Raw genomic sequence first — 230,686 nt, forward strand, 5'->3', positions numbered from 1 at the left:
CACCACCGACCAGACCGGCACCGACAGGACTACCGCGGTCGCTCGTTTCCTGCGCATCGCCGGCGTGGAGCTCACCGTTCTCACGGCCACGGTCGGGTTGGCCGTCGGACTGTCACGCACGGCGCCGCCGGTGAACGACGCACTCGTTCCCGACGATCCGACCCAGACGCTGCTCGGATACCCGATGCCCCCACCGGTCACCGCCGCGCGGCTCGCCACCGACTGGCACATCGACTGGGTCTTCCTCGCCGGCGCGGTCACCGCCGCCCTGCTCTACCTCGCCGGCCTACGCCGGCTACGGGCACGCGGCGCCCACTGGCCGCTTGGGCGCACCATTGCCTGGCTCGCCGGCTTGCTCGTCGTCGTGGTCGCCACGTCAAGCGGACTCGGGCTGTACGGGCCGGTCCTGCTCAGCGTGCACATGAGCCAGCACATGCTGCTCAGCATGCTGGCCCCGCTCCCGCTGGTGCTCGGCGCGCCGGTGACTCTGGCGCTGCGGGCGATGCGGCCCGCGACGGCTCCGCACCGCACCGGACCACGCGAATGGCTGCTGAGGACGCTGCGGTCCTGGCCGGTACGCATCCTGACCCATCCGCTGCTCGTGACGGCGAACTTTGCCGRCAGCCTCTACGTGCTCTACCTCAGCTCGCTGCTGTCGACTCTCATGCACAACCATCTCGGCCACCTGTACATGAACGTGCACTTCCTGGCGGTCGGCGTGCTGTTCTTCGAGCTGCTGATCGGGACCGACCCGCTCCCCCGCCGGCTGCCRCATCCCGGCCGCGTCCTGATGCTGCTGGCGGTCGTCCCGTTCCACGCCTTCCTCGGCCTGACCATCATGAGCACGTCGGCCCTGCTCGGCTCGGGCTGGTACGACCGCCTGGTCCGGCCCTGGGGCGTCTCACCGCTCAGCGACCAGCGGACCGCCGGGGGCATCGCCTGGTCGTTCGGCGAGATTCCCACCTTCGTCGTGCTGATCGTGCTGGCCATCCAGTGGTCCCGGCTGGACGAGCGGCAGGCGCGGACCCGGGAGCGGCGCATCGCCGCCGCTGGTGACGTCGACGCCGAACTCGACGCGTACAACGCCTACCTCGCCCAGCTCGCCGCCGGCCCAGCCCGGCGCACGCCGTCCGCGGCCACCACCACCTCGACAGCCACCACCACCTCGACAGCCACCACCACCTCGACAGCCACCACCACCTCGACAGCCACCACCTCACGCACGACCTCGCCCACCCCCGGAGACGAGACCAACGCTGAGGCCGAAACCTCCGGATAAGCAGGCCGGGGAGAAACCCCGGCTACGGCGTCGGCCGCGGGCCGTCGGGACCGGATGCCGCGGCCCTCCCGCCCGGACGGACGACCGCCCCCGGACGGACGACCGCCGCGGACCGCGGGCCGTCGGCAGGCGCACCCTCGGCACGCACCGCGGGCAGGGTCCGCACGTTGCTCTGCGGAACCGACGGGCGGCGCGCCGTTTCCAGGTCCACCCGCGCGGCCACCGCCGTCAGTTGACGGCGGGTGATCACCCACACGAGTTCGAGCAGGACCGCCGCCGCCACGGCGATGCCGACCGCCGTCCACGGCCCGGTCGTCCCCACCAGGGAGAGCTGGAAGAACTCCTGGCCGGAGGGGATAGCCAGGACCAGCGCGAACGCGACCGCCATGGTCAGCACGAGCGCGATGCGCCACCAGGTGTACGGACGGGCGACGATCGCCAGTGCCCACAGCGCGACTCCGAACAGCGTCAGCGTCGCCATCGAGGTTTCGGCCTCCAGGTCATGACCATAGAAATGCGACCGGGCCAGCAGGTAGGACGTCATCGTCGCCGCGGCGGCGAGCAACCCGGTGGGAAGGGCGAAGCGCAGCACCCGACCGACGAAGTCCGGCTGCGCCCGCTCGGTGTTCGGTGCCAGCGCCAGGAAGAACGACGGGATGCCGATCGTCAGCGACCCGACAAGCGTGAGATGCCGAGGGAGGAACGGGTACGGCACCTGCGTGATCACAACCACGATCGCGAGCAGGACCGAGTAGACGGTCTTGGTCAGAAACAGGTTCGCGACCCGTTCGATGTTGCCGATGACCCTCCGTCCCTCGGAGACCACAGACGGCAACGTCGCGAAGCTGTTATTCAGCAGCACGATCTGGGCGACCGCGCGGGTCGCCTGACTGCCGGATCCCATCGACACGCCGATGTCGGCGTCCTTGAGCGCCAGGACGTCGTTGACGCCGTCGCCGGTCATCGCGACGATGTGCCCCCGCGACTGCAACGCCGCGACCATCTCCCGCTTCTGCTGCGGGCTGACCCGCCCGAAGATCGAGTGGCTCTCCAGGGCGTCGGCGAGCGCGGCCCGGTCGGTCGGCAGCGTGCGGGCGTCAACGGGATCGTCGGCGCCGGGCAGCCCCAGCGTGCGGGCGACCGCGCCGACCGACAGCGCGTTGTCCCCCGAGAGAATCTTGGCGGCGACGTTCTGCTCGGCGAAGTACCGCAGGGTATCCGGGGCATCCGCCCGCAGCCGCTGGGCGATGACCACGAGCGCCACCGGGACGACGCCGGCCGGCACCGTCGCCGGGTCCGCCAGCGCGTCCGCCAGCGACGCGCCGAACCGGGCGAGCAGCAGCACCCGCAGGCCCTGCGCCCCGTACTCGTCCACGGTGGCGAGCACCCGGTCACCGGCCGCCAGCAGCACGTCGGGCGCGCCGAGCAGCCAGGTGCCCTCGGTCCCGCCCACGGCGGCGAGGGTCGCGCCGCTCCACTTGCGCGCCGAGGAGAACGGCGCGTCCGCCCGCACCTGCCAGCCCGGCGGGGCGGGATAGGCATCGATGATCGCCTGCATGCTCGGATTCGGCCGGCTGTCGGCCGCGCCGAGGGCGCCGAGCACGCTCGGCACGAGGGTGCCCGGCGCTGCGGCCACGCCTGCCCCAACGGCGGCGCCGGTGCCCGGCTCGACGATCCGCAGCTCCACGACGTCCATCGCAGCCTCGGTGAGGGTGCCGGTCTTGTCCAGACAGACGACGTCGACGCGGGCCAGCCCCTCGATCGCGGGYAGTTCCTGCACCAGGCACTGCCGCCGGCCCAGCCGTACCACGCCGACCGCGAAGGCGACCGACGTAAGCAACACCAAGCCCTCCGGCACCATCGGCACGAGTCCGGCGACCATCCGGCGGATGGCCTCGGGCAGGTCGTCGTCGTTAACGACCACCTGGCTGACGATCAGCGCGATGCCGGCCGGAATAATCATCCAGGTGACGACCCTCAGAATGGTGCTGATGCCGCCCCGCAGCTCGGAGCGCACCAGGGTGAACCGGCTCGCCTCCTCGGCGAGYCGGGCCGCGTAGGCTTCGCGGCCAACCCGGGTCGCCCGGAACGCCCCCGACCCCGCGACGACGAAGCTGCCCGACATGACGATGTCACCGGGCTGCTTGTGCACCGGATCCGCCTCGCCGGTGAGCAGCGACTCGTCGACCTCCAGGTGATCGGCCGTCAGGACCAGACCATCGACGGRAATCTTGTCGCCGGCGCCGAGCTCAATCACGTCGTCCAGCACGATCTCGGCGGCGGGGAGCTCGCGGGTGACACCGTCACGCCGCACGACGGGCCGGGACTCCCCCACCACGGCGAGCCGGTCCAGGGTGCGCTTCGCCCGCAGCTCCTGGAACAGGCYGACCAGGGTGTTCACGATGATCACGCCGCCGAACAGGGCGTCCTGGAATGGACCGACGATGGCGACGAAGACCAGTAGAACACCGATGATCGCGTTGATCCGGGTGAGGACGTTCGCACGGATGATGTCGCGCAGCGAGCGACTGGAGCGGACCGGCACGTCGTTGACGCGGCCGTCCGCGAGGCGTTCGGCGACCTCGGCGGCGGTCAACCCAGCGGCGGATCGACCGATCGCGATGGGTCCGGACCCGGCCCCGGCGGCGGACGCGGAATCGCTGGGAGGCGCCGGGTTCCGGTCGTCGAGCCGTCCCGGAGACAGCCGCGCTCCCGCGGCCCCTCGCCGAACCATGGTGTCCCTCCACGCTCCGTCGCGGCCGCTGCCGGAGGCTTGGCAGCGGAATCGTTATCGGTTTCCCGACCGACCTCGGGCGGGTCTCGGACTCGTTTGGATATGTCCCGTAGATGCCTCCACCGTCTGCACACGCGGACCGCCGACCCTCACCGTAGTTGACGGCCGTAGGCGCGTGGGTCGCGCCTGGGGGCTCCCCGCCCGTTCAGCCCGGGGGGGCACCGGCGTCGGGGCTGAGGGCACCCCCGACCAGCAGGGAGAACAGCAGCAGCCCCAGCCCCACGCGATACAGCACGAAGGGYGCGAAACTGCGCGTCGAGATGTACCGCAGGAACCATGCGATCGCGGCGTAGCCGGTGACGAACGCCACGAATGTGGCGAGGATCGTCGGGCCCCAGGCGACGTCGGCATCCTTCCCACCGATGGAACGCAGCTCGAAGACCCCGGACGCCAGCACCGCCGGCATCGCCAGCAGGAAGGAGTACCGGGCCGCAGCYTCGCGAGTATAGCCGAGAAGCAGGCCCCCGCTGATCGTCGCACCGGACCGGGAGACGCCGGGGATCAGCGCGGCAGACTGAGCGAGACCATAGAGGAGCCCGTCACGCACCGRCAAGTCCTCAAGCACCTTGCGCGGGCGGAGCGGCGAATGACGACCCTGCGGCCGCCCCTTCGAGGCGYACCAGTCCGCGCCGCCCAGGATCAGGCCGAGCACGATCAGCGTCGTGGCAATCAGCCGCAGGTCGCGGAACGGACCCTCGATGGCGTCCTGCAGCGTCACCCCGAGCAGGCCGATCGGAAGGGTGCCGAGGATGACCAGCCAGCCCGTCCGGGCGTCGGGGTCCTTACGCATCTCCCGGCGGGTGAGCGAGCGCGCCCACGCCGCCACGATGCGGGCGATGTCCCTGCGGAAGTAGATCAGCACGGCGGTCTCGGTGCCGATCTGGGTCACGGCGGTGAACGCGGCGCCCGGGTCCTCCCAGCCGGCGAGCGCGGCAGCGATGCGCAGGTGGGCGCTGGACGAGACCGGGAGAAACTCGGTGAGCCCCTGAACGAGACCGAGGACCGTTCCCTCGAAGAAGTTCATCGACGCGCCGACCTGGCCCACGAGCCAGACGAGTCCGGTTCATCCGGTCCATCCGGTCCGTTCAGCCCGTCCGGCGAGGCCGCCGGGTCCGGAGGCCACGCCGAACGACGATTGGTCTGCCGGCTCCGCGCCCGGCCTGTTCGCGTCATCCACGCATACCCGACCACGGCTTCACCGTAGCGAAGGGTGAAATGCGGGCGGATGCTGGGTGACGGCGTCCCCGCCTTCTCCGATCCTCCGACCTGGTCCGATCGACCTGGTCCGATCGGGGTTCGGCCGGATCGGGCCGAGTCCACCCCGCAGCAGGCCCCCACATGGGCTGACCTGGCGGTTCGTCGGACAGTCACGGACCGCGACAAACGAGCGGGTTCACGCTCTGGCCATACAACCGAACGGAATCGCTCACTTTCTGTTCATCTGCGACCCRCACCGTGTCACCCGGAAGTACAGACCGCCCGCCTCGTGGCGGTCTGGCGCGCCCCGACCAGGGTCGGGGAGCGACACGGTACGCCTGGGAGGTTACACGATGAGTCACCTGCTCGCGAATGTGATCATTGAAGTGGTCGGAACGGCCGTGATCCTGCTTCTGACCGGTCTGGTGCGACGCTGGCTGGGCCAACCGGCCGCTCGCCCCGCCTGATCCGACCCAACCCGACCTGATCCRAACCGACCCAACCCGACCTGATCCGACCCGACCTGCCCCGCCGCCGGTCCGGCCCGTCCTGGACATCCGGGACCAGTGCCGGCCGGACGGACGACACGATCAGTCATGYGGCCTGGAGGTCCGGGACGCGGTTCTGGAGGGCTGCGTACCACCGTCCGGATTGTCCCGAAAATCGGGATCTCCCACGTGGGCGAACGGTAAGGCGACCGAATCACGGTAACAAGTCGGCGTCGCACCATACAGCCGTTTGAATTCTCGACAGAAGTGACTCGTGTCCGCAAAACCCCAACGGCTGGCGATCGCCTGAATGGAGCATGATCCCTCGATCAGGTCCCGGCGGGCTCGTGCGAGTCGCTGGGAGCGGACGACGGCGCTGTAGCTGTTTCCTGTCGCGGCGAAGCTGCGCTGCAGCGTGCGGACAGACACACACTGCGCAGCGGCCGCCGCGGCGGCGCTGACGTCGCGGTGGCCAAGGTTTCGAGCTATCCAGCGTTCCACTGCGAGCCGCAGCGCTTCCCCAGTGATCGCACTCGTGAACGTGGCCTCGGGGCGCACCGCCGCGGCCACCAGCTCCAATGCCGCGTTGCGGGCCGCCGTTATGGTGGGGGCGGGAACCTCGTGCGGGAGGCCGGCAAGTGATGCGACATAGCTGCGCAACAACCTAATCGCGGGAGCGTTCACATCCACCACGAGGTCGGCTTCCAACCACGGGCTCTCCAAGACCTCTTCCAGCGCCACTCTCGGGATTACCAGGGTAATTTTGCGGAAGTGCTCGACAACTTCGAACCGCACCTTTTGCATGCTGTTCCAGATGACGAAGCTTCCTGGAGTGACAACAATCTTCTTGTCCTCGATGGCAAGCCGTTCAGTCCCAGCGGTAGCGAAGAATATCGCGATATTGTCCTCGCTGGTCCGGCTGATCAGATTTCGACTACGTTCACCCCTGCACGGATCACATGCGATATCCAGCAGCGCGATGTCATCGAACCAGCGACGCTCAATCGAGGCACGGTAGGGTAATCGCCCTGGAGGAACATCAGTGTGGAATGGCGTCACCGCGCTGCCCAGGATCTCCTCCCAGCGTCCAGGACGGTCGCGATGGGGTAMATCGACGAGGTCGTACGTCTCGTAGATTCGCATGATGGCCTCCTACCGGGAACCTGGGCCGCCGCGCCCGCAAGCATAAGCAGTGGGAAGACGTGGGGGAAGCCCAGGTAAGTCGCGATAGCGGAATCCACGCTCGTGGTGTACGAATAGCGACCGGCTGGCGACTCGTCGAAGGYGAGGGTCGCACAAGGCTCACCAGGGTGGCCAGGGTGGCCGGTRGGACTCGCAAGGCTTACTGGTGGGACCAGCGTGATCACCGGCCCCACCAACCGRCTGGCTACGAGAGGGCGAAGCTGGTCAGGTCAACCGGTATGATCCCGTGCTTCCTGCAGTACTCGTTGTATCGYTCGGCGAACRTATGGGCCTGCTCGATGCCTATGATCTCGTCGCTTGGGCCGAGGAAAGCAATAGCTCCTTCAACCGAGATGAACACCTCGATGCCCTCGTCAGGCTCCACAATGAACGTGTGCCTGCTGTTGGCGACCTCGTACACGAAGTCACCCGGCCCCGACACCCAGGCGTGCTCCGCGTACCGCCATTTCCCTCGAACGGTGTAGACAAGCACGCGGCCATAATGGTCGTGCACACCCAGCGAAGCTCCCCCCGGCGCCCGCAGAAGCATTTGCGTCTCGCTCTTGATCAGATCCACATGAAGGATCTTTAATTCCACCTCGTTCGTGTAAGGCGTGAACGGAACCCAGGGAAGATCATCGACTCCCGTGTACGTTGGAGCGAAATGTTGGAGGGGATTGACCAGTGTCGTCATCTGCATCTCCTCGGGTGGCTGTCGTCGATCCCTGCCTTCGGAATCGTCTGGATCCGGCGGGGAACAGCCGGCTAGGCGAGCGGTAGGGTTTGATTCTGGACCCACCAAAAGATCCGAGATAGAACAGCGGTGACAGATCCCTGAACATACGCGACAAGCGCGGGTGCCACGCGCGCCATTGGGGCGCGGACCGGGGTGCCGATGACACCGCCGGGCAGGATAATCCCCTGATGATGYGGATGTCCGACGACCGTGTGCGAGAACTCACCGCTGCGCTGGAACACGACGAGGGACTGGTGGATCCCACGATCAAGCGTGTCCGGCGCGAGATCCCGGCCTATGAGGTGGTCCCGACCGAGGCGCTGGTGACGAGCATCCACCGCAACGTCGTGCTGGCGTGCCGCACCCTGCGGGCGGGCGTCGTGCCGCCGAGCTCGGAGATCTGGCAGGCCGAGCGCACAACGCTGGAACGGCTCCGGCAGGGCGTGCCGATCGAGGACATCATGGGCGGCTTCCGCATCTGCATAGCGAGTATCCAGGACCGGCTGGTGGATCGCGCCCAGGAGTTCGGGGTCGACCACCCCGAGTCGCTCACTCTCACCTCGCTGCTGTGGAAGCTGAGTGACGTGTTCTCCGCTCGTGYGGCGAGCGCCTACCGTGAGTACGGCCTGTCGCATGCGGTGGCGGACCGAAGGCGCAGGGACRAATGGCTCGCCGGGCTGCTCGCCGGCACCCTGTCTCCGACGCAGATTGAGCAGGGGTGCATCCGCTACCACGTGCGGCGCGACACACGCCTGCGGGYGGTGTGCACTGCCACCCTGTCGGAAGCGGAGCTGGACCAGGCCCTCAACCTGATCAACCAGGGGTGCCGGCGCAGCAACATGGTCCTGCTCCTGGTGCCCTCCCAAGGCCGGCTCGTGGGGATCGTGTCGGGGCCGCCACCCGCGGTCCCGGGGCTGCTGGTCGCCGCCGGGCCCGAGGGGCCGCTGGGCCGGGTCGCGGCGTCCTTCTCGGTGGCCAACGACGTATTGGCCGCGGCCCGACTGCGCCACGACGAGGGCGTGCACACCCTCGAGAGCCTCGGCTGGCGGGTGGCCGTGCCGCGTGCGGCGGACGTGACCGCACTGATGCGGGCCCGCTACCTCCAGCCGCTCCGGGACACCGGTGCGTTCGGGGAGGAAGTCGTCGAGTCGCTCCGCTGCTACCTGGCCAATGGCCGTAACATCCCGCGGACCGCCGAGGCGCTGCATGTACACGTCAACACGCTGCGCTACCGACTAGCCCGGTTCGAGGAGCTGACCGGGCGGTCCCTGGACGACACCGACACCCTGGTGGAACTGTCCTGGGCCTTCCATGCGGAGACGGYAGCCCCGCCGGTTTCGTAGCCKCGTACGAAGCGAAGGGCGCCGCGTTGGCATCCCGCCCGTAGCCTTCGATGTGTCGCACGCCACATCCTGTTGGAAATTCGTACCCGTTACCGGGCCCATCAGAGCTCGACGTTCCGAGCTGGTGGTCTCGGCCCCGCCCAACAGGGGAGCAACCCATGACCGCTTCGATGACAGCAACAACCGGCCTCCGGGAGCGGACCAACCACTATCGGCAGCTCCTGGCCGCCTCCGTCGGCAACGCCGTCGAATGGTTCGACTGGTACATCTACTCGATGCTTGCGGTGTACTTCTCCACGCAGTTCTTCCCGRCCAGCCCGGGAGGCAGCCTGGTGCCGCTGATGTCGACCTTAGCGATCTTCGCCGTCGGATTCTTCGCCCGCCCGGTCGGAGCGCTGATCCTCGGGATTCTCGCCGACCGGATCGGCCGCCGCAGGACGCTCAGCACCACGATTATGGGCATGGGCCTGGGCAGTCTCATCATCGGGCTTGCCCCCACCTACAAGCAGGTCGGGGTCGCCGCCCCGGCACTGCTCCTGCTGGCCCGGCTGATCCAGGGTGCCTCCGCGGGGGGCGAGTATGCCGCGGGAAGCGCGTTTCTCATCGAGTCCGCGCCGGCTGGCCGTCGGGGACTGTACTCGAGCTTCTTCTACATCAGTGCGACCTCGGCCAACCTGGCGGCGATCGGGATCAGCGCCTTACTCGCCAGCACGCTGGACTCGCAGAACATGACCAGCTGGGGCTGGAGGATCCCCTTCCTGCTYGGCTCGGTCGCGGCCATGGTCGGCATGTGGATCCGGACGCACGCCAAGGAGACCCTCACCCAGACGGCGGACGAGCCGGCCGGTGCCCGTCGTGCCGACATGTTCGAGTTCCTCCGCCGGCACCCCAGGGAATCCCTCCAGGTGTTCGGGCTGACCGCGGCCCCGGCCCTGGTGTTCTATGTATGGACCGCCTATCTGCCGACGTACGCGAACATCACGGTGGGCTCCAACCTCAAGCACGGCCTGCTCTCCGGTGTCGTCGCGCTGACCATCTTCCTCGCCCTGCAGCCGGTCTTCGGAGCGATCTCGGACCGCGTCGGCAGGCGGCCGATGCTGCTCATCTTCGGCACCTTCTTCGTGGTCGGCACGGTTCCGATGCTGGCCCTACTGGACGGCTCGACCACCAGACTGCTCCTGGTTCAGATCATGGGGCTGGTGTTCCTCGCCTGCTGGTCGTGCATCTCGAGCGCGGTGGTCGCCGAGCTGTTCCCGGCGCGCCTGCGCAGCTCCGGTATCGGGTTCCCCTATGCGCTCTCCGTCGCCCTCTTCGGCGGCACCGGCCCCTACGTCGCCACCTACCTCGTGGACATCGGCCACGCCGCCTCCTTCGGCTGGTACGTCACCGCCGTCGYCCTGGTCAGCACCGTGGTCTTCAGCCGGCTCCCCGAGACCGCGCACCGGCCCCTGCACTGACCGACAGGAGACATCGCCCGCGAGTCCGAGCGTCCGAGCGTCCGAGCGTCCGGATCACGCTGGCAGGGAACGGTGGTGGCTTCCACCGCGGTGGCTTCCACCGCGGTGGAGGGGCTGTCGCATCCCTACAGCCGTCGAAGCGGCCAGAACGGTCACCGCCAGAACGGTCACCGTCAGGAGGCCGCCTGGCCGTCGGCCAGACCCGCGATGGCCGCGCTGACGGCGAGAATCCGGCGCGCGTTGTCGACGTGCAGGTTCTCGATCAGCCGGCCGTCGACGGTCGCCACTCCGCGGCCCTCGCGTAGCGCCTCCTCCCAGACCCGCACGATCTCCGCGGCCTGCGCGACCTGGGCCTCAGTGGGTGAGAACGTGCGGTTACACGTCTCGATCTGGTTGGGGTGGATAAGCGTCTTACCGTCGAAGCCCATCTCGCGGCCCTGGCGGCATTCCGCCGCGAAGCCGTCGGCGTCGCGGATGTCGTTGTAGACACCGTCGAGGATCACGGTTCCACTCGCGCGCGCGGCCAGCAGACACAGCCCCAGGCCGGTCAGCAGCGGGGCGCGGCCGGGCACGAATTCGGCACGCAGCTCGTTGGCCAGGTCGTTGGTGCCCATCACGAGGACGGTGAGCCGCGGCGACGCCTGGGCGATCTCCTGGGCGCGCAGGATGGCACCAGGTGTCTCCACCATCGCCCATATCATGGTGCGGTCCGGCGCGCCGGCCGCTTCGAGCCCTTTTTCGATCGCGTGGACGTCCGACGGCGACTCGACCTTCGGCACCACGACGGCGTCCGGGCCCACCCGTCCCGCGGCGCGCAGGTCGTCGGCATGCCAGGAGCTGCCGCGGGCGTTGACGCGAACCGTGACCTCCCGGTGGCCGTAGGCGGCATCGGCCACCGCCGCGCAGACCTGCTCCCGGGCGCGCTCCTTGGCGACGGGCGCCACCGCGTCCTCGAGGTCCAGGATGAGCGCGTCGGCCGGCAGATTCCTGGCCTTCTCCATGGCGCGCTCGTTGGCCCCGGGCATGTAGAGGACGGAACGCCGCGGACGGTACGCGGCGGGTGGGCGGCCCGCGGACGGGGAACCCGGGGAACCCGCGGCCGCGGTGCCGGTCATCGTGCCTCCGGCGCGGGTAGTCCGTAGGCCGCCGCGAGCTGCGCGTCCCGGGCGGCGAGGCGAGTGGCGAGAGTGAGGATGACCCGGCACTGMTTCACCGAGGCGTCGTCCTGCATCGTACCGTCCACCATCACGGCACCCGTTCCGTCGCCCATGGCCGCGACGACGCGCTTTGCCCACTCGACATCCGCGGGCTCGGGGCTGAAGACCTTCTTCGCGATGTCGATCTGAACGGGATGCAGTGACCACGCCCCGACACACCCGAGCAGGAACGCGTTGCGGAACTGGTCCTCGCAGGCGAGGACGTCGGCGATGTCACCGAACGGCCCGTAGTACGGCATGATCCCGTTCGCCGCGCAGGCGTCTACCATCCGGGCGAGCGTGTAGTGCCAGGGATCCTGCTGGAACGTGGCTCGGACAGCCGCCGGGTCGTCCGGCCGCGGATCCTGGCGTACCAGGTAGCCGGGGTGCCCACCGCCGACACGGGTTGTCTTCATCCGCCGGTCCGCCGCCAGGTCCGCCGGGCCGAGGGACAGACCCTGCATGCGGGGACTTGCCGCGCAGATCTCCTCGACGTTCGCGACCCCTCGCGCGGTCTCCAGAATCGCGTGGACAAGCACCGGCCGGGACAGGCCGGCCTTCGCCTCCAACTGGGCGAGGAGGCGGTCCACATAGTGGATGTCCTCCGCCCCCTGGACCTTGGGCACCATCACCACGTCGAGATTCTCGCMGATGGCGGGCACGAGCGTGAGCAGGTCGTCGAGCCCCCAGGGTGAGTCGAGGCTGTTCAGGCGGATCCAGAACTGCGTCTCACVGAAGTCCGCGCCGTCGACGATCTTTATCAGGTTCTCCCTGGCAACGATCTTGTTGTCCGCTCGGACCCCGTCCTCGAGGTTCCCGAGCAGCACGTCGACCCGGGGGATGATCTGCGGCAGCTTCGCCGCCATCTTCTCGTTGCTCGGGTCGAAGAAGTGAATCATCCGGGACGGCCRCCACGGGATCTCGCGAGGCGGGGGTGRCGCCCCCACGGCGAGGGGAGCGAAGAAATCCTTGGCGCTGCGCATGTGAAATCTCCCGGGAAGGAACCCTGGCCGGTGCCGGGTGACCGGCTCCCGGCGACCAGCGCGACACTCAGCGTCGACGACGCCCGACTCCGCCGGACTGTATCAGTTTGATGTCCGACACGCTCCCCTGATCATCTCCCGCCCGATCGCGACCGTCGAGGTCATGGTCCAGTCGGCAGGCATTCTCTGCGATCCGGGCGCTCTATTTCTGTTCCATGAGTTCCGCATAAACCACTGCGACAGGAGAATTCCCCGTCGCCATTCCGTCCAGGTCCGCAGTCTGGCTTTCTCCGTGCGGACGTCTTACCCACACCGTCGGCGTTCGGTGCCTGTTCACGAGCAGCCCCCTCAACCAGCCTCCCCTCAACCAGCCCGATCGGAGACATCGTCTGCGCCCGATACGAAGGGGCATGATGACCTCTGCCATCCCCGGTCCGGCCCGGGCGTCGGCGTTCGCGCTGTTCTCGTCGTCCGCGGGTGCCGGGCTGGCCGGCGGCCCGTCCTCGCCGGTGTCCTGCTCGACCACTTCTGGTGGGACTCGATATTCCTGGTGAACGTGCTGCTCGGCCTGCTCGGAGTCGCGGGCGGCCACGTAAACCGGCGCCGATGGCTATGATCGCCAGAAAGTCCAGGATGCGGGAAGCACAGTCCACAGGCTGGAACGCCGCTGTACGGCCGTCCCGGYGGTTGGCGGCGAGTGGTCGTGTACGTCGGGGAGAACCCGGAGAAGGAGTTCGAGGAGCCGCCATGACCAACGCCGCTCCACCCGCCGCTGCGGTGCCCGGTCTCGCCGCCCGAGCCGGCGCCGTGCGCACCTCGCCAGTGCGGGAGATCCTCGCGCTGACCGCCCACCCGGAGGTGATCTCCTTCGCCGGCGGTCTACCCGCTCCCGAGCTCTTCGACGCCGACGGAATCCGGCGCGCCTACGACCGGGTGCTCACCGAKGAGCCGCGGCGCGTGCTGCAGTACTCCGCCACGGAGGGCGACCCGGACCTGCGCCAGACGGTCGCGGAACGCCTGGCGCGCCGCGGCCTGCCCACCCGAGCGGACGACCTGCTGATCACGACGGGCTCGCAGCAGGCCCTGACGCTGCTGTCGGCGACGCTCGTGGAGCCGGGTGACGCGGTCCTCGTGGAGGATCCGACCTATCTGGCTGCCCTGCAGTGCCTCGGCCTCGCGGGTGCCCGGGTGGTGCCCGTCCCCACCGACGAGCACGGGATCCTCCCCGACCGGTTGGCGGAGACGGTGGCCCGCGAGCGTCCCAGACTGCTCTACCTGGTGCCGACCTTCCAGAACCCCACCGGTCGGACGCTGTCCGCGGCGCGCCGCGCGGCCGTCGCCCGGGTGGCCGCGGAGCAGGGCCTGTGGATCGTCGAGGACGACCCCTACGGTGAGCTGCGCTTCCAGGGCACGCGGGAGCCGTGGATCGCGTCGTTCGCCGACGCCGCCGACCGCACCGTCCTGCTCGGCAGCTTCTCCAAGATCATAGCCCCAGGGATGCGACTGGGCTGGCTGCGGGCCCCGGCCATGCTGCGGCGGGCCTGCGTGATCGCCAAGCARGCCGCGGACCTGCACACCTCCACGGTCGATCAGGCCGCCGCCGCCCGGTATCTGGCCGACGCCGACCCCGACCTGCACATTGCTCGGATGTGCGCCGCCTACCGCGAACGCCGCGACGCGCTCCTCGACGGGCTCGCCTGGGCGCTGCCGCCCGGGAGCAGCTGGAACCGGCCCGAGGGCGGCATGTTCGTCTGGGCCCGCCTCCCCGATGGTCACGACGCCACCGCCCTGCTGCCCGGCGTGGTGGAGCACGACGTGGCCTACGTTCCCGGTGCTCCTTTTTTCGCGGGGCCGCCGGACCCCGCGACGCTGCGCCTGTCCTTCACCACGCACCCGCCGGTGGAGATCACGAAGGGGTTGACGCGGCTGGCACGGGCGTTCGGAGTATGACCGTCATCCCTGACCGGGTGCCGGTGCCGGCCCGACACGAGCCGGCGGAGATCGACGAAACGGCGGGGACCGACGAAACGATAGAGACCGCCGCAAAGGCGCTTAGGCGAACACGTCCTGTAGCCAGTCGGTCCAGGCCTGGGTGGTCTTCGCCTGGTCGGCGCCGGGGGCGAACAGGTGCAGGGCGATGCCGATCGGGGCGCCGAAGGCGTTGCGGCCGAAGAAGCGGTACAGCCCGTCGCCGGTCCGCAGGCCGAGGAAGTGGGGATGCAGGTAGTCGACCACGGCGTCCAGCGGGTCGATGCCCGGGAGGGTGACGCGCACCGCGTCGCCCTGGCCGACCTCGTCGGCGACGCCGAGCTCGCGGCGCAGCCGGACGAACGCGTCCGGCGCGGTCGAGGACGCCGGCGCGTCGGCCGCGACGTAGGTCACCGGCCGGCGACTGAAGTACCGCAGGTACTGGCCGAGCGTGTGCAGGTAGAAGTCGGTGTGCTGGCTGGCGCCGTCGTACTGGTTCTCCCAGTCGTCGACGAAGATCCCGCTGTGGACGTAGCGGAAGGAGGTCGTGCCGCCGTCCCGGCCCTCGATCACATGTTCCAGCTGGTTGAACCAGCCATCCGCACCCTCCACCCGGGTGACGAGGTGGTGCGGCGGATCCCAGACGGTGACCGTGCCCCCGAAGGGCGCGGCGCCACCCTGGCGGGGCTCGAACTCCATCGGCCACAGCCATCCGCCGTTACCGGTGGTCACGGCGTCCCAGTACTCCTCCGGGGAGGTGGGCAGCACGCCCTCGCGGCGGATCTCGAACCCACGGGACATCTCTAGTTCTCCTTGGTTGCGGTGGGGCCATCGGTTCCGGTGGGACCGGCTGCGCTGGTAAGGCCGGCTGCGCTGGTGGGACCGTCGATGCCAGTGGGACCGGCGGTGCCGAGGCCGAGGATGCCCTCTCCCGCCTCGGATCCCGCATTGGACCCGACAGCCACCCGCTCGGGCCGCGTGACGCTCGGGTGCAGGGCGACGACGAAACGGTGGGAGCGCCCGCCCGCAGCGGTGGTGTCGTGGTACCTGCCGACGAGGGCGGCAACCGTCTCCCCGAGCTCCGCGGCGAACGCGGCGCGGTCCGCGGCGGAGGCGAACCGGATCTCGCTGTCGATCGCGAACGTCGCCAGCCGCTGCCGGGCGGCGGTGGCACCGGTGAGGAGGTCGCCGATCTCCCGCACCAGCCGGGCACCGAGCGCGAGCAGCCATCGGGCAGAGCGCTGATCCGGCGACCGGCCGGGATCCGGGGCGACCGCCGGCAACGCGGTCGGCGAGATCACATAGGAGGCCGCCGTCGCCCGTAATACGCGCTCGGTGCAGTTGCCCCTTCTGCGTTCCTCGACGAGTTCGACCAGCCCGTGACGCTCCAGGGCCCGCAGGTGGTAATTGACCCGCTGACGTGACAGCCCCACGGGAGTGGCCAGGGTGCTGGCCGAACCCGGCTCCGCGAGCGCGGCCAGCAACCTCGCCCGGACCGGGTCGAGCGCGGCCCCCGCGGCGGCCGGGTCATCGATCACTGCGACCTCCAACATGCGCCTCATCGTCCTGCCGAAAATTTTCCTTGTCAAGGAGGACAATCATGTCGGAGCAGATCCGGAGCAGATCCGGAGCAGATCCGGAGCAGGCCCGAAGCAGATCCGGAGCAGGCCCGAAGCAGGCCCGAAGCAGGTACGGAACGACCGTCGCGCCCCTCCGCGAGTCATCGCCCGAATGGCGGGGCGTAGGTTCGTCCTGAAATGCCACCCGGGCTCGCGGAGGTCGGGACAGCCCCGTCTCGGGCCTGAAGCCCGTCCGTGCGGGCCAGGACCAGTCCAGCCCGCGGTCACGAGAGACAGGACGCAAGAACCGATGTCGACCTTCGGGCCGGACTCCTCCGTACCATCCACGCCACCATCCACGCCCCACCCGACCGGACTACCGGACGGGCGCGACGGCCGCCCGTCGACGTCGGCGGAAAACCGGCCCGCGCCGCGGCGCGCCCGGCCGGCCCCGCGCCGGCTGCGGGTCGTCCGCGTCACCCCGCTCACCGGGGACATGGTGACGGTGACGCTCGGTGGGCCGGCGCTGGCCGGATTCGCGCTGCCCCGGGCCGCGCAGCACGTGAAGATCTTCCTGCCGGCCGACGGGCAGACCGAACCGACCGTTCCGAGCTGGGGGCCGGACGGACGACCCGTCTTCCCGGCGGGTACGCCCCGCCCGATCGTGCGGACCTACACCCCGCGCCGGTTCGACGCTGAGGCCCTCGAACTGGACATCGAGATGCTCCTGCACGGCGAGGGTCCGGCCGGGCGGTGGGCGGGTACCGCTCGGCCCGGTGACCATCTCGCCATCGCCGGACCGGGGGGTGGATACGAGGTGCGGACGTCGGCCGCGCATCACCTGCTCGCCGCCGACGAGACCGGCCTGCCCGCGCTGGCGACGGTGCTGGAACGGCTGCCCGCTCGGGTACCGGTGACCGTGGTGGCGGAGGTTCGCGACGCCGGCCGCCGACGGGCTCTCCCGGTCACCCCCGCGACGACCGTCACCTGGCTGCACCGTGACGGCGGGGTTCCCGGCACGCTGCTGGCCGAGGCCGTCGAGGCCGTACCCCTGCCCGCCGGCACCGCGGCCTGGGTGGCCTGCGAGGCCACGGCGGTACGCCGGATCCGCCGTCACCTGCTCGCCGCGGGGCTGGACCGCGCCGACCTGTCGACCCGCGGCTACTGGCGGCTGGGTGCGGCGGACCATCCCGATCATGACTACGGGGAGGGCGAGGCGGCGGATGTCACCCGTGGCGGCGAGGGACRGATCGATCGGCTGCGCCGCACCCTCGGGCCGCTGAAGCAGCGTGCCGAAACCACCGCGCGCGGCCTCGGGGCGACCGTGAAGGCCCGCGCCGTCGAGCGCCGGCGGTGACCGGGTCGGCACCGGCTTCGACCACCCRATCCTCGACCACCCGATCGTGGGCGCGGCATTTCGGTGGGACGCGTCCCAGGGCCCTCGCCCGCCAAACTCGCTCTCCAAACAACCCGTAGCCGATGCAACCGGGCTCCGTCACGGCGGACAACCCGACCGCATGGCAGGCTGGTCGCGTACCAGCGCACACCGCCCGACCACGGGGATCCACCGCGCCACGGCATTCCGACAAGCCGTCGCACGGACAAGGCGACGAACGGACCGGACGACGGCGGCTCGGGGACGACCCGTCGGGGAATGACGGCACGGTGGCGGGTGGACCCGGTACGCGAATGGTGCCCGTTGGCGAAGAGGGGCCATGACGGAGGACAGCGCGAGACCCGTTGCCGGGCCTCCCATCGTCGGGGAATCCGGGTCGGTGAATCTGCCGGCTCCCCGGGTGACCGCGCTACCCCGGCGGTTCCCGGCGCCCGGCGCCCACCGTGATCCGCTCCGGCTCCCACACCTGGTCGGCCCGCCCCCCGGTTCGACCCCGCCCCTCCTGGACGCGCCCAGCGTTCCCACGGGCCTTCGGGAGTGCGCCGGGTGCGGCGCGCCCGTGGCCCGGCCGGGCCACGACGAGCAGGACGAGCAGGACGAGAGCGTCGCCCTGGAAGGCAGCTGCGCGGGATGCGGCCACCGCTACTCGTTCACCGTCAAGCTGCGACCGGGCGAACGGGTCGGCCGCTACACCGTGCACGGCGTCATCGCGCACGGTGGGCTCGGCTGGGTGTATGCCGCGACCGACGACAACCTCGGCGGCGACGGCGTGCGGGCCTGGGTGGTGCTCAAGGGCCTGCTCGACGCGGCGAACCCGGAGGCGCGTCGGATCGCCGAGGGAGAGCGGCGCATTCTGACCACGGTGTCCCATCCGGGCATCGTCAAGATCCTCGACTATGTCACCCACCATGGCGAGGACTACATCGTCATGGAGTACGTGCCGGGGGTGTCCCTGGCCGGCCTGGCCGAGGTCGGGGTGGCGGGACCGGACGGGCGGTCGGCTCCGCCGTCGGCCGCCGACGTGATCCGCTACCTGCTGCGGGTGCTTCCGGCCCTCGGGCATCTGCATCGCCTCGGGCTGGTCTACTGCGACCTGAAACCGGAAAACGTGATGGTCACCGCCGAGGACGTCAAACTGATCGACCTCGGCGGGGCGCGCCGGCTCGACGACCGCGTGTCGGGATACCTGTCCACGCCCGGCTACCGGGCCCCCGAACTCGACGACGACGGGGAACGCCCGGCGGGCATCGCGCGCACCGCGCCCACGGTCACCACCGACATCTTCGCCGTCGCCCGGACCCTGGCCCGTCTCGTCCTCGGCCGGTTCCCGGGCTTCCTCGGCGCCTACCGGCACGCCCTGCCGCCGCGCCGGGCCCATGCCCCGTTGCGGGACTTCGAATCCCTGGACCGGCTCCTGCGCCGAGCCACCGCGACCGATCCCGACCAGCGCTTCCAGAGCACCACGGAGCTCGCCGACGAACTGGTGGGGGTGCTCTACGAGATCGTGGCCAGAACGGAGGGGCCGGTCCCCCCGTTGGCCAGCCGGTGGTTCGACGCCGTCGGGCACCCCACCGGGGAGGCGGGGCCCGCCGGGACCCCCGCATGGTGGGAGGTCCTCCCCGATCTGCGGATCGACCAGGACGATCCATGGGCGCCCGGACTGACCGCCGGTTCGGACGAGGAACCGGCCTCCCTGGCCACCCGGCTGGCGGCGATCGTCCCGAGGACCACCGAGGTGCGGCTGTCCCTGGCCCGCGCCCAGATCCGGGCCGGGCAGCTCCATGAGGCGGCGGGCACCCTGGACGACGCGGCCGTGGAGCAGCCGCGGGAATGGCGGGTCGACTGGTACCGGGGCCTACATGCCCTCGTCGGAGGACGACCGGCCGTGGCCGCCGCGGCGTTCGACCGGGTCTACTCCCGGGTCCCCGGGGAGCTCGCTCCGCGCCTCGCCCTCGCGACCGCACTCGCGGACGTGGCGACCACCGCGGACACCGCGGACACCGCGGACACCGCGGACACCGCGCCTGAACGTGACGCGGCCCGGCACCGGGCCGCGGCCCTGTTCGACGTCGTCTCCACCATCGATCCGAGCACGACCAGCGCGGCGTTCGGGCTGGCCCGATGCCGGACCGATCCGACTGACAAGATCGACGCTTATCTACGGGTCCCTCCGTCGTCCGCCGCCTACACCGCGTCGCGGATCCGCATGATCGGGGTGCTCGTCGGCCTGGCCGCCCGACCAGACCGCGCGGCCTCGGGATCGGCGGCCCTGCATCGGGCGGCGACGATACTGGCCGATCCAAGGCTCGACCTGGGCGAACGACGCCGGGCCGAACTGCACCGTGACCTGTTCACCGCCGCCTTGGCCCTCGTCATGACCTACCCGGCCGCCTACCCGGCCGCGGATGCGCCCCGGCCACCGACCCTGCTCAGTCGGGTCATGGTGGAACGGGACCTCCGCTTCGGGCTGGCCGAGACCTACCGGGAGATGGCCCGGTTGGCCGGTGACCGGGCGAGCCGGGTCCGCCTCGTCGACCAGGCGAACCGCATCCGGCCCCGCACGCTGCTCTGACGGTGGCTTCCTTGCTCATAGGCACTGAGCTGTGGAGCTCGGCGATATCACCTCCGAAGGTATCCAGCGAACCCTGGCCACCAACCATCTCGCGCCGTACCTGCTGCTGYGCTCGCTGATCGGCCCCATGAGTGACCGGCCAGCGCGCTTCGTCGTGGTCGGCGGCTCACCGGCTCCCGCATCACGGTGAACGGCGCTCATCCGGGCATTATCAGCAAGACGGACTCGGCCGAGATTCCCGCGGCGCACTGCGGGTGTTCAGCGCGATGCTCGATCCGTTCAGGCCTGGCCCCGACGTCGGTGCCGATACGCCGGCATGGCTCGCGACCAGTCCCGAAATCAATGGTGTCAGCGGGCGTTTCTTCGTCCGGCACGAGACGGTCATAACCGCATCGCACACCACCGACGTCGCGCGCTGCAACCAGCTCTGGGACGCCGGCGCACGGCTTGTCGGTCTACCGTCCGAACTGTGACAACCATCGGGGCTCGGGCACCAGGGCTCGGGTGCGCGTCATTCATCATGAATCACCGGTTTCGATCTCGTGRCTCGCCCGGCCCGCCAGCTCACGGCCCGGTCAGGGACGGCCACCGTCGAGCAGCGGGGGGCGGCCGGGTACGCGTAGGCCCGGTCGCAGCCACTCGTCATACAGGCGGGACCAGGTTCCGTCGAGCATGATCTCGCGAAGCACGCCGTTGACGAACGCGACGAACTCGTCGTCTCCCGCCGTGTCCCCGGTGATCGGCATGGCGATACCGTAGGGCTCGTCGAGCCGGCCGCCGGCTTCGAAGTCCGCGCCGAAGGCGCTCGGCCCGAGCACCGTCGTGTAGGGGTCCTGGGCGGCCAGTCCGGCGAGGAGGACATCGTCGCCGGCGATCGCGTCGACGTCACCGTGCTGGAGCGCGACCAGGCAGTCCGCGAGGYGGGCCCGGGTCACCGGTCGGGGTCCCGGCGCCGGCAGCCGCGCCAGCTTCTCGCTGGACGTGCTCCCCGCCGACGAGCAGACCGGCCGTCCGACGAGATCGGCGATACCGCGGAACCCGGCGTTCTCCCGAACCAGCAACCGCAGGGTCGACTCGTAGTACACGTCGGAGAACCGGACCTGCCGCTTGCGCTCGCAGGTGATGGTCATGGTAGCCACGAGCATGTCGACCATGCCGGAACGGAGCAGGTCCTCCCGCTCGGAGGTGGTGACGGCACGGAACTGGACATGATCGTCGACCCGCTCGGCGCCGAAGATGGCCGCTGCGACCGCGCGGGCTATGCCRACGTCGAAACCCTCCAGTCGCAGGGTGCGCCAGTTCATCAACCCGGCCGGGGGCGCGTCGGTAGCGATGCCCACGCGCAGGTAGCCGCGGTCCCGCGCGATCGCGCGCATGCGGCTGCCCACCGGCATCCGGCCGGGGGGAGGCATCGGGGTGAGGGGTGGTTCGCTCGACCGGAGCGGTCTGCCATCCCGGCGACAGGTTCCATCCGGGTTGGCCGATTCCGCCGACGCCCGCGTGGGCTCGGCGTCCGGCACCGGTGATGGCGGCATCGGGGCGGCCTCCAGCGGAAGGGGGCTACGGGCGGTACTGCAGCCCGTACCGCCCACGAGGACCATGCAGCCAACGAGGATCCCCCCAAGCAGCGGGCCCACTGCCCCCGTCGGGATGGAAGGGTGCCGGCGGGTGGTCCGCCCGGTCCGGCGCCCGGTCCGACCGGGCGGGCTCACAGGTACTCCCGGAGCCGGGGCCACATCCCCGCCGCGGCCGCGACGATCGCGGTGAGGACAAGCGCCGGGCCGGCCAGCTCGAGATCGCGCAACGCCGCGGCGGCCCGGCGGACATCTCCTTCGAACCTGCCCCGGGCGGCGTCGATCGCGACGTCGAGCTTGCCGAGGAAGCTGGTGAACGCCGTCGTGCCCGGCCCGAGGGTCCGGGTCACCGCCTGTCCGAACGTGTCGGAGGAACGCGGGTCCCCGACGGAGGAGCCGGCGTCTCCCGGTCCTCGCGCGGCCGCGACGACCGAGTCCGGTGACGAGGCCAGCAGAGCCACCACCGAGGCCCGGCTACGCAGCCAGGAGCGCAGATCGCTCTCGAGTCCCGCCGGTATCCCGGCCCCCCCGCGCGCGTCGAGGGCGACGACGAGTGAACCACGACGGGTGACCGGTTCGGGCGGTAGGCGGTCACCGGTCACGTCGAAGCCGAGGCCTYGGGTCACCCAGGCGAAGTGCTCGTCGAAACGGGTGCCGTTGCCGAGCGCCGTCAGCGAGAGGTTCTCATCGACCCGTGCCTCCAGAGCCAGGGTCTTCGATCGGGCGAGCAGGCTCATCGGTCGATACCCGGAGTCCTGCGCGGTGTCAAGACGGGTCTGCTGGGTCCCGAAGGCGACCGCGGTCCAGGTGACCGTGGCCAGGATGCACCCGGTGCCGAGCAGCAGGCCCGGGTTGACCAGTCGGTTCGTGCGTCGGACCAGAAGCAGCTGGACGCCGACGAGCGCGATGATCGCGAGGGCGGCCGTGATCACGATCGCCCATTCCCCCCGTGAGCCGGTGGCCTGCTGGTAGGCGGTGTCCACCGCGTCGGCGTACCGGGCGACGAGCWCCTCGGTCGCCGGAAGGATCTCCGTGCGCATCATCGTCGAGGCGGCCCGCAGGTTGGCCTCGCCGACGGACAGCCCCGCCCGGTTGTTCGCCCGGGCCCGTTCGACCATCCCGTTGTAGACGGGAATGCCGCCGGCAAGCACGTCCAGGGGGCACGACGAGGCGATCCGCCCGGACGACGGCCGGGTCCCTGCGCCGTCGGGTCCGGGTGGCGGCGCCGCGGGGTCGGACCAGGGCGGGTCCGCGGCGCACAGGGCCGGGTCTAGTCGGCGCAGGTCCAGGACGTCACGGGCGGCATCGGCGACACTCGCCTCGAACAGCCCACCGTTCTTGATCCGATCATAGCGCTGCCGCAGCTCGGCGGCGGACTCTCCCCTGCCGACGAGAAGCTCGACGGGCGCGAAGACCTCCGCCGCCGCGGCGGCATCCGCCTGGGAGAGGGCGGCCCGCAGCTCCTGAGCCGTGGCGAGCGCTCGGCCGTGCCGACTCACCAGGCCGTCGGTCGCGTCCAGCCGATGAGTGACCACTCCGTGCAGCGTCAACCCGAACAACGCGAGCGCGACCACGAGAAACGCCAGCAGCCCGACGAGCCGGACACCCGCGTCGCATCGCGCCGCGATGCCCAGCACGGCCCGCGCGAGCCGCGTGCCCCACCGCGCTCGCGGGCCGCCCGGGCCACCGGGCTCCCCACCGCCACGGCGACGACGCGCGGTCGCTCGGCGACCGGCCGGGGAGGCTCCCCCACTCTGCGTGGGCGGCAGCGACGTTACAGCCGTCACAGCAACTAAGCGTACGCGCTTCACCCCGATCCGATTACTCTAAGCAACGACGAGGGGCTCGTATCGCCGGAACCGGCGGGAACGTTCCTCGGCGCGCAGCAGGTCCAGCCAGCGAGCCTGCATAGCCGCCAGGCTGCCCGCCGCACCGATCCGCACCGATCCGCACCGGGGTCTCGCAGCTGTGGATCAACCCACCCGCCCCGCTCGACCAGCGTCGTCAGTCGGCGCGCGACGGGCAGCCGACGCATGACGACCATGTGATCACGCAGGAGGCCGGCCTCGTCGCGGACGTCCGCGACGGCGAGGTACACGTCCGGCGCCAGCCGCCGGTTGAGGGCCACCTCGGTCTGGCAGGCGTCTTCCCGTGCCTGTCGCCGTCGCAGGTCCACGGATCCGACCACGACGGGTTTGGGCATCTTCAGGACCCGCGGGGGTCCGGCGGCGGTGTCGTCAGCAGTGCCCTGCCGGGACGGACCAGCCGATCCGCCGGATGTCACGCCCGGCTGGCCGTTCGGCCCTTACCGAGTGGGCCGAACGGCCATGCCGAGTATGCGGGCGGCGACGATCACGACCCGCTGCCCTCCCCGGGCCGGCAGACCCGCCGGGGTCAGGCCTCGCGGAGGGACTCCAGGAAGAGCAGGGTCCGCGCGGCGACGCTGCGACGCCCCGGACCCGTCAGCACGTCGTGGCCGCCCGGGACGACCACGAGCTCCGCCCGGGACGCGGTGCGCGTCGTCATCCGGATCAGGGGTAGCGGGCTGACCTCGTCCTGCGCACCGTGGATGAGCAGGATCGGGAGGTCGGGCAGGGCACGCGGCAACGGTTCCTCGATGGCCACCCCCGCGACGGGAACCTGCAGGAGCGGCAGGCCGACCATGATCACACCGTCGGGACGTACCGCGGGGGAGGCGGCCATCGCCAGCGCCGCGAGGGCCCCCGTGTCGGAACCGAGGAGGACGAACGGGACACCCGGCACCCGGTTCTCGGCCACCGCGGGCACCMGGCGGCCACCGTCGGGAACGACGGTCACCAGGTAGCCGTCCAGCGCGAGCCGATCGGCGAGAAGGTGGAACGGGCCGGCCTGCTCACCGCGCCCGAGCAGCACCGCGACCACGGCACGCACGTATTCCCCGGGTGCCCCTCCGGAGGCGGGAGAGGCCGCCGGGAGCCGACGCGTCGACGGAACCGGGGTCGCGGCCGGGACGGCGGTGGACGCCGGAGAGACGATCGACGCCGGAGAGACGATGGGTGCGATGGGTGTCGCGGCCGGCCTGCCTGCGGTCGGCACGACGGAGTTGCCCCGCTGCGGACCGACGATGGTGCGGGCGCGGGACTGCCTGCCCGCCGCGGACGAGGTGGGCGAGGTGGGCGAGGCCATCCGTGGATCATCGACGGACAACTGAGTGGTCGGCGACGGCATCGGCGCCAGATCTCCTTCGGACGAAACGGATCGTCGCGGCAGACGGGCCGGACGTGCCGCGTGCGYGGCGTCGAGGTGACATCAATCGTTGATCTCGCCTCGGAGACTCGGTGAGGGTTTGAGGACGCGGAGAAGGCTTGAGGACGCGGAGAAGGCTTGAGGACGCGGTGAAAGCTCGCGGACGCGGAGAAGGCTTGAAGAGTGGGAGAGGGAAGGTGTCCGGCCCGCCGATGATCGGTCCGACGGCCCGGCGACCGGAGGGACACGCGGCTGCCGCACGTCGCCTGCCGGCGAACGTCAGGAGCTCATCGGGCTGCGGAGGATGCCGAACCGCTGGCCGCCCGCGGCCGGGACGGATCGCTCGGCTCGGGACCGCCGGCAGGCTCGGGACCGCCGGCAGATCAGCGACAACGTCGCCAGGACGACGGCGACGGGAGGATCTCGGACTGGCGTCGATCGGGCCGGAGCACGTCCACGAACATGTCTACTACCCTGCGTAGCGGGAAGGGAAGCCGTCAAGCCGTTCACGGTGTGTCGTACATCACTCCACGACACGCCGACCAGACGCTGACGTGACGTCGACCGAAAGGTGTCCGGTCGGCCGGACCGGCGGCAAGGTCAGCTGGGAAGCCGGCCGCGAAGCCGGTGACCGGACCTCGTGGCCCCCGCCCCGAAACACCGGAAAACGACGACAAGGGCACCGCCGGAGGCGCTGCCCTTGTCATGATCCGTACACATTTTTCGCGCACGTTTGATGATCAACTATCTCGGCTCTCCGGGCACGGTCCTGTGCCTCGGGGAACCAGCCCGCACGGTCAGGCCGCCGCCGCGCCCTTGGCCTTCACGAAACGGGCGGCCACGTCGGCCCAGTTGACGACGTTCCACAGGGCCGCCACGTAGTCGACCTTGACGTTCTTGTACTGCAGGTACCAGGCATGCTCCCAGGCGTCGAACACGAGCAGCGGGGTGTTGCCCACGCCGACGTTGCCCTGGTGGTCGTACACCTGCTCGATGAGCAGACGTTGCGCGGTGGCGTCGTAGGCCAGGACGCCCCACCCGGAACCCTGCACCGTGGTGGTCACCGCGTTCAGTTGCGCCTTGAAGGCGTCGAAGGAACCGAAGTCGGCGGCGATGGCCTCACCGAGCGCACCGTCCGGCTTGTCCCCGCCGTCCGGCGAGAGGTTCTCCCAGTAGATCGAGTGGAGAATATGCCCGGAAAGGTTGAAGGCGAGCGTCTTCTCCAGGCCCACGATGGCACCGAAGTCGCCCTTGTCGCGCGCCTCGGCGATCTTCTCAAGGGTGTCATTGGCACCCTTGACGTAGGTCGCGTGGTGCTTGTCGTGGTGCAGTTCGACTATCTGCCCGATAATGGACGGTTCCAGAGCACCGTAGTCGTAGTTCAGGTCCGGCAGCGTGTACGTCGCCACTAGCGCACGATCCTTTCCATTCATAAGGAATTCATCCGAGGAGTCCCCGCGTGGAGCTCTCGGAGGTCAGATGGGCGSTGCGGTGGAGCCGGCGGCCACCCGGGGCGGAGGAGGCGGACAGAACCTGGCGATGCTCATCGGCTCGCCCCTCCCCTCTCCCGCGGCACCGCCTCAACGGCACCCTGTGGACGGTCGGCTTCGCTGCTGCGATCCTCCGCGCGATCCCCCCGACTGGACACTATCGCCAGTCGGATGGGTCCTGCATGGCGAGACCCGACACCATGACACTCAAAGGATCGGCCCGTTCACATCGCCAACAACGGTGCGTAACGACGAGGAAACGAAAACGGGATTACTCCGCCATTCATCGCCACCATCCACTACCTTCCGCTACTCCTCATGGATCTGTTGGGCGAGGTAATGGGCCGCACCAAGCTGGGAGATCAGCTCCAGCTGGGCGTCGAGCCAGTCGATGTGCTCCTCCTCGGAGACGAGGATCCGCTCGAGGAGCACGGCCGATCCGACGTCGCCCCGCTCCCGGCAGAGTGCGACCCCCCGGCGCAGCAGGTCAACCGCCTCAAACTCCCCGGACCGGTCCACCTCGAGCTGCTCGGGCACCGTCTCCCCGATACGCAGCGTGTGCAGACGCTGCAAGTTCGGCAGACCGCCGAGATACAGCACCCGCTCGATGAGCTGATCCGCGTGCTTCATCTCGTCGATCGACTCGTGATAATAGTGCTCGGCGATCCGTCGATATCCCCAGTTACGTTGCATACGACTGTGCAGAAAATACTGGTTGACGGTCGTGAGCTCGTTCGTCAGCACGCTGTTCAGAAGTTCGATGATTTCCGCGTCACCACGCGTCACCATATAACCTCCACCTCCCGTCGGGCATCGCCGGCCGGACGTCGTTCGTCATCACACCGAGGGAGTGCCCCGTCCCACGCCGCTTGATCGACCCGTCGTGGCGCCTCAACCAGCGGCGATGACCTCCGACGGTCCGCGCGAGCCGACGGGCGGAACCTCCAGCGGACAGCACATCACACGGATACGGATTTCGCAGCGAACCTGAACCCGGACCCCTCACATCCGCATGAACGTAAGTGCAGGTAAGTTTTACTGTAGGATAGAAATCCCGCACAGAGGAAGCGTGCGGGCAGCGTGCGACGAACCGTCATAATCATGGCGTCATTCCCCCGCAGCGACTTCGCCCGACCAGACGAGCCCCTGCCGGCACGCTGCCGGCAGTCGGTTCAGTGCCGGTCGGTGCCGGTCCCGGCGGCCGGCGTCTCACCACATTGGACGACGACGAATCCCCCCCGACCGGAGTACTCGATCTGCGCGAGCTCCCCCGAACTACGCCCCACGAGGTTGCCTATCTTGAACGAGGAGACCACCCGGGTACGCACGCCCGCCGTCCAGGCGACCGCGGCATCCCGGTCGACGCAGACCGGCTCGTCCGTCGACAACACCAGGGGAGCGCCCAGGCACAGCACGGCGACGCCGCCGCTGCCGGAAACCTCGGTGTTGAAGATCCCACCGGCGATCATGGCGCCGATGCCGCCGGACGTCGTGGTGACCTTGTAGCGGATGCCGGACTCCAGCGCGAGCAGACTGCGGCCGTTGACCGTCAGGCTGTCGTTGTCGAGCGTGAAGACCGAGATGTGGCTTCCGGACTCGGCGAACCAGACGGTTCCGTGGCCGGCCACCCTCATCAGGTCCTGGCCCTCACCAGTCACCGCCCGCCGCAGGAATCCACCGACTCCCTGGCCCTTGTAGGCGAAGTCGACGCGGCCGCGATAGGCCACCATGGATCCCTGCTTGGCGTACATCTCGCCGCCGTCGAGGCGTACCCGCAGCATGCGATCGCCCTCTTCCAGGGCGAACGGGGGGCCCGCGGCGGGGCCCCCCGCGAAGGTGGCGAGTGGCTGGCTCATGGCCTCCATTCAACGCCCATCCATACCCGTTCGGGCCACACCGGTAGGAATACCGACGGGAATAAGGCGGGTAGACCGGCAGCCGCCCGTCAGGACCGGCACCCGTCCGTCAGAGCAGCATCAGCAGCATCGCGCCGGCCATGACCAGCCGGGACGCGGCCGATGTCGCCGGCGGCGGGTGGGTCACCCAGCCCGGCCTGACCCTGCGGACCAGCGGGCCACCGACAGCAGCCACCACCGCCGCAGCGAAGATCACCGCGAACCAGTCGGTCAGATTCGTCAGACCGGTCGAATCATCGACCGGCCACCTGCCCGCCCGGGCCATGCACGCCATCGCCAAGCCCTCGATGACGAGCATCGAGCAACAGGACCACCGCGACGGCTCGCAGGTCGGGTCCGTCAGGACAAGGAGGAAGAAGACGCCGGCCAGCGCCAGATAGGCGACGGCGAACACCACCGACGACGTCATCCAGCGTGGGCCGACGAACATGACGGCCATTCCCGCGGCCACCACCGTGTGCCCGATCTCGACCGGTGGGTACACGGCCCTCCGCCGGGCTCGCGCAAGCGCGCCGGCAAGACGTCCGGCGTGGAACATCGCCAGCAACGCGCAGACGGCCGCGGCAACGACGGCCACCGCCTGCGGTGGGGCCAGTGCGTGCGCCGCTGCCGGGTGGTGGTGTGTCACCGATCCGACGGCCCCCGCCGACCCCACCCGGTGACACCCCGATCCGCGGGCTCCCGTCCAGTTACGGCACGTCGCACGTCAGCTCACGCCCAGGGCAAGTTCGGCATCGACCAGTGCGGTGATGCTGCCGGCACGGGCCTCGTCGATGATGGCCTGGAGCTGTTCGACGCTCATCTGGATCCGCTGGCCGAAGTCGTCGGTCAGCACGATGCGCCGCTCCGCCGGAGCTTCGTGGTCGACGAAGAGCTCCGGGCAACCACAGTTGCATTTTCCGCAGAAGGTCAAAATGTGACGCCCATGAGTAGATCCGGACATGTCGCCTCCCGGGGTAGCGGACCAATCAGGAATATCAGTCTAAGATCCTCTCAGGGAAACGTCTGCGCGTTTACCGGATTCCGGGGGCACGGACACGGGGCGCAGTCAGGGGGCACGGTCAGGGGCCGGGGGACCCCCGGCGGAGTCGTCCGGCAGCCCACCCACGCCACCGCCGCCGGACGCGCCACCGCCGGACGCGCCAAAGGCCCCGGGCCCCATGTGGGGATACACGTGGTCGGCAGGCGGAGCGAGATTCTCCTTGATCACCCGTGGGCTGACCCAGCGCAGCAGGTTCTGCGCGGAACCGGCCTTGTCGTTGGTACCGGAACGGCGAGCGCCGCCGAACGGCTGCCTGCCGACCACGGCCCCGGTCGGCTTGTCATTGACGTAGAAGTTGCCGGCCGCGAAGCGCAGCACGTGTTCGGCGCGAGCGATCGCCGAGCGGTCGGTCGCGACGACGGCACCGGTGAGCGCGTAGGACGAGGTCCGATCGATCAGTGTCAGCACGTCGTCCCAGGCACCTGGCCGGTTGTCGTCGTAGACGTGAACCGACAGGATCGGGCCGAACAGCTCGCGGGTGAACCACTCCCGCCCGGGATCGGTGCCGAGCAGCACCGTCGGCCGGACGAACCAGCCGACAGCGTCATCGCACTGTGCCCCGGCGAGAACGGTGACGGTCGAATCGCTGGCAGCGCGGGTGCACGCGGCGGCCAGGCGATCGTAGGCGCGCGCGTCGATGACCGCACCGGTGAAATGGTCGAAGTCGCTGACGTCCCCCACCGACAGTGCCTCGGTCGCGGCGGCGAGTTCGGCGTCCAGGCGCCGCCACAGGCTTGCGGGCAGGTACGCCCGGGAGGCCGCCGAGCATTTCTGGCCGCTGTACTCGAAGGACCCCCGCAGCAGCGCGGTACGCAGCACGTCGACGTCGGCCGAGGGATGCGCCACCACGAAGTCCTTGCCACCGGTCTCCCCGACGATCCGCGGATAGGAACGGTAGCCGTCCAGATTCTCGCCGACCGCCCGCCACAGCCGGGCGAAGACGGCGGGAGAACCGGTGAAATGAACGCCGGCCAGATCCGGGTCGGAGAACACCACGTCGCTGACCGGTTCACCCGAACCGCCGACGAGGTTGATGACGCCGGGCGGCAACCCCGCCGATTCCAGCAGCCGCATCAGGAAATGTGCGGCGAACGCCTGCGTGGGAGCCGGCTTCCAGACGACAGTGTTCCCCATCAACGCCGGCGCGGTCGCCAGGTTCCCGGCGATGGCGGTGAAGTTGAACGGACTGACCGCGTAGACGAATCCCTCCAGTGGACGCAGATCCAGCCGGTTCCATTCCCCGATCCCGCTGGCCGGCACGTCGGCCAGCAACTCGGCGGCGAACATCACGTTGAACCGCCAGAAGTCGATCAGCTCGCAGGCGGCGTCGATCTCCGCCTGTTGGCAGGTCTTCGACTGGCCCAGCATGGTGGCCGCGTTCAGCGTGTCCCGCCACGGGCCGGCGAGCGCCTCCGCGGCGCGCAGGAGCACCGCGGCCCGTCCCGCGAAACCCAGATCCCGCCAGCCGGGGGCGGCCTTCTTCGCCGCGGCGACCGCCGCGGCCGCGTCCGCGTGGGTGCTCTCTCGCAGCGTTCCGAGCACCCGCCGGTATGCATGAGGCTGCACGACGTCGCGGGCCGGGCCGCCGCCGAGATGCTGGTGTCCCCCGATCGTGTTAGTCAGCTCGATGTGCTCACCGCCCAGCCGGAGCAGGGCCCGCCGCAGACTGGCACGTTCCGGGCTACCCGGGGCGTAGGAACGGGTCGGTTCGTTACGCGCGACCGGAAYCGTCACCGGTCCGGTCGCCACGCGCTCTGCTTCGTCCCGTCGCACGCTCCGTCCCCCGTCCAACCAGCCCGCGTCCCAGGCCCGCCCATAATCCCAGGCCCGCCGCGTCCCAGGCCCGCCCATAATCCCAGGCCCGCCGCGTCCCAGGCCCGCCCATAATCCCAGGCCCGCCGCGTCCCAGGCCCGCCGCGTCCCAGGCCCGCCGCGTCCCAGGCCCGCCGCGTCCCAGGCCCGCCGCGTCCCAGGCCCGCCGCGTCTCAGGCCCGACTCCGGAGCGCGCGGGCGGCAAGCAGCAGGTTCGTGGGTCTCTCCACCAGCCGCCGGGTCAGGTACGGCACGCAGTCCGCCCCGTAGGGCACATACACCCGCACCGTGGCCCCGGTCGACGCCAACCGCCGCTGCTCGCCCGGGCGTACCCCGTACAGCAACTGGTATTCGAAGGTCGCGGGCAGGCGTCCCWCGTGCTCGGCGAACCGGCAGGCGAGGTTCAGGAGGGCGGGATCGTGAGTGGCAATCATGGGATAGCCCGATCCRGTGAGCAGGATTCCCAGACAGCGGGCGTACGCGGCGGCGACGGCCGGACGTCCCTGGTAGGCCACGGCGGACGGTTCGCGGTAGGCGCCCTTGCACAGCCGCACCCGTGACCCGGCGGTGGCGAGGTCACGGCAGTCCGTCTCGGTGCGCAGAAGCTGCGCCTGCAGGACGGCGCCGACGAAGGGGAAGTCGCGACGCAGCTCCACCAGGGTGTCCAACGTCGAGTCCGTGGTGGTGTGATCCTCCATGTCCAGGGTGACCGTCGCGTTCGCCGCCGCTGCCCGCGCGCAGAGCTCGGCGGCGTTCTCGTATGACAGCTTGCGGCCGTCGCGGGGCACGGCCTGACCGAGCGCGGACAGCTTCACCGAGACGTCGAGACCGGCGGCGATCCCCGCGCGGTCGGCGAGGTCGAGCAGCCCGAGGTAGGCCAGCAGAGTGTCGGCCGCGTCCTGCGCACGGGTGATGTCCTCACCGAGYAGATCCACTGTCGCCAGGAGGCCGAGGTCGGCAAGTCCGGCTACCGCGGCGATCGCGTCCGTATCGGACGGGCCGGCGACGAAGCGATCGATGATCCCCCGGGCGAGGGGGGTACGTGTGACGAGCGCGCGGGTGAGCGGATGGCGGGACACGGGAGGCATCAGCTTTTGGATCATATCGATCGTCCCTCTGAGGCGACGTGACAGAATGAGCGCGATCCGAAGCTTCACGTAAGCTCAATGCTCTGTCCAGCCCAGCGGCGCGGAATGCCGCGCCGTCTCAGAGCGCGCCGTCTCAGAGCGCGCCGTCTCAGAGCGCGCCGTCTCAGAGCGCGCCGTCTCAGATGCGACGCAGGCCGGCGAGTACCCGGTCGAGCAACTCGAGCTGCGGGGCTCCCGTCGGCATGGTGAGCTGGGAGATCTCTACCAGGCGGTCCGCCGCCGCGTCGGCGACGAGCACGCGGACGACGCCCACGGGCAAACGCAGCTCGGCCGCGATCTCGATCACCGACTGAGGCTGCACGCACATCGCGACGATCGACTTCTGTTYGAGAAGCAGGACGGACAGCCGCCCGCGGCCGAGCGGTGTCGTGGTCACCATGGCCTCGAGCGCCAGCAGACGGGACGGGCGCGCCCGGCCGCGGGTCGCCGTGTACGGCCGCACAAGCTCGCCCGACGGCTCCACCGCGTCCCCGTTCACGTGATCACCTGATCACCTGGTCATAGGGGTATGGGGTCATGGGGGATGTCACCTGGTGGACACCTGGTCACACACTTTCGCGGCGGGCCGGGGTGAGCGCCTCCCGGGTCCGGGCGACGAGCACCGTCATCTCGTACCCTACGAGCCCGATATCGCAGGTGTTGGTGGCGAGCACGGCCAGATAGGACCCCTCCCCGACTGCCATGAGCAGCAGCGAGCCCTGGGCCATCTCGACGATGGTCTGGGTGACGTGGCCGCCGTCCACGAAGTCGGYGGCGGCCAGGGTCAGGCTGAACAGACCGGACGCGAGAGAACCCAGCCGTTCCGCCCGCTCCCGCGGGAGACCAGTGCAGACGGCGAGGAGATGCCCGTCCGAGGACGCGACGATCGCATTGGCCACGCCGGGCACGAAGTCGACGAAGTTGTTGACGAGCCAGTCGAGCGAGGGATGCTCGGGATCCGCGCGGGTCACGCGTCCTCCAGACTATGCGAATCAGACGGTGCGAATCAGACGGTGTGGTGTCCGCGCGCAGGCAGGAAGGGTGCGGATGGTCATCCGTCCCCGCCAGGCTCGTCAGGGGTCTCCCTTGACACCACGGGCATGGTGAACGCCTTCGTACAGTCGGCTCAGGCGGCCGCGGATCCGTTCGGGCGCCACCGTCTGCCGTTCCGGGGCCGGCGTGAGCGCCGCTGCCGGGCCGAAAAGGTCGGGACCGGCATCGGGGGGGCGAGCGGTCGCGGACCTGGACGGGGGCGTGCCCAACGGGTCCGGGCCGAGGAGCCCGTGGGTCTGCGGGGCGCGGATCGGCAGCCCGGAGGGGGTCCTGGGACCGTCTGGCCCGATGGGGGGATGGTCACTCACCGCCGCTTCGCCTGAGCCCGGTACCCCACCGACGGTTATCGCCCCGCCTGACCGTGTCGCCCCACCGGCCGCTGAGGGCTCAAGGGACGCGGGTGGCTCAAGGGACGCGGGTGGCTCAAGGGACGCGGGTGGCTCAAGGGACGCGGGTGGCTCAAGGGACGCGGGTGGGATGCGCTCCGCGGAACGCGACGGTGCCGGATCTCGCGTGAACCAGTTGAACTTCTCCTCGGGGACCTCGGGGACCTCGGAGGGCTCGGAGGGCTCGGGCGACCGCACCGCGGCGGCGCGCATCCTTCTGTCCGCCCCACGCTCGCGCCGACGACGGAGCGCGGCCACCGCCTCCTCTATCGGAGGCAGGGCGGCCCCGCCATCCGATCCCGTGGCGGCGCCCGGACGCGACCCGCCACCCGCCTCGGCCGCGGTGGGCAGGTCGGCGTCGTCGGCGAGCTCGTCAACGACGTCGAGATCGACACCGCGCGGCCGGAACCACTCCTCGGTCGGTGTGTAGGAGGTGTAGGAGCCGAGAGCGGCCGGCGGCGTATCGGGACCGCCGAGCGACCCCGCAGGCCCAGCAGGCCCCGCAGGCCCGTAACCGTTCAGGCCCGTCGCACCGGGCCCCGCCAGGCCGGGAGCCGCCAGGCCGTTGCCATGAGACGCGCTGCCATGAGACGCGCTGCCATGAGACGCGCTGCCATGAGACGCGCTGCCACGAGACGCGCTGCCACGAGACGCGCTGCCCGCGACGAGCAGCACGGCGGGCAGATGGACGAGCGCGCGAACCCCGCCGGTATCCGAGCGTGCCAGCCGCACCTCGATGTCGTGCCGCGCGGCCAGGCGGGCCACGACGAACAGGCCGAGGCGTTGGGCGATCGAGAAGTCGAACACCGGAGGCTCGGCCAGCCGCTGGTTGGCTGCGGTCARCTCCTTCTCCGACATCCCGAGGCCGGCGTCGTCGATGATGATGAGCAATCCGCCGTCGTCAAGGCGGGACGCCGCGAGGTCGACCGCGAGGTATGGCGGGGAGAACTGGGCGGCGTTCTCCAACAGCTCGGCGACGAGGTGGACGACGTGGTTGACGGAGTCGGCCGCAACCTGCACCTCCGGCACCTCGATGATCTGGATCCGTTCGTACTGCTCGATCTCGCCGATCGCGGCCTGCAGCACGTCACCCAGCGGTACCGGACCCGCCCGGCGCCGGCCCGGGCCGGCCCCCGCGAGCACGAGCAGGTTCTCGCTGTTGCGGCGCATCCGGGTCGCCAGGTGGTCGAGCTTGAACAGGTTCTCCAGCTGGAGGGGGTTCTCCTCGCTGGCCTCCAGCCGGTCGATGAGCGCGATCTGCCGTTCGATGAGGCTCTGGCTGCGCCGGGACAGGCTCAGGAACAGGGTGTTGACGTTGCGCCGCAGGCCGGCCTGTTCGGTGGCCAGCCGCACCGCCTCGTGCTGCAGCTCGTCGAAGGTGCGCGCGACCTCGCCGATCTCGTCGCGGGAGTCGACGGCGATGGACCGGATCGTCGTGTCGACCTGGTCCGGGTACGCGGTTTGCAGCTGCTCGATCAGGCGGGGAAGGCGCTCGTGGGCGACGTCGAGGGCGCCCGTCCGCAGTCTGCGCAGGGGGCCGGTCATCGTGCGCGCGATCGCCAGCGTCCACACGATCGCACCGGCCATGATAATGATGATCAGCGCGCCGAGGATGGCGGTTCGCTCCCAGGCGGTGGAGCGCAGGTCGCTCGCGGACCCGATGACGTCGTCGAGCAGTCCGGTCTCGACGGTGCGCAGCAGCTCGATGTGGGTGGTGCTGGCCGCGAACCACTGGTCGGGATCGATGCCGAGGTCGGGCAGCCGCTGACGCTGGATGRCACGGTCGGAGGTGCGCTTGACCGTCAGCACCGCCTGACCGTTGACGATCTGATCATAGCGGGTCCGGTCGCTGGGTCGGGCTGCGGCGCGGAACGCGTCCTGGGCCGTCTGCTCCTCGGCGAGGAGACCGGACATCCGTTCGGCGGCGCCGAACTCGAACCGGCCGGTGAGGGCCGCGGCGTAGAGCTGACCGCGGATCTGGGAGTTGATCTCCTTGATGGTCGACAGRTCATTGAGGACCGTGGTGGCGTAGCGGAGCTCGTCGTCGTCCCGGTCCTGCCCGATCCGGCGGTCGAAGGCGAGCAGGCGGCTGATCGTGGTCGAGTACTCGCTCAGGATCGCGCCGATGGGCAGCTTCCCGCCCCGGACGGCCTGACGCAGCGCGGGCAGTGCGGCGATGCTCTGCCGCACCCGCACGGACAGCGGGGAGGCCCCTCGGCCGAGACGGCCGGAGGAGGACCCCAGCGAGGCCTGGAAACGGGTTAGCACCTTGTCCACGACACGCTGCTCGGTGTTCAGCCGGTCGGCCAGCGCCCTGCTGGTCGGGGCGGCGCCACGCCCGCTCATGATGAAGCCCGCGGCGAGGTCCCGCTCGAGCTGCATCTCGTGCACCGCCGCGGTCACATCCCGGCCGAGCCTCGCCGAGGTCACCCCGTGACCGTAGCTGGCCGCGTCGGACAGCCAGGTCACGCCGGCGAGAATCGCTACCGCCAAGAAGGCCGCCATGGGCACCGCCAAGGCCGCGAAGAGCTTCCCGCGCACGGGGAGGTCGTGCAGGCGCAGCCGCCGCCACGGACGCGATCGGAACTCCCCCGCCCCGGTCGTAGCCACGGCGGGGGCCGCGGCCCCGGTCACGGTCACGGTCACGGCCCCCGCCGAGTGCCGCCGACGCCGCACCGGGGATGGCTGCTCCCGGTCCCCGGGTGTGCCCGCGCCACAATGCCGGCTCTCGGCAGAGGAGCCCGGCGGGTCATCCGCCGCGACCCGCCTTCTTCCCGGCTGGACCACGAGATCCGTACCTCTCGCCCTCTCGGATCGCCCTCTGGAACTGTCCCGCCAGGCCAGTCCCGGCCCTGGCCGGCAAAGACTATGCCTTGGCCGGCAAAGACTATGTGGGCGCCCGATGTCGCCGCCGGTGGGGTCGCCAGTAGGCTCGCCTGACGATTGGCCCCGTCAATCACCCGCGCTGCTGGACAGCCCGGCTGCGGTTGTTGTCCGACAAACAACTAGTGTCGCCGCTGGCCACTGCCAGCTTTCACTCCTCACCGAGCCGGGCATGCGGGAGCACGATGATCCACGGGTTTCGAAGCACGGTCGCGGGCCTTGCGCTTCTCTCCGCGGTCGTGCTGGCCGCCTGTGGTAGCGGTGGCAAAGCCGAGCCGGCCCGAGTTTCCGGCGAGGTCAAGATCGGACTGCTCGCCCCCATGACCCATGGCGATACCGAGACGGGGCGTGACGCACAACGCGGAGCAGAGCTCGCCAGCCGTCTCATCAACGCCGGCGAAAGCTGGGCGAGCGACGGGACCAGAGACCTCTGGGGGCCAGCCGGCCGGGCCCACCTTTCTGTTGTGACATTGGATACAAGTAGCGATCCGCGCCAGACCGCGGACGCCACGTCACGCTTGGCGACCGACCACGGCGTCGTGGGCATCGTCGGCGCGTTCACCCCCGACGCCACCCTGGAAGCCAGCCAGCGGGCCGAACGCCTGCGGATCCCGTTCGTCAGCGGGGGCCCGTCGCTGACGGCGCTGACCGAACGTGGGCTGAGCTGGTTCTTCCGGATCGGACCCGACGCGGCCGACTACGGCGGCGCCTTCCTGTCCCTGCTGCGTGACGCCGAGCAGCCGGGCCAGGAACGCCGACGCGTCGCCCTGCTCTACACCAACGACGCCACCGGCCTCGATATGCAGGCGACCGTGGCGGAGTTCGCCGAGGAGACCGGTTACCCGATCGTGGCGAGCGTGGCCTACCAGCCGGGTACGGGCCAGCCGGGTACGGGCGATCTGGCCGCCGCTGTCGGCGCCCTGCAAGCCACTGCACCCGACATTGTACTGACGAATATTTCTCCCGGTCAGGGCGCAATTCTGGGAAACACTTTCCGGGATGGTGGATACATACCGCCCGCGGTTGTCGTGTACGGCGACCCGGCGGAGGCCGCCCGACTCGCCGCGGTTCCCGAGTTCGCCGATCGGGTCAGCCGCCAGGTCGCCTGGTCGATGCCCATCGCCCGGGCCAATCCGCTGGCCGCGAGAGTAATCGACCGCTATCTGCACGATTTCGGGGCGCCGATGACCGAGAATGCGGCCGAGGCCTTCACCGCCATGACCACGATCGCGCAGGCAATCGATGACGCGGRCAGTACGGATCGTGAGCTGGTCCGCTCCGCGTTGACCGCCCTGAATCTACCCGCGAGTTCGACCATCATGCCGTGGAACGGCGTCCATTTCGACGGAACCCACCAGAACACACTTTCCGCAACAGCGATCGAACAGACCACCGGTACGACATTCAGAACCGTCTACCCCCGCGACCTGGCCACGACGACAGTCAAGTGGCCCGCGCCGGGGACGGCCGTGACGACTGTCGGACACCCATCATCGAGGGCGACGTCGGCGTCACAGTCGACGCCGGGGACCAGGACCAGGACACGGACACGGAACGAGTAGGTACCCGGATCGTTCTCCCCCTGACCCGTCCACGGATCACCTCGCCGGCGCGAGATCCGCCACCAGCACCGGATCGAGGCCGCCGGGGGTGCCGTCCGGCTCGGTCTTCTCCAGCCGGAACCGGGCCGYGCGTCCGTCGAGTTCGAGGACGGCGAGCACACCGCCTGCCACACCGGGCTCGGCGCCGTGGYCGCGGCGCCGTGGCCGCTGGGCGAAGCCGTCACCGGACTGCTGACCATGGTGGCGGTCTGGGCGACCCTCTCCCGGAGACTCCTGTACGCGAGCCCTGGAGCCGCCGGCGGCGCATACCTGGCGGCGCGCACCTGGCGGCCAGGTGGTGCTGGCGACGGCGCCACGCGAGCCACTCCGGGAAGTCGGACGACAGGCTCGTCGTGTAGCGCCGTTCACGGCAGCGCGAGCGAGGATATTCTGGAGGTTTTTGAGCTGGTCCTTCAAATTCGGACCTTCCTTCAGCTATGAGCCGGTCTATGCAACTGTTGCCGCACGGAGGAGATCGGAGGTATGTCGGCTGTAGGGGTTGCGTCGGGGTATCTGGTCGGAGTCGACCCAGGGCGGAGGGATGAATTCGGGCCGGCGATCGTGGCCGATTCGGACGATCCAGCCGTGATGGTGGATAAGCCTGTGATGATATCCACACAGTAGTACCAGATTGTCAAGTGAGGTTCTTCCACCGTCTATCCAATGACGAACGTGGTGAACTTCGCACCATGACGGCGGCCGATCACACCCCGGGAATGAACAGCAGACGTCTCGGGCGATGACGGCGCGGCGTAGGTCCGCGGGTGCKGTGCGGTGGGCCCGTCCGACGTCGAGGGGGACGCTCGCCGCATCGAAGACGACGCGGGTGACCGTGGCGTCACAGGCCAGCCGGCGCAGGACACTGGCCGGCAGGGGTTGACCCCAACTGGTGGTGGCGGGCGTACCTCCCTGGCCGAGTAGTGCCGTCCAGGAGACGGTGACGGTGAGGTGGGGGCGCACGCCGCCGGTGACGGGCAGGGCTGYGGTGGCGAGGGTGCGGTGAAGGAGGTCGACGAGGGCGTCGGCGCGGCGCTGTGCAGGTGTGCGGGGGTCGAGGGTGCCGTCGTCGGCGGGGCGGGGTTTGGCCAGCGGGTCAAGTGCGCTGCGTAGGAGCGCGGCGGCTTCGGCGTCGAGTTCGCCGGTGATACGGGTGCTACCCCCGGGCAGATCGGTGATCCACAGGCCGCGCCGATCCGCGGGGGCGTCGCCCGAATCCTGGTTGCCGTTGCCCGAATCCTGGTTGTCGTTGCCGGGGTTCTGGTTGTCATCGCCGGCCGGGCCCCCTGCGGGGCCGGGAGACGTGCCGGAGTCGGCGCCCTCACGGTCGCCGTTCTGGCTGCCGGTGTTGGCGGGGCCGTCGCCGCCGGGGCTGGTGTCGATGCGGGTGAGTTGTTCCCGCAGGTGCCGGCCAAGACGGRCCAGTTCGCGGGGGTCGAACATCCGGGCCAGCTCCAGCAGGGATGCCTCCGCCGCGGTGTACACCTGCGCGTCCAGGCCGCGGGGGAGAGAACGGATCGTCGTGCGGACCTCAACCGCCTGCTCGACCGTGATCGCGCCGGCGGCCAGGGCCGCACCGGTGGCACTCAGCGGTCCGTCCACGGCCAGGGCCAGGGCCAGATCGACCAGGCGATGGGCGTCCCCCGGCCGGATCCGCAGCCGTTCCCGCAGCAGCGCCGCGGTGCTGGTAGCCCCCTCCCGCACGGCCAGGTTCCGGCCGTGGGCCTCTCGCACCAGCGCGAGCCGTACCGCGGCCAGGCGGGCCAGCTCCACCGAACAGTCGTCCAGGGCGCCGTACAACTCGGCATCCGACAACGACCACACCGGCGCATCCAACAGGCCGCCGACCTGCTCGGCCACTACCGCCAAACCCGACGGCACCAAATGCTGCCCGAGGGCCGGGCCGGCAGTGATGGTCATGGATCAAGCGTAGATCACACAACCCCCGATGTCGAACTCATGTTCGATTGCCGTAACTAGGTGCTGTGGTCGTAGCGGAAATGAGGACCGGCGTGCTGGTGCGCGCCCTGCGCGAAGATCCCGGTCGCCCTCGGCTTCACGTGTATGGCCGGCGGCCTGCCGGCCGGGACCGTCCCCGCACCCCGCCCGGGCCGCCCTCGACTCCCCCGGCAGCCCGGGGCACGGCCTCGAGCACGGTCCAGAGCCCATCCCGCGCCTGCGATTGTTCACTTCTCCGGTGGAAAATCTGCACCCGCCGCGGACAACGACCCGACACGCTGCTAGCGTCGAAGCCGTGAGGTCGTATGCCGGATATCCGGGACGGTTGCGCGCCGCTCTGCGATGTTCGGGGGGATGCCCGAACATCGGTACACCGAATGGTCACCCATCCCGCACGGCCGCCTTCGACGGGCTGTGTCCAGGCTCCTGACCTTTTCCGTACCACACGATCTTAGGCATTCCGACCGGGCCCCGGGGAAGYGGCCCGGTTCGGMAGCCGGACCGTCCACCGCCGCACCGCGCGAGCAACCGTGAGGAACCGCGGACGAGGACAGCCATCGCGGATTAGTCGCAGAGRCATCGGTGCCCGGCCAGCGCCCCACGGCCGGCGCCCAGTACACCGCCGACACRCCGGCGCCCCACCGCCGACACCGCCAACACCGCCAACACCGCCAACACCACCAACACCACTGACACCACCAACACCACTGACACCGAACACCGACTTCGACCCGGGGAGAATCACCCTATGAGCACCGAGAGCTGGTCGTTCGAGACCCAGCAGATCCACGCGGGAGCCCAGCCGGACCCGGCGACCGGCGCCCGAGCCGTGCCGATCTACCAGACCACCAGCTACGTCTTCCGCGACACCGACCACGCCGCCGCTCTGTTCGCCCTCGGTGAGCCCGGAAACATCTACACCCGGATCATGAACCCCACTCAGGACGTCTTCGAGCAGCGCATCGCCGCCCTCGAAGGTGGGATCGGGGCGCTCGCGGCGGCGTCGGGGCAGGCCGCGGAGACGCTGGCGATCCTGAACCTGGCCGAGGCCGGCGACCACGTGGTCTCCTCGGCCAGCCTGTACGGCGGGACGTACAACCTGTTCCACTACACCCTGCCGAAGCTGGGCATCGAGGTCTCCTTCGTCGGCGATCCCGATGATCTCGAGGAGTGGCGGGCGGCGGTACGGCCCACCACGAAGGCGTTCTACGGGGAAACGATCGGCAACCCCCGCGGCGACGTCCTCGACACCGTCGGGATCTCCGAGGTCGCCCACGCGCACGGGATCCCGCTCATCGTTGACAACACCCTCGCGACGCCCTATCTGTACCGGCCGCTGGAGCACGGCGCGGACATCGTCGTCCACTCGGCGACGAAGTTCATCGGCGGCCACGGCACCGCGATCGGCGGCRTCATCGTCGACGGCGGCCGGTTCGACTTCGGCGCCTCCGGCCGGTTCGCGAACTTCACCACTCCCGACCCGAGCTACCACGGTCTAGTCTACTGGGACGCGCTCGGTCACGGCTCGTACATCGCCAAGGCACGAGTGCAGCTACTGCGCGACCTCGGCCCGGCGATCTCCCCGTTCAACTCGTTCCTGCTGCTCCAGGGTCTGGAGACGCTGTCGCTGCGGATCGAGCGGCACACCGCGAACGCCCGGCGGGTCGCCGAGTGGCTCGATGCGCGCGACGAGGTGAGTTGGGTGGCCTACCCGGGCCTGCCATCGTCGCGGTGGTACTCCCGGGCGCAGAAGGTGCTCCCCCGCGGCGCCGGCGCGATCCTGTCCTTCGGCATCGTCGGTGGCGCCGAGGCCGGGAAGAAGTTCGTCGAGGGGGTCGAGCTGTTCAGCCATCTGGCGAACGTCGGCGACGTCCGCTCACTGATTATCCATCCCGCGACGACGACGCACTCCCAGCTCACCGAGGCCGAGCAGACCGCGACCGGGGTCACCCCGGATCTCGTCCGCCTGTCGGTCGGCATCGAGGGGATCGACGACATCCTGGCCGACCTCGATGCCGGGTTCCGTGCGGCCAAGAGCTGAGTCGCGTGGCACCGGTGCGGCCCTTTCGGTCGAACCGGTACCGCCGACGGTCCAACCGATACCGCCGACGGTCCAACCGATACCGCCGACGCCACCGCCCGCCTCCGGGGCATGGCGCGCCGGGATCGACCCGGTGGGACGGCGCCGGTTCGTCGACCTGCCGGGACCGCTGCAGCTGGAACGCGGCGGCATCCTGCCCGGCGTGACGGTGGCCTACGAGACGTGGGGCCGCCTCGACGCCGCGRCCACCAACGCGGTGCTGGTMCTGCACGCGCTCACCGGGGACAGTCACGCCGTCGGCCCGCCCGGGCCGGGCCATCCCACCCCAGGCTGGTGGGATGGCCTGATCGGGCCTGGGCGGGCCCTCGATACCGATCGCCTCTTCGTGGTCTGTCCGAATGTGCTGGGCGGCTGTCAGGGCACGACCGGGCCAGCCAGTCCCGCGCCGGACGGCCGACCCTGGGGCGGCCGATGGCCCGAGATCACGATCTCCGATCAGGTCACGGTGGAGGTCGCCGTCGCCGACGCGCTCGGCATCCGGCGCTGGGCCGCGGTGGTCGGCGGCTCGATGGGGGGCATGCGGGCCCTGGAGTGGGCTGTCGGCCATCCCGACCGGGTCGACCACGCCGTGGTCCTGGCCTGCGGCGCGGCTGCGACGGCGGAGCAGATCGGGTTGTCCGCGGTGCAGCTTCGTGCGATCATCGACGACCCGGCCTGGAACGGCGGCGACTACCACGGCCGGCCCGGCGGACGCGGCCCGGACACCGGCATGGGTCTGGCCCGGCGGGTGGCCCAGATCAGCTATCGCAGCGAGGCCGAACTGGAGGAGCGGTTCGCGGATCGGACCCGGCCCGACGGGTTGTTCGAGGTCGCCTCCTACCTCGACCACCATGCCGGCAAGCTGGCCGCTCGGTTCGACGCCGGCACTTACGTCGCACTGACCCGGGCGATGATGACCCAGGACGTCGGCCGGGGGCGCGGGGGGCGCGCGTCGGCGCTACGGTCCTGCCCGGTGCCGTTCACCGTCGCGGGGGTCGACTCCGACCGGCTCTATCCCCTCCATCTGCAGGAGTACATCGCCGAGCGCGTCGGCGCGCCGTTGCGCGTCGTCCACTCGCGGCGCGGGCACGACGGGTTTCTGATCGAGACCGAGCAGGTCGCCGCAATCGTCCACGACGCCCTCCGGACGGCCTGACCCGGAACTGATTATCCGCACAGTTTATCCGCACGTTGACGGCACCGCGCGGCACTCTGACGRCACGGCGCGGCACGTTGACGGCACGGCACCCCGGCCCGTCACCTTGAGCGTGTATSAACCGCTGCATGGTGACCCCCTCCGCCGGTCCGCCGGGTGCCCGCCCGGGCGGGCTGTTCGCCACCATCCGCGCGGCCCTGCCAGGCCTGCTCCCGAGCGAGCAGCGGGTGGCCGAAGTGTGTCTGGCCCGTCCGGGGGACGTGGTCGAATGGTCCGCTGCGCAGCTCGCGGAGGCCGCGGGAACATCGACGGCCACGGTGGTGCGCGCCTGCCAACATCTCGGCTTCCGCGGATTCCAGCATTTCCGCGTCGAGCTCGCCCGGGAGAGCGGGGCCGCGGCGCTGCGCGGTGAGATCGGCCGAACGGACGCCGCCGACCCGGTCGAGCGCCTGGTGGACACCGTCTTCGGCGCGGCGACCGCGGTGCTCGMCGACGCGCTCGGCCCGCTGGACCGGTCCCGTCTCGCGCCCGCCGTGGACCTGCTGGACCGGGCCGACCGGCTGCTCGTCATCGGCAACGGCGGATCGGCTCCGGTCGCCCAGGACGCGGCGTTGCGCTTCCTGGGTATGGGCCGGCCGGCCGAGGCGCCGGGCGACTCGATCGCCCAGGAACTCACCGCCCGCCTGCTCGCGCCCTCGGACGTCTGCCTGGTTATCACGAGCAGCGGAGCGAACGAGCCGAGTCTGCGGGCCGCGGAGGCGGCCCGGACCGCGGGCGCCGCCGTCATCGGCATCACCAGCTACACGGCCGGTCCCCTGGCCGAGATCGCCGACATCAGCCTCGTGGTGGGGGCGCCCGACTGGCCCATCAGCTCGGACATGATCGCAAGCCGGCTGGCCTCCCTGCTGCTGCTCAACGCCCTGCAACTCGCGGTCGGCCTGCGCCGCACGGACAACCCGCTGCTGGCCGGAACCATCATGCGGGACGTCCAGGGCCACTCCGTGCGGGCGGAGGACGGCCCGCGGCGGCCCGCGGCGGATCCCGGCCTCGGGGCCGCCGATCCCTACGAGTTCTGACCGATGACCGGTCGGGTCAGGGGACGCGCGGACAGCTACGAAAGCGTCCCACCGGCAAGGCGCTTGGCCGGAGATTCGTTGCGGTAAGTGACTGTCCCCCGTTTCCCGACCGTCATGGACCATTCATCTCGGTACCCGAGACTGCCTCTGTAACGAGGAACCGGGAGGCAGGCGCGCTCCTGGAGCAGACGTACACGGGGTGCTGGGTGGCAGAAATCCGGATCGAGGGCCTCACGAGGCGCTTCGGAAACGTCCGTGCGGTGGACGACGTCTCCCTCGACGTGGCGGACGGCGACTTCCTCGTTCTGCTGGGACCGAGCGGCTGCGGGAAGACCACGCTGCTGCGCATGATCGCCGGCCTGCTGGAGCCGAGCGAGGGACGCATCATGCTCGGCGATCGCGACATCACCCATGTCCCCGCCCGACGGCGCGACCTCGCCATGGTCTTCCAGAGCTACGCGCTGTACCCGCACCTGACGGTCGAACGCAACATCGGGTTTCCGCTGCGGGCCGCGCGCCGCCCCAAGGCGGAGATCGCCCGGCGCGTCCGCGAGGTCGCCGACCAGCTCGAACTCGGCGGGCTGCTCCACCGGCGCCCCCGTGAGCTGTCCGGCGGGCAGCRCCAACGGGTGGCGCTCGGCCGTGCGCTGGTCCGTGACCCCCAGGCGTTCCTCATGGACGAACCCCTCTCGAACCTCGACGCGAAACTGCGCACCGCGACCCGCACCGAGCTCGCCGGACTGCACCGCCGGCTGGGCCGGACCTTCATCTACGTCACCCACGACCAGGTGGAGGCCATGTCGATGRCAACCCGCGTGGTCCTGCTCAACGGCGGCCGCGTGGAACAGGTGGGCAGCCCGACCGAGGTCTACGACACGCCGGCCTCGGTGTTCGTCGCCGGCTTCCTCGGCGCACCGCCGATGAACCTGATCGAGGCCCGGGTGGAGGCCGACGGCGACCTGCTGGCGGTCCGCGCGGACGGGCTGCGCATCCCGCTGTGGCCGGGCTTCGACGAACCCCGCGACGTCATCGTCGGTCTGCGACCCGAGAACCTGACGCTGTTGCCCGGCTCGGCCGAGTCGCCCCGCCCGGCCGAGCCGCCCCACCCGGCCGAGGCATCGACGGCATCACCCGGCTTGACGGCATCACCCGGGTCGACCGCGCAGATCGAAGGTGTCGTGACCACGGTCGAGAACCTCGGCAGCGAGGAGGTGGCCTGGTGCGACGTCCACGGTCAGGCCGTCGCGCTGCGTGGCCCCCGCCCGATCGGACTGGCCGCCGGTGACCGGGCCCGACTCACTGTCGACGTCTCACGGGTGCACCTGTTCGCTCGGGCGAGCGGACGTCGTCTCGCCTGGCGGCCACCGGATCCCCGGGAATCCCTGACCATCCCCGTGCCCGGCGCGCTCGCCGCATCCCCATCCCCCGCTTCGCCCGCGCCCGCCGCGGTCTGAGCTGCGACCAGACCAACCGGACCAGATCATCGCGATCCGGTCCGTCCGCCATCCCGTCGATCCCGTTGATCCCAACGTCCCGTTGATCCCAAGGAGCATCCCCGTGGCTCGACCACGCCTGCTGCGTGCCGCGGCTGGCCTCGCGTTGCTTGCGGCGCTCGCCTCCGCGTGTGCGACGTCCTCGTCCACACCCACGAGTACGGCCGCGAACGCCAGCACGATCCCCGAACTCTCCCCGGACCAGAAGGTCTCGATCGTCTTCGAAAGTTACAACCTCGCGAACGTCGGGACGTGGAAGCCGGTGATCGAGGGGCTGCTGCGCGACTTCCAGGCCGCGCATCCCAACATCACCGTCAAGGGCCAGCCGCCGCAGAACCTGGCYGGTAGCGCGAACAGCGGCGACTACGTCACCAGCATCAAGAACCAGGTGCTGGCAGGCAGCCCCCCGGACGTCGCCCAGATCACCTTCAACGCGCTGCGCTTCGYCGCCGGCAGCCTCGGCGCCCAGCCGCTCGACACGTTGGTCGGGCGGGAGGCCGTTCAGGCGAACTTCGGCGGCGAACACCCGTTCGCCCCGAAAGCCCGCACCCTCGGCGACGTTGACGGCAAGACCTACGCCGTCCCGTACGTCTTCTCCACCCCGGTTCTCTGGCTGAACAAGACCCTGTTCACCCAGGCCGGCCTCGACCCGGCCAAGCCGCCGAAGACCTGGGCGGAGGTAAAGACCGCGGCGCTTGCCATCAAGGCGAAGACCGGCAAGGACGGGGTCCTCATCGACTGTCTGACGAAGGTCGGGGACTGGTGTTTCCAGAGCCTGGTACGTTCGGYCGGCGGCCGAGTGATCTCCACCGACGGTACCAAGCTGTCCTTCGCCGATCCGCCGGGCGTCGAGGCGGTATCGATGGCCGCCGACCTGGTACACAGCGGCGTGATGCCGAACCTTGACCAGAAGCAGCAGGTCAAGGCGTTCAGCAGCGGTCAGGCCGGGATGCTGCTCGAAAGCAGCTCCCTGCAAGGGATGTTCATGGCCGGCGCCAAGGCGAACAACTGGCAGCTCGACGCCACCCAGGAACCCTCGTTCGGCTCGAAGCCGGTCATCCCCACCAACTCGGGAGCGGCACTGGCGATCTTCAGTAAGGACCCGGCCAAGCAGCGCGCCGCCTGGGAACTGATCAAGTTTCTCACCGGCGACCACGCCTACACCGAGATCTCCTCGAAGATCGGCTACCTGCCGCTGCGGACCGGCCTGATCGACGACCCGAAGAGCCTGCAGGCCTGGGCGAAGGCGAACCCGCTCATCAAGCCGAACCTCGACCAGCTCGCCCGGATCGAGCCGTGGGAGTCCTTCCCGGGTGACAACTACCTCCAGATCTCGGACACGATGATGACCGCGGTCGAAAGCGCCGTCTTCACCGGCAAGGATCCCGCATCCACCCTGGCCGCCGCACAGAAGCAGGCCACCAGCTTCCTGCCCCGGAAGTGACCGCCGTGCCCGTCGTAAGCACCGGGAGCACGGCCACCGCAGCGAGCACCGGGAGCGCCCCGGGCGACGGCGGGGCGCCGCAGGCGCGGCGCGTCCTGTCGCTGCCGGGCACGATCAACCTGCGCGACGTCGGCGGCTACCCGACTGTGCACGGACGCTCCCTGCGCTGGCGCACGCTGCTGCGCTCGGGCACGCTACGCGGGCTCGACGGCCGTGGGCAGGCCATCCTCGCGCAGATCGGGCTGCGCACGGTCATCGACCTGCGCGAGGACACCGAGGTGGCGCACGATCCGGACCAGCTCGGCCGGCTCGCCGCGACGCATCGGCGGGTGCCCGTCTACACCCTGCCGGTCGACCGGCACCAGACGGCCGGCGATCTGCGCAGCCTCTACGACCACGTCGTCGATCATCGAGGGGACCGCCTCACCGCGGCCATGCTCGCGCTCGCCACACCGGGGGCACTGCCCGCGATCGTGCACTGCAGCGCAGGCAAGGACCGCACCGGTCTGGTCATCGCTCTGGCGCTGGACCTCGCCGGGGTGCCAGCCGAGGTGATCGCGCAGGACTTCGCGCTGACCTCGTACTTCCTGCGGGACGAGGCCGCGGCGGCCGTCCAGCGCATCTCCGCCCTGATGTCCACCGACGGCGAGGAGCTGCCGGCCTCGCTGATGGCGAGCCCGCCCGACCTCATCCTGCACGCACTGGACCGTATCCACGCCCGGCACGGGGACACCCGCACCTACCTGCTCGCGCACGGGGCGACGGCGCACGCGCTGGACCGCCTCGTCGAGGCCCTGCTCGTGCCGGCGGAGGCCTCCGACGCCGGGCCGGACTGCGGTCCGCCGACCGCGGGCTGAACCCCAGCCGGTGAGCCGCAGGCCCGAAGTCCCCACCCCTCGGGCCTGCGGCTCACCCCATGCGCCACCCCGCCCGCCCTGAACCCCGCTCCGGAAGGATGTCCATGCCAATACTCCTGGACCCGACCGCGCACACGCCCACCCACATCCTGATCCAGATCAGTGACACCCACATCGTCCGCGAGGGTGAGCTGATGCACGGCAAGGTCGACACGTACGCCGCGCTGCGCACCGTGCTCGACCAGATCGAGGCGTCCACGCTGAAGATCGGCGCCCTGCTGCTCACCGGCGACCTCGCCGACCGCGGTGATCTGCTGGCCTACCAGCGGTTGCGTGACCTGGTCGAACCGGCGGCGGCGCGCCTGGGCACGCCCGTGCTCTACGGCGTCGGCAACCACGACTCGCGTGGCCCGTTCCGGGAGGGACTGCTCGGCGCGGAACCCACGGCGGAGGCTCACGACTACGTGCACTGGGTCGGTGACCTGCGGATCATCATGCTCGACACCACCGAACCGGGCGAGCACAGCGGCTTTCTGAGCACCGCCCAGCTGCGCTGGCTCGCCGACGAGCTGGCCACCGCGGCCCCTGACGGGACCATCCTCGCCCTGCATCACCCACCCGTGCCGTCCCCGCTCGCGATGGTGAACTCGCTCCTGCTCGCCGAGCCGCAGAACCTCGCCGACGTGCTCGCCGGCAGCGACGTGAAGATCGTGCTGGCCGGTCACGCCCACCACGCGTCCGCGGGCGTGCTCAGCGGCGTTCCGGTCTGGGTGGCGGGTGCCACCGCCTACCGGATACGCACCCTCGGCCCGGCCGACCGGATAACCGGCCTGGTGGGGGGCGAGTACACCCGGATCGACGTCTACCCCGAGGGGGCCGTCRCCACCGCGGTACCGATCGCCACCTCCGAAGTGGTCTACGACATGACCCTCGACGAGGTCGTCCAGCTCGCGGCGGATTATCACTGACCCCGTCCGGCACTGACCCCGTCCGGCACCGACCCCGTCCGGTGCGTCGGCCCTTCCCACGCCTCCGGACTTCCCGCGCCTCCGGAAAGGATGCTTCCGAACCGTGTTCGTCGAAATCGCCATCCCGGGGGCAGCCGGCGCCACAGTCCCCGCCGGTGCCGCAGTTTCCGCCGGTGCCGCGTCGCGCGTGCCGGTGCGGGCCGCCYGGCCGTCGCTGGCCCGGCGGATGCTCGCCGCCACCCCGCCCTACCTGTACCTGCTGCCCGGAGTGGCCAGCCTGGTGCTATGGACCTACAAACCGATCATCGAGGCCGTCCAGCTGTCCTTCTACCACTGGAACCTGCTGCCGAACTCGCCACGGACCTACGTCGGTCTGGACAACTACCGGCAGATCTTCACCCTTCCGCAGCTCCGGGGCGCCGCGAAGAACACGCTGTGGTACATCCTCGGCCTGGTTCCGTTCGCCATCGTTCTGCCCACCGCCATCGCGCTGGCCATCCGGGACCTGGGCGGTCGGTCGCGCACCGTCTACCGGGCGCTGGTCTTTCTGCCGATGCTGGTCGCGCCGGTCCCCGCCGCCGCGGTCTGGCGCTGGTTGCTGGATTCCAAAGGGGTGGTGAACCACGCCCTCGGGCTTGGTGACTACAGCTGGCTGCGGGAGGAGCGGACGGCGCTGATCGCCATCCTGGCGATCTGCGCGTGGCAGATCCTCGGCTTCGCCACCCTCGTCATCTCCGCCGGACTCACCGGCATCAGCAGTGATTACGCCGAGGCCGCCGAGATGGACGGGGCGTCGCGCTGGCAGGTCACCCGGTGGGTGACTCTGCCGATGCTGCGCTCGAMCCTGCTGTTCATGCTGCTGATAACCGTGCTGCTGTCGGGGCAGTGGACATTCCCACTGCTCGACGTGCTCACCCAGGGCGGCCCCGCCGACTCCTCGACCAACATCTATTACCTGCTCTGGGAGTTCGGTTTCCGCAGCCTGGACTCCGGTCTGGCCTCCGCGGCGGGCATCGCGTTCTTCCTCGTCTTCGCGGTGGTGGCGGCAGTGCTGGTCAAACTGGCCGACCGGTACAGCTTCGCTGACAACTGACCCGGACCCTCGGCGACCGGATTTCTCGACGCACCCCGGTCCCCCGATCCAAGGATGCGCACACGATGAGCAGCATGCGGATACCGCGGATACCCCACTGGCGGGCCGCGGCCAGCCATCTGATGCTGGCCCTACTGAGCCTGATCAGCCTGTTTCYGGTGTACTGGATGTTCGCCACCTCCTTCCGCCGGCCGGACGACATCTTCGACCAGTCGCTCCTGCCCTGGCCGCTGAGCCTCGCGAACTACCGCTACGTCTTCGACAGTCTCGACATCGGCGTGCTGCTCGCCAACACCTTCACGATCGCCGCCGTCACCGCCGCCGGCCAGCTCATGATGTCCCTGCTCGCCGCCTACGCCTTCGCCGCCTRGGAGTTCCGCGGCAGGACCCTGTTCTACCTGGCGTTCGTGGCCACCTGGCTCATCCCGTTCCAGGTGACGATGATCTCGAACTACCTGGTGCTGTCGAACCTGGGCCTGCTGAACACGCTGGCCGGCGTCATCGTGCCGAACCTGTGCTCGGCGCTCGCGGTGCTCATGCTCCGCCAGCACATGCAGGCCTTCCCCCGGGAGCTGCTCGACGCGGCCCGCATCGACGGGCGGGGTTCATGGTCCACATTGTGGACGGTCGTCGTGCCGAACCTGCGCCCGGCGCTGGCGTCGCTGTCGATCCTGCTGTTCATCACCGCCTGGAACGAATATTTTTGGCCGGCGCTGGCGCTGCAGCGGGCGAACTCCGTCATCCAGCTGGGCATCCGCGGTTTCCTGACCCTCGAGGGCGACAACTGGGGCGCCGTGATGGCCGGGTCCGGCCTTGCCTGCCTGCCCGTCTTCGCCCTCTACCTGGTCCTGCAGCGCCAGGTCGTCGACGCGTTCGTGCGCTCCGGCCTGCGCTGACCGCGCTGACCGCTCCGGCCTACGCTGACCGCGCGGCCCCGTTTCCCGGCGGCAGCTCCTCGCCTCTTGCCTCTTGCCTATCCAAAGGAAGCCGGCCGGCCGGGTGACGGCGATCCAAGGTGGGCCGCGAAAGTGGGCCGCGAGATCGGAGAGCTCCGTCAGACGGACGGGGTGACCATATCGTCGGCGATCCGCTCGATCCTGGCCCGCAACTCGGCCAGGGGGAGCCTCAGGTCGAGCACGTACGTCACGAGCTCGATGGGCGCGGGACCCCCGATCCGGCTCCGGATGACGTCGCCACGACCGCCGGGCTGGCCGTCGGCCCGCTCCGAGCCGGCGTAGACGAGCCGTCCCTGCCGGGCGCCGAGCCGGGCACAGTAGGCGATCATCTGGTGGTACACGTGTGCGCGCGCGCCCTGTCGGATCGCGAGCCGGTACTTCGCGTCGAGGACAACCGCCGGGATCATCCGCCCGCCCGGGCCCTCCGGCCGGTACAGCACGAGATCGGGGCACATCTCCAGCGTCCGGTCCTCGTCGAGGTGGTGGGTGCGGTCCTGCAGGCGGACCTCACCGCCGCGGTGGGTGAGGACCTCGTCGACGGCGTGGGTCACGAAGTCCTCGAAGACCTCCCACATCTTCACCACGAAGCCGTCCACCCGGAGCGTCTCCCCGTCTTCCCGTTCGAAGGAAGACGAGCGCAAGACCGTCTCGGCGAGCCGGAGCGCCGCATGGTAAGGCGCGTTCACCCGGGTTGGCACCCAGTCCGGCGGCTTGACGGGGCCGTGCGCCGGCTCGGCCACACCGTCCAGGGCGGCGGCGATACGGCGCAGCTCCTGGGCGGTGGCCGGTGCCACCCCGGCCAGGGCGAGCAGCGAGCGGGTGGCGGCGAGCAGCAACCGGTTCTCGGCGGTGTCGACGGTGCGCTCGTCATAGCGCACCTCGAGGGGGAACATCACCCCGGACCGTTGCCGGAGCTGCGCGGACTCGCGCAGCCGGCCGCGAAGGACGGGAAGCGCCGCATCCACCTGCCGATAGCCTCGCGGCACCCCGTGCGCGAGCGCCCGCGAGGCGGTTCGGGCGAACGCCGCGGCGACCGCGGGCAGAAGATCCGGTTCCTCCGCCGCCTGGACCTCGTCCTCGAACCACCTGCCGCGATCCTGCGCGTAGCCAAGCAGAAACAGCAGACGGCGGATGGTGACCTTGGGTCGGATGCGAACCTCGAACGTATCCTCGCCCGACCCGAGGCGCACGGTGCCGACCAGGGCGTTGTCCTTGACCTCGCAGGTACCGTCGGCACGCCGTTGCCGCACCTGCGCCACCTCGCTGGCATCGAGCGCATCGGCCTGGCCCGGGCTCAGCTTCCGCCGCTGCCACCCGGCGCCCTCGGTCAGCTCCACCGGCGCAAGCATGGCATCAGCCTGCCGCGGGGCCGGGGATGGTGTTCGCGGGGACTCCGGCGGCCGGAACCACCGCGGCCGGAACCACCGCGGCCAGGCCGAGGGACTGCCGCAGCGCCGGTAGGCCGTACCGGGCCGCGAGGTCGATGGTCTCGCCGACGTGGTGTTCGGCCAGCAGCGGCAGGATCTGATGTTCCCACACCCGGTCGAGGCCGTCGGCACTCTGGTGGACGCGGTCGCGCATCAGATAGGACGGGCCGATGCGGGCGTCCGGGTCGTCGATGCGGCGGTTCAGCTCGCCGAGCAGGCGGGCCGCCTCGYCGGGCAGGTCGCCTGCCGCAAGCCAGCGGCGCAGCACGGACGCGGTCGGTTCGACGTCCGGATGGAGCCCGACGAAGGTGAACCGCCGGCGCAGCGCCTGGTCGAAGGCGGCGATCGAACGGTCCGCGCTGTTCATCGTGCCGATGATGAACAGGTTCTTCGGTAGTTGGAAGTCGCGCGTGTCCGCGGAGGCATACTGGGTGGTGACGGCCTCCCCGCGGTATTCCAGCAGAAAGTACAGCTCACCGAAAATCCTGGCCAGGTCACCCCGGTTGATCTCATCGATGATCAGGAAGAACGCCTGGCGGGGATTGAGCTCGGCGGCGGTGGCGAGCCGGCGCAGCGGACCGTCCACGAGCTCGAAGGACATCCGGTTGGTGGTGGCCGCGTCACCGTCGCCGCCCTTCACCTGCACCGGGCGGAAACCCTGGAAGAAGTCCTCGTACATATAGGACGGATGGAACTGGACGAGGGTGACGTTCTCGCGCCGATCGTCGGCGAGATGCCAGGCCAAGCGCCGGGCGAGGTACGTCTTGCCGGTGCCGGGCGGGCCGTAGAAGATGAGCTGCGGCCGGTCCCGCAGAAGCTCGACGCACCTGCGCAACCAGTCCCGGCTGTAAAAGAGGCCGTCCGCGAACTCGTCCGTGACCTCGCGCAGATCGTCCCCGCCGAGGGCCTGGCCGGCGAGGGCCTGGCCGGCCAGGTCGGCGTCGGCGCTCTGGGGGGCGGCCCCCGTCGTCGCGATCGATGCCACCGGCGCGGGCGCGGGCACCAGGGCGTCGAGGTCGGCGACGAAATCGGAAAGATCGACGATGCGCGCTTCCGCGTTGCCGAGCAGGGCCGCCACCCGATCGGGTAGATCGAGGTAGTTCACCGGCTCGTCGGCGTTGCGCCAGTGGACCGGCCGTTGCAGGTCCGCGACGCCCCCGACGCTCGCGACGAACACCGGCGGTCCGAGGATCTCCCCGACGTAGTACTCGTCACGGTCGTTCACGACGACGAGGTCGTTCTCCCGCATCCGGCTCAGGAAGGCGTGGTACTCGCTGGTGAGCCGGCCGCGCCGGGCCGAGGTGAGCGAGGCGTGTTCGCGGTCGACCGCCCGGCGCACCTGCTCCCGGTCGACCCCGGGCCGCACCTCCAGCCGGTCACCGGGCAGGGAACAGACCTCGTCGGCCAGCCAGAGATCCCGCGCCAGCGAACGGCCACGCCGGTCCGCGCCGCGCACCAGCCAGGCCCGGCGAGGGATCCGCTCCGGCGCGATGGACTCGACGAGCATGCGGAGGTCGTCGAGCGGCAGCCGCAGCTCGCCGGCAGCCCGCCCCGCCGTCAGGTCGCCGACCTCGACCTCGAACCAGTCCAGCCAGTCGCGATACTCGTCCTCGGTGAAGAGGGCCTCGCGCGGCGGCCGGCCCGCCGGGTCGAGTACGCGCGACCAGCCCTCGGGGCGGAAGCCGCACAGATGGCGGACGAGGCCGTCGACCGTCAGATCGGCCACCGTCGAGAGATCCGTGACGCTGACCCAGGTCTGTTCGGGCAGCACCGCGAGGACGTCGTCCACCRGGCCAAGGCTGCTCCGGTGTTCCCGCCAGTAAGTGTTGTGCTCCGTGACATCACGCCACCACGCGGCCTCGTCCGGGGACGCCCGCAACGCATCCCGGCCGATTCCGGTAGCCTGCCACCGGCGGTTGCTCTCACTCAGATGACCGGCCCTGGCCAGGTAGACAGCGCCCCGCAGGACGAGTTTCCTTGCGACGGCGCTCCGCGGGTCGTCACCTGATCCGCGCCGCCATCCGGGATCGGCGCCAGCATCGGACGCACGCATCCGCATCCACAGCTCGTCCGGAGACGCCTCGCCGACCTCCGTCAAGATCCGCATAACCCGGTACAGCAGCCCGCCGATGATCTCTAGCTGATCCGCCATGCACCCGCCCCCGAGACGATCCACCCGCAGGATCTGATCGGGAGCAATTATTCATCAGGTCATCAGACAACGACGAAGCACTCATAGCGAACGAAACTTCCACTACCCAGAGTGATCATTCTGGTGAGCCAGCCAGGCCGTCCGGAGAGGTATCGAGCCGTCCGTTTCCCGCTGTCGCCGTCCACACGCCTCACGCACCGAACGCCCGTCGCCCCCGGCAGGCCTGCCGGCAACCGAAGATCGATGCTGCCGTGAGCAGGCACACAGGCCGGCAGGAGCGTCCTCACCGCGAGCATGAAGGCGCGCGAACCGATCTGTTTCGCGCGGCGCCGGCTCACGTGGACCGCGGAGAAATACGCCCCCCGATCGCCGGAGGTGATTACAGGCGGCAATCCCGCCCGGCTCGCTTCTCCGCGCCGGGATGCCGTACAAGTGCCAGGCGCTTCTGAATACGATACCGTTGGCCCGGTCACGAGAATGGCTCTCTTCTGCCCCGGGAGCGTCCATGGCTGTTCGCCGGTCTCCGGCCAGGTTACCGCGGTGACTCCGGCCGAGTTCCGTGGCCTCGAAACCGCCCCGGAACGACCCGACGCAGGCGGTGGGCCGGTCCCGGAGCAGTCTCGGGTCACCGAGATCGACAGAAAGCTCGACCTGCTGGACCGCGCCGCCTCCCCGGGCGACTCACCCGAGCCCCGCCATCAGGAGCGACCGGCCGGCCGGGATGCTCCCAGCCGGAACACCTCCAGCATCGACGCCAAGCTGGACCTTCTCGACAGGGCGGCGCTCGCCCGTTCCGGCGGCGGCGCGGCTACGCCGGCGGACACCACCGGCGACCGGCCGTCCGAGGTCCGCCCGCCCACCGAGCCCGGGAACAGCGACCGGGCTCGGATCGAGGCCAAGCTGGCGCTGTTGGAGGACGCGGCCCGCCGCTACCGCCCCGAGCCCCCGGACGCGCCCGCCCCCGGTCGGGAGCGCTGGGCCGTCCGCGAGGCACCGCGGACTCTGCCGGACGACCATCCGCTCCTCACCCCGACGGACACCATCAACACCCCCGAACGCGCCGCCCTCCGGGAGAATCTGGTGAAGGAGGTGATCGGCGATGCCAAGCCGCCGGAGCAGGGCAGCCCCACCCTCGACCTCATGGGCGGCGGCGGAGCCTCCGGCAAGGGCTTCGTGCTCAGGAACCTCGTGGCTGATGGACACATTCGGACCGACAATGCCGTGCGCCTCGATCCCGATGGCATCAAAGAACTCATTCCGGAGTTCGGTGCCATCGCTCAGGCCGGGGATTCCCGAGCCGCTGATGTCGTTCACGAGGAGAGCAGTACGCTGGCAAAGACGGTGCTCGGTGAGGCCATGAACCGCCGACTCAACATCATCTACGACAGCACCCTAGGTAATCCGGATAAGACCATGAAGCTGATCGACGACGCGCACGAGAAAGGATATGAAGTACGCCTRTTCGGAGTGAGCGCAGACCCAGAGCTCGCGGTCGAACGCGCCGCCGCCCGCGGCGAGCAGTCCGGGCGATACGTTCCTATCGATCACCAGTTGAAGGCGCACCGCGGCTTCTCTCAGGGCTTCGAAAGCTATGCAGAAAAAGCCGACAGCGCCTTCCTCTTCGATACAAACAGCGAACCCAGACAGATCGCCGTAAAGGAGCTTGACGGAGAACTTGAGATTCTTGACCCAGCAGCCTACCAAAGATTTCAAGCGAAGTCGAGAATCAATCCAGAGGCTACGGGACCGGCGACACTCTACGGCGGAAATATAGATTTAAAAAACTAGGAATTAAATCCGCAAAAGAACGCAATAATACCCCAGCCCATTACCGTCGCAACCCTGTCGAAATAGGAGAAAAATTATGTCCGAAGAAGAGATCAACGAAAAAGCCACCAAGGAAACCGACGAGGAGTTCGAAGCTCGCCGAAAGAAAGAGTTCAACGAGGGAATGAGAAACGCCCGAACCTTCTCCACGGAAACGCTGACGAAAGCAAAAGAAGACGAACGAAAGGAAGATGAAGAAAGGCGGAAGCGCATCTTCGGCGACAAGAAGCCCACTCTGTATGTCGATCGCTATACCGACCTGTGAGGCTTCGCGGCTGATCCTGGCGGCCCGACAGAGTCGTCGGGATCGGGTGGAGTCAGATCGGCGCTGAGATCGTACGCAGAGATCCGGGGACGGCTACCAGATGGCGTACTGGTCGCCCGGAGCAGGCTCCGTGCCTTGTGCGCGCCGAAGGCGGCGAGGGTGGCCGGGAGTGGCCGAGTGGCGGCGGGCGAGGCCGGCTGGCGGAGCCAGTGGGCTGGCGTAGGCGAGCCCATCGGCCTCCGCGGCGGCCATCGCGTCGTAGATCGCGAGGATGCGGGCCTTCGTCCGCTCGAACCGCTCCGGATCGTTGTTCCGGAAGGCCCGGAAGCTGTCCAGGATGTAGCCGACGTCATCCCGGTCAACGCCGTAGAGGTGGAAGTAGGCGGCATCCAGCTCCGCCCGCAGCTCGAACCGGCGTTCCTCGTCCCAGACGAACGGCGGCCCGGCATCACCCAGGTCCTCGGCGAAGGGCCGCATGTCCCAGGCGGTGTACGTCAGCTCCAGCACCCGCGCCTCGATCCACCGCGCCGACGCCTCCCCCGCCAGCCACCCCACCGGCTCGTCATACCGCTCCGGCGGCAGCACGGGAAGCTGCTTCATGAGAAAGTACTTGAACGAGGTGCCAGCGAATTTCTGTCGGGCACAGTAATCGAGCACGAACATGGAGAAGTTTGCCTGCAGAAGGGCTCCCCGTTCGGATGGCAATGCGAGGAGGAACTTGTCTCCCACGGCATAACGCGGAATCGCGCCGCTGATCAGGGTCCGTTCGTCGGAGGCGCGGGCGATGTCGCGCCAGCCGAGCAGCCAGCCGCGGTTCCACCGCTCGCCGATCTTCTTCTCGACCTTCTCCTCGGCGACCCAGTAGCGTGGCAGCGTGACGAAGTTCGGGTCGGCGTGCTGCTTGGGCGTCGTCCGGGGCAGGGTTCCCATGTTCGCCTGAGCTTGGGTCTGCCCCTCGTACGTTCCCAACCGATGGTCAAAATGGTGGACCRTCTTCGCCTCGATCAGCGGGAGCATGTACTCGGCGTCCTYGCCCGGCCCTCGCGTGAAGACGTTACCGACGAGATGCCAGCCGGCCTTCTCCAGGTCCTTACGGGTGTGGAAATATTTGGAATCGTTGGCCATGTGCAGCATGGCTTTGAACGAGACACGCCACGGGTTCGACGGCGGCGCATCCTGCCAGAGAACCGGTACGCGGCGWTAGATGTCCAGGGTGATACGGGAGTCTCGCGGGGACCGGAAGATCGAGACGGTCCTGGTGTTCGGGTTGAGGAGACGGATCTCGGCCGGTGTCATGGTGAACGCCCGGTCGGCCACGTCGACCATCCGCCGTGATCCGAAGGCGAACGGCACCCGGTCGACTCCGACCTGACGCCCGGCGAGAGTCAGGAGGCAGAAGCGGAAGCTATGGTGCACCGCGCGGCTGAGTAGGAACTCCTCGTTCTCGAACTCCACCAGCCCGGCGAGCGACTCCTTCTCGACGACGTCCTGGAAGAACGGCGCGGTGGTGGCGTCGGTGGCGATGCCGGTGGGCAGCACCAGGCCGGCACGACCGTGCGGGCCGAGGATGGTCCGGGCTGTCTCGKCGAAGACGGCGTAGGTGTTGACGTCGCCGCGGCCGGTGAGCGGGTAGCGGCCCGAGTCCCGCAGCAGTTGCGACCAGCCGGCGGACTCCCGCAGGTGATCCTGGAAGTCGGCGTACAGGGCACGGTCGGAGGCGAACTCGCTCTCCTTCAGCGCGTCGATCAGGCGCTGCCGGGCCGCCTTGTTCGGGGCCTTGGCGATCTTCTCGTCCCGGTGCGCGAAGAACTCCTTCTCCTGGAGCTTCACCCGCTCCCACGGCGGGTTACCCAGGACGCAGGAGAAGCCGCCGCGCCAGCCGGTGCCCGGGTTCGCGTCGGGAGCGTCCGGATCGTCATCCGTGCGGAAGACGTCCGGGAACTCCAGATGCCAATGGAAGAAACGGTACCGGTCCGTGATGTCGTCCAGGAGCTTCGCCAGCTCCGGTGACAACTCCTTCGAACCAGCCATCAGCGGATACAGGAGCTGATTCGTGATCGCCGGTGGCCCACCCTCAGGCTTCGGCCAGACGAACGCGGCGCACCAGGCGTTGGCGGCCAGCAGGTGGAGGYGGCGCTCGGGCATGGCCTCCAGGGCCTCGTACCGCCGCGCCTGCTCGCGGACATCCGACAGGGACAGTGCACGCAGATCGATGATCTCACGCAGCTCCTGCCGACCGCGCAGGTTGGCGAAGTGACTGATGTCGGCGGACTTCCGCGCCTCCAGGAAGACAGCACCCTGATTGTCGGCCAGCAGGGCCCTGACCCGGCTGGCATCATCGTCGCCGAACGCCTTGAAGGCGGCGTCGGGGATTCCCCCGTCCAGCAGCGTCGGGGTCACGCCGAGCAGGGCGTTGCCGACCTTGATGTGATGGTCGAGGTAGGCGAGCGGGCGGTTCGGCTCGACGGACGCCAGCCACAGCGAGAACTTGGTGATCTCGACCGCCAGCGGGTTGATGTCGACCCCGTAGACGCACCGCGCGACGACCTCGGGCAGGATCTTCACAATCTCCGCCCGGGACGGTTCGTCGTCTCCCCGGTCCATGATCGCRTATCTGCGGGCGATCCGGTGCGCGGYGGYGGCGAGGAAGTGCCMGGAGCCGCAGGCCGGGTCCACCACGGTGATCCGCAGGAGGTCCGCGGGAACGCCGGATGCCGCGTACCGGTCGATCACGGGGTCCAGCGCGCTCCTCAGCAGCGAGTCGATGAGCGCGTTCGGAGTGAAATAGGAGCCGGTGGTTTTGCGTTCGTTGCCCGGCGCGTCGGCGAGGCGGAACCGCCGGGCCGGCAGATCCGGGTCCGGCACCAGTTCCAGCAGCGACTCGTAGACGCTGCCGAGCTCCGCCCCGCCCAGATGGGCGAAGTCGACCCGCTGCCGGCGGCCCCGGTCATCCGTGACATGGCTGAGCAGCTTCACCGCGGCGAGCAGCCGCCGGTTGGGAAGTTCGAGCCGGCGCAGCTCGTCGGGACGGGCGTCGCGGTCGTCCGCACCGGTCTCGCGGTCGTCCGCACCAGCCCCGCCGGACCGGCCCCGCCCAGTCGCCGAGCCACCCGTGAAGTACAGCCCGCCGAGGGCCGGCAGGGCGAGCTCGGGCCGGCCGCCGTCGCTGCCCAGGGCCTCCAGCACCAGGACGAGCCCGCGCCACAGGTCACCATGCTGATCACCACGCCGCCGGGAGGCGATGCGGCGCAGCCGCGCGGTGGAGAAGTAGGAGGCGTACCGCCGCCGGCCCTCGATGATCTGATCCGTGAGGCGCTTGCGGTCGGCCCGCTGCCGCGCCGTCTCGTCCGGTTTCTCCTCGGGAGGCTGGGGATGCAGCACGTCCCGGTCCTCGATGACGAACAGGAAGACCATCTGGTACACGAGCCGKAGCAGCTCGTGGCGGAACTCGTCGGGAGTCATCCCGCCGTGCTGGCGGCCGGCCGCCAGCATCGCGCGCAGCCCGGGGTTGGCCTCCAGGAAACCGGTGCCCAGCTCCGCCATGGCCCGCACGACGTTGTCCCGCAGCTTGTCCCCGGCGACGATGCCCGCGGCCGCCGCATAAGTGTGCCAGCGTTCCAGCCAGCAGTCCGCCGGGTTCGGCGCCGCGCCCGCCCGATCGGGCGCCTCGAACCGCGAGGCGTGCGCGAAGGCGAAGAGCACCTCGAAATCGGAGTACAGCTCGCCGTCGAAGATGGCTTCGAGATCGAACTCCAGGTAGGAGTGGCCGACCAGGGCCGCCGACTCCCGCAGGATCCGCAGCTTCCGGCCGTTGGAAAGGATCCCCCACAGCCGGTCGTCGTGCCGGTTGAGGAACGCCTGCATCATGCGCTGCGGGGCCCGGTCGCTCTTCGCCGGCCCCAGCCGCTGGTCCAGATCGCGCTTCCAGGCGGYGAGGTGGACGGGAACGTGCCGCCACTCGTGGCTGATGGCATCGTCCTCGCCGAGGTGGCGCACGTGCGCGACGCGGCCGTAGCCCAACTCGCCCAACAGGACCTGCAACCACAGCTCACGGGTCAGCGTGGTCCCCGTCGTCCCCGGGCCCGTCACCCCCGGGCCCGTCACCCCCGGGCCCGTCGCCCCCGGGCCCGTCGCCCCACCCGCGGTCACCGACCGCTCCTCGGCGGCGAGCCGCGCGCGGAAGGTGCGGTACGCCCCGAGCAGGTACGTCCAGTGGCGGCTGGCCGCATCGCCGAGCCGTTCCCCGGCCGCCAGGTGATAGTCCTCGGCGCGCGTGCCGGCGAGTTCCGGGTCGGCGTCCCTGACCCGCCGCACCAGGTCCCGGGTGAACAGGCTGCCTTCGAGGCTGACGGAGAGGAGCTCGACGTCCCCAATTCTCAGTGTCATAAGCCGGCCCCGGCCGGCAGGTAGACGTAGACCCCGAGGACGTCGGCCCGGTCGTGCGGGGTGACGGTGAGCCCGCGGCGGCGGCGTAGCCCGGCGACCTCCCGGGACCGCAGGTGGGCCTCGCGCAGCGCCTCGGCGAGCCGCTCGCCCTGCGCGTCCAGCTCAGGCGCGACGTCGGCGAGCTCGGTGATGGCGCGTTGCGCCTGCCGGCGAACGAACTCGGGCAGGGCGTTCTCCGGGTCGACGGCGAACAGCCGGTCGATGTCGGGCGGCGTCAGCCACTCGCGGTTCTCCCCGCGGCCACGGTAGCCGACCAGGCGCGCGTCCTCGGCCACGGTGTCGACGGTCTTCGCCGCGCCGGGCAGCGTCAGATGGAACCGGTAACGCACGAGGAGCACCACCGTGCGCGTGGCCACCGCGGAGGTGCGGAACACCCCGCAGCGCGCCCCCGGCGGGCGCCGCACCGCACCACCCKCCGGGTCCGCGGGAGCGCCCGCCCCCGCGGGCCCGGGATCATCCACCGGGGCGATCACCCCGGTCCGGTCGTCCAGCGCCTCCTCCAGCACCGCGCGGGCGAGCCCCGTGACCGCCGGGTCGGTGCGCACCAGGGCCCGATGGCCGGGCGGAACCGGCAGGTCGTCGTGCAGAACCAGCCGGCCCGCGCCGCCCGGCGACACGCGCAGGGCGTCGGTGTAGAGGGGGTCCAGCCCGGTCACGTCGGCGACGAGACCGTCCGAGGTCTCCGTCGGAACCACCTTCACGCCCAGCTCGTCGAGGGTGTTCAGGACAAACCGGCGGACGTCGGCCTGGCTGCCGAGGGCTTCCCGCACGTCGTCCAGCACGCCCTGCACCTCGTCCAGGTCGACTCCGCTGTGGGCGTACTTCGTCAGCGTCCGGGACTCCCGCTTGGCGGCGCTGTGCCACTCGTCGGTCACCTCGTCGTCGGTCCGGACGACGTCGAGATCGAGGATGAGCTGCTCGCCGTCCCTGCGGCGCAGGACCAGCCCTTCGAGCATGGCGATGAGCAGGCTCTCGGCGTTGTCGGGAACCGGGACCGTCACCCCGGTGTCGCGGGCGATCCGGCGGTGCTTGCGCAGCAGGACGTCCAGCACGAGACCATCGATGCCGTTGTCCGCGCCGTACAGGGTGACCGCGCGGACGTACGACTTCCGCTGGCCGAACCGGTCGACCCGGCCCTCGCGCTGCTCATGACGGGTCGGATTCCAGGCCAGATCGTAATGGATCACCGCCTGGAAGCTCTCCTGGAGGTTGATGCCCTCGGACAGGCAGTCGGTAGCGACGAGAATGTGCCGGCCCGGGGTGGCGGTGAGCCTCTCGATGCGGGCGGCCCGCGCCGCGTGGGGCAGCTCGCCGGTGACGGTCTCGACCGTCGCCTTCTTCCCGAACGTCGCCGTAAGCTGCCTGCCGATGTATTCCGCCGTCGGGATGTAGCGGCAGAACACGATCGGGTCGTACCCGTCGGCCTGCAGACCCTTGATCTCTTTGATCAGCGTCGTCAGCTTGGCGTCGTGCTCCTTCCCCGCCAGCTCCAGCTCCTTGGCCCGGCCGGCCAGCCTCGCGAGTGTCGCCCGCGCCCCGGCGGAGAGGGTGTCGTCGAGCGCACCGGGGGCGACGTCCAGCCCGTCGATCGCCTCGGCTTCGATCAGATCGTAGGTGCCGGGGCGGCCCAGYGCGTCTGCCTCGGCCGCCGATCCGGCGGCGGCGGTGACCGACCGCGCGGTGAAGGTCGCCGCCGCCGCGGCCGGCGAGGACGCCACCGATCGCAGCAGGGCCAGCGCCGACCACCACCGCACCCGGCGGGTCCGCTCCCCGTCGGGATTCGTGACCGTCTCCCGGGCGAAGGCGAGCACCTCCTCGTGGAACCCGGAGTAGGCCACGCTCATCCGGTACCCCACGTCGCGGTACTGGCGATCCTCCGGGAAGGGGGTGTCCTGCCCTTGATAGCGGCGGATGTCGCGGCGGCGGCGCTGCACGAAGTGCCGGGCGAGCTCATCCCGGCCACGCACGGTGTCCAGGTCGAGCAGCGCGAGCCGCGGGCTGAGCAGGCTCAGCAGATCCCGGAACGCGTCCTGCTTACCGGAGTGGGGCGTGGCGGTGACCAGCAGAAGGTGGCGGGGGCGGCCCTGTTTCGTGGGACGGTCGGYGATGCCGCGCAGCAGGTCGTAACGCTTCTGTCCGGCGCTGCTGGACGCGCTGCCGGCCGCCGGGACGCAGGTGTGCGCCTCGTCGACAATCACCAGGTCCGGGCAGGACCGCGCGAACAGCGTCCGGCGCTCATCCGTCTTGATGAAGTCCGTCGAGACGATCGTGAACGGGAAGTGCTCGAAGATGGATACTCCGCCCGCTCGGCGCTCCAGACCGGTGACCGTGGACGTCAGGACCAGCTCGGCCTCGATGGCGAACTTGTCGGCCAGCTCCGCCCGCCACTGTTCGGCGAGCGCGGGTGGGCAGAGCACCGTCAGCCCGGTGGCGTCCCCCTGCACCAGCAGCTCCTTGGCGATGAGAGCCGCCTCCACCGTCTTGCCGATCCCGACGTCGTCGCCGATGAGCAGGCGGACCGGGTCCTGGCGCAGCGCGAGGAGCAGCGGGACGAGCTGGTACTGCCGGGGAGTGACCGCGACGGCGGCGAGCGAGCGCAGCGGGCCGGCGCTCGCGGTGAAGCCGAGCCGCAACGCGGTGGCCAGAATGGAGATGGAACGGTGGTCGCCGGCCGCCGCCGGATCCGGCGGCGGGAAACCCACGGACGTCGCTTCGTCCCGGAACAGCCCGGTGACGTACTCCTCGTCCCCACCGAGCGGCCGCACGACGAGGAAATTCGGGTCGTCGCCGGGCAGGACCACCCATTCGCGCCCGCGGGCCTTCACCAGCGACCCCGGCTCGAAGTCGCGGGTCGGGGTGGCGCCGGCCGGGGTGGCGCCGGCCGGGGTGGGGTGGCGCGGCGTCGAGACGGCCGCCATCAGCCGCGCCGCCCGGGGCCGAAAACGTTCGGGTAGTGCGCCACGATCTCCCCCCACTCCGCGTCATACCGGAACCGGACGACCAGCCACCCCAGGTCGGCCAGCCGGTCCTCGGCGTCGGCGTCCCGCGCGGCCGCGGCGGCGGCGTCATGGTGCGGACCGTCGACGAACACGGCCACCGCCCCCGACGGCAGCCGGTAAACGAAGTCCGGCCGCGCCGCCGCGTCCGATACAAGCATTTGCGTCGCGTCAGGTAACCGATAACCCTCTTCGCGGAGGAATGTTACAAGTTGCCGCTCCAACCCCGACCCCGCCCGCTCGCGCAACGCCTCCGCGTGCCCCTCCGCGCCGCCCGCGTGGCCGTGCCGTGGCTCGGTACGGGCCGCCGTCAGGGCACGAAGGATCTCGACCGCGGCATGTCGATCGATGACGGTATGGTCGGACTGATTGCCATAGGAGAGCAGGCAGTCGTAGCAGCCCCGTTCGCAGCGTTCCCGCGCGCCCGGCGCCCGGTCGGTGTCCGCCCCGGTCTTCGGATCGAAATGGACGATGCGCAGCGCCTCCTGCGCCACCTCCGCCAGTGCCTCCGGCTCGTCATGCAGGCGGCGCAGCACGCCCGCGCCGCCCTCCGCGCTCTCGACGAAGAGCATCCGGCCCCGGCCGTCCGGGTCGGGCAGCCGCTGGGACTCCAGCTCCGCGTCCTCAAGCTGGAACAGCGCCTCGATGCCGCGTTCGAGCGCGTACCGCACCGAGGTCGCCACCTCGTCGGAGACCGGCCGGGCGAGCCGGACGACGGCGATGTTGCGCCGGTCCTCCACGTACGGGATGATCTTGCGGGCCCGCGGGTCGTCGGCGAACTCGTCGAGGCCGGATTCCTCCTCCGTGAGATCCCCGGCCCGCAGCTCGCCGGCCCGTCTCTCATTCAGCCACCGGCCGTTGACGGTGTCGAGCCAGTAGCCGACGTCGTTCTTGTCCGCCCGCCGCCGCAGGCCCTGGTTGATGATCCGGATCGTCGCGGTATCGCCGTAGACGAACTCGGCGAGATCCTCCCCATCCGGGCCGCGCACGTCCGCGGCGAGCCGTCCCGGCCGGACCCCGTGCCGGCTGAACCGGAAAGTGGTGAGCAGGTCGAAACCGGCCCGGCGGCGCTCCTCCTCGTCGGAGGAGATCCGCCGGCGATGGGTGGTGGTCACCGTCTGCAGGTGCATGAGCCCGGCCCGRCCGCCGCCCAGCGCCACGCCACACTCCTCGCACCGGTTCACGGCCGCGTCGCGATGATGCCAGTAGCCGCAGGACTCGCACAGCCGTGCCTCGATCGTCGCCACCGATCCGGGGACGCCGTGCTCCGAGCCTGGGACCTGGACGCTGGTGACCTGGTACCGCCCACCCTCGTGATAGATCAGCGCGCCCGGGCCGAACTCGCCGACCGCGATGAACCGGGGCCGTTGGATGTAGGACCCGTCGCCCCGCCGGCTGCCGGGAATGTAGGCGGCCAACGGCAGCCGGGGGAAKGAATAACCCGGCAGAAAACCCTCGGACGCGAAGTAGCGGTAGGAGTAGAAATCACTGAAGAGCTGCTGGTCAAGGGAGTCGTTGGTGAGCAGGTACAGGCGCTGCTCGGCCTCGTAGCGACGTCGGCGCGCGRCCGCCCGTGCCTTCGACTGGGTGGATCGGTCGAGCACCCGGCGGTTCTGCTCCCGCTGGTCGGCGATCGCCTGCCGGTACATCGCCCGCCACCGGTCGCACGCTCCGTCGAACGCGAGGAACGCCCCGTTCACGACGTCGGGTATCCACCGGTCGTACCACCAGGGGCTGTTCTTCGTCTCCTCGGCGAGCACCGCTTCGGCCCGCCGCACCGTGCGGGCCCGCACGGCGGGGTCGTCCAGGTGAGCGGCGAGATCCTCCCGGATCGGCAGTGGCAGCTCGCCGCGTGGGCCCTCGGCGGTATCGAGGACGTCGGTGAGGCCGCGGTGCAGGCTCGCGCCGCTCTCGGCGAGCCAGATGGCATGTACGTGCGAACGGACCAGATCCTCGTTCGCGAGGTCGAGCCGGGGCAGGGTCACGCGACCGGCGACCATCAGCTTCGACCGGCGGAAGTAGTACTGGTCGTGCGCGCTGCCGGTGGAACAGTAGGTCGTCACGAGCGCCGGCTGGCCGCCGCGCCCGRCCCGGCCCGAACGCTGCGCGTAGTTGGCCGGGGTCGGGGGGACGTTGCGCATCATGACGGCGTTGAGGTCCGCGATGTCGACGCCAAGCTCCATCGTCGGCGAGCAGTAGAGCAGGGGCAGCCCGCCCTCGGCCGGGTCGCCCCCGCGGCGGAACGCCTCCTCCCGGTCCTGCCGCTGCTGGGCCCGGACCTGGGCGGTGTGCTCGCGGGCGACGATGCCGGCGAGCTCCGCGGCGGCGTGCGAGTACAGATCGCGGAAGAACGGGTTGACCCGTGCGCCGACGGTGTCGTCGACCACGCGGCGCAGCGGGTCCTCCGCGCCACGTCGACCGTTCCCGGCCCGCCAGATGAGCGCCGACGCCTTCACCCGGTAGCCCGCCGGGCCCCGTTGAGCCCGCGCGCCACCGCGGGCCGGCCCGGTGACCATCACCTGCCCGATCAGGCCATGGCGCTCCAGCACCGTGAACAGGTCGTGGATCACGGCCTCGGCGTCGTCCAGCCGGATCCGGCCACGGTGGCGCGGGAACTCGTGCGGTCGGCGCAGGTAGCGGCCGAACGCACCACGACCGGTGACGTGTACGGCGTCCCGCATGCCTCCCCGGCCGCCCGGGAATGGATAGGCGGTGCGTTCGAGCACCCGCGGCTCGTCCCCCGACACCGCCCAGACCCCGCGTAGCAGATGGTCGGATGTCTGGACGATGCGCTCGTGGCCAGGCTGGGTGAGGGCGTCGACGTCGACGGCGAGCGCCCGGCGCATCTCGTCCAGCAGGATGCGGGCGAGCAGCGCCCGGTGCTCGGGATCGTCGTCGCGCAGCAGGGCATGGGTTGCCGCCCACGACGCCTGGTGCTGGGCGATCTCGTCCAGGTCCACGTAGTCGAAGGTGATGAGGCCGGTCTGCTCGAGGTTCGGCATGGTCACCCGCCAACCTCGTTCGAGATCGGCGTAGACGCGGTACCCGATCGCCGCCCGCAGCGCACGCAGCACGTTGTCGCGCTGGCTGAACACCGGCTCCTCGATCGCGGAGAACGACCGCATCGGCAGGTCCAGCGCATCGGTAACACGCTCGGCAACCGAGTCGAACCGCAGGCCGGCGGGGCCCGCCGCGCGCGCGGCCCGGTACAGCGCGCCGCGTAGCTGGGTGACCTGCACGAAGTCGTTGAGATGCCCGGCCTGCAGGCTCGCGTCCTGGCGGTTATCGACGAAGGTGAGCAGCTTCTTGGCCCGGGAGTCCAACGCCTTCTGGCGCCGCAGGTTGCGCACGATGCTGGTGCTGACCAACGACACGGCCGAGCTGCGGCCCTCGGCTGCGAACGAGGCCAGCTTGGCGAAGTCCTGGGCCCGCAGCTGCTCGTATGAGACCCGGCAGCGCAGGCAGAACCGGAACGGCGCCGGGATGAACCAGGCCGTCATCGGCTCGGACGCCCCGGAACCGGACGCCCCGGAACCGGACATGTCACGAAGGAACACGGCGCGCTCGCCGTCCGTCTCGACCTCGCTGCCGTCCGCCGTCACCCGGACCCGGCGYGGCACCTGATCGGCGAGTCTCGGCAGGACGAACGAATGCCCGTGCTCGTCGACGTCGAACCAGGTGTCCGGAAAACACCCCTCGGCGATGGGATCGGCGGGCCAGGGATGATCCTCGCTCACATAGAKATAGCCGAGATCGACTTCACTTTCAACCGCGGCCGACTCCCGGCGGGGAGTATAGCGGCGAGGGGTGTCCCTGCTGCGCGCGACGACGAGATATTCCTGGCCACATTCACGACAGAAGGCCAGCGGCAGCAGTACCTTGTCCCGCGATCCGGGCACACTCACCTGGTATTGACTGGTGATATACCGGACCGTCGTCGGTTCCAGGCTGACGTGGACCGTGTCCCCCTTGGAGAGAAACTGGTGCAGACGAAAGGCGAACAACGGTCTGCCGTGCTCCGGATGACGCACCRCCGCGCCCTCGACGAGCATGGCCTGAATGGCGCCGGCACAGGTTTCCACCGGGAGATCCGTCCGCTCGGCGAGCTTCTCGGCGGCAGCGGCCAGGGTCGTCGGGTCCTCCCGCACCAACCGGTCTCCGGGACCGAGAGCCAGACCGAAGGTGTCCTCGACCCAGATCGCCAGCGGATCGCCCGCGAGCCGCGCAAAGGGCTGGGACCGGCCCCCGCTCGGCGGTGGCGCGCCGGTTGGGTCGAGCGGTACCTGCTCACCGACCCGCACCGGCGGCTCGGCATCCATCGGCTCGGTATCTATGGGCTCGGTATCTATGGGCTCGGCATCCATCGGCTCGGCATCCATCGGCTCGGCGTCGATGACCCGGGCCCGCAACTCCACGTCACTGACCGGTCGCCACGCCGTCGCGCGTTCGAGCGTCTCACCGATGACCCGGTCGGGCCGAACCTCCGTGCCGAACAACCGACCCGCCACGACGGCGACCTCGCGGCRCATCTCCTCGAAGGACGCCTTCCTGGACATGGTGGCCGAGGTACCGACGCACTGCATGTCCGGTGCTTCGCACGCGTCCCGCAGCCGTCGGGTGAGCAGTGCGACGTCAGCACCCTGACGGCCGCGATAGGTATGTAGTTCGTCGAGGACAAGGAAACGAAGGCCGGCGGCTGCCCCGATCAGCGCCTGGCGCTCGTGCGGCCGGGTGAGGATGTACTCGAGCATCACGTAGTTCGTCAGCAGGATGTCGGGACGCCGATCCAGGATCCGCTGCCGGGACTCGGCCAAGTCCTGCCCGGTGTACCGGTCGAAGGTGACCGACCGGCCATCCACGGGTATTCCCCATTCGAGATACTTCTTCAACTCGTGGAGCTGGCTGTTCGCCAGCGCGTTCATGGGGTAGACCACGATCGCCGAGATGCGGTTCGGGCGGGGGTCACGGAGGACGGAATCCACGACCGGCACGATGTAGGAAAGGCTTTTACCGGATCCCGTGCCGGTGGTGAGCACATAGCTGCTGCCGTCCCGGGCCGCCTCGATGGCTTCCCGTTGGTGCCGATACAGCGTCAGCGACCGCCCGCCGGGATCGCCGGAATCCCTCTTGACCCGGAAGAATCTGCCGCAGTCGGGGTGCAGCAGACCCGTGCCGACCAGTTCGTCGACCGTGCCGCCGGAGGCGAACGCAGGGTTGAGCGAGATCCACGGGTCAGGCCAGYGGACCTTCGCCGCCCGCTCCCGCTCGAGATAATCTTTGATCTTCTCGTCGCGAACCTCGACGAGGGAGTCGGTGAAGGCCGCATAGTCCTCGATCAGGCTCCGATGAGTCTCGAAGACCTCCACGTACTCCCTGCCCTCCTACCCACCAGGTCCGAACAGTGTCCGGCCAGCACATCCAGGTCGGGCGCGGCGGGCCGKGTGCGTCTGTCGTCGTACCCTACGGTGATCGGCGCCCGTCGTCCGGCATGACGGACCGGCTTCTGCTTCTGGTGGATCCGCCGCCTGACCCGGCCCGACCCGGCCTGACCCGGCCCGACCTGATCGCGGCACACCGTGGGCTGTTCCGGTGGGTGTCTGTCCAGAGGCCCCGAGCCCGATTCGTCCTTGTGGACACGCACGGCCACACCGGGAATCTTGCCTATCCAGAGGCTTCGACGTCCCTTTTATCCCTCTGGAAAGGCAAGAGAGGGGGCTGGCTACTCGGCTATTCGAAGCGGGGGGGCTGGCCGGTCGCTTCGAGGACGGACATCCACAGATCGCCGGCCGGGTCGACCTGGTTGCGCTGGCTGATCGCGAGCGGGATCGGGATGTGGATGAACCGCCGCCGCCAGCGGCCGACGACCATCTCCGTGCGGCCGGACATCGCGGCGTGCACGGCCGCGTGGGCGAGCCGGATCGTGTAGACGCTGTCGTACGGGTTCGCCGGCACGCTGCGGATCACGTAGCTGGGATCGATGTACTTCAGGTTGAGCTCGATGCCCTCGGCGTCGAAGTACTCCTTGATCCGGCGGGAGAGCTCCGGGCCGATGTCGTGCAGCTTGCGGTTCCCGGACGCGTCGGTGCTCTCCGGCTGGCCGACGACAAGCTCCTGGCCGGCACCCTCGGCGACGACGACGACGGCGTGGCCGCGCTCGGCCACCCGGCGACGCACGTAGTTCAGCAGACCGCCGTCGCCCTCCAGCTTGAACGGCAACTCCGGGATGAGCACCACGTCCGCGTTACTCTTCGCCAGCGTCGCGTAGCAGGCGATGAATMCCGAGTGGCGGCCCATGAGCCGGACCACGCCGAGCCCGCCGGGCGCGGACGTCGCCTCGGCGTGCGCGACCCGGATGGACTCCGCGGCCTTGCCGAAGGCCGTCTGGAAGCCGAAGCTCTGGTCGATGTAGGGGATGTCATTGTCGATCGTCTTCGGGATGCCGACCACGGCGATCTTCTCCCCGCGCGTCTCGGCCTCCCGGGCGATCTGCCCGGCCCCGCGCAGGGTGCCGTCACCGCCGATGACGAACAGGATGTTGATGTTCATCCGGGAGAGGCAGTCGACGATCTCGGCGGGATCCTGCTGGCCGCGGGAACTGCCGAGGATCGTCCCGCCGTCCTCGTCGATGTTGGCGACGCTCTCCGGGGTGAGATCGACGACGTCGTGGCCGTAGCGGGCGATGAAGCCCTGGTACCCGTTGCGGAATCCGAAGATCCGCCGAACCCGGTAGTGCGAGGTCAGCTCCAGCACCAGACCGCGGATCACGTTGTTCAACCCGGGACAGAGCCCACCGCAGGTGACGATGCCCACCCGGGTCTTCGACGGGTCGAAGTAGATCTTCCGGCGCGGCCCGGCCGGCTCGAATCCGGGCAGGTCATCGAGCRCGACACCACGCGAGGAGATCATCAGGGCGGTGTCGTCGTAGAGGACCTTGTCCGACTCATCGATGTAATGCTGCGTCGTCGGCCGCTCCCCCAGCAGCGGCAGGAGCGGGGAGTCAATCCGGCAGACCCCCAGGGTCTTGACCGCCAGATCGGCATTATCCACCAGTATTGGTGCACCCACCGTTACCCGGCCCTCACGTCTCGATCGGCGCTACATCAGTCTCGGTGACTTCGCTTCATACTTACCTGGACCAGAGGAGCACGGACACCCCCGATCATCCTAGGTTTCTCCACCCCGAGAGTACCGACCCAAACCACCCACCACGACCCCGTCGACGGGATAACCCGCAACCTGCGGACGGAAACAATGGCTTCATAGGCGCGAAACCGGCGTAACAACCTGCCAACCCCGTCCCGACCTGTCCCGGGCGGACACCTCCGGGCGATGCGGGCAGGCGATGCGGGCAGACCGTCCGAGCCGGATAACCCAGGCCAGACCAGGCCAGGCCAGACCAGATCCGGATCMGGAAGCCCCGCGACGTCGGCGGCCGCGAAGTCCGGTAGACGGTCAGCTCATGCAGTGACCACCATCGCGCGGCGGCCGAATTTGGGGGAGCCCGTCAYGGTCCAGGGACCGCAAACTGTGCTCAGGTCCCCCAGATTCGCCGGCCGGCAGCCGGCAGGTCACCGCGCTCAGGACAACCCGGCCCGGTGCGCGCGCCGCCAGAAGGCTCCCCCACCGAGCAACAGCACCGCCAGTACGGCAAGGACGCTGATCTGCCCACCGGTATAGGAAAGCGAGTTCCCGCGGCCCCCCGTCCCGGTCCTGTCCGGGGCGGGGGGCCGAGGCGCACCCGTGCCGGCGGACGCTCCGGGGTCTCCATCACCACCACGGCCGTGGTCCCCATCACCAGCACGGAGCGAGACCTGGTCCGGCGCCTCGTCGATGGAACGCGAGCTTTCCGCCACGGAACGCGACGGGCCGTCCGCGGGGCGCGAAGCCGCGACCGGAACCGCGGCCAGCACAAGCAGCATGCTCGTGAGCACGGCGGCACCGCCGGAACGCAATCCCATGGTGGTTCTCCCCCAGCAGCCCGACTTGGCGCAGCCCGACCGGACGACGTCGGACCAGACGACGTCGGACGGTACCGATGGTCACTATGYGTGTCCAGGAGACGACAGGGTCGACACGCCGACAGTTCACCACCCCACGTGCGTCCCCGGTAGTGGATCAGGCGTCGGCCGCCTCGTCCGGCGTAGGTGCGGCCACGGACGGAACCGCGCCGCGCGTCCCCGGGCGGCGGTCCGGGCGGCGGTCCGAGCGGGACAGGCCGGAAGCCGGCGATTGTGTCGGAGACAGGTCGTAAGGTCGATCAGGCGAAGGCGCGGGCGGCAGGTGGCGTCGCGCCGCCGCGCCCTGACCCAGCCCGCCAGCCGAGGAGCCCGATGTCCGCTCGTGATCAGGTCCGTGGCCGGTCGCTTCGGCTCCTGGACTACCTGGCCGCGCTCGCCGCCGAACGGCGCGGTGCCCCCCGTCGCCAGCTCGCCGAGTACGTCCCCGCTCCGCTCCTTCCGGCTGACGTCCCGTCCCATCCGGGGGTCCGRCTCGGCCCGACAACGCAGCGGGAGAGCTGGCTGGAGGTCGCCCGGGTACCCCAGCCGGCCGCGCCGAGCTGGCCACCCCCGCTCGACCGCTACCTGGCCGGGACGGTGGTGAGCCCGGACGCCCCACCCACCATCCCCGCCCATCTCCTGGACGCGGAGGCCGTCGAGCAGACCGGGGAGCGCGAGCCTCCCGGTGTCCCGGGCGAGGAGCGGGACGCTCCGCCGGGCGCCGTCGCACTGCTCGACGCCTGGGTGCGTCAGGTGTGGCGGCCGTGGGCGCCCGAGGCACGCGCCGCCCGCGACGCGCGCGCCCTCTACCAGCGCCTGTTCGACCTGCGCCTGCGGCTGCAGCGCGAGGCCGCGACCGTGGAGCTGGCCTGGGGGCACTCGGTGCTGTGCTGGCGGGTCGGCGACGCGACGATCATCCATCCRCTGCTCGTCACCCGCATGGTGCTGACGGTCGATCCGGACTCCGGGGTCATCCGGCTGCATCCCGACGGTCCGGTGAGCCTGGAAACCGAGCCCCTGCACGGCCTCGGCCTCCCCGGTCTGGACGAGATGTCGGCCCTGCGCGACCGGCTGCGGACGGCGCCGGCCGATCCGTGGGACGCCCCGGCCCAGGCCGAGCTGCACCGCCAGATCCTCGCGCCGCTCGGGCTGGACGCCCGCGCGACCACCGGTCCGGTGCCCCCGCCGGGGCCGAGCCCCGTCCTGGTCGACACCTGGGCGGTGTACGTGCGGCCGCGGCCGGCCCTGCAGGCGCAGTTCTACGCGGAGCTGCGGACCGCCCTCGCCGAACGGGACCTGCTCCCCGAGGCCATCGCCGCCGTGGTCGCCGACGACAGGCTCGTCGCCGCCGCGCTCGGCGGGGACGATCGGGCCGACGGCACCCTCCCCGAGGGTGCCCACGCCGATCGAGGCCGTGGCCGGCGCGGTCACGACGACTCCCCCGCGGGGCTCGGTGAACGCCTGCTGATGCCGCTGCCGACGAACGCCGACCAGGAGCGGATCGCCCGGCAGCTCGCGGGCGCCCGCGGAGTCACCGTGCAAGGGCCGCCCGGCACCGGTAAGAGCCACACCATCGCGAACATGATCTGCCACCTCGTGGCGCATGGGCAGCGGGTGCTCGTCACCGCGCAGGACGAACAGGCCCTCGCGGTGCTGCGCGACAAGATCCCGCGGGAGCTGCGCGACCTGACCGTCGCCGTGCTCGGGTCGAGCCGGGCCGACCTCGACGAACTGCGCGCCGCCATCGTGGAGATCTCCGGGGCGGTCAGCGAGGTCGACCCGGCGCGGGAGACCGCGGCCGTGAAGGCCCTCGCCGAGGAGCTGGACGCCGCCCGCGCCACCGCCCGCGCCCTCGAACTGCGGATGATCGACCTGCTGGCCGGCGAGGCGCGGGAGTTCGAGCTGCCGCACGGGCGGGAACGCGCGCCGGAGGTGGCGAGCTGGCTGGCCGAGCGCGCGGAGGAGCTCGGGTTCGTTCCCGACCGGCTCGACCCCACCCGCGCGCTTCCGCTCGGCCCGGCCGAGCTCGCCGAGCTCTACCGGACCGCGCGCGAGATCACCCCCGCCGACGCCCGGGCCGCCGCGGGCAATCTGCCGGGCGACCTGCCGGACGGCGCGTCGCTGCCGGGCGCGGTCGCCCTCGGCCGGCTGCACGACGAACTCGACGAGATCCGCGCCGGGCTCGCCGACCTCGAACAGGCCGGCCTGTCCGTCGACGCGCTCGACGCGCTCGACGTCGACGGTGCCGACGGTGCCGACGGCGTCCGTGCCCTGGTCGAGGACACCCGGGCCGCCGCCGACCGGCTGCGCCGGCTGTCGGTCGGCTGGCTCACCACCGCCCGGGCGCAGTGCGCGGCGTCGGGTGAGCAGGCCAGGTTCTGGGCCGACCAGGCCACGGCCCTCGCCGCCGAGGTCGCCGAGCTGCGCCGTCTGACCACCCTCACCTTCGGCCGTTCCATCGAGCTGCCCGCCGGTGACCCGCGGGTCCAGCTGAGGCTGCTCGCCGACCTGCGGGGCCGCTTCGCCGCCGGCCGGGGGATCCCCCGCCTCGGCGGACGGGAGCTGCGGGACCTGCACGACGCGGTGCGCGTCGATGGGCTGGCCGCGCGCACGGGGGAGGACGTGGCAATCGTCGAGGCAGAGGTGCGCCGCCGTCAGACGCTGGCAGCCGCCGCCGCCCGTCAGGCCGCGATCGCCGCCGCCCTCGGCGGTGAGGCCATCGAGCCCGCGGCACCCGACGTCCTCACCCGGCTCGACGCGGTCGCCGGCGGCCTCGCCGACGCCGTCGACTGGGAACGCCGGGCGGCACCGGAGCTGTCCGCCCGGCTGCGCGCTGTCTTCCCCGCCGGCCATCCCGCCGGCCATCCCACCGGCCATCCCGTCACGACGACGCCTTCCGACCCGGACACGCTTTCCCACCTCGCCGGCCTGCTTGCCACGGCGACCGGCCGACGGCGCGAGAAGGAGATCGCCGGCGCGCTCGCCGAGGTAGAACGGGCGCTCGCCGAGGGAGGCCGTAGCCCGCGGGCCGGCCGGGTGTGGGCCGACCTGCACGAGGCGCTGACCAGGCGGGACCTGGCGACATGGACGGYGCTGCTCGACGAGAGCGCCCGGCTGGCGGCGCTGCGCCCCGGCGTGGAACGCCGGGACCGGCTGGCGGCCCGGCTGCGCGCGGTCGCGCCGCTGTGGACCGACGCCATCCTCACCGGACAGGGTGACCCGTCGAGCTGCGGCGAGGCGGTGCGGGCCAGCGAGGCGTGGCGCTGGCGCCAGGCCCAGACCTGGCTCGACGACCTGCACTCCGACGGCGACCTCACCACGCTCGGCCGTCAGCTCGCCGACGCCTCGCGGCACGTGCGCGCCCTGGTGCTGGAGACTGCGCGTCGCTCCGCCCGGCTGGGCCTGGCGATCCGGCTCGGCGACTCCCAGCGCCGGGCGCTGACCGGCTGGGTACAGGCACTCGACCGGATCGGGAAGGGCACCGGGAAGTACGCCCCGCGGTGGCGCGCCGAGGCCCGGGCCCACATGCGGGCGGCGATGGGCGCCGTGCCGGTGTGGATCATGCCGACGCACCGGGTGATGGAGAGCTTCGACCCGGGCGCCGACGACCTGTTCGACGTGGTCATCGTGGACGAGTCCAGCCAGTGCGACCTGCTGGCCCTCGGCGTGCTGAGCCTGGCCCGCAAGGCTGTCGTCGTCGGCGACGACGCCCAGACGAGTCCGGAGGCCGTCGGCATCGAACGGGCCAAGGTTCATGCCCTGATCGACGCGCACCTGCCCGACGTCGCCCAGCGTTCGCTGCTCGACGTGGAGGCGAGTCTCTACGACACCGCGGCCCGGGTCTTCCCGCGCACCATCGTGCTCAAGGAGCACTTCCGCTGCCTGCCCGACATCATCGGCTTCTCCAACCGCTTCTACGACCAGCAGATCCTGCCGTTGCGGGAGGATCCGGAGCTCGCCCTCGGCGCGCCGCTGCGACCCGTCCGGGTCCCCCGGGGCGCCCGGTCGCAGACCCGCTTCGGCGACGCGAACCCAGCGGAGGCGCAGGCCCTCGTCGAGCGGGTCCTCGCCTGCTGCGCCGACCCGGCCTACGACGGGATGAGCATGGGCGTGGTCACCCTGCTCGGYGCCGRCCAGCCCCGCCTCATCGAACACACCCTAGTCGAACGGCTCGGGGAGCGCGAGTTCTCCCGCCGCGACCTGCGGGTCGGCGACCCGTACCAGTTCCAGGGCGACGAACGGGACGTCATCTTCATCTCCGTCGTCGCGGACGACAACCGCTCGGCCGCCACCCGCCGCCGCGACCAGCAACGAGTCAACGTGGCCGCGAGCCGCGCCCRCAACCAGATGTGGGTGTTCCACAGCGTCGACCCGGCCACGCTGCGCGACGACGATGTGCGGCGCCAGCTGATCGAGTACATGTACGCCGGGCAGACCGGACGGCTCGACGCGGATCTGGCCAATCGCTGCGAGAGCGAGTTCGAACGGGCCGTCCTGCGCGAGCTCCTCGCCCGCGGCTACCGGGTGCGCCCCCAGCATCCGGTCGGGCGCTACCGGATCGACCTGGTCGTCGAAGGGGTCGCCACCACGCGAGCCACCGCCGAGCAAGCCGTCACCGAAGGAGCCACCGCCGGGGGTGTGGGGCGCCGCGGCCCCCGCCTCGCGGTCGAATGCGACGGTGACCGTTTCCACGGGCCCGACCAGTGGGAGGCGGATCTGCGCCGCCAGCGGATCCTGGAACGGCTCGGCTGGACGTTCTTCCGGATCCGCGGCTCGGAGTTCTACCGGCATCCTCGGCCGACCCTGGAGGCGCTGGTGCGACGTCTCGACCAGCTCGGCATCCACCCGGTGCCGGTGCCGGTGCCGGTGCCAGCACCAGCCGGCTCGCCGACGGAAGGGCCCTGATCTATCCGTTGGCGGCCCGGGGTTTGGGGCCGGTGGCGCGCATGTTCACCAGTCTGCCGAGCAGGTCGAACCAGAAGGGGGCGCCGGCGGTGAGCGCGAAGCAGGCGATCGCGATGCCGGCGATTTTCAGGAGCCACCCCTCGACGGAGTCGGGAACCTCCCGTGGGTCGTCGCGGCCCGCGGAGTTGTGGACCCAGCCGATCGGGAAGGCGAGCCCCGAGGCCTCGCGCACCGTCTTGATCACCTGTTCCGTGGCGTCCCCCACYATGGGCTGGTCGGAGGTGAGGCGGGTGCCGGAGGCGGGATCCCCGGCGAAACTCCCGGCGGAGCTCCCGGCCGCCTCGCCGGATGAGCCCACCTCGGCCTGGGCCGCGGTCACGGCCGCCTGCCGCACGGTGCCGTCCTGCCAGAACGCCCGTGCGAGCCCGATCGCGTCGAGGTTGAACAGGACGGACAGCAGGACCGCGTAGCCGAGCAGGAAGACGGCGATGCGCCGCTTGTACCACCCGGACAGGCGATCCATCGCGTCGTCGTACCACCGGGCCAGCTCGATGACGACCTTCTCGCGGTCCCCGCCGGCCTGGACTATCGCTGTGGTCATCGCGGTCTTCGCCGGGGAGGGGGGCATCGCGGCGAGCCCGTCCTCCATCGTTCCCACGGCTCCGGCCCTGGTGGCGGCGACGAGCGCGGCGGCCACGACCCGCCCGGTGGGGTGATCCACAGGCATCGCGTCGTACAGGGCCTGGGCGGACCTCTCCCCGAGGGCATGCCGGGCACCGTCGTAGGCCCGCCGGTACGCGGCCCTGGCCTCGTCGGGGACGTGGTCAGGCAGGGTGTCCGGGCGGAGCTGGGACAGCAGGGCCCGGGCGGGCGGGTCGACCCGGTCCAGCAGCGCCCGAGMGAAGGCGGTGGACGGCAGGTAGGACGGCAACCGCAGTGTGTGCGCGCGGCGCACCGAGGCCCAGGTACCGGAAACCGGCGGATGGTCGTCCATGGCCGGCAGGGAGGTGTCGCGGCCAGTGGCACGCATGGCCCGAAGCGGCCCGTCTAACAGTTCGGCGACGAGGTCCGTCCGATCCGCGGGCGGGTCCGCCCCCGGATCGGACGGTTCGGCGGGCCGGTCACCGCCGAGCAGCCGTCGCAGCTCGGCCTCCAGCTGGCGCCCCCGGTAGCGGAACAGAGCGAGCACGGCCTCGTTGATCCGGGAGACTGCGAGGCTGAACGCGGCAAAGAGCAACGCGAGCCCGATCAGGACATCAAGAGCGGATGAGTCCGGCATAACCCCCCCGATTCCGAGCCCGGGGCACCCGCGCCACCGCCTTCACGGCCGAGGAGTACGCCCCGGGACTGTCCTGGGCAGACCGCGCATTTCTACACCTCGGCGCAGAACCGGCACTCAGCGGCATCATCGGACACCTGGTCGAAGCGGGCGAAGATGGACACCAGACGACCGGGCCGCCCCGCTTCGAACAGCGGGCCATGCTGGCAGGCCTGACCGGCCGGAGAGACCTGAGCCCGTCGGAGGAGYCGGTGGGGGYGATCCAGGAGATCTTGGCAGCCGGCGCCGCCGAACTAGAGGGTGTCGTCGCGAAACGACCCCGCCCTGTCAAAGAGGGCGGGGTCAAACGATCGTAGCGACGCTCCGATAGGATGATCGTCTTGGCGTCGAGAGACTGGATGGTGGATGGGCCGGCGGGATGACTCGTCCACGCCCACCATGATATCCGTAGATCATCCGGAAGACGTTCTTCGTGCTCCACGTGCGTCAGCCCCACCGCCCGTTCGGGCGGTGGGGCTGCCCCCGGCACAGCCGCGGCGGCGATCGGTCCCCGGCCACTGGAGCCCGGCTACCTGTCCCCGGGTAGCGGAGCCGGAGGACCCGCTGATCAGTCCGGGGGATCGTCGCCGAAGGGCCCGTCCGGGCCGTACGCGGCGACCTCGATGTCGATCATTGGAGGGCGCTGCGGATCCTGCAGGGGACGCAGCGGTGAGGTCGTCCCGCGGTGGTCCGCCCCCTGTTCCCACACGTTGAACTCGGCCATACTCGCCCAGACGCTGACCACCGCGAACCGGGACGGGTCCRCCGCCGACCGGTGCAGCGTGTTACCGAGCAGGCCAGGCGTGCCGACCAGCTTGGAGCTGATCTCGTGGTAAGCCCGCTCCACCGCGCCGGGATCGTCGGGCGGGTCGACCGCCCACAGCATGACCCGAACCTTCGCCGGACCGGCCACGGTCAGCTTCCCGCCGGAACGGTCAGGGAGGCCGCGCCGGCCAACTGGGCGACGACGGTACCGGTGACCATCGAGGCACTGGCGCGCAGCGGGTGCAGCGCCTTGCGGTGCACCAGGTGACGCTCGCTGTGCTCGAACTCGCGAAACTGCTCCTCGTCAACCCAGTCACTGACGATGTAGTACGTGCTCGGCTCCTCCTCCGAGCGGATCAGCCACTGCCCGAGGTTCGCCGGGTGCGAGGTGACCGCGTCGCCGATCCGCAGCCAGGTCTGCTCGAACTCGGCCTCCCGACCGGGGTGGATCCGCATTGTCAGCATGATCCGAAAAGGCGGGGTCGAGGTCATCAGATGCCTCCGTCCACGGCAAAGGTGGCGCCGTTGACGTAGGACGACACGTCGCTGGCCAGGAACAGGACGACCGCGGCGACCTCCTCGGCCGTCCCGATGCGTCCCAGCGGGATGCGGTTGGTGTAGGCCGCCTTGACGGCCGGGTCGATGCCCTCGGCATGGTGGGTCTCGATGACTCCCGGGGAGACCAGGTTCACCCGGATGCCGCGGACACCGAGCTCCTTGGACAGCGAGCGGGTCAGTCCGATCAGGCCGGTCTTCGCCGCGGTGTAGTGGGCCCGCAGCGGCAGACCGACCACCCCGGAGCCGGATCCGATATTGATCACCGAACCGGAGTCCCCCAGCAACGACAACGCGCCCTGCGTGACGAGGTGAGTGGCGGTGAGGTTGGTGGTCAGCACCTGCGTCCACTCGTCCAGGGGCAGCTGCGCGTAGGGGATGTGGCTGATCGTGCCGACGTTGTTCACGACGATGTCGAGGCCGCCCAGGTGGGTGCCGGTGGCCTCGACGAGCTCGGTGATCTGGCCCGGATCGGCGACGTCGGCCTGGACGAGCAGATGGTCGCCGCCGGTGTCCTTGAGCTCGCGGCGCAGGCTCTCGGCCTCCTCGGTCTGGCGCTGGTGGCCGGCAACGACCGTCGCTCCGGCTCGGGCGAGGCCGAGCACCACGGCCCGTCCGATGCCGCGGGTACCGCCGGTAACCAGGGCGCGTCGCCCGGCCAGGTCTGGGAACATCGCTGACTGTCTCCTGTGTCAAGGTGTCGGCTGGTGAGGTTCGGCTGGTGAGGTTCGGCTGGTGAGGTTCGGCTGGTGAGGTTCGGCTGGTGAGCGGGGGCAGGCGATACGGGCAGGCGATACGGGTGGGTACGTCCTCCTCAGCAAGGACCGACGGCGCGAACCACGAGGCTGCTGTTGAAACCGCCGTAGCCGCGGGCGTTCACCAGCGCCACCCGCACGGGTACACGCCGGGGCGTGCGCACGAGGTCGAGCCCATGGGCCGGATCGGGGGTGTCGAGGTTGCCCACCGCCGGGATGACCCCGTCCCGGATGGACAGCAACGCCGCGGCTACCGTCAACGCCGAGCCGCCGGCGAGGAGCCGGCCGACGAAGCCCTGCGGCGCCGTCACCGGGACCGTCYGGGCCCCGAAGACCGTGCGGATCGCCGCCGCCTCCTGGGCGTCGAGGTCCGGTGAACCAGCGCCGTCCGCGAAGACGACATCGACGTCGTCCGGGGTGAGGCTGGCGTCGCGCAGGGCCCGGCGCATCGCGGTGGCGAGCCAGCGCGCGTCCGGGGCGGGGCGTTCGTGGTGGGCGGCGTCGTGCGTCGCGGCGTAGCCGGCGATCTCGCCGTAGACGTGCGGGGCTCCCCGGGCGGCGGCGGCGGCCGGATCCTCGAGCACGAGCGTCGCGCCACCCTCACCGGGCAGGTAACCGTTCGCCCGAACGTCGAACGGCTTGTAGCCGTCCGCCGCGACGGTCGCGGTGCTGACCCGGCCACCGGACAGATGGCCGGCAATCGCATAAGGCGTCAGGCTCGCCTCGGCCCCCCCGGCGAGCACCGTCGGCGTGCCGCGGCGGATAATCCGCCGGGCCTGGGCCAGGCTGTCGATTCCGCCGGCACCGTCACTGACCAGGACCCCCGACGGCCCCTTCAGACCATACCGGATCGAGGTCTGCCCGGTCGTCGCCGCGTAGAACCAGGCGATCGACTGATAGACGCTCACCGCGGTGCGGCCCCGGGTCCACAGCCGTCCCAGCTCGCGCTGCCCGATGTCGACACCGCCCGACCCGCTGCCGAACACCACCGAGGTCGCATACGGATCGTGCGCGGCGGGGTCGTAGCGCGCATCGGTCATGGCGAGGCGCGACGCGGCCATCCCGAACCAGGTCCACCGATCGGTCTGGACGATGTACCGCTTGTCGACGTAATCCTCGACCGCGAAACCGGCGACCTCGCCGGCAAGGGTGGCGTCGTACCAGGTGGTGTCGAACCGGCTGATCGGCGCGATCTTCAGCTCGCCGCGCAGAGTTGATGCCCAGTACTCCTCCGTCCCGATGCCGCTGGGCGCGAGGACGCCGAGACCGGTGACGACCGGCCGGACCGGGGCCTGCGGCGAACCGTCCCGGTACGCGGGTCCCGCGGCCGTCGCGACGGAGGCCTCCACGGCGGCGTTCATCGCGTCGGGGCGGCGAGGACGATCGCCGACTGGAAGCCACCGAAACCGCTGCCGACCGACAGGGCCACGTCGACAGTGTGGTCCCGGGCGATGTTCGGGACGTAGTCGAGATCGCACTCGGGGTCGCGGGTGGTCCAGTTGGCGGTGGGGGGGATGACGTCGTTCTCGATCGCCAGGGCGCAGGCGGCGATCTCGATCGACCCGATCGCGCCCAGCGAGTGCCCGATCATCGACTTGATCGAGCTGACCGGGATGTCATACGCCCGCTGTCCCAGCGAACGCTTGAAGGCGGCCGTCTCGTGCCGATCGTTCTGCTTGGTGCCCGATCCGTGCGCGTTGATGTAGTCGATGTCGTCGGCCCCGACCCGCGCCGCGTCCATCGCGACCCGGATCGCCTCGGCCATCTCGACCCCGTCGGGGCGCAGTCCGGTCATGTGGAACGCGTTCGAGCGCGAGGCGTACCCACCCACCTCGCAGTAGATGTGCGCACCGCGCGACCGGGCGGCGGTGAGCTCCTCCAGGATGAGTACGGCGCAGCCCTCCCCCATCACGAAGCCGTCCCGGCTGGCGTCGAAGGGACGGGAGGCGTGTTCGGGGTCGTCGTTGCGGGCTGTCGTCGCGCGGATCGCGTCGAAGGACGCCATCGAGATCGGGGAGATCGGCGCGTCGGAGGCACCGGCGATGACGATGTCGGCCTCGCCGTCGACGATGAGCTGATGGCCGTAGCCGACCGCGTCGATGCCCGAGGTGCAGCCGGTGGAGACCACGAAGGCTGGGCCGTGCGCGCCGAACCGGCAGGCCAGTTCGGTGGCCAGGCAGCTMGGCACCATCGCGTGGTAGAGGAACGAGCTGGCGTACCGGGGATCAACCTCCCAGTCCCGCCCGCTGTCGGAGACCTCGACGTACTCGTTCTCCAGGCGGGTGGTCGCGCCCACCGCGCTGCCGATGCTGACGCCAACGATCGGGCCGTCCCCGGAACCGTCCCCGCCGTCCCCGGAACCGTCCCCGCCGCCCCGCAGGTCCAGGCCGCTGTCCTCCACCGCCTCCAACGCCGCGGCCAAGGCGAACTGCGCGAACCGGTCGTTACGCGCGATCTCCCGGGCGGTCAGGCCGGCCGCCGCCGGGTCGAAGTCGCACTCGGCGGCCACCTGGGAACGGAACTGGGTCGGGTCGAAGAACGACAGTCGCCGCGTCGCGGTACGGCCGTCGGTTAKCAGGGTCCAGAACTCCTTGCGGTTGACCCCACCGGGGGCGACCACCCCGATCCCGGTGACCGCCGTCCGTCTTGGTCCGCTCACTGTCCGGACCCGTGGGGCAGGGAGTCGACGGTGGGCGCCGACGGGGCGACCGGGACGTGCGGGGCATCCGGGTCGAGCGGTACCTCGGTGTCGACATGACCGAGGTCGGGCCGGGGTGCCAGCGGGCTGAGGTGAAAGACGAGGAAGGCGGTCTCCTCACCGGTGTTGACGACGCGGTGGCGCATCCCGATCGGGATGCACACCCCGTGGTCGGCCGGCAGGTCCTGGTACTGACCGTCCAGTCGGGCGGTCACAATGCCGCGCACGCAGTAGAGGAACTCCTCCGAGTAGGGATGCAGGTGTTCGGTCACCACCTCACCCGGCTGGAGGGTCAAGGTGCCGAAAAAGCCCGAGGTCGAGCCCACGGTCGCCGGTGAAAGCAGCGTGCGGACGTCACCGCCGCGCCGACGGTTTGGGGTCATGTCGTGAATGCAGAGAACCTTCGGAATCGCTGTCACGGAAGTCACCGGTCTCGTTCTCCTCAGACTTGTTCCGGCAGCGCGATGGAGACCGGGGGCAGCTCGGCGGCGGCCCGCTCGACCTTCTCCCGGATCACCGACATCTCGCGGGCGGTGTTGGCGTTGATGCGGTTGGTCATCTGCTCGTCGTTCACCGGCGCCGACGGGCGCATATGGAAGTCCTGCACCCAGCGCATGCGGGTGCCGGTGCCCTCCGGCGTGTAGCTCCAGTGGATGTGCATGTACTCGAACGGACCGGTCTCGACGCGGTACGCGCGCACCTGCCGGGTGGCCGGGTCGAGCGTCCGCTCGGACACCCAACTCCACGCCGTCCCGTTCTCGTCGGGATGCATGGTCAGGCGAAACTTGAAGGTGTTCTCATGGTGCTCAAGAATCTCTACCGAGGCGTATTCGGTAAAGAGGTCAGGCCAGGACTTCAGATCGTTGGTGATGGTCCAGACGGTTTCAATGTCGGCATCGATGAAAATCGAGTTGTCAGTGTGCCCGCTCACGTCGGCTCCGGTCGGCCTGGAAGGTATGGGGCGTGGGAACTAACGGCGGATTCAGACCGTCTCGCGCTGGCCGAGAGCCGTGTTCACCGTGGCCAGGATCTCGGCGAGGGTCCAGCTCTCCGGCAGCTCGGCCGGGAGGTCCACCCCGAAGGTCCCGGCCACCTCCGCCGAGAGCTGGAGGTAGGCGAGCGAGTCGAGGCCGATGTCGATGAAGGTCACATCCAGGTCCGTCGGCCGCTCGTCCGAGGGCAGACCGGCCTGCTCGACCAGGAAGTCGAGCAGGGCATCGGCCGACCATTGCCGGGGCATGTCGTACTCCCYTTTTCATTTTCGGGTTTCGGGGTTCACATGAAAAACTGGGCGTACCGGTGGGCGGGATCTAGGACGCGGTCGCTGATGACCGGTCGCGGCCGCAGCCGGCGGGCCCGGTGCTCTGGCGGTGTACAGGAGCCCGGCCGTGTATCAGGAGCCCGGTGGCGCACCGGGGGCTCAGCCGGCCGTCCACGAGTAGAAACTCTGTGCCATCGCGTCCCCGGGGGTGCGCCAGGTCTCCGGGTCGTAGGCGGAGACGTATTTCCCGAGCTTTTTGCTCACGTCGACGAACAGCGGATGCTCATGGACGTTCTCGACGGTGTTCCTGACGTTAGTCGGAGCCTCGATAAGATGAAAGTAAAGGCCATGGAAGTGAAACAGGTCACGCCTGGTCACACCCACGATTCCGGGTAGTTCTCCGGCATCGGACTCGGCGAAGGTCGCCGCGATGGCGGGAGCGTCGGCAGGGTTCATCCTGGCCACGATGAGAGTCCGGTGTGACTGACCTCCGGACGGCGTGGCGGGGTTCTGCGGACCGGTGACTGAGGGACCGGTGACTGAGGGCACAAGAATCTCCTCGACATGTTCTTGGGAAGCGCGTGTTTGACCCCAGGCAAGCACGGGTACCGTGTGCATGGCAAGCACGGGTACCGTGTGCATGGGCAGTCAGGCGGACCGGCCATGACGGACCGGCCCCGGCACCTTGCGACGCGTTACAGGTGGCAGGGGAATCCGCCGACGAGCATGGAGCCGGCCGGGAGTGACCGGTGCGCGACCACCGCTTCCCACCCGACAGCCCTTCTGAAGCAGCCAGCCTTTCTAAAGCAGTCGGCTTCTTTGACTCATCGAGAGCATGGGGCCACGCGGCGCGGCTGTCCTGGATTTCCCCTGGCAGCAAGTTGCCCTGGCAGTCAAATGCCAACCAGTGCACACGGAGAGCACAACGCGGCTACAACCATCGCGAGYGGGCTTCCCGGTGCCCGGGGGTGGTCGACACGCCACCGGAGGAGAACCGGGATCTCGATCTCGTGGGAACCACGTCGTCCGCGCTCGGCCTCGGCCTGGTCGGGTATGGTGCTACCCAGAGCCGGCTACATCCAGAGCCGGCTACATCCAGAGCCGGCTACATCCAGAGCCGGCTACATCCAGAGCCGGCTACTCAGAACCAGCCGCTCAGAACCAGCCGCGTTGCGCGGCGAGGCTACCCGCCTGGAATCGGCTACGGGCGTTCAACCGTGCCATCAGATCGGCGATCATGCGGCGCACGGTGCGGACGGAGACGCCCAGATGGCGCGCGGCCGCCTCGTCCTTCATGCCGAGGCTGAGCAGACGCAGCAGCAGCCGTTCGGTGTCGTTCGGCGCGTCGTCACCGTCCCCGGGAGCGGCCATCGCCTCGCCGCTCAGCGGTTCGGCGGCCTCCCAGACCTGTTCGAACAGGGTGAGCAGCAGGGCGGTCAGCTCCGGGGTGCGCACGAGCAGGGTCTGGCCGGTCGCGAACCCCCGGCCCAGTCGGACCAGGCCGATCCGCCCGTCGACCGCGGTGGCGTCCAGCCGGGGATCGTCGATCATTCGGGCGTCCAGGCCATGCGCCGCCACGGTCCGCACATAACCGGCGCCGAGCTCGTCCAGGCGCACCGACCGGGGCAGGACGCTGCGCATCACCACACCACGCCGCAACGCACGCAGTTCGACCGGCATCACCTCGCGAGTCAGGGTCGAGGACCACTCGCGCCGGGTATGCAGCGCGAGCACCTCCCGCTCGGCTCGCCCGACGATCGCGAGCAGCTCCGCACGGGCCTGGTCGGCACTGTCTATCCGCCTTACCTCGGCGGTGTCCCCGCCGGGACGGCTCTCCAGGTAGTCCGAGACGAAGGAGCTGATCTGTGCCCGGGCCAGGAGCAGCCGCTCATGGCGACGGATCAGCTGCTCGTGCTGCGCCTGGAGCAGGTGGTCGAGCCCGGCTTCGGGATGCACCGCGACGTAGTGACCKGCCCGTTCGCGCGAGGGCAGCAGCAGACCCAGCTCGACCAGACGATCACGCGCCCGCCCCGCGGCGACCAGCGGCTCGCCGAGCATCTMCGCCACCTCGGGCACGCTCAGGACCTCGTGGCACAGCCACAGCCGATAGGCGGCCAGGGTGACCTCATCGATACCGAAAAGATCGAGCACCTTCCCCTTCCTCGGAGCAGGATCGGGACGTGGCCGACGGACGCCGACCGGACCAGTCGTGCCCACCGGACCAGCCGTGCCCACCGGACCAGCCGTGCCCACCGGACCGACGCGGCCGCTCACCCCGACCGCTGGGGCAGGCCCGGCCGGGACTCCGCGGACACCACGTCGAGGGCGTGGCGGACCAGCGACACCAGGGACTGCCGGACCGACTCCCGCTGCCGGGCGTCGCAGAACACCACCGGACGGCGCGGATCGAGGTCCAACGCCGCCCGGACGTCCTCCACCCGGTACTCCCGCGCACCGTCGAACCGGTTCAGCGCGATGAGGAACGGGATGTCGCGCTCCTCGAAGTAGTCGATGGCCGGAAAGGAGTCGGYCAGCCGCCGCGTGTCCACCAGGACCACCGCGCCGATCGCRCCGAGGACGAGCTCATCCCACATGAACCAGAACCGGTCCTGGCCCGGGGTGCCGAAAAGGTAGAGAATAATGCTGTCGAGAAGCGTGATCCGACCGAAGTCCATCGCGACCGTGGTCGTCGTCTTCGAACCGACCGCGCTGGTGTCGTCGATCCCTATGCTTGCGGCCGTCATCGCGGCCTCCGTGGTGAGGGGCTKAATCTCGCTCACCGAACCGACGAACGTYGTCTTTCCGACTCCGAACCCGCCGGCGATGATGATTTTTACCGGATGCGGCGGCGCCGTTTCCGGCGACCCCGTTCTAGAGGGCCTGTAGTCCATCGAGCACCTTTTCGATGAGGGCAATGGAAGGGCGGTCGGAGGGTCGGGCCGGTCGGGTCACGGTCACCAGGCCGGCGTCGAGCATGTCGCCGACGAGGACCCGCGCGACCCCGACCGGAAGATTCAGCCGAGCGGAGATCTCCACGATCGACTGCACGCGTTGGCAGAGCAACGCGATGGCGCGCTGCTCATGCTCCAGCGTCCGCATCATCAGCCGGCCGTTGGGCGTGGTGGTCACCAACGCGACCAGCTCCAACGTCTGGTTCGTCGGCCGTGTCCGGCCCCCGGTGACAGCGTAGGGGCGGACGACCGGACCAGCCTCTTCGTCGAACCATTCATCATCGCGCGACATACCGGTCCTCCTGCCTTGAGAATTCTGCTGTCATCCGGTCGGTGATGGCAGGGGGTGACCGGCTGACCCACCAACCGATCGGACCCCCACCCGATCGCCGGGCCGATGTCAGAGTGGCAGCGCGGACTGCATCTGAGCCCGGAGTTCCGGGGTGAGAAACTCGCCGACCCGGGTCACCAGCAGCGCCATCTCGTAGGCGATGAGACCGATGTCCGCGCCGGGGCTGCTGAGAATGGCCAGGCACGATCCATCCCCGACCGCGGTGACGAACAGGAATCCCTCGTCCATCTCGACAATGGTCTGCCGGACGTTTCCACCCCCGAAGAAACGACCCGCGCCGCGCGCCAGGCTGTTGAATCCGGAGGCCACCGCGGCCAGTTGGTCGGCGGTCGCCCGGTCCATCCCGTACGAGGTGGCGAGCAACAACCCGTCAGAGGAAAGCGCAATCACATAGGTGACTTCGGGCACCTTCTTGACGAGGTTGTTGAGCAACCAGCTCATGTTCTCGGACGGCCCCAGCGGACGCATCAGGTCACCTTTCCTACATCGTCACCGTCGTTCGAAACCTGGCCGTCCGCCAGACCACGACCAAAGTTGTTCTGGAAGGACGACATCATGTTGCGGATCTCTTCCGGGCTCCGTTGCGCGGCGAGTATTCCGGAACGCTCCTCGGGAGTGTCCCGACGAAGCTGTGRCGCGAGACTGGCCCGCCGGGTGCGCTTGGGCAGGCCCACCTCGGTGAAATCGACGGGCAGCTGGCCGTCCGCGCCGGGCCCGGCCGGGTCAGYGGGCTCGTCCGAACGGGCCGAAGGCGCCGGGCGTCCGAGGGGGACGACCGTCTGGCCCATGGCGGGGGTGTCCTCGCGCTGGAATCCCTCGGAGCGTCCCACCGGCCGGCCCAGCGGTGAGGTGAACGGATCGGTTCGGGTGGCCTCCCGCGGGTCGGCGGAGCCGGGCTCACCACCGCGCGACCGCTCCCTGGCCATGGGGCTGTCACCGAACAGCGAGGTGACACGGCTGCCGGGTCCGCCGTCGCCGCCGTACTCGGAGCCGGGCGCACCGTCGTGGCCACCCGGACCGGGGACGTCCCGTCCGTCCTGGAAGGGGCCATCCCGGAAGGGCTCCTCCCGGAAGGGTTCATCCCGGAAAGATGTGTCCTGTCCCGGACGGGCCGGCGGACCGCCGGGGTCGTCCGACCCGGGCGTCTGGGGATGGTCCGGGACGGCGGGGTGGGGCTGGTCCCCCACGGCCCTGCGGCCGCCACGCGAACGGCGCGACGGCAGCGGCGGGGGGTCACCGAAGTCGCGGGAGCCGGGCTTCCCGCCCGACCCGCCGTCCGGGTCGGAGCGCGGGGTCGAGGGACGCGGCGGAGCGTCCGAAGGCCTGCCGTTGGAACGGTGCCGCGGGCGGTCGGCGACGAACCAGCTCGATCGCACCGTGGCGAAGACCGGCAGATCGTCGATGAGCGTCTCGTCCTGACCGTGCGCAGCCGCGGCCGCGTCCTCGGAGCGCGCGGGGGGACCGGCGAGGTTGCCGTCCGCGTCCACCAGCGACCCACGGAACCGGTCCTCGTCGATGGCCGGGCCGTCGAGAGCCGGAACCCGCGTCATGGGGAGCGGCGGGGCGATCTGCGCGGGCTCCGGCCGGGCCTCCCCGTCGGTGTCGACCTGCCGCAGCAGCGTGGTCGGCACCAGGACGATCGCCATCGTGCCGCCGTACGGCGAGGACCGCAGCTTCACCGAGATGGAATGCCGCTCGGCGAGCCGACCGACGACGAACAGGCCGAGACGCTCGCTGGTCGACAGGTCGAAGGGAGGCGGGTTGGCCAGCCGCTCGTTCACGGCGTCGAACTCCTCCGGACTCATGCCCAGCCCGCGGTCCTCGATCTCGATCACGAAGCCGTTCGACACCTCGTGCCCGGAGACATGCACCGGCGTGTGGGGCGGAGAGAAGGAGGTGGCGTTCTCGATCAGCTCGGCGAGCATGTGGATGACGTCACCGACGGCGTGACCGCTGATGGCCCCTCCGTCGATCGACATCACCTGCACCCGGGTGTAGTCCTCCACCTCGGCGACGGCGCCACGGACGACGTCCTTGACCGGGACGGGCCGGCGCCAACCACGGGCCGGCTTGGAGCCGGACAGCACGATGAGGTCCTCGGCGTGCCGGCGCATGCGGGTGGCGAGGTGGTCGAGACGGAAGAGCTCCTCCAGCTCGTCCGGGTCGGTCTCCTTGCGCTCCAGGGCGTCGATCACCTTGAGCTGGCGGTGAATGAGTGCCTGGCTGCGGCGGGCGAGGTTGAGGAACGTGTCCCCGATGCTCTTGCGCATCGCGGCCTGCTCCACCGCGGTCCGCACGGCCACCGCGTGCACGGTGCCAAACGCCTCGGCGAGCTGACCGATCTCGTCCTTGCTCCGGACCTCGACCGGGAATTCCTCCTCGGCCACGTCCACCGGCGACCCGCGGTGCAGACGGTCGACGACCCCGGGCAGCCGCTCGTTCGCGACTTCGAGGGCGCCGCGGCGCAGTCGGCGTAGGTCCCGGATCATCGGGCTCGCCACYAGGAGAGAAATCACCACCGACACCACGAGCACCAGCGCCACGCCGATACCGCTGAGGAGCGCGTCGCGGGTGGCCGAACTGGCGATCTTCGCGCTGGTCGTTGCGAGGTCGGCCGCGATCCGGCGTTCGACCTRCCGCATCGCATTGATCTTCGCGTCGGAGGCCTCCAGCCAGATCTGCGGGGTAACGGTCAGCGGCTGGCCGTTCTGCACGGCGTTGACCGTGCMGTCACGCAATGTCGCGGCGGCCGAGATCGTCCGGCCGACCGTCACGTTGTAGAACTCCTGCTCGTCCGCCGTGGCCGTGGTGCGGAACTGGGCCAGCCAGGCGTCCTCCGCCCCGCTCCTGGTCTGGATCTCCCGCAGCGTGGCCGCATCCGTCTGCTGGAGGAGGATCACGCGGACGACGGCGCCGCGCTGGTGGGCGACCTGTTCCTTGGCCTGCGCGATACTCACCAGTGTGGTGGCACCGTTGACCAGCGAGGTGTTGCGGCTTCCGGCCGCCACCTGGGCGTTGAGGGCGAGGAGATCGTCCACGGCACCCGAGTAGAAAGCAATGTTCTGGTCCACCTGCGCCTGGTGCGCGTCGATCGCCTTGCGCTGCGCAGAGAGCTTGCCGAGGCGTTCCGAGATCGACGCGAGCGTGGTCGCCAGGGTGTCACGACCCGCCGCGGGCAGCGCCGCCTCACCGGCCCGATAGACGGCCAGGGCCTTGTCCACCGGGCCGCGGGCGGCGAGCGCCGCCTGCTCCTGAGCGACGGCCATGTAGTTGGAACCGACATAGGAGTTCGTGGCGTACCGCTCGACCTGCAGGGCCTGGACCAGCTCGTTGCTTTTGATCGAGAAGTCGGCGAGTGCCTTGATGCGGTTGGCGACCCGCACGTTGTCGACGTTCCCCCGCACCTGTATCGCGCTCAGTACCGCGAGCGCAGCCAGGGGGACGACGAGAATCACCACTAGCTTCGAGCGGATGGGCCAATTCTGGAGCATCCGGTCCTCTCGTCCGGCACCCGGGAGTCGAGTGCCTCGTGTGCGGGGGTGAGTAGTCGAGTTCCATCGGGACATGTCACCGGAAGACCACAGACGACAACACCGGGCCAGCGCATTGGAGTAGGCGGTCCGGACATCGGGTGAATGTTCCGGGGGCGCGGACAACTGTAGCGGGTGAAGAACTAGCCCGACTGGGGGCACCCGCCTTCAACGCAAAAGGATGGCGAGGTAGCACCGGGTGACGAACATTCGCGGGCGCGCAACGCGCAACCAGAACCCGCCCCGAATTACATGAGCGCAGCCCGGACCAAACAACGACGATGCRCATGAACTAGCACTGACGGGCAGCAGTCGACGCCAACCGGCGCAGATCCTCCGCGGCCACGAAGGCTCCGATCAACCGGTCGCACCGCGCTCGACAACGCAAACACATCACATGTTGGCATGTTGCTGGAAGCACATCGCACGATCCGAGGCCACACAGATCACACCCTCGCAGCCCACCCGACCCCCGCCCGGGCCGCAGCTCCCACCTCTTGCCAGATCATGAAGAGTGGTTCCATTGTGGACATTGCAGACGTTGTAGACATTGCAGACACCTGGCGACGGGAACTGGGTCACTCCGCCCCAGCAGTCACCCCCGTCGACGATTGCCGATCAGGCGTCGACGATTGCCGATCAGGCCCTACCCGGTCCGCCGAAGCTTCAATCACTCCACAACAACTCCACGACAGACCTCCCCATCAACTCCCGTCCAATGAGCTGCTGCTGAACTGCTGAACTGCTGCGCTAATCGCCGAGCGAGGCCCCGGCTGGCGGAAGCGGCGGAGGTCACGGAAGCGGCGGAGGTGGCACAACTACTTTCACCCGAGGCCAGCCGGTGGCACTGTGCCCCTGAGCACGGTTGACGCCCCCGGGCACGGTTGACGCCCCCGGGCACGGCCGGGTCGGGAGCACGGCCGGGCCAGGGAACCCGACGGACCGGTGAGGAGACACGGATGAGCAGCCAGATCGAGAGCGAACCCGGCCAGGGCGCGCTGACGGTACGGATCAACCGCCCGGAGAAACGCAACGCCCTCACCCAGGCGATGTACCTCGCCCTCGCGGAGGCGTTCGACAAGGCCGAGACCGACCCGGAGATCCGGGTCATCCGGCTGACCGGCAGCGGCGGATCCTTCACCGCCGGCAACGATCTGGTCGACTTTCTGGCCGCCGACGCCCTCCGGGCGGAGGGTCCGACGCTGACCTTCATCCGGACGCTGGCCCGCAGCACGAAACTTCTCGTCGCCGAGGTCGACGGGCCCGCGATGGGCATCGGGACCACGCTGCTGCTGCACTGCGACCTGGTCTACGCGACCGAGCGCAGCACCCTCGGGATGCCGTTCGTCAATCTGGGGGTGATCCCCGAGTTCGGGTCGACCCTCCTGCTACCCCGCCGGGTCGGACCAGCCATCGCTGCCCGCCTCGTCTACTTCGGCGAGTCCCTCGGAGCGGCCGAGGCCGCCCGACTGGGGGTGGTGACCGAGGTACTTCCCGACGCCGAAGCGCTACGCGCCCGGGTCGACGACCGGGTGGCGGCGCTGCTGGCTCAGCCGCCGCAGGCGCTCGCGGCAGCTCGCGCCCTGCTGCACGACGGCGGGACACCGGAGGTGTTGGCGCGCATCGACGTCGAAAGCTCGATCTTCACCGAGCGCCTCGTCAGCGACGAGGCGAGATCCGCGATGACCGCCAGGCTGCCGGGCCGCCACGGCACGTCGGCAGCCGAGGGTTGACCGACCACCCGAGGGCTGACCGACGTCGGTGTCCGCCCGCTCGATGCCGTCCGTGCGATCCGGGAGGACCATCCCCGCAACGGCGACGAGGGCGACCGGTTCGCCCCGTCCGGGCGGGGCATACCGGTGTCTGTGACCCATTCCCTGCCGCACCAACGCGACCGGGGTAGTGCCCTCGGGCACCGGCCTTGGTGGCGCCGCGCCTTCTCCTGCGGCTCCTCCGGTCCGGGGGGGTTCCCCCCGGCTCACAGCGCATTCGGGCTACGCCGCGTCCTCGCCGCGTTCGGCCTGGTGTTCTGCGGGGTCTTCGCCGGTTTCTTCGCCGTCCGGGGGCAGACAGCCGGCGCCGCCTTCCTCGCCTTTCTCGCCCTCGTCGCCATCGTCGATCTGGTCGTCATCCAGCAACGGATCCGGCGCCAGACCGAATGATCCCCACGCCGGTCCGGATGGGCGGTGCTCCCGCATAAGGTGGCCGAGGATCGCCGCGTCCGGCACCGCCAGGCTCGCCCGCCAGCCTGGTCGGTCCGCGCCGATCCGGCTGGCGGAACGAGCAGGAGGATCTCAGTGGGCGGCGGGACGGGCTGCCGACCGAACGGGCGGCGATGAACGATCCGGAGGGCGTCTCCGGGCCGGTGTCGGCTGGCTTCGCGCGCGGCACCACCGACGAGGTGGGCCTGCGCCGCGGGCTTCGCCGGATGCGGCTCATCGCCGGCAGCCTGCTTGCCGCGGTGGTGACGATCTACCTCCTCGCCGCCCGCTGGCAGGCCCACGGTGGCCCGGGGTGGATCGGGTACGTGGCCGCGGCCACCGAGGCGGGCGCGGTCGGCGCACTGGCCGACTGGTTCGCGGTGACCGCGCTGTTTCGCCACCCACTCGGCCTCCCGATCCCGCACACGGCGATCATTCCTCGACGTAAGGACGCGCTTGGTCGGAGTCTGGAGAACTTCGTCGGCACCCACTTCCTCGCCGAGGACGTGATCCGGGAGAAGATCGACGGCATCGGAGTGTCCGCCCGGGTCGGTGCCTGGCTGCGCCAGCCGTCGCACGCCGAACGGGTCACGACCGAGGCGGCGGAGCGGTTCATCGCGGTGCTCTCCGGGATGAACGACGACCTGGTCCGCGAACTCGTCGAGAAGGCGGTGCTGCCCCGCGTCGTCGAACGGCCCTGGGCCGGGGCTCTCGGAATGGCGCTGGAACGGGTGGTCGAGGACCGGCTGCACCATCGACTGGTCGACGTGATCGTCACCGAGGCCGAGACGTGGTTGAAGCAGAACCCGGAGGTCTTCGCCCGCACCGTGCAGGAGCGGGCACCAAGCTGGTCTCCGAAGTGGCTGGACGAGGCGGTCGCGGCCAAGGCGTACAGCGAGGCGCTGCGCTTCACCGAGGCGCTGCGCACCGACCCCGAGCACCGGGCACGCCGCGCCCTGGACGCGTTCCTGCGCGGCTTCGCCGGCCGGCTGCGCACCGACGAGGCGCTGGGACGGCAGGTCGAGCAGATCAAGTACCGGCTCCTGGCCCATCCCGAGGTCGACCGGGTGATCTCCGCCATGTGGGCCACGGCGAAGAGCATCCTGCTCGATCTTGCCTCCGATCCGGGCAGCACGGCCCGGGTCCGCGCGACCGACGAACTCGCGGCCTTCGGCGCCCAGCTCGCCACCGATCCGGAGCTGGCGCGCACCGTCGACCACACCGTGGCGAACGCGGCCACCCGCGTGGTGTGCCGGCACAAGGACGACATCGCCGCGGTCATCGGAGATACTGTCGGCCGCTGGCAGCCCGACGAGGCCTCCCGGCGCATCGAGCTGCACGTCGGTCGCGACCTGCAGTTCATCCGGATTAACGGCACCGTCGTCGGCGCCCTCGTGGGACTGATCATCCACCTGGTCACCGAACTCGCCTTCTGACGCAACGGGTGGAGCTGAGGGAAGCATGCGGGGCAACGAGGACGATCGCCGTGGCGACGAGCGTGGGAGCCGGCCCGGCCCGGATAACCGACAGCTCGTCCGGGGAGTGTCATGGCCGACGCCACCCGGTCGGCCCACCCTGCCGGTCGTCGGACTGATCATGCTGGTCTGGTTCGGACTGATCACCCGGATCGGCCACTACGACGTCGACGTCTTCCTGCGGGCCGGCGCGGCCGTGCGGCACGGGCTCGATCCCTATCCCGCCCCCGGCACGGGTGCGGTGTACTCCGGCTTCGCGTTCGTCTACCCCTACCTCACGGCGATGCCRTTCGCGCCGCTGTCCTGCCTGGCACATGCGGACGACATCTTCGTCGCGGGATCCGTGCTCGCCCTGCTCGGCGGGACCCACCTCGCCGGCGCCCGGGACTGGCGGGTGTACGCGCTGGTCATCGCCCCGTCGTGCACCATCATCGGGCTGCAGATGGGCACCCTCAACGCGTTGCTGTTCGCGGGGCTGGCACTGGCCTGGCAACGACGCGACCGGCCCTGGACCTGTGGCGGCGTCGTCGCGTTGCTCGTCTACAGCAAGCTGTTTCTCGCGCCGCTGCTGCTCTGGCTGCTGCTCGCCCGCCGGTTGCGGGCCTGGATGGTGGCCCTCGCCGGTCTCGGCGCCCTGTTCCTGGCCGGTGAGCTGCTCAGCCCGGTGGGAACAGCGACCTACGTCGGCATGCTGGACGCGCTCGCCCGGGCGGAGGCCCCGAACGGGCTCAGCCTCACCGGCCTGCTTGTCAACATCGGTGTCGCGATGGAGGCCGCCGCGTCGATCGCCCGGCTCTGCGCCCTGGCCGTCCTCGCGGTCTGYTGGGCGGCCACCCGGCGGGGCCACGACGAACGGCTGCTGTTCGCCGGTGCCGTCGCCGCCGCGATCCTCGCCTCCCCGATCGTGTGGAGCCACTACCTTCTCCTGCTGGTCGCACCGCTGCTCGTACTCAGCGCGCCTCGTCCAAGCCTCGCGGACGCCGGGGTCGGACCGGGCTGCCGGGTCGGATCCGGTGCCCCCATCGGGCCGGACCCCGCCGTGGGATCGGGCACTCCGGTGAGACCGGGCRCCGCCGCGGGATCGGGCACTCCGGTGGAACCACCCACGTGCGTGGGGCCGGTCTCCCCCGGTCCGACCGCCGCGTTCGCCGTGAGCTCCTGGTTCCTCGTGACGCCCCACCGCAGCACCACCATGGAGCTGCTGGCTGTCACGGCGATCCTCGGGCCACTCGTGCTGAGCTCGCTGCACGCCGGTCGGACGTCGCGGCCGTCGGCCACCCGGCGACGGACCGTCGCGGCGGCGGGCGGGCGGGCTGCGACGCCCGCCAGGCTCAGGCTCGCGGTCGGGCTCGGGCTCGCGGTCGTGTTCGGGCTCGGTGACGCGGTGGTGAATCTCGCGGCGGGGCACAGCGCGGCCGGGCGGGTGGTGGGTGCTTACGGGACACTCGTCGGCGTCGTCACCCTGGTGGCCTGGGCCGGGCACGTCACCGCCCGCGACCGGGGACTGCGCACCGCGGCCGGCGACCCGCTCGCCCGAAAGAGCAACCCGGGACGAACCAGCGGGTGAGCCCGAGACGTACAGCCGCAGGATCGGCGTCTCTCACACTCCGCGTGGCGGAACGGCGATGTACCTTGAACAGAACGACGGCTTGCAAGGCCGTCCGCGCCCGGCCGAACGGTCGGGTGTGCGAGGTCGGTGCGAGCGCCCTAGCGGGGATGACCCGCCGGTGGGTCCGGTCGCGAAACCCGGCCGTACCCCCGGCCTCCGGACGATACGCGGACTGGTGTGGGACACCTCATCCAGTCCGGGTGGACCCATGGCGGCCCTGACCTGATCGGCGGATCCTCTGTCTCAGTACGGAAACTCCCAGTCCCACCCGGGCCAGCAGTCCCCCGGCTCCCAGCAGTCGCACGCCCCGCAGCGCCAGCCTCGCCCGGCCCGGGGCCGCGGCGGTCCGGGCGGTGGCGGGGCCCGGGGTGGCGGCCGCGGCGCCGGCGGCCGCGGCGCCGGCGGGCGCGGCGCCGGCGGGCGCGGCCCGCGGTACAGCGGCTCCCGTTCCGGTGGCCCGGCGCGCCCGGCCGGACCGACCATCACCACGCGTGAGCCCCGGCCGCCGGCCGAGTCCTTCGAGGCCGCGGGCCTGCCCCGCCGGCTTATCAAGGCGCTGGCCGACCGGGACATCGCCGCCCCGTTCCCAGTCCAGGCATCGACCCTGCCCGACGTCCTCGCCGGGGAGAACGTCCTCGGCCGGGCCCGGACCGGCTCGGGCAAAACGCTCGCCTTCGGGCTGCCGCTGCTCGCCCGCCTGGCCGGCCAGGGGCCGGCCCAGCCCCGCCGGCCCCGTGCGCTCGTCCTCGTGCCGACCCGCGAGCTGGCCCAGCAGGTCAACGACGCGCTTGAGCCCCTGACCAAGGCGCTCAACCTCCGGCTCGCGCCGGTGTACGGCGGGACGTCCATCAGCCGGCAGATCTCCGCGCTGCGCCGCGGTGTGCACCTGGTCGTCGCCACCCCGGGTCGGCTCACCGATCTGGTGGAGCGCGGCGCGTGCGTGCTGGACGGGATCGAGATCACGGTCCTGGACGAGGCCGACTTCATGTGTGACCTCGGCTTCCTGCCCGCGGTGAAGGCACTGCTCGACGCCACTCCGGCGGACGGGCAGCGGCTGCTGTTCAGCGCGACGCTCGACCGGGAGGTCGAGGTGCTCGTGCGCGACTACCTGCCCGACCCGGTCCTGGTCGCGGTGGACTCCGAGGTCTCCCAGGTCACCACGCTCGCCCGGCACGCGCTCGAGGCCGTCGACCGGGCCGCGCAGGTCGCCCTGGTGACCGCGCTCGCCGGYGGCTCGGGGCGCACCCTGGTGTTCGTGCGCACCCAGCGTGACGCCGACTGGGTGGCCGAGTCGCTGAGCCGGGCCGGGGTGCCGGCCGAGCCGCTGCACGGCGGAATGCCACAGGGGGCGCGGACCCGGGCGCTGGCCGGTTTCACCGACGGCTTCTACCGGGTGCTGGTCGCCACCGACGTCGCCGCCCGCGGCATCCACGTTGACGGCATCCGGCTCGTCGTGCACCTCGGTCCGCCGGAGGACGCCAAGACCTACCAGCACCGAGGCGGACGGACCGCCCGAGCCGGCGCCGACGGTGCGGACGTGCTCGTCACCCTGCCCGCCGAACGCGGCAAGGTGCGCGGGCTGCTGCGCGCCGTCGGGATCGAGGCGAGGCCGATCCCGACGACCGCCGACGATCCGATCGTGCTCGAGCTCGCCGGGCCGCCCGCGCCCCGGATCAGCAAGGACGAGATCCCGCTAGCCCGCACGGGCGGCGGGCGGGGACCGCGCGGCGGCGGTACGCCTCGCGGCAACGAGCACCGGCCCGCCCGGCGAGAGGGGCACCGGTTCGGGCGGCCGGCGACCGGGCACGGCCGCCCGCCGCGCCGGGGCGCCGCTCCCGGAACGGCCTCCACCGCACCGGCACCGACAGCCTGACCGCCGGCTCCGGCGCGCCCCTGCGGGCCCGACCGGACGTCCCGCCCCGGCCGCGGGCTCCGGCCGACCGGCCCCGGTTTCGACCGGGCCGGTTGGCCGGTTGGCCGGTTGAACGCGCCTGACCAACGGCTCGCGCATGCTCTGCGCACGATCCGCGCATGCCAGGGCCATCCGACGGCCAATGAAGGGCGCAACGCATCGCCATCGTTCGGATTTGTGGTGTGACCAGGATCACTTGGAGACTTTGCGCGCCACGTCCACTCGATACCGTTTTAGGGACAGGTGTCGGTAACGATGGAAGGAGCGTTGCGCATGGAACAGGATGAGACGACCCACCTGGTCCCGGGGCTTTCCCTACCAGGTCAGCGGGAGACCGGCTCCGGCGTCCTCGACGGCGCGGAGGTCTTCGAGCCGGCCACGGAGACATTCTCGTTCGGGTCCGTCGCAAACCCGAACCGGCTCCGGCTCGGCGCCTCCCGGTCACTGTGACTTCTGGAGGTCGGCCGCCGTCGGGCGGCCGGCCTTGCTGTTTCACCGTCGGMTTCACCGCTGGCGGGTCTGTCGGCCACGAGGAGCGTCGTCCTACCGTCACAGCATGAGCAGCCGCGACGTGACCGCCCCCTCGGTCACCACACCCCCGGTGACCACACCCCCGGTTTCGGCGGACCCGTTCGGCCGGGAGAACCACCGGTCGTTCTGGGCCCAGCTGGACGGGCCGGTGCACTACGTCGACCTCGGGGGGGCCACCCGACGGCCCGCTGCTGCTGTGCGCGCACGGTCTCGGCGGCTCCCACCTCCCCTGGCTCGCCTTCGCCCCACTGCTCACCCCGGTCTGCCGGTCCCCCGCCTCGCCGCGGCGGTCCTCGCGTACCGCCGCGGCCGCTACACCCCCCACCAGCTCGTCGACGAGAACCTGCGGCGGCTCTGCGCCGACCCCGGCCGCGTCCCGCCGGCGGCGATCGCGGCGATGGTGCGCGCGCAGAGCGAGCGCGGCGGGATCCCCGGCGCGGACCAGGCGTACGTGGGAGCGGCGCGCTCGGTCGTCTGGTCACTGGTGCGCCCGGCCTCGCTCGCGCACATGGTCCGCACCGTCCGGCAACCGACGCTGCTCGTCCACGGCTCCGCCGACCGGCTGATCCCGGTGGGCGTGGCACGCCATGTCGCCGCGGAACGCCCGGACTGGCGGGTGGAGATCCTCGACAGGTTCGGCCACATGCCGATGCTTGAGGCGAAGGCTCACCGCCGAGCTGGTGCTGGACTGGCTGGGCCGGGAGGCGGCGCACGCCCGGCGGCGGCGGTGGCGGCCGACTGACGCCGCCGGGCATCGGACCCGCTGGCGAACGATCATCCATCTCGGACGAGGAGATCCACCGATGCGAGGCATGCCGCCCGTTGACGCGCTCCGCGCGGCACTGCGCGCCGCCGCCGGGCATGCCGACGCCTACCTGGCGGGTCTGGCCGATCGTCGGGTCGGCCCCAGCCTGACCGCCGAGCAGGTCCGCCGCCGGCTCGGCGACACGCTGCCGGCAGGCCCGAGCGACCCGGTGGCGGTCATCGACGCCCTGGTCGACGCGGTGGCCGGCGGCCTCACCGCGACCGGCTCGGGCCGCTTCTTCGGCTACGTCGTCGGCGGGACCCTGCCGGCGGCGCTCGCCGCCGACCTGCTCACCGTCGTGTGGGACCAGAACGCCGCCCTGGCCTCCCTCTCCCCGGCCGCCAGCGCCGTCGAGGCGCTGACCGGCCGCTGGATCGCGCAACTGCTCGGCCTGCCGTCGGGGGTGTCCGTCGGGTTCACCACCGGCACCCAGATGGCGCACGTGACCGCCCTGGCGGCCGCACGGCACCGGGTGCTGGCGCGGGCCGGCTGGGATGTCGAGACGGACGGTCTCGCCGGGGCGCCGCCCGTGCGGGTCCTGGTCGGTGCCGCCCGGCACGCCACCGTCGACGCCGCGTTGCGCCTGCTCGGATTCGGCACCCGCGCGACGATCGCCGTCGAGGCCGACGAACTCGGGCGGATGCGCCCCGAGGCGCTGCGGGCGGCCCTTGCCGACGAGAGCGGCGGGAGCGGGCCGACGATCGTGATCGCCCAGGCGGGGGAGGTCAACACCGGCGGGTTCGACCCCTTCGAGGAGGTGTGCGCGCTGGCCCGCGAACACGGCGCCTGGGTACACGTGGACGGTGCGTTCGGGCTGTGGGCGGCGGTGTCGGCGGCGGCGTCCCGGCGCGCCCTCGTCGCCGGGGTCGAGCGGGCCGACTCGTGGGCGACCGACGGCCACAAGTGGCTCAACGTCCCGTACGACTGCGGGATCGCGCTCATCGCGGACCGCGAGGCGCACCGGCGGTCGATGTCGGTCTCGGCGGATTACTTCGTCCTCGACTCCGCCGGCCGGCTCGACCCGGTCGACTGGACACCGGAGTTCAGCCGCCGGGCACGGGCCTTCGCCGTATACGCGGCGCTGCGCTCGCTCGGCCGGGCGGGGCTGCGCGATCTGGTGGACCGGTGCTGCGAGTATGCCAACCGCTTCGCCGTGCGGCTCGCCGCTCTTCCCGGGGTGACGGTGCTGAACTCGGTGGCCGGCCCAGCCGGGTCAGCCGGGTCAGCCGGGTCAGCCGGCCCGGGCCGCGTCGTGGAGCTCAACCAGGTGCTGATCCGGGTGGTGGCAGACCAGGAGGGCGACCGGACGGCGGCCGGGCGGGCGGAGGGCGACCGGCTGACGGCGGCGGTCACGGCCGCGGTGACGGCGAGCGGCGAGGCGTTCGTGAGCGGCACGGTGTGGCGGGGGCGCACGGCGATGCGCATCTCGGTAAGCAACTGGTCGACCTCGGACGGCGAGGTGGAGCGGACGATCGCGGTGATCGAGGCCGCCGTCGCCGAGGCGCGGGGGACGACCGTGCGGGGGACGACCGTGCGGGGGACGACCGTGCGGGGGACGACCGTGGCGGCGCCGAGCGGCGGCGGTACGCACCGCGGCGGTATCGCTTCGTAGTACCCGGCAGACACGACGGCGGAGGTGTCCGGACCGCGCGCGCGGGAAGGTCTGACGGTCCAACTCTTCCGTCCACCTTCACGTTCACACCGAGTACTCGACACTGGACGGGGCGGCTCGGCTGAAGGACATGCTCAAAGAGGTCTTCCGCCAGCAGATGCCGGCGGTCGCAATCACCGATCACGGCTACATGTACGGCGCCTACGACTTCCACAAGCAGGCGACGGCGGCCGGCGTCAAGCCCATCATCGGCTGCGAGGCGTACGTCGCGCCGGAATCCCGCCCGCTCAAGCAGCGGGTGCGCCGCTGACGGTGGAGCGGCTGCGGGAGGTTCTCGGCGCCCCTCCCGGGCGGACGGAAGTGCACCTGCGGCTGCAGACCGCGAGCCGCACCACCGTGTTCCGGTTCGACGACGCGCATACGGTCCAGCGCACTCCGGCCCTCATGGGCGACCTCAAGGCCCTGCTCGGCGCCTCCGCCGTGGCCTGAGCGGCGCGGGACGGACCGGAGCATTCCCGCTACCGAGGATCCCGTCGGGGATACGGACATGCAACACCCGACACCGTTGCGGCAGCAGGTTTCCGGGGGACGATGAGCCCAGGTAACAACCGGAGGATGCGCCGTGACGATCAGTCGACAGCCGGCGGAGCACGACCCTGCCGAAGCGACCATTCCGCGCCGGGAGCCGCAGTGGTCACCGAACGTGGCGCGGGCGACGCGCATCTTGTTCGAGAGCCTGATCGGGGACGACCCGCCGGTACGGATCGCGCTGTGGGACGGCTCGGTGCTGGGACCGGACACCACCACCCGGATCCTGGTCCGCTCGCCGGAGGCGCTGCGCCGCATTCTGTTCCGCCCGGGTGAGCTGGGCTTCGCGCGGGCCTTCGTCGCCGGGGAGATCGACGTCGAGGGGGACATCTTCGCCGCCCTCGCGGTGCGCCGAGGCATCGCCGGTGCCGGCTCGCGGCTGACCGGCGCGACCGCCCGCGCCGCCGCGACCCTGCTGCGCGAACTCGGCCCGCGCATGCCGGCCCCGCCGCCCGAGGAGGCCCGGCTGCGCGGCCGGCAGCACACCCGGGACCGGGACGCGGCGGCGATATCCCATCACTACGACGTGTCCAATGCGTTCTACCGCCTCATCCTCGGCCCGACGATGACCTATTCCTGCGGGGTGTGGGAATCGGAGCAGGTCGGCCTGGACGCCGCCCAGAACGCCAAGCACGAGCTGGTCTGCCGCAAGCTGGGCCTGCGTCCCGGCGAGCGGTTGCTGGACATCGGCTGCGGCTGGGGCAGCATGCTGATCCACGCCGCCCGCCACCACGGGGTCCGCGGCGTGGGGGTGACCATCTCGGTGGAACAGGCCACGCAGGCCCGCCGCCTCGTCGCCGAGGCGGACCTCGCCGACGTCATCGAGATCCGCCTGCAGGACTACCGGGAAATCCCGGACGGCCCCTTCGACGCGATCAGTTCCATCGGCATGGTGGAACACGTCGGCCGGGCGATGCTCCCGACTTACTTCGACCAGTTGTACCGGCTGCTGCGCCCCGGGGGGCGCCTGCTCAACCACGGCATCTCGTTTCCCGGCGACCCCGCGGGGGCCCGCCGGGCCCGGCCCGGCCTCGGCCCGGTCCCGTTGCCGAGGGGACGCGACTTCCTCCAGCGCTACGTCTTCCCGGACGGGGAACTACACGAGATCGGGGTCATGGTCTCCCTGATGCAGGCGGCCGGTTTCGAGGCGCGCCACGTCGAGTCCCTGCGCGAGCACTACGCGCTGACCCTGCGGGCCTGGGTACGCCTGCTGGAGAAGAACTGGCCGGCCGCGGTCGGCATGGTCGGGGCGGGTCGGGCCCGCGTCTGGCGGCTCTACATGGCCGGATCGGCGCTGAGCTTCGAGAGCGGGCGGACCCAGATCCACCAGACCCTCGCGGTCCGGCCGGACGCCGGCACCGCCGGCATGCCCCTGCGGCCCCGCTTCGAGTCGCCCACGACCGCACCGAGCCAGTCGACCGCACCGACGCCCACGACCGCACCGACGCCCACGACCGCACCGACGCCCACGACCGCACCGACGCCCACGACCGCACCGAGCCAGTCGACGGCCGGCTGACCCGGCTATGCCGCCCGGGAGCCCGCCCGGGAGCGGCGTCTACGATCGGAAGCGACGCCTATGCCCCGGGAGCGGCGGAGTCCGCCACCGTACGGTCGGACCCTTCGGTGCCGACGCTCTCGGCCCGCCCGGCGACCGCGTCCCCGGCCGTCAACGATCCGGCCGTTGACGATCCGACCGTTGACGATTCAGGCATCGACGGCGCAGCGTCCCGGCGCAGCACCACCACGACGGCGATGGCCGTGACCGCCATGACCGTCATGGCAATCAGGGCGGTCACCGACATCGCGTCGACGTAGCATTCCTGTGCCACCCGCAGCAGCATGTCGCCAAGACCACCCGGGTGGAGGCCGCCGGGGAGCCGGTGGGCGACCTCCACCGCACCGCCGAGGGTCTCCCGCGCCGCGTCGACCGCGATCGTGGGCAGGCCGGACGGTGYCCGCGTCGGCACCTCGTTCCGGTAGACGGCGGTGGCGATGCTGCCGAGAACGGCGACCCCGAGCGCGCCCCCGAACTCGATGGCCGACTCGGACAGGGCGGAGGCCGAACCCGCCCGTTCGGGTGGGGCGTTGCCGAGCACGACGTCGGTGCAGATCGTGAGGACGACACCGACCCCGCTGATCAGCACGGCATAGGCGCCGAGCAGCACCGGCAGACCCCCGGAGACGCCGAGCCGACTGGCGATGCCGAATCCCAGCGCGGTGACGACCAGCCCCGCGCCAAGCGCGCCGCCCAGCCGCAGCAGCCGCAGCAGCCGGGGGGCGGCCAGCACAGAGATAATCATTGCGGTCGCCGGCAACATCGTCCACAGTCCGGCGACCAGCGGGGTCAGGCCCGCCACGAGCTGCAGGTACTGAGTGGCGAAGAAGCTGAACCCGACGAGGGCGAACAGGGCGAGGGCGTTGACGGCCAACGCCGTGCGCACGGCACGGGACGCGAACAACCGCGGATCGATCAGCGGTTGGTCGACCCGGCGCTGCCGGACCACAAGGAGGCCACCCAGGATCACACCGACGACGAAGGCGGTCATCGGAACGGCGGTCCAGCCGTGTTCGGCGATGCGCTTCATGCCGTAGACCGCGCTGAGGACGGCGGCGAGGGAGAGCCCGGCGCTGGTCAGGTCGAAGCGGYCGGGACGCGGATCCCGGAACTCGGGCAGGAACGCGAGACCCAGCACCAGCAGCAGGAGCATCACCGGCACATTGATCAGGAAGACGGCACCCCACCAGAAGTGCTCCAGCAGGAAGCCGCCGAGCAGCGGTCCCAGCGCGACACCGCCGGAGAAGCTCGCCGTCCAGATGGCGACGGCGACGCGCCTCTGGTCCGGATCGACGAACAGGACCCGGATGAGCCCGAGGGTCGACGGCATCAGGGTGGCACCGGCGGCGCCCATCGCCGCCCGGGCGAGGATCAGCATGACCGGGCCGGTGGCGTAGGCGGCGAGTACCGACGCGGTTCCGAACACGGYCGCGCCGTAGAGCAGGAGCCGGCGACGCCCGATCCGGTCGCCGACCGTCCCCATCGYGATCAGCAGGCCGGCGAGCACGAAGGAGTAGATGTCGACGATCCAGAGCAGTTGGGCGCCGCTCGGGGCGAGGCGTGCGGTGATGAACGGYAGGGCGAAGTACAGCACGGTCACGTCGATCGACAGCAGCAGGCAGGGCAGGGCGAGTACGGCGAGACCGGCCCATTCCCGGCGGCCGGCCCGTCGTGTGCCGGGGGTCGGCCGCATCCCGGGCATCGGTTGCATCACCAGGTCTGGCATGCGCCGACTATGGCGCGGACCGGCGCCCGGCGCCGGGGCCCAGTCCTGGATGCGGCGAGATGCGACAACGCACCGGGACGGCGGAACCTCCGGACGCCCCGATCCGCCGTGACCAGCCGCGTTGTTCCGCATCGTCGAGAAAACCCCATCGGGTCCATGAGGCGAGACGGCAGCAYGGCAGCACGGCGAGACGGCAGCACGGCACCCGTCTCAGTCGGAACGTCACGGGTCCGACAGGCGGAAGGACAGGTCGGCCGGGGGCACGGCCGTGTCGAGTTGGGCCTTCTGCAACCTGCCGGAGTAGTCCCAGTTCATCGACTGCCATCGGGTGACCTGGTCGAGGACCCAGCGACCGGACTGGCGGCTTCCGTTACCGGACCGCCCGTTGCCACCGAAGGGCAGGTGGGCCTCCGCGCCCGACGTCGAGGAGTTGACGCTGACCATCCCGGCCCGCACCCCCCGCCGGAACCGGAACGCGCTCGCCGCATCGCCGGTGTAGATCGACGACGACAGCCCGTAGCCGGGCAGGTTCGCCAGGTCGATGGCCTCGTCGAGGCTGCGGTAGGTGGTAACGCCGATGATCGGACCGAACGTCTCCTCGCGGAACACCTCGTCGTCCGGGCGCACGCCGTCGAGCACCACCGGGTGGTAGTACAGCCCGGAGTCGGGATCGCCGACGAAGCCGCGACGCGGTCCGCCCGGCCACCTTCCCGGCCCTGCCGGTGTCAACGGCGTCGATGAACCGGCCGACGTCCCGAAACCGGCCGACGTGATCCGTCCCACCGCGGTGGACCCGAAGATCCGGTGATGGTCCCGGATCAGGTCGAGATGGTCGGCGAACCCGGCCGCGAACCGGGCGTCGAGCAGCGGCCCGTACAGCACGTCCCGGGTCGGATCGCCGACGACCGCCGCGGACACGGCGGCGTCGAGCCGACGCACGAACTCGGCGTGCACCGACTCGTGCACGATCGCCGTACCCAGCGAGGTGCACCGCTGCCCGGCGGTGCCGAACCCGGCGAACACCGCCGCTTCGACGGCGGCGTCGAGATCGGCGTCGGGCGCAACGACCATCGGGTTCTTCCCGCCGAGTTCCAGGCACGGCGACTGCAGGTACCGGCCGCACAGGGCGCCGATGAACCGGCCGACCTCGGTGGATCCGGTGAAGCCGACCTTGTCGACGACGCCGGCCGCCAGCGCCCGCTCCAGCCCGAGCGACGTCGCCGCGCCGTCGGCGGGCACGAGGTTCACCGCGCCGGCGGGAACCCCGGCGGCGGCCATCAGCTCGACCAGGGCCTGCGCGCAGGCCGCCGCGTACTCGGCAGGCTTCCAGACCACGGTGTCGCCGGCGAGCAGGGCCGGCACGATGTACCAGGACGGCACCGCCACCGGGAAGTTCCCCGCTGTTATCACCATCATCACCCCGACCGGCTCCCGGAAGGTGAACAGCTGCTTGTCCGGCATCTCGGAGGGAACGGTCTCGCCGTAAAGCCGGCGTCCCTCGCCGCGGAAGAACTCGCAGGTGTCGATGATCTCCTGGACCTCGCCGCGAGCCTCGGCCGCCGGTTTGCCGATCTCCCGGGTGACGAGCCGGGCGAGCGCGGCGGCGTTGTCCGCGACGAGCCGGCCGAGATTGCCGATCACGCTTCCCCGGACCGGGGCCGGCACGTCTGCCCAGGTGCGCTGGGCGTCACGGGCCGCCACCGCGGCGGCAAGGATCGTCTCCGGGCCGGCCAGCTCGACCTCGGCGACCACGTCGTCGAGCCGGGCCGGGTTGGTCGAGGGCACCGTCCGGACCGGGGTGAGCTCCGCTTCGGCCGCGCCGGGCGGCGCGCACCCGTCCCGCGGACGTCCGTCCCGCGGACGTCCGCCAATGAGCGCACCAACCCGCCGTGGCCGTACCAGCGTCATGACGATCCCCCATCCGGTCCACCGGGTCCATCCGGCCTATCTAATCCGCCCGGCCCATCGGATCCGCCCAGCCCGTCCAATCCACCACCCGGCAGTCCGTCGAGGACCCGGCCGAGGGCCGCGATCCCGGCGGCGAGCTGCTCGGCGCTCACCGTCAGCGCCGGTCGGAACCGGATGGCCCGTTCCCCGGCGGGCAGCGCGAGGACTCCCTCGCGCACCCGCAGCCGCCGCAGCACCTCGTTCCGGACGGCGCTGCCCGGCAGGTCCACCGCGCAGAGCAGACCGCGCCCACGGGGATTACGCAGCAGCCGGGAGTGGCGGGCCGCGAGCTCCGTCAGCCCGGCAAGCATGCCCACGCCGAGCTCGCCGGCCCGGGCCATGAGCCCCTGTGCCTCGATAATCTCCAGGATGCGGGTGGCGCGGACCATGTCCACCAGGCCACCACCCCAGGTGGAGTTGATCCGCCCGGGCACGCGGAAGACGTTGTCGGCGACCTCGTCGACCCGCCGGCCGGCCATCACCCCGCCGAGCTGGACCTTCTTACCGAACGCGACGACGTCCGGGCGCAGGCCGAGCTGCTGGTAGGCCCACGCCGAGCCGGTGGCGCCGACACCGGTCTGCACCTCGTCGAGCACGAACAGCGCGTCGTGGCGCCGGCAGAGCGCGGCCATCGCGGCCAAGAACTCGGCCCGCAGGTGGTTGTCCCCGCCCTCGCTCTGGATCGGTTCGGCCAGAAAGCAGGCGATGTCGTGGGGATGGGCGGCGAAGGCGGCCTCGGCCTGGCCGAGCGCGACACGTTCCGCGGCAATCACGGCGTCGAGGGCCGGCCCCACGCAGGGAAACATCATCGCCGGGCAGTCAATGCGCGGCCAGTCGAAGACGGGGAAACGCTCGGTCTTGACCGGATCGGTGTTCGTGACCGAGAGGGTGTAGCCGCTGCGTCCGTGGAAGGCGTTCCGCAGGTGCAGAACCCGACGGCCGAGCGCCGCGGGACGGCCGTGTGCCGCGTTGTGCCGRCTCTTCCAGTCGAAGGCGCACTTGAGCGCGTTCTCCACCGCCAGGGCCCCGCCCTCGACGAAGAACAGATGCGGCAACTGCGGATCGCCGAGGACCCGGGCGAAGGTCCGCACGAACTCGGCGTAGGCGACGGTGGCGACGTCCGGATTCGCCGGCTTGTTGACCGCCACCCGGCCCAGCCGGGCGACGAAGCCCGCGTCGTTGACGAGGTCCGGCGGGTTGATCCCGAGCGGCGCCGAGGCGAAGAAGCTGTAGAGGTCGAGATAGCGCCGCCCATCACGGGCGTCGACGAGCACGCTGCCGCGGCTCATCGCCAGGTCGCAGACGAGGTCGAAGCCGTCGACGAGGACGTGACGACCGAGCGTGCTCAGCACTGCGTCCGCCGCTAGCCCCTCCGCCGGCATCGCGTCCGCCGACCGGGCACCGGACGCAGACACCTGGGCTGACCGCAAGGGCTGGGCTGACCGCAAGGGGACGACCATCCCGCTCTCCTCCCCCGGACCACTTTCATCCGGATCCCGTCGCCATCCCACGAGCCGTCTCGGCGACGTCGATCTTCTTACGAAAATATCCCTGCAAGATTACGCTACAACCTCTAATTCTTTCGTTCCATACCAAGCATTGGACAAATCTTCGCGCGAAGGTCGTCAGGGYGTAGCGGCGACGCGTCAACCACACCGCGAGCGGCGCRTCGACCACACCGCACACATAAAGTGGCGGACACTTGACACAGAGCGAAGGCAACGCCGTCAGATGAGTGCAGGGGACGGCACGGGAGACAATCGGCGCATCTCCACCCCGCACCGTCGCGAGGTGCGCCGGAACCGCCGGGCCACCCCGACACCCGGGCTACCCCGACACCCGGGCCACCCCGACACCCGGGCCACCCCGACACCCGGGCCACCCCGACACCCGGGCCACCCCGACACCCGGGCCACCCCGACACCCGGGCTACCCCGACACCCGACGACGGAGAGAAGGCAAGCGGCGTGCTGACGCCCCTGACCACGGACGATCCCCGACGCATCGGCCCCTACCGGCTGGCGAACCGCATCGGCGCGGGTGGGATGGGCGTCGTCTACCTCGGTTTCGGCACCGACGGCAGGCCTGCGGCCGTGAAGGTGCCGTCGGCCGGACTCGCCGACGATCCCGAGTTCCGGTCCCGTTTCCGGCACGAGGTCGACGCGGCCCGCCGGGTCAGGGGCAGCGCCGTCGCCGCTGTGCTCGACGCCGACCTGACCGGGCAACGGCCGTGGATGGCCACGGAGTACGTCGAGGGCAGGAACCTGGCGGACGCGGTCGCCACCCGCGGCCAGCTCGACGATCGACTGGTCCAGGGACTCGCCGTCGGTCTGGCCGACGCCCTGGTCGCGATCCATGCCGCCGGGGTGGTGCACCGCGACCTCAAACCGGCGAACATCCTGCTCACCTGGGACGGCCCGAAGGTCATCGACTTCGGCATCGCCCGCGCCGGGGACAACACGAGCCACACCCGGACGGGAATGCTGATCGGCACCCTGGTCTGGATGGCGCCCGAGCAGCTGCGCGGCGAGCGGGCCGGACCCGCGGCCGACATCTTCGCCTGGGGGGCCTGCGTCACCTTCGCCGCCGCCGGCCGGCCCCCCTTCCGGGGCGAACGGGCGGAGGCGATCGGCCTGCAGATCCTCACCGCGGAGCCCAACCTCGACGGGTTGCCCGCGTCCCTGGTCGGCGTCGTGCGGGCGGCCCTGGACAAGGAGCCGGCGCGCCGCCCCGCCGCCACCGAGCTGCTCGCCCGACTGGTCGGCCACGACGTCCGCTCCCCCGCCGAATCGGACCGGGCCAGCGAGACGGCGCTGGCCCGCTGGTGGTCGTTGCCGCCGACCCCGCCGGACGGCGAGGGTCCCCACGGGGGGTACCGCGACGCCGGCTACGGTCCCGATCCCGCCCACCACCGCGCGTCCGCCCACCACCGCGCGTCCGCCCCGCCGACCGTGAGCCACGGCGCTGACGGCTGGGAGGACGACGGGTGGCGCGTCGGGTCGGGCAGAGGCGGGAGCGGGGGCGGCGGGCGGCGTGGAGCCGTCGTGGCGGTGGCCGCGCTGCTCGCGGTGCTGCTCAGCGGGGGCCTCGCGGCGGCCCTGGTGCTCAACCGTAGCGACGACACGCCCACCATCACGGGGTCGACGCCAGACCCGCTGGCGACGGCGGGGACGGCCGCCGGGACGACGGGTCCGTTGCAGGCCGCCGGGACGACGGGTCCGTTGCAGGCCGCCGCGCCGCCCGCCACAACCGGGCCCGCATCGGCGCGGGCGCGGGCGTCGGCGTCAGCGAGCCCGACACCGGTGGCGACCACGGTGGCGACCACGGTGGCGACGCTGTCCGCCGCCGACGCCGCCGCCACGGTGCGCCGGAAGGGCTATGAGCCGGACATGAGCACCTACGCGGCCGACCGGCGACTGAACGTAGTGATCGGCACCGGCCAGCCGGCCGGGGACACCCCCCGGCAGCTCGCCTTCGTCTTCGCCGACGGTGAGTACCGTGGCACGGACACGAAGGCACCCAGCGCGCGCATCACCCTCCAGCGCCAGCGCAACGATCATGAGGTCGTGCTGCGCTATGCCACCTACGACCCGCGGGACCCGGTCGATGCCCCGTCGGGCCACGCCGACGTCCGCTTCCGCTGGACTGGCACAATCTTCTCCACCCTGGACAAGATTCCGCCGAGCGACCCGAATGTCTCCGGCAGCCGACGGTAGGGCCGTCCGCCGGGGTCCGGGTGGCGGCGGGCGGTACCGGATGGCGGGTGGCGGATGGCGGTGGCGGGTGGCGGACCCGAGGCGCCCGCCTCCGCGCCCAGCCGCACATCGCTGCGCTGGAAGCATTACGGTTCAGGGTTAGGGGTCTCGCGGGGCCGTGGACGTCGCGGATGCCGTGGACGCTGTGAATGACGCTGTGAATGCCGTCGACCCACGGACACCGGTGCGGCGCGGGCCGGCGGCCATCGGGCCTCGGCCCGTGCCCACCGCCGACGAAGGAGTGAGCTTTCGGGTGAGCCCCGGCATTCCGAGTCTCACGGCCGAACGCGGAACCGAACGCGGCGATCAGGACAGGCGGCACGATGCTGACCCCGCTTGTTGACGACGACCCGCGCCACGTCGGCCCGTTCACGATCCACAACCGGATCGGYGCTGGCGGCATGGGCACCGTGTACCTCGGTTTCAACGCCGACGGCCGGGCCGCCGCGGTGAAGGTTCCCGACGCCCGGTTCGCCGACGACCCCGAATTCCGGGAACGGTTCCGCCGCGAGGTGGCCGCCGCCCGCCGGGTGCACGGCCGGGCGGTCGCGGCGGTACTCGACGCCGATCCCGAGGCCACGTCGCCGTGGCTGGCGACCGAATACGTGGAGGGCACCAGCCTCGCCGACGCGGTGCTGCGCCACGGCCGGCTGGAGGAACGGCTGCTGCACGGCTTCAGCGTGGGACTCGCCGACGCGCTGATCRCCATCCATGCCGCCGGAGTGGTGCACCGCGACCTCAAGCCCTCGAACATCCTGCTGGCCTGGGACGGCYCGAAGGTCATCGACTTCGGCATCGCGCGGGCCTCGGGGATCCCCAGCCACACCCGCACCGGGATTCTCATTGGCACGCTGGCCTGGATGGCGCCCGAGCAGCTGCGCGGGGAACGGGCCGGGCCCCCCGCCGACGTGTTCGCCTGGGGCGCCTGCGTGACGTACGCGGCGACGGGACATCCGCCGTTCGCCTCCGAGCAGTCCGACGTGCTGACCAGGATGCGCGAGGACCGACCACCCGACATCGCCGGCGTGCCGGTGAAGCTCGCCCCGCTGGTGCGCGCGGCGCTCGGGCGTCGGCCGGAGGAGCGCCCGAGCGCCGCCGAACTGGTCCGCAGCCTGGTCTCGGACTCCGCGGTCCGCACCCCGGCCGACGCCGACCGGGCTGCGGCGTTGGCCCTCACCCCCTGGCAGGCCCGCCCGCCGCTGAGCGCGGGACCCGGCAACGGCAGCAACAGCAACGGCGCGCCGCTGGACCCTGACCGGCCCGATCAGCCGACCCATCCCCTGGCCAACCGGCCGACGCCACCGCCGGGCGACGACCAGTCGTGGCGCACCGTCCCGGTGCCCCGCCGGGGCGCGGACGGCTCGGTGCAGGATCCCGCCGACGGCGGCGCAGCCGGTCCGCCGCGACACCCGGCGGACGGCGGGCTCCTCGGCATGCTGCTCGGCCGGCTCCCGGCGTCCTGGCGGCGGCAGGCACCGGGCGCGCACGGAGCGCTGCCGGTCGTCCTGCTCGCTGGAATCGTCGGGCTCGTCGGGCTCGTCGCCGCGCTCATCGGGGCCGGCGGCTCCGATCCCCAGGTGGAACCGGCCGCCCCCGCCCCGTCGTTCGGCCCGGCGGCCCCCGGCGGCCCCGCGAACCAGCCGCCGGCCGGTGCTCCGCTGTGGACGCCGGGCACCCGGCCCGGCCCGGCTCGGCCCGGCCCGGCCAGCCCACCCCCGGTCGGCGACGAACAGCCGATGACACCGACGGACCCGGGCACTGCGACACCGGTACCCACCACGGCGAGCGCGCAGCCGAGCGCCACGCCTACGAGCCGGCCATCGCAGCCGACGGGCGCCTCCCCGACGGTCGCGCCGACCCCGTCGCCGAGCCCGGGCGCCTCGACCACGGCGACAAGCTGCCCGACGGGCGCCCCAGTCGGGGGCGCGACGACCGCACCGCCCTGCTGAACCCGCCRCACGGCCGCGTCACGCCACCGTCCGGCGTCCTGGTGCTCATCCACCACGCACCGGAGACTCTGACTGTGGCAAACCGGCTACGCGACCGCCGCCTTCGGCTTCGCCACAAGATAGCGAAGCGATCGGATCTAGGAAAAATTTAGGAGAACGGAACGGTGATGCAGGCCGCCCGCGGACCGGCGGATCCGGCTTCGCCGGGCATGCCACTCGTCCCGTGCTCGTGGAGCACGACGGCCCTGGCACCGCCGGCTCGGAAGTTCCAGTCGACGACGGCGAACGCCTGGCCGTTGCCGTCGGCGTCCGTACTGAAATCCAGCCAGACCTCGTTGTGTGGATTGGCGTACGCCGGATCGACAGAGGGTTGTACCGGGTCCGGCACGTTCTGGTAATGCGGCCCGGCCGCCGTACCCGTCGCGCCGCACGCCTTCTGATGAACATGCGCCCCGTACCTGTGGCCGGGCAGCAGCCCCTGAACCACCAAGCCCACCACGGTACGAGGTCCGCCGGCCGCCAGTACGACCGCCCCGGCGCCGACCGGAACGAGATGCCGGTCGTAGGTGACGGCCGCCGGTGGCTGCTTCTCGTTCCAGGTCGTGAACGCGACCGGCTCCGCGACGACCCTCGTGGCGCTCGGAGCCGCCGGTGCCACCGCCGAGGCCGCAGCGGCGAACAACGCGGTGARCAAGCCGAGGCCGGCCAGGGTGATCGACAGACGCCGTCGCATGAGGATCCTTTCAGCGGCTAGTTCAGTGGCTCGGGAACGCCGTTCACGTGGGACGAGCCTAGCCTGGCCACAGGTTTCGGGAATGCTCAACACGACCTGAACGGAAACGTGGGGCCGAACGGGGGTGCCCGGCTCACCATCCTCGGCGCGAATCCGAGGAAGTACCCAAGGACCGGGGCAGCACCGACGCCATATTTTGCTCGGACGCCACGTTTTGCTCAGGCATGGTCCACCCTTCCTCAGGCATGGTCCGCTCCCAACGCCGGCCACCGGCTCGGGCGAAGAAACCAGCCAGGCTCGGCATGCGCCCGGTGGCTCAGGCGGGCACAGCAACGGTCAGGCCTTCCTGGGCGGCGGCGGTCGACAGGCGCTTGTCGTAGCTGACGAAGACCAGTGACGGCGCATCGAGCCGGAGCGCCGTCGCGAGATGCAGGGCATCCAGCGAACGCAGCAACGGATCCGTCAAGGCCGCGGCGGAGACCATGATCGGTTGGTCGATGGGCACGAGCGTGATCCGCGACAGGACGTCGGGGATACGGGGAAGAGCGGCGGGGTCGCTGCGGCGCAACGCTCGGGTCACTTCGAGCATCACAAGCGCGGACGACACCGCGACGCCTGGCCGGACGGCAAGCCAGGAGCGCAGCGCACGCGTCCCACGCTCCGGATGGGTCAACTTCATCAATGCGCTGGAGTCCAGATAATTCAAGAAGATTCCCCGCGTAGCTCCGCCACCACGTCCACGGAGTCACGGCCGTCCCAGCTGCCCGTAGACGTCGGTTCAGGGAGATCAGCCAGGCTCGCGGTGGGGACGGTAACGCGCCCCTCGGCAACGAGTTGGTCCAGGTAGTCACTGCCCGTCTGCGTCAGTTCGGGCACCAGCCTCGCCCACGGTCGTCCGTTGCGAGTGATGACGATCGATTCTCCCGCGTGCGCACGGTCAACCCAGGTACCCACGGCGTGGCTGAGATCCCGCATGCTCACCACAGTCATACCTGAAGTCCAACAAGTGTTGGACACCCGCTGGCCCCTCGATTCCAGGATCAGCGGGAGCACCGTCCCCGGACGGCCACTCGTCCCCGGACGGCATCGCGCCCCCGGACGGCATCGCGCCCCCGGACGGCATCGCGCCCCCGAACGGCATCGCGCCCCAGCGCTCGGCGTGGACGGCGTCGGCGAGGGGACGCCGCCGGGCCCAGCCATGGCGTTCGAGGTCGGGAACGTGCTCAAGATGGGTTACCGGCCCGAGGCAGAGCCACGCCACGGGCCGGATGTCGGCGGGGATGGCGAGCAGATCACGAACGAACGGCTCCCGGTAGAACGACACMCAGCCCACCCCGAGGCCCTCGGCGGTTGCGGCGAGCCACAGGTTCTCGATCGCCAGGCACACCGAGTACAAGYCGGCGTCGGCAATGGCGTGCCGCCCCAGCACCGCCGGCCCGCCGCGGTGCGGATCGTAGGTCACGACCAGCGACAACGACGACTCCAGGATGCCGTCGATCCTGATCCGGGCGAACCGGGCTGCACGCTCACCGGCCAGGGCCCCGGCGAAGACGGCGCGCTCGCGGTGCACATGGGTGTGGAAGGCCCGCCGGGACCGCTCGTCGGTGACGAGGATGAAGTCCCAGGGCTGGCTGAGGCCGACGCTCGGCGCGGCGTGAGCCGCCCCGAGCACCCGGTCGAGCACGTCGGCGGGGATCGGCGCGCCGGTGAACTGGCCGCGTACGTCGCGCCGCCGGTGCAGGACATCGTAGAGGTCCGTGGGGCGGAGGTTCGTAGGGTGGCTGTCGGTGGGCATGGCAGRCTCCCGCTGTCCGGCCGCCCGCACGACGACGGGCGACGTCGATGCGGGGCCGGTCTTCGGACTTCCGGATCAACGCCGGCCGTCCGCCTTCCCGGACCCGAGGGCCCAGTGGCTGCGCGACGCGCATGGACGGCGACTTCCCGGTTACCGCGGCGGGCCCGTGCCGGACTTTCACCGGCTTCCCGATTCTCCCCGGTCCCCCGGGGCACCCCGCTCATGATGCCATTGGGGACGATACAGGATAAATCGACATACCAAGGTGACGGCGATCCGTCGACCGGTGAGTTTGGGGGACCTGAGCACGGTCTGCGGGAAGGTCATCCCGGTCTGGCAACGGAACAGGCGGCTCAAGGTACGTTCACTGTACGTTCACTCGCCCCGACGGTGGCGCCGAACTCGGCCCGAGTCCGCGGATCGGCGGGATCACCGGCCAGCGCCGCTGTGAGCGCGGCGACGCGGTCGTCGCGTGGTTGGGGYAGGCCGAGCCGTAGCTCGGTCACCTGCCGCAACGAGCGCAGCGGGACGGCTGTCAGGTCCGTCGCGGTGAGCGCCCGGATGATCTCCGCAACAGGGGGGGTACGGCTACCACGGTCGGAGCGGGGGACCCGAACGGATCATCCATGTCCGGGAAGGCCAGTAAGTGCATATGGGTGGGGGTGCGCCTGGTGCGCGTGGTCACCGACGCGATCCCCCGCGGCGACCCGGCCAACATCGCCGCGGCCGGGCTGAAGGCACGTCAGGACGCGTGCTCGTGCTGACAGGCAACCCGCGCGAAGAGAGCTACCGCGGCGTTGCAGCTGGTCAGAGGAAAAGCTGGTCGAGCGTGTCGGCGGTCAGGACGCGAGCGGTCCAGGTCTGGAGCTGGCCGGCGGAGGCGTCGTGCACGGCGGCGAGCGCGGCCTCGGGAAGCGGACCGAACTTGAGGGTCAACAGCTGGAGGAGCGACTCGACACGACCCTCGACGCGGCCCTCGACACGACCCTCGGCACGGAGCATCTCTGCGATGGTCATGTAGGCATCCTCCGCCTCAGGTCCAAGGCCGGCGATCAGGTCATGCAACTCGTCGCGGGCGTCCGCTTCTCCGACCAGCTCAATGTAACGCAGCAAAGTGGCGAACTCCTCCCTGCCATCCGGGCCGTCGAGGACCGCGCGCAGTTCGTCGACCCACGGTCGCAGGTCCTGGGCGAGCCGGGGGTTACCAGGGACGATCTTGAGGAGGAGCAGAGTGAGCCGCACCGAGTGCGTCAGCGGACGCTCCCGCAGCTCCCGCTCGTCAACGCGAACCAGGTCATCGAGCAGGAACYGGAACCGGGGCAGATGCTCCCGCCAGGCGCCGGCGAGGTCCGGAGCCAGGTCGACCAGGTCGAGCACCTGAGTCGGGGCGACCCACGCGTGCTCGTTGTGGTGCACGACCAGCGGGACCACCGCTGGCAGCCGGGCCGCTTTGTGATGGTCTGCCAGGTAGCGGTCCCAAACACGCACGACGTAACGCAGCATCCGGAACGCCATAAGCGGGTCGCTGCTGCTCTGGTGCTCGACGAGGACGTAGATGAACGCCTCATGGCCGTCAAGCGGAGCGGTGAAGAGCAGGTCGGTGTGCCRCCACCGCAGCGTGGCGTCGACCAGGCTACCGGGGACAATCGCCAGCCGGTCGAGGTCGAGGCGGGCCACAAGAGCCGCCGGCAGCGTCGCGCGCAGCTGCGACGCCGCGTTCGACGGCACACCGAGGACCCGGCGGAACACCGCGTCATGCGGCGAAGGCGGACTCGACATGGCGGCACCGTACCGGCGAACACCGACATCCCAGACGGCGCCGCACAGCTAGCTCCCGATCCACACGGCCAACGGGGGCGGCGCTCAAGCCGTCTGCCAGACTGGCGGCAACGATAGCGCCGAGTTCCCAGCACGCCTCGCGTACCGCGGCGTCCACTTCGCCGACGATCGACAGCGGCTCACGCCGGCGCTTCCACTTCAGCCCCGTGGTGACACCACCGCCGCGGATCGCGCCGGTGGTGYCGCTGTTGCCGCGCGTACGGCCGGCCTACGGTTGCCTCAAGCACGGGATAGTAGATCTGCTCGCAGATTTCACCGAAACTCGGGTACGCGACGTGRCCACGCTACGTGTCCGCGAGGTCGAGACACCACGGCCGGCCACGTAGAAGACAGCGAGCCCGGCGCCGCCGCTCCCACGTCCGAGGTCGAGAATTTGCTAAACTCTGTCTGTGGACGAATGGGAAGTCCGCGTGACGAACGAGTTCCTGGCCTGGGTCAACGAGCTCGATCCGAGGTCCAGGGCGCTCGTCGTCGACGCGATCGATCGRCTGGCCGATGCCGGGCCAAGCCTGGGYCGACCACTGGTCGACCGCCTGGTCGGCTCGGAGATCCACAATCTCAAGGAGCTCCGGCCAGCTTCCGCGGGCACCTCGGAGATCCGCGTCCTGTTCGTCTTCGATCCCTGGCGCTGCGCCATCCTGCTGATCGGTGGGGACAAGTCGGGCGACTGGTCCGGCTGGTACCGCACGGCGATCCCACGCGCGGAGACGCTGTACGCCGAGTACATGAAGGAACGGGAAGCCGAGGAGGGCAGCTCATGACCAGATTCCCCCGGTGGAACGACGTCCGCGCCGATCTGATCGCCGACGCCGAGGAGACCCTGACCGAGGCCCGCAGGCGCAACCAGGCCTACATCGACGGCCACCGCCTCGCTGAACGCCGCAGGCTCCTCGGCCTGACCCAGACCGAGGTCGCCGAGCACATGGGTGTCAGCAAGAGCCGGGTCTCCCAGATCGAACGCGGCGACGTCTCCACCGTCGACGTCATCGCCCGCTACGTCCAGGCCCTCGGCGGCCAGATCCAGATCACCGCCGTCTTCGGCGACGATCTCTACATCCTGCGCGGCACCGACACGCCCGCTGCGTGACAGGCAACAAACCACACCCCCGCACTGTCTGGAGCAAGCGGCCTGGGCCGGGTTTCCTCGGCGAGACAGGACAGAGCCGCAGGCCGCCACGGGCACGGACCTGGGGTCGACGTGGGCGAACACCGGTGGTGCGGGTACCCGGCCGGGCGGGTCCGGACGGGTGAGTGTGGTCGCCGATGGTCTGCTACCGCCCCGGGTGGCGGCCCAGGGCTGCTCTACCGGGCCCGGACCTGGCGTGGTGGCAGCGGCCGGAAAGGCATCGGCTGGCAGGRCTGCCGGGATCTGCTGGCCGCCGCGCACGCCCAGCTTCCCGGGGGCCGGATGATCCTGGTCTGGGACGGGGTGAACATCCACCGCCAGGCGGAGATGGCCGCGTTTCTCCAGGAACACGCCGATGGGGTGAGCGTGGTGGCGTTGCCGGCCTATGCCCCCGAGCTGAACCCGGCGGAGGGGTGTGGTCACAGATCAAGCGGACCGCGCTGGTGCACCTGGCTGCCCGCAGCCTCGACGCCATCACGATCATCCTATCGAGGCGTCGCTACGACCGTTTGACCCCGCCCCCAGTCAAGTGTCCATTCACGGGTGACGGCTTGAGCAGCCCCGTGTTGATGTTGGTTTAGGTGGCGAGAGYGTGTGTGGGGCTGGCCGCGCGCCTGGCTGGCATCCAGGGCGTACCGGCGAGGGCGAGGCGGATGGCGTCGACGGCGGTCAGGCCGTGGTCGCGGGCGGAGACGAGGTAGGAGCGCACGCGTAGGTAGGCGGCCATGGTGGGGGTGTGCCAGTAGCCCGAGACGGCCTGGTGGCGTTTCGGGAGGCGTATGGCCTGCTCGCTGGGGTTGTTCGTCCATGGGATCTTGAAGTCGGTGGTKAAGAGCCAGACCTGGTCTGCCTTCGCGGCGAGCCGGCGGGCCAGGACCAGGCCGGGATGGTTCTTCTCGTCGGCCCAGGGGCGGGACATGTTCGTCAGCTCGCCGATCCGGACGTCGGCGTCGTAGCGGGCCCGCAGCGCGTCGATCGCGGCCTGGCCGAGGCGGCTGTTCCCGGCGGCGCGGGCGGCGACGACCAGGCCGTTGGCCTCGCGGAGCAGGTCGATGAGCCGGCCCGCCCACTTCTGGACCTTCGGCGCGAGGATCAGCACCGCACGCAACGCCCTGATGAGATGGGCACAGCACAACTGCACGCCGGCGAGCGTGGGGTCGTACTGGTGCCAGCCGGCGTAGTCGTCGCGGGTCAGGTAGCCGTGCCAGCCGGTGAGGACGCCGGTGGCGTCGATCGCCCCGGACGAGCGGGAGCTGATCGCCGCATACCAGACCAGCCCGGGCGCCGGGGTGCGCACCACCAGCAGGTGCGGGGTGCCCGACAGGGCGGTGCCGGTGACCTCGTCACGATCCTTGCGCAGCACGTTGACGGGCGACTCGTCCCCGCAGAGCACCGGTTCGGCCCGCAGCGCCGCCTTCATCGCCTCGTCGAACCCGGCAGCCTGAAGATCCTGCGCGAGCCGCTCGTTCGCGCGGGCGACGAACCCGGACGAGACCGGCACCCCGAGCAGCGCGTGGATGACCATCGCGGCCCGCTCGACCGGCACGTTGCCCTCGGAGGCGAGCAGCACCGCCGCCGCGTTCAGCCGCGGCCCGTAGGACACGCCGCCCGCCGCCGCGTGCCGCACCCCCGGAACCACGGCGGTGGTGACCTTCGCGCAGCACGCGCAGCGCCGCCGCGGCAGCGCCCACTCGACCTTCTCCAGCACCGGTTCGAGCAGGTCCCAGACCTGCGCCCACTCGTCCGCCAGCACCCCCGCGCCGGACAGATCCGCCGCGCAGGACGAGCATTCCGACGGCGGGTCCGCCGATAACGACCGGTCCGGCGTCTCCTCCCGGGCCAGCCCCGCCCCCGGATGGCCCGGCTGCCCACCCGGCTTCCTGTCCTTCGACCGGACCCGCTCCGAGGACGCCCGCCGCTCGGCCTTCCGCTTCTCCCGCGCCCCGACCGGATCCTTCGACGGCGGCACCGAGGAGTTCGTACTGTCCATCGACAACCGCCGGCGCAGCTCGGCGAACTCGAGCTCAAGCTCCTCGACCCGCCGCACGGCCCGGTCCCGCTCGGCGCGCACCGCGCCAAGCTCCACCTCATGCCGCGCGGCCGAGTCCTCCACGACCCGACGCAGCCGCTCGTTGACCGACACCAACCGCTCGTTCGCCGCCACCGACGCGGCCTGCCCGACGGCGAGTTCCTCGATCCGCGCCTCGGCAGCCGCGAGACGCGACTCCCACGACGACGCGGACAGCTCAGCCACAACCCTGATCATCCACGCCCAGCCACCAGGATCAAGCAACGGCCACAGCACGTCCCCGCAACACAAACCCCAAGGTCAGCGGGCTACCCCGGCACACCCGTGAATGGACACTCTCTGGCGTCAAGGTACGGCGGTGTTGTTTTACCACTCGGCCGTCCCTGGCCCCCAGGGTGCTCCTCGCTGGTAGCCCTCAGCGGGTTTCTCTTTGGTGTCATACCAGGACAAGGGAAGTTGCGTGCCGAAATGGAGACCAGCTGTGAGGAGGGCGTCAATGTGTGTATTAGATACCATGAAGGCGCTCATGGCGGAGTTCCTTGTTTACTGTCCCTCTTAGCCGAGCACCGGCCGCGACCCCTTTGACTTGTAAGGGGAGGGGTAGGGTGACGAAAGGCATTGACCGACATCCGGATGCCCGGTAAGCTAAGAGTGAGTTTTTCCGTTAGTGCTTATTGCGGCTCCCGTTCCAGCGGGCAGCCGCTTTTTCATTTGCGCCGCTTCAGGGCGGCCGGATGCTCGGCAAGCGGCGGTGCCGGGGCCGCTTGCGACCACTCAGGACGCAATGCGTGACCTCGATGGCCAGGCAGACGACGACGAACATGCGCCAGGCTGCGCGGGCCAGCTCCACCGCCCAGGCTCGCGCGGAGTTGTCGAGGGCGGCAGGCTGGTGCAAAGTGCCTGTACTTCTGTTGAACGACCGTCCCAGCAGCGCCAGGACGGTCAACTATGGCCGTCCTGGAGGTAGCGGACACCTCCTCCGCCCAGCACGGCGAGTGCTACGTGTACCCGCCGCCATACATACGGCCGGAGTAGCTGGGCCGCCTCCTCCGGGGAGCAGAAGCGGACGGCCGCCAGCTCCGGGTCCACGGAGCGCAGCCCCTGCGCTTGCTGCTGGGTGAGGGCGCCGCCGTCGAAGACGAAGGCCAGCAGGTCATCCCACGGCCCATGCGGTGAAACCCAGTCCACGCACAGCAGGTCACCCACCTGCGGATCAAGACCGAGTTCTTCCTTCAGCTCGCGCCGCAGGGCGTCCCGCGGCGGCTCGTTGGCTTCAGCCATCCCGCCCGGTAGATCCCAATCCGGCTTGTATGTCGGATCAACCAGCAGGAGGCGGCCGGCTTCGTCGCGGATCAGAGCATCAGCCGATACCCGCTTGCGGGCCTGGCGGGCGTTGCCTTCGGCCAGGTGGGCGAACTCGGCGGCATCGCGGCCGGCGTAGCTGGCCTCCCACTCCTGTTCGATGTTCATGAAGCCTCAGCCGGCCGGGGTCGTGGCAACGTCGTGGTCATCCGCCCAAGAAAATTGGCTACGGGCCCAACAGCTCCGTGAGGTTCAAGCCGGTGGCCAAGGGCCCGAAGCTGGCCGACGACGCGATCGGATGCCAGATGCGGCGTCACGTCGAGCACCTGGCCGCCGGCTTCACACGCCCCCTCAAGGTCGCCGGCCCCAAGACGCACCGTGGCCAAGGTCAGGTTCCCGAAGGCCCGGCTACGAACCCGGTCGGGGCCTCGAAGCTCCAGCACGCGGGCAACCTGGCGCTCGGCTCCGGCAAGGTCACGAAGATCCCGCAAGCAAATGGCGGCCTCAGCGGCCAGCGCTGCTTCGTCGAATGGGCTCAGCCACTCGTGGCCACCGGTGGCGGCACGTGACAGTTCCAGTACGGAGGCCCGGAGGGCGGTCAAGCAGTCGGCCGGTGCTCCGGCCAAGGCGCTGCCCCTGGCCTTCATGGCATGAAGCCGGGTACGCAATGCGCCGCAGCCCGGATCATCCGGCACCAGGGCAAGGCCAGCCTCGGCCAGCCGGACGGCGTCGCGGGGACGGTCATCCTCCAAGGCTAGGTGACTCTGGCTCACGAGGGCTTGGGCACTCAGGGCTTGGTCGCCGGCGGCGGTGGCAAGGCCGAAGGCCTGCACGAAGTGCTGCCCCGCGAGGTCGCCCCGCTCGTCGTCGTAGGCCAGCCAGCCGGCCATGTCCGTCAGCGACGAGGCCGCCGAAAATACCGCCGACGGCGGGTGCTGGTGGCCCACCAGCTGCGGAGCAACTTCGGTCTGGATGAACCGCACTACCATTGGGTACAGCCGCCCGCCCCCGAGCTGGCGGTCGGCAGCCCGGAAGGCCAGGGCGGCGGCGCGGATCGTCTCCAGGGCTCCACCCTCGACGGTGGCAGCGATGGAGCCGTAACCCGGTCCACCCATCCAGGCCGGCGTGGAAGACGCCGCCAGGGGTACCCGCGGTTGCCCGGGAAGGTCGAACCAAAGCAGGGCAGGCGGCAGCCGAAGTGTCCTGGCCCAGTGCGTCAGGCGGTCCAAGTCCCGGATGGGCGGGCCACTCTCGATCCGGCTCACCTGGGCCTGGGTCAAATTGAGCCACCCACCAAGCCGCTCCTGGCTGATGGGCCGGCGGTGGTACGGGCTTTGGCGGTAGRCCACGGAGATCAGGCCGATGTGCTGGGCCGCGAAGGCGTCGCGGAGCTGATCGGTCTGCCAGAAGTGATCCGGAAGCGCCGGCGGGCCTTCGGCTTCCCGGCGGACTCGCCCCAGGCATCCGGTGCAGCGGGGGCCGGCGTTGTCGGCGGCCAGCCGGGTGCCGCACTCGCAGTAAGGCGCGGCCAGCTCCGGCATGTGATCGCTCCCGTGGGATGCCGCCTGGGTATCAACGTGATCGAGAGTGTAGCGGCCAAAAGTCCACCGGACGGGAGCCGGCGGTCACCACCCGCCGTTCCTTCGATGTGGGATCATGACCGGGTGACCGCACCGGCCCTCATCCTTTGGGACGTCGACCACACCCTGCTAGAGATCAAGGGCGTCAGCCGGGACATCTACGCCCGCGCCTACCAGCTGGTAACGGGCAGCCCCATGGAACAGCTGGCCGACATGACCGGCCGCACGGAGCGGGCGATCATTATCGAGACGCTCCAACTCGGCGGGATCACCGAGCCGGAGCCGCTGCTACCGGCCTTCTACGACGCCCTGGGCGAGGCGGCCCGGCAGCTCCAGGACCGGATGCGGGGCGCCGGCCGCAGCCTGCCCGGTGCTGGGGAGGCCATCGCGGCTCTCGTTGCCGATGGTGTTGTGCAATCTGTCGTGACGGGCAACCTGCACTCCATCGCCGAAGTCAAGCTGGCCGCCTTCGGGCTCACGGAGCATCTAGACCTGGCCGTGGGCGGCTACGGCGACGACGACAGMGACCGGGCCGTGTTGGTCCGGCTGGCGGTTAAGCGGGCCGAGGCCGCCCACCAGGTGAGCTTCCCCCGRCCCAGGGTGGTGGTGATCGGGGATACGCCGCACGATGTCAAGGGCGCCCACGATGCTGGTGTGCGGGCGGTGGGCGTTGCCACCGGCGGCAGCACCGTGGCGGACCTCGAGGCCGCTGGGGCCGAAGCCGTTTTGCCGGACCTCACCCGGCCCCGCGCCCTCCAAGCGGCCGTCTTCGGCCTCGTGGGCTAACTGCCGGGGCCAGCGGTCGCCAGGCGGAACCGCTCGCCGAAGTCCCGCGCCGCGGGCACGGTGCCGAAGGGCTCAAGCCCGTCCGCAAATTCTTTCAGGCGCAGAGCTACCCGCGTCGAGCCGATGGCTTCGCTCAGGGAGAGGGCATCGGCCGCCGTCTGGCAGGCCTGCTCAACGTCGCCCGCCTTCAAGTGGCACTTCGCCAGCCGGGACAGGTAATGCACCTGGTCCCGGATGCGGTGGGGTGTGCGCTGGGTAAGCAGGCCAATGGCCTGCGTCAGCGCCGAGGCGGCCTCGCCGGTTTGGCCCAGTTCCAGCAGGCAGGCGCCTTCCTGGGCGGCTACCTCTACCTCGTCGACGTAGGACACCCACATGGGCTCGTCCCGGTGGCCGGCGGCCTCGAAGTCGGTACGGGCGGCGTCCAAGGTGCGGCGGCAGCCGTCCTGGTCGCCAACGCCGGCCTGGGCCCGAGCCAGGCGGGTACCCAACATCGTCTTGGTCAGCGGCGTAAGCCCGRCCGTCCCGGAGGCGAGCGCGGTTTGCGCTAGCGACAGCGCCGGCCCCCGCCGCCCCCGGTAGGTCTCCTGAAGGCTCATATAACCCAGGGCGCTGGCGGCCAGGCCCGGTTCGTCGCTCTCATGGGCCACGTAGATGGTGGTGGTGAAGTAGCGGCGGGCCTGGGCGTGGTGGTCAGCGTCCAGCGCCAGCCACCCCGTCATCTGGGCGAGCTGGCCGAAAGCGAGCAAACCATCACCGGGGTCCTGCTCCACCRTCACGGCCATCCGGGCCACGTACCGGGATAGGGGCAGATACAGGCTGTCGCCGCCCAACTCGTCGTCAAGCTGCAAGAACAATTGCAGCAGCAGTTCGGCGCTCTGGCCCGTAGTCATGCCCTCGAAGGCGGAAATGCCGATGGTGGGGCTACGGGTCTCGCCGGCGGCCAACGGGAGGCGCCCAGCCGTCAGGCTGCCCAGCAGCGCCGGCAGGTCCGGCCCCGCGGGTACCGGCGGCGTCGGGGCCGCCGCTACAGGTGCGGGGCGCTGCTCGGGGAGCTGGAACCACAGCAGATGAGCGGGGATGCGCAAGGTGCGCGCCCACATCATCAGCCGGTCCAGGTCCTTGATCGGCGGGCCGGACTCGATGCGGGATAGCTGCACCTGGGAGAGGTCGGCCCAGCCGCCAACCAGTTCCTGCGCCAGCACCCGGCCGTGCCAGGGGTTGCGGCGGTAGGCGGCGATCACCCGGCCCATGTGCCAGCTGGCCAGGGCGTCGCGTAGTTCATCGGTCTGCCAGAAGTGATCAGGCACCACCGGGGCCTGAAGGCGCAGCTGCTCCTGTTTGCGCTGGCAGGGGGCACAGGACCCGGCCGCGTTGTCGCGGGCGAGACGGCTCCCGCAGGAGCGGCAGTACCGGCCTGATGCCCTGCCCATGCCCCCGGCCGCTTCCACTCGTGGTCATCCAAGTGCGCTCGGCAGCAGTGTAAAGGGGCATTGGTCACGCCAGGTGGGGAACTGGAGGCGGCACGTATAGCCGTCATACATGGCCCGGCATGGCCGCATCCGTCCCGCCCGCTCACGCTGAGGACCAAGGCGCCCGGGGCCGGGTAGAGGACCCTGCTCCCCGGCCTCGGGCGCCCGTCCACATCAGTGGATCTTCCTGCCAGGATTGGAGGCACCGGTGGATGCAAACACCGGAAGGCAAGACTCCGTACTGGGGCCGCTGGGCAGTGCGGCGCTGCGGCTCATCGCCGAAGGGCTCGGGGCGGCGTTGGGACGRCTGGAAGCCGCTGGCGTCGTCCTCGCTTGCGACGCGGGCGACCTGCCCACCACCGCTGTACAGCAGGCAGCCTTGGAAGAGCGAACCGAAGCCGTCACCGCGGAACTGCGCCGGTTGCACGGCGAGGCGCGGCGGATGCTGGCCCGCCAGCGCCGCACCCCTGCCGCTAGCCTGTCCCGCCGGGCCTTCCTCATCTGGCCGGGGTTCCTTCCGAGCAGCCAGGCCACCACCCGCTTCACCGCCTCATGAACGGCCGCCCGCCGTCCTCGGCGGAGTGCCAGTCGGCGCGGACGGTGTACGGCTACATCAGCTCCGAGCACGCCGACGAAGCCGAAATCGACCGGCTCCACGACCAGCTCACCGCCCACGCGCAGGCCGAAGGCTTGGCCCTGGCAGAAATTTTTGTCGACCGTTCCATTCCCCCGGGGCGCATCGTGCGTCCCGGCCTCACGGTCCTCCTCGAAGCCGTCATGAGGTCGGAAGCCGCCGGGGTCCTGGTGGCAAGTCTCGATCACCTCTCTCCCTTGCCCGCCGTCCGGCAGGCCATCGAAGTGGAGATCGAGGTGTTGGGCGCGCGGGTGCTCACCGTAACGCCCGCCGTCCCTTCGCCGAGGTCGACATGAACCTTCCGGCCAGYACTGCACCCCAGCCAGCCGCTCACCTGCGCGCGAGCGTCCACCAGTTCACCACCACCACCACGGCCCCGGCCTTGGCGCGGCAAGCGGCGGCCGAGCTGCTGGAGGACTGGGGGCTTACAGATCTTCTCGACACCACGGCCCTGTTGATTTCAGAACTCATTACTAATGCCGTCCGGGCCACCCAAAGTTCCGGCGGCGGCTCAAGGCCCATCGTATCCATGCGCATCAGTTGGGCCGCCGGGAGCCTCATACTTGAAGTCTGGGATCGCAACCCGAAGCCGCCCGAACTTCAGGTTCAGTATCTTCACGGTGAGAGTGGCCGGGGCCTTCACATTGTCGAAGCCCTGAGCACGGCGGCAGCCTACTACCCATCACCCACCGGAGTTGGCAAAGTGACCTGGTGCCAGATTGAGGCACCGGCACCGCCCGAATCCCAGGAGTCGCACCCGCTTCTCCCGCACCGTCGGGCTACGGTTGCACGTGCCGATCCTGGGTTGGTTTTCGATGACATGGCAGTTCTAAAACGGGTGCTCGCTGGCCTGCAAGCCCTGGACAGTCGCCTACCCCGGAGTGACGCCATGAGATAATAGCGCCAATATCTTCGCCCAATACCGTCGTACTTCCGGAGTTTCCTCATGCCGTTTGCCGCAGACCGCTGGATGACCGAGTACCCCGCCTGGCTTCCCGCAGCAGATGGGGTACGCCGCGTATTTGCGTTGCCTGGCGGCCCGGTCTTGGCGGAGGTTCACGGCGGCAAATTGACGCTCGCGGCACTGGGCGATGAGGCGGCGGAGCCGCTGGCGGATGTCTTCGGCTTGCCGGAGGGAGCAGCTAGCGAAGTGCCGGAGCTCGCCAAGGAGCTGGCTGGCCTCGGGCTGGTGGGACGTTTCCGCAACCCCTCGCTGTGGGAGGCCCTAGCGACCGCGATCTTGCGTCAAGTCATCCGGGCGGGGCAATCCAAGAAGCTCTACCGGGCACTATGTGCGGCCCACGGCGAGCAAGTGGCGCTGCCGGACGGTGGCGCGTTCGGCCTGTTTCCGAGCCCCGAAAAAATCCTAGAGCTAGACGACGAGCAGTACGGAGAACTAGGGCTAGCTTTCAAGCGGCCAGCGCTGCGGGCCGCCGCTACGGCCTACCTGGCCCACGGCGAAAACTGGAACCGCCTACCCCTGGCTGCCCTGGTCGACGAATTGCAAAGCGTCCAGCGGATTGGCCCTTGGACGGCCGGCGCTGCTGTTGCTGACTACACCAATACCTGGGACCTCTACCCCTACGCCGATCTGGCCGTACGCACGTGGGCGGGGCGAGCTGCCCCAGCGCACCATTGGTTCAACAATGAGCGTGCCTTCGGTGCCCAGTGGCGGCATCTGGCGGGGGAACACCTATCAACCTTGACCATACTGACCCTCGCTTGGGGTTCATACCGTGGAGACATTGGATGACGGCCCCGTCCTGGGCGCCGACCTGAACCAGCCGCTCGACGCCGTTTTTATTAACGCCCCGCTGCGTGACTACGGCGTCCGCCCACGGGTAAACGACTTCACGTTGCCCGTGTTGGGCATGGCCTACATCGCAACCTACGCGGCGGCCCAAGGCTTCAACGTCGGCGTGCTCGACGCCGAGGCTTTGGGGCTCGGCGTCAAAGAGACCTATCAACTGGTGAACCGCCTCGGACCGCGCTGGGCCGGTTTCAACCTCCTGGCCCCCACCTACGAGGTGAGCGCCGAAATCGCCGCCGGCTTGGACCGGGACATCATGGTCATGATCGGCGGGCACCAGGCCAAGGCCATGCCTGCCGCCATCATCACCGACCCCCGTTTCGGGGCGCTGGAGGCCCTGGTGCTGGGCGAGGGCGAGACCCGCGTGGCTGAGCTGTTGCAGGACAAACGCTCCCGCGCCGACCTGCCCGGCGTGATGTGGCTCGATCCCATCCTTCGCCAGCCTGTCACCGGCGGCCGTCCGGGCGCGGGCCACCACCTGAGCCCGGATGTGGACCGCCTGCCCTTCGTCGACCGCCGGTTTCTGGTGGGCGACCCGTACCAGGCGCCAGACGGCCGCGTCGAGGCCAACATGGTCGGTGCCCGCGGGTGTCCTTACGATTGCTCCTTCTGCGGCGCTGCTGTTAGCGCCAACCCAGACATCACCATCCGCACCCGCACCCCGGCCGGCATCATCGCGGAGATGGAGGTGCTGCACGCCACAGGCGGCGTGACCGCCTTCCGCTTCGTCGATGATCTTTTTCTCGGTTACGAGCGGTTCATCCGCCAGTGCATGGAGGCCTTCACCGCCGCTCGCCTCGGGGACCGCTTCGTCTGGGACGCCACCGGCCGCATCAACATCCTGCATCGGGTCGACAACGCCCTGTTGGATGTGCTGGCCGCCAACGGCCTGCGCGAAGTTGCCCTGGGCGTCGAGTCCGGCAGTGAACGGCTCTTGAAGTACATGGGTAAGCGGATCACCCCGGACATGACCCGCTCCGTGGTCCGCCGCCTCAACGAGCGCGGCATCTCGGTGAAKGGCTACTTCATCTTGGGCTTCCCCACCGAGACGCGGGAGGAGCTGGCGGCCACCGTCCGCCACGTCAGGGAGTTGTGGGAGGTGGCCGACGGCCAGCMGGGGAACTTCCGGGCCTCCGTCTTCGAGTTCCGCCCGTATCCGGGGACGCCGGAGTGGGACCGCATCGTGGCTACCGGCCGCTACCAGCCCGCGCAACTGCTGGCCTACACCGCCGTTGACCTCACCGAAGGCGGGCTCGACGAGGCCATGCGCGGTCGGGATGAGTTCAACTTCTCCGTGAACATCCAATTCGGGGAGGCCACCGTGGATGAGGTGCGTGCGGCCCTGGTGGAGCTGTCCCGCGAGCAGCCGGRCATGCTCCGTCCTCAGCTCCGCGAGCTCGACTCGCAGACGGCCGTTCTCCACCAACACATCCGCCAGCGCCTCACCACCAGCAACGCCGCAAACACCCGACTCGACAACCGCCACGCACCGCAGCAAACCATCCCGACCAGCGAACCGTCACCCACGRAGACCATCAGGCCACACCCAGTCCCCCCAGCCACCGCCAACGTCGATCAACTCAACGGGACTTCCGACTACGTACGTCCGACTGGCACCACATGGCCGGGCCCTGGGATCGGCCACTCGACGCCATCGCGGTGGGCTCCCATGGACGAGCCCACCAGGAACTGTTCGTCCTCGTCGAGGGCGAGGTCTGGCACCGCTGGTGGATGCCCGAACCGCAATGGTCCGACTGGCACAAGCTAAMCCGCCTGGGCATGACAGCGACGGACATCGCGGTGTCCTCCCTCACCGAAGGTCACCTGGAGGTATACGCGCTCGACGCCACCGGCCGGATGCGACACCGGTGGTACTGGCCCGAGCCCGGCTGGTCGGACTGGACGGACATGACCACTCCACGCGACGACACCACGCCCCCACACATGCCGCTACCGGAGCAGAGCAGCGCCTGACCGTCGCTTCCGACACGACCACCCGCCCCGTGCGGACCGGKTGGCTCACCGCCATCGCCGCCGGCTCCCACTCCGACCGCCACCAAGAGCTCGTTGGTATAGACCGAGACGGCACGGTTTGGCATTCATGGAACTGGCTGTGCGACGACGGCCTGCCGAACTGGCAGGCCTGGTCCACCTGGGACCCCTGGCACGCAATGCCTCCCGTCCGCTGACGCGTCCAGACAGCACTCGCCTTCGGCCGGTCCCTCCAGGTCTCTTCATCAGGCTGGCCGCTGCCGTGGCGCCGAACTCCCGACAGGCCTCGCGTACAGCGGCATCTACCTCGCCGATGGTCGACAGCGGCTCCCGAAGGCGCTTCCACTTCAGCCCGGTCGCGATGGTCTCGACCCCACGGATCGCACCGGTCGTGTCGCTGTTGCCGTGGACATACAAGGCGTACGGCCGGCCGATGGTCGCCTCAAGCACGGGAAAGTAGGTCTGGTCGCAGAACTTGCACAAAGTCGCATGCGTCGGATGGTTACACTACGTGTCCGCGAGCGTGGCCGCCATGGTCGCGCCCAACTCCCAGCATGCTTCGCGGGCAGCAGCGTCGAGCGCTCCCACCACCGTCAGCGGCTCCCGCAAGCGCTTCCACCGCAGCCCCGCAGTGATCGTCTCGACTGATCGCACGGCGCCGGTGGTGTCGCTGCCGCCGTGGACGTAGAGGGCATACGGCCGGCCGACGATTGCTTCAAGGCAAGGATAATACACACCATCAAAAAAGTGCTTCAAAGCGCCCGACATATAGCCGATATTCGCCGGAGTACCAAGAATATACCCATCGGCAGCCAACGCATCCGAGGCCGTGGCTGAGAGTGCCGGCCGCACCTCAACCTCTACGCCCTCGATCTCGTCCGTCCGAGCACCCGACAGAACCGCCTCCAGCATTTCCTGCATGGTCGGGGACGGGGTGTGATGGACCACCAGCAGCTTCGCCACAGCCATACCCTACCAAGCTAAGGCCCACCCCCTCATACGAGAAGGTGGGCAAGTGGTTAGGGACAGGTACACGGGCTATATACCCAGACGCGCCTCCGTGCAGCATCATGGCCGGCAAGGTGGTGGATCGCATCCATGTAGCGCGATGCCGCTTCCATATCCCCGAAGCGGTGATGGGGAGAGGTCCAGCCGCCCGGTTCCCGGTAGGCGAGATGAACCTTCACATCCACCGGAATTGGTAGGGCCTCAATCTGGGGAGCCGGATACCCTAAGCGCGCCACACGACGTCCAAGCGGTCGGGGTCAGACTGACTGAACCGCCCCGGTCTCCACCGAACCCGGGGCGGTTCACCCGGAGCGGCCACACAAGACACGCTCTTAATATAACTACCCGCGCTTTGACCGACCGAAAAACCCGCTACCAGCTACCAGCTGGTCAGCGGCGGGCACCGCTAAGCTGGAGACCGACCACTCCGACGATGACGAGGACCAGCGAGGCGACCTTTAGCGCGTTCATCGATTCGCCGAAGACGGCCGCGCCAATGACGGCCATGGCCGCGGTGCCGGCCGCGGACCACACCGCGTAAGTGAAGCCGATCTCCAGATGCTGCAACACTCGAGACACGAAAAAAAATGACAGCGGATAGCAGACACAGACCATCAGGGTCGGCCAGAGCCGAGTGAACCCGCTGGTCTCCCGGAGCGCCAGCGTTCCAGTGATCTCCAGCACTATAGCGACGATAAACTGCACGATGACGGCCACACCCGGACGATATCGGCGCGCCGGATGGCCGTCACCCCGGCCAGGGAGTTCAACCCGTTCGGCTCGTCGATCGGCTGGCGGTCACCAGTAGCGGGATGCCGACCCCGTGCCGGGCACTCGCCTCCGCGAGCAACGCGGCCAGCCAGCCCAGCGCGTCCAACGTCCACTCGGCGAGGGCCCCCTGGAAGGTGACCCGGTGCCGAGCAGGTCCCTGCCACAGTTCATCGATGACGGCGGGTTCCAGCACCGGATGGTCGTCGTTCGCCGGAGAGAGCGAGTCATCCGAGAAGACGTGCTGGTCGAGTTTGCGCAGCCAGTCGAGCATCGCGGGGGCGGYGGAACGGATGGCCGGGTCCTGCCCGCCGTCCACCGTCACCCGCACCCGCGTTCTGTGCCGCGGGGCGCAGTCGGCGAACCAGCCGGCATCCTGCAGTAGACTTCCCACGGCGGGTGTCCGTGGCGAGATCCCGAGGCCCTCCACCGGCGACACCTGCACCGGCAGCAGGAGCTGCACCGGCAGCAGGAGCTGCACCGCCGTCAGCCGCAGCGTGCCGATCCGCGCCACGACATCGTCCGCGCAGGCCAGGAACGGCTGCACCGGCAGGGGGCGGCGGTTCGGGACCGGTTCGGTCAACGACACCTGGAACCAGGCGGCGCGGGACGGCGACGCCCCGGCGGCGGCAGGCCGGTCCTGCCCGGCATCGTTCATCCCCCACAGGCCGCCGGAGGCGTCCGGCATGGCCTCGGTGAGCCAGCCCAGCGCGGACGACCTCGCGACGAACAGGCTGTACGCGTCGGAGGATGCGACGAAGGGATCCCGCCACGGGTGCGGCGCCAGCTCGCCGTACAGGGAGGCGAACAGGGTGCCGGCGGGCCCGGCCGCGTCACCCTCGTGCACTACCGCCGGCACCTGATGTTCCGACCCGTCGTGACGAGTTTGTTCGGGTCGTCGGGCACGCCCACCAGATCCACGTCGATGACGCTACGCCACCCTGTCAGACTGCCGCTCCTGCAGTGGCCCCGCCCGGTCGCCCGGTTTCCGGCGCCGCCGCCGGACTTCACCGTCGACCGGCCCACCGCGCCGACGTTCCGCCACGTGCCGTCGCTGTAGTACTCCTGCAGCTGGACGGTGACGACCGCCTTGGTGACGTCGCAGTCGATGTTGACCCACCAGCCGTGTCCGGACGCCTCATGAGCGGAACTGGAGACGTGTACGTCGTCGCCTCTGGTCTCGAAATAACACACCCGCGCGGATTTCGTGATGCCGGCTGGGGAACTCCTGCCCCGCAGGCCATCCGCGCCGACCGCGCCAGCCGCGACCGCGGAATCCGGGACGGGCGCGGGTACCGGCCCCGCCGGCGCCGCGATCGCCGCGGTCACCGAGATCTGCGACGTTCCGATCAGCACGGTGCTCGCAATRCAGGATCCCACAGCGAGCCCACGAAGAGAGTGACGCACAAGCGCACCTCCGAATCTGGTAGAGCAGCGGAAAGAATACCACGTGCCCGGGACGGAAATTGACGACACGCACGGCACCGGCCCCACCGATCCCATCCGGTGCCGGTGGTCACAAAAAAAATTGCATCGCCGCCATGCCGCGTCAAGCAGGCAGCCGTCCACCCGGCCCGTGTCGGACCCTACCGGTCGCCGACGGAAATCTTTTTCACATGGCAGACGAAAACGGCTCGCGCAGGCGTTTCTAATTCAGCCCCGTGGTAATCGTCTCGATGCCGCGCACGACGCCGCGCACGACGCCGGTGGTGTCGCTGCCGCCATGGGCGTGGAACGCGTACGGCCGGTCGGCCGTACGCCGCGCTCCCGTCGGTCTGGAGCGATCCCGCTTCCGTGGACCGGGGGTGTGAGACGGCTACGCCGAGGCCCGGCGAGCAGGACGTTCCCGCTCGGATCACACCGGCGCCCACCAGCCGGGATACATCACATCCGGTTCCCCGGGCCGGTACATTACGGCCATCGTGTCCAACATGCGCGGTCCAGGCGATGCGCCGCGGCGGCTCGACCGGCCGCTCGGCGGCGTACACCCGGTCCCGGCGGTCCCGGCGGTCCCGCTGTCTCCGACGCTCCCCGACGAGGCACCCAGCCCGATGAGTACGCCCGCGCGGGGCGGCCGCCATCCCGCCGGCGCGTCCGGCCGCCCGCCGGYAGCCGCCCCGCGGGCCGGCTCCGCCTGACGGACCGAACGATCCGTGTTGCTCTTCATCCCGCTGGCCCTGTGCGCCGCGTTCCTGCTCGCGTCGTCCGCGGCTCTGCAACAACGCGCCGCCGGACGCAGCCGGTTCGCCGCCCGTGACGACCGGACGCACGCGCTGCCCGGAATGGGGCATCTGGTCGACCTGGCACGCGAACCGATGTGGCTGCTGGGCTGGCTGACAAACGTCGCCGGGTTCTTCACCCAGGCGCTCGCCCTACACCTTGGTTCCCTCGCCGAGGTGCAGCCCCTCATGGTCACCMAGTTACTGTTCGCGCTCCCGCTGGGCCTGGTCCGCACCCATCTACGGATGGCGCGGGGAGCATGGTGGGCGGTGGCATCGATCTGCGCAGGCCTCGCGCTGCTCCTCACGGTCCAKGGACGCCTACCCGCCCATGCTCCCCTGGACGAATACCGGCTGGCGCTGACCATCCTCGCGATCATTGCCCTCGCGGCGACGCTGACGGTCTTCTCCCGCGGCCGGYGACCAGCAATGCGTGCGGCGATGCTCGGAGTCGGCGCCGGGCTGTTCTTCGCGCTGAGCGCCCTGCTGATGAAGCAGGCCACCGACGAGACCCTGAACGAGGGGATCGCTACCACCGCGACCCACTGGTTCGCCTACGCCCTGTGCGGAGTCACGATGGCCAGCCTCGTATTCGGGCAGATGGCGTTCGCCGTGGGTCCGCTCGCGCCGACCGTCACCGCCATGAACATCACCAATCCGACGGTCTCCTACACTCTCGCCGTGCTCGTCTTCGGGGTACCCGCCCCGGACACCCCCGGGGTTATCACGGGTGTCACGGTGGCGGCTCTGCTGGTCGTGGGCGGGGTCGTCCTRCTCGCCCGCTCGCCCGCCCTGCCACGCCCCACCCGTCGCCTGCCTGACGTCTCTCGCCACGATGCCCCCGCCCCGATGCCCCCCTCCTGATGCCCCCCTCCTGGCGGGCGACGAGGTCGAACTGTTACCGGTACTCGCGGAAGTCCAGCCTCCGGCCATCGAATGGTTCGCGCTGGAAGGGCTGCACCTGACGAGCGGGAGTCTCAGCGCCTGGCGACGGCAGGTTCGATCATCTCCTCGGCGGGGCAGGACGTCCGGGCAGGATGACGGGGACGACGGGCTCCGGGGACCGCCGCGGTCGCTCCGCCTGGTGGCGRCCGACGCGGGGCAGGCCCGGGGCGGGATCCGGGGAGCTGGCATGGGAACATCATCCGCACCGTTGCGCTGGACCACCCGATGCGTCATCGCGGGCGGTGGGCCGGCGGGGATGATGCTCGGTCTGTTGCTGGCCCGCGCAGGGGTGGACGTCATCGTGCTGGAAAAGCACGATGATTTTGCCCGTGACTTCCGCGGTGACACGATTCACCCGTCCACGATGGCAGTGATGGCGGAGCTGGGCCTGCTGACGGACTTCCTTCGCATCCCGCACACCCGGGCCGCCACGCTGGCTTTGGATATGGCGGGCCGGCGCCGGACCGTTGTGGACTTCCGGCACCTGCGGACGCCCTGCCCGTTCATCGCCCTGATGCCCCAATGGGACTTTCTCACGTTTCTGGCCGAGCGGGCCGGTGCCTATCCGACGTTCCGCCTGGCGATGAGCACCGAGGCGACCGACCTGGTCCGGGCGAATGGACGGGTCGTGGGCGTGCGCGCGGCCGGCCCCCTCGGGGAGGTCGAGATCCGGGCGGATCTGACGGTGGCCGCCGACGGCCGGCACTCGACCCTGCGGTCCCGTGCCGGCCTGCYGGTGCGGGAGCGCGGCGCTCCCTTCGACGTCCTCTGGTTCCGGCTGCCGAAAGACATGGGTGACAGGTCCGCGAGCGGCCGCCGGGCGGCGAGGGACGGGAACGGGAACGAGGAGGGGAACGGGCGTGGGGAGGAGAAGGGGAACGAGCGTGGGGAGGAGGGAAACGGGGACGGATTCACCCTGGCGCACCTCCGCAAGGGCCACGCCCTGATCACCCTGGATCGACGCGACTACTGGCAGTGCGGCATGGTGGTCCGGAAGGGGTCGGCGCAGCGGCAGCCAAGGACGGCCGGCGGGCTGGCGGCGTTCCGTGCGCAGATCACCACCGCGGCGCCGGCGCTGTCCGGTGCCGTTGACGACCTCACCGACTGGGACCAGGTGAAGACCCTGGTGGTGCAGGTCGACCGGCTTCGCCGATGGTTCCAGCCGGGTCTGCTCTGCATCGGCGACGCCGCCCACGCGATGTCCCCGGCGGGCGGCGTCGGGGTGAACTACGCCGTCCAGGACGCGGTGGCGACGGCGAACCTGATGGCCGTGACGCTGCGGGCCGGGCCACCCGAGCCGGCCGAGCTGCGGCGGGTGCAGCGCCGGCGGACCTGGCCGGTCGTGCTCATGCAGATGATCCAGGTCCGGCAGGGCGCCTTCCTGGTACGCCTGTTGGGTGACGACGAGCGGCCAGCGCACGGCGGCAGCCCGTCGCGCCAGGTCGCGCGTGCCCCCCTGACGAACGCGACGACGAACGCGACGGCAAGGACGATGACGGGGGCGGTGCGGGCCGGGATGTCCAACCTGGTGACGGCCATGATGTCCTATGGGGTGACCGCCACGGCGGCGCCGCGGATCGGGCGGGTGCTCGGGCGGGTACTCGGGCGGCTACTCGGGCGAGTCATCGGCATCGGATTTCGGCCCGAACACGTCCGCACCCCCGACGTGTTCGCCGAGGATGCCGGATACACCAAGAATGCCGGATACGCCAAGAATGCCGGATACGCCGAGGGCGTCGAGCGGGCGAGATGACCCCCCACGCCTCGCCGCCCGTCCGTCGCAGGCGGTGTCGCCTCAGYGGTTACCGAACAGACCGCCTAGGCCGCCACCGCCGAAACCGCCGCTTGGGCCGTGACCACCGTGACCGCCGTGCTGGTTGCCCTGGAACCCGCCCTGACCGAGGCCGAACTGTCCGGCGAGACCGGCACCCGCGAGCGCGTTGTACGGCGGAAGTAGCTCGCAGGGCTGCACGATGACGAAGCCCTCGCCGGTGAACTGCATCTGCCAGCTCTCCCCGGTGTTCCCCCGGGGTCGCCACACGGCCGAGGACGTCACCGCCGCCTGCATCGAGACCTGCAGGCTCGATGACCAGCCGACGACCGCGTCGGCGTCCGCGAAGTAGTAGTTCTGATGCGTTACGTGCATGACCAGCGGCGCCCCGGACGTGCAGACAGCGACCCGGCCGTTGCCGCGCAGCTCGACCTGGTAGCTCCCGACACCGGCGATGCCGACCTGGCTGTCCACCCGCACCAGGTCCCAGGTCAGGTCGGCGTTGAAGGCGAGCACGTTCTTGCCGTCGACGGTGAGCCCATCACCGACCAGGTCGAGGATGTGGATGTCCTGCGCCTGGTTGGCGAGGAAGACCGAACCCGATCCGGAGACCTGCATGAGGTTCAGGCCCTCGCCGCCGCTGAAGAAGCTGTGGAAACGCGAGCCCCAGCCCTCCCAGTGCGCGTCGAAGTTCGCGGCACCCTGGTAGGCGACCATCGCGCCCTTGCGGGCATAGAACTCCCGCATCCCGCGGGCGCCAAGCGTCGCCTTGRGCATCTTGCCGTTCTGCAGGGAAAACGGCTCGTCCGAGGGACGCTCGGGATTGTCCAGGAGACTGCTGCGGATGCCGCCGGCCGGCCCACCGGAGCCACCGGGAGGTGTCCCCTGGCCCGGCGGATAGCCCTGGCCCGGCGGATAGCCCTGGCCCGGCGGATAGCCCGGACCACCGCCGGGATAGTTGCCCTGCGGACCACTCGGGTGGCCGCCGTACATCCCGCCCTGCGTCATGTCGCCGTCCCCGTCCTCTCCGCGGTGCGCTCCGCCGTCCGGCGCCGGTACCCGGCCGCCCKCCCMCACCGTGCCATCGCGGCCTCAGCCCCGCACCGAGAAGGTCGGCCGCTCGTCCTCGCTCGGTTGCACGACGACGAACCCCTGGCCGGAAAAGCCGAGCTGGAACGCCTCCCCGGAGCCGCGCCCGATGAGCCCGCCGAGCCGGGCGGTGCGCCGGGGCTCGACGCRCAGCCCATCGGTGTAGGCGACGAGGGCGTCGGTGTCGACGTAGGTCGACGCCTCCCGGGTGTCGAGCACGATCGGACTGCCCTTGGCGGTCAGCGCCACCCAGCCGTGCCCACGCACCACCACGTTGAACATCCCCATTCCGGACAGCATGGTGATGCCGCGGACCCGCTCGATGCTCCACTGCAGCCCGGCGTCGAAGGCCAGGATGTTCTTGCCGTTGACCGAGAGTCCCTCGCCGGCAAGCTGCGCGACGATGACCTCCTTGCCGTAGTCCGCGAGGTACAGCAGCCCCTGGCCGGTCGCCGTCATGAGCGGAACGCCCTCACCCGTCGCCCAGGAGGAGGCGATCCGGCCGAGCTGCGGCGGCTGCGGATTGAAGTCGATCAACCCCTCGTAGGCGATCATTGACCCGACCCGGGCGAAGAGATCCTGGCCCGGGTTCATGACCACCTTGGCGATCTTCGAGCCGTGCCTGCTCATCCGTTCCATGATCGGAGTTGGTCCGTAGTGCTGGATCAGGCTGCCCTGCACGGCCCGCTCCTCTCCCCCGGCGGTCCTCCCGCCAGGCGCGCTTCCCGGATGGTCGACACGCCTCAGACCTCGTACGGCTGGACGACGATGAAGTGCCCCGCGAACCCCATGAACTGCAGAGCCAGTGCCTCGCCGCTACCGCCGGCGTAGATCTGCCGGGAGATCCGGACCTGAGTGGACACGCTGACCCGCATGCCGGTGGTCCAGGCGACGAGGGCGTTCATGTCCGCGAAGGTCGGGCCCTGCACGGTGAGGGTCATCGGAGACCCCTTGGTCATGACGACCACCGAACCCGGCCCGGAGACCTCGAAGTGGAAGAACCCCCCGCCGGGGATGCCGGGGCTCTCGATCCGACGCACCTCGGTGCGCACGGTGGCGTCCATCGCCAGCAGGTTCTTCGCGTTGACGCAGAGGGAGGAGCTGCCGAGCTCGACGATGTGCAGGTCCGCGGCGTCCTGGGCAAGGAAGACCTCACCCGAGCCCTTGCAGGTCATCAGCTTGAGGCTCTGGCCGGTCAGCTTGCCCTCGATGAGACCGCGCAGCCCGCTGCTCTTGTAGTCGAACTCGACGCTGCCCTGGTAGGCGACCATCGACCCGCGCAGCGCCAACGCGTCCGGACCGAGGGTGACCTTGACCAGCTTGCCGTTCTGCTGGGTCCACCGACCGGCGGTCGGCACCTCACGGTAGGGATCCAGGCTGTTCATCGCCCCGGGCAGGGTGGGTCGCGCCTGCGACGGCAGGATCTCGGGTCCGCCGAACGCGCCGGTCGGCGGCATCCCACCCGGCATGCCGGTGGCGGGCATCCCACCCGCGAAGCCCATGGGCGGCGGTGCAGCGAGCGGAGCGCCGAAACCGGGAGCGCCGAAACCGGGAGCGGGGGCCGGCTGCGGCGCCTCGTCGGCGACCTCACCGCCGTAAGAGCGGATGAGCTCGGCCAATCCCCCCTGGAACCCCTGGCCCACGGCGGCGATCCGCCACACACCCTTGCGGTAGATGTCGGCGATCATCACGGCGCGCTCGCTGGTGAAGTCGGCGCCGGTGAAGGAGTAGCGCAGCACCTCGGTTCCCGCGACGACGACCCGCAGGTACCCCGACGAGATAGCCGAGGCGCTACCGGCACCGTCGAGGGCGGCGCAGAACGACAGCCGGCCGATCGAGGCGGGCACCTGGTCGAGGGTGACCCGGAACGCCTGACTGTCGCCGGCCTGCGGCCCGAGGAGCTGGATGGACTTCTCCGGCGACGCCGGCTGGTTGAAGAAGACGAAGTAGCGGTCGTCGGTGAGGCGATCGGCGCCGTCCAGGCCGAAGCAGGAGATGTCCCACTCCCCCGGCGCATTGATCTGGATCCCGACGTACAGGTCGGTGCCCGGGGTGATCGTCGACAGCTGCGCCTTCTGCCCTCGACTGAACTGGGTGACCAACACGCTCCCTCCACCTGGCATTCCGTGCCGGACCGGCGCAACCATGACCTACCGGCGTTACCGTGCCCAACCGGCCAGCCAGCACCCGCCCGCATCCGCACGAACCGGACTGCCGGCAACCTAGCAGCTGCCGGAGAGTACAGCCGAACACGTCGGCGCCGGGAACGCTGTCGATCCCCGGACAAGACGATTCGCGGACAGGACGATTCGACGACGACACCGGCATCGGAGCGGCTACCKGTGAGGCTCCTCTCGCGCTCCGACATGGTCGGGCGTTCACTGGACAGATGCGCTACGTCGAGGGCATCACGACAGCCAGCGGTAAGAAGATATCCAAGATCGGCCTCGGAACCTGGCAGTTCGGGTCCAGGGAGTGGGGGTACGGGGCGAGCTACGCCGACACCGAGGCCGGGCGCATCGTGCGCCGGGCCCTCGAACTCGGGGTGACGCTGTTCGACTCCGCCGAGATCTACGGGATGGGACGCAGCGAACGCATCCTCGGCTCGGCGCTGGCCGGGATCCCGGACGCGCTGGACCGGGCGTACGTGGCGACGAAGGTGTTCCCCGTGCTCCCGCTGGCTCCGATCGTCGAGCAGCGGGCGGTCGCGAGCGCGAACYGGCTCGGGGTGCACCGCATCGACCTGTATCAGGTCCACCAGCCCAATCCGGTGATCAGGGACGGCCAGACGATGCGCGGGATGGCGGCGCTGCGCGCCGTCGGCCTCGTCGGGGACGTCGGGGTCAGCAACTACTCGCTGACCCGCTGGCAGGACGCCGAGGCGGCGCTCGGCGCGCCCATCCTGTCCAACCAGGTCGAGTACAGCCTGGTTCGGCGCAGGCGGGGCGAGGAGCTGCTGGCGTTCGCCGCCCGGGAGTCCCGGATCGTGATCGCCTGGAGCCCGCTGAGCCAGGGGCTGCTCTCGGGCCGCTACGACGTCACGAACCGCCCGACCGGGCGGATCCGCGCGATAAACCCGCTGTTCCTCACCGAGAATCTGGCCCGCGCCACCCCGCTGCTCGACGTCCTACGCGAGGTCGCCGCCACGCACGACGCCACCCCCGCCCAGATCGCGCTGGCCTGGGCGATCCATCATCCGTCGGTCGTCGCGATCCCGGGGGCGTCCAGCGTCGCCCAGGTGGAGAACAACGCCGCCGCGGCCGACATCACGCTCACCGAGGACGAGTACGGCACGTTGACCGCAGCCGCGCAACGCTTCGAACCGCTCGCCGGCACGTCGGCCTTCGCCGCGCTGGCCGCGGAACGGCTCCACCGCTGACCGCTGTCCGGCCAGTCCGAGGCGCCCGGCCAGTCCGAGGCGCCCGGTCAGTCCGAGGCGCCCGGTCAGTCCGAGGCGTCGTAGGTGGTCACGTCGTCGGAGGAGATGTCGTCGGAGGAGATGATGTGGAACGGCGGGCACACCCCGGTCGAGTGGTGGGCCGCGGCCTCCAGCGCCATCCGGACCCGCTGTTTCGGGTCGAGGCCCCGGGTGCTGTGCAGCGAGCCGCAGGCGTACTCGTCGCCGCTGCCGACCGCATAGTAGTTGTCCGCGCTGCGGCCGATCTGGTAGTCCGAGTCGATGCGGTAGAGGTGTCCGCGGAGGCCGACCAGGAACAGCCCGCCGCTCTCATTGCCGGAGTCGTTGCGGGCGAAGCCGCCGTCACGCAGGCAGTCCCGGACCACCGCGATGAAGTCCGTCGCCATGAACCGATCGAGATCCCAGTCCTGCGGGACCGGGGGCACGAGGCTGTAGCGGAGCAGCTGGCCCATCCGGAACGAATCAGTGAACCCCATAATGAACTCACTGTTACGAAACACCTTGGTATCCGCACGGACAGTGATAGACCAGCCAGCGACACCGGCGCTGTCCCCACCGATCACGACCCGGCCGTCCTGCTGTACCCCGACGATGCAGGTCACGAAGCGGAATGGTACCGGTTCGCCCCGAAGCCGGACGCCGTACCCCATCCGCGTCACCAGCCCGTTGACACGCTCCGCCCGTTGACACGCTCCGCCCGCTGTCACCCGCCCCGCCCGCTGTCACCCTGCCGACCCGGGAGCCGTTCCGGCGGTCCGGTCGTCAGGCGGATGTGAGAACGTGTMCTGCGCACACACGAGAACGGAAGCGGAGGACGGGCACACCATGGGGATGAAGCGGTTCATGTCGCGGCTCGGCGTGGGCGGGGCCGCGGTCGAGACCGTGCTGGACCGTCCGGAAACCCTGCCGGGCCAGGTCGTGACCGGTCTGACCACCGTCACCGGCGGCAAGGTCGAGCAGAAGATCGAGAAGGTCCTCGTCGCGCTCGAGGCGACCGTCGAGGTCGAGACCGACGACTCGACCTGGCACGAGCAGGTCACCTTCGGTACCCAGCAGATCGGTGGCGRCTTCACTATCCACCCGGAGCAGCAGATCAGCGGCCGCTTCGAGCTGCCCGTGCCGTGGCAGACCCCGATCACCGACATCGGCGGGTGGCATCTGCACGGGATGAAGATCGGGGTGCGGACCAAGCTGGCCATCCCCGGGGCGGTGGACCCGGGTGACCTCGACGCGGTGAACGTGCACCCGCTGCCCGTCCAGGAGGCGGTGCTCGCCGCCCTCGGTGACCTCGGCTTCCACTTCAAGTCCGCCGACGTCGAGAAGGGCCGCCTACACGGCTCYGACCTGCCCTTCTACCAGGAGATCGAGCTGAAGCCGTCGGGCGAGTACGCCCGGCGCATCTCCGAACTGGAGGTCACCTTCCTCGTCGACGGCTCCGGGGTGGACGTCGTCCTGGAGGCCGACCGCCGCGGTGGGCTGCTGTCCTCCGGCGGCGACGAGCTCAGCCGGTTCCGGCTCGGCCACCACGACACCGACCGGCACCAGCTCGCCGGGCTGCTCCACCAGCAGCTGGAGCACCTGGGCCGCCGCCGCGGCTGGTTCTGAGCGCTCTACCCGTCCGGGGGACGTCGGCTCACCTGGTGAAGCTGCAAGAATACGGTATGTGAAGATCGAGGAGCTGGAGGCGGATCGTACCTGGCTGGCGTTCGACCCCATGCGGCAGCTTCGGCCGCACCTGACCTCCACCGGGTTCGTCAAGCTCGTCAACGAGGTCCAGCGCCCCGAGGGCTACCGCCTGGTCGCGTCATGGGACGGGGAGCTGGGACGGGTGGTCGCGGCGGTCGGATTCCGGCAGGTGACCTCGCTCGCCTACGGGCGGCATCTGGTCATCGACGATCTGTCCACGATCCTGGCGGCGCGGGGGCGGGGGCACGCCACCCGGCTGCTCGCCTGGAGTGAACGGGAGGCGCGCCGGCTCGGCTGCGAACATATCCATCTCGACGCCGGCACCCACCGCTACGAGGCGCACCGGCTCTACCTGCGAACCGGCTTCACGATCGCGGCCTTCCACTTCACCCGCCGACTCTGAGGTCCCTCCGCAGTCCCTCCCCCGGCCGTCAGCCGTCCGGCGGTCAGGGGACAGGGGGTCAGGGGGGGCAAGGGGACAAGGGGGTCAGGGGGTCAGGGGGTCAGCAGCCGGGGGGTCAGCCAGTCGACGACCGCTCGGACGAACGACCTGCGGTGGCGCAGATCCGCGATCTCGTGCCCCTCGCCGGGAAAGAGCAGGTAACGGCAGTCGACGCCGCGAGCGAGGGCCGCGGCGACCGTCTGCTCCGCCTCGATCACCGGGACGTTGGTGTCGTTCTCCCCATGCACGACGAGCAACGGCGCGGCGAGGGCGCTCATCCGGTGCAGCGGGGACAGCGCCCGCAGCAACGCCGGCTCGGTGCGTGGATCACCGTACTTGGTGACCGCGGACGCGGCGATCCACGGCTCGGTGTACTGATAGAAGCTCTCCAGATCAACCATCCCGCAGACGTCTACCCCGACCCGGAACAGCTCCGGGAAGTGGACCATCGCCGCCAGCGTCAGATAGCCGCCGTAGGAGCGGCCGGCGACGCCGATCCGGTCCGGGTCAGCCAGGCCCGTCGCGACCAGATGCGCCACGCAGCTGCGGACGTCGGCGATGCCGCCGAACCGACGATGGGTGTGATCGGCCTCCTCGAACGACCGGCCGAATCCGGTGGAGCCGCGCACGTTCGGCGCGAACACCGCGATCCCCCGGGCGAGCACGGCCTGGAACAGCGGGTTGTAGACGGGACGCTCCTGCGCCTCCGGGCCGCCGTGCAGGTGGAGCAGGGTCGGGACCGGTCCTCGCGGGCCGTGCGGGCGGTACCACCAACCGGACAGTTCCCGGCCGTCGTGGGCCGGCAGGGCGCACGGCACCGGACGGACCAGCCGCGGGTGGTCACCGGTGCGGGGCCCGGGGATCCCGGGTACACGCGCCGGCGCGGATAGCCCGGATGGCATGGATGGCCCGGATGGCCCGGATGGCCCCGGGCTGTCGGATCCCAGGCCGTCAACGTCGATGTTCAGGACGACCCGCGGTCCCGGGATGGTCACTGCCTCGACGGGAGCGTGCGAGATCAGCCGACGGTAGCCGGCGGATGGCGCGGTGAGATCCCAGGTCCAGATCTCCCCCGGCCTGGTGGCACCATCCAGGGCAAGCACGAGCTCCCGCCCCCCGGGCCGGACGAGCACGCCGGTGACGACGTCGCGGGGAAGCGGCGGCAGCGTCAGTGACCGTCCGGTGGGCAGATCGACCAGCGCGAGCTCGCTGCGCCCGCCCACGTTCCAGACGACGACCGCCCGATCCGGATCGAGCAGGGCGAACCGCTCCAGATCGGCGTCATCCCGGGCGGCGAGGACCCGCGGCCCGCCGGTCGGATCGCCCGTGGGGTCGACGGGGACGTCGAACAACGCGGCCCGGTCCCGCCCGATGTCGCACAGCAGCAGCAGGCGACGGCCGTCGGCGACGAACCGACCGGTCACGGTGGTCGCCGTCCCGCCGGGCACCTGCCATGACCCGCCGATCCCCTCCCTGGCTGCGATCCCCTCCCTGGCTGCGATCCCCTCCCTGGCTGCGATCCCCTCCCTGGCTGCGATCCCCTCCCTGGCTGCGATCCCCTCCCTGGCTGCGATCATGGTGTCGACCACGAGCACCCGCCGGACGCCACGGGGGCCCTCCCGCAGCAGCAGGCGGTACCCGCCACCGGCCGGGCCCCGCCCCGGACCGCCGCTCCCCGTCCCGTCCGGCGCGGGGTCGGGGAGAACGACGACGTCGCACACCTGCAGCGCCACTCCGGCGGCGAGGCGGGTCCGTCGCCCGTCGGAGTCGATCAGCACCGCGGCGGTGCGGCCGGACGGATCGGAGCGGTCGGACTCGGTCACGACGAGGCCGTGGCCGTCGTCGGTCCAGCGGGCTGGGGTGGCGGCCCGCCTCCCGCCGCCGGCCAGGTGGCGCAGGTCACCGCCGTCCGCCCGGACGGTCCGGACCTCGGTGAGCTCCCCGCCGCCCGGCGCGACGTGGACGGCGATCCGGTCGTCGGTCGGCGACCACAGGACCGCCCGGACATGACCGGGGCCGGTGTCAACCGGGCGCTCCCGGCCATCCGGGTCCCGGATCCACAGCGCGGGGGCGCCGCCGCGATCGCCGACGAAGGCGAGCCGACCATGCGGGCCGGTACTCGGTGCGCGACAGCTCGCCGCCGCGACCCAGGCGTCGGACAGATCGCCGGGACGCCCGGAGTCGACGGTGTGCGCCACCACCGGCCGTCCCACCACCGGCCGTCCCACCACCGGCTGCGCCACCACCGCGGGTCGGATCATGTCACTCCAAGGGATCATGCGACTCGGTCGTGCGATGTACGTGGGTCGTGCGATGTACGTGKGTCGTGCGATGTACGTAGATCATGCGACCGTGTGGGTCTGGAGCCACATCTCGAGCAGCGCGGCCTGCCACAGGGCGTTCGCGCCGAGCGCCGTGCGGTTGTCGTTCGKGGCGGCGAGCATCGTCTGGACCCACACCGGCCGGAACAGACCCCGCGCCTTCGCCGCCGGATCGGTGAGCGCCTCGCGCACCCGGTCCAGGAACGGCCCGTCGAGATGGYGGATCGCCGGCACCGGGAAGTACCCCTTGGGTCGGTCGATGACGTCGACCGGCATCAGCGGGCGGCCGATGTTCTTGAGCACACCCTTGCCGCCGGAGGCGAGCTTCAGCTCCGGCGGGCAGGCTGCGGCGAGCTCGACCAACTCGTGGTCGAGGAACGGGGTGCGGGCCTCAAGCCCCGCGGCCATCGTCATGTTGTCGACCCGTTTCACGGGGTCGTCAACGAGCATGATCGTCGAGTCGATGCGCAGCGCGGCGTCAACGGCGGTTTCGGCGCCCGGCCGGGCGAAGTGGGAGGCGACGAAGTGCCGGCTGGCATCGGCCTCGATGAGATGGTGCGGCTCCACCATCGCGGGCAGGTCCCGGTGCGGTCGGTCGGCGAAGACCCGCAGGTAGGCGTCGACGGCGTCGGTCCGCCCAACACCCGCCAGCGGCGGATACCAGGAATACCCGGCGAAGACCTCGTCGGCGCCCTGCCCCGACTGCACGACCTTGACGTGCCGGGAGACCTCCTGGGAGAGCAGGTAGAAGGCCACGCAGTCGTGGCTGACCATCGGCTCGCTCATCGCGGCGACGGCCGCGTCGACGGCGGGCAGCAGCCTCGTCCCCGGCACCCGGATCTGATGGTGGTCGGTGTCGAAGTACCGGGCGATGACGTCGGAGTAGACGAACTCGTCGCCGGGCTCGCCGCCGACGGCCTCGAACCCGACACTGAAGGTCGCGAGATCCTTCTGCCCCGCCTCGGCGAGCAGCGCGACGATCAGACTGGAGTCCAGYCCACCGGACAGCAACACGCCGACCGGGACATCGGCGACCATCCGGCGGCGCACCGCGAGGCRCAGCCGCTCGGCGATCGCGTCCTGCCAGTCACGGGCGGTCCAGTCCGCGTGCGCGGGATCGCGGGTGAAGCTGGGACGCCAGTACAGGTCGTCGGTCGAGGTGCCGTCCGGCTCCACCACCCGCACGGTCGCCGCGGGCAGCTTGCGCACCCCGGCCAGAATCGTGTGCGGTGCGGGCACCACGGAGTGGAACGACAGGTAGTGGTGAAAGGCGACCAGGTCGATGTCGGAGGAGACGCCGCCGSCGGCGAGCAGGGCCGGCAGGGTGGAGGCGAACCGCAGGCGCTCGCTGTTCCCGGTGAGGTAGAGCGGCTTGATGCCGAGCCGGTCCCGGGCGAGGATCAGCCGTMCGCTGTCCCGCTCGGCGATGGCGAAGGCGAACATCCCGGCGAAGTGGTCGACGCAGCGTCTCCCCCACCGGTGGTACGCCTTGCCGATCACCTCCGTGTCGGAGGTGGAGAAGAAGCGGTAGCCGGCMGCGATCAGCTCGTCACGCAGCTCCTGATAATTGTAGATGCACCCGTTGAACACCGTGGTCAGGCCGAGTTCGTTGTCCACCATGGGCTGGGCACCGCACTCGGACAAATCGATGATCTTCAGGCGACGGTGCCCGAACGCGACCGGGCCGGCGGACCATACTCCCACGCCRTCCGGGCCCCGCGGCACCATCGTCGCGGTCATCCGCACCACCGCGTCGACGTTCGCTCCCCGGCCGTCGAATCTCAGCTCGCCACTCAGCCCGCACATGTGCGCTCCCGTCGATCGATGAGGTCAGGCGAGATCCATTCCCCGAGGCTTCCTTCCCGGTACCGCAGCCGTTGACTACGACCTCACTTTCGAGGACGGAGATTTCACAACAGTGTCCGCGATGTTGCCAACTCCCTCGGTCGCCAACCCGCACGGAACCGCAGCGCATCCCGCACGGAACCGCAGCGCATCCCGCGACGGAAGACCGGGCCACCCTGGATCCGACTACGGAGAGTATCGGCCACGGAACGGTTGACGGCGGGGAATCACCGGCTAACGGCGGGGAATCCAGGTGTCCTTGGATCCCCCGCCCTGCGAGGAGTTGACGATCAGACTGCCGGGAGGCGCCACCCGGCTGAGCGCCGCGGGCACCACCCGCGGCTCCCGCCCGGCGTAGACAAAGACCCGCAGATCTACCGCGCAGGGTTCGAGATGGCTGTCATGCCAGGTCGGATGGGTCGACAGCGACACCAGTTCCTGGCCGATCCACTGCCGGGGATTGGCCAGGATCCGCTCGCGGACCTCGGTAAGCCGGTAGGGCTCGGCGTGCGRCCCGATGACCACGCCGGACCCGCCGTACCCGTCGACCGGTTTCACCACCAGTTGATCGAGGTTGTCCAGCACGTGTTCACACTGCTCCGGGTCGCCGCAGACATAGGTCGGCACGTCATCGAGCACCGGCTGCTCGCCCAGGTAGTAGGTGACCATCCGCGGGACGTAGGCGTAGACGACCTTGTCGTCACCCACCCCGTTACCCAGAGCGTTCGCTATGCCGACCCGGCGGGCCCGGATCGCGCGCAGCAGCGGGAGCCCCAGCGGGGTGCCGGCGGCTCCGAGGGCGCCGAACAGGTCGTCCTCGTCCATCCGGCGGTAGAGGACGTCGACGCGGCACCGCCGGGAGCCGTCGATCCGGTAGACGACGTCGTTGTCGTCGACCAGCAGATCCGCCGGTTCCACCAGCGCGACGCCCATCTTCTCGGCGAGCAGGGAATGCTCGAAGTACGCCGCGTCGGTCTTCCCGCCGGTMAGCACGGCCACCGCCGGGTCCCCCGTCGCCGCCGCCGGGGCCGCCGCGACCAGCGCCTCGTGCAGCAGGGCGGGTATGCCGTCCAGTCGCAGGATGCCGGCCGGCGGACCGAGCTCCGGCAGCACCGACTCGGCGAGCCGCCGGCCTTCCATGGCGTAGGCGATACCGGACGGCACGCGCAGGTTGTCCTCCAGCACCAGCCAGCCGCCGTCGCCGCCGCGGACCAGGTCGATGCCGGCGACGGTCACCCGGATGGCGTCCGGGCCGACGGCGCGACCGCCGTGGCGCAGGCTCGGCGCATCGTTGACCACCCAGGCCGGCACGATCCCGTCGGCGACGGCCGCCCGCTCGCCGTAGATGTCGTGCAGGAACGCCTCCAGGGCCCGGACCCGCTGGCTCAGCCCGGTCGTCAGGGTCGTCCAGTCGTCGGCGGYGATGATCCGCGGGACCAGGTCGAACGGAAAGGGACGGCTGGCGGAGTCCCCCGAGGCCCGGAAGACGATCCCCCGGTCGTTCTGCTCGGCCTCGCGCGTCCCGACCCGTTCGTCGAGGATGCCCGGGCCGAGCCGTTCCAAGGTGCGCATGACGGCCCGGTACTGGGGACGGACCGCGCCGCGGGCGTCGACGATCTCGTCGTACCCGGTCGGCTGGTAGCGCTCGAGCAGCCGCGGCGCGATCTGGTCGGAGGCGGACACAGCGGGCGCGCTCCCCAGCGCGGCCGCCGCCCCCGCGGGCGGGACGTCGCGGGTCTCGGCCAGCACCAGATCCGCGACGTCGGTGAGCAGACCCCGACGGGCGAAGGCCCGGCGCTGGCGGTGCGCCGAGCTGCCCCGGCCGACGGCCTGTTCGGCCAGGTTGTCGATGAGCTCCCAGTCGTCGAACCGTTCGAGCTGCGGGCGGACCTCGGTGAGCAGCCGGCGCAGCATGGCCTGGGCCGGTATCGGGCCGGCACCGAGGATGTCGACAAGGTCGCCCTCCAGGCCGGACCGGGCCGCCCGCCAGGTCGCCGCGCGCAGCAGCTCCGCGCGTGGCGGCGGGGCCTGGCCGCCGGCCTCGATCTCCTCGATGGCCTGGCACACCAGCGCCCGGAACAGCCCGGCGATAAGGATGACGTTGTCGACGTCCGGGCAGGCATCGCAGATGCGCAGCTCGACGGTGGGCAGGTGGGCCGACGGGCGGACGTCGAAGTAGACCATCCCCGGGTCGCTGATCACCCCGGACTTGATCAGGTCTGCCACGAGCTGGTCGTACTCCGYGGCGGTCCGGAAGGACCCGGCGACCCCCGCGGTCGGCCAGCGCTGCCACACCAGCGTGCGCATGCTCGCGTAGCCGCTGTCGGCGCCCATCCAGAACGGCGAGCTGGCCGAGAGCGCCAGYAGCATCGGCAGCCACGGCGCGGTCCAGGCGACGACGGCCATCGCGAGGTCGCGGTCGGCCACGTCGACGTGCACTTGGGCGCCGCAGATGAGCTGCTCGCGCGCGACGATCTGGTAGTCCTCGGTCATCTGCTCGTAACGGTCGTCCCGGGAGACGTCGAGCAGATCCATGTCCACGATCGGCACGGTGCCCGCGGCGGCCGGCCCGAGCCCGAGCTCGCCGGTCACCTCCGCGAGTCGCCGCCGCAGATCGAGCAGGTTCGTCCGCAGCTCCAGCAGATCCGCCGTCGGCTGACTGTTCGTCTCGACAACCGATTTCAATAGCTCTGGAGAGAACGAGTCCCCGTCGAGTCGACGGAGGACCTCCTCGGCCCTGGGAACGAGCTGACGGGTAGTGAGATCGAGGATGTGAAATTCCTCCTCGACGCCGACGGCCACGATTCGTGCGTCGCTCATGGCGGGCTACGCTACGGCCGGCCGGTTACGCATGCGTGTCACAGATATGACCCGCCTCGGGAAGAATCCCGCGCTACTCGCCACGGACCTGCACCCCCACCCTTGTCATCGTCGGGTACCGGCCGCCACCCGACACCTCAACCCGACGCCTAGCCCGGCCCACCCGCGCGGCCACTCTCGTCCGACCCGTCCGTCCGGCCCGTCGGCCCTGCTGGTGGGGCCGACGGGCCCACCAGGGTCTCTACTATCCCGCCGGGCCTCGATAAAACGTGACGAAGCGTGCAGGGCGCGGCGTGTCCGATGCGGCGCGCGGTCGCCCGACCGGCTCACCGGCGGGAGGATCGACGGGTGTGGCGGGACGGACGGATGCGGCGGGACGGACGGATGCGGCGGGACGACGATCGGGCTGCTGCCGGGCCTGTCCCGGGACGAGGGAAACGACCATCTCACCGTCAGCCTCCCGACCGGGATGGGCGAGCTGCGCAACGGCCTGCTCGTCCGCGRCAGCGACGCGTTGGTCGCCGTCGGCGGAAGCTGGGGAACGCTCAGTGAGATCTCCTTCGCGCTCCGGACCGGGAAGACGGTGATCGGTCTCGACACCTGGGCCGTGGACACCCGGGATTCATCGCTGCCGACCGTCATCCCGGTCCAGGATGTTGACGATGTGGTGCCGCTCCTTCCAGCACACCTCAATGATGCCGGCCCTCGATGACGTCTACCGCTTGATGACGTCTACCGCTTTTTGTCCGACACGGTTATGACCCCCATCATAGGCGTTCCGAAGTTGCYGTTGGCGTCCTGGATGCCGCCCTCCGGCCCAGGTGCGACCGGCTGGTTGAAGTCATCCAGGTTCGAGTGGAAACGACAGCGGTGGAGGAAGGATCCCGCCTTGCGGAAAGTTGGGGTGAAACTTTCTCYCGGATCGAGCACCTCGTCGGTGCCCCGGTGGTCCGATGCCCGAGAGAAAGAGGCCGACATTCCGGAGTGCTGTGAAAGTTGTTGTGAACAGGGAGTTACCCTGTTCGCCGACGGCCAGCTCGCCATTGCGAGTTCCCGCCCATTGCGTGTCCCCGCGGCCGCGGCGCGGCCGTGGAACACCTCGTGAACCGTCCGGCGTATAGCGTCGAAGGCGCCGGACCCGACGGGTCCAGGCAGATCGGCCGGGTTCCGCCGGCCGCGGCCCGCGCACAGCCTGCGCACGGGGCCGGTGCAGGGAAGGATCGCGATGTTCTCGTTCGGGATACTGCCGGCCCTGGCGGGGCTCATGGCGGCGGCAATCGCCGCCGGGCTGTGGTGGTCGGCGGACTGGTGGGGGGCCGCCGCCGTGTCCGGCGCCCTGCTCGCCCTGGCCGTCCACGACGTCACGCAACGCCGGCACGCAATCCTGCGGAACTACCCGGTGTTCGGCCACCTCCGCTTCATGCTGGAGTCCATCCGGCCGGAGATCCAGCAGTACTTCATCGAACGCAACTACGACGGCCGCCCGTTCGACCGCGACATMCGGACGAGCATCTACGAACGCGCGAAGGGCATCCACAGCGACCAGGCGTTCGGCACCGAGCGCGATGTCAACGCGGTCGGCTACGAGTACCTGCTGCATTCGACGGTGCCACTGGCGGTTGCGCCAGGCACCCCGCCGCCCCGGGTGCGCATCGGCGGCCCGGACTGCACCCAGCCGTATGACATGGCGCTGCTCAACATCTMGGCGATGAGCTTCGGAGCGTTATCGGGCAACGCCGTGCTCGCGATGAACCGCGGCGCGGCGGCGGGCGGTTTCGCCCATGACACCGGGGAGGGCGGTCTCACCGAGCATCACCTGCGCTACCACGCCGACCTCGTCTGGGAGATCGGCAGCGGCTACTTCGGTGCTCGCACGGCGGACGGCGACTTCGACCCGGCGCTGTTCAAGGACAAGGCGGCTCTTCCGTCGGTCCGGATGGTCGAGCTGAAGCTGAGCCAGGGCGCCAAGCCCGGCCTCGGCGGCATCCTGCCCGCGGCGAAGGTCAGCGCCGAGATCGCGCGGGCCCGCGGTGTCCCGGCCGGGGTGACCTGTGTCAGCCCGCCGGGACACCGGGTCTTCTCGACTCCGCGGGAACTGGTGCTGTTCATCGCCCGGATGCGGGAGCTCGCGGGTGGCAAGCCCACGGGATTCAAACTGTGTATGGGGCCCCGGCGGGAATTGCTCGCGATCTGCCRGGCGATGCTGGCCGAGGGGATCACCCCCGACTTCATCGTCGTCGACGGAGGTGAGGGCGGCACCGGCGCCGCGCCGCTGGAATACGAGGACCACGTCGGTACTCCGCTCACCGAGGGCCTGATGACGGTGCACAACGCACTCGTCGGCGTCGGCCTGCGAGACCAGGTCCGGATCGGGGTGAGCGGCAAGATTGCCACCGGGGTGGACATCGTCAAACGGCTCGCCCAGGGCGCCGACTACACCAACGCGGCCCGCGCGATGATGATGGCGGTCGGCTGTATCCAGGCGCAACGCYGTCACACCAACACCTGCCCGGTCGGGGTGGCCACCCAGGATCCGCGCCGCGCCCGCGCGGTGGACGTCGCGGAYAAGGGCGAGCGGGTGCGCCGCTACCAGCAGGCCGCGGTGGCCCAGGCGGTACAGATGATCGCCTCGCTGGGCTGCGCCGGTCCCGAACAGCTGCATCCGGGGATGCTGATGCGCCGGGTCACCCACACCGACACCCGTAGCTACGCCGAGCTGTACGAGTGGCTCGAACCCGGGGAACTGCTCGTCGAGCCGCCGGCGGACTGGGCCGCGGACTGGGCTGCGRCCGACCCGGACCGCTTTCGCCCCTGATCCAGGGGTACCACGACGCTCTTCGGGAAAAGCTCTTCGGGAAAAGCTCGTGCGGGAAATGGCCGCGCGCTTCTCATCCAGACAGGAAGGAYCGGAGGATGCCAGCAATCACGCCATGTCTGTGGTTCGACACTCAGGGCGAGGAGGCGGCCAGGTTCTACACGTCGATCTTCCCGAACTCGCGGATCGTCGACATCACCCGCTACGGCCCGGCCGGGCCCCGTCCCGAGGGCACGGTCATGACCGTCCGGTTTGAACTGGATGGCCAGGAGTACGTCGCGCTGAACGGCGGACCCGAGTTCACCTTCTCGGAGGGGATCTCGCTGCAGGTCGGCTGCGGTTCCCAGGCCGAGATCGACGAGTACTGGGACCGGCTGACCGACGGTGGCGAGGCAGGACCGTGTGGGTGGCTCAAGGACCGGTACGGGCTGTCCTGGCAGATCGTGCCCACGGCCCTGTCTGAGCTCCTTGACGATCCCGACCCGGGCCGGTCCCAGCGGGCGATGCAGGCGATGYTGAAGATGTCGAAGCTCGACATCGAGGAGTTGCGCCGGGCCGCCGACGAGGCGTGAGGCCCGGCGACGGACGCAACGGGCGCCGCGCTCAGGGCACGGGCGCCGTGCTCAGGGCACGGGCGCCGCGCTCAGGGCACGGGCGCCGCGCTCAGGGCACGCTGGCGAGACGACGCCGGGCGGCCAAGGCCACGGCGATGCCGCAGGTCAGGGCGACGAGCAGGACGATCGGCCCCTGCCGGACGAACCAGGGGGCGACCTGCGGGTGATCGACGAACAACAGCTCGCAGTGCGGCAGGGCCAGGAACGAGCCGACCACGGTGACCGCCCCGAGCACCCGTCGCGGCGCCTGCCCGGTCAGGCCGAGGAGCACGGCGCCCCAGGTGAGATACCAGGGATAGAGGACGGGTCCGAGCAGGRCCAGGCTGAGTAGTGCCAGCCCGGCGGTGGCATGCGGTTCGCGGTCGCGGACGGTCRCCAGCAGCCAGACGAAGATCCCGGCGGCRACGGCCACRCCCGCGGCCCGGGTGGGTCCCACCAGATCCTCGAAGCGCATCGCCGATCCGGCCATCCTCGCCAGGGCGGACAGAAGATCGGCGAGGCAGGTGGTCGGGGCGTAGAGGGTCAGTCCGGCGGCCGGTGTCCGCGCGGCGCGCAGCCATCCGAAGCCGTCGGGTACCAGACTCGAGAGCACCACGACGACGCTCGCCACGACGGCGAGGTCCCGCCCAGCGACGGCGGCGGCGCGACGGAGCCGGGATGAACGCCGACCCGATCCGACCGAGGCTGCGGTCGCGGCGGTAGCGGCACTCACCGCCGCGACCGACCGCCAGACCAGCACCACCACGACGACCAGGGCCGCGGGCCACTTCACCAGCGCGGCCGCGGTGATGAGGACGAGACCGAGCACCGGCCTGCCGCGGTACACCGCCGTCAGGCCGCTGGCAAGCAGCGCCAGCAGGATGGCCTCAAGATGGATCGCGCCGACGAGCTGCAGCAGCACGATCGGACTACCCGCGCAGAACGCCAGCGCCCAGGGCCGTCGCGCCGCGGAGGACACCCGCACCACGCACACCGCCATCACGACGACGCTCGCCCCCGCGACGATCCGSTGCAGCAGGACCGCGCGCAGGACGTCACCGCCCGCAAGCGCGGTCACCAGCCGGAAGTAGCCGAGGGCGACCGGCCCGTAGGGCGACAGCGATGATCTCCAGATCGGATCGACGGCTAGCAGGATGGGACGGGCGCCGAGCGCGGTGGGCCCGGCGGCGTAGGGGTCGAGCCCGGCGGCGAGCATCGTCCCCTGCGCGGTGTAGCAGTAGACGTCGAGGCTGAGGATCGGCGGGCCGAGCAGCACCGGAACGGCCCAGAAGCCGATGACGAGGCCTATCCGCGGGACCRACAGGTCGCCGTGGTGCGCGCGCTGGCACAACCGGAACCATGCGCCGACGAGCAACGCCACCCCGATGATCATAAAAGCGGGTAGCGGAGAGGGGCGGTCGAACRGCACCGGGTCGAGCAGCCCGAACCAGCGTGACGGGGTCACAACTCCGGGCTGCAGGGCCAGTCGCCCCGCCACCAGCACCACCAGCACCGATCCGGCGGTCCCACATCCCGCGAGCAGGACGATACCTCCGTCGAGGCGTCCGCCGACGCCCCTACCGGGGCGCGACGAACAGCGTCGAGCAGGATCGCCCGGTCGGGCGGTTCCGTGCGGCGCGGCGCACTCTATCTCGTCCATTCCGGTATAAAGCCTGACGTTTCTACATCGCCAACAGGCAGCGCGCCCGGGAGCACCCGGTGAACAATACCTGTCCTGTATGGATGTCGGAGCCCACGGGCGCCGGCCCGGCCCGCGGTGTCCTGCCTCGGCGCCGGGCGGCTACCGGCGGCTAMCGGCGGATGGCGCCGGGATGAACGGCGGATGGTGGCTGCCGGGCTCCCTGCTGGCGGACCGCCTCGGGGTGCTATGCCGAACGCATGCGGCAAGCGAGAACCATGGGCCCGGCAACCGTTACCGCCTGCCCCAACGGGGAGACGGCAGGCCCGGGACCGGTGCCGGTCGCCTCGGCGCGACCGACGGCGCCCGTCGTGACCACGGGCGTCGTCGCCGCGCTGGTGGTGCTCGCGGTGATGATCGCACCGCAGCCGCAGACCGACTTCGCTGTCTACCGGCTGGGGGGGCAGGCTGTCTGGGACKGGTCCGCCCTTTACCAGGTGCGTACGGCGGCCGGCCTGCCCTTCACCTACCCACCGATCGCGGCGGTGCTGTTCACGCCGTTCGCCGCCATCCCCCTGGGGGTGGCTGAGGTCGTCTGGGCCGCGCTGACCGTCGCGGCACTCATCCTGCTGCTGTCCAGGCTGCGAGCCTGGCTCATCCCGCCGACCGACACCGCGCGGGCCGCCGGGGTCGGGCGGGCACTGGGCTCGCGCTGGGCGCCGCCGCTGCTGCTGGTGGCGGCGCTCGCGACGGAACCGGTTCGCAGCACCATCATCTTCGGGCAGGTCAACATCCTGCTGATGCTGGCGGTCTGGCTCGATGCCGGGCCCGGACGGCGGTCCACACCGTTCGCCCGACTGCCACCCGGTGCTCTCACAGGTCTCGCCGCGGCGGTGAAACTGACTCCGTTGATCTTCGTGGCCTACCTGTGGCTGGCCGGCCGGCGCCGGGTGGCGATCGCAGCGGCGGGGACGTTTCTCGCGGCCCATGCCGTGGCGTTCGCGCTGGCACCCGCGGCGTCCCGCGCCTACTGGGGCGGGGTGTTCGCGGATCCGGGCCGGATCGGCTCGGTCACGTACGCCGGCAACCAGTCGCTGTCCGGCGCGATGACCCGGATCTGGGGAGACGGCGCGTCGGTCGTCCAGATCCACCGGCTGGTGGTGGCCGCGGTCGCCGTCGCCGGGCTGGTGCTCGCGGTGCGGCTGCACCGGCGCGGGGAGCCCGTCGCGGGCCTGCTCGCCTGTGCGGTCACCGGACTGCTGGTCTCGCCGATCTCGTGGAGTCACCACTGGGTGTGGGCGGTGCCGACGCTGCTCTGGCTCRCCACCCACGCCACCCACGGCACCGACGGCACCGACGGCACCGACGGYCGAGCCTCACGCCGGTACGTCGGAGCGGCGCTCGCCGGCTACGTGTTGTTCGTGGCCTCCCCCGTCTGGTGGATCACGCCACACGACCAGAACTGGCCGCACCGCCGCGACCCGACCATCCTCCTCACGAACGCCTACGTGATCGCCGGTGTCGTACTCCTGGTCACCCTGGCGCGCGTCGCAGGCCGCCGGGACCTGTACCGCCCATCACGGAGAATGCGACATCCGGACCTGGTGCGCCGGGGCGTCAGGGGCTAGGTGGGCCCGGGATGCGTGGCAGGTCGGGCCGGGCGAGATCGGGCCGGGCGGGATCGGGGAGGGTGAGCTCGGTCGGGCCGAATCGGTCGGTGAGGAAGCGGCTGTGCGCGAGCAACTGGGCCGTGTCGCCGCGGGCGGCCGCCTCGGTGACCTCACGCATCCCACCGGCGAGCAGGGCCAGCGTCGCCAGCAGGACATCGCGGGGGGTACGGCCGTCGGGCAGCCGGTGGGTCTCGGCGTAGGCCCGCGGCAGCCCCAGATAGGTCTCCACCGCGGTGGGCAGGTAATCGGCGACCGTCCGCTCGACGGCGAACGTCTCCGGCGAGCCGGGACGCAGCAGGTGCGGGGTGTCCAGGACCTGCCGCAGCGCACCGATGACCTCCTCGGCGGCGGCGACGAGTGCCCGGTCGTCCGGTGCCCGGTCGATCAGGGCCCGGTACTGGGCCTCGACCGTCGCCCGCAGATCATCCACGTCGATCCCACCGCCCGCGACCGCGGCGCGGCGCGGCGGTGCGACCAAGGCGCCGATCGCGTAGAGCGCCGCGACGACCGGCGGCCAGAACGGCCAGTCCACCAGGCCCGCGGCACTCGCGCCGGCGCCGGCGAGCGCGCATGTGCAGCCGGCGATGTTCTTGGCCGAACCGAACCAGGTGAGGATCCACTGTCCCCGGCCGGGGATCGGCGCCGACGGGGGTGGTGCCGGGCGCGGGAGCCGCGGTGGACGCGGCGTCGGYGGTTCACTGGTAGCCACGGATGTCCTTGAACGCGTCCGCCAGCGACGAGGTACGGGCGTCGAACACCGCGCCACCGGTGTCGGCGGAGATATCCCGCAGCGCCGCCGGGTCGGCCTCCCCGAAGGCGATCGTGAAGGTACGCACGGCACGCGCGGCCGCCGGCAGCCGCTGATAGGAGGAGCGGAAGTCGGCGGCCGAGATACCGGAGTTGTTCTCCCCGTCGGTCATCAGGACGATCGACGTGAGGTAGCCGGGGTCGGCCTCAACGGCCGCGCCGGCAGCCCGGTAGCCGGCCTCCAGCGCCGAGTAGATCGCGGTGCCGTCCTGGAGCCGCAGGCCGTCCACGAACGTGTTGACGCCCGCCAGATCCGCGGAGCCCGGCCGCGGGTCGTTCACGGCGAAGTCCACGGGGTCGTTGGCCCGGCCGGCGAAGGTGATCATCGTGATCTTCTCGCGACCCCGGAACCGGGCGAACCTGCCGGACAACGTGTCGTCCGCACCGGTGAGTCCGCGCAGCGCCGCCTGGAGCGCCGCTATCCGTGATCCGGCCATCGACCCGGACACGTCGAGCAGGAAGATGGCGTGGCTGGGCCGCCGGAACCGGTCGAGGTAGGCGGACAGCAGCTGGTCGGCGACCTGCCGGCTCGCCGGGAAGGGCAGCTCGGTGAGCGTCCGCGTCGGGAACCGGGCGTCCAACGCCACCCCGGGCAGGGCCGGCCGGCGGCTCGTGGCAGTCTGCAGCCGGTGCTGCGTCCGCGGCAGGCGCAGCCAGCTGACGACCCGGTCATAGAGAYCACGCTTGTCCGGCCGCAGCAGCAGGAGAGGGTAGTCGGAGGTGACGATCCCGTCCCGGGGATAGATCAACTCCAATGGTTCGCGCAGCCGGTGCCCGGCGTTCAGGGCCAGCAGCACCGACTCATAGTTGATCATGCCGCCGAGAGTGTCCTGGGAACGGGCGTAGGCGTCGGTCAGGAAACCGGAACTGCCCGCGGTCAGTGCCTGGCCAGAGAAGAACGAGGTCAGCTGGGCAGGTCTGATGTCCTGCGGGCGCAGCGCGTCCGAGGTGCCGGCGAGTGCCGCCGCCACCCCGACCAGGGCGGAGAAACCCGAGTTCGACGCCGCGGGATTCGTCATGGCGTAGGAGAGCTGGCCGGCCGCCACCTTCGCGGCGATGTCGGCCCAGGTCACGTTGGGGTTGCCGGTCCAGCCGAACTGCCGGGCCAGGCTGCGTCGGACCCCGAACACCACCGGTGACAGCATGATCGACGATCGCGCGGCTACGGACGTCGCGCCGTTCGGCAGCAGTCGCAGGTACCGGTCGGAGGCGAACCAGGCGGCGTCGGCCTGGGCGGTGCCCCTGGTAATCGCGTCGGCGCCGTCCAGGGTGCCGGTGTAGCTCAGCCGCAGGGTGACGCCGGTCGCCCGGGTGAGATCGGGAAGCAGCGGCTGGATGTCCTGGAGTTCGGAGCCGGCGAGGACGGTAAGTTCGCCTGCGGACCCGCCGGTGCCGGACCCGCCGGTGCCGGACCCGCCGGTGCCGGACCCGTCCGCCGGTCCCGGGCCTCCGCCCGAGCAGGCGGCCACGAGCAGCACCGTCAGGAGACACGCGAGCAGGGCCGCGGGCGGCCGTCGGTTCACCGGCCGCCGCCCGGCAGCGTCAGCTCGCCACCGCCGTCGGGGTACGAGCCGAGCTCGCCGATCTCGCCCGCGGCCGACCGGTCCAGGTAGGCGGTGGCCCTGCCGATCTCGGTGGACAGCGCGTCCACCGTCGTCCGCATGGTGTCCAGCGCGGCGGCGCGGTAGTCGTCGATGGCGTCGATGGTGGCGTAAATGTTCGCGAAGGCCTGCTGGAGGGTCCGCAGCGAGACGGTCGCCGAGGACGCCTGCCGGTGCACGTCGGCGCTCTGCYGGCGCAACAGCTCCGACGTGCCAGAAATGATCTTCTCGGTGGTGCTGTTCAGGGCCGAGATCTGGTCAAGGACCAGCTTCTGGTCGGCCAGCGCCTGGGCGACGATCACCGCGGTGCGCAGGGCCGACACGGTCGTGGTGCTCGCCCGGTCCACACCCTTGATGAGTTCGAGGTTGTTGCGCCGGAGCAGGTCCAACGCAAGGTAGCCCTGTGCGCCGACGGCAAGCTGGGTAAGCAGGTCCTGGTGCTTCTGGCGGACGTAGAACAGCACGTCCCGGCGAAGCTCCTCAGCCCGGTCCGGATCGGCGCCCGCGAGCGCCGCGATCCCCGTTTCGAGCTCACCGTCGAGTCTGCCGGCGAGGTAGGCATACTCCCGCAGCCGGCCGATCGCCACCCACAGGTTCTGCTTCTCCTGCTCGATGGCGGCGTTGTCCCGGCGCAGCTCCTCCTGACCGTGCTGCAGGGCRCGCAGGATCCCGTCCAGATGGGCCTGCGACGACCGGTAGGACGCGAAGTAGTCCCGCAGCCGGTTGCCGAAGGGGAGCACGCCGAGCAGCTTTCTGGGGGCGTCGAGATTCTGCCGGGAGGGGTCGAGGTCCGCCACGACCCGGCGCAGCTCGACCAGGGACTTCGACACCGCCGAGGTCTGGTCGAAGGGCCCGGAGTTCATCGCCCGGGTGGGCTTGTCGAGCAACCGGTTGGACACCGACGCCGATTCCCGGATCTCCTTCTCCCCCAGCCGGTGCACGGCGGCGACCTTCGACGCGAACGCCGGCGAGTGGGCATCGATGGACAGCAGCGTGCGCGCGAACGTGCCAGCCTGCTCGTCCAGTCGGGCCACGGCGTCCGGATCGATCGGAACGGCCGGTTCGGCCCGGTCAAGGGGCACCGGTGCCACCGGCTCGGGCGGGGTCAGCACCAGGCCGCCGGGTGACGTATTGCCAGGTGCCGTATTCCGGTCGGCGGCCGGCGGTTGCGTGGTCAACCGGGTCTCCCCTGCGCCTGGTTCACAATCTTGTCAATCATGCGTTCCTCGATGGCGGCGGTGGGCGGTTCCACCACGTCGACCAGTGACGGCGGCGGCGCGAGACCCCGTTCGGTGGCCAGGCGGCGGCCGTACGCGGCATCCGCGGTACGAAACCCGTGCTGAGCCGCGAGACGCTGCAGCTGCGGGTCGGTGGCAAGCAGCCGCCCGGCGGCATCGCCATCGGCGGTCAGCGGTACCACCGTGTGCTTCGCGTAGATCGTTGGCTCCGGGTACATGAGGACCATGTCGGGGCTGATGGAGCCGTCCTTCGCGAGCTGGCGGGCGACGAACTGCGCCTCGTAGATCATGGCCATCGGCGTCTTCCCCATCCCGATGGTGAGGAAGTCGTCGAAGGGTTCCTGGGTGGACTGCTCGACATAGCCCTGCTTGACGAACAGCGGTGCGCAGCGGGCGGCCACCCGATCCGCCGCGGCGCTGTCGGCGACGACGTTACCGCCGTTCTCGACATAGCTGGCGATCGCCAGGTACAGCGCCGCGGAGTTCGACGTCCGCACATCCGTCGAACTGATGAGCACGGACTTGCCGGTCTCGAAAGCGGTGTTCCCCGGCAGGTCCGACCAGCGGGTGTTCTTATCGACCAGATCGAGGTAGCCGCGCATGTTCAGGACGCGGTGGCCGCCGTCCATCCGCACGACCCCGGCGTTCTGCAGCAGTGACGCGATCGGCTGGAAGGTGGCGATCGCCATCGGGCTGAAGAAGGGGACGTAGGACTTCGTCACCTTCCTGGCGGCCCTGATCCGGTCGGCCTGCGGCGCATCGGCCGGAAAGGCCAGGTCATATGGGGTCAGATCGCGGCTGGTGGCGATCTCCCTGGAGCCCGCGGTATCGACCTGCAGCCGGTAGCCGAGCTCCGCGAGCCGGGCGCCCACCGCGGGGTCCGCGAAGAAGTCCCGCTTCTCCGAACCGGCCAGGACCCGGACGGTCCGCACGTTGCCATCGGGCGGACCGCCGCCGGCGTCGCCCCCCAGCCGGGGGACCACGATCAGGGCCACCACCGCAATCACGAGCAGACCGGCCAGCAGGAGCCCGACGGTCCTGCCCCGCTGCGCCGAACGCACCAGCCCTCCGCCCGAATCCCCCGATTGACCCCTCTGCCCCCATAATGGTAGATCCTGGCGACACGTTCTCGACGTTCAACCCACGCGACCGTTTCCTGGTGACCGGTGGATCGCCGCGGCGCCCRTCCGTGGGAGACGAGGGGGTGCCAACTGTCGCTCGTCCAGTAGTCATTGGCGCTCTATAGTGAGCTATGATGGTCATGTGAACCTCAAGGAGTGGGCCGAGTCGCAGGGTGTGGCGTATGTGACCGCGCGCCGTTGGTACGCGGCCGGCAAGCTCCCAGTTCCGGCGCGCAGGGTCGGCGGGCTGATCCTCGTCGGCGAACCTGACCAGCCGACGGGCGATGGGCTGACCGCGGCCCACGCCCGGTCGAAGCCGGGCAGCGCTGGGCGGCGGCAGCGCGCCGCCCAGCTCGCGGCGATCCATGTCCGGGTCGCGAACCAGCGCCACAACGGGCTGCACAAGCTCACGACCCGGCTCGCCCGGTCCCACGACACGGTCGTCGTCGAAGATCTGCACGTCGCCGGGATGGTCCGTAACCGGCGGCTCGCCCGCGCGGTCGCCGACGCCGGCATGGCCGAGGTCCGCCGGCAGCTTGCCTACAAGACCCGCTGGTACGGATCGACGCTCGTCGTCGCCGACCGCTGGTATCCCAGCTCGAAGACCTGCTCCGGCTGCGGCTGGCGAAACCCAAGCCTGACGCTGTCCGAGCGCACGTTCACCTGCCAGTCCTGCGGGCTGGTACTCGACCGCGACCACAACGCCGCGATCAACCTGCACCACCTCGTCGCCGCCAGCGCGTCGGAGACGGTAAACGCCCGTGGAGCCGACCGTAAGACCCGCGCGAGCGGGCGGGTGGCTGGGAAGCGGGAACCCGGCACGGCTTCGGCCGGTCAGACCGGGGGTGCCTCACCGAGAGGCGAGGCGGCATAGGTGATGAGCGCTATCGATCATCACGATGCAACGGTGCCCGCTGGTACCTCGTGCTCTCGTGTGACGACCTTCCCGCCGCGGTGGTGGAACCCACGGGCGCGGTGGTCGGCCTGGATGTCGGGGTCGCGTCGTTGGTGACTACCTCGAACGGCGACCACTACGGCAAYCCGCGTTTCCTCGAACGGTCCGCCGAACGCCTTGCCGACGCGCAGCGAGACCTGTCCCGCAAGAAGCGGGGCTCGAAGCGACGGAAGAAGGCCGTGGCACGGGTTGCGGCGCGGTCCCGCGCAGTCGCCCGGCAGCGGGTCGATCTCGCGAACAAGGCCGCGCTCGAACTCGTCCGCGACCACGACCTGATCGCCGTCGAAAAACTTAACATCAAGAGTATGGTCAAGCGGGCCGCGCCCAAGCCTGACCCCGACCGGCCGGGAGCGTTCCTGCCCAACGGGCAGGMCGCCAAGACTGGGCTTAACACGTCGATCCTCGACGCCGGGTGGGGGGTGTTCTTCAACGTGCCGCGTGCCAAGGCTGAAAGYGCCGGGCGGACGGTTGTTGAGGTGAACGCCCGCCGCACCTGGGTGACCCGGGTGGCGTCGGCGAACCAGCGCAGCACGAGCACCGCCTGCTCACGACTGGTGAGCTTCCGTTGTCACCGCCCCCCTTCAGCCACCCAGCCGCCTACCGTCCGTGATGCTCACGCAGAGCTATCGATCGTTGCGCGGAAAGGCTCACTGAGGTGAGGAGTTGACCGAAGTCGTCGGCGGACAGGACTGCGTTTGCTCGCGGCGGYAGCCCCGCTGGAGCAAGGCAACGGACGCGTGAGGAAGGGGTCGGTGCTTCGTCAGGCTTCCGGCGCCATATGTGCAAGCAGGGGGACATCGGCGGTGCTCGTACCGGCACGCTGCGGTCTCGCCGCTCAACGCCCGCGGTATGCGTCGGCGCGGTGCTCTACGGCGGTCACGAGAACGATGCGGTTCTCTTCGTCAATCTCATAGAGCACCCGGTACATGCCTCGCCGCGCCGACCAGGTTCCAGCGTAGGGCGGGTAGAGGAGACGCTTACCGAGCCTGTGCGGGTTCTCCAGGAGCGTCGTGGTGATGAACTCGTGTACGGCCGTGGCGACCTTTTCCGGTATACGTCCAGCAAGCGCGCGGGCCGCCGGACCGGTGATCTCAAGACGGTACGGCCCGGCAGCGCCCGTCATGACGAGCGTCTCCTGGCATCCGGCGCGGCGCGCTTKGCCATGAGCGCCGCCAGGTCCTCGGCGTCAAGCACGTCGCCGGCCTCGACAGCGGCGCGGGACTCGGCCAACTGCCGCATGGTCTCGCGGTTCGACAACACCTCGACGGTCTCCTCCAGCGCCGCGAGGTCGTCAGGCGAGACGAGGATCGCCACGGCATGACCATGGCGTGTGATCTCTACCCGGTCATGGGTTCGCTCGACGTCGTCGAGCAGCTCCGAGAGGCGGTTCCGAGCATCCGTGAAGGGCAGCGTCGTCACGATCTCAGTCTACGCTCAAGTGGCGTGAAGTTAAGGCAGAACTCGCGGCTCGAATCGGCCACAGAGACAGTCGGCCCGGAGGCCAGGGCGCACTGGCCATGCGCACTGGCCAGGGCGCCCTGGGTGGCAACTCGGCCGTCATCCGCGCAGATCCCGAGCCCGCCGCGTGGGGCCGAGCCGCGGCGGGCACCCGGGCCACACCGACGACGAAGACTGCCGAGCCGTCCTACAAGTGCGTGTGCAACCAAGGGGTGGTGCAGATCGTCCATCGCTGGCGGGCCGAGGTGACCCCGGACGGCCCGACCGATGCCCAGGTCAGCTGGTACGGCGGTGTYGCCCGGATGCCCTGAGCACTGACCCGCGCGAGCGTTCACGAGGTCGGGTCCGCATGATCGCGCGGTGGTCCCATGCGCGGTGGTCCCATGCGCGGTGGTCCATGCGCGGTGGTCCCATGCGCGGTGGCCACGTTGTGGGGGGCAAGGCACGGTCCAGGGGACCGTGGACCGTGCTCAGGTCCTGCGCATTCACCGGCCGACGTGTCGGACCCGGGTGGGATGGTGGCTTTCGTCGCCGATGACGGTGGTGTAGTCTGTGAACCGAGTACACAGCAATCAAGTATGCGGCGATCAAGTATGCGGCGATCGAGGGCACAGCATTCGTGGCGGGTCGTCGAGGCCCGGTGGATGCCGAGGGGGGAGACGCGCCGTGGTGGAGCCGGAGGCCGAGGGTGGGCTGTTCCCCGTGCCGCGGGGGATCCCAGGGGCGCTGGGGGCGCCGCCGTCGCCCGCCGCGCCGGGGGGCGCGGCGGGCGACGGCACCGGTGCGGGCGACGGCACCGGTGCGGGCGACGGGGCCGGTGCGGGCGCCGACGGCCGTACGGCCGCGGAGGTCCTCGACGCGCCACAGCTCTTCGAGCCGGCGGCGTCCTATGAGGTCCGGGATGCCTTCGCCGAACTCGTCCGCCGGGATCTGCTCGGCCCGTGGGGCGGCGAGCGCGAGCAGTTCCACCCCAGGGCGATGGGCCCGCGCGAGCGGTACCTCGTCGGCATGCTCGGGCCGAAGCCGGCTCCGCGCGGTGCCCGGGAGGCCGCCGCCGCGGACGTCGTCGCCGACACGGAGACGGCTGTGCAGGGCGACGCGGACGCCGACCTGCCGGAGATCGCCACCCCGCAGAACCGGGGGCGGATCTGGGCGTCGTCGATGGGACTCTCCTTCGCCGTGCCGGCCGGAACTGACGTGCCGGCCGGAACCGACGTGCCGGCCGGAACCGACGGCACGGATCCGGTCGACGTCCTCGCCGTCACGGCGGCCTGGGGGCATTACACCAAGCGGGAGGTGGAGGACGACGAGGGCCGCAAGCGCAGCGCGTGGACCCGCGAACCGGTGGTCTTCGCGAACCGGGAGATCCGCCTGGACGATCACCTGGGCRCCGGTTCTCGGCGGATGCCGCTCGTCGGCGACGACGAGACCGGGGTCTTCCTCGTCGTCGCCGTCCGCGAGCGCGGTGCCCGTCGCGTCGTCGAGCTGACGCTGGTCAACAGCCAACCGGAGCCGCACTCGTCCGCGGACACGGCGTGGCTGTTCCAGCCGACGCTGTCGGTGACCGCGCTGGACGGCGCGCGCGCCGTCTTCCTGCCCGTCGACGATCCCGCGGACGAGTGGTCCGGCCCCGGTCTCGGTTTCGGCCCCGGCCCCGGCTCCCCCGAGGGCGGCGCGCCGCTCGCCGGCGCGCCGCCCCTCGACGCGGATCACGAGGATCTGCATCTCCAGCTGCTGTACCGGGGGGAGCGTCGCTACGCGACCGGTCGCAATGTCGCGGTGCATCCGCACGTCCGGCCCGGTGAGCGGTGCGCCCACCGGCTGGAGACCACCTGGCTGCCCACCTACGACGTGCCGGCGACGGTCGCGCCCGCCGGGCCCGGCACGCCGCTGGCCGGGGTCGAACTGGCCATGGACACTCTCGCCGTGGCCGGGCCCGCCGCCCTGCGGCGCGGGTTGACGCCCCTCGCCGACGGTTACGCATCCTGGCTCGACGAGCGCGAGGCCGAGGTCGCGGGCCTGCCGGCGCGGCTGCGCCCGGCCGCTCGCACGGCAATCGGCGACGCCCGCCGAGCGGCGGACCGTATCCGGGCCGGTATCGCCCTGCTCACCGACCAGGACCAGCCGCGCCACCGCGAGGCGCTGGCCGCGTTCCAGTTCGCCAACGAGGCGATGGCCGCCCAGCGCCGGCACACGGCGATCGCCCGGCTGCGCGACGAGCAGGGGCTGGACTACGCTGCGGCCGCCGCTGCTGTGCGGGCCCGGGGCGCGGGGGAGGCCTCCTGGCGGCCGTTCCAGCTCGGCTTCGTGCTGCTCAACCTGCCCTCCCTGACCGACCCGGCGCACCCGGAGCGGGCCGCGGACGCCACCGCCGTCGTCGACCTGCTGTTCTTCCCCACCGGCGGCGGCAAGACCGAGGCCTACCTCGGCCTAACCGCCTACACCTTCGCGATCCGCCGCCTACAGGGGACCGTCGGCACCGGCGCCGCGGCCCGCTCCGGCGAGGCCGGGGTCGCCGTCCTCATGCGGTACACGCTGCGGCTGCTCACCGCCCAGCAGTTCCAGCGGGCCGCCACCCTGGTCTGCGCCGCCGAGGTGCAGCGCCGTGCGAACCCGGCGACCTGGGGTGCCACGCCGTTCCGCATCGGTCTGTGGGTCGGCGGCGGGGTGTCCCCGAACCGGTTCGAGGACGCCCGCGACCAGGTCGGCGAGGCKCGCGAGGCCGGCGACGGCAAGCGGGCCAACGTCCTGCAGACCCTGGGCTGCCCGTGGTGCGGCAGCGCGCTCGGGGCCCATACCGACGCCCACGTCGACGAGGACCTCCGCCGGGTGCTGCTGTACTGCCCGAACGGCGAGGGGGCCGACGCCTGCCCGTTCTCCCGGCGGGCGGCGCCCGACGAGGGCCTGCCGGTGCTCACCGTCGACGAGGAGATCTACCGCTACGCCCCGAGCCTGGTCATCGCCACCGTCGACAAACTCGCCCAGCTGCCCTGGCGCGGCGAGGCGGGGATCCTGTTCGGCCGGGTGAGCCGACGCTGTCCCCGGCACGGGTACCGCCACGACGACCTCGACGCCCGCACCGGCTGCGGCGAGCGTCACCACAGCCGCGGCAGGCGGCCCGCCGTGACCAGCGAGCCGGTCGTCCGGCTGCGCCCGCCCGATCTGATCATTCAGGACGAGCTGCATCTGATCTCCGGTGCGCTCGGCACCACCGTCGGCCTGTTCGAGAGCGCGGTCGACGAGCTGTGCACCTGGCCGGTCCCGGCCGGCGCGCTCACCGGCCCGAAGATCGTGGCCTCGACGGCGACCACCAGGCGGGCTCGCGACCAGGTGCTCGGCGTCTTCGGCCGCGGCCTCGCCGTCTTCCCGCCCCAGGTGATCGACGTGACCGATACGTTCTTCTCCCGGCGGGTCCCGGTCACCCCCGCCACCCCGGGCCGGCGCTACCTCGGCGTCTGYGCGCACGGGACGAGGATGAAGTCCGCCGAGATCCGCCTCGCCGAGATCCTGCTCCTCGCCGGCCAGACCCTGTTCGACCGGCACGGCACCCCCGCCGAGCCCTATCTGACCCTCGTCGGCTACTTCAACGCCACTCGCGAGCTCGCCGGCATGCGCCGCTACCTCGACGACGACGTCACCACCCGGGTGCGTACCCACGGCCGGCGCAAGGGGCTCGCCAACCGCATCGTCACCGGTACCGGCATGCTCGCGATCTCGGAGCTGACCTCCCGGGTCTCGTCGGCGGACATCAGCGAGGTGCTGGGCCGCCTGGAGATCCCCTTCGACCCCGAGCTCGACACCTCCGCGCGGCGGGAGGCCGTCGCCGAGAACGTCCGCGCATCGTTCCGGAGCAGGGAGCGGGACCGGCGGGCACCGCACCCCCTCGCCGAGCGCACCCGCGCCCGGAGCAACCAGGACCGGATCCCGGTCGACGTGGTGCTCRCGACTTCGATGCTCCAGGTCGGGGTGGACGTCTCCCGGTTCGGGCTGATGGCCGTGATCGGCCAGCCGAAGAACACCGCCGAGTACATCCAGGCGTCCTCCCGGGTCGGCCGGGACGCCGGCCGCCCGGGTCTTGTCGTCACCCTGTACAACTGGGCCCGGCCGCGGGATCTCGCTCACTACGAGGACTTCGAGTACTACCATGCGACCTTCTACCGGCAGGTGGAGGCGCTGTCCGTGACCCCGTTCACCCGCCGCTCCCTCGACCGGACCGCCACCGGCACGTTCGTCGCCGCCGTCCGGCACGCCGACGAGGCGAACACTCGCAACGTCAACGCCCACGACGTGGACCTCGCCGGCCCGACGGTCAGTGGAGTGATCGACCGGCTGCTGGCCCGCGCCGAGGCCGTCGCCGGGCCGCGCGGCCGGGAGTACCTCGAAGAACGGATCCGGCAGCTGATCGAGAGGTGGGAGCTGACGAGGACGGGCCCGTCCCGCATCGGTTATCGCACGGCCGGGGGACAGCAGCGGGTCACCGGCCTGCTGGAGCCCGCCGGGCACGTCCGCTGGGACGTTCTCACCGTCGCCCAGTCGATGCGGGAGACCGAGCGCGAGATCAACCTGCTGGTGCCCGGCCCCGCCGAGATCTTCACCCCCGCCTACGGCGAGCCGGGCTGGGCGTTCGGCGCGCCGCCGGACGCCGACGGTACCGGTGAGATCGGCAGCGGCGGTGAGATCGGCAGCAGCGAGGTGGACGACAGGGACGAGGTGGACGACGAGGCCGCCCCGGTCGGGGACGAGCTGGGGGAGACGGCCTTCGCGGCGGCACGGGCGGGCCGTCCGGCGCGGTCGGCCCGCGCAGCGCTCCCGGGGAGGGGTATCTGATGGTCACGGCGTTCCACCGGCGGGTCGGCGCGGTCCGGCCCAGCCACCTGATGTTCACCAGCGGTGTCGGCGCGCTCGTCGACCTGCCGAACTTCTCCGCGATCGTCCGCGGCGTTGACGACTGGGACTACCGCAACGTCCCCGAGTACCAGCCGATCGTCGAGCCGCGGTTGCTCGCCGCCGTGCGGCGGCTGTACGACCGGGGCGTCACCGAGCTGCGCCCGGCCCCATGGGCGGAGACCGATGCGGGCGACCGCAGCGGGCAGGGCGCCCGCATCGGCGTGCCCACCGTGCCGTTCCCGAACTGGCTGCGCTGCACCGCCTGCAACGAGCTGGACGTGATCGCCTCCCGCGCGTTCGGGTTCGAGAACCCGTGGCTGACCCGGCCCCAGGACGCCCGCTTCTTCCACGGCACCTGCGGGCGGAAGAAGACCGGCCGCCGGCCGCTCGCGGTGGCGGCCCGTTTCGTGCTCGCCTGCACCGCGGGTCATCTCGACGACTTCCCCTACCCGATGTTCGTGCACCGGGGCGCGCAGTGCGCCAGGGCGAGTCATCCCCGGCTGCGGATGGAGGACCGTGGCGGCAACCTCGGCGCCAACGTCGAGATCCGGTGCGTGAACTGCGACGCCCGGCGCAACATCCGGGAGGCCATGGGTCGTCGCGGTGCGGGGCACCTGCCACGCTGCCGGGGCCGCCATCCCCACCTGGGGACCTTCGCCGATGGCGGGTGCCCGCAGGAGTCCCGCCTGCTCGTCGTCGGCGCCTCCAACCAGTGGTTCGCCCAGACGCTGTCGGTGCTGTCGGTGCCGCGGACTGGCGCCAGCGAGCTGGCGGTCAAGGTCGAACAGCACTGGGAGGTCTTCGAAAAGATCAACAATATGGCGATTCTGGACTTTGCCCGCTCAGCGCCGATCCCGGTGTTCCGTCAGCTGGAGAAGTGGTCGAACGCCGAGATCTGGGCCGCGGTCGAGCGGCATCGCGCCGCGATCGAAACCGGCCCGGCCCCGGGTTCCGACGCCGACGGCGAGCGGGCCTACCCGGATCTGCGCACCCCGGAATGGGAGATCTTCTCCTCCGCCGTCCTCCCGGAACCCACCGACGATTTCGCCCTGCGCCGCGAGCCCGGCGGTGTGCCGGCACCGCTTGCCGGCTGCTACGCCGACGTCGTGCAGGCCGAACGCCTGCGGGAGGTACGGGCGCTGACCGGGTTCACCCGGCTGGACGCGCCCGACCCGGACGACCCCGACCTCGTCATCCGGGCGCCGCTGGCCCGTGGGCCGGCTTCCTGGGTACCGGCGAGCGAGGTCCGCGGCGAGGGCATGTTCCTGCGGGTGCCCGAGGAGATCCTCGGCCCGTGGGCGCGCCGCGTCGCGGACAGTGTCGCGATGCGCGAGCACCGCGACGCCTACAGCCGATTCCGGGTGAACCGCTACTCCGACCGGATCGCCGGGGACTTCGACCCCATGCAGGGCTGGCCCGGGGAGCGCTTCCTCGCCCTGCACACCCTGTCCCACCTGCTTATCCGGACTATCGCGCTGGAGTGCGGCTACAGCTCGGCCAGCCTGAGCGAACGCATCTACGCCGGGGACGACGGCGACCCGCGCGGCGGCATCCTCATCTACACGGCCGTCCCGGACGCGGAGGGCACCCTGGGCGGGCTGGTGTCGCTGGCCGAGCCCGACCAGCTGCTCCGGCTGACCCGCCGGGCCCTCGCCGACGCCCGGCACTGCTCGTCCGATCCGCTGTGCGCCGAGCGGCTGCCGTCGGCGCCCGCCGACTTCCTGCACGGAGCCGCCTGCCACGTCTGCCTGTTCGTGTCCGAGACGACCTGCGAGCGTGGCAACCGCTTCCTCGACCGCCGGTTCGTCGTGCCCCTCGGAGACGAGCCGCAGGACCGCGCCCTCGCCCTGTTCGGCGGGCTGCCGTGAACGGGCTGCCGGTGAAGACCAGCGGCCGGGACACGGCGAGCTCCGCGGCTGTCACGGCCACGGCCACGGCCACGGCCGCAGACACGGCCACGGTCACCGCCACCGACATCGCCCGRCTGGCCGGAGTCGGGCGGGCCGCGGTCAGTAACTGGCGGCGCCGGTTCGCCGACTTTCCCGCACCCGTCGGGGGGACGTCGACCAGCCCGCTGTTCGCGCTGGCCTCCGTGGCGGACTGGCTCGCCCGGCATGACCGACCGTTCCAGGTCGAGGCGGCCGACCAGGTGTGGCAGCGGATCCGGGGGGCCGTCGATGATCCACGCCTCGGTGAGGTGACCGGCCATCTCGGGGGTTTCCTCATTTATCGTCAGCGGGATCCCGCGGGCGCCACGGCACTGCTCGGGGAGAGCGACGCGRTGGCGGCCGTATCCCTGGAACCGGCGATCGCCCGCGCCGTGCCGGAGCTTCCCGGTGGTTTCCCCGATACCTGGGAGACCGGGTGGGTGGCGATCGCCCGGGTCGCCGCCGAGGCGGCGGACCGGCACGGCCACGCGGAGCTCTTCGACGCGCTGCGCGCCCGCTACCGCGAGGTCTGCTCCCGGCAGGTGGCGGAGCCTCCGCGGGCGGTCGGGGAGCTGATGGTGACCCTCGCCGGCCTGCGCGGCCGGTCGGGGGCCGCCACGGTGCTCGACCCGGCCTGCGGGATCGGCGGGCTGTTGGAGGCCGCCCGGGCCGCGGGGGCGGGCCGCCTGCTCGGCCAGGATGTCAACCCGACGATGGCGCGGGTGAGCGCCGTCGGACTGCTGCTGCGGGGTGGTGACGCGCGGATCGTCGCGGGCGATTCGCTGCTCGCCGGCACCTTCGCCGGGGAACGGGCCGACGCGGTCCTGTGCGCCCCGCCGTTCGGGCAGCGTTCCTGGGGCTACGACGAGCTGCTCGGCGCGCCGTGGTGGCGCCACGGTGTTCCACCGCGGGGGGAACCCGAGCTGGCCTGGGTGCAGTACTGCCTGGCGCACGCCCGGGACGGCGCGCAGGTGCTGGTCATCATGCCGGCGGCCGCCGCGTCGCGCCGTGCCGGGCGCCGCATCAGGGCGAACCTGCTGCGCGCCGGGGAGTTGCGCGCCGTGCTGGGGCTGCCGCCCGGCCTGTTCCCGGCGGGATCGGCCCCGGATCTGTGGGTGCTCCGCCGCGGGGCCGGCCCCGATGCCGGTGCCGGTTCCGATGCCGGTGCCGGCGGGGCCGGGGCGACGCCCGCTCAGGTGCTGCTGGGCCTGGCGCGCGATGAGATCGCCGTCGTCGAAGCGGCCTGGGCGTTGTTCGTCGCCGCTGGCGGGTTCGGCGGCGACACCGCCGCCCAGGCGGACCAGGTGGCCGACGACGCCGATCTGCCGGCGGGATTCCGGCGGATATGCGTTGCGGACCTCCTCGACGACGAGGTCGACGTGAGCCCGCGACGCTACATCGACCATCCTCCGGAAAGAACCGCTGTCGGTGAATTTCCCGCGGTCGGTGAATTCCCCGCTGTCCGGGAGGATTTCCTGGCGACGGTGGCCTCGTTGTCCTCGGCGGTTCCCCTCCTGACCCCACCGAGGGGATCCGGACCGGCGGACCGGCCGGCTTCGTTGAGCGTCACGTCGAGCGTCACGATCGGTGAGTTGGCAAAAGCCGGATCGTTGACGATCCTGATGGCCCCGTTGCAGACCAGGGCCGGGGTCGGTGACCTGCCGTTGCTCACCGCGGGCGATGTCCGGCATGGGCGGGGCCCGTCGAGCCGGACGGAGGAACTGGCCGGAATGCTCGTTCTCCGGCCCGGCGACGTCGTCTGTGTGACGGCGTCGGGGGAGAGCATGGCCCGAGTCGTCGAGGACGCGGGCGCCGTTCTCGGGCCGCGGGTGGTGCTCCTGCGGGGCGATCCCGACCGGCTCGATCCGTACTTCCTGGCCGGGATCCTGCGGGCGGCAGGCCATCGGGCGCACGGGCGATCCGGTGGTGGCGCGGATGCCCAGGCCGCCGGTCGCTCGGGTGGATCGTCGCCGCGCGCCGACCCGCGGCGGGTCCGGATACCGGTTCTCCCGCTGGCCGAACAGCGTTCCCGGGGGCTCGACTTCCAGCGCCTCACGATGGTCGAGAAGTCGCTGCGCAACGCGGTGGAACTGGCCGAGACCATCGTCCGGCTCGGTCATCTCGGAATCGCCGACGGAAGCCTGCGGGGCGGGGAGACAGGTCCCGGGTAATGACACCCCTGCCCGGTACACAGGTCCGGCCGAAGCCTTCTCCTGGTGACGCTGAAGGCGGCGCGGTGCAGCCCGGATCAGCAACTCGACAATGCCGTGGCCGGCCGACAATGCCGTGGCCGATGCCGTTTCCGGGYGGGGGTAGTGTTCCCGGGGATCGGGCGGGAAGGGACGGGGGCACGGTGGCCGCGCGGTGGATGATCGACAGGCGGTATGAGCTCGAGGCTGTTCCATTGGCCAAGGGCGGAATGGGTGAGGTCTGGGTCGGCCGGGATGTGAAACTCGACCGGGAGATCGCGGTCAAGTTCGTCCGTTTTCCCGACGGCCAGCCCGACCAGGAGCTGATCCGCCGGTTCATCCGGGAGTCCCGCATCACCGCCCGCCTGCTGCATCCGGGGGTGCCGGYGGTGTACGACGCGGGTACCCACGAGGAGCGTCCCTACCTGGTCATGCAGCGGGTGCAMGGCCTCAGCGTGGCGGATCTCGTCGCCGAGCAAGGCGCGCTGCCCGTCGGCTGGGCCGCCGCGATTGCCGCCCAGGTGGCCTCGGTGCTCGCGGTGGCGCATCGGGCGTCGCTCGTGCACCGCGACCTCAAACCGGCGAATCTGATGCTGGAGCCGGACGGTACCGTGAAGGTGCTGGACTTCGGGCTTGCCGTTGCGCTCGACCGGACCAACCTGTCGAAGATCACGGTGACCGGYCAGCACCTCGGCAGCCCTGCCTACATGGCGCCCGAGCAGGTGCTTGCCGGCCTGAGCACGCCCGCCACCGACATCTACGCGCTGGGTGCCACGCTGTTCGAGATGTTGACCGGTCAGCGGCTGTTCGCCGGTGCGTCGTCCTACACGGTGATGAACAAGCAGGTCGAGGAGGTCCCGGCGCGGGTGCGGTCGCTGCGCGCCGACGTGCCGCGCGGCCTCGACGAGCTGGTCGCCGCGATGCTGAGCAAGGCACCGGAGGATCGCCCGTGCGGCGTGGAGAAGGTGTACGCGGCGTTGATCGGATCCGTGGTGGACCTCGGCCCGCTTCCCGGGGCCGTCGACGACGCCGTGGACAACCCGGTACGGATGTACGCGGCGGTCGCGGGCCGGGTGGTACCGCGCGGGGCGGCCCGGAACACCGCCGCCTCCACACGGGGATCCGCCGCTGGACCGCCCGGGGAATCCGGTGGCGGGGTCGGGCGGTCCGAGCTTCGTCGTGCCCGGGACGAGGCTCGGACGTTGGCCCGGGCTTCCCGCTACAGCCAGGCCGCCGGTGTGCTGGCGGCGGCGGTGGACCGGGCCGGTCGTGCCCTCGGCCACGACAGCGCGGACGTGCTCGCGCTCCGTCTCGATCTGGCGGACCACCTGTTCGAGGGCGGTGACTTCCGCCGCGCCGTGGACGGCTACCGCACGCTTCTCGTCGATCTCGTCCACCGGGACGCTCCGGACAGCGAGCGGGTTCTGCGCTGCCGTCTGCGGGAGGCGACCTGCCGGGCCCTGATCGGTGAGACCGGCCAGGCGCTCGAACAGCTTCGTGGGCTGCTGGAGGACGAGATCAGGGTGTTCGGTGCGGACGACGCCCAGGTCTTCGAGCTGCGACGGCAGATCGGGCTGTTGCAGCTCGGCGCCGGCCATCGGGCGTCGGCCACCGAGACCCTATCGGCGCTGCTCGCCGATCTGCTCAGGGTCTGGGGGATGGAGCATCCGATGGTGCCCGTCGTCCGGGAGCTGCTGGCCGGTGCCGTCGGTTGATCGACGGCGGAATCGACCGTCACGAGCGTCCCATCCCGTCTGTTGTGAGGTTGTGGCGGGGGACACGCCGGGGCGGGGCGGCACCGTACAGTCGGACGGTGACGAAGCCGGAAAGCCCCGTGGCGTACGATCCCGGTTCCCAGGCTGGTCCCCATCCCGGTCCCCAGGCATCGCCACCGCCCGCTTCGGGCGCCGCACCGGCGGGTCCGTTCGTCCCGGGCGGATTTGTCCCGGGCGAAGTGGTCGTGCACCGGTCGTYCACCACCAAGCGGCTCGTCTTCGTCCGCGCGGGTCACGTGGTCGGCCACGATGAGCGCGGCCTGCGGCTGTGGATCCCGCACGGCTGCCCGATGGCCGTCGAGCTGAGCACGGACGGTCGCGGCCTGCGCGACATGCCGTTCGCCGAATGGATCCGCCAATCTACGGTGCTGGTGACGAGGCCCTGGCCTGGGCCGAACATCCTCATGCTGATCCCGCCGGCGGGCGCACACTCGGTGTGGTGGTTCTGGGACCGGCAGGGGCGGTTCGCCCGTTGGTACATCAATCTCGAGGCACCCGCCGTGGCCTGGCGCTACGACGGACTCGTCGGGGTGGATACGACCGACCACGACCTCGACCTGTGGGTCTGCCCGGACCGGACCTGGCAGTGGAAGGACGAGCACGAGCTCGCGGAACGGCTCGCGTTTCCCGAGCACTACTGGGTCACCGACGCGGCGGCGGTGCGGGCCGAGGGCGAGCGGCTGCTGCGGCTCGTCGAGGCGAGGGCGTTCCCGTTCGACGGCACCTGGTGCGATTTCCAGCCGGACCCGTCCTGGCGCACACCGGATACCCTGCCTCCCGGCTGGGACCGCCCGCGGGCGCCGGGTACGACCGAAACCGGCCCGCGCTGAGGGCGATGTCAACAGCCGGCTACGCCGAGAAGGCCCACCCTGACCAGCGGGCCACCGTCACGATGATTGCCGGCCCGGCGGGCGGGGCAGCCTGGTACTGGTCATATCGGGCGATGAGCAGTTCGACGGCGGGGGCGTGTCCGGGTTCTCCCGCCCGGACGATGCGGGCCTCGCCGTCGGCGCGCGCCCACCACAGCCGCGACCAGTCGTCGTCGTAGGCGTCGACGAGCAGGCTGACCTGAGGATTCTCGGTGATGTTGCGCAGGCGCCGCAGACCCCCGAGCGTGCTCTTCGGTTTGTGATCGACTGCGGTGACGACGCTGGCGGCGCCCGCGTTCAYGRCGCCCGCGTTCACGGCGAAGGTGACGGGCACGATGTGTGGACGTCCGTCGCCACCGGCGGTGGCGAGCCGGGCGACCCGCGCCGCGGTGAACCGGGTGCGGGCCTCGACGTCGGTCAGCCGCACGGTCCCACCGTAGGATCCCACCGGATGGAGGCGACCACAGGGGGCGGGACGCGATGCGTCGTCCATGCGCCAGACTGGTCAGATGTCCGCCACCCTCGTCGCGTCCGGCCTCACCGTCACCCGCGGTGGGGCGACCGTCCTCGACGGCGTCTCCCTCACCGTCGCGCCCGGCGACCGTCTCGGCGTGGTGGGGCCCAACGGCGTCGGTAAGTCGACGCTGTTGCGTGCCCTCGCCGGGCAGGTGACGCCCGACGCGGGCCGGGTGGATCTCGCGCCGCCGACCGCCAACGTCGGCCTGCTCCCCCAGGAACCCGACCGCAACCCCGGGGAGACCCTGCGGGCCTTCCTCGCCCGTCGCACCGGCGTCGCCGCGGCGCAGGCCGAGCTCGACGCCGCGACCGAGGCGTTGGCCCTGGGCATGTCCGGGGTCTCTGGCACGTCCGGGGCTTCTGGCACGTCCGGGGCTCCTGGCATGTCCGGAGTCGACGACCGCTACAGCGTCGCCCTGGAGCGGTGGCTGGCGATCGGCGCGGCCGACCTCGACGCCCGCGCCGAAGAGGTGTGCGCCGATCTCGGTCTGCCCGCGGGCGCGCTCGACAGCCCGACGACGGCGTTGTCCGGCGGGCAGGCCGCCCGGGGATCGCTGGCCGGCGTCCTGCTGTCCCGGTTCGACATCACCCTGCTCGACGAGCCCACCAACGACCTCGACTTCGACGGGCTGGAACGGCTCGAGCGGTTCGTCCAAGGCGTGCCCGGGGCGCTGGTCGTCGTCAGCCACGACCGCGAGTTCCTCGACCGCACCATCGACACCGTCGCCGAACTCGATCCGCACCGGCACGGCCTCACCCTCTTCGCTGGCGGATGGACGGCATACCTGCAGGCCCGCGAGGTCGCGCGGCGTCAAGCCCGGGAGCGGTACGAGGAGTACGCCGGCCAGCGAGCCGATCTCGTCGCCCAGGCGCAACGCCAGCGGGAGCAGGCGGTGCGGGGTTCGGTGCGGGCGAAGCGGCGGATGCCCGACGGTGACCGGGCTGCCAAGGGAGCCCGGATCGAGGCGGCGACGAAGAGCGCGGCCAGGGTCCGGTCCATCGAGTCCCGCATCGACCGGTTGGCGGAGGTCGAGGAGCCCCGCAAGGAATGGCAGCTGCGCATGTCGATCGCCGCCGCGCCCCGGTCGGGCGATGTCGTCGCGACATTGACCGGCGCGGTGGTGGCCCGGTCGGGCTTCACCCTGGGGCCGGTCGATCTGACGATCGCGTGGGCGGACCGGGTGGTGATCACCGGGCCGAACGGCGGGGGCAAGACGACCATGCTGGGTGCGCTGCTCGGCCGTATCCCCCTGGCCCGGGGGCACCAGGCACTCGGGTCCGGCGTGCGGCTCGGCGAGATCGACCAGGCCCGCGGCCTGTTCCGGGGTGAGGCCACGGCGCTGGCCGTCGCCGAGCGGGCGACCAGTTGGCCGGCGGGTGAGGTGCGCACCCTGTTCGCGAAGTTCGGTCTCGGCCCGGATCAGGTCACCCGGCCGGCGGCGTCCCTGTCGCCGGGAGAACGCACCCGGGCGGGGCTCGCGCTGCTGCAGGCGGTCGGCGTGAACTGCCTGGTGCTCGACGAACCCACCAACCACCTCGACCTTCCGGCGATCGATCAGCTCGAACAGGCGCTGGCCGGCTATGCGGGCACCCTGCTACTCGTCACCCATGATCGGCGCATGCTCGACACGGTCGCCGTGACCCGCCGGCTGCACGTCAACGGCGGCCTCGTCACCGAGAAGCCCCTCGTCACCGAGAAACCATTGTGACGGCTCGCCGAGAACGTCAGGCGCCGGTGTTCGGCCAGAACGCCGCATGGGGAAACGGGGAGTCCGTGGTGGTCGCGGAACCGAGCACGACGTTGTTCGGGGTGGCGGCGTTGCCCGTGCTCACCGGTCCTCCGAGGGTGCCCAGATCGGTCAGCCGGCCGCGGTACCAGCGGAACGCGTGGCTGCCCTGACCCGAGGGCACCGTCCCGCACACCACACCGTGATCATTGAGGTCGAGAAGCTCCAGCGGGCCGAGCGGTGAGGTGATCGGGATGCGGCGACCCGCGATCCACAGGAACCCGCCACCCGACGATCCGAGGCTGCGCACCAACACCTGACCGAGCCTGTTCACGGCGACCGCCTCGCTGTGCAGGTCACTGCCGAGGGTCCCGAGATCGGTCATGCGGCCGCCGTCCCACAGGAACGCGCGGGAATGGCCGTCCGAGGTCTCGCTGGTCCCCACGATCTGCCTGGCGTTGTTCACGTCGGCGACGACGGTCGAGGAACCGCCGAGGGTCCCGAGATCCGATATTGTGCCGGCCGACCAGAGAAACCCGTGGCTGGCGCCCTCCCGGGTGAGGCTGTTACCCACCACCCTTCCCTGCACCGTGACGGCCACGGCGGAACTCAACGGTCCGCCAAGCGTGCCCAGATCCGTCATCGTGCCGTTCGACCACCGGTAGGCGTGCTGCTCGCCCGTATTGGTGGTGCTGGTCCCCACGATGAATCCGGTGTCGCTGACGTCGACCGCGGTACTGGACTGTCCGCCCTGACTGGGGGTGCCGCCGAGGAATCCCAGCGACTGATAGACGCCACGGTTCCAGCGGAACGCCTCCCGGCTGTAACGCGTGGTGTTCTCGCCGACGACCACGCCGGCCTCGCTCACCGCGGCCGRCCGGCTGTTCCCCGGCAGGCCGCGCACCGTACCGCCGTGGTAGACGAACCCACTGAGCTCGGAGGATGAGGTCTGCCAGTAGCCCGCGAAAAGGCCTGCGGTGTTGCCGCCGGTGAGGAGACCGGAGGCCCCGGTCGGGGATGGAATGTCCACGACGGCGGGTCGGGTGGGCGCGGGTGGGGAGGACGGCGCCGCGGTGGCCGCGCCCGCCGCGGTGGCCGCGCCGAGGTAGCCGAGCGACCAGGGCGCGAGGGTCGTGGCCACCGTGGCGGCACGGATGAATGTCCTTCGATCGTTCATCGCGAAATGATCTCCTCTGGCCGGCTGCCACGGTCAGCCGTCGACGGTGATCGGCCGACGTCGGTCGACCGGCTGGAGGAGTTCGTGGAGCCATCACGCAATGCCAACTCTCCGAGGCCGGAGGATTGCAACATGATCTACCGTCGTCAATCAACGACACGCTGGCACCGTCGGCGGCTCACCCCATCGGCTTGGCGGTGACGGTCGGGTCAGGATGAAGCACGATGTTTCGCCACCAGGCCGGGCGCACCAGTGGGACACTGACCGGGTGAATGCGCTCGGGACGAGCCGTGACTCCGCGCCGGCAGCGATGCCCTCTGACGCCCGGCGGATCCTCGTCGTCGGCAGCGGCGGGGCGGGCAAGAGCACCCTGGCGCGTGAGCTCGCGCGCCAGACCGGACTGCCGCTCGTGCATCTCGACCGGTACTTCTGGCAACCGGGATGGGTCGAGACACCCACGGCGCAATGGCGGTCCGTCGTCGCCGACCTCGTCGCCGAGCCCGCATGGGTGATGGACGGGAACTACGGCGGCACGCTGGACCTGCGCATTCCCGCCGCCGACCTCATCGTGTTCCTGGACCTGCCGCGGCGGATCACCATCCCACGAGTACTGCGACGCTGGGCGCGGTGGCACGGGCGGAACCGTCCCGACCTCGCCGCGAACTGCCCGGAACGGCTCGACCTCGCTTTTCTCACGTGGCTGTGGAGATATCCGAGTACCAGCCGCAACCGTCTCGCCGACAGCATCGCCGAACACCACGCCGGACACCGGGTCGTTCGTCTGTGTACCCCGCGTGAGGTTCGTCTCTGGCTGGCCGCCGTGGCCTATTCGGGAGTTCCAGCGGCCCGCCCGTGACGGCCACCGGCCGTCACCGGGCCGTTACCCGTCCGTCGGCTGGCCGTCACCCGGCCGTCGCCGGTGAATGTGGGGGGACCTGAGCACGGTCTGCGGTCCCTGGACCGTGCCTTGCTCCCCACAATGTGGCCGGACAATGTGGCCGGCGTCGGTGCTTCCCGCGCCGAGGGTTCCCCTCGGTGGTGGGTATGACGGTACCGGGCACCTGTGTGCCATGTTGGCGTAGCGTGCTCGCTCGGGCTCCGCCGGATGTCGGGGGACCGCGCCGGACGCCTGGCTGACCCGGGCATGACCCGGCTTGGAGACCGGATCGGAGACCCGAATAGAACCCGGACATGATCTGACGACCGTGACGCGAAGGGCYGATAGTGAGCGCAGTGATAATCGACGGCAAGGCCGTCGCCCGCAGAGTGCGTGAGAACGTGGCCAGGGAGGTCGCTGAGTTCCGCGACCGGACCGGCATCCAGCCCGGCCTCGCGACCGTGCTCGTGGGTGACGACCCCGCGTCCGCCGTGTACGTCGGTGGCAAGCGTCGGGCCTGTGTCGRGGCCGGCATGGCCGACCTGCATCAACACCTGCCGGCCGACACCTCCCAGGAGAAGGTCGCGGCGCTCTTGGATGATCTTGCCGCCGATCCGGCCGTGTCGGGTATTCTGCTGCAGCTTCCGGTGCCCGAAGGCTTGGACGGGGCCGCGCTCGTCGGCCGGATCCCACCCGGGAAGGACGTTGACGGGCTCACCACCGCCAGCGTCGGTCTGCTCGCCCGGGGTCTGCCGGGTCTGCGGCCCTGCACACCGTCCGGGATCATCGAGTTGCTGGACTCCTACGACGTCGAGTTGTCCGGTACGCCCACGGTCGTCGTCGGTCGTTCGGAGCTGGTCGGTCGTCCGGTGGCAGCGCTGCTGGTGGGACGTAACGCGACCCTAACGATCTGTCACTCCCGTACACGGGACCTGGCGGCGGTCTGCCGCGGCGCCGACGTGCTCGTCGTCGCAGYGGGAAAGCAGGCRATCATCGGCGCCGACGCGGTGAAGCCGGGCGCCACCGTCATCGACGTCGGCATGCACCGGACCCCGCAGGGCCTGCGTGGCGACGTGGATTTCGAGGCGGTGCGCGAGGTGGCCGGGAAATTGACCCCGGTGCCGGGCGGGGTGGGGCCGATGACGATCGCGATGCTGCTGCGCAACACCCTGCTCGCTGCGCAGGCCGCCACCGGGACGGACGGTCCGGGCTGACGGTCCGGGCTGACGGTCCGGGCTGACGGTCATCGCGAGCCGCTTACCGCACCGAGTCACCCCGGGCTTGCGGGTCACATCCCTGACGTGAAGGTTTTCATCGGTTCTTCGCCAGCCGGCCGGTGGGGCCTACGAGTTCTGTCGGTGGCATGCGCCAGAATCGCCATCGTTGGGCAGGATGTGCGTTCGGCGTGGGGAGACGGGCATGACCAGCGGGGACGAGTCCGAGGTCAGGGACAGCGGCGGGTCGGTGGCACGGGCGCAGACCCCGCCAGCGCCAGCAGCACCGCCCCCGCCGGGGCCGGCTGTCGCCGGGGACGGCAACGGCACCCTGGCGGATTCCGCTTCCGGCCCCGCCGGTTCCGGTGGCCGTCCGGCGCGCGCCCGCCGGCCACGCATCGTCTACGTCTTCGCGGTCTTGGCCGTCGGCTGGCTCCTGCTCGGCGGCGTCGGCGGGTCCTACCAGGGCAAGCTCGGTGAGGTCCAGAAGAACGACAATGCCGCCTACCTCCCGAACTCGGCCGAGTCGACCAAGGTCGACACCGCGTCGCGGCAGTTTCGCTCCGTGCGGACGATTCCCGGCTTCGTCGTCTACGACCGCCAGGGCGGGCTGACCGCGCAGGACAAAGCCAAGATCACCGCCGACGTGAGGTCCTTCGCCGGGATTCACGGGGTGGACGCCGGCCAGCTCGGGCCGCCCCAGTTCGCCCGCAACGGCGCTGTGGCCGCCGTGGCCGTGCCGCTCGTCGCCCAGGACGGCGGCCGCGAGGTCAAGGGTGATGAGCTCGTCGACGTCGAGAAGGCCGTCGTCGCGGCCGCCCGCGACGGGGCACCGGCCGGTCTCGCCGTGCACCCGGCCGGGCCGGGGGGTCTGCTCGTCGCCTTCATCGAGGCATTCTCCGGCCTCGACGGGCTGTTGCTGCTCGCCGCGGGCCTCGTCGTCGTGGGCATCCTGCTGCTCGTCTATCGCAGCCCKGTGTTGTGGTTCTTCCCGCTGTTCAGCGCGGTGCTCGCGCTCGGCGTCTCGGCGCTGATCATCTATCCGTTGGCCAAGAACAACGTCCTCACCCTCAACGGACAGGGCCAGGGCATCCTGTCGGTGCTGGTCATCGGCGCCGGCACCGACTACGCGCTGCTGCTGGTGAGCCGCTATCGGGAGGAGCTGCACGCCTACCCYAGCCGGATCCAGGCGATGATCGTGGCCTGGCGGGGCGCCGCTCCGGCGATTACCGCCTCGGCGGTAACGGTGATCCTCGGCCTGCTCTGCCTGAGCCTCGGGGAACTGAACTCCACCCGCAGCCTCGGGCCGGTGGCGGCGATCKGCATCGCCTGCACAGCCCTGATCATGCTGATCTTCCTGCCGGTGTTCCTGGTGATCGCCGGGCGCTGGATCTTCTGGCCTCGCATTCCCCGCGTCGATCACCAGGCCGACCTCGCCGGTCACGGTCTCTGGGCACGCTTCGCCGGAGGCCTCGTCCGCCGGGCCCGGTGGGCCTGGATCGTCACGACGGTCGTGTTGCTGGCCTGCTCGTCCCTGATCGTCACCCTGAAGGTCGACGGCCTGTCGACGACGGACAGCCTGACGGGGCGGCCGGAGGCGATCGTCGGCCAGGAGATCTTCGACGCCAACTTCAGCCAGGGGCAGGGCGCCCCGGCCGTCATCATCACCAACACCGTTGCCGCCGCGGACGTCATCGCCGCCGTCCGGAAGGTCGACGGCGTCGCCACCGCTCCCGGCTCGGTCTGCGTGGAGGTCGACTACGCCAAACTCGCCGCCCGGTTGGCGTCCGGTGGACGTCCGGCGGCGAGGGGTTCCGACGGATGCGCCCCGAAGTCGGTCCAGGTCGCCCCGGTTGACGGTCGAATCGCCATCGACGCCGCCATCGTCCACCGTTATGAYACCGCCGAGGCTTACAACACGATCACTGCGATCCGACGGGTCGTCCGGGAGGTGCCCGGGGCGAACGCCCTGGTCGGTGGCCAGTCGGCGATCAATCTCGACACCCAGAACGCCTCGCGCCACGATCGCAACCTGATCATCCCGATCGTGCTGGTCGTCATCCTCCTCGTGCTCGGCGTCCTGTTGCGGGCGCTGCTCGCCCCGGTCCTCCTGATCGCGACGGTGGTGCTCTCGTTTGCCGCGAMGCTGGGCGTGAGCGCGGTGGTGTTCAACCACGTYTTCGGGTTCGCCAACGCGGATCCCGGCTTCCCGCTGTTTGCGTTCATCTTCCTCGTCGCCCTGGGGATCGACTACAACATCTTCCTGATGACCAGGGTCCGGGAGGAGACCCTCATCCACGGCACCCGTAGCGGCATCGTGCGCGGYCTCGCGGTCACGGGCGGGGTCATCACCTCGGCCGGGATCGTCCTCGCCGGGACGTTCGCCGTGCTCGGCGTCCTCCCGCTGGTCTTCCTGGCCCAGGTGGGTTTCTCGGTGGCCTTCGGGGTGCTGCTGGACACGGTTCTGGTCCGCTCGGTCCTCGTGCCGGCGCTGAGCCATGACCTCGGTCCGAAGATCTGGTGGCCCTCGAAGCTCTCCTGACACGCACTCGCCCGGCCCGGCCTCCGCGCCAGGACCGAAGCCAACGCACGCTGTCGGCCCCCTGTCCTCGACGGAGGGTGCCGGACCCAGCCGCACGGGAACGGACTTTCGATGCCGGTGAGGCGGGGCCGGGGACACCACGCGGGCAGCGGGGCTGGCCGCCGGGCCTTACGGGCCTTACGGGACGCTACGAGACACGCACGGGCATCGATGCCCAGCCGCGGACCGTGGAGGTACGGGCTTGGACGGCGTTGTCCCAGGCGATTTCCCAGTCGAGGAAGCGGGTGAGGACCTCGTCCAGGGCCACCTTGCCCTCGATGCGGGCCAGTGCGGCGCCGAGGCAGTGGTGGATGCCGTAGCCGAAGCTCAGGTGGCGGCCGATCTCGCGGTGGATGTCGAACTCCTCTATCGAGCCGCGGCCGCACCGGTAGGTCTGCCGGTCGGTCAGGTGGTCAGGTGATCTTTTCCAGCTGGACCGGTAGCCCGTCCCGTRGAACAGGCAGCGGGAAACGGTCTAATGAGATCCGGTAGCCCGGTGCCAGGCTCCACCGGTACCGCAGCAGCATCTGGTGCAGGATCGCCTTCACCTGCTGACCGGCGAAGTGCAGACCGATGCAGGTATGTGGCCCGCCACCGAACGGTTGCCAGGCGTAGGGATGTACCTTGTCCTCGCGACGGTGGTCCGCGAACCGCTCCGGGTCGAACCGTTCCGGGCTCGGCCAGTACTCCGGCATCTGGTGGGTGAAGGCGAGCGCGAGGGCGGCCACGGTACCGGCGGGCACCGTGACGCCGAGCACGTCGATGTCTTTCACTGTGGCGCGCAGGAGGATCGGCACCGGCGTGACCAGGCGCAGCGCCTCCTTCATGACCAGAGCGAGTGACGRCAGCCGATCGAGGTCGGCATGGTCCACCGCTGGCGTGCCGAGGGCGAGCGACTCCTCGCGGCACCGCTGCTGCCACTCCGGATGCCGTGCCAAATAGTAGCTCATGCTGGTCATCGTGATCGTGGACGTGTCGTGCGCGGCCACCATCATCAGGATCATGTGGTTGACGACGTCGTCGTCGCTCAGCCTGCTGCCGTCCTCGGCCTCGGCGTGGCAGAGCCGGCTGAACATGTCGGTGCCGCTCCCGGCTCGTTTCGCGGGCACCCGCAGCCGCAGGAACTCCTCCAGGTACCGGCGCCCGGCCAAGCCACGCGACCAACGTAGCCCGGGTGCCGGCACGCGGACCACCGCGCCCGGCGCGCGGATGCAGGCGAACAGCGCGGCGTTGAACCGGTCGGCTTCCGGTCCCAGCCGTTCACCCATGAAGATCCGGGTCGCCAGTTCGAGGGTGAGCTGTTTGACCGCGGGATAAACCTGGAACCTCGCGCCCGGCCGCCACCCCGCGACGCCCCGTTCGATGGACGGGTTCATCCCRGCGAGATAGCCGCGCAGTCTGTCCGGGGCGAACGCGCCGGCGAGGATCCGACGGTGGTGGCGGTGCTCGTCGAAGTCGAGCATGCTCAATCCGCGCCGAAAGAACGGTCCGGCTATCCGTTGCTGCCCCGGGYCGTTCGCGAATGCCTGCTCATGGTTGCGCAGCGCCAAGCCGGTGGCGTCCGGGCCGAGCAGGCTCACCACCCGCAGCCCGAAGGTCCGCTCCCATGACACCGGGCCATACCGGTCGTAGCGCTGCCGCCAGTGCTGGGCAGGGTCATGCAGGTAGCGCAGGGTGTATCCCACCAGGGGCGGACCTCCGTCGCCCGGCACCGGTCCCCTGGAACCCCTCACCGCCATGAAACCCCTCACCGCTACGACGCTCTCACATCCTATTTAAAGGTTGCGACGCATTAGACGCATCGGACGCATCGTAGGAACCGCCGCGCGGGGACAGTTCGGCGAGCTGGGCCCGTACCCAGGCGGTCACGTCCGCGGCCGTGGGGTCGGCGGTGAGCGAGGTGAACACCACCGGACGGGCACCGCGGGCCGCGGTMGCGTCCCGGGCCATGACGTCGAGGTCGGCGCCCACCAGGGGGGCCAGATCGGTCTTGTTGATGACCAGCAGGTCGCTGCCGGTCACCCCCGGTCCGCCCTTGCGGGGCACCTTGTCGCCCCCGGCGACGTCGACGACGAAGATCTGCCGGTCGATTAGCCCGTAGCTGAACGTCGCGGTGAGATTGTCACCACCGGACTCGACGAGGACCAGGTCCAGGGGGCCGGTGTCGGCCTCCAGGTCCTCGACCATGTCAAGGTTCGCGGTGATGTCGTCGCGAATCGCGGTGTGCGGGCAGCAGCCGGTCTCGACCGCGCGGATCCGCTCGGGATCGAGCACGCCGGCCCGGCGCAGGAAGTCGGCGTCCTCGGTGGTGTAGATGTCGTTCGTCACCACCCCGATGCGCAGGCTCGACGACAGGGCCCGGCACAGCGCGGCGACCAGGGCCGTCTTACCGCTGCCCACCGGGCCGCCGACCCCGATCCGCGGCGCCCGCCCGGCGCCGGCTGGCCCCGCGTCAGCTGGCCCCGTGCTGGCCCGCCCGTCAGTTCTCTGGAACTCCTCATGTCCGAGGTGCATCGTCGCGCTTCTCCCGTTCGAGGGGCCCGCCGGTGCTCACGCGGCGTGCAGGGCCGGCAGYGCGGTGCCGAGCTGGGCCCGTTCGAGGAACGCGCCCGGCATGGCGGTGAGCTCGGCGGGGGAGGGCTCGGCGCCGGCGCGGACGAGCAGGTCACCCAACGCCGCGATCATCACGCCGTTGTCCGTGCACCGCCGGCGGGCCGGTATCCGCAGCCGGATGCCGGTCTGCTCGCAGCGGCTGGCCGCCAGCGCCCGCAGCCGGCTGTTCGCCGCGACCCCGCCGACGATGAGCAGGTCACCGATCCCGTGGTCGAGGCAGGCACGGACCGCCTTGGCGGTGAGCACGTCGACGACTGCCTCCTGGAAGGATGCGATCACATCGCCGGCCGGTACGGGGGAGTCGGGATGCGACTCGACCCATCGGGCGACGGCGGTCTTCAGCCCCGAGAACGAGAAGGTGTAGGGCGCGTCCGCCCGGCCGGTCAGCGGCCGGGGGAAGGCCAGCGCCGTCGCATCGTGGCCGACCGCGGCTCGGTCGACCGCGGGACCGCCCGGATAGGGCAGGCCGAGCACCCGGGCGACCTTGTCGAAGCACTCCCCGGCCGCGTCGTCAAGCGTGTCGCCGAGGTGGGTGATCGGGTCGCGAGCGAGGTCCCCCACCCGCAGCAGCGACGTGTGCCCGCCGGAGACGATCAGGGCGATGAGGGGATCGGGTAGCGGTTCGCCGTCGACGAGGTCCGCGGCGAGGTGACCGGCGAGATGGTGCACGCCGTAGAGGGGAACATCGAGCGCCGTGGCGTACGCCTTCGCCGCGGCCACCCCGACGTGCAGGGCGGTGGCGAGGCCGGGGCCGGCGGTGACCGCGACGGCGCCGATGTCCGCCACGAACAGCCCCGCCGAGGACAGCGCCGCGCGCACGCAGGGCACCAGCGCCTGCACGTGGGCCCGGGCGGCGATCTCGGGGACCACCCCGCCGTAGCGGGCGTGCTGGTCCATGCTCGTCGACAGGGCCTCGCCCAGCAGCGTGCCGTTCCGGACGAGCCCCACCCCGGTCTCGTCGCAGGACGTCTCGATGCCCAGCACGACCGGGCCCTGCTCCGGCGGCATCCCCGCAGCCTCCTCGCGATAGTCGGTACCTGCGAGATTACGCCGGCGCGCGGTCCTCGCCGCGCCGCCGCGGACCCTCGTCATGCGGGCGCGGACCCTCGTCATGCGGGTGCGAGGTCCCCGTCCACGGACGGGGACGTCACCGAACAGGCGCGGCACCGACCGGCAAGGGCGGCGTGGTCGGGCTGCAGGGTGAACCCGACGGTGGTGGCGAGCCGACGCGCGACGTCGTCGAGCAGGTCCGCGGGCACGTCGAGGATCGTGCCGCAGGAGCGGCACCGGACGTGCAGGTGGGCGCCGCCGGTGAGGGCCGCCGCCAGGTGGTAGACGGCCGGCCCGTGGTCGGGGTGGACGTGGGTGACCAGGCCGAGGTCGCCGAGGGTCTCCACCGCGCGATAGACGGTGGTGCGGTGCATGCCCGGGACGATCGTCTCCGCCCGGGCGAAGACGTCGTCAACGGACAGGTGCTCGCTCGTGCCGGCGAGTACCTGGAGCACCGCCCGGCGGGCCGGGGTAACCCGCTCCCCGCGGGCGCGCAACGCGGCGATCCCGGCGGCGGACGGATCGCCACGCCGGCCGTCACGATCCGTCTGACTGTCCTTCACGATCCAGGTGTCCTTCACGATTCACGTGGCACAGTATCCCGCATGACCGTGCTCCCGATCCGCACCGTTGGTGATCCCGTTCTGCGCACTCCGACCACGCTGGTCACGGAGTTCGACACTGCGCTCGGTCGGCTGGTCACCGACATGATCGACACCATGTACGACGCGCCCGGGGTGGGGCTTGCCGCCCCGCAGATCGGGGTCGGGCTGCGCCTGTTCGTCTTCGACGTCGACTACGACCCGCGTGACGAGTCGGTACCACGGGTGCCGCGGGTGGTGGTGAACCCGGTGCTGGAACTCGGCCCGGACCCGGGGCGGCCCGGGGAGACCCAGCGGCCTGGCGGGATCCAGCGGTCCGGGGAGACCCAGCGGTCCGGGGAGACCCAGCGGTCCGGGGAGACCCAGCGGTCCGGGGAGACCCAGCAGCACGGCCCGGAGGGATGCCTGTCCGTCCCGGGGCTGCACTTCCCGACCACGCGGGCGCTGGCCGCGCGGGTCCGCGGGGTGGACGTTACGGGGCAGCCGGTCGAGTACGCCGGCGAGGGCCTGCTTGCGCGCTGCTTCCAGCACGAGGTCGACCATCTCGACGGGATCCTCTACGTCGACCGGCTGACCGGGGAGGCGCGCCGTGCCGCCGTCCAGGCACTGCGCGAGCCGCCGCCGACCCCGGAGCAGGCACGGGCGGCCGGCGAGTACCTGCGGTCGCTGCGCCGGTCAGCCGGGTCGGTCCGGTGACGGTTAGGGCCGATCGGGTCGGTCCGGTGACGGTCTGACGACGGTCGGGTCGCGCCGGTCGGGTCGCGCCGGGGACGGCCGCCGGTCGCCCGACGGGCTATCTTGGTATCCGCCTCGTCCTCGAGGATGCCACCGGCGAGTGCCCGTCTTCGAGGTGTCCCGTCTTCGAGGCGCCCCGTCCTCGATGTGTCCCATCCTGGAGATGCCCCGGTGAGTGGAGGAGTGGCTGCGGTGACCGAGGTCTCCGGCGGGCCGTACAAACGGCCGTTCCGGTTCAACATCCAGTGTTCCTCCCCCGCCGAGGTGAGCGCCCGGTCATGGGCCGACCTCGCCCACCGGGTCGAGGATCTCGGCTACGCGACGTTGACCGTCTCCGACCATCTCGACGAGCAGGTCGCGCCGATCGCGGCGCTGATGGCCGCGGCCGACGCGACGACGACGCTGCGGATCGGCGCGATGGTGTTCAGTAACGACTACCGCCATCCGGTGGTGCTGGCCAAGGAGGCGGCGACCCTCGACGCGCTGTCCGGCGGACGGTTCGAACTCGGCCTCGGCGCCGGCTGGATGACCTCCGACTACTCCCGAGCCGGTCTGCCGCTCGATCCGCCGGGGGTGCGCATCGGCCGGCTCGCCGAGTCCCTCGCCGTCATCAAGGGGATGTTCGCCGACGGACCGTTCACCTACAGCGGCACCCACTACCAGGTCGCCGGCCTGAACGGGACGCCGAAGCCGGTGCAGCGGCCCCACCCGCCGATCGTGATCGGTGGTGGCGGGCGCCGGCTGCTGACCCTCGCCGCCCGTGAGGCCGACATCATCGGGCTGAACATGAACATGGCCGGCGGGGTGATCGACGCCTCGCTCGGCGCCAACGCGACGACGGCGGCGACCGAGGAGAAGGTCCGCTGGATCCGGGAGGCCGCCGGCGCCCGTTGGGACGATCTCACCCTTCAGGTCCGCGTCCACCTCGTCGTCGTCACCGACAACCGCACCCAGGTCGCCGAGCAGTTGGCCGCCGGGTTCGGGCTCACCTCCGAACAGGCGCTCGCGACCCCGCACGCGCTGTGCGGGTCGGTCGACGAGATCGTCGACGACCTCGTCGAGCGCCGCGAGCGCTTCGGCCTCAGCACGATCGGGGTCTCCCTGGACGCGTTGACCGCCATGGCGCCGGTCGTCGAACGTCTCGCCGGCACCTGAGCGGTCCGCCGCCCTCCCCCCGAGCCGTCGTCCCCCCGAGCCGTCGTCCRCTGTCCGTCCCCGTCGAGGAGCCATCGTTGGTCACGCACATGAAGTGGTGGGGCTGGGGCAAGGAGAGTGTCTCCTTCAGCCCCAGTGACAAGCCCGACCTCGCGCCGTTCATCCGTACGCACATCGGGCTCGACATCACCCGCCTGCCGGCCCAGCCACCGGCCTTCGCGGACCTGACGATCGCGGACCCCGTGCTGCCGGAGCCGCTGCGCGCCGCGCTTGTCGACGCCRCCGGCGCGGAGCACGTCACCACCGACGCACAGGCGCGGGTCGTGCACGCCTACGGCAAGAGCCTGCGTGACCTCGTCCGGGTTCGTAACCACGACCTCGGCCGACTGCCCGACGTCGTCGTCTACCCGGGAGACGAGGAGGCGGTCCGGGCGGTGCTGGCCGCGGCGCTGGCCGCGGACGCGGTCGTCATCCCGTTCGGCGGCGGCACCAACATCTCCGGCAGTCTCGAGGCGCCGCGCACCGAGACCCGCCCGGTGATCTCCGTCGACCTCGGCCGGCTCGACCGGGTGCTGGAGATCGACGCYGACGCCCGCCTCGCCCGCGTACAGGCCGGTGCCCTCGGCCCGGGTCTGGAGGAGCAGCTGGCCGCGCAGGGCTGGACGCTCGGCCACTTCCCGGACAGCTTCGCCCACTCCACCCTCGGCGGCTGGATCGCCACCCGCTCGTCGGGCATGCAGTCCGACAAGTACGGCGACATCGCGGAGATTACCAGGGCGGTGCGGGTCGTGACCCCCGCCGGGGTACTCGTCACCCGGCCCGTGCCCAGCCAGTCGACCGGCCCCAGCGTGCGGGAGATGATCCTCGGCAGCGAGGGGCGGCTCGGGATCATCACCGAGGCCACGGTGCAGGTGCATCGAGTGCCCGAGCAGCGCGTGATCCTCGGCTACTTCTTCCCGACCTGGGACGCGGCACTGCTGGCCATGCGGGAGATCGCCGCGAGCGAGGCCGCGCCGACGGTCACCCGGGTCTCCGACGCCAACGAGACGCGGTTCTCCTTCGCTACCCGCAAGCGCGGCTCCCTGGCCTCAAGTCTCGTCTCGGCCGGTATGAAGCAGTACCTGCGCCGGGTCCGCAGGTACGACCTCGACCAGATGTGCCTGTCGTTCATCGGCTTCGAGGGTTCACCCGCGCACGTCAAGGCCCAGCGCAAGCTGGTCGGGGCGATCGTCGCGCGCCGGGGCGGGATCTGTGTCGGCACCGGCCCGGGGCAGCTCTACGACCAGAAGAAGTTCGACACCCCGTACATCCGGGACTTCCTGCTCGGTCAGGGCGCGATGGCCGACGTGTCGGAGACGTCGACGTCCTGGTCGCAGCTCGGCCCGCTGTACCGGGGGGTGGTCGCGCGGGCGAACAAGGCGTTCGCCGAGATCGGTGTGACCGGTTGGATCATGTGCCACCTGTCGCACTCGTACCACTCCGGGGCCTGCCTGTACTTCACGTTCGCCTATGCCTCCCCGGTGACGCTGGAGGCGATCGACGGGTACGACACGGTGAAGTCCGCGATCCAGCAGGGCTTCATCGAGCATGCCGGCACCCTGTCCCACCACCACGCGGTCGGCGTCGAGCACGCGCGCTGGCTCGCCGACGACATCTCACCAGCCGGCGTGCGCCTGCTCACGGCGCTGTTCGACGGCATCGACCCGGGCCGCAACCTCAACCCCGGCAAGATCGTCCCAGGGGTGGACGTCGCCCCGGGCCTGGCGGATTCGGCGGGCCCGGATTCGGCGGGCCCGGATTCGGTGAGCCCGGATTCGGTGAGCCCGGCCGGGTCCGATCCGCGCTGAGATGCGCACGATCCTCGTCATTGGCATCGGTGCCGGCGACCCCGACCAGCTGACGATCCAGGCCGTCAAGGCGCTGAATCGGGCCGACGTCTTCTTCGTCCTGGACAAGGGGGCGGCGAAGGAGGACCTGGTCCGGCTGCGGCGGGAGATCCTCGACCGGCACGTCGAGGGGAACGGCTACCGGATCGTCGAGGCCCGTGACCCGAGCCGCGACCGGTCCTCGACGGACTAYACCGCCGCCGTCGAGGACTGGCATTCCCGCCGGGCCGCACTGTACGAGCGGATGATGCTCGACGAGCTGGGCGAGGATGGCTGCGGGGCGTTCCTGGTCTGGGGTGATCCGTCGCTGTACGACAGCACGCTGCGCATCATCGACCGGATCGTGGCGCGGGGCGTGGTGCGGTTCGACTACGAGGTGATCCCGGGGATCACCAGCGTGCAGGCGCTCGCCGCCCGCCACCGGCTGATCCTGAACCGGATCGGCGGCCCGGTCGAGATCACGACCGGTCGCCGGCTCGCCGCCGGATTCCCGCCGGGGGTCGACGACGTCGTCGTCATGCTCGATGCCGAGAACACCTTCCTGACCCTGCCGGCCGACGACGTCGACATCTACTGGGGCGCCTACCTCGGCACCCCGGACGAGGTCCTGCTGCACGGTCCGGTCGCCGAGGTCGGCGGGCTGATCGAGCGGACCCGCGCCGAGGCCCGCGAGCGTAAAGGCTGGATCATGGATACCTACCTGCTCCGCCGCCGTGAGGAAAGTGGCCGGTGAGAACCGTGGAGACGGCAGGGGGAATGTCCGATGAAGCTGCACGAGGTGCGCGCCCGCCGGTCCGTCGAGGCGCCGCCCCGGCGTGACCAGCTTGCCTGGAAGATCGCCGAGGTCGCCGCCGAGCGGGTGCCGGTGCCGCCGGAGGTCGTCGAGATGATCGGCAACCGAATCATCGACAACGCGGCGGTCGCCGCGGCGGCGCTGACCCGCGGCCCGGTCGTCGCGGCCCGCGACCAGGCGCTCGCCCATCCGTACACCCCGGGAGCGACGGTCGTCGGCGTCGAGCGGGCAGTACGGGTGTCGCCGGAGTGGACGGCCTGGGCGAACGGCGTCGCCGTGCGGGAACTGGACTTCCACGACACCTACCTGGCCRCGGACTACTCCCATCCGGGCGACAACATCCCCCCGGTGCTCGCCGTCGCGCAGCACACCGGCCGCGGCGGCGCCGAGCTGGTCCACGGGATCGCCACCGCGTACGAGATCCAGGTCGACCTGGTGACCGGCATCTGCCTGCACGAACACCGCATCGACCACATCGCCCACCTGGGCCCCTCCGCCGTCGCCGGGATCGRTGCCCTGCTCGGCCTGCCCCCCGAGCCGATCTACCAGGCCGTCGGCCAGGCGTTGCACACGACGACGACCACCCGTCAGGCCCGCAAGGGCGAGATCTCCACCTGGAAGGCGTACGCCCCGGCCTTCGCCGGCAAGACGGCGGTGGAGGCGGTCGACCGGGCGATGCGCGGCCAGACCTCGCCGGCGCCGATCTACGAGGGGGAGGACGGGGTCGTCGCCTGGCTGCTCGGCGGCCCGGACGCGGTGTACCGGGTGGCGCTGCCGGAACCCGGCGAGCCCCGTCGGGGCATCCTCGCCACCTATCCCAAGGAGCACTCCGCCGAGTACCAGAGCCAGGCGCTGATCGACCTGGCCCGCCGGCTGCGTACCCGGCTGCCCGGGACCGGCTCGTCTCTCGGGGCCGGCTCGTCTCTCGGGGCCGGCTCGTCCACGGCCTCCTCCGAAGCCTCCTTCGAGGTCGACGTCGCGGCGATCCGCCAGATCGTCATCCACACCAGCCATCACACGCATCACGTGATCGGCACCGGCGCCGGGGATCCGCAGAAGGCCGATCCGACCGCGAGCCGGGAGACGCTCGACCATTCGATCATGTATATCTTCGCGGTGGCGCTGCAGGACGGGACGTGGCACCACGAACGTTCCTACGCCCCCGAACGGGCCGCCCGGCCCGACACCGTCGCGCTGTGGCACCGGATCCGCACGGTGGAGGATCCGCAGTGGACCCGCCGTTACCACGCGACCGACCCGGCCGAGCGGGCCTTCGGCGGGCGGGTGGAGGTCACGCTCGTTGACGGGACGTCGATCGTGGACGAGATCGCCGTCGCCGACGCGCATCCGGCCGGGGCCCGGCCGTTCCGGCGTGCGGACTACGTCGCCAAGCTGCGTACGCTCGCCGAGGGGGTCGTGTCGGCCGCCGAACAGGACCGGTTCCTCGACCTGGTCGGCCGGCTCGACACCCTGACCCCGGCCGAGCTCGCCGGGCTGACCCTCGTCGCCGACGCGCTCGCCCTGGAAACGGGCGGGACGAGGGGGGTCTTCGCATGATGGTGCCGGCCGGCCGGCCCGTCGCGGACAAGCGGCGGATGCTGCGGGCGGGTCTCGCCTCCGGCCGCCTGCAACGCTGGCCGGGCGCGTTCGTCCCGCTGGTCGCGATGAGCATCGAACGGACCGGTTTCGACGGCGTCTACGTCTCGGGGGCGGCGCTGTCCGCGGCGCTGGGACTGCCCGACGTCGGGCTGACGACGCTGACCGAGGTCGCCGCGAGTGCCGGGCAGATCGCCCGGGTCACCGACCTGCCGACCCTCGTCGACGCCGACACGGGATTCGGTGAGCCGCTGAACGTGCACCGCACGATCGGGCTGCTCGAGGACGCCGGGCTCGCCGGCTGTCACCTGGAGGACCAGGTCAACCCGAAGCGCTGCGGCCACCTGGACGACAAGGCGGTCGTCGGGCGCGACGAGATGGTGCGCCGCCTGCGCGCCGCGGTGGCGGCCCGCCGCGACGACGCCTTCGTGCTCTGCGCCCGCACCGACGCCGTCGCCGTGGAGGGGCTGACCGCGGCGATTGACCGGGCCCGTGCCTACGTTGACGCCGGCGCTGACATGATCTTCCCGGAGGCGCTCGCCGACGAGCGGTCGTTCGCGGCGTTCCGGGCCGCCGTCGACGTGCCGATCCTCGCGAACATGACCGAGTTCGGGAAGTCGCCGCTGCTCACCGCGGCGCAGCTGACGGACCTCGGGGTCAATGCCGTCATCTATCCGGTGACGACGCTGCGCGTGGCGATGGGCGCGATCATCCGGGGGCTCGCGACGCTCGCCGCCGAGGGCACCCAGGCCGACCTGGTCCCGGCGATGCAGACCCGCGCGGAGCTCTACGACCTGCTCGACTACGCCGGCTACGGCGCCGCTGACATCCTTTGACATCCTTCCGGTGGAAGGCTGCCATCCGTCGCAGGACGGGGACCAGCGTCGCCACCGCGGCCATCACACGATAGCCCGCCGGGGGCGTCCCGGACCTGTCAAGGTCGAAAGCGCTTATGGCGGTCACGCACCGCAGCCGGGGGTCGATCGCCTCAAGTTCCGCGCAGCTGTCGATGCCCCAGGAGACGGTCGCCCCGGCGGCTGCACCCCCGACGGGGCAGACTAGGCGGCATGGCGAGTGCGTCCACGACCCCCCCCGACCGCACCGGTGGCCTGCGCCTGCCGGTGACCGCCCCCTCCGCGGAGGGCGAGGTGGTCGAGCTCTGTCGGGAGATGCTCCGCTTCGAGTCGGTCAACCGCGGCAACGGCGACGGCAACGAGCGCCCGATCGCGGAGTACGTCGCGGCGAAGCTCGCGGAGGTGGGCCTTGAGCCGACCCTGCTGGAGTCGGCCCCGGGCCGCACCAGCGTGGTGACCCGGGTGGAGGGGGCGGATCCCTCGCGTGCGCCGCTGCTCGTCCACGGTCATCTCGACGTGGTGCCGGCGGATGSCAGCGAGTGGCGCCTGCCGCCGTTCGCTGGCGAGGAGGCCGACGGCTGCCTGTGGGGTCGGGGCGCGGTGGACATGAAGGACATGGACGCGATGACCCTCGCGGTCATCCGCGACATCGTCCGCACCGGCCGCAGGCCACCCCGGGACCTCGTCGTCGCCTTCGTCGCGGACGAGGAGGCCGGCGGCGTCCTCGGGGCGCGCTGGCTCGTCGAGAACCATCCCGACCTGTTTGCCGACTGCTCCGAGGCGATCAGCGAAGTCGGTGGGTTCTCCTACACCGTCTCYGACGACCTGCGCCTTTACCTCATCGAGACGGCGGAGAAGGGCATCGCCTGGATGAAGCTGACCGCTGCCGGCCGGGCCGGYCACGGTTCGATGATCAGCGATGACAACGCGGTGACGGCGCTGTGCGAGGCGGTGGCGAGGCTCGGCCGGCACACCTTCCCGCTGGTCATGACCCCGACGGTCCGGGTGTTCCTGAACTCCCTCGGGGAGGCGCTCGGYATCGAGTTCGACCTGGACGACCTGGAGGCGACCGTCGCGAAGCTCGGCCCGATCGCCCGGATGATCGGTGCCACGTTGCGTAACACCGCCAACCCGACCCAGCTCGAGGCCGGTCACAAGGTCAACGTGATCCCGGGCGAGGCCACCGCCTACGTCGATGGTCGCTATCTGCCCGGTCAGGAGGAGGAGTTCATCCGCCAGCTCGACGAGATCCTCGGGCCGGACATCCGTCGCGAATGGGTCGTCCACGACCAGGCGTTGGAGACCAGCTTCGACGGCGCGCTGGTGGAGGCGATGGCCGCGTCGCTGCGCGCCGAGGACCCGATTGCCCGGGCCGTGCCCTACATGCTCTCCGGCGGCACGGACGCGAAGTCCTTCTCCCGGCTCGGCATCCGCTGCTTCGGGTTCTCCCCGTTGCTGCTGCCGCCCGACCTGGACTTCTCCGGCATGTTCCACGGGGTGGACGAACGGGTGCCGCTCGACTCGCTGCGCTTCGGCGTCCGCGTCCTCGACCGCTTCCTGCACGCCTGCTGACCGGACCTGCCGGTACGGACCTGCCGGTACGGATCTGCTGACCTGAACCTGCCGGTACGGCTTGACGAGATGCCGCTGTCCGCGCGCGGGGCACCATCCGCGTAGGAGCCATCGTCGATGCATGACATGATGGGGGTATGGCTGGCGATCCGCTGTCCAGCATCGGCCTCGGAGCTCCGCTGGACGCGGACGCGGACCATCCCCGGGCCACCTACGCCTATCTCGTGCAGGTCAGCCGGGACGGCAGCGTATGGATCGCCGATCGGGCCGAGCCGTCCGGGGGCATCGAGGTCAGCGTGTTGTCCGCGCTGGAGGTCGCCCGGCAGGTTCTGCGTCGCCGGTTTGTGCAGCTGCGGGCCGATGACAGCGCCCATTGGAGCGATCACTGGTTCCGGGTCGACGTCTGGACGGTGGAGCGGTCCCGGAAGGCGGATACCGGCGACGCCGGAGCCGGCGCAACTGGAGCCGGCGCAACTGGAGCCGGCGCAACTGGAGCCGAGGTGCCGGCCGGATGGGCGTTGTCGGGACGGCATCTGCAGACCCGGGGGATCGCTCCGGACGTGGTCGAGGTGCGCACGCCCTCCCAGGTCCGCTGCCAGGTGGGCGGCTGTCAGGTGGGCAGATAGCCGGGCAGGCCGCCGGGGCGCCGACGGCGGCGCAGCACTACCCGCCGGGAGCCATCCGGGAACAGCCGTAGGCGTTCGAGCTCCCAGTGGCCGAACTCGGCGTGCATCGTGAGGATCTGGACGGCTGCCCGGCGGTCCGTACCCGGCGGCAGGTACAGCCGCTGGTACTCCAGCTCTACTCCATCCAATGCGGCCTGACCTCGTGGTTGCGAGCGGAGGATGACCGGCTGCGTGTGGTGTGGTGTGGCGTGGGATGGCGACCGATCATCGTGCGGTCCCCCTCTACGTTAACCGTATCGCCATCTTCTGGAAGGGCTTCTGGAAGCGCTCGCGAGATGATGCGGGCCCAGCGCGCCATCCACCGACGCGCGGCCGGTGGTCAGGGCACGGCCGGTGGTCAGGGCACGTAGGAGAGGGTGAAGGCCAGCGTCGCGTAGAGGGTCATCGCGGCCGTGGTGGCGGCGAGCGTGAAGGTGAAGATCTCCCGCCGGGCGGTGACGAGCGCGGCGACCAGCAGGAACGGGAACGCCCCGTAGACGTACCGCTCGGCGGAGTCCAGGTTGCTGCCGGTCAGCACGGCAGCCAGGACCAGGGCGCTCCACACCGGGTACGACACTGGCAGCCGGCGCGCCATGACCACCAGCCCCACGAGCGCCAGGAGCAGCCACGGCACGTGCAGCGCCGTGCCCAGCTCGCCGGAGAAGGCGCCCCGCGCCGCGTCCCACAGCACCGCCAGCGGGTTCGAGCTGCTGCCGTGACGTGCCGCGTCGCGCTGCAGCGTGAACGGCGCCAGCCCGTCACCGTAGGAGTGCGCCGACCACAGCAGGTAGATGCCGGCGCCGGCCACCGGGGCGAGCACGGCGAGTAGTCGACGCAGCCCGTCGCGGGCGGTGAGCGTTCCAGCCGTAGGCGTGGTGGCCGGCGTGCCAGGGCCGGGGCCGGGGCCGAGCCGGCGGACGAGCGGCCAAGGCAGCCCCCGGGCCGCCTCGAGAAGCACCGGCACCGCGAGGATCAGACCGAGGGGGCGACACAGGCCGCCGAGCAGGCCGGCCACGGCCGCCAGTTCCCAGCGCCCGCTGCGGGCACCGAGGAACACCGCCACGGCCAGCAGCCCGGCGAGTGCCTCGGCGTACCCCATGACCAGGACGAAGGCGGGTGGAGCCAGCGCGGCGAGCCAGATGAGCCGGGTGGTCGCCTCCGGGGCGAACCCCTCGAACCGGGCGAGCCCCACCAGCAGCAGCGCGAAGACCAACGCGCACACGTTGACCACGACCAGGAGCACGACGCCGACGTGGGCGTCGGCTCCCGGCAGCTTCGACAACCCCCGCACGAGCAGCGGCAGCAGGGGAAAGAACCGGCGGCTCTCGGCCCCAGCGCCGCTGTACCCGACCTCGGCAATCGTCTTGTACCACCCGGCGTCCCAACCGAGCAGGTCGGTGGTGCTCAGCTGCGCGCCCTGCTGCCCGCGGGCGTTGTCGGCGATGTACCTGGTCAGCGCCAGGGCCGCACCGACCGCCAGCCGGGCCGCGAGCCAGGCGAGCACGACCTCGCGCAGTTGCCAGCGGTCCTCCCAGCGGGTGGCCGCATGCCGGCCGCCCATGCCGCCACCTACCCGATGATCATCCGGCAGGGCCTCGGTCGCGGTCAAGAGGCCCGGAACCGCAGCAGCGCGTAGTTCTCGTAGACCTTGGCCGGCAGACCCTGCTTCATGACCTCGTCCGCGAGTGGCCGGGCCTCCTGCAGGGTGGTGCGCACCACCGTGCACAGCTCCTCGTAGGTGCGGTATGACCCGGAACCGGCGAGAAAGACGGTGTGTTCCGGACCGGCCTCGGCGAGGGCGCRCCGGGCGATCGCGACCCCGTTGGCCGATTCGTTGCGCTGCTCGTAGTCGACCCAGTCGACCCGATCCGGCGGTGCGTAGGTCGGCACGACGTACACCTTCATCCAGTTCGRCACGGTACGGGCGAGGCCCGGTCCGAGCTGGTCCGGRCAGACCAGCATCACATCACCGGGCCGGGCGGTCCGCTCGAGGACCTRCGCGGCCTCGGTGGCCTGGCTCCGCTCCCGGTGGATGTCGGAGGTCCCGGCGAGCAGACCGGTCAGGGCGGCGACGGCGACCACTCCATGGAACACCCGCCGATCGGTGATGATCGTCGCGCCGAGCCCGATGACCAGCAGGAACGGCACGAAGGCGGTGGCGGTGTACCGGTCGGCCCAGGCGTTGCCGACCACCTTGCCCGCCGTCACCGCGACGACGAGTGTGCCGGTGGCCAGCAGGAACAGGGTCCGACCCGGTTCGAGACCACGCAGATCGAGAAGGATGAACCGGCTACCCGCGGGCCGGCCGGCGATGCCGGCGGCGGCGAGACCGGTGATCAGGAACAGCAACAGGCGACCCAGGGTCGTCGGGCCGCCGGCCCACTGGCCGTAGGCGTGGGAGATCGCGGCATAGCTGGCGGGCTCGCCCCAGGGGGTGCCGGTGTGGGCAAGCTGGTCGAAGAAGTCGGGCAGCCACGGGGCGAAGACCAGCCCGCCACCGACGATGCCGAGCAGCCCGAAGACCGGCCCCCGCCGCTGCGGGGTGAGGAAACGGGTCGGTGTCCGGTGACTGTGGGGGGCGCCCCGGCCCCGGCTTCCCGGGCTTCCCGGGCTTCCCGGGCTTCCCGGGGCGGAACGGTATCCGGGTACACCTGTCGGGCCCGGATCGTTCGCCGAGGCGGTCATGCCGCYCGGCACACCCGCCGGGTCCGCCGCGCCCGCCCCGCGCCGGATCTGGCGCGCGACCCACCACGGACGGGCCACCAGCAGCAGGACCAGCCACGTTCCGACCGTGAGCAGCASGTAGAGGCACCAGTAATGGGTCAGCGCCAGGCCTCCCGCGCAGAGCGCCAGGGCGATCGTCGATCTGATCGACGGTGCCCGCAGGACGCGCTCCAACGCCAGTCCACCCAACGCGGTGAGCAACACGATGAGGCTGTACATCCGGGTCTCGGTCCCGAAGTACAACGCGAACGGCGACGTGAGGTACAGCACGACGCTGACCCGCGCCGCCCGCTCGCCGACCACGCGGCGGGCGAGCAGGAACAGCGGCCACGCCGCACCGATGTTGATCAGCGCGGACAGGGAGCGGACCGCGAAGGTGCCCTCGCCGAACGCTTTGATCCAGCCGTGGAGCACCAGGTAGTACAACGGCGGTGAGCCGTCCCGTAGCAGGCCGTCCCACATCGTGAAGGCCGACCCACGCAGGGGCAGGCGGGCGATGGCGACGCTCTGCGCCTCGTCCAGCCAGAGTGCCTGGCTGGCGGTGAACCGCACGATCACCGAGACGGCGAGGAGCACCCCCATCACCGCGGTGAAGATCCGTCCCGCACGGCCGGATGCGTTCCCGACCTGGTCGACCGGCTCGGGGATCTGCTCCGCCGGCCGGACCGCGACATCCGTCACGGTCAGTCCCTTCCGTCCACATTGACCGGACTGCGACGGGCCGGCCGGTAGACGATCGGCCGGCCGGGCAGGGCCGCATCCGGTACCAGTCTCGCGTGGCGCGCCCCTACGCCTCGATGATGTTCCGGATGGGTGATGGGACGCGGCCCGTCCCATCACCCATCCGATCCGTACCCGGTAATACCGGGTACGTCCCCGGCCATGCCGGCCGGCCCCGGAAGTGGAGCGGGCGCCGACGGTGAAACGCGCCCGACAACCTGCCCGACAACGCGCCTGACATTGTGGCGGCGTCCGTCGAACCCGTGCCCCGGACGAACCCGTCCCGGATGAATCCGTGCTCCGGACGAATCCTCCGTCAGGACCGGGCGATGCCCCGGGCCGGCGACGAAACCTCCTCGTGGTAATCCTCCTCGACGTTGACCTCCCACACATCGTGCTTGGTGCCGTCGATGATGTTCTGGACCGTGAGCATCGCGGTGAGCATCGAGTGGTCCTGATTGTTGTAACGGTGCATGCCGTTACGGCCGACCGGGTGGACGTTCGGCGTGTTCTCGGCCAGCCAGGCGCGGATGATATCGACGTTCTTCTTGTAGTGTAGGTCGTAGTATGGATATGCCTTCGGCATGCGTACGACGAAACCCTCTTCCACCTGCTGGGCCCTGATCAGACCCAGCTCGACGAGTTCTTTCGTCCCGAGCGCGACCAGTTCCTCATCGGAGGCGTTCCAGGTCTCGTCACCCTCGAAGACGAAGTACTCCAGGCCGAGGCAGGTACGCCCGTCCTTGACCAGGAATGGCGACCAGGAGGCGAAGTTCTGGATCCGGCCGACCTTGACGGTGGGGGAGTGGATGTAGATCCAGTTGTCCGGGAAAGCGGCCGAGGCCGGCACCACGAGGGCGATGGTGAGGAAGTCGCGGTACTTCAGCGCGTTCGCCGCGGCCAGCACGTGGGCCGGTGCCGGCGGGTCCATCACCCGGACGAGGGAGGAGAACGACATCGACGAGATGATCTCGTCGGCCTGGTACTGGTACTCGCTGCCGAGGTCGGAGCGCGAGGACTCCGGGGCGCCGGCCCCTGGGCCGTACCCGCCGGTCACGGTCGTGGTGACGCCGGTCGCGCGGCCGTCGGCATGGTGGATCTTGCGGACCTTCTCCTCGAAGACCACCCGGCCACCCTGCTTAATGATCTTGTCGGTGGCGGTCTCCCACATCATTCCGGGCCCGTACTTGGGGTACTGGAACTCCTCGATGAGGGAGGTGATCTCCTTCTGGTTCCGCTTCGGTAGGACCGCGTTCACGATCGCGTTCATCATGGACAGGCTCTTGATGCGCTGCGCGGCCCAGTCCGAGGGCATCTCRCTCACCGGAACGCCCCACAGTTTCTCGGTGTAGGYCTTGAAGAAGGTGCGGTAGAGCCGCCAGCCGAAACGGGCCACCAGCCAGTTCTCGTAGTTGCTCTGGTCCTGCGGCGGCCGGATCCGGGCCGCGGCGTAGGAGGCGATGCAGCGCGCCGCCTCGACCAGGCCAAGCCCGCCGAGCGCGTTTCCCGCCTTGAGTGGGTAGTCGAAGAACTTCCCGTTGTAGTAGATGCGGCTCGATCGGGGGCGCAGCAGGAAGTCCTCGTCCGGCAGGATTTCGTGCCAGAGCTTTTCGACCTCGGGAACCTTGGTGAAGAAGCGGTGGCCGCCGATGTCGAAACGCCAACCTTCACGCTGGGCCGTACGGCTGATTCCGCCGACGACCGAGTCACCCTCGATAATCGTCACGGGGACGTCCCGTTTCACCAGCTCCCAACCGGCGGTCAGACCTGCCGGTCCGGCTCCGATGACGACTACCTCTGGCTTTTCGGTCACTGTGCCGGACCTCTCCTCAACACACACTCATGGTCACTCGGGTGGACGGACACCGGGCATCGCGCCACCGGGACGCCGGGCCCCTGGGACCGGTCCTGGGTCGCAAGTGTTGCATGGCGCGAGCGGAGACCCGTCCGCACCCCCTCGACCTGTCCGCACCCCCTCGCCCCGACACGATGCGATGATCCGTTATACGTCCGCCCTATTCCCATAACGCGCCTCCGCGCCGCCTGATCGAGTGGGGCTCTGGCATCGTGCGCACATGGGATTGTCGATACCCGGCCAACGGGCACCGCAGACCTCGCCTCCCCCGGACGGGCCGGTTCCTCCGGGGCGGGTGATGCCGGCGATTCTGGTCGGTTGGTGCGCGGTGGCCGGTGGCATCGCGGCCAAGGACGGTCGGTACGGCGCCTGGGCGCTGTCGAGTGTCCTGGTAGGTTTCGCGGCGGTGGTCCTGGCGGTCGTGGCCACCGCCGGCACCAGCAGCACCGCCGGCACCAGCAGCACCGCCGGCACCAGCAGCACCGCCGGCACCGCCGTGGCCGTGCGCCCGCGCGGGTGGTTCGGGGCGTGGCTGCTCGTGGCGGTCGTGATCGGCGTCGCGCCGCTCGTGCGCCGTCCCCGCTACTACGCCGCCGGCCGGTTCGCCACGGCGGCGGACGTGCTCGCGATCCTCGCGGGCCTGCTCGCCGCCGGGTCGATCATGGTCATGCTGCACCACGTCGGCCGGGGGCGTCGGATCGGCCGGGAGCACCACCGGGGCCGGGGCCGGCTCGATGTGCTCGCCTCTCCGTGGGTGTTCTGGCTGGTCCTGGCCTTGGCCTGTGCGGCGGGCGTCGCTACGATCCGCGCCGCGCCGACGCCCCGCATCGACGTCTTCCACCTGCTCCAGGTCTCCGCGGCCGGCCTGTCGCACGGGGCCGACATGTACCGGCAGCAATGGGCGCCGAGCCGGGCCGAGTACCCGGTCGACGGCCTGTTCGACGTCTACCCCTATCTACCGGTCACGTCCGTGCTCYTGGCTCCCTTCCGGCTTCTGCTCGGTGACGTCCGTTACGGCCTGCTGCTGGCCCTGGCGGTGGCGGCGGTCCTGATCCGCGCGGTCGCGGGACGGGCACCCGCGGCGCCGGCGGTGGCCGCGCTGCCGTTGCTGGTCGTCGTGTTCCCCGAGTCGATGTACGCCCTGCAGCAGTCCTGGACCGAGCCGTTGCTCGTGGCGTGCCTGGCGGCGACGGTGTGGGCGTCGACGAGCGGGCGGGGACGGGTGGCGGTCGTCACGTTCGCGCTCGCCCTGGCGACCAAACAGCACGTCGCGCTGCTGATCCCCCTGGCGGCGGGCTACCCCGCGTTCGGGCCCCGCCGGACGGCCTCGGCCGCGGCCGCGGCGGCGCTCCTCGTTGCCCCCTGGGTGCTGGCCGGTCCCCGGGACTTTCTCGACGACGCGGTCTGGACGAACCTCCACTACGAGGTGCTCGCCCACTCGCTGTCCCTGCCGGGCCTGGCGTCGCATTTCGGGGTCACGCTCGGATTCGGCTCGACCGCGGTCGCCCTCCTCGGTGCCTACACGGCGRCCTGGCGGGCTCGCGGGGACGCCACCGGGTTCTGCCTGGGGGCGGCGTTGGTCCTGCTCACCCTGAACCTGATGAACAAGCAGACCTTCTTCAACCACTACACGTTGCCGATGGGTCTGCTCGTGCTGGCCGTCGCGGCCCTCGCCGTCGACGACCCCGCCCGCGCCGTTGACGACCCCGCCCGCGCGGGCGGTCAGCGCAGCGTGGAGAACCGTTCCAGCGACGCGCCCTCGTACAGGTTGCGCCGCTCGACCTGCACGGTGCGGTCGCGCAGCGTGGCGAGTTGGTCGGACAGCACGGCGCAGGCGCCCTCCAGGAACCGGTAACCGTCCGCGCGGACGAGCAGCACGGCGTGGCCGGGGCCGGCCAGTTCGTTGACCTCGGCCGCGAAGCTGGTGCCGTTCGCCCGTTTCATCCGGTCGGCGTAGTCGACCCAGTCGACGAGCGCCGGGCCGGAACTGTCCGCGTACACGATCTCCCGTACCGTGACTTCGCCGTGCCGTTCGATTGCCCGGTGCACGGCCGGGCCGAGCTGGTCCGGGCAGTAGGCGACCACGTCTCCCGGCCGGGCCAGCGCGACGATCCGGCCCGCGATCTCCCCGGCCTGGGTGCGTTCGGTCCGGGCGAGCTGCCACCCGCCGAGCAGGCCGCTGAGCGAGGCGACGATCAGTACCCCGGCCCGCACCCGCCGGCCCGGCAGTTGGGCGATGCCGAGCGAGGCGAGCAGCAGGCAGGCCGGCAGGGCGATGCCGGTGTAGCGCTCRGCATATGCGCTGCCGCCGAACATGTTCACGCAGTAGGCCAGGACGAGGGGGACCAGCCAGATCGCGGCCAGGTAACGGCCCGGCACCCGGCCGGAGACCTTGACCGCGAGCTCCCGCCCGTCCGGACGCGCGGTCAGGCCGATGAGCGCGCCCCCGAGCAGCACGATGCCGAGCAGCGCACCGGTGGAGGTCGGGCCGGCCCAGTCGAAGACCGTGTCCAGCAGCACCTGGGCCTGCACCTTGGGCGCCCAGGGCGTTCCGGTGTGCAGCATCTGGAACAGGAACGACGGCATCCACGGCGCGAACAGCACGGCGGAAGCCGCCATCGCGGCGAAGGCCCGCAGGGTCACCTGCCGGTACTGGGGTCRCCGCCGGGCCTGTAGCAGCATGAACGCCGCCACGGTGAAGATCAGCAGGAACGTCCAGTAGTGGGTGTAGACGAGGGCGGCGGTCGCCAGCGTCAGCATCGCCAGCCGTGCCGGCTCGGAGCGTTCCAGCGCCCGCACGGTCGCGAGCCCGAACACCAGCACCAACAGGACGACCAGCGAGTACATCCGCGTCTCGCTGCCGTAGCGGATCGCGTAGGGAGAGCAGGCGAACATCAGCAGGGTCGCCAAGCCCACCCAGGCGTCGGCGTCGCGGCCACCGTTGCCGGCCTGGAAGGCCGTCCGGCCCACCCGCCGTCCGGCCAGCCACGCCGCCGGCAGCGTCGCCAGCGACAGCACCCCGGACAACGCCCGGACGGCGACGTCCCCGTCGCCGAACACCGCGATCCAGGCGTGCAGCAGCAGGTAGTACAGCGGCGGTGAGCCGTCGTGCCGCAGCGCGTCGAGCAGCTGTGGGACGGGGCGCGAGGCGATGGCGACCGTCAACGACTCGTCGAGCCACAGATGGCTGGGGGTGGCGAACCGCATCAGCGCGCCGGCGGCAACGGCGAGTATGACAGCGACTACCAGCAGCTGCGGGCTGGCCGCCGCGATCCGCGCCACGGCGGTGGTCGTGCGCGCGGTCCCGGGCGTGATGACCGTCCCGGTCGTGACATCGGCTGTGGCGCTGTTCGCGGCTGTGGCGCTGTTCGCGGCTGTGGCGCTGTTCGCGGCTGTRGCGCTGTTCGCGGCTGTGGCCACGACCGCGGTCGCGGTCACGTCCACCGGCGCCTGGGGGCGGCGGGGACCCGAGAGCACCGCCGGCCCGGATCCGGTGTCCTGGCCGACGGTTGGACTCCCGGATGCGTCTACGTTCACCATGCCCCCTCGTCTGCCACGATCTTGCCTCCTGTCAGAGAACCGCCTTCCGTCGGGTGGCCGCAGTCGCCTGCTGGCGGGGATGTACGCCCCGACACTTCAGACTGTCATCCGTTCGTCGCCGTCCCGTACGCGGGCTGCCTCCCCAGCGGTCGCGCCGCCCGCCCGCCGCGCGTCGGATCCGCCATCGGGCCTGCCGTCCGGCCCCCCGTCGGGATCTTCGTCGGGATCTTCGTCGGGATCGTCGAAGCCGCCGGCGGTCTGCCCGGCGAGCAGAGCCGGGAGCAGCGTCGTGCGGCGCCGTCCGCCCGAGCTCCGCACGGCGTTGCGGATGGCCGGGCCGTTCACGGCCACAATCGACAGGTGGGCCTGCGCCCGGGTCAGCGCCGTGTAGATCAGCGGACGGGTGAGCATCCGGCCGGCCTCCGGCGGGAACACGGCGACGACGGCGGGCCACTCGCTGCCCTGCGCGCGGTGCACCGTCACCGCCCAGCCGTGCCGCAGATCACCGAGGACACCGGCGGGCACCTCGACGACGCCGCCGGGAAACGCGACCCGCAGCGCACCGCGTTCGCCCAGCGCGACGACGGTGCCGATTTCGCCGTTGGCGAACCCGACGTCGATATGGTTCGCCGTGGCCACCACACGGTCCCCGATGTCGAACCCGGAGACGGCGCCGCCGCCCGGGTTCAGCGTGCCCTTCAACGCGGTGTTGAGCGCCGTGGTGCCTGCCGGACCGGCGTGCACCGGGGTCACGACCTGGATGTCCGCGACGGGAATGCCGAGCGCGCGGGGGATGGAGTTGGTGACGAGCTGGACGGTGCGATGCGCAGCCTCGCCGGAGCTGCCGGACGGCACCACCACGACCTCCCGGCCAGGCCCCGGCGGCGGCAGCTCCCCGCCGCGTACCGCGGCGGCCATCGTCGCGATGGCGCCGCCGTCAGCCTGTCGGTACAGCCGCCGCAGCTCGGTCACCGGGACCTCACCGGACTCGAGCAGGTCGGCGAGGATCTGCCCCGGTCCGATGCTCGGCAGCTGGGCCGGGTCCCCGACGAACATCAGGTGCGTGCCGTCCGCGCAGGCGTCGAGCAGCGCGGCGGCGAGCTCCGCGTCGAGCATCGACGCCTCGTCGACGACGACGAGGTCGGCGTCGATCGGGTTGTGCTCGCCGCGCGCGAACCCGCTGCCGCGCCCCTGGGCCTGCAACAGCCGGTGCAGGGTGCTCGCCGGCGCCCCGCACAGCTCCTCGAGGCGTTTGGCAGCCCGTCCGGTCGGCGCGGCCAGTGCGACGACCGCCTCGGCCGCCCAGGCCAGTCGTACGACGGCCGCGACCGTGCGGCTCTTGCCCGTTCCCGGCCCACCGGTGAGCACACTGACGCCGGACTCCAGCGCGGCGCGCGCCGCCGCGAGCTGGAGCTCGTCCAGCCCGGTCACCACCTCGTCGTTTGCCGGTCCGCCGTCGTTTGCGGGTCCGCCGCGGCCCGCCGCGGCGGCGTCCCGGTTCGTGTCCCCCTCGGTGCCATCGGCGCCGAGGGGGCTCTCGTCCCCCCCGTCCTTGTCGTCATCCTTGTCGTCGTCGAACGTCAGCGCCGTAGGAGGCGGGGCGGTGGCGGCCCATGCGGACACGGCCCGCCCCGCCGGATCGTCGTCGTCGACGGATCCCAACCCGTCGTACCCAGGCCCGTCGTACCCAGGCCCGTCATCGGGTCGGCGGCGGGCTCTGGGGGCGCCCGCGCGCAGCGGCTCGGCGGTCGCCGTCAGCCGTTCGATGCCGTCCGCGACGGACTGCTCGGCCATCGCGTACCGCTCCAGCGCGATCCGGTCGCCGACGGTGATGATCCGCCCGTCGTCGAGCGCCACGGTCAGCGCCGCGCTCGGATCGGCCACCCCCTCGCGCGCGGCGGCACGCAGCACCGCCTGCACGGGGCCCGCGGTGTCCCCGGCCCGGGAGGCGGCCCGGCCGAGCAGATGGGTGAGTACCGCCGGGCCCCGGCGCGGATCGTCGCGCTGCAGACCGCGGCGGCGGGCGAACCGGTCGGCCTGGGCGATCTCGGTGTCGGCGGCGGTCAGCAGCATCCACGGATCGGCCCGCAGGAGGTCGGCGGACGCGGGTCCCAGCAGGTCGGTCACCCCGCGCGCGAGCCGGGCCGGAAGATCCGCGGCGACGAGCAGTTCGACGACCGCGTACGTGCCCGCCACGGCGCGGAAGCTGTCGGCGAGCCGCCGGGCCCGCGGCCCGGTGACCCCCTCGACGGTGCCCAACCGGCCGACGTCGACGTGGTCGGGCCGGGTGATCCCGGCCGCGGGCAGCCGGYCGGCCGTCGTGCGGCCCAGCCCCGGCCACAGCCCCGCCCCGCAGAACGCGGCGAAGACCTCCTCGGGGTCCGCTGGCTGCGGGTCCGCTCGTGCCTGCGGGCCGACCGCGTCGGGCTCCGTGGTGGAAGCGGTCGTGTACTCGTCCGGCATGCCGGGAAGCGTAACGACGAACCGTTCCGCCGCTGTTGTAGCCCGCTGGGTAGCGTGGTATCCGGGACGGCGCTGTGGCGGCATGGCTGTAGGAAGGCGATGTCGCGTGTTCCGACCGATGCGCGTCCGGGCCCACCCGTGCGTCCGGGCCCACCCGTGCGTCCGGCCCGGCGGAGACAGTGAGCGTCAGCAACAGAAGGGACGGACCGGTTGACCACAGTCCTGCTGGTCCGCCACGGCCTGACCGCCGTGACCGGCAAGATCCTGCTTGGTTGGACGCCCGGCGTGGGGTTGGACGACCGTGGCCGCCGCCAGGCGTCGGACCTGGCGCGACGCCTYGCGGACATCCCGCTGGCGGCGATCGTCAGCAGCCCGCTCGACCGCTGCCGCCAGACGGCCGCGGCGATCGCCGGACGCCGTCCGGTCAGCGAGGCCAGCCCGGGCGGTCCGCGGCAGGTCGAGATCGACGAGCGGCTCGGTGAGTGCCGGTACGGTGACTGGACCGGGCAGGAACTGGCGACCCTGGCGAAGGATCCGCTCTGGGCGGTGGTGCAGAGCCATCCCAGCGCGGTCGTCTTCCCCGGTCCCGAGGGTGAGGCACTACGGGACACGCAGGCCCGTGGGGTGAGCGCCGTGCGGGAGTGGAACGAGCGGCTGGGCCCGGACGCCACCTGGTTGCTGTGCTCGCACGGCGACGTGATCCGCACGGTGGTCGCCGACGCCCTGGGCATGCATCTGGACATGTACCACCGGATCACCGTCGATCCCTGTTCCCTGACCGTGATCCGCTACAACGAGCGCCGCCCCTTCGTCCGGCGCATCAACGACACCGGCGGGGACGTCGTCGAGCTCCTCCCACCGCCGCTACCCCGGGCAGAGGGCTCCGCCGGGGCCGCCGACGCCGCGGCGTCGTCTCCCGGGTCCCGGAAGTCGCCGGAGCCGCCGGAGTCGCCGGGGTCCAGCGGGCTCGACGTGGACGAGGTGATCGGTGGCGGTGCCGGCGGTTTCCGTCCCAGCGCCGGTGGTGGAACGGGCTGATCGGGCATGCCGCGCCGGATACACGTCTTCGACCCGCCGCAGCGGTTCGTTGTGGGCACCGTAGGCCTTCCCGGCGCCCGATCGTTCTACCTGCAGGCCCGCGACGGGGCGCGGGTCGTCACCGTCGCGGTGGAGAAGGCACAGGTCGCATTGCTTGCCGAACAGCTGACCGAGCTGCTCGACGAGTTGGGCCGCCGCGGCGCGACGCCGCCGCCCGAGCCCGCCCCGGCCGACCCCGACCTGTCCCCGCTCGATCTGCCGATCGACGAGGAGTTCCAGGCCGCGACGATCGCGCTCGGCTGGGATCCGCGTGGCGGACGGGTCGTCATCGAGGCGCAGGCGACGGGCCTGGCCGACTCGATCGTCGGATTCTCCGACGATCCCGACGGGCCGGACGCCGTCCGGGTCCTGCTGGGGTCCGAGCAGGCGCGCTCGTTCGTGCAGCGCGCGGCGCGGGTCCTGGCCGCGGGCCGGCCCTCCTGCCCGTTGTGCGGGCAGCCGTTGGACGACGGTCACGTCTGCCCGCGCCAGAACGGTCATCTGCGTTGATGCGGCCGGCGAGGGGCGCCGGGCCCGCCCGCCGCGGGTGCGCGGTTCGTGGTAGCGGTGCGGTTCGTGGTAGCGGTGCGGTTCGTGGTAGCGGTGCGGTTCGTGATAGCGGTGTGGTCCGGTAGGCCGGACGGTGTGGGAGAGATGTCGCTCACCGTCCGGTCCGGTGACATCACCCTGCCGGACCGGACAGACTGAGGTGATGGGCGTCTCCGCGGCGAGTTCCACTCCGGGGTGGCGACCGCCACTGCATCCGATCGACGGGGGTGGCCTCGACGCCCCCGCCGCCCTCGACCTCCTTCGCCGCGGTGACCTCGAGATCACCGCCCGGCTGGTCGACGCGAGCAACACGACGCTCTGCTGCGACATCTGCGCCGACGGGGTGACCGGCCGCTGCGTCTACAAGCCGGTCCGCGGCGAACGCGCCCTGTGGGACTTCCCGGACGGCACCCTCGCCGCCCGCGAGCTGGCCGCCTACGAGGTCTCCGAGCAGCTCGGGCTTGGCATCGTCCCGCCCACCATTCTGCGTGACGGCCCGTTCGGCGAGGGCATGGTGCAGCTGTGGATCGACACCGACGTCACCGTGGACCTGGTGGCGCTGACCCGGTCCGACGACTCCCAGCTGCGCCGGATCGCCCTGTTCGACGTCGTCATCAACAACGCCGACCGCAAGGGTGGGCACCTGCTGCCGGCGCCCTCCGGCCGGATTCACGGCATCGATCACRGTGTGACCTTCCACACGGACGGCAAGCTGCGCACCCTGCTGTGGACCTGGCGGGGAAGGCGGCTCGACGCCGAGGAGACCGCCTTGCTCGACGACCTGCGTGAGGCGCTCGCGGGCCCCTTCCGGGACCGGCTCGAGGAGCTGCTCACGGTCACCGAGGTCGACGCCCTCACCGTGCGGGTCGACGGGCTTCTGGCCGAGGGCCGGTTCCCGTTGCCCTCGGGGGACTGGCCGGCGATCCCCTGGCCGCCGTTCTGAGCGGGTTCCGGTTCTGAGCGGGTTCCGGTTCTGAGCGGGTTCCGGTTCTGGGCGGGTCACCGGTGCGGATACAGGTGCGGGAGAACATGGGATGTCACCGTCGGTGACCCGAGGTGGATCGGCTTGGGATGCTGTCGGCTACGCTGCGGTTACTCTCCTTGTGCCCGCCGGAGAGTCGGTTCGCGGTTACTCTGACACGCATGCAGGCGTGGCCATCTCCTCCGATACGTTCTCTTCCCGGTCACGGGAAGCCACTGAGGATCTTCGATACGRCCACGTCGAGCGTACGCGAGTTGGCGCCGGCCGTCACCGCAAGGCTGTATGTGTGTGGCATCACGCCCTATGATGCGACGCATCTGGGGCATGCCTTCACCTACCTCACCTACGACCTCGCGCAGCGTGTGCTGCGAGACGCCGGGCATCACGTCCACTATGTACAGAACGTAACGGATGTCGATGACCCGTTGCTTGAGCGAGCCACCCGTGACGGGCTGGACTGGCGGGCCCTCGCCGACCGGGAGATCGACCTGTTCCGCGAGGACATGACCGCGCTGCGGATGTTGGCGCCGGACGCCTACGTCGGGGTGGTCGAGGCCATCCCGATGATCGTCGACATGGTGGTGGAGCTCGTCGACCGGGGCGCGGCCTACCAGGTCGACGACGACCTGTACTTCTCGATCGCCACCGCACCCGCCTTCGGGGAGATCTCGCATCTCAGCCGGGCCGAGATGCTGGCGATCTGCGCCGAGCGCGGGGGTGACCCGCGCCGGACCGGCAAGAAGGACCCCCTCGATCCGCTGCTGTGGCGCGCCCACCGCCCCGGCGAGCCGTCCTGGCCCTCGCCGTTCGGCCCCGGCCGGCCCGGCTGGCACATCGAGTGCTCCGCCATCGCCCGCCACTATCTCGGCGGGGTCATCGACATCCAGGGTGGCGGAACCGACCTGAGCTTTCCGCRCCACGAGTGCAGCGCGGCGCACGCCGAGGTCGCCGCCGGCATCCGGCCGTTCGCCCGCAGCTACGTGCACACCGCGATGGTGAGCCTCGACGGCCACAAGATGTCGAAGTCGCGGGGCAACCTGGAGTTCGTCTCCCGGCTGCGCCGGGCCGGGGTGGATCCGGCGGCCCTGCGGCTGGCCCTGCTCGATCATCGGCACACCGAGGACTGGGAGTGGACGCCGGGCCTGCTCGACGACGCCGTGGACCGGATGAACCGGTGGCGGGCCGCCGTCGCCCTGCCCACCGGGCCTGACGCCATGGGACTGCTCGCCRCCGTGCGTGAGCGGCTCGCCGACGACCTCGACGCCCCGGGTGCCGTCGCCGCGGTGGACGCCTGGGTCGGCGCCGCGCTCGCTGATGCGGGCGGCTCCGCCGGTGCGGGCCCGGATCCCACCCATCAGGGGGGTCCGGTTCGCGGTTCTGGCGGTGACGTGCCCGCCTGGGGGGAGGCGCCCGCACTCGTGCGGCGCCTCGTTGACACACTGCTGGGCGTAGACCTTGAACCCGTCAGACCCAGAGGGAGCTGAGGATGGGAGCTCACCATCGCCGGGTGGATCCCGGGGCAGCGACCGAACGGCCCGCCTTCGACGAGGTCGCGCATGGCTACGACCCTCATCAGGTCGACGACTACCTGGCCACGCTGTGGCGTTACGCCAGCCAGGTGACCTCGCGCGCGGCCGCGGCCGAAAGCGCCCTGAAGCACGAGCGGGCCCGCAGCGCGAACATGGGCGTCGAGGGCCTGGCCGCGCAGGCCGGCGGTCGGATCGGCCAGATGCTGACCATCGCCCAGCAGGAGGCCGAGGAGATCGTCACGGGCGCCCGCCAGATCGCGGAGGCGGCGCTGGAAGAGGTGATCGAGGACGCCGGGGCGAACCACCCGATCGTGCGGGAGGCTCGGGAACAGGCCGAGAAGCTCCTCCTCGACGCCGTGGAGGAGAGCCGCCGGCTCGCCCGGGAGCGGCATGCCGAGCTGGAGGTGGAGATCGCCCGGTGCACCGCCTCGCTCGAGGCGCTGCGTCACCAGCAGGGTGAGATCATCGGCGCGATGCTGCGCCTGCGGGGGGTCCTGGCCTCCGACGAGGTGGACCGGGCGGTCACCGACCTGGCCCGGGCGGGTGCGGCCGCGCCGACGACGTCGGGCACGTCTGGGACGCCGGGCGGAGCCGGTCCTGCCGGTTTTCCCGCGGGCGGTGCGGTCCCCGCGGGCGGTGCGGGAGCGTCGGATCTTTCCGAGACCGCGTGGGCGACCGGTCGCGTCGCCGGCCCGGGGCGGCGTTCCCCGGGCCGGCATCGTCAGGCCGACGTCGCGGACGCGGAATCCCACACCCCGCCCACTCCGCGCGAACCGGTCACGAACTCGGCGAACGTGCCGTTCCGCCGTGGCGCCGACGAGGACATCATCGACGCCGAGATCGTCGAGGAGTAGCGAGATCGTCGAGGAGAAGGGTGGCCCGGTGGAGGTGCGGGGTGCGCCCTGGGCTCCCGRCCCGGGCGTACCCTCGCCCCCTTTCCTTCTTCTACCGATTCTTCTACCGAGCCGGCTCTCTTACCGGCCTTTACTGGCCGCGACGGCGCAGGTACCGTTCGAACTCCCGGGCGATTGCGTCCCCACTGGCCTCGGGCAGCGCCGTCTCGGGCTCGCGTGACTCCAGCGAACGGACGTACTCGGCGACCTCGGTGTCCCCGGCGGCGAGCTCGTCCACCTGCCGTTCCCACGCCTTCGCCCGCTCGGGAAGATCACCCAGCGGGATCTCGATGTCCAGCAGGTCCTCCACTCGGCGCAGCAGCGCGAGGGTCGCCTTGGGACAGGGCGGGTTAGCCACGTAGTGCGGCACCGCCGCCCAGAACGACACCGAGGCGAGCTCGGCCCGTGCGCATGCCTCCCCGAAGACGCCGACGATGCCGGTCGGCCCCTCATAACGGGACGGCTCCAGCCCGAGTCGGGCAGCCGTCGCCGCGTCCCCGGCGGTTCCGCTGATCGGGACCGGCCGGGTGTGCGGCGAGTCAGCGAGCAGCGCCCCGAGGGAGATCACCATGTCGCTGCCGAGGGCGTGGACGGCCTCGATCAGCTCGTCGGTGAACCCACGCCAGCGCATGTTCGGTTCCAGCCCGCGGATCAGCACCAGGTCCGTCTCGGACTTCGGCGGCCGCGCCACCGACAGGCGGGTGGTCGGCCACGAGATCTTCCGGGAGGCCCCGTCGGTCCCGCTCACCGTCGGTCGGTTCACCTGGAAGTCGTAGTAGTCGTCGGGGTCGATAGCACCGATGACACGGGCCTTGAAGGCGGTCTCCAGATGCTCGACGGYGGCGGACGAGGCATCGGCCGCGTCGTTCCACCCTTCGAAGGCGGCTACTACGACCGGCGACCGTAGTTGACCGACGCCGGAGAACTCGATCACCTACCACCTCCTGCCGCCCCGCGGCGGCCCACTGCCCCCGTGACAGTGCAACGGTACGTCCTCACGGAGACGACTCCTGCCCAGAGCCGACATGCGTGACGTCAGCCTCCCTTATGGCCCGTGAGCCGGTGACCCGCGGACGACCACTGGTCGTCCACGGGGAACCTACGCTGGTCCAGTCTGCCGATGTTCTCGTGGGAACGCCTTTCCTCGGTCTCTCGATGGCGCTAGACCCGGGCGGATCGGACATCCATTCCGGATCGATGCGGTGGCTGCACCGTATCGGCTCTGAACGGATACCCGCCGTCGCGGGAATGCGAACGGCCCGGCCCAGGGCCGCCGCCGGACCGGCGTGCCCCAGCCCGTGTTTGTGCGGACCGCCGCGCCGAGCACACCCGCGCGGTCCGACGTCACGCCTCCGTTCCCGCAGCTGTGCCACCCCGACCGTGCCATCCGCGACCGTGCCACCCGCGACCGTGCCACCCGCGACCGTGCCGTGGGCAACCCGCCGGGACGCGTCCGGCATTCCCACCCCGCAATCATCACCATGCTGTGATCACCGTACCGTGATCACCGTCGTGCCCGTGGCCGACATCCTCGGAGGCGTCCGGACGGGAGGGTAAACCGTACCGGTGGTAGGAGAAACCCGTCCCGGTACTCTTGGCCAGTGCGCGGTGATCTGGTGTCCGTCCTGACCGAGCGTGTGCTGGTGGCCGACGGCGCCATGGGCCCCCTGTTGCAGGCGGCCAGCCTCTGCCTCGACTCGGTGAATTTCGAKGACGGYGACGRCCCGTCGCGCGCCGAGGAGTTCCAGCTCGTGCCGGAGCAGTCCACCTCGGCGATCATCCTGTGCCACCCGGAGGCGAAGTACTTCGCGGCCACGTAGGCACCGTGCGGTCAACCGGGCACCGTGCGGCCGGACGACCCTGAGCTACCGAGCTACCTGAGCTAGGAGTGGACGTGGGGAGCCTTGCGGCGGTTTTCTTCGACATGGATGGCCYGCTCGTTGACACCGAGCCGATTTGGACCATCGCCGAGCACGAGGCGGCGGCGCGGCTGGGCGGCGAGTTCACCCCGGCGATGAAACGAGCCATGATCGGCCACGGCATCGACACCGCCGTGCCGCTCATGGTGTCGATGCTCGGCCGGCCGGCGTCCGACGTGGCGCCGACGGCGGAGTTCCTGCTGCGCCGCTCCGCCGAGCTGTTCCGCGAGCCCGGTGCGATCGTCCCGCAGCCCGGGGCGGTGGAGCTGCTCGTCGCGCTGCGAGCGGCGGGTGTCCCGACCGCGCTGGTTTCCTCGTCCTTCCGCGACCTGATGGAGCCGGTGCTGCACGTCGTCGGTGACGAGTTCTTCGCCGTGACGGTCGCCGGCGATGAGGTCACTCGCCGCAAGCCGGACCCGGAGCCCTACCTGACCGCCGCCCGGGTGCTCGGCGTCGACCCGGTTCGCTGCGTCGTCTTGGAGGACAGCCCGTCGGGAGCGCGCGCCGGGGTGGCGGCCGGGTGCGCGACCATCATGATCCCGTCCATGCCGGATCTGCTCGACCTGACCGCTTCGGGGGCTTCGGGGGCTTCGGGGGCCTCGGGGGCCTTGGAGGCCTTGGAGGCCTCGGGCGTCGCGRCTCGCGGCGAGCCGGTGCCCGCCGGGCTTGCGGCGCTCCTGGCGAGCCTGCACGACGTCACCCCGGACCTTATGGAGTCCCTCACCACCCCCCGCCTCAGCCCGTCCCTTCGCCCCAGCCGCCCTGGATACGAGCTTGGGGGAGTAAGGCACGGTTTTGGGGGCGAAGACCGGGCGTAGGTCCCCCGAACGGCGTCGGAGGGGGTGTGGGGTTGGGTGGGTCAGACGGCGGAGATGGCGCGCAGGACGTCCATGCGAGCGGCGCGCCGGGCGGGGAAGACAGCGGCGAGCACGCCGAGGATCGCCCCGGTGAGGACCACGAGCAGGATCGTCCGTACCGGGTAGGCGAACGTGCTGATTCCCAGGGAGGCCAGCGCCTTCRTCAGCGCCCAGCCGAAGATGCTCCCGACGACGACGCCCAGCACGGCTCCGAAGACCGAGATGATCACTGATTCAAGGATGACCATCAGCCTCATCTGCGACCGCGTCATGCCGACCGCACGCAGCAGACCGATCTCCCGGGTCCGTTCGATTACCGAGAGCGCCAGGGTGTTGACGATACCGAACAGTGCGATGATGACCGCCAGGKCCAGCAGCACGTAGATGAACCCGAGCAGCTGGTCGACCTGCTTCTCCTGCTGTGCGACGAACTCGGACTGGTCCCGGACCTCCACCGTGGCGAACGACTTGACCACCGTGGCGATCTCGGCCCGGACCATCGCCGGGTCCGCCCCGCTCGCCCTCTTCACCAGGACGAACAGGTCGAGGTCATCGGTGGAGTGCCGKGCGAACTCGCTCGTGGAGATGATCCACTTGCCGGCCACCTGGCTCTTCTTGTAGGTGCCCACCAGAGTCAGCTCCGCGCGGCCGTCGGCGAAGGTGACCGGGACCTTCTGCCCCACCCGTAGCTGGTGGTCCGCGGCGGTGGAGTCCTCGGCCAGGATCGTGCCGTCGCCGAGGGCGTGGACGTCACCGGTCACCTCCTTGATGGCCAGCATCTTGACCAGGCCCGCTGGGTCGCCGGCCAGCACCTGGGAGCTCTGCCCGGAGATCTTCACCAGGCCGCCCCGAAGACCCGTGGCGATCTCGATGCCGGGCTTGCCGGCCAGCTCGCGAGCCACCTCACCGCTGAATCCCTGCCCGAAGTTCTGCGGGGTCAGGTAGAAGTCGGCACCGAGGCTGTTCGACACCGTCTCCCGCACCGACTCCTTGATCGACTGTCCGAGCACGGAGAAGGCGCTGACCAGGGCGAGTCCGATCATCAACGCGGAGGCGGTGGAGGCGGTCCGGCGCGGGTTGCGCATCGCGTTCTCCCGRCCGAGTCGGCCGGTGGCCCCGAACATCCTCGCCAACGGTGCGCCGAGGACCCGGGTGATCGGTCCGGACAGCAGCGGTGAGAGGGTGGCGACGCCGAGGAAGATCCCCGCCGCGCCCACCCCGACGGCGGTGGCTCCCGGCTTGCCCGCCGAGGCGGTGCCGAGGATCAGCAGGACGATGCCGAGCGCGGTGAGCACCGACCCGGCGATCGCCCGGGAGCGCAGCGAGCGGGTCGGCAGCACGTAGGTCTCCCGCATCGCCGCGATCGGTGGCACCGACGCGGCCTTGCGGGCCGGCACGAACGCCGCCGCGGCGGTGATGAGCACGCCGACGGCGTAGGCGATCACGACGGTGCGGGGGCGGAAGACCAGCGCACCGCTGGGCAGCGCCACGCCGAACACACCGACGGCGACGCGCAGCAGCAGCGCGAGCCCCGCGCCGGACACCAGGCCGACAGTGGCCCCGGCGAAGCCGACCAGTGCCGCTTCGACCTGCAGGGACACCTKGACTTGACGTTTGCTCGCCCCGATTGCTCGCAGCAGGGCCAGCTCCCGCACCCGTTGGGCGACGAGCATCGTGAAGGTGTTGAAGATGATGAAGGCGCCAACGAAGACCGAGATGGCGGCGAAGATCAGCAGAAAGGTGGAGAAGCCGCTGACGGCGTTCTGCACAGCGCTGGCGCTCTCGTCCGCCAACTGCCTGCCGGTGATCGCCTCGACACCCGGTGGGAGTGCGGCGGCGACCCGGGCCCGCAGCTCCTCCTGGGTCAGGCCGGGCCCGGCGGCCAGGTGGATCGCGCTGAACCGGTCGGGCGCGAGCAGGACCCGCTGGGCGGTGGCGGTGTCGAACGCGGTGACGGCGGCGCCCCCGAGACTGTCCTGACCGCCGATCCGGAAGGTGCCGACCAGGGTGTACCGCGCGGGCGGACCCTTGGTCTGCACCGAGATCTTTGCCCCGAGCGACAGATGGAGCTTCTTCGCGGTCGCCCGGTCGACGACGATCTCTCCGGGGCCGGGCGGGCGACCCTCGGCGATCTCCTCCGCCGAGGTGGGCTGACCCCCGGTCCAGTTGATACCGATCCCCGGCGCACCGTTGGTGTTCGAGGGCTTGCCGGTGGCCGGGTTGACGAGGACGGCCTGGCCGTTGACCTTGCCGACCGCCACCCGCACCCCGTCCACTCCGGCGGCGGTGGAGACGAGCGAGGCCGGCAGCGGAGGGCGGCCGACGTCGCTCGTCGGGTCGATGGCGTTGACCGAGCGCACGGCGACGCTGACGTTCTTGTTGATGTCGGCGAAGAGGGTGTCGAACGTCCGGTTGAGGGTGTCGGTCAGGACCAGGGTCCCGGTCACGAAGCTCACCCCGGCGACGACCGCCAGCATGGAGAGCACCAGCCGGACCTTGCGGGCCAGCAGACTCTTGAGGGTGGCGCGCAGCATCGGCTCAGGCCCAGCCCGCCGGCTCCGTGCCGTCCGGGTGGTAACTGTCCCCCCCGCCGTCGACACGGCCGGGGTCGGTGAGCGGAGGCCCGCCGCCAGGCCTCGGCACCGGCCGGTGGTGGGAGCGGCCGGAGTAGTACTCCTCSCCGTGGCGCGTGCCGCCGACCCGCCTTGACGCCGGCTGCCCACCGGCGTCGGGCCCGAGGTCCGGGGCGGGGATCGCCTCGAACTGGCCGGTGCGCCGCTCCGGGTAGTGGCCCTGGTAGGGATCGTGCTCGTCTCGCCCGTAGGTCGGCTGGTCCGGGTAGGCCTGGTCCGGGTAGGCCTGGTCCGGGTAGGCGTAGTCGTCGTAGTCACCGGCAGGCCCGTAGCGACCGTCGGTGTCGTTATGGTCGTCCCGGTCGTCGGCGATCTCGCCGTCGGCCGCCAAGCCGCCCGCGGCGGCGTCGAGGTGCTTCATCCGGTCCAGCACCTCCTCCGCGGTCGGGTTCGCGATCGCGTCAACGAGTCGACCGTCGGCAAGGAAGATCACTTCATCCGAGTAGGACGCCGCCGTCGCGTCGTGGGTGACCATGACGATCGTCTGCCCGAGTTCGGAGACCGAGTCACGCAGGAACGACAGCACCTCGGCTCCCGACCGGGAGTCAAGGTTGCCGGTCGGCTCGTCGGCGAAGATGATCTCCGGCCGGGTGACCAGGGCCCGCGCACAGGCGACCCGTTGCTGCTGACCGCCCGAGAGTTCGCTCGGCCGGTGCTTCAACCGCGGTGCGAGACCGACCGCGTCGATGACGGTGCGCATCCAGGCCCGATCCGGCGAACGCCCGGCGATGCTCAACGGCAGCGTGATGTTCTCGGCCGCGGTCAGCGTGGGCAGCAGGTTGAACTGCTGGAAGATGAACCCGATGCGGTCGCGACGCAACCGGGTCAGTTGCTTGTCGGACAGYCGGGACAGGTCCACGTTGCCGATGAAGACCCGTCCCCGGGTGACCGTGTCCAACCCGGCCAGGCAGTGCATCAGCGTCGACTTCCCCGACCCGGACGGCCCCATGATCGCGGTGAATCGGCCGCGGGGGAAGGCCAGGTCGATCTCGCGCAGTGCCGTGACGGTGGTGTCACCGGAGCCGTAGACCTTCGTCAGCCTGGCGGCGCGGGCCGCGGGTGCGGCGTCCGGTCCGTCTTCTCGCCGGCCGCCCGGGTGCTCGGGAACCCGGCCGTCACGGCCGGCACCGTACTCGCCGGGCCGCGACCCGCGGTCCTCTCGGCCGGGCGGGCTGCCCGCGACCGCGCCCCGCTTCCCGCCTCGGGACGATCCGGTCCGTCGGGCCATCGTGATGTCCTCTCCCTCGCGGCGCGCCGTGTCCCTCTCGACACGGTCCCTCTCGACACGTCGTGCCTGCCCTGCCTGCGCTCGGCCCCGACTGACCTGGGACGGCTGTTCGGCTACCGTGGTCGATCTCCCCAACGACCGAACGATGATCGGCATCTTGCCGTCGCTGACTGTACCGCCGGCAGTATTGAAGGTCCGACCAATATTACTTTTGGTGATCGGGCGATATGGCATGCCTCCGAGGACGCCCGGTGGAGCCACCGCCGCCGGCGAGCTGAGGATGCCGGCACCGTAAACGGGCTGTCCGCGGGGAACGGGGTCCGGACGGGGTCCGGCCTGAAGACCGCCATCAGCCGTCCGCCTCGCAGACGGTGGGGGCGGTCTCGTCGAGCGGCACCGCGGATGTCTGCTGCGGTAGCGGTGGTGGGGTGCCGCCGAAGGCTGGGCATCGAGCCTGATGGTCGCACCAGGAACACAGTCTGTTCGGGGTGGCGCGCCAGTCCCCGGTGCGGTGCGCGCGGTCGATCGCCGCCCACAGGGCCTCGATCCGTCGCTCGGCGGCCCGCAGGTCGGCCTCGTCGGGGGTGGCCCGCAGCCAGGTGCGGTCACCGAGGTAGTACAGCCGCAGCTCGCGCGGGATCACCCCACGGATCCGCCAGAGCAGCAGGGCGTAGAACTTCATCTGGAACATCGCCGAGCTCTCGAACGCCGGGCCGGGCGAGCGGCCGGTCTTGTAGTCGACCACCCGCAGGGCGGGTCCCTGCGCCGTGGTCGCCTCGTCAAGCCGGTCCAGGTAGCCCCGCAGCCGCAGGCCGGAGTCGAGCACGTGCTCGACGTACAGCTCGCGGGCCACCGGCGCCAGCCGTGACGGATCCTCCAGCGCGAAGTATCCGGCGAGCAGTTCGCGGGCCGACTCCAACCACGCCGCCAGTTCGTCGCGGCCACCGAACAGCGCCTCGACCGCCGGCTCGCGGGCGCGCACCGTATCCCAGGCCGGCTCGACCAGCTCCCGCGCGGCCTGCAGGGTACGCCGGGACGCCGGGAGATCGAACAGCTTCTCCAGGACCGCGTGCACCACGGTCCCGCGGGTCGCGGCCTCGCTCGGCGGCTCGGGGAGCCGGTCGACGACCCGGAACCGGTAGCGCAACGGACAGTTGACGAAGTCCGCCGCCCGCGACGGTGACAGCGAACCGATCAACGGCCGGGGTGCGGCCGACGCCACCGATCCCGGGATGGCAGGAGAGCGCTGCGTCGAGGTCATGTCCTGGACCCTAGATCCCCCTACCGACATCTTCGCCACTCGGTCCCGGACGACGGGTCGGGGTATGGTCCGTAGCATCGGATCCATGGCGGATCAGCACGGCGGCGCGGGTTCGGGCGGCGCGGGTTCGAGCGGCGCGGGTTCGAGCGCCCACGGCGGCGCGGGCCCGGYGGGGCAGGCTCCGAGTGAGCGACCCCCCGGCGTGCCGGTCGGGCGGATCCGCGGTGTTCCCATCGTCATCTCGCCGTTCGCCCTCGTCYTCGCCGTCCTCGTCGCCTACCTGCTCTCCGGCTCGATCCGCGACCGGCTGCCGCTGGCGTCCGACGGGCGGATCCTCGCGCTCTCCTCGTTGATCTCTATCGGCTTCCTGGCCTCCCTGCTCGCCCACGAGATCGGTCACGCTCTGACGGCGCTGGCGTTCGGTCACACCGTGCGGTCCGTGACCCTGCACGGCTTCGCCGGGTTCACCGAGTTCGAGCCGGAGCCCCGCAGCGCCGGCCGCGAGTTCCTGATCGCCTTCGTCGGCCCGGCGGTCAACGGGGTGCTGGCCGCCGGCTGTCACCTCGGCCTGCTCGGCCTCGACGACACCAGCGACGCCGCCGCGGTCCTGCACGATCTCGGACTCATCAACGCCGCGTTGTTCCTCTTCAACCTGGCACCGGGCCTCCCGCTGGACGGTGGACGGGTGGTCGTCGCCGCGGTGTGGGGTCTGACGCGCGACAAGCTGCGGGGGCTGCGGGCCGGTGCCTACGGCGGGTTCGTCGTCGCCGCCGRCCTGGTCGTCTGGGGTGCGTCGACCTCCGACGGCATCGGCATGGTGTACACCTATGCTCTGGCGGGCTTCCTCGCGTTCGCGGCCTACCAGTCGCTGCGCGCCGCGCAGGTGCGGGAGCGGCTGCCCGGCCTGTGCGCCGGTCGCCTTGCGCGCCGGACGCTGCCCGTCGAGGGTGCCGTTCCGCTGGCGGAGGCGCTGCGGCGAGCTCAGGAGGTCGGCGCCACCGCCGTCGCGGTGATCGACCGTGACGGCAGCCCCCTGAAGATCATGAATGGCTCCGCGGTCGACGCGCTGCCGGAGCATCGGAGACCCTGGATGACCGTGGATGAAGTGAGTCGGGTGATCTCGCCCGGCATGGTCCTCGACGCCGATCTGGAAGGCGAGGCCCTGCTGGCGGCCGTGCAGCGGGTGCCGGCGTCGGAGTACCTCGTCAAGCAGGCGGGCCGCCCGGTCGGCGTGCTCGCGATGGTGGATCTCGTCGCCCGTATCGATCCGGCCGCCGCCGCCCGCATGGTGGCGTCCCGGTGAGCGCCCCGCCCGACGAGTCGGTGTCCCCGGGGCAGGTGCCGTCCCTGGCCGGCGGTTACGCTCCGCCTCCGACCGGCGCCGCTCATCGCCGAGGCCTGTTCACCAAGGGTGACCGGGTGCAGCTGACTGATCCCAAGGGGCGCCGGCACACCGTCGTCCTCGAACCGGGCAGGCAGTTTCACACCCACCGGGGAGCCGTCGAGCACGACGCCCTGCTCGGCCGGCCGGAGGGGATCGTCGTCACCAGCACGGGTGGTACCGACTACCTGGCGCTGCGCCCGCTGCTCGTCGACTTCGTGCTGTCCATGCCGCGCGGGGCGACCGTGGTGTACCCCAAGGACGCGGCGCAGATCGTCACCTACGCGGACATCTTCCCGGGCGCCAGGGTGCTGGAGGCCGGCGTCGGGTCCGGGGCGCTGTCGTGCTCGCTGCTGCGTGCCATCGGCGACTGCGGGCGTCTGGTCTCCTACGAGCGGCGCGCGGACTTCGCCGAGATTGCCCGGCGCAACATCGAGGCGTTCTTCGGCGGCCCGCATCCCGCCCACACCGTGCTGGTCGGGGAGCTGGCCGAGACAACCGAGCGTGACGTCGACCGGGCCGTCCTCGACATGCTCGCGCCCTGGGAGGTCGTTGACGCCGTCAGCGCGGCGCTGGTGCCCGGCGGGGTGGTCTGTGCCTACGTCGCTACCACCACCCAGCTTTCCCGGATCGTCGAGACGCTACGGGCGCACGGCACGTTCACGGAGCCCGCGGCGTGGGAGTCGATAATGCGGGACTGGCACGTCGAGGGTCTGGCCGTRCGGCCTGGCCACCGCATGGTCGGCCACACCGGTTTCCTGGTGACCGCGCGGCGCCTCGCCGAGGGGGTCACTCCTCCGGTGCGCCGCCGCCGGCCGGCGAAGGGCGCGCCGATCGGGATCGATCCCGCCTCCGAGACCGCCCCCGAGCCCAGGGCCGAGACCGAGCCCAGGGCCGAGACCGACCGATCCCGGGACGCCGACCCAGGGTCGGCGACGATCCAGCCGATGTGACGTATCCCATGGGGTCCCATGGGGCAGGCCATTCCCATGGGGTCCCATGGGGCAGGCCGTGGTCGCGAGTGTGCCGGCCGRCCGGGCCCATCGTCAGCCGACGGGCCCGCCGGCCTCCAGCGTGCCGTCGGGGCGTTCCACGTAGATGCACGTCCCCGGACACTCGTCGGCCGCGTCGACCACCGCGTCGACGAGCGGCAGCGGCACCGGGACGTAGGCGCCGGGCTGCGTCTGCAGCTCGCCCGCGCTGTCCTTGACGTAGGCCAGACCGTCGACGTCGAACTCGAAGACGGCGGGAGCGAGTTGCGCGCACAGACCGTCGCCGGTGCAGGCATCCTGGTCGACCCGCACCCGCAGGTCTGCCGAAACGCCCGGCTTCGCTGGAGTTGCCACAGGGCTCCGATCTTCTGTCAGCATGGCACCGTAACCCGCTGTTTACGGCAAAGCTGGATCGTCCTTGCCCGACCGGCCTGCCAGCGGCGGTCACAACGGTAGTGTKGGTGCGTCCCGGTCAGCACGGGGGAGGTGGAGGCGCAGTGTCCGGTCCCCGTTCGGGCTCTGGCTCCGATGGGAGCACGGGTCGTCCAGGTGATGCCGAATCACGGCGGTCGGCGTACGAGAAGGAAACACACGAGCTCACGACGCAGGTCGCCTTCCTGGAAGAGGAAGTGGCCATGCTGCGGCGTAAGTTGTCCGAATCGCCCAGGCAGCTCAGGGTGCTGGAGGAACGGCTCGCGGAGATCCAGGCGGAGTTGTCGGCTGTCACGGGACAGAACGACAGGCTCGTCGCGACTCTCCGCGAGGCGCGAGACCAGATCGTCACCCTGAAGGAGGAGGTCGACAGGCTCGCGCAGCCGCCCAGCGGCTACGGGATCYTCGTCTCCTCCTACGAAGACGGCACCGTCGACGTGTTCACTCAGGGCAGAAAGCTCCGGGTGACCGTGTCGCCGAGCGTCAACATCAGTGATCTCTTGCCCGGCCAGGAGGTCATGCTCAACGAGGCGCTGAACGTGGTCGAGACGCGCGCGTTCGAGCGGCARGGTGAGATCGTCCTACTCAAAGAGGTCCTCGAGGGTGGGGACCGGGCGCTGGTGCTCGGTCACACCGACGAGGAGCGGGTGGTCATGCTGGCCCAGCCGCTTCTCGATGGACCGATCCGGTCCGGGGACTCGTTGTTGATCGAGTCCCGTTCCGGCTACGCCTTCGAGCGGATTCCCAAGTCCGAGGTCGAGGAGCTCGTCCTCGAAGAGGTTCCCGACATCGGCTACGAACAGATCGGCGGCCTGAAGAGCCAGATCGAGTCGATCCGGGACTCGGTCGAGCTGCCGTTCCTGTACAAGGAGCTCTACCGGGAGCATCAGCTCAAGCCACCGAAGGGTGTGCTGCTCTACGGCCCGCCCGGCTGCGGCAAGACRCTGATCGCCAAGGCGGTCGCCAATTCGCTGGCCAAGAAGGTCGAGGCGAAGACCGGCGGCCAGGGCACCGGTCGGGCGTTCTTTCTGAATATCAAGGGTCCCGAGCTGCTCAACAAGTTCGTCGGCGAGACCGAGCGGCAGATCCGGCTGGTGTTCCAGCGGGCGCGTGAGAAGGCGTCCKAGGGAATGCCGGTGATCGTGTTCTTCGACGAGATGGACTCGATCTTCCGGACCCGTGGCTCGGGGGTGTCCTCGGACGTGGAGAACACGATCGTCCCGCAGCTGCTCAGCGAGATCGACGGCGTCGAGCAGCTCGAGAACGTCATCGTGATCGGCGCGTCCAACCGCGAGGACATGATTGATCCGGCGATCCTGCGGCCGGRTCGGCTCGACGTGAAGATCAAGGTGGAGCGGCCCGATGCCGAGGCGGCTCGGGACATCTTCGCCAAGTACGTCGTGCCGGAGCTGCCGCTCTACCCGGATGACCTGGCCGAGTTCGGCGGTAACCGGGAGGCGACCGTTCAGGCCATGATCCAGCGCGTGGTCGAGYGGATGTACGCGGAGAGCGAGGAGAACCGCTTCCTCGAGGTGACCTACGCCAACGGCGACAAGGAGGTCCTGTACTTCAAGGACTTCAACTMCGGCGCGATGATCGAGAACATCGTCGCCCGKGCCAAGAAGATGGCGGTCAAGGAGCACATCGAGGGCGGGCAGAAGGGGCTGCGCATGCAGTACCTGCTMGCCGCCTGCATGGACGAGTTCAAGGAGAACGAGGACCTCCCGAACACGACCAACCCGGACGACTGGGCCCGGATCTCCGGGAAGAAGGGCGAGCGGATCGTCTACATCCGCACGCTCGTCACCGGAACGAAGGGTACCGAGGCCGGCCGTTCGATCGACACGATCGCGAACACCGGCCAGTACCTGTAACGGTCGCAGTAGTACCTGTAACGGCCGTTATCTGTAAGGGGCTCGGGTCCCGTGTTCCGCCCAACGGCGGGACACGTGCCACCGCCGTGACCCCGGGGTCACTCGGCCCCGGGGTCACGGCGGTGCTCTGGGTGGCATCGCGGCGTTGCGTTGGGCATCGCGGCACTGGCACCCCTGGGTGTATCCTCCCGCCCGCATCCGCGGTGGACGCCGGTCGGTCGGACTACCGTGTCGCCACCGAATTCTGACGATAGGCGTGGCTGCGGACGTGTCATCCCGAGCGGCCCAGAGCAAACAAGGCAGACGTCCGGCTAACCGACCGCCCGTGTAGCACCTACGCTTGCAGAGTGAGCGCGCGTCGGATCATGGGGATCGAGACCGAGTACGGCGTATCGGTGCCCGGTCAGCCGAACACCAATCAGATGTTGGCTTCGTCGTTGGTGGTGAACTCGTATGCCAGTCGAACGTCGGCGCCGGGTAGCCGCGCCCGATGGGACTTCGAGGAGGAGTCACCGCTGCGCGACGCCCGRGGCTTCGAACTGCCCCGCGAGCCGGCGGTCGATCCGAGCGCCCCGGCCAACGAGGACGATCTCGGCTTGGCCAACGTCATCCTGACCAGCGGGGCGCGGCTCTACGTCGATCATGCGCACCCGGAGTTCTCCTCGCCCGAGGTCACCAACCCTCGCGACGCCGTGCTGTGGGACAAGGCCGGGGAGCGGGTGATGGCCGAGGCCGCCCGCCGGGCGTTGTCCGTGCCCGGCTCCAAGCCGGTCTACCTCTACAAGAACAACACCGACAACAAGGGCGTCTCGTACGGATGCCATGAGAACTACCTGATGGCACGGTCGACGCCCTTCGGGGAGATCGTCCGTAACCTCACCCCGTTCTTCGTCTCCCGTCAGGTCGTCTGCGGGGCCGGGCGGGTCGGGATCGGTGTCGACGGCYGGGAGCCGGGGTTCCAGATCAGCCAGCGGGCCGACTTTTTCGAGGTCGAGGTGGGGCTCGAGACCACGCTGAAGCGGCCCATCATCAACACCCGGGACGAGCCGCACGCCGACCCGGAGAAGTACCGCAGGCTGCACGTCATCATCGGCGACGCGAACATGAGCGAGGTCGCCACCTACCTGAAGGTGGGAACGACCTCCCTGGTCCTCTCGATGATCGAGGACGGCTGGTTCACCGCGGACCTGTCGGTGGACGGGCCCGTGGCGGCGCTGCGGGCGATCTCGCACGATCCCTCCCTCAAGCATCTGGTTACTCTGCGCGACGGTCGTCGGATGACCGCGGTGCAGCTGCAGATGGAGTACTTCGAGCAGGCCCGCAAGTACGTCGAGGACCGGTTCGGTGCCGACGTCGACAGCCAGACCGCCGACGTGCTCTCCCGCTGGGAGTCGATCCTCGGCCGCCTCGAGGTCGACCCGATGAGCTGCGTCCGCGAGCTTGACTGGGTCGCGAAGCTGTCGATCCTGGAGGGCTACCGGTCGCGGGACGGCCTGGCCTGGGACTCGCCGCGGCTGGAGCTCGTCGACCTGCAGTACCACGACGTCCGTCCGGACAAGGGCCTCTACAACCGCCTGGTGGCCCGGGGCCGGTTCGATCTCGTCGTCAGCGAGGAGGAGGTCACCCGGGCGATGACCGAGCCTCCTGAGGACACCCGCGCCTTCTTCCGGGGCCGCTGCCTCGCGCYCTACCCGCAGCAGGTCGCCGCCGCGTCCTGGGACTCGGTCATCTTCGACATCGGTCGGGACTCGTTGCAGCGGGTGCCGACGCTGGAGCCGCTGCGCGGCACGAAGGCGCACGTGGGCGAGCTGCTCACCCGCTGCCCCACGGCGAGTGATCTGGTGGATGCGCTCGCCGGCCGCTGAAAGCCGGCGCCGATCCCGGTCGGGAGAGCCGGCGCCGATCCCTGGCAGGAGGTTCACGTTGCGCCCTGGGCGGACGTCGCGACGTAGCGGCTGGTTCGTGATGGAGTGGACCTCTCACCGATCGAACGGATGGTGTCGGTGGGGCGGGATAGTGTCGCGCCAGGCGATCGAAGGAGGGCTTCATGGCCACCAGGGACAGCGGCGGYGGGCAGCAACGCGCGGACCGTCGGGCGGAGGAGATCGACGACGTCGYGACCGAGGACACGAGTGCCTCCGACCTCAAGGAGCGGCACGAGAAGCTGTCCGAGGACGTCGATTCCCTGCTCGATGAGATCGACGACGTCCTGGAGGAGAACGCCGAGGAGTTCGTGAAGGGCTATGTCCAGAAGGGCGGCCAGTAACGGCCGTCTGGTAGCCGGCCGTCTGGTAGCCGGCGGTCCGGTAGCCGGCGGTCCGGTAGCCGGCGGTATCGGGCGCCGTGGATGACGCCCGGCGGTGGTAGCTCTGGCGGGGTCGACGCCGCCGGGTGAGGCCGCGTTCCGCGKGGGTCCGGCCCCGCACCGCCCGCGTGCCCCGGTGCAGGTCGGCGGGCCGCACGCGCGGCCGTGACCGCCTTCCCGGCCGACCCGGCCGACCCGTTCGACCGGCCTGCCCGCCAGCTTCGGGGGGCGATAGCCCTATGTTGTGCTTCATCTGTAACGTCGGGCCGGGAGCCTCGGGGACGCCCCGGGCGCGCGGCCCACGTGACCGACTATCGGAAGGGGGATGCGTGGCTGATCCATTGGGGGCCGCCGGGCGCCTACCGGCTGTGTTCATGACGCCGGGAACATCGTCGTTCGCCGATTTCCTGTCGCGGTCGGCGCCGCACCTGCTGCCGGGGGCCCGGAGTGGCCTGCCGGGGCCGGTCACCGAGGTGGCGCACGGCACGACGATCGTGGCGGTGGCGTTTCCCGGTGGCGTGATCATGGCCGGTGACCGGCGCGCGACACAGGGGCACATGATCGCTCAGCGGGACGTCGAGAAGGTCCATCACGCCGACGACTACTCCTGTGTGGGGTATGCCGGCACCGCCGGGGTCGGCGCCGAGCTGATCCGGCTGTTCCAGGTGGAGCTGGAGCACTACGAGAAGATCGAGGGGTCGACGCTGAGCCTGGACGCGAAGGCCAACCGGCTGGCGGCCATGGTCAAGGGGAACCTGCCGATGGCCCTGCAGGGCCTCGCCGTCGTCCCGCTGTTCGCCGGGTACGACCTCGACACGGGCAAAGGGCGGATCTTCTCCTACGACATCGCGGCGGCGAAGTCGGAGGAACGCACGTACGAGTCGATCGGTTCGGGCTCGGTGTTCGCGAAGGGTTCACTGAAGAAGCGGTTCCGGTCCGATCTCAGCCAGGACGACGCCGTCCGGATCAGCGTCGAGGCCCTCTACGACGCCGCCGACGACGACTCGGCGACCGGCGGGCCGGACGTAATCCGCAAGCTGTACCCGATCGTCGCGGTCGTGACGGCGGACGGCTACCGTCGCTATGCCGACGATGAGATAGAACCGGTGGTGACGGCCATCATCGCGGACCGTTCGACGAACTCGGGAGGCTGACGTGACCATGCCGTTCGGATACGCGAGCCCCGAACAGCAGGTCCGCGACAAGTCCGAGTACGCGCGCAAGGGCATCGCGCGGGGTCGCAGCGTCGTCGTCCTCACCTACGAGAACGGGATCCTGTTCGTCGCCGAGAATCCGTCGGCGACCCTGCACAAGATCAGTGAGATCTACGACCGCATCGCGTTCGCCGCGGTCGGCAAGTACAACGAGTTCGAGAACCTGCGGACGGCGGGCATCCGCCTCATGGACTCGCGTGGCTACATGTACGACCGGCGTGACGTGACCAGCCGCGCGCTCGCCAACGCCTACGCGCAGACCCTCGGTGCGATCTTCAGCGAGAGCGTCAAGCCCTACGAGGTCGAGATCGTCGTCGCCGAGGTCGGCACCTCGATCGCCGACGACCAGATCTACCGGCTGACCTATGACGGGTCGATCGCCGACGAGCGGGGTTTCGTCGCGATCGGTGGCGCCTCCGAGCAGGTCACGACGTCGCTGAAGGAGCATCACCGGGACGGCCAGCCGC

179 protein-coding genes, 5 pseudogenes and 1 riboswitch (1 of these 185 cut by a window edge) are annotated in these 230,686 nt (G+C 70.7%); of the genes and pseudogenes, 89 read left to right on the top strand and 95 right to left on the bottom strand.

What is annotated here, in order from left to right; all coding sequences use genetic code 11:
• Positions 1-1,279: cytochrome c oxidase assembly protein (locus tag Manayef4_RS19050; protein ID WP_139140149.1), on the top strand; the 1,279-nt coding region annotated here is incomplete at its 5' end.
• Positions 1,280-1,301: 22 nt separating this feature from the next.
• Here the strand turns inward: Manayef4_RS19050 and Manayef4_RS19055 are convergent.
• From Manayef4_RS19055 to Manayef4_RS19070, 4 genes are all read right to left on the bottom strand, one after another.
• Complete coding sequence (locus Manayef4_RS19055) at positions 1,302-4,013, bottom strand: HAD-IC family P-type ATPase (protein WP_070132642.1); 2,712 nt, start codon at positions 4,011-4,013, stop codon at positions 1,302-1,304.
• A gap of 205 nt (positions 4,014-4,218) precedes the next feature.
• Positions 4,219-5,097 (bottom strand): undecaprenyl-diphosphate phosphatase, encoded by an 879-nt coding sequence (locus Manayef4_RS19060; protein ID WP_070132821.1) that lies wholly within the window; start codon positions 5,095-5,097, stop codon positions 4,219-4,221.
• A gap of 763 nt (positions 5,098-5,860) precedes the next feature.
• Positions 5,861-6,901 carry an AraC family transcriptional regulator gene (locus Manayef4_RS19065; protein WP_070132644.1) on the bottom strand — a complete coding sequence of 347 codons (1,041 nt, stop codon included), beginning with the start codon at positions 6,899-6,901 and terminating at the stop codon, positions 5,861-5,863.
• Between the two features lie 244 nt (positions 6,902-7,145).
• On the bottom strand, positions 7,146-7,634 hold the full coding sequence (locus tag Manayef4_RS19070) for a 2,4'-dihydroxyacetophenone dioxygenase family protein (protein WP_070132823.1): 489 nt from the start codon (positions 7,632-7,634) through the stop codon (positions 7,146-7,148).
• A gap of 239 nt (positions 7,635-7,873) precedes the next feature.
• On the opposite strand from Manayef4_RS19070, the gene Manayef4_RS19075 reads away from it, so the two are divergent.
• On the top strand, positions 7,874-9,019 hold the full coding sequence (locus Manayef4_RS19075) for a helix-turn-helix domain-containing protein (RefSeq protein WP_070132646.1): 1,146 nt from the start codon (positions 7,874-7,876) through the stop codon (positions 9,017-9,019).
• Between the two features lie 170 nt (positions 9,020-9,189).
• Entirely contained in the window at positions 9,190-10,476 is a 1,287-nt protein-coding gene (locus tag Manayef4_RS19080; RefSeq protein ID WP_070132648.1) for an MFS transporter, read from the top strand.
• Between the two features lie 173 nt (positions 10,477-10,649).
• Here Manayef4_RS19080 and Manayef4_RS19085 read toward each other — a convergent pair whose 3' ends face one another.
• Together Manayef4_RS19085 and Manayef4_RS19090 are read right to left on the bottom strand one after the other, a co-directional pair.
• Entirely contained in the window at positions 10,650-11,591 is a 942-nt protein-coding gene (locus tag Manayef4_RS19085; protein ID WP_011437191.1) for a CoA ester lyase, read from the bottom strand.
• A complete protein-coding gene (locus Manayef4_RS19090; RefSeq protein WP_070132650.1) occupies positions 11,588-12,655 on the bottom strand; it encodes a CoA ester lyase in 1,068 nt (355 codons plus the stop codon). The genes Manayef4_RS19085 and Manayef4_RS19090 overlap by 4 nt, the downstream gene beginning before the upstream one ends.
• Positions 12,656-13,065: 410 nt before the next feature.
• Between Manayef4_RS19090 and Manayef4_RS25170 the strand changes: the two genes are divergently transcribed.
• The gene (locus tag Manayef4_RS25170; RefSeq protein ID WP_160172385.1) at positions 13,066-13,209 is read left to right on the top strand and encodes a hypothetical protein; all 144 of its coding nucleotides are present in this window, start codon (positions 13,066-13,068) and stop codon (positions 13,207-13,209) included.
• A gap of 193 nt (positions 13,210-13,402) precedes the next feature.
• Positions 13,403-14,605 (top strand): PLP-dependent aminotransferase family protein, encoded by a 1,203-nt coding sequence (locus tag Manayef4_RS19095; RefSeq protein ID WP_070132652.1) that lies wholly within the window; start codon positions 13,403-13,405, stop codon positions 14,603-14,605.
• Between the two features lie 102 nt (positions 14,606-14,707).
• On the opposite strand, the gene Manayef4_RS19100 is transcribed toward Manayef4_RS19095, so the two are convergent.
• Together Manayef4_RS19100 and Manayef4_RS19105 are read right to left on the bottom strand one after the other, a co-directional pair.
• Positions 14,708-15,424: an ATPase gene (locus Manayef4_RS19100; RefSeq protein ID WP_011437195.1), complete on the bottom strand. Its 717-nt coding sequence runs from the start codon at positions 15,422-15,424 to the stop codon at positions 14,708-14,710.
• A gap of 2 nt (positions 15,425-15,426) precedes the next feature.
• Entirely contained in the window at positions 15,427-16,176 is a 750-nt protein-coding gene (locus Manayef4_RS19105) for a helix-turn-helix domain-containing protein (protein ID WP_011437196.1), read from the bottom strand.
• Positions 16,177-16,492: 316 nt separating this feature from the next.
• Here Manayef4_RS19105 and Manayef4_RS19110 point away from each other — a divergent pair, with 316 nt between their 5' ends.
• From Manayef4_RS19110 to Manayef4_RS19120, 4 genes are all read left to right on the top strand, one after another.
• On the top strand, positions 16,493-17,539 hold the full coding sequence (locus Manayef4_RS19110; protein WP_070132654.1) for a siderophore-interacting protein: 1,047 nt from the start codon (positions 16,493-16,495) through the stop codon (positions 17,537-17,539).
• 358 nt (positions 17,540-17,897) lie between these two features.
• Positions 17,898-20,150, top strand: a complete 2,253-nt coding sequence (locus Manayef4_RS19115; RefSeq protein ID WP_023840755.1) for a serine/threonine-protein kinase — start codon at positions 17,898-17,900, stop codon at positions 20,148-20,150.
• Between the two features lie 31 nt (positions 20,151-20,181).
• Positions 20,182-20,340: a hypothetical protein gene (locus Manayef4_RS25175; RefSeq protein WP_175443431.1), complete on the top strand. Its 159-nt coding sequence runs from the start codon at positions 20,182-20,184 to the stop codon at positions 20,338-20,340.
• Positions 20,341-20,416: 76 nt separating this feature from the next.
• A complete protein-coding gene (locus Manayef4_RS19120; RefSeq protein ID WP_023840757.1) occupies positions 20,417-20,623 on the top strand; it encodes a hypothetical protein in 207 nt (68 codons plus the stop codon).
• A gap of 102 nt (positions 20,624-20,725) precedes the next feature.
• On the opposite strand, the gene Manayef4_RS19125 is transcribed toward Manayef4_RS19120, so the two are convergent.
• From Manayef4_RS19125 to Manayef4_RS19190, 14 genes are all read right to left on the bottom strand, one after another.
• Positions 20,726-21,526: a glutamate ABC transporter substrate-binding protein gene (locus Manayef4_RS19125; protein WP_254665742.1), complete on the bottom strand. Its 801-nt coding sequence runs from the start codon at positions 21,524-21,526 to the stop codon at positions 20,726-20,728.
• A gap of 332 nt (positions 21,527-21,858) precedes the next feature.
• Positions 21,859-23,511 carry a hypothetical protein gene (locus Manayef4_RS19130; RefSeq protein WP_254665743.1) on the bottom strand — a complete coding sequence of 551 codons (1,653 nt, stop codon included), beginning with the start codon at positions 23,509-23,511 and terminating at the stop codon, positions 21,859-21,861.
• 20 nt (positions 23,512-23,531) lie between these two features.
• The gene (locus Manayef4_RS26780) at positions 23,532-23,927 is read right to left on the bottom strand and encodes a hypothetical protein (protein ID WP_011437202.1); all 396 of its coding nucleotides are present in this window, start codon (positions 23,925-23,927) and stop codon (positions 23,532-23,534) included.
• Between the two features lie 191 nt (positions 23,928-24,118).
• Entirely contained in the window at positions 24,119-24,625 is a 507-nt protein-coding gene (locus Manayef4_RS19140) for an alpha/beta hydrolase (RefSeq protein WP_254665755.1), read from the bottom strand.
• A 1,121-nt stretch (positions 24,626-25,746) separates the two neighbouring features.
• Complete coding sequence (locus tag Manayef4_RS19145; RefSeq protein ID WP_011437204.1) at positions 25,747-26,358, bottom strand: superoxide dismutase; 612 nt, start codon at positions 26,356-26,358, stop codon at positions 25,747-25,749.
• Between the two features lie 390 nt (positions 26,359-26,748).
• Entirely contained in the window at positions 26,749-27,228 is a 480-nt protein-coding gene (bfr, locus tag Manayef4_RS19150) for a bacterioferritin (protein WP_011437205.1), read from the bottom strand.
• 383 nt (positions 27,229-27,611) lie between these two features.
• The gene (locus tag Manayef4_RS19155) at positions 27,612-28,304 is read right to left on the bottom strand and encodes an AIM24 family protein (protein ID WP_011437206.1); all 693 of its coding nucleotides are present in this window, start codon (positions 28,302-28,304) and stop codon (positions 27,612-27,614) included.
• Between the two features lie 100 nt (positions 28,305-28,404).
• A complete protein-coding gene (locus Manayef4_RS19160; protein ID WP_108913494.1) occupies positions 28,405-28,983 on the bottom strand; it encodes a DUF5134 domain-containing protein in 579 nt (192 codons plus the stop codon).
• Between the two features lie 78 nt (positions 28,984-29,061).
• The gene (locus tag Manayef4_RS26785) at positions 29,062-29,298 is read right to left on the bottom strand and encodes a hypothetical protein (RefSeq protein WP_011437208.1); all 237 of its coding nucleotides are present in this window, start codon (positions 29,296-29,298) and stop codon (positions 29,062-29,064) included.
• Positions 29,299-29,403: 105 nt separating this feature from the next.
• Entirely contained in the window at positions 29,404-31,146 is a 1,743-nt protein-coding gene (gene pruA, locus Manayef4_RS19170; protein ID WP_254665744.1) for an L-glutamate gamma-semialdehyde dehydrogenase, read from the bottom strand.
• Positions 31,147-31,382: 236 nt separating this feature from the next.
• Positions 31,383-32,312, bottom strand: a complete 930-nt coding sequence (locus Manayef4_RS19175; protein ID WP_070132660.1) for a proline dehydrogenase family protein — start codon at positions 32,310-32,312, stop codon at positions 31,383-31,385.
• Between the two features lie 163 nt (positions 32,313-32,475).
• Positions 32,476-32,835, bottom strand: a complete 360-nt coding sequence (locus tag Manayef4_RS19180) for a DUF742 domain-containing protein (RefSeq protein ID WP_070132661.1) — start codon at positions 32,833-32,835, stop codon at positions 32,476-32,478.
• A gap of 67 nt (positions 32,836-32,902) precedes the next feature.
• Positions 32,903-33,307: a roadblock/LC7 domain-containing protein gene (locus Manayef4_RS19185; protein ID WP_070132662.1), complete on the bottom strand. Its 405-nt coding sequence runs from the start codon at positions 33,305-33,307 to the stop codon at positions 32,903-32,905.
• A gap of 102 nt (positions 33,308-33,409) precedes the next feature.
• Positions 33,410-36,421 carry a nitrate- and nitrite sensing domain-containing protein gene (locus tag Manayef4_RS19190; RefSeq protein ID WP_254665746.1) on the bottom strand — a complete coding sequence of 1,004 codons (3,012 nt, stop codon included), beginning with the start codon at positions 36,419-36,421 and terminating at the stop codon, positions 33,410-33,412.
• A gap of 422 nt (positions 36,422-36,843) precedes the next feature.
• Between Manayef4_RS19190 and Manayef4_RS19195 the strand changes: the two genes are divergently transcribed.
• On the top strand, positions 36,844-38,220 hold the full coding sequence (locus Manayef4_RS19195) for an ABC transporter substrate-binding protein (protein WP_070132665.1): 1,377 nt from the start codon (positions 36,844-36,846) through the stop codon (positions 38,218-38,220).
• Positions 38,221-38,256: 36 nt separating this feature from the next.
• Here Manayef4_RS19195 and Manayef4_RS26420 read toward each other — a convergent pair whose 3' ends face one another.
• Both Manayef4_RS26420 and Manayef4_RS19200 read right to left on the bottom strand, forming a co-directional pair.
• Positions 38,257-38,391 carry a hypothetical protein gene (locus Manayef4_RS26420; protein WP_256388625.1) on the bottom strand — a complete coding sequence of 45 codons (135 nt, stop codon included), beginning with the start codon at positions 38,389-38,391 and terminating at the stop codon, positions 38,257-38,259.
• Between the two features lie 315 nt (positions 38,392-38,706).
• Positions 38,707-40,176, bottom strand: coding sequence for an HNH endonuclease signature motif containing protein (locus tag Manayef4_RS19200; RefSeq protein ID WP_070132667.1), 1,470 nt, complete (start codon positions 40,174-40,176; stop codon positions 38,707-38,709).
• A gap of 787 nt (positions 40,177-40,963) precedes the next feature.
• Here Manayef4_RS19200 and Manayef4_RS19205 point away from each other — a divergent pair.
• The 9 genes from Manayef4_RS19205 (at position 40,964) to Manayef4_RS19245 (ending at position 51,278) form a co-directional block, all read left to right on the top strand.
• Complete coding sequence (locus Manayef4_RS19205) at positions 40,964-42,256, top strand: bifunctional o-acetylhomoserine/o-acetylserine sulfhydrylase (RefSeq protein ID WP_070132669.1); 1,293 nt, start codon at positions 40,964-40,966, stop codon at positions 42,254-42,256.
• Complete coding sequence (locus Manayef4_RS19210; protein WP_083282565.1) at positions 42,228-43,451, top strand: homoserine O-acetyltransferase; 1,224 nt, start codon at positions 42,228-42,230, stop codon at positions 43,449-43,451. Before Manayef4_RS19205 ends, Manayef4_RS19210 begins: the two co-directional genes overlap by 29 nt.
• 128 nt (positions 43,452-43,579) lie before the next feature.
• The gene (locus Manayef4_RS19215) at positions 43,580-44,527 is read left to right on the top strand and encodes a MurR/RpiR family transcriptional regulator (protein WP_070132671.1); all 948 of its coding nucleotides are present in this window, start codon (positions 43,580-43,582) and stop codon (positions 44,525-44,527) included.
• A gap of 206 nt (positions 44,528-44,733) precedes the next feature.
• Positions 44,734-45,981 carry an ABC transporter ATP-binding protein gene (locus tag Manayef4_RS19220; protein WP_070132672.1) on the top strand — a complete coding sequence of 416 codons (1,248 nt, stop codon included), beginning with the start codon at positions 44,734-44,736 and terminating at the stop codon, positions 45,979-45,981.
• A 103-nt stretch (positions 45,982-46,084) separates the two neighbouring features.
• Positions 46,085-47,464, top strand: coding sequence for an ABC transporter substrate-binding protein (locus Manayef4_RS19225; protein ID WP_070132674.1), 1,380 nt, complete (start codon positions 46,085-46,087; stop codon positions 47,462-47,464).
• A 5-nt stretch (positions 47,465-47,469) separates the two neighbouring features.
• Positions 47,470-48,321, top strand: a complete 852-nt coding sequence (locus Manayef4_RS19230; RefSeq protein WP_011437222.1) for a tyrosine-protein phosphatase — start codon at positions 47,470-47,472, stop codon at positions 48,319-48,321.
• Between the two features lie 104 nt (positions 48,322-48,425).
• The gene (locus tag Manayef4_RS19235; RefSeq protein ID WP_070132678.1) at positions 48,426-49,289 is read left to right on the top strand and encodes a metallophosphoesterase; all 864 of its coding nucleotides are present in this window, start codon (positions 48,426-48,428) and stop codon (positions 49,287-49,289) included.
• A 103-nt stretch (positions 49,290-49,392) separates the two neighbouring features.
• On the top strand, positions 49,393-50,382 hold the full coding sequence (locus tag Manayef4_RS19240; RefSeq protein WP_070132680.1) for a sugar ABC transporter permease: 990 nt from the start codon (positions 49,393-49,395) through the stop codon (positions 50,380-50,382).
• Positions 50,383-50,447: 65 nt separating this feature from the next.
• Positions 50,448-51,278, top strand: a complete 831-nt coding sequence (locus tag Manayef4_RS19245) for a carbohydrate ABC transporter permease (RefSeq protein WP_070132682.1) — start codon at positions 50,448-50,450, stop codon at positions 51,276-51,278.
• Between the two features lie 158 nt (positions 51,279-51,436).
• Here the strand turns inward: Manayef4_RS19245 and Manayef4_RS19250 are convergent, their stop codons facing one another.
• The gene (locus Manayef4_RS19250; RefSeq protein WP_070132684.1) at positions 51,437-52,687 is read right to left on the bottom strand and encodes a hypothetical protein; all 1,251 of its coding nucleotides are present in this window, start codon (positions 52,685-52,687) and stop codon (positions 51,437-51,439) included.
• Between the two features lie 4 nt (positions 52,688-52,691).
• Positions 52,692-54,917 (bottom strand): AAA family ATPase, encoded by a 2,226-nt coding sequence (locus Manayef4_RS19255; protein WP_070132686.1) that lies wholly within the window; start codon positions 54,915-54,917, stop codon positions 52,692-52,694.
• A gap of 540 nt (positions 54,918-55,457) precedes the next feature.
• On the opposite strand from Manayef4_RS19255, the gene Manayef4_RS19260 reads away from it, so the two are divergent.
• Together Manayef4_RS19260 and Manayef4_RS19265 are read left to right on the top strand one after the other, a co-directional pair.
• Entirely contained in the window at positions 55,458-56,705 is a 1,248-nt protein-coding gene (locus tag Manayef4_RS19260) for a zeta toxin family protein (RefSeq protein ID WP_070132688.1), read from the top strand.
• Positions 56,706-56,781: 76 nt separating this feature from the next.
• A complete protein-coding gene (locus tag Manayef4_RS19265; RefSeq protein ID WP_070132689.1) occupies positions 56,782-57,009 on the top strand; it encodes a hypothetical protein in 228 nt (75 codons plus the stop codon).
• Positions 57,010-57,102: 93 nt separating this feature from the next.
• On the opposite strand, the gene Manayef4_RS19270 is transcribed toward Manayef4_RS19265, so the two are convergent.
• From Manayef4_RS19270 to Manayef4_RS19290, 5 genes are all read right to left on the bottom strand, one after another.
• A complete protein-coding gene (locus tag Manayef4_RS19270) occupies positions 57,103-61,395 on the bottom strand; it encodes a hypothetical protein (protein ID WP_070132691.1) in 4,293 nt (1,430 codons plus the stop codon).
• On the bottom strand, positions 61,392-64,373 hold the full coding sequence (locus tag Manayef4_RS19275; RefSeq protein WP_083282584.1) for a helicase-related protein: 2,982 nt from the start codon (positions 64,371-64,373) through the stop codon (positions 61,392-61,394). Before Manayef4_RS19275 ends, Manayef4_RS19270 begins: the two co-directional genes overlap by 4 nt.
• Positions 64,373-69,817 carry a DEAD/DEAH box helicase gene (locus tag Manayef4_RS19280; RefSeq protein ID WP_070132692.1) on the bottom strand — a complete coding sequence of 1,815 codons (5,445 nt, stop codon included), beginning with the start codon at positions 69,815-69,817 and terminating at the stop codon, positions 64,373-64,375. The genes Manayef4_RS19275 and Manayef4_RS19280 overlap by 1 nt, the downstream gene beginning before the upstream one ends.
• A gap of 361 nt (positions 69,818-70,178) precedes the next feature.
• Positions 70,179-71,516, bottom strand: coding sequence for an ATP-dependent 6-phosphofructokinase (locus tag Manayef4_RS19285; protein ID WP_070132694.1), 1,338 nt, complete (start codon positions 71,514-71,516; stop codon positions 70,179-70,181).
• 512 nt (positions 71,517-72,028) lie between these two features.
• The gene (locus Manayef4_RS19290; protein ID WP_011437231.1) at positions 72,029-72,409 is read right to left on the bottom strand and encodes a hypothetical protein; all 381 of its coding nucleotides are present in this window, start codon (positions 72,407-72,409) and stop codon (positions 72,029-72,031) included.
• A gap of 372 nt (positions 72,410-72,781) precedes the next feature.
• Here Manayef4_RS19290 and Manayef4_RS19295 point away from each other — a divergent pair, with 372 nt between their 5' ends.
• Positions 72,782-77,353, top strand: a complete 4,572-nt coding sequence (locus Manayef4_RS19295; protein ID WP_070132696.1) for an AAA domain-containing protein — start codon at positions 72,782-72,784, stop codon at positions 77,351-77,353.
• A 1-nt stretch (position 77,354) separates the two neighbouring features.
• Here the strand turns inward: Manayef4_RS19295 and Manayef4_RS19300 are convergent, their stop codons facing one another.
• From Manayef4_RS19300 to Manayef4_RS19370, 15 genes are all read right to left on the bottom strand, one after another.
• A complete protein-coding gene (locus Manayef4_RS19300) occupies positions 77,355-78,632 on the bottom strand; it encodes a hypothetical protein (protein WP_070132698.1) in 1,278 nt (425 codons plus the stop codon).
• A gap of 607 nt (positions 78,633-79,239) precedes the next feature.
• The gene (locus tag Manayef4_RS19305; RefSeq protein ID WP_070132833.1) at positions 79,240-79,557 is read right to left on the bottom strand and encodes an antibiotic biosynthesis monooxygenase family protein; all 318 of its coding nucleotides are present in this window, start codon (positions 79,555-79,557) and stop codon (positions 79,240-79,242) included.
• Positions 79,558-79,586: 29 nt separating this feature from the next.
• Positions 79,587-79,928: an antibiotic biosynthesis monooxygenase family protein gene (locus Manayef4_RS19310; protein ID WP_011437235.1), complete on the bottom strand. Its 342-nt coding sequence runs from the start codon at positions 79,926-79,928 to the stop codon at positions 79,587-79,589.
• On the bottom strand, positions 79,928-80,665 hold the full coding sequence (locus Manayef4_RS19315; protein WP_011437236.1) for a 3-oxoacyl-ACP reductase family protein: 738 nt from the start codon (positions 80,663-80,665) through the stop codon (positions 79,928-79,930). Before Manayef4_RS19315 ends, Manayef4_RS19310 begins: the two co-directional genes overlap by 1 nt.
• 140 nt (positions 80,666-80,805) lie before the next feature.
• The gene (locus Manayef4_RS19320; protein WP_070132700.1) at positions 80,806-82,107 is read right to left on the bottom strand and encodes a beta-ketoacyl synthase N-terminal-like domain-containing protein; all 1,302 of its coding nucleotides are present in this window, start codon (positions 82,105-82,107) and stop codon (positions 80,806-80,808) included.
• Positions 82,104-83,405 (bottom strand): beta-ketoacyl-[acyl-carrier-protein] synthase family protein, encoded by a 1,302-nt coding sequence (locus Manayef4_RS19325; RefSeq protein ID WP_070132702.1) that lies wholly within the window; start codon positions 83,403-83,405, stop codon positions 82,104-82,106. The genes Manayef4_RS19320 and Manayef4_RS19325 overlap by 4 nt, the downstream gene beginning before the upstream one ends.
• On the bottom strand, positions 83,402-83,827 hold the full coding sequence (locus Manayef4_RS19330) for a cupin domain-containing protein (protein ID WP_082456678.1): 426 nt from the start codon (positions 83,825-83,827) through the stop codon (positions 83,402-83,404). Before Manayef4_RS19330 ends, Manayef4_RS19325 begins: the two co-directional genes overlap by 4 nt.
• A gap of 59 nt (positions 83,828-83,886) precedes the next feature.
• Positions 83,887-84,375 (bottom strand): SRPBCC family protein, encoded by a 489-nt coding sequence (locus tag Manayef4_RS19335; RefSeq protein WP_011437240.1) that lies wholly within the window; start codon positions 84,373-84,375, stop codon positions 83,887-83,889.
• Positions 84,376-84,426: 51 nt separating this feature from the next.
• The gene (locus tag Manayef4_RS19340; protein ID WP_011437241.1) at positions 84,427-84,684 is read right to left on the bottom strand and encodes an acyl carrier protein; all 258 of its coding nucleotides are present in this window, start codon (positions 84,682-84,684) and stop codon (positions 84,427-84,429) included.
• A gap of 180 nt (positions 84,685-84,864) precedes the next feature.
• Positions 84,865-85,173, bottom strand: coding sequence for a TcmI family type II polyketide cyclase (locus Manayef4_RS26210; RefSeq protein WP_049761097.1), 309 nt, complete (start codon positions 85,171-85,173; stop codon positions 84,865-84,867).
• Between the two features lie 687 nt (positions 85,174-85,860).
• A complete protein-coding gene (locus Manayef4_RS19350) occupies positions 85,861-86,856 on the bottom strand; it encodes a LuxR C-terminal-related transcriptional regulator (RefSeq protein ID WP_070132704.1) in 996 nt (331 codons plus the stop codon).
• 119 nt (positions 86,857-86,975) lie between these two features.
• The gene (locus Manayef4_RS19355; RefSeq protein ID WP_070132706.1) at positions 86,976-87,596 is read right to left on the bottom strand and encodes an ATP/GTP-binding protein; all 621 of its coding nucleotides are present in this window, start codon (positions 87,594-87,596) and stop codon (positions 86,976-86,978) included.
• The gene (locus Manayef4_RS19360; protein ID WP_011437245.1) at positions 87,577-87,948 is read right to left on the bottom strand and encodes a DUF742 domain-containing protein; all 372 of its coding nucleotides are present in this window, start codon (positions 87,946-87,948) and stop codon (positions 87,577-87,579) included. Before Manayef4_RS19360 ends, Manayef4_RS19355 begins: the two co-directional genes overlap by 20 nt.
• A 108-nt stretch (positions 87,949-88,056) precedes the next feature.
• Positions 88,057-88,476: a roadblock/LC7 domain-containing protein gene (locus Manayef4_RS19365; protein ID WP_011437246.1), complete on the bottom strand. Its 420-nt coding sequence runs from the start codon at positions 88,474-88,476 to the stop codon at positions 88,057-88,059.
• The gene (locus Manayef4_RS19370; protein WP_070132708.1) at positions 88,476-91,499 is read right to left on the bottom strand and encodes a nitrate- and nitrite sensing domain-containing protein; all 3,024 of its coding nucleotides are present in this window, start codon (positions 91,497-91,499) and stop codon (positions 88,476-88,478) included. Before Manayef4_RS19370 ends, Manayef4_RS19365 begins: the two co-directional genes overlap by 1 nt.
• 998 nt (positions 91,500-92,497) lie before the next feature.
• Between Manayef4_RS19370 and Manayef4_RS19375 the strand changes: the two genes are divergently transcribed.
• From Manayef4_RS19375 to Manayef4_RS19415, 11 genes and pseudogenes are all read left to right on the top strand, one after another.
• A complete protein-coding gene (locus Manayef4_RS19375; protein ID WP_011437248.1) occupies positions 92,498-93,271 on the top strand; it encodes an enoyl-CoA hydratase-related protein in 774 nt (257 codons plus the stop codon).
• Positions 93,272-93,397: 126 nt separating this feature from the next.
• The gene (locus Manayef4_RS19380) at positions 93,398-93,700 is read left to right on the top strand and encodes a DUF6343 family protein (RefSeq protein ID WP_011437249.1); all 303 of its coding nucleotides are present in this window, start codon (positions 93,398-93,400) and stop codon (positions 93,698-93,700) included.
• Positions 93,701-93,873: 173 nt separating this feature from the next.
• Entirely contained in the window at positions 93,874-95,175 is a 1,302-nt protein-coding gene (locus Manayef4_RS19385) for a DUF445 domain-containing protein (RefSeq protein ID WP_023840773.1), read from the top strand.
• A gap of 25 nt (positions 95,176-95,200) precedes the next feature.
• Entirely contained in the window at positions 95,201-96,781 is a 1,581-nt protein-coding gene (locus tag Manayef4_RS19390; RefSeq protein WP_070132710.1) for a glycosyltransferase 87 family protein, read from the top strand.
• Positions 96,782-97,427: 646 nt separating this feature from the next.
• Entirely contained in the window at positions 97,428-98,696 is a 1,269-nt protein-coding gene (locus Manayef4_RS19395) for a DEAD/DEAH box helicase (protein WP_035731820.1), read from the top strand.
• 312 nt (positions 98,697-99,008) lie between these two features.
• Positions 99,009-99,185, top strand: a complete 177-nt coding sequence (locus tag Manayef4_RS25185; RefSeq protein ID WP_023840775.1) for a hypothetical protein — start codon at positions 99,009-99,011, stop codon at positions 99,183-99,185.
• A gap of 106 nt (positions 99,186-99,291) precedes the next feature.
• The gene (locus tag Manayef4_RS19400; RefSeq protein ID WP_051569466.1) at positions 99,292-100,008 is read left to right on the top strand and encodes a hypothetical protein; all 717 of its coding nucleotides are present in this window, start codon (positions 99,292-99,294) and stop codon (positions 100,006-100,008) included.
• A gap of 70 nt (positions 100,009-100,078) precedes the next feature.
• Entirely contained in the window at positions 100,079-101,683 is a 1,605-nt protein-coding gene (locus Manayef4_RS19405; RefSeq protein ID WP_349256651.1) for a pyridoxal-dependent decarboxylase, read from the top strand.
• Between the two features lie 103 nt (positions 101,684-101,786).
• Positions 101,787-101,984 (top strand): annotated as a pseudogene (locus Manayef4_RS19410) (PHP domain-containing protein); the annotation flags it as partial.
• A gap of 11 nt (positions 101,985-101,995) precedes the next feature.
• Complete coding sequence (locus tag Manayef4_RS25190; protein WP_011437256.1) at positions 101,996-102,172, top strand: hypothetical protein; 177 nt, start codon at positions 101,996-101,998, stop codon at positions 102,170-102,172.
• 133 nt (positions 102,173-102,305) lie between these two features.
• Positions 102,306-103,790, top strand: a complete 1,485-nt coding sequence (locus tag Manayef4_RS19415; RefSeq protein WP_051623864.1) for a class I SAM-dependent methyltransferase — start codon at positions 102,306-102,308, stop codon at positions 103,788-103,790.
• Positions 103,791-103,848: 58 nt separating this feature from the next.
• On the opposite strand, the gene Manayef4_RS19420 is transcribed toward Manayef4_RS19415, so the two are convergent.
• The 3 genes from Manayef4_RS19420 to lat form a co-directional block, all read right to left on the bottom strand.
• The gene (locus tag Manayef4_RS19420; RefSeq protein WP_070132712.1) at positions 103,849-105,555 is read right to left on the bottom strand and encodes an MFS transporter; all 1,707 of its coding nucleotides are present in this window, start codon (positions 105,553-105,555) and stop codon (positions 103,849-103,851) included.
• A gap of 222 nt (positions 105,556-105,777) precedes the next feature.
• A complete protein-coding gene (locus Manayef4_RS19425) occupies positions 105,778-107,463 on the bottom strand; it encodes an aldehyde dehydrogenase family protein (RefSeq protein WP_011437259.1) in 1,686 nt (561 codons plus the stop codon).
• Positions 107,460-108,884, bottom strand: a complete 1,425-nt coding sequence (gene lat / locus Manayef4_RS19430) for an L-lysine 6-transaminase (protein ID WP_083282585.1) — start codon at positions 108,882-108,884, stop codon at positions 107,460-107,462. The genes Manayef4_RS19425 and lat overlap by 4 nt, the downstream gene beginning before the upstream one ends.
• Before the next feature lie 585 nt (positions 108,885-109,469).
• Between lat and Manayef4_RS19435 the strand changes: the two genes are divergently transcribed.
• Positions 109,470-111,218 carry an LppP/LprE family lipoprotein gene (locus Manayef4_RS19435; protein ID WP_070132715.1) on the top strand — a complete coding sequence of 583 codons (1,749 nt, stop codon included), beginning with the start codon at positions 109,470-109,472 and terminating at the stop codon, positions 111,216-111,218.
• A gap of 362 nt (positions 111,219-111,580) precedes the next feature.
• On the top strand, positions 111,581-113,206 hold the full coding sequence (locus Manayef4_RS19440) for a serine/threonine-protein kinase (RefSeq protein ID WP_070132717.1): 1,626 nt from the start codon (positions 111,581-111,583) through the stop codon (positions 113,204-113,206).
• Positions 113,207-113,354: 148 nt separating this feature from the next.
• Here Manayef4_RS19440 and Manayef4_RS19445 read toward each other — a convergent pair whose 3' ends face one another.
• From Manayef4_RS19445 to Manayef4_RS19470, 5 genes and pseudogenes are all read right to left on the bottom strand, one after another.
• A complete protein-coding gene (locus tag Manayef4_RS19445) occupies positions 113,355-113,939 on the bottom strand; it encodes a superoxide dismutase family protein (RefSeq protein ID WP_070132718.1) in 585 nt (194 codons plus the stop codon).
• Between the two features lie 316 nt (positions 113,940-114,255).
• Positions 114,256-114,645: a type II toxin-antitoxin system VapC family toxin gene (locus tag Manayef4_RS19450; protein ID WP_011437264.1), complete on the bottom strand. Its 390-nt coding sequence runs from the start codon at positions 114,643-114,645 to the stop codon at positions 114,256-114,258.
• On the bottom strand, positions 114,642-115,139 hold the full coding sequence (locus Manayef4_RS26790; protein ID WP_349257458.1) for a type II toxin-antitoxin system prevent-host-death family antitoxin: 498 nt from the start codon (positions 115,137-115,139) through the stop codon (positions 114,642-114,644). Before Manayef4_RS26790 ends, Manayef4_RS19450 begins: the two co-directional genes overlap by 4 nt.
• Positions 115,081-115,734, bottom strand: a pseudogene (bluB, locus tag Manayef4_RS19460) (5,6-dimethylbenzimidazole synthase); the annotation flags it as partial. The gene Manayef4_RS26790 and the pseudogene bluB, both read right to left, overlap by 59 nt.
• Before the next feature lie 35 nt (positions 115,735-115,769).
• Positions 115,770-115,968, bottom strand: a riboswitch (cobalamin riboswitch).
• Positions 115,969-116,541: 573 nt separating this feature from the next.
• Complete coding sequence (locus Manayef4_RS19470) at positions 116,542-117,513, bottom strand: Rpn family recombination-promoting nuclease/putative transposase (RefSeq protein ID WP_083282568.1); 972 nt, start codon at positions 117,511-117,513, stop codon at positions 116,542-116,544.
• Positions 117,514-117,956: 443 nt separating this feature from the next.
• Between Manayef4_RS19470 and Manayef4_RS19475 the strand changes: the two genes are divergently transcribed.
• The 3 genes from Manayef4_RS19475 (at position 117,957) to Manayef4_RS23480 (ending at position 119,212) form a co-directional block, all read left to right on the top strand.
• Entirely contained in the window at positions 117,957-118,334 is a 378-nt protein-coding gene (locus Manayef4_RS19475) for a type II toxin-antitoxin system RelE/ParE family toxin (RefSeq protein WP_070132722.1), read from the top strand.
• The gene (locus Manayef4_RS19480; protein WP_011437269.1) at positions 118,331-118,660 is read left to right on the top strand and encodes a helix-turn-helix transcriptional regulator; all 330 of its coding nucleotides are present in this window, start codon (positions 118,331-118,333) and stop codon (positions 118,658-118,660) included. The genes Manayef4_RS19475 and Manayef4_RS19480 overlap by 4 nt, the downstream gene beginning before the upstream one ends.
• Positions 118,661-118,771: 111 nt before the next feature.
• Entirely contained in the window at positions 118,772-119,212 is a 441-nt protein-coding gene (locus Manayef4_RS23480) for a transposase (protein WP_254665747.1), read from the top strand.
• Positions 119,213-119,276: 64 nt separating this feature from the next.
• Here the strand turns inward: Manayef4_RS23480 and Manayef4_RS19485 are convergent, their stop codons facing one another.
• From Manayef4_RS19485 to Manayef4_RS19495, 4 genes are all read right to left on the bottom strand, one after another.
• Positions 119,277-120,965: an IS66 family transposase gene (locus tag Manayef4_RS19485; RefSeq protein ID WP_083282569.1), complete on the bottom strand. Its 1,689-nt coding sequence runs from the start codon at positions 120,963-120,965 to the stop codon at positions 119,277-119,279.
• A 484-nt stretch (positions 120,966-121,449) separates the two neighbouring features.
• Positions 121,450-121,674, bottom strand: a complete 225-nt coding sequence (locus tag Manayef4_RS24500) for a hypothetical protein (RefSeq protein ID WP_139140152.1) — start codon at positions 121,672-121,674, stop codon at positions 121,450-121,452.
• Entirely contained in the window at positions 121,671-122,198 is a 528-nt protein-coding gene (locus Manayef4_RS19490; protein WP_011437272.1) for an NUDIX hydrolase, read from the bottom strand. The genes Manayef4_RS24500 and Manayef4_RS19490 overlap by 4 nt, the downstream gene beginning before the upstream one ends.
• On the bottom strand, positions 122,195-123,571 hold the full coding sequence (locus Manayef4_RS19495) for a hypothetical protein (protein WP_070132726.1): 1,377 nt from the start codon (positions 123,569-123,571) through the stop codon (positions 122,195-122,197). The genes Manayef4_RS19490 and Manayef4_RS19495 overlap by 4 nt, the downstream gene beginning before the upstream one ends.
• Positions 123,572-123,676: 105 nt before the next feature.
• Between Manayef4_RS19495 and Manayef4_RS19500 the strand changes: the two genes are divergently transcribed.
• A complete protein-coding gene (locus Manayef4_RS19500; protein WP_070132728.1) occupies positions 123,677-124,396 on the top strand; it encodes a haloacid dehalogenase-like hydrolase in 720 nt (239 codons plus the stop codon).
• On the opposite strand, the gene Manayef4_RS19505 is transcribed toward Manayef4_RS19500, so the two are convergent.
• Positions 124,393-125,703: a DNA-binding protein gene (locus tag Manayef4_RS19505; RefSeq protein ID WP_254665748.1), complete on the bottom strand. Its 1,311-nt coding sequence runs from the start codon at positions 125,701-125,703 to the stop codon at positions 124,393-124,395. The genes Manayef4_RS19500 and Manayef4_RS19505 overlap by 4 nt on opposite strands.
• Positions 125,704-126,073: 370 nt before the next feature.
• Here Manayef4_RS19505 and Manayef4_RS19510 point away from each other — a divergent pair, with 370 nt between their 5' ends.
• From Manayef4_RS19510 to Manayef4_RS19530, 6 genes are all read left to right on the top strand, one after another.
• Positions 126,074-126,421, top strand: a complete 348-nt coding sequence (locus tag Manayef4_RS19510) for a hypothetical protein (RefSeq protein ID WP_011437277.1) — start codon at positions 126,074-126,076, stop codon at positions 126,419-126,421.
• 44 nt (positions 126,422-126,465) lie between these two features.
• A complete protein-coding gene (locus Manayef4_RS19515) occupies positions 126,466-126,795 on the top strand; it encodes a recombinase family protein (RefSeq protein WP_035733191.1) in 330 nt (109 codons plus the stop codon).
• Positions 126,792-127,397 (top strand): ATP-binding protein, encoded by a 606-nt coding sequence (locus Manayef4_RS23485; RefSeq protein ID WP_023841129.1) that lies wholly within the window; start codon positions 126,792-126,794, stop codon positions 127,395-127,397. Before Manayef4_RS19515 ends, Manayef4_RS23485 begins: the two co-directional genes overlap by 4 nt.
• A 72-nt stretch (positions 127,398-127,469) precedes the next feature.
• Complete coding sequence (locus Manayef4_RS19520) at positions 127,470-128,252, top strand: hypothetical protein (protein WP_035733189.1); 783 nt, start codon at positions 127,470-127,472, stop codon at positions 128,250-128,252.
• A complete protein-coding gene (locus tag Manayef4_RS19525; RefSeq protein WP_070132730.1) occupies positions 128,236-130,077 on the top strand; it encodes a radical SAM protein in 1,842 nt (613 codons plus the stop codon). The genes Manayef4_RS19520 and Manayef4_RS19525 overlap by 17 nt, the downstream gene beginning before the upstream one ends.
• Before the next feature lie 11 nt (positions 130,078-130,088).
• On the top strand, positions 130,089-130,283 hold the full coding sequence (locus Manayef4_RS19530; RefSeq protein WP_035912180.1) for a hypothetical protein: 195 nt from the start codon (positions 130,089-130,091) through the stop codon (positions 130,281-130,283).
• Between the two features lie 525 nt (positions 130,284-130,808).
• Here the strand turns inward: Manayef4_RS19530 and Manayef4_RS19535 are convergent.
• The 4 genes from Manayef4_RS19535 to Manayef4_RS19550 form a co-directional block, all read right to left on the bottom strand.
• Entirely contained in the window at positions 130,809-131,270 is a 462-nt protein-coding gene (locus Manayef4_RS19535) for a flavodoxin family protein (protein ID WP_082456722.1), read from the bottom strand.
• 429 nt (positions 131,271-131,699) lie between these two features.
• A complete protein-coding gene (locus Manayef4_RS19540) occupies positions 131,700-132,026 on the bottom strand; it encodes a multidrug efflux SMR transporter (protein WP_023841168.1) in 327 nt (108 codons plus the stop codon).
• A 49-nt stretch (positions 132,027-132,075) separates the two neighbouring features.
• Positions 132,076-132,936, bottom strand: coding sequence for a hypothetical protein (locus tag Manayef4_RS19545; RefSeq protein ID WP_083282570.1), 861 nt, complete (start codon positions 132,934-132,936; stop codon positions 132,076-132,078).
• Positions 132,924-133,433, bottom strand: a complete 510-nt coding sequence (locus Manayef4_RS19550) for a hypothetical protein (protein ID WP_049760948.1) — start codon at positions 133,431-133,433, stop codon at positions 132,924-132,926. Before Manayef4_RS19550 ends, Manayef4_RS19545 begins: the two co-directional genes overlap by 13 nt.
• Positions 133,434-134,230: 797 nt before the next feature.
• On the opposite strand from Manayef4_RS19550, the gene Manayef4_RS19555 reads away from it, so the two are divergent.
• Positions 134,231-135,160 carry a DMT family transporter gene (locus Manayef4_RS19555; RefSeq protein WP_070132731.1) on the top strand — a complete coding sequence of 310 codons (930 nt, stop codon included), beginning with the start codon at positions 134,231-134,233 and terminating at the stop codon, positions 135,158-135,160.
• 268 nt (positions 135,161-135,428) lie between these two features.
• Entirely contained in the window at positions 135,429-136,994 is a 1,566-nt protein-coding gene (locus tag Manayef4_RS19560) for an FAD-dependent oxidoreductase (RefSeq protein ID WP_175443432.1), read from the top strand.
• Positions 136,995-137,036: 42 nt separating this feature from the next.
• On the opposite strand, the gene Manayef4_RS19565 is transcribed toward Manayef4_RS19560, so the two are convergent.
• The 3 genes from Manayef4_RS19565 to Manayef4_RS19575 all read right to left on the bottom strand — a co-directional run bounded on the left by Manayef4_RS19565 (position 137,037) and on the right by Manayef4_RS19575 (position 140,203).
• Positions 137,037-138,020, bottom strand: a complete 984-nt coding sequence (locus tag Manayef4_RS19565; RefSeq protein ID WP_070132840.1) for an AIM24 family protein — start codon at positions 138,018-138,020, stop codon at positions 137,037-137,039.
• 84 nt (positions 138,021-138,104) lie between these two features.
• Positions 138,105-138,782, bottom strand: coding sequence for an AIM24 family protein (locus Manayef4_RS19570; RefSeq protein ID WP_070132735.1), 678 nt, complete (start codon positions 138,780-138,782; stop codon positions 138,105-138,107).
• A gap of 62 nt (positions 138,783-138,844) precedes the next feature.
• Complete coding sequence (locus Manayef4_RS19575) at positions 138,845-140,203, bottom strand: TerD family protein (RefSeq protein WP_035912209.1); 1,359 nt, start codon at positions 140,201-140,203, stop codon at positions 138,845-138,847.
• A 287-nt stretch (positions 140,204-140,490) separates the two neighbouring features.
• Between Manayef4_RS19575 and Manayef4_RS19580 the strand changes: the two genes are divergently transcribed.
• Positions 140,491-141,480, top strand: coding sequence for an aldo/keto reductase (locus Manayef4_RS19580; RefSeq protein ID WP_070132737.1), 990 nt, complete (start codon positions 140,491-140,493; stop codon positions 141,478-141,480).
• A gap of 65 nt (positions 141,481-141,545) precedes the next feature.
• Here Manayef4_RS19580 and Manayef4_RS19585 read toward each other — a convergent pair whose 3' ends face one another.
• The gene (locus tag Manayef4_RS19585; RefSeq protein WP_035733167.1) at positions 141,546-142,121 is read right to left on the bottom strand and encodes a hypothetical protein; all 576 of its coding nucleotides are present in this window, start codon (positions 142,119-142,121) and stop codon (positions 141,546-141,548) included.
• Between the two features lie 223 nt (positions 142,122-142,344).
• On the opposite strand from Manayef4_RS19585, the gene Manayef4_RS19590 reads away from it, so the two are divergent.
• Both Manayef4_RS19590 and Manayef4_RS19595 read left to right on the top strand, forming a co-directional pair.
• The gene (locus Manayef4_RS19590) at positions 142,345-143,124 is read left to right on the top strand and encodes a sporulation protein (RefSeq protein WP_070132738.1); all 780 of its coding nucleotides are present in this window, start codon (positions 142,345-142,347) and stop codon (positions 143,122-143,124) included.
• Between the two features lie 58 nt (positions 143,125-143,182).
• Positions 143,183-143,608 (top strand): GNAT family N-acetyltransferase, encoded by a 426-nt coding sequence (locus Manayef4_RS19595; RefSeq protein ID WP_011437295.1) that lies wholly within the window; start codon positions 143,183-143,185, stop codon positions 143,606-143,608.
• Positions 143,609-143,700: 92 nt separating this feature from the next.
• Here Manayef4_RS19595 and Manayef4_RS19600 read toward each other — a convergent pair whose 3' ends face one another.
• The 3 genes from Manayef4_RS19600 to Manayef4_RS19610 form a co-directional block, all read right to left on the bottom strand.
• Complete coding sequence (locus Manayef4_RS19600) at positions 143,701-145,908, bottom strand: prolyl oligopeptidase family serine peptidase (RefSeq protein ID WP_011437296.1); 2,208 nt, start codon at positions 145,906-145,908, stop codon at positions 143,701-143,703.
• Between the two features lie 81 nt (positions 145,909-145,989).
• A complete protein-coding gene (locus Manayef4_RS19605) occupies positions 145,990-147,774 on the bottom strand; it encodes an N-acetylglutaminylglutamine amidotransferase (protein WP_070132740.1) in 1,785 nt (594 codons plus the stop codon).
• 273 nt (positions 147,775-148,047) lie between these two features.
• Positions 148,048-150,633, bottom strand: a complete 2,586-nt coding sequence (locus Manayef4_RS19610) for a carboxylate--amine ligase/circularly permuted type 2 ATP-grasp protein (RefSeq protein ID WP_070132742.1) — start codon at positions 150,631-150,633, stop codon at positions 148,048-148,050.
• Positions 150,634-150,679: 46 nt separating this feature from the next.
• On the opposite strand from Manayef4_RS19610, the gene Manayef4_RS19615 reads away from it, so the two are divergent.
• The 3 genes from Manayef4_RS19615 (at position 150,680) to Manayef4_RS19630 (ending at position 154,020) form a co-directional block, all read left to right on the top strand.
• The gene (locus Manayef4_RS19615; RefSeq protein WP_254665756.1) at positions 150,680-151,345 is read left to right on the top strand and encodes a hypothetical protein; all 666 of its coding nucleotides are present in this window, start codon (positions 150,680-150,682) and stop codon (positions 151,343-151,345) included.
• Between the two features lie 513 nt (positions 151,346-151,858).
• Positions 151,859-153,448 (top strand): FMN-binding glutamate synthase family protein, encoded by a 1,590-nt coding sequence (locus Manayef4_RS19625; protein ID WP_070132746.1) that lies wholly within the window; start codon positions 151,859-151,861, stop codon positions 153,446-153,448.
• Between the two features lie 98 nt (positions 153,449-153,546).
• Positions 153,547-154,020, top strand: a complete 474-nt coding sequence (locus Manayef4_RS19630) for a VOC family protein (protein WP_011437301.1) — start codon at positions 153,547-153,549, stop codon at positions 154,018-154,020.
• A gap of 91 nt (positions 154,021-154,111) precedes the next feature.
• On the opposite strand, the gene mptB is transcribed toward Manayef4_RS19630, so the two are convergent.
• Entirely contained in the window at positions 154,112-155,539 is a 1,428-nt protein-coding gene (gene mptB, locus Manayef4_RS19635) for a polyprenol phosphomannose-dependent alpha 1,6 mannosyltransferase MptB (protein WP_175443433.1), read from the bottom strand.
• 512 nt (positions 155,540-156,051) lie between these two features.
• Here mptB and Manayef4_RS19640 point away from each other — a divergent pair.
• A complete protein-coding gene (locus Manayef4_RS19640; RefSeq protein ID WP_175443434.1) occupies positions 156,052-157,308 on the top strand; it encodes a glycosyltransferase 87 family protein in 1,257 nt (418 codons plus the stop codon).
• Here the strand turns inward: Manayef4_RS19640 and Manayef4_RS24505 are convergent.
• Genes Manayef4_RS24505 through Manayef4_RS19660 form a run of 4 tightly spaced genes read right to left on the bottom strand, consistent with a single transcriptional unit; the run spans position 157,298 to position 162,057 of the window.
• Positions 157,298-158,059, bottom strand: coding sequence for a hypothetical protein (locus Manayef4_RS24505; protein ID WP_011437304.1), 762 nt, complete (start codon positions 158,057-158,059; stop codon positions 157,298-157,300). The two genes, Manayef4_RS19640 and Manayef4_RS24505, sit on opposite strands and share 11 nt — an antisense overlap.
• Positions 158,046-159,680 (bottom strand): VWA domain-containing protein, encoded by a 1,635-nt coding sequence (locus Manayef4_RS19650; protein ID WP_070132750.1) that lies wholly within the window; start codon positions 159,678-159,680, stop codon positions 158,046-158,048. The genes Manayef4_RS24505 and Manayef4_RS19650 overlap by 14 nt, the downstream gene beginning before the upstream one ends.
• Complete coding sequence (locus Manayef4_RS19655) at positions 159,677-160,936, bottom strand: toxic anion resistance protein (RefSeq protein ID WP_083282573.1); 1,260 nt, start codon at positions 160,934-160,936, stop codon at positions 159,677-159,679. The genes Manayef4_RS19650 and Manayef4_RS19655 overlap by 4 nt, the downstream gene beginning before the upstream one ends.
• Entirely contained in the window at positions 160,933-162,057 is a 1,125-nt protein-coding gene (locus tag Manayef4_RS19660) for a solute-binding protein (protein ID WP_011437307.1), read from the bottom strand. The genes Manayef4_RS19655 and Manayef4_RS19660 overlap by 4 nt, the downstream gene beginning before the upstream one ends.
• A gap of 202 nt (positions 162,058-162,259) precedes the next feature.
• Between Manayef4_RS19660 and Manayef4_RS24515 the strand changes: the two are divergent.
• The 3 genes and pseudogenes from Manayef4_RS24515 to Manayef4_RS19670 form a co-directional block, all read left to right on the top strand.
• Positions 162,260-162,382: pseudogene (locus Manayef4_RS24515) on the top strand (IS607 family transposase); the annotation flags it as partial.
• 33 nt (positions 162,383-162,415) lie between these two features.
• A pseudogene (locus Manayef4_RS19665) lies at positions 162,416-162,991 on the top strand (RNA-guided endonuclease TnpB family protein); the annotation flags it as partial.
• On the top strand, positions 162,988-163,731 hold the full coding sequence (locus Manayef4_RS19670; protein ID WP_256388624.1) for a transposase: 744 nt from the start codon (positions 162,988-162,990) through the stop codon (positions 163,729-163,731). The pseudogene Manayef4_RS19665 and the gene Manayef4_RS19670, both read left to right, overlap by 4 nt.
• Before the next feature lie 176 nt (positions 163,732-163,907).
• On the opposite strand, the gene Manayef4_RS19675 is transcribed toward Manayef4_RS19670, so the two are convergent.
• Both Manayef4_RS19675 and Manayef4_RS19680 read right to left on the bottom strand, forming a co-directional pair.
• On the bottom strand, positions 163,908-164,195 hold the full coding sequence (locus tag Manayef4_RS19675) for a type II toxin-antitoxin system RelE/ParE family toxin (RefSeq protein ID WP_011437076.1): 288 nt from the start codon (positions 164,193-164,195) through the stop codon (positions 163,908-163,910).
• Complete coding sequence (locus tag Manayef4_RS19680) at positions 164,192-164,491, bottom strand: type II toxin-antitoxin system Phd/YefM family antitoxin (RefSeq protein WP_011437075.1); 300 nt, start codon at positions 164,489-164,491, stop codon at positions 164,192-164,194. Before Manayef4_RS19680 ends, Manayef4_RS19675 begins: the two co-directional genes overlap by 4 nt.
• Before the next feature lie 98 nt (positions 164,492-164,589).
• On the opposite strand from Manayef4_RS19680, the gene Manayef4_RS26795 reads away from it, so the two are divergent.
• The 6 genes from Manayef4_RS26795 to Manayef4_RS19710 all read left to right on the top strand — a co-directional run bounded on the left by Manayef4_RS26795 (position 164,590) and on the right by Manayef4_RS19710 (position 176,139).
• Complete coding sequence (locus tag Manayef4_RS26795) at positions 164,590-164,841, top strand: hypothetical protein (RefSeq protein WP_011437074.1); 252 nt, start codon at positions 164,590-164,592, stop codon at positions 164,839-164,841.
• A gap of 358 nt (positions 164,842-165,199) precedes the next feature.
• Positions 165,200-169,357, top strand: a complete 4,158-nt coding sequence (gene drmA / locus Manayef4_RS19690; protein ID WP_349257459.1) for a DISARM system helicase DrmA — start codon at positions 165,200-165,202, stop codon at positions 169,355-169,357.
• Entirely contained in the window at positions 169,357-171,285 is a 1,929-nt protein-coding gene (locus tag Manayef4_RS19695) for a DUF1998 domain-containing protein (protein WP_011437072.1), read from the top strand. The genes drmA and Manayef4_RS19695 overlap by 1 nt, the downstream gene beginning before the upstream one ends.
• Positions 171,286-171,296: 11 nt before the next feature.
• Positions 171,297-173,516 (top strand): N-6 DNA methylase, encoded by a 2,220-nt coding sequence (locus tag Manayef4_RS19700; RefSeq protein WP_254665749.1) that lies wholly within the window; start codon positions 171,297-171,299, stop codon positions 173,514-173,516.
• 197 nt (positions 173,517-173,713) lie between these two features.
• On the top strand, positions 173,714-175,249 hold the full coding sequence (locus tag Manayef4_RS19705) for a serine/threonine-protein kinase (protein ID WP_070132846.1): 1,536 nt from the start codon (positions 173,714-173,716) through the stop codon (positions 175,247-175,249).
• 245 nt (positions 175,250-175,494) lie between these two features.
• Positions 175,495-176,139, top strand: coding sequence for a DUF402 domain-containing protein (locus tag Manayef4_RS19710; RefSeq protein ID WP_254665750.1), 645 nt, complete (start codon positions 175,495-175,497; stop codon positions 176,137-176,139).
• Between the two features lie 19 nt (positions 176,140-176,158).
• Here Manayef4_RS19710 and Manayef4_RS19715 read toward each other — a convergent pair whose 3' ends face one another.
• The gene (locus Manayef4_RS19715) at positions 176,159-176,605 is read right to left on the bottom strand and encodes a TIGR03668 family PPOX class F420-dependent oxidoreductase (protein WP_070132848.1); all 447 of its coding nucleotides are present in this window, start codon (positions 176,603-176,605) and stop codon (positions 176,159-176,161) included.
• A gap of 82 nt (positions 176,606-176,687) precedes the next feature.
• On the opposite strand from Manayef4_RS19715, the gene Manayef4_RS19720 reads away from it, so the two are divergent.
• Complete coding sequence (locus Manayef4_RS19720) at positions 176,688-178,403, top strand: ABC-F family ATP-binding cassette domain-containing protein (RefSeq protein ID WP_035958428.1); 1,716 nt, start codon at positions 176,688-176,690, stop codon at positions 178,401-178,403.
• 16 nt (positions 178,404-178,419) lie between these two features.
• Here the strand turns inward: Manayef4_RS19720 and Manayef4_RS19725 are convergent, their stop codons facing one another.
• Positions 178,420-179,598 (bottom strand): HAF repeat-containing protein, encoded by a 1,179-nt coding sequence (locus Manayef4_RS19725; protein WP_070132758.1) that lies wholly within the window; start codon positions 179,596-179,598, stop codon positions 178,420-178,422.
• 214 nt (positions 179,599-179,812) lie between these two features.
• On the opposite strand from Manayef4_RS19725, the gene Manayef4_RS19730 reads away from it, so the two are divergent.
• From Manayef4_RS19730 to Manayef4_RS19740, 3 genes are all read left to right on the top strand, one after another.
• Entirely contained in the window at positions 179,813-180,454 is a 642-nt protein-coding gene (locus tag Manayef4_RS19730) for an adenylate kinase (protein ID WP_232235078.1), read from the top strand.
• A 368-nt stretch (positions 180,455-180,822) separates the two neighbouring features.
• A complete protein-coding gene (folD, locus tag Manayef4_RS19735) occupies positions 180,823-181,689 on the top strand; it encodes a bifunctional methylenetetrahydrofolate dehydrogenase/methenyltetrahydrofolate cyclohydrolase FolD (protein ID WP_070132759.1) in 867 nt (288 codons plus the stop codon).
• 205 nt (positions 181,690-181,894) lie between these two features.
• Positions 181,895-184,231 carry an MMPL family transporter gene (locus Manayef4_RS19740; RefSeq protein WP_070132760.1) on the top strand — a complete coding sequence of 779 codons (2,337 nt, stop codon included), beginning with the start codon at positions 181,895-181,897 and terminating at the stop codon, positions 184,229-184,231.
• 187 nt (positions 184,232-184,418) lie between these two features.
• Here Manayef4_RS19740 and Manayef4_RS23495 read toward each other — a convergent pair.
• The 5 genes and pseudogenes from Manayef4_RS23495 to Manayef4_RS19760 form a co-directional block, all read right to left on the bottom strand.
• A pseudogene (locus Manayef4_RS23495) lies at positions 184,419-184,631 on the bottom strand (cytochrome P450); the annotation flags it as partial.
• Positions 184,632-184,683: 52 nt separating this feature from the next.
• Positions 184,684-186,009 (bottom strand): cytochrome P450, encoded by a 1,326-nt coding sequence (locus tag Manayef4_RS19745; RefSeq protein WP_070132762.1) that lies wholly within the window; start codon positions 186,007-186,009, stop codon positions 184,684-184,686.
• A 25-nt stretch (positions 186,010-186,034) separates the two neighbouring features.
• Complete coding sequence (ureG, locus tag Manayef4_RS19750; protein ID WP_011437060.1) at positions 186,035-186,784, bottom strand: urease accessory protein UreG; 750 nt, start codon at positions 186,782-186,784, stop codon at positions 186,035-186,037.
• A gap of 36 nt (positions 186,785-186,820) precedes the next feature.
• Entirely contained in the window at positions 186,821-187,891 is a 1,071-nt protein-coding gene (tsaD, locus tag Manayef4_RS19755) for a tRNA (adenosine(37)-N6)-threonylcarbamoyltransferase complex transferase subunit TsaD (protein WP_011437059.1), read from the bottom strand.
• Positions 187,892-187,992: 101 nt separating this feature from the next.
• Positions 187,993-188,496 carry a transcriptional repressor gene (locus Manayef4_RS19760; RefSeq protein ID WP_023841051.1) on the bottom strand — a complete coding sequence of 168 codons (504 nt, stop codon included), beginning with the start codon at positions 188,494-188,496 and terminating at the stop codon, positions 187,993-187,995.
• Between the two features lie 42 nt (positions 188,497-188,538).
• Here Manayef4_RS19760 and Manayef4_RS19765 point away from each other — a divergent pair, with 42 nt between their 5' ends.
• From Manayef4_RS19765 to Manayef4_RS19800, 8 genes are all read left to right on the top strand, one after another.
• Entirely contained in the window at positions 188,539-189,231 is a 693-nt protein-coding gene (locus Manayef4_RS19765; RefSeq protein ID WP_011437057.1) for a peptide deformylase, read from the top strand.
• Positions 189,232-189,462: 231 nt separating this feature from the next.
• Positions 189,463-190,425 carry an LLM class F420-dependent oxidoreductase gene (locus tag Manayef4_RS19770; protein ID WP_023841053.1) on the top strand — a complete coding sequence of 321 codons (963 nt, stop codon included), beginning with the start codon at positions 189,463-189,465 and terminating at the stop codon, positions 190,423-190,425.
• A 77-nt stretch (positions 190,426-190,502) separates the two neighbouring features.
• Positions 190,503-192,272, top strand: a complete 1,770-nt coding sequence (locus Manayef4_RS19775) for an FAD-binding oxidoreductase (RefSeq protein WP_070132765.1) — start codon at positions 190,503-190,505, stop codon at positions 192,270-192,272.
• 1 nt (position 192,273) lies between these two features.
• Complete coding sequence (gene cobF / locus Manayef4_RS19780) at positions 192,274-193,044, top strand: precorrin-6A synthase (deacetylating) (RefSeq protein WP_011437054.1); 771 nt, start codon at positions 192,274-192,276, stop codon at positions 193,042-193,044.
• 30 nt (positions 193,045-193,074) lie between these two features.
• Positions 193,075-194,661, top strand: coding sequence for an MmgE/PrpD family protein (locus Manayef4_RS19785; RefSeq protein WP_070132767.1), 1,587 nt, complete (start codon positions 193,075-193,077; stop codon positions 194,659-194,661).
• Positions 194,658-195,536, top strand: coding sequence for a methylisocitrate lyase (gene prpB / locus Manayef4_RS19790; RefSeq protein WP_023841056.1), 879 nt, complete (start codon positions 194,658-194,660; stop codon positions 195,534-195,536). The genes Manayef4_RS19785 and prpB overlap by 4 nt, the downstream gene beginning before the upstream one ends.
• A 231-nt stretch (positions 195,537-195,767) precedes the next feature.
• Entirely contained in the window at positions 195,768-197,126 is a 1,359-nt protein-coding gene (locus Manayef4_RS19795) for a M20/M25/M40 family metallo-hydrolase (RefSeq protein WP_083282578.1), read from the top strand.
• Between the two features lie 137 nt (positions 197,127-197,263).
• Complete coding sequence (locus tag Manayef4_RS19800) at positions 197,264-197,752, top strand: hypothetical protein (RefSeq protein ID WP_070132768.1); 489 nt, start codon at positions 197,264-197,266, stop codon at positions 197,750-197,752.
• Here the strand turns inward: Manayef4_RS19800 and Manayef4_RS19805 are convergent.
• The 6 genes from Manayef4_RS19805 to Manayef4_RS19830 form a co-directional block, all read right to left on the bottom strand.
• Complete coding sequence (locus Manayef4_RS19805; protein WP_011437049.1) at positions 197,737-197,940, bottom strand: DUF5703 family protein; 204 nt, start codon at positions 197,938-197,940, stop codon at positions 197,737-197,739. The two genes, Manayef4_RS19800 and Manayef4_RS19805, sit on opposite strands and share 16 nt — an antisense overlap.
• Positions 197,941-198,149: 209 nt before the next feature.
• Positions 198,150-199,400 carry a hypothetical protein gene (locus tag Manayef4_RS19810; protein WP_175443435.1) on the bottom strand — a complete coding sequence of 417 codons (1,251 nt, stop codon included), beginning with the start codon at positions 199,398-199,400 and terminating at the stop codon, positions 198,150-198,152.
• The gene (locus Manayef4_RS19815) at positions 199,397-201,196 is read right to left on the bottom strand and encodes a glycosyltransferase family 39 protein (RefSeq protein WP_070132770.1); all 1,800 of its coding nucleotides are present in this window, start codon (positions 201,194-201,196) and stop codon (positions 199,397-199,399) included. The genes Manayef4_RS19810 and Manayef4_RS19815 overlap by 4 nt, the downstream gene beginning before the upstream one ends.
• A 355-nt stretch (positions 201,197-201,551) precedes the next feature.
• Positions 201,552-203,048: an NAD(P)/FAD-dependent oxidoreductase gene (locus Manayef4_RS19820; RefSeq protein ID WP_070132772.1), complete on the bottom strand. Its 1,497-nt coding sequence runs from the start codon at positions 203,046-203,048 to the stop codon at positions 201,552-201,554.
• 1,764 nt (positions 203,049-204,812) lie between these two features.
• Positions 204,813-206,630: a glycosyltransferase family 39 protein gene (locus Manayef4_RS19825; RefSeq protein WP_254665752.1), complete on the bottom strand. Its 1,818-nt coding sequence runs from the start codon at positions 206,628-206,630 to the stop codon at positions 204,813-204,815.
• A gap of 96 nt (positions 206,631-206,726) precedes the next feature.
• The gene (locus Manayef4_RS19830; RefSeq protein ID WP_139140153.1) at positions 206,727-209,177 is read right to left on the bottom strand and encodes an AAA family ATPase; all 2,451 of its coding nucleotides are present in this window, start codon (positions 209,175-209,177) and stop codon (positions 206,727-206,729) included.
• A gap of 126 nt (positions 209,178-209,303) precedes the next feature.
• Between Manayef4_RS19830 and Manayef4_RS19835 the strand changes: the two genes are divergently transcribed.
• From Manayef4_RS19835 to Manayef4_RS19855, 5 genes are all read left to right on the top strand, one after another.
• Positions 209,304-210,131, top strand: a complete 828-nt coding sequence (locus tag Manayef4_RS19835) for a histidine phosphatase family protein (RefSeq protein ID WP_011437042.1) — start codon at positions 209,304-209,306, stop codon at positions 210,129-210,131.
• A gap of 6 nt (positions 210,132-210,137) precedes the next feature.
• Positions 210,138-210,680 (top strand): DUF3090 domain-containing protein, encoded by a 543-nt coding sequence (locus tag Manayef4_RS19840; protein ID WP_023841062.1) that lies wholly within the window; start codon positions 210,138-210,140, stop codon positions 210,678-210,680.
• A 202-nt stretch (positions 210,681-210,882) separates the two neighbouring features.
• Positions 210,883-211,662 carry an SCO1664 family protein gene (locus Manayef4_RS19845; RefSeq protein WP_070132853.1) on the top strand — a complete coding sequence of 260 codons (780 nt, stop codon included), beginning with the start codon at positions 210,883-210,885 and terminating at the stop codon, positions 211,660-211,662.
• 200 nt (positions 211,663-211,862) lie between these two features.
• Positions 211,863-213,185, top strand: a complete 1,323-nt coding sequence (gene mshC, locus Manayef4_RS19850) for a cysteine--1-D-myo-inosityl 2-amino-2-deoxy-alpha-D-glucopyranoside ligase (RefSeq protein WP_175443436.1) — start codon at positions 211,863-211,865, stop codon at positions 213,183-213,185.
• 2 nt (positions 213,186-213,187) lie between these two features.
• Entirely contained in the window at positions 213,188-214,084 is an 897-nt protein-coding gene (locus Manayef4_RS19855) for a hypothetical protein (RefSeq protein ID WP_011437038.1), read from the top strand.
• Between the two features lie 130 nt (positions 214,085-214,214).
• On the opposite strand, the gene Manayef4_RS19860 is transcribed toward Manayef4_RS19855, so the two are convergent.
• Positions 214,215-215,057, bottom strand: coding sequence for a PAC2 family protein (locus tag Manayef4_RS19860; RefSeq protein WP_070132777.1), 843 nt, complete (start codon positions 215,055-215,057; stop codon positions 214,215-214,217).
• 667 nt (positions 215,058-215,724) lie between these two features.
• Between Manayef4_RS19860 and Manayef4_RS19870 the strand changes: the two genes are divergently transcribed.
• Together Manayef4_RS19870 and Manayef4_RS19875 are read left to right on the top strand one after the other, a co-directional pair.
• A complete protein-coding gene (locus Manayef4_RS19870; RefSeq protein WP_139140154.1) occupies positions 215,725-215,943 on the top strand; it encodes a hypothetical protein in 219 nt (72 codons plus the stop codon).
• Positions 215,944-216,017: 74 nt separating this feature from the next.
• Positions 216,018-216,860, top strand: coding sequence for an HAD family phosphatase (locus tag Manayef4_RS19875; protein ID WP_070132855.1), 843 nt, complete (start codon positions 216,018-216,020; stop codon positions 216,858-216,860).
• A gap of 41 nt (positions 216,861-216,901) precedes the next feature.
• On the opposite strand, the gene Manayef4_RS19880 is transcribed toward Manayef4_RS19875, so the two are convergent.
• The 3 genes from Manayef4_RS19880 to Manayef4_RS19890 all read right to left on the bottom strand — a co-directional run bounded on the left by Manayef4_RS19880 (position 216,902) and on the right by Manayef4_RS19890 (position 222,021).
• Positions 216,902-219,433, bottom strand: coding sequence for an FtsX-like permease family protein (locus tag Manayef4_RS19880; RefSeq protein WP_070132780.1), 2,532 nt, complete (start codon positions 219,431-219,433; stop codon positions 216,902-216,904).
• A gap of 4 nt (positions 219,434-219,437) precedes the next feature.
• Positions 219,438-220,760: an ABC transporter ATP-binding protein gene (locus Manayef4_RS19885; protein WP_070132782.1), complete on the bottom strand. Its 1,323-nt coding sequence runs from the start codon at positions 220,758-220,760 to the stop codon at positions 219,438-219,440.
• A 349-nt stretch (positions 220,761-221,109) separates the two neighbouring features.
• Positions 221,110-222,021: a PD-(D/E)XK nuclease family protein gene (locus Manayef4_RS19890; RefSeq protein WP_011437031.1), complete on the bottom strand. Its 912-nt coding sequence runs from the start codon at positions 222,019-222,021 to the stop codon at positions 221,110-221,112.
• A gap of 85 nt (positions 222,022-222,106) precedes the next feature.
• Here Manayef4_RS19890 and Manayef4_RS19895 point away from each other — a divergent pair, with 85 nt between their 5' ends.
• Positions 222,107-223,324, top strand: coding sequence for a site-2 protease family protein (locus Manayef4_RS19895; RefSeq protein ID WP_083282587.1), 1,218 nt, complete (start codon positions 222,107-222,109; stop codon positions 223,322-223,324).
• 44 nt (positions 223,325-223,368) lie between these two features.
• Positions 223,369-224,355: a tRNA (adenine-N1)-methyltransferase gene (locus Manayef4_RS19900; protein ID WP_049761090.1), complete on the top strand. Its 987-nt coding sequence runs from the start codon at positions 223,369-223,371 to the stop codon at positions 224,353-224,355.
• A gap of 93 nt (positions 224,356-224,448) precedes the next feature.
• Here Manayef4_RS19900 and Manayef4_RS19905 read toward each other — a convergent pair whose 3' ends face one another.
• On the bottom strand, positions 224,449-224,772 hold the full coding sequence (locus Manayef4_RS19905) for a ferredoxin (RefSeq protein WP_011437028.1): 324 nt from the start codon (positions 224,770-224,772) through the stop codon (positions 224,449-224,451).
• A 119-nt stretch (positions 224,773-224,891) separates the two neighbouring features.
• On the opposite strand from Manayef4_RS19905, the gene arc reads away from it, so the two are divergent.
• The 5 genes from arc to prcA form a co-directional block, all read left to right on the top strand.
• Positions 224,892-226,700, top strand: a complete 1,809-nt coding sequence (gene arc / locus Manayef4_RS19910; protein ID WP_070132783.1) for a proteasome ATPase — start codon at positions 224,892-224,894, stop codon at positions 226,698-226,700.
• A 347-nt stretch (positions 226,701-227,047) separates the two neighbouring features.
• On the top strand, positions 227,048-228,565 hold the full coding sequence (dop, locus tag Manayef4_RS19915) for a depupylase/deamidase Dop (RefSeq protein ID WP_349257457.1): 1,518 nt from the start codon (positions 227,048-227,050) through the stop codon (positions 228,563-228,565).
• A 182-nt stretch (positions 228,566-228,747) separates the two neighbouring features.
• Positions 228,748-228,966: a ubiquitin-like protein Pup gene (locus Manayef4_RS19920; protein ID WP_070132787.1), complete on the top strand. Its 219-nt coding sequence runs from the start codon at positions 228,748-228,750 to the stop codon at positions 228,964-228,966.
• Positions 228,967-229,334: 368 nt separating this feature from the next.
• On the top strand, positions 229,335-230,159 hold the full coding sequence (gene prcB / locus Manayef4_RS19925; protein WP_023841071.1) for a proteasome subunit beta: 825 nt from the start codon (positions 229,335-229,337) through the stop codon (positions 230,157-230,159).
• 1 nt (position 230,160) lies between these two features.
• Positions 230,161-230,686 carry the 5' portion of a proteasome subunit alpha gene (prcA, locus tag Manayef4_RS19930; RefSeq protein ID WP_023841072.1) on the top strand. The gene runs 197 nt beyond the window's last position, so the window shows 526 of its 723 coding nt (coding positions 1-526); the start codon lies at positions 230,161-230,163; its stop codon lies off the right edge, out of view.

Source organism: Frankia sp. CgMI4 (assembly GCF_001756285.1).
GTDB lineage: Bacteria > Actinomycetota > Actinomycetes > Frankiales > Frankiaceae > Frankia > Frankia casuarinae.

Excerpts from the sequence above, each read along its gene's own strand:
- Manayef4_RS19085 (WP_011437191.1), bottom strand. The coding sequence starts at position 11,591 with ATGACCGGCACCGCGGCCGCGGGTTCCCCGGGTTCCCCGTCCGCGGGC.
- Manayef4_RS25170 (WP_160172385.1), top strand. The coding sequence starts at position 13,066 with ATGATGACCTCTGCCATCCCCGGTCCGGCCCGGGCGTCGGCGTTCGCG.
- Manayef4_RS19100 (WP_011437195.1), bottom strand. The coding sequence starts at position 15,424 with ATGTCCCGTGGGTTCGAGATCCGCCGCGAGGGCGTGCTGCCCACCTCC.
- Manayef4_RS19105 (WP_011437196.1), bottom strand. The coding sequence starts at position 16,176 with ATGTTGGAGGTCGCAGTGATCGATGACCCGGCCGCCGCGGGGGCCGCG.
- Manayef4_RS19115 (WP_023840755.1), top strand. The coding sequence starts at position 17,898 with ATGACGGAGGACAGCGCGAGACCCGTTGCCGGGCCTCCCATCGTCGGG.
- Manayef4_RS19120 (WP_023840757.1), top strand. The coding sequence starts at position 20,417 with ATGCTCGATCCGTTCAGGCCTGGCCCCGACGTCGGTGCCGATACGCCG.
- Manayef4_RS26780 (WP_011437202.1), bottom strand. The coding sequence starts at position 23,927 with ATGCCCAAACCCGTCGTGGTCGGATCCGTGGACCTGCGACGGCGACAG.
- bfr (WP_011437205.1), bottom strand. The coding sequence starts at position 27,228 with ATGGTGACGCGTGGTGACGCGGAAATCATCGAACTTCTGAACAGCGTG.
- Manayef4_RS19155 (WP_011437206.1), bottom strand. The coding sequence starts at position 28,304 with ATGGAGGCCATGAGCCAGCCACTCGCCACCTTCGCGGGGGGCCCCGCC.
- Manayef4_RS26785 (WP_011437208.1), bottom strand. The coding sequence starts at position 29,298 with ATGTCCGGATCTACTCATGGGCGTCACATTTTGACCTTCTGCGGAAAA.
- Manayef4_RS19250 (WP_070132684.1), bottom strand. The coding sequence starts at position 52,687 with ATGCTTGCGCCGGTGGAGCTGACCGAGGGCGCCGGGTGGCAGCGGCGG.
- Manayef4_RS19265 (WP_070132689.1), top strand. The coding sequence starts at position 56,782 with ATGTCCGAAGAAGAGATCAACGAAAAAGCCACCAAGGAAACCGACGAG.
- Manayef4_RS19290 (WP_011437231.1), bottom strand. The coding sequence starts at position 72,409 with ATGGGATTGCGTTCCGGCGGTGCCGCCGTGCTCACGAGCATGCTGCTT.
- Manayef4_RS19310 (WP_011437235.1), bottom strand. The coding sequence starts at position 79,928 with ATGACCTCGACCCCGCCTTTTCGGATCATGCTGACAATGCGGATCCAC.
- Manayef4_RS19315 (WP_011437236.1), bottom strand. The coding sequence starts at position 80,665 with ATGTTCCCAGACCTGGCCGGGCGACGCGCCCTGGTTACCGGCGGTACC.
- Manayef4_RS19330 (WP_082456678.1), bottom strand. The coding sequence starts at position 83,827 with ATGACCCCAAACCGTCGGCGCGGCGGTGACGTCCGCACGCTGCTTTCA.
- Manayef4_RS19340 (WP_011437241.1), bottom strand. The coding sequence starts at position 84,684 with ATGCCCCGGCAATGGTCGGCCGATGCCCTGCTCGACTTCCTGGTCGAG.
- Manayef4_RS19360 (WP_011437245.1), bottom strand. The coding sequence starts at position 87,948 with ATGTCGCGCGATGATGAATGGTTCGACGAAGAGGCTGGTCCGGTCGTC.
- Manayef4_RS19365 (WP_011437246.1), bottom strand. The coding sequence starts at position 88,476 with ATGCGTCCGCTGGGGCCGTCCGAGAACATGAGCTGGTTGCTCAACAAC.
- Manayef4_RS19375 (WP_011437248.1), top strand. The coding sequence starts at position 92,498 with ATGAGCAGCCAGATCGAGAGCGAACCCGGCCAGGGCGCGCTGACGGTA.
- Manayef4_RS19385 (WP_023840773.1), top strand. The coding sequence starts at position 93,874 with ATGAACGATCCGGAGGGCGTCTCCGGGCCGGTGTCGGCTGGCTTCGCG.
- Manayef4_RS25185 (WP_023840775.1), top strand. The coding sequence starts at position 99,009 with ATGGAACAGGATGAGACGACCCACCTGGTCCCGGGGCTTTCCCTACCA.
- Manayef4_RS19400 (WP_051569466.1), top strand. The coding sequence starts at position 99,292 with ATGAGCAGCCGCGACGTGACCGCCCCCTCGGTCACCACACCCCCGGTG.
- Manayef4_RS19405 (WP_349256651.1), top strand. The coding sequence starts at position 100,079 with ATGCCGCCCGTTGACGCGCTCCGCGCGGCACTGCGCGCCGCCGCCGGG.
- Manayef4_RS19425 (WP_011437259.1), bottom strand. The coding sequence starts at position 107,463 with ATGACGCTGGTACGGCCACGGCGGGTTGGTGCGCTCATTGGCGGACGT.
- Manayef4_RS26790 (WP_349257458.1), bottom strand. The coding sequence starts at position 115,139 with ATGGCTGGGCCCGGCGGCGTCCCCTCGCCGACGCCGTCCACGCCGAGC.
- Manayef4_RS19480 (WP_011437269.1), top strand. The coding sequence starts at position 118,331 with ATGACCAGATTCCCCCGGTGGAACGACGTCCGCGCCGATCTGATCGCC.
- Manayef4_RS19490 (WP_011437272.1), bottom strand. The coding sequence starts at position 122,198 with ATGAACATCGAACAGGAGTGGGAGGCCAGCTACGCCGGCCGCGATGCC.
- Manayef4_RS19520 (WP_035733189.1), top strand. The coding sequence starts at position 127,470 with ATGACCGAGTACCCCGCCTGGCTTCCCGCAGCAGATGGGGTACGCCGC.
- Manayef4_RS19530 (WP_035912180.1), top strand. The coding sequence starts at position 130,089 with ATGACAGCGACGGACATCGCGGTGTCCTCCCTCACCGAAGGTCACCTG.
- Manayef4_RS19535 (WP_082456722.1), bottom strand. The coding sequence starts at position 131,270 with ATGGCTGTGGCGAAGCTGCTGGTGGTCCATCACACCCCGTCCCCGACC.
- Manayef4_RS19600 (WP_011437296.1), bottom strand. The coding sequence starts at position 145,908 with ATGATCCGACCCGCGGTGGTGGCGCAGCCGGTGGTGGGACGGCCGGTG.
- Manayef4_RS19675 (WP_011437076.1), bottom strand. The coding sequence starts at position 164,195 with ATGACGGGCGCTGCCGGGCCGTACCGTCTTGAGATCACCGGTCCGGCG.
- Manayef4_RS19695 (WP_011437072.1), top strand. The coding sequence starts at position 169,357 with ATGGTCACGGCGTTCCACCGGCGGGTCGGCGCGGTCCGGCCCAGCCAC.
- Manayef4_RS19720 (WP_035958428.1), top strand. The coding sequence starts at position 176,688 with ATGTCCGCCACCCTCGTCGCGTCCGGCCTCACCGTCACCCGCGGTGGG.
- Manayef4_RS19730 (WP_232235078.1), top strand. The coding sequence starts at position 179,813 with ATGAAGCACGATGTTTCGCCACCAGGCCGGGCGCACCAGTGGGACACT.
- Manayef4_RS19765 (WP_011437057.1), top strand. The coding sequence starts at position 188,539 with ATGACCGTGCTCCCGATCCGCACCGTTGGTGATCCCGTTCTGCGCACT.
- prpB (WP_023841056.1), top strand. The coding sequence starts at position 194,658 with ATGATGGTGCCGGCCGGCCGGCCCGTCGCGGACAAGCGGCGGATGCTG.
- Manayef4_RS19800 (WP_070132768.1), top strand. The coding sequence starts at position 197,264 with ATGGCTGGCGATCCGCTGTCCAGCATCGGCCTCGGAGCTCCGCTGGAC.
- Manayef4_RS19840 (WP_023841062.1), top strand. The coding sequence starts at position 210,138 with ATGCCGCGCCGGATACACGTCTTCGACCCGCCGCAGCGGTTCGTTGTG.
- Manayef4_RS19855 (WP_011437038.1), top strand. The coding sequence starts at position 213,188 with ATGGGAGCTCACCATCGCCGGGTGGATCCCGGGGCAGCGACCGAACGG.
- Manayef4_RS19890 (WP_011437031.1), bottom strand. The coding sequence starts at position 222,021 with ATGACCTCGACGCAGCGCTCTCCTGCCATCCCGGGATCGGTGGCGTCG.
- Manayef4_RS19905 (WP_011437028.1), bottom strand. The coding sequence starts at position 224,772 with ATGCTGACAGAAGATCGGAGCCCTGTGGCAACTCCAGCGAAGCCGGGC.